The 230,686-nt window shown below is 69.4% G+C and carries 200 protein-coding genes and 4 tRNA genes (2 of these 204 cut by a window edge); 103 read left to right on the plus strand and 101 right to left on the minus strand.

All coding sequences use genetic code 11. The annotated features are described in order from the left end of the window. Nucleotides 1–856, plus strand: partial view of a glycosyltransferase gene (locus AC1DP3_RS09930; protein WP_477293004.1) — the 3' portion only. It extends 200 nt beyond the left edge of the window; only the last 856 of its 1,056 coding nucleotides appear in the window; the start codon falls outside the window, past its left edge; its stop codon occupies nt 854–856. Further along, nucleotides 853–1,983, plus strand: coding sequence for a glycosyltransferase (locus AC1DP3_RS09935; RefSeq protein WP_477293005.1), 1,131 nt, complete (start codon nt 853–855; stop codon nt 1,981–1,983). The genes AC1DP3_RS09930 and AC1DP3_RS09935 overlap by 4 nt, the downstream gene beginning before the upstream one ends. A gap of 24 nt (nt 1,984–2,007) precedes the next feature. Here the strand turns inward: AC1DP3_RS09935 and AC1DP3_RS09940 are convergent, their stop codons facing one another. The 3 genes from AC1DP3_RS09940 to AC1DP3_RS09950 form a co-directional block, all read right to left on the minus strand. Next, nucleotides 2,008–3,027, minus strand: a complete 1,020-nt coding sequence (locus AC1DP3_RS09940; protein WP_477293006.1) for a TlpA family protein disulfide reductase — start codon at nt 3,025–3,027, stop codon at nt 2,008–2,010. 125 nt (nt 3,028–3,152) lie between these two features. Further along, complete coding sequence (locus AC1DP3_RS09945) at nt 3,153–3,914, minus strand: hypothetical protein (protein ID WP_477293007.1); 762 nt, start codon at nt 3,912–3,914, stop codon at nt 3,153–3,155. Nucleotides 3,915–4,227: 313 nt separating this feature from the next. Continuing rightward, the gene (locus AC1DP3_RS09950) at nt 4,228–5,001 is read right to left on the minus strand and encodes a hypothetical protein (RefSeq protein WP_477293008.1); all 774 of its coding nucleotides are present in this window, start codon (nt 4,999–5,001) and stop codon (nt 4,228–4,230) included. A 281-nt stretch (nt 5,002–5,282) separates the two neighbouring features. Here AC1DP3_RS09950 and AC1DP3_RS09955 point away from each other — a divergent pair, with 281 nt between their 5' ends. Beyond that, nucleotides 5,283–7,094 carry an ABC transporter ATP-binding protein gene (locus AC1DP3_RS09955; protein WP_477293009.1) on the plus strand — a complete coding sequence of 604 codons (1,812 nt, stop codon included), beginning with the start codon at nt 5,283–5,285 and terminating at the stop codon, nt 7,092–7,094. A 59-nt stretch (nt 7,095–7,153) separates the two neighbouring features. On the opposite strand, the gene AC1DP3_RS09960 is transcribed toward AC1DP3_RS09955, so the two are convergent. After that, on the minus strand, nt 7,154–7,909 hold the full coding sequence (locus AC1DP3_RS09960; protein WP_477293010.1) for an alpha-1,2-fucosyltransferase: 756 nt from the start codon (nt 7,907–7,909) through the stop codon (nt 7,154–7,156). A 120-nt stretch (nt 7,910–8,029) separates the two neighbouring features. Then, complete coding sequence (locus AC1DP3_RS09965; protein ID WP_477293011.1) at nt 8,030–8,971, minus strand: glycosyltransferase family 2 protein; 942 nt, start codon at nt 8,969–8,971, stop codon at nt 8,030–8,032. Nucleotides 8,972–9,101: 130 nt separating this feature from the next. Between AC1DP3_RS09965 and AC1DP3_RS09970 the strand changes: the two genes are divergently transcribed. Further along, nucleotides 9,102–10,007, plus strand: a complete 906-nt coding sequence (locus AC1DP3_RS09970; RefSeq protein ID WP_477293012.1) for a glycosyltransferase family 2 protein — start codon at nt 9,102–9,104, stop codon at nt 10,005–10,007. Here the strand turns inward: AC1DP3_RS09970 and AC1DP3_RS09975 are convergent, their stop codons facing one another. The 4 genes from AC1DP3_RS09975 to AC1DP3_RS09990 all read right to left on the minus strand — a co-directional run bounded on the left by AC1DP3_RS09975 (nt 10,008) and on the right by AC1DP3_RS09990 (nt 13,796). Further along, nucleotides 10,008–10,862 (minus strand): hypothetical protein, encoded by an 855-nt coding sequence (locus AC1DP3_RS09975; RefSeq protein ID WP_477293013.1) that lies wholly within the window; start codon nt 10,860–10,862, stop codon nt 10,008–10,010. Nucleotides 10,863–10,866: 4 nt separating this feature from the next. Continuing rightward, the gene (locus AC1DP3_RS09980; protein ID WP_477293014.1) at nt 10,867–11,925 is read right to left on the minus strand and encodes a glycosyltransferase family 4 protein; all 1,059 of its coding nucleotides are present in this window, start codon (nt 11,923–11,925) and stop codon (nt 10,867–10,869) included. Further along, nucleotides 11,922–12,998 carry a glycosyltransferase WbsX family protein gene (locus tag AC1DP3_RS09985; RefSeq protein ID WP_477293015.1) on the minus strand — a complete coding sequence of 359 codons (1,077 nt, stop codon included), beginning with the start codon at nt 12,996–12,998 and terminating at the stop codon, nt 11,922–11,924. Before AC1DP3_RS09985 ends, AC1DP3_RS09980 begins: the two co-directional genes overlap by 4 nt. Before the next feature lie 81 nt (nt 12,999–13,079). Beyond that, a complete protein-coding gene (locus AC1DP3_RS09990; protein ID WP_477293016.1) occupies nt 13,080–13,796 on the minus strand; it encodes a hypothetical protein in 717 nt (238 codons plus the stop codon). Nucleotides 13,797–14,048: 252 nt separating this feature from the next. Between AC1DP3_RS09990 and AC1DP3_RS09995 the strand changes: the two genes are divergently transcribed. After that, nucleotides 14,049–15,020, plus strand: a complete 972-nt coding sequence (locus tag AC1DP3_RS09995) for a rhamnan synthesis F family protein (RefSeq protein WP_477293017.1) — start codon at nt 14,049–14,051, stop codon at nt 15,018–15,020. A gap of 107 nt (nt 15,021–15,127) precedes the next feature. Here the strand turns inward: AC1DP3_RS09995 and AC1DP3_RS10000 are convergent, their stop codons facing one another. From AC1DP3_RS10000 to AC1DP3_RS10030, 7 genes are all read right to left on the minus strand, one after another. After that, on the minus strand, nt 15,128–16,174 hold the full coding sequence (locus AC1DP3_RS10000) for a glycosyltransferase family A protein (RefSeq protein WP_477293018.1): 1,047 nt from the start codon (nt 16,172–16,174) through the stop codon (nt 15,128–15,130). A gap of 4 nt (nt 16,175–16,178) precedes the next feature. Continuing rightward, nucleotides 16,179–17,705 (minus strand): tyrosine-protein kinase domain-containing protein, encoded by a 1,527-nt coding sequence (locus tag AC1DP3_RS10005; protein ID WP_477293019.1) that lies wholly within the window; start codon nt 17,703–17,705, stop codon nt 16,179–16,181. Between the two features lie 88 nt (nt 17,706–17,793). Then, nucleotides 17,794–19,182 (minus strand): O-antigen ligase family protein, encoded by a 1,389-nt coding sequence (locus tag AC1DP3_RS10010; protein ID WP_477293020.1) that lies wholly within the window; start codon nt 19,180–19,182, stop codon nt 17,794–17,796. A 46-nt stretch (nt 19,183–19,228) separates the two neighbouring features. Next, nucleotides 19,229–19,492, minus strand: a complete 264-nt coding sequence (locus AC1DP3_RS10015; RefSeq protein WP_477293021.1) for a PqqD family protein — start codon at nt 19,490–19,492, stop codon at nt 19,229–19,231. Beyond that, on the minus strand, nt 19,489–20,346 hold the full coding sequence (locus AC1DP3_RS10020; RefSeq protein WP_477293022.1) for a nucleotidyltransferase family protein: 858 nt from the start codon (nt 20,344–20,346) through the stop codon (nt 19,489–19,491). The genes AC1DP3_RS10015 and AC1DP3_RS10020 overlap by 4 nt, the downstream gene beginning before the upstream one ends. Nucleotides 20,347–20,385: 39 nt before the next feature. Continuing rightward, nucleotides 20,386–21,852, minus strand: a complete 1,467-nt coding sequence (gene cls / locus AC1DP3_RS10025; protein ID WP_477293023.1) for a cardiolipin synthase — start codon at nt 21,850–21,852, stop codon at nt 20,386–20,388. A 67-nt stretch (nt 21,853–21,919) separates the two neighbouring features. Then, nucleotides 21,920–22,117 carry a hypothetical protein gene (locus AC1DP3_RS10030; protein WP_477293024.1) on the minus strand — a complete coding sequence of 66 codons (198 nt, stop codon included), beginning with the start codon at nt 22,115–22,117 and terminating at the stop codon, nt 21,920–21,922. Nucleotides 22,118–22,225: 108 nt separating this feature from the next. On the opposite strand from AC1DP3_RS10030, the gene AC1DP3_RS10035 reads away from it, so the two are divergent. Together AC1DP3_RS10035 and AC1DP3_RS10040 are read left to right on the plus strand one after the other, a co-directional pair. Beyond that, nucleotides 22,226–23,350, plus strand: coding sequence for a DUF4192 family protein (locus AC1DP3_RS10035; protein ID WP_477293025.1), 1,125 nt, complete (start codon nt 22,226–22,228; stop codon nt 23,348–23,350). A gap of 62 nt (nt 23,351–23,412) precedes the next feature. After that, nucleotides 23,413–24,441 (plus strand): acyltransferase family protein, encoded by a 1,029-nt coding sequence (locus AC1DP3_RS10040; RefSeq protein WP_477293026.1) that lies wholly within the window; start codon nt 23,413–23,415, stop codon nt 24,439–24,441. Here the strand turns inward: AC1DP3_RS10040 and lysS are convergent. Beyond that, complete coding sequence (lysS, locus tag AC1DP3_RS10045) at nt 24,434–25,951, minus strand: lysine--tRNA ligase (protein ID WP_477293027.1); 1,518 nt, start codon at nt 25,949–25,951, stop codon at nt 24,434–24,436. The genes AC1DP3_RS10040 and lysS overlap by 8 nt on opposite strands. 165 nt (nt 25,952–26,116) lie before the next feature. Between lysS and AC1DP3_RS10050 the strand changes: the two genes are divergently transcribed. Next, nucleotides 26,117–27,763, plus strand: coding sequence for a DUF2142 domain-containing protein (locus tag AC1DP3_RS10050; protein ID WP_477293267.1), 1,647 nt, complete (start codon nt 26,117–26,119; stop codon nt 27,761–27,763). A gap of 72 nt (nt 27,764–27,835) precedes the next feature. Here AC1DP3_RS10050 and AC1DP3_RS10055 read toward each other — a convergent pair whose 3' ends face one another. The 13 genes from AC1DP3_RS10055 to tilS all read right to left on the minus strand — a co-directional run bounded on the left by AC1DP3_RS10055 (nt 27,836) and on the right by tilS (nt 39,705). Further along, nucleotides 27,836–28,951, minus strand: a complete 1,116-nt coding sequence (locus tag AC1DP3_RS10055) for a DUF418 domain-containing protein (protein WP_477293028.1) — start codon at nt 28,949–28,951, stop codon at nt 27,836–27,838. A gap of 74 nt (nt 28,952–29,025) precedes the next feature. Next, a complete protein-coding gene (locus tag AC1DP3_RS10060) occupies nt 29,026–29,817 on the minus strand; it encodes an MBL fold metallo-hydrolase (protein WP_477293029.1) in 792 nt (263 codons plus the stop codon). A gap of 73 nt (nt 29,818–29,890) precedes the next feature. After that, nucleotides 29,891–30,634 (minus strand): DUF2520 domain-containing protein, encoded by a 744-nt coding sequence (locus AC1DP3_RS10065; RefSeq protein ID WP_477293030.1) that lies wholly within the window; start codon nt 30,632–30,634, stop codon nt 29,891–29,893. Continuing rightward, the gene (locus AC1DP3_RS10070) at nt 30,631–32,352 is read right to left on the minus strand and encodes a PH domain-containing protein (RefSeq protein ID WP_477293031.1); all 1,722 of its coding nucleotides are present in this window, start codon (nt 32,350–32,352) and stop codon (nt 30,631–30,633) included. The genes AC1DP3_RS10065 and AC1DP3_RS10070 overlap by 4 nt, the downstream gene beginning before the upstream one ends. After that, complete coding sequence (locus AC1DP3_RS10075) at nt 32,349–32,849, minus strand: PH domain-containing protein (protein WP_477293269.1); 501 nt, start codon at nt 32,847–32,849, stop codon at nt 32,349–32,351. Before AC1DP3_RS10075 ends, AC1DP3_RS10070 begins: the two co-directional genes overlap by 4 nt. 181 nt (nt 32,850–33,030) lie before the next feature. After that, on the minus strand, nt 33,031–33,525 hold the full coding sequence (locus AC1DP3_RS10080) for a DUF3180 domain-containing protein (RefSeq protein ID WP_477293032.1): 495 nt from the start codon (nt 33,523–33,525) through the stop codon (nt 33,031–33,033). Continuing rightward, nucleotides 33,522–34,055, minus strand: coding sequence for a 2-amino-4-hydroxy-6-hydroxymethyldihydropteridine diphosphokinase (gene folK / locus AC1DP3_RS10085; protein ID WP_477293033.1), 534 nt, complete (start codon nt 34,053–34,055; stop codon nt 33,522–33,524). The genes AC1DP3_RS10080 and folK overlap by 4 nt, the downstream gene beginning before the upstream one ends. Beyond that, complete coding sequence (gene folB / locus AC1DP3_RS10090) at nt 34,052–34,426, minus strand: dihydroneopterin aldolase (RefSeq protein WP_477293034.1); 375 nt, start codon at nt 34,424–34,426, stop codon at nt 34,052–34,054. Before folB ends, folK begins: the two co-directional genes overlap by 4 nt. Next, the gene (folP, locus tag AC1DP3_RS10095) at nt 34,414–35,235 is read right to left on the minus strand and encodes a dihydropteroate synthase (RefSeq protein WP_477293035.1); all 822 of its coding nucleotides are present in this window, start codon (nt 35,233–35,235) and stop codon (nt 34,414–34,416) included. The genes folB and folP overlap by 13 nt, the downstream gene beginning before the upstream one ends. Before the next feature lie 11 nt (nt 35,236–35,246). Next, nucleotides 35,247–35,837 carry a GTP cyclohydrolase I FolE gene (gene folE / locus AC1DP3_RS10100; protein WP_477293036.1) on the minus strand — a complete coding sequence of 197 codons (591 nt, stop codon included), beginning with the start codon at nt 35,835–35,837 and terminating at the stop codon, nt 35,247–35,249. Between the two features lie 9 nt (nt 35,838–35,846). Then, entirely contained in the window at nt 35,847–37,853 is a 2,007-nt protein-coding gene (ftsH, locus tag AC1DP3_RS10105; RefSeq protein WP_477293037.1) for an ATP-dependent zinc metalloprotease FtsH, read from the minus strand. Between the two features lie 271 nt (nt 37,854–38,124). Further along, on the minus strand, nt 38,125–38,676 hold the full coding sequence (gene hpt, locus AC1DP3_RS10110; RefSeq protein WP_477293038.1) for a hypoxanthine phosphoribosyltransferase: 552 nt from the start codon (nt 38,674–38,676) through the stop codon (nt 38,125–38,127). Between the two features lie 39 nt (nt 38,677–38,715). Beyond that, nucleotides 38,716–39,705, minus strand: coding sequence for a tRNA lysidine(34) synthetase TilS (tilS, locus tag AC1DP3_RS10115; protein WP_477293039.1), 990 nt, complete (start codon nt 39,703–39,705; stop codon nt 38,716–38,718). A 199-nt stretch (nt 39,706–39,904) separates the two neighbouring features. Between tilS and ppa the strand changes: the two genes are divergently transcribed. Further along, entirely contained in the window at nt 39,905–40,438 is a 534-nt protein-coding gene (ppa, locus tag AC1DP3_RS10120; protein WP_477293271.1) for an inorganic diphosphatase, read from the plus strand. Between the two features lie 94 nt (nt 40,439–40,532). On the opposite strand, the gene AC1DP3_RS10125 is transcribed toward ppa, so the two are convergent. Beyond that, nucleotides 40,533–41,981: a peptidoglycan DD-metalloendopeptidase family protein gene (locus tag AC1DP3_RS10125; protein ID WP_477293040.1), complete on the minus strand. Its 1,449-nt coding sequence runs from the start codon at nt 41,979–41,981 to the stop codon at nt 40,533–40,535. 199 nt (nt 41,982–42,180) lie between these two features. Between AC1DP3_RS10125 and AC1DP3_RS10130 the strand changes: the two genes are divergently transcribed. The 3 genes from AC1DP3_RS10130 to AC1DP3_RS10140 all read left to right on the plus strand — a co-directional run bounded on the left by AC1DP3_RS10130 (nt 42,181) and on the right by AC1DP3_RS10140 (nt 42,510). Beyond that, a tRNA-Glu gene (locus tag AC1DP3_RS10130) sits at nt 42,181–42,253 on the plus strand. Nucleotides 42,254–42,285: 32 nt separating this feature from the next. After that, nucleotides 42,286–42,359, plus strand: a tRNA-Asp gene (locus AC1DP3_RS10135). A 78-nt stretch (nt 42,360–42,437) separates the two neighbouring features. Beyond that, a tRNA-Phe gene (locus AC1DP3_RS10140) sits at nt 42,438–42,510 on the plus strand. 11 nt (nt 42,511–42,521) lie between these two features. Here AC1DP3_RS10140 and AC1DP3_RS10145 read toward each other — a convergent pair. Further along, nucleotides 42,522–43,808, minus strand: coding sequence for an FAD-dependent oxidoreductase (locus AC1DP3_RS10145; RefSeq protein ID WP_477293041.1), 1,287 nt, complete (start codon nt 43,806–43,808; stop codon nt 42,522–42,524). A gap of 114 nt (nt 43,809–43,922) precedes the next feature. Here AC1DP3_RS10145 and AC1DP3_RS10150 point away from each other — a divergent pair, with 114 nt between their 5' ends. Both AC1DP3_RS10150 and AC1DP3_RS10155 read left to right on the plus strand, forming a co-directional pair. Next, the gene (locus tag AC1DP3_RS10150) at nt 43,923–44,921 is read left to right on the plus strand and encodes an SDR family oxidoreductase (RefSeq protein WP_477293042.1); all 999 of its coding nucleotides are present in this window, start codon (nt 43,923–43,925) and stop codon (nt 44,919–44,921) included. Nucleotides 44,922–44,983: 62 nt separating this feature from the next. Further along, nucleotides 44,984–46,156 (plus strand): polysaccharide deacetylase family protein, encoded by a 1,173-nt coding sequence (locus tag AC1DP3_RS10155; protein WP_477293043.1) that lies wholly within the window; start codon nt 44,984–44,986, stop codon nt 46,154–46,156. A gap of 42 nt (nt 46,157–46,198) precedes the next feature. Here the strand turns inward: AC1DP3_RS10155 and AC1DP3_RS10160 are convergent, their stop codons facing one another. Further along, a complete protein-coding gene (locus AC1DP3_RS10160; protein ID WP_477293273.1) occupies nt 46,199–47,344 on the minus strand; it encodes a glycosyltransferase in 1,146 nt (381 codons plus the stop codon). A 132-nt stretch (nt 47,345–47,476) separates the two neighbouring features. Here AC1DP3_RS10160 and AC1DP3_RS10165 point away from each other — a divergent pair, with 132 nt between their 5' ends. The 7 genes from AC1DP3_RS10165 to AC1DP3_RS10195 all read left to right on the plus strand — a co-directional run bounded on the left by AC1DP3_RS10165 (nt 47,477) and on the right by AC1DP3_RS10195 (nt 55,894). After that, nucleotides 47,477–47,737: a glutaredoxin family protein gene (locus AC1DP3_RS10165; RefSeq protein ID WP_477293044.1), complete on the plus strand. Its 261-nt coding sequence runs from the start codon at nt 47,477–47,479 to the stop codon at nt 47,735–47,737. Between the two features lie 32 nt (nt 47,738–47,769). Beyond that, nucleotides 47,770–48,630, plus strand: coding sequence for a tryptophan 2,3-dioxygenase (gene kynA, locus AC1DP3_RS10170; RefSeq protein ID WP_477293045.1), 861 nt, complete (start codon nt 47,770–47,772; stop codon nt 48,628–48,630). A gap of 3 nt (nt 48,631–48,633) precedes the next feature. Beyond that, entirely contained in the window at nt 48,634–49,611 is a 978-nt protein-coding gene (locus AC1DP3_RS10175) for an amidohydrolase family protein (protein WP_477293046.1), read from the plus strand. Continuing rightward, nucleotides 49,601–50,878, plus strand: coding sequence for a kynureninase (locus AC1DP3_RS10180; protein ID WP_477293047.1), 1,278 nt, complete (start codon nt 49,601–49,603; stop codon nt 50,876–50,878). The genes AC1DP3_RS10175 and AC1DP3_RS10180 overlap by 11 nt, the downstream gene beginning before the upstream one ends. 84 nt (nt 50,879–50,962) lie before the next feature. Continuing rightward, entirely contained in the window at nt 50,963–52,402 is a 1,440-nt protein-coding gene (locus tag AC1DP3_RS10185; protein WP_477293048.1) for an MFS transporter, read from the plus strand. A gap of 79 nt (nt 52,403–52,481) precedes the next feature. Beyond that, complete coding sequence (locus AC1DP3_RS10190; protein WP_477293049.1) at nt 52,482–54,254, plus strand: aldehyde dehydrogenase family protein; 1,773 nt, start codon at nt 52,482–52,484, stop codon at nt 54,252–54,254. Continuing rightward, on the plus strand, nt 54,251–55,894 hold the full coding sequence (locus AC1DP3_RS10195; RefSeq protein ID WP_477293050.1) for a GMC family oxidoreductase: 1,644 nt from the start codon (nt 54,251–54,253) through the stop codon (nt 55,892–55,894). The genes AC1DP3_RS10190 and AC1DP3_RS10195 overlap by 4 nt, the downstream gene beginning before the upstream one ends. A gap of 11 nt (nt 55,895–55,905) precedes the next feature. Here the strand turns inward: AC1DP3_RS10195 and pip are convergent, their stop codons facing one another. After that, entirely contained in the window at nt 55,906–56,979 is a 1,074-nt protein-coding gene (gene pip / locus AC1DP3_RS10200) for a prolyl aminopeptidase (protein ID WP_477293051.1), read from the minus strand. After that, on the minus strand, nt 56,976–57,848 hold the full coding sequence (gene ypfJ / locus AC1DP3_RS10205; RefSeq protein ID WP_477293052.1) for a KPN_02809 family neutral zinc metallopeptidase: 873 nt from the start codon (nt 57,846–57,848) through the stop codon (nt 56,976–56,978). Before ypfJ ends, pip begins: the two co-directional genes overlap by 4 nt. Before the next feature lie 81 nt (nt 57,849–57,929). On the opposite strand from ypfJ, the gene AC1DP3_RS10210 reads away from it, so the two are divergent. Genes AC1DP3_RS10210 through AC1DP3_RS10220 form a run of 3 tightly spaced genes read left to right on the plus strand, consistent with a single transcriptional unit; the run spans nt 57,930 to nt 61,240 of the window. Beyond that, the gene (locus AC1DP3_RS10210; RefSeq protein ID WP_477293053.1) at nt 57,930–58,940 is read left to right on the plus strand and encodes a malate dehydrogenase; all 1,011 of its coding nucleotides are present in this window, start codon (nt 57,930–57,932) and stop codon (nt 58,938–58,940) included. Nucleotides 58,941–58,943: 3 nt separating this feature from the next. Continuing rightward, nucleotides 58,944–60,725 carry a cation:proton antiporter gene (locus AC1DP3_RS10215; protein ID WP_477293054.1) on the plus strand — a complete coding sequence of 594 codons (1,782 nt, stop codon included), beginning with the start codon at nt 58,944–58,946 and terminating at the stop codon, nt 60,723–60,725. A 53-nt stretch (nt 60,726–60,778) separates the two neighbouring features. After that, nucleotides 60,779–61,240 (plus strand): recombinase family protein, encoded by a 462-nt coding sequence (locus AC1DP3_RS10220; protein ID WP_477293055.1) that lies wholly within the window; start codon nt 60,779–60,781, stop codon nt 61,238–61,240. A 19-nt stretch (nt 61,241–61,259) separates the two neighbouring features. Here AC1DP3_RS10220 and AC1DP3_RS10225 read toward each other — a convergent pair whose 3' ends face one another. Continuing rightward, nucleotides 61,260–63,638 (minus strand): ATP-binding cassette domain-containing protein, encoded by a 2,379-nt coding sequence (locus tag AC1DP3_RS10225; protein ID WP_477293056.1) that lies wholly within the window; start codon nt 63,636–63,638, stop codon nt 61,260–61,262. A gap of 330 nt (nt 63,639–63,968) precedes the next feature. Here AC1DP3_RS10225 and AC1DP3_RS10230 point away from each other — a divergent pair, with 330 nt between their 5' ends. The 3 genes from AC1DP3_RS10230 to AC1DP3_RS10240 are packed head-to-tail and all read left to right on the plus strand — an operon-like array spanning nt 63,969 to nt 67,726. Continuing rightward, a complete protein-coding gene (locus tag AC1DP3_RS10230) occupies nt 63,969–64,970 on the plus strand; it encodes an ABC transporter permease (protein WP_477293057.1) in 1,002 nt (333 codons plus the stop codon). Between the two features lie 12 nt (nt 64,971–64,982). After that, a complete protein-coding gene (locus AC1DP3_RS10235) occupies nt 64,983–65,942 on the plus strand; it encodes a carbohydrate ABC transporter permease (protein WP_477293058.1) in 960 nt (319 codons plus the stop codon). A 32-nt stretch (nt 65,943–65,974) separates the two neighbouring features. Beyond that, entirely contained in the window at nt 65,975–67,726 is a 1,752-nt protein-coding gene (locus tag AC1DP3_RS10240; protein WP_477293059.1) for a type 2 periplasmic-binding domain-containing protein, read from the plus strand. Between the two features lie 70 nt (nt 67,727–67,796). On the opposite strand, the gene AC1DP3_RS10245 is transcribed toward AC1DP3_RS10240, so the two are convergent. Genes AC1DP3_RS10245 through AC1DP3_RS10255 form a run of 3 tightly spaced genes read right to left on the minus strand, consistent with a single transcriptional unit; the run spans nt 67,797 to nt 71,693 of the window. After that, nucleotides 67,797–68,279 carry a DUF624 domain-containing protein gene (locus AC1DP3_RS10245; RefSeq protein ID WP_477293060.1) on the minus strand — a complete coding sequence of 161 codons (483 nt, stop codon included), beginning with the start codon at nt 68,277–68,279 and terminating at the stop codon, nt 67,797–67,799. Between the two features lie 10 nt (nt 68,280–68,289). Continuing rightward, the gene (locus tag AC1DP3_RS10250; protein WP_477293061.1) at nt 68,290–69,285 is read right to left on the minus strand and encodes a LacI family DNA-binding transcriptional regulator; all 996 of its coding nucleotides are present in this window, start codon (nt 69,283–69,285) and stop codon (nt 68,290–68,292) included. After that, nucleotides 69,279–71,693: a glycosyl hydrolase family 95 catalytic domain-containing protein gene (locus tag AC1DP3_RS10255; protein WP_477293062.1), complete on the minus strand. Its 2,415-nt coding sequence runs from the start codon at nt 71,691–71,693 to the stop codon at nt 69,279–69,281. Before AC1DP3_RS10255 ends, AC1DP3_RS10250 begins: the two co-directional genes overlap by 7 nt. 59 nt (nt 71,694–71,752) lie before the next feature. Here AC1DP3_RS10255 and AC1DP3_RS10260 point away from each other — a divergent pair, with 59 nt between their 5' ends. Together AC1DP3_RS10260 and AC1DP3_RS10265 are read left to right on the plus strand one after the other, a co-directional pair. Next, the gene (locus tag AC1DP3_RS10260) at nt 71,753–73,819 is read left to right on the plus strand and encodes a beta-galactosidase (protein WP_477293063.1); all 2,067 of its coding nucleotides are present in this window, start codon (nt 71,753–71,755) and stop codon (nt 73,817–73,819) included. Next, on the plus strand, nt 73,816–76,326 hold the full coding sequence (locus tag AC1DP3_RS10265) for a glycoside hydrolase family 3 C-terminal domain-containing protein (RefSeq protein ID WP_477293064.1): 2,511 nt from the start codon (nt 73,816–73,818) through the stop codon (nt 76,324–76,326). Before AC1DP3_RS10260 ends, AC1DP3_RS10265 begins: the two co-directional genes overlap by 4 nt. Before the next feature lie 199 nt (nt 76,327–76,525). Here AC1DP3_RS10265 and AC1DP3_RS10270 read toward each other — a convergent pair whose 3' ends face one another. Beyond that, nucleotides 76,526–77,104 (minus strand): DNA-3-methyladenine glycosylase I, encoded by a 579-nt coding sequence (locus AC1DP3_RS10270; RefSeq protein WP_477293065.1) that lies wholly within the window; start codon nt 77,102–77,104, stop codon nt 76,526–76,528. Between the two features lie 211 nt (nt 77,105–77,315). Beyond that, nucleotides 77,316–79,421 carry an acyl-CoA dehydrogenase family protein gene (locus tag AC1DP3_RS10275; RefSeq protein ID WP_477293274.1) on the minus strand — a complete coding sequence of 702 codons (2,106 nt, stop codon included), beginning with the start codon at nt 79,419–79,421 and terminating at the stop codon, nt 77,316–77,318. Nucleotides 79,422–79,631: 210 nt separating this feature from the next. Here AC1DP3_RS10275 and AC1DP3_RS10280 point away from each other — a divergent pair, with 210 nt between their 5' ends. Beyond that, on the plus strand, nt 79,632–80,132 hold the full coding sequence (locus AC1DP3_RS10280) for a GNAT family N-acetyltransferase (protein ID WP_477293066.1): 501 nt from the start codon (nt 79,632–79,634) through the stop codon (nt 80,130–80,132). Beyond that, the gene (locus tag AC1DP3_RS10285) at nt 80,123–81,391 is read left to right on the plus strand and encodes a GNAT family N-acetyltransferase (RefSeq protein WP_477293067.1); all 1,269 of its coding nucleotides are present in this window, start codon (nt 80,123–80,125) and stop codon (nt 81,389–81,391) included. The genes AC1DP3_RS10280 and AC1DP3_RS10285 overlap by 10 nt, the downstream gene beginning before the upstream one ends. A gap of 79 nt (nt 81,392–81,470) precedes the next feature. On the opposite strand, the gene AC1DP3_RS10290 is transcribed toward AC1DP3_RS10285, so the two are convergent. From AC1DP3_RS10290 to AC1DP3_RS10300, 3 genes are all read right to left on the minus strand, one after another. Continuing rightward, nucleotides 81,471–81,953 (minus strand): glutathione peroxidase, encoded by a 483-nt coding sequence (locus tag AC1DP3_RS10290; RefSeq protein WP_477293068.1) that lies wholly within the window; start codon nt 81,951–81,953, stop codon nt 81,471–81,473. A gap of 36 nt (nt 81,954–81,989) precedes the next feature. After that, nucleotides 81,990–83,690: a formate--tetrahydrofolate ligase gene (locus AC1DP3_RS10295; RefSeq protein WP_477293069.1), complete on the minus strand. Its 1,701-nt coding sequence runs from the start codon at nt 83,688–83,690 to the stop codon at nt 81,990–81,992. A gap of 83 nt (nt 83,691–83,773) precedes the next feature. Further along, nucleotides 83,774–85,588, minus strand: coding sequence for a glycoside hydrolase family 3 protein (locus tag AC1DP3_RS10300; RefSeq protein ID WP_477293070.1), 1,815 nt, complete (start codon nt 85,586–85,588; stop codon nt 83,774–83,776). 150 nt (nt 85,589–85,738) lie between these two features. Here AC1DP3_RS10300 and AC1DP3_RS10305 point away from each other — a divergent pair, with 150 nt between their 5' ends. Continuing rightward, nucleotides 85,739–87,025 (plus strand): TetR/AcrR family transcriptional regulator, encoded by a 1,287-nt coding sequence (locus AC1DP3_RS10305; RefSeq protein ID WP_477293071.1) that lies wholly within the window; start codon nt 85,739–85,741, stop codon nt 87,023–87,025. Nucleotides 87,026–87,333: 308 nt separating this feature from the next. Here the strand turns inward: AC1DP3_RS10305 and recQ are convergent, their stop codons facing one another. From recQ to AC1DP3_RS10320, 3 genes are all read right to left on the minus strand, one after another. Then, entirely contained in the window at nt 87,334–89,244 is a 1,911-nt protein-coding gene (recQ, locus tag AC1DP3_RS10310; protein WP_477293275.1) for a DNA helicase RecQ, read from the minus strand. Nucleotides 89,245–89,521: 277 nt separating this feature from the next. After that, nucleotides 89,522–92,203: a DEAD/DEAH box helicase gene (locus AC1DP3_RS10315; protein WP_477293072.1), complete on the minus strand. Its 2,682-nt coding sequence runs from the start codon at nt 92,201–92,203 to the stop codon at nt 89,522–89,524. Between the two features lie 91 nt (nt 92,204–92,294). Further along, nucleotides 92,295–93,212: an SGNH/GDSL hydrolase family protein gene (locus tag AC1DP3_RS10320; protein WP_477293073.1), complete on the minus strand. Its 918-nt coding sequence runs from the start codon at nt 93,210–93,212 to the stop codon at nt 92,295–92,297. A 171-nt stretch (nt 93,213–93,383) separates the two neighbouring features. On the opposite strand from AC1DP3_RS10320, the gene AC1DP3_RS10325 reads away from it, so the two are divergent. From AC1DP3_RS10325 to AC1DP3_RS10350, 6 genes are all read left to right on the plus strand, one after another. Further along, the gene (locus AC1DP3_RS10325; protein WP_477293074.1) at nt 93,384–93,698 is read left to right on the plus strand and encodes a GNAT family N-acetyltransferase; all 315 of its coding nucleotides are present in this window, start codon (nt 93,384–93,386) and stop codon (nt 93,696–93,698) included. 10 nt (nt 93,699–93,708) lie between these two features. After that, nucleotides 93,709–94,758 carry a pirin family protein gene (locus AC1DP3_RS10330; protein WP_477293075.1) on the plus strand — a complete coding sequence of 350 codons (1,050 nt, stop codon included), beginning with the start codon at nt 93,709–93,711 and terminating at the stop codon, nt 94,756–94,758. Between the two features lie 23 nt (nt 94,759–94,781). Further along, nucleotides 94,782–95,339 carry an ECF transporter S component gene (locus AC1DP3_RS10335; protein ID WP_477293076.1) on the plus strand — a complete coding sequence of 186 codons (558 nt, stop codon included), beginning with the start codon at nt 94,782–94,784 and terminating at the stop codon, nt 95,337–95,339. A gap of 87 nt (nt 95,340–95,426) precedes the next feature. Beyond that, complete coding sequence (locus AC1DP3_RS10340) at nt 95,427–97,244, plus strand: ABC transporter ATP-binding protein (protein WP_477293077.1); 1,818 nt, start codon at nt 95,427–95,429, stop codon at nt 97,242–97,244. Between the two features lie 5 nt (nt 97,245–97,249). After that, nucleotides 97,250–98,077, plus strand: coding sequence for an energy-coupling factor transporter transmembrane component T (locus AC1DP3_RS10345; protein WP_477293078.1), 828 nt, complete (start codon nt 97,250–97,252; stop codon nt 98,075–98,077). A 92-nt stretch (nt 98,078–98,169) separates the two neighbouring features. After that, a complete protein-coding gene (locus AC1DP3_RS10350) occupies nt 98,170–99,426 on the plus strand; it encodes an LCP family protein (RefSeq protein WP_477293079.1) in 1,257 nt (418 codons plus the stop codon). 96 nt (nt 99,427–99,522) lie between these two features. On the opposite strand, the gene AC1DP3_RS10355 is transcribed toward AC1DP3_RS10350, so the two are convergent. Continuing rightward, the gene (locus tag AC1DP3_RS10355) at nt 99,523–100,686 is read right to left on the minus strand and encodes an acyl-CoA dehydrogenase family protein (RefSeq protein ID WP_477293080.1); all 1,164 of its coding nucleotides are present in this window, start codon (nt 100,684–100,686) and stop codon (nt 99,523–99,525) included. Between the two features lie 206 nt (nt 100,687–100,892). Further along, the gene (locus AC1DP3_RS10360) at nt 100,893–101,912 is read right to left on the minus strand and encodes a M15 family metallopeptidase (RefSeq protein WP_477293081.1); all 1,020 of its coding nucleotides are present in this window, start codon (nt 101,910–101,912) and stop codon (nt 100,893–100,895) included. 122 nt (nt 101,913–102,034) lie between these two features. Between AC1DP3_RS10360 and AC1DP3_RS10365 the strand changes: the two genes are divergently transcribed. Next, a complete protein-coding gene (locus AC1DP3_RS10365) occupies nt 102,035–103,096 on the plus strand; it encodes an Rv2578c family radical SAM protein (protein WP_477293082.1) in 1,062 nt (353 codons plus the stop codon). A 90-nt stretch (nt 103,097–103,186) separates the two neighbouring features. On the opposite strand, the gene AC1DP3_RS10370 is transcribed toward AC1DP3_RS10365, so the two are convergent. Then, on the minus strand, nt 103,187–105,388 hold the full coding sequence (locus AC1DP3_RS10370; protein ID WP_477293083.1) for a DEAD/DEAH box helicase: 2,202 nt from the start codon (nt 105,386–105,388) through the stop codon (nt 103,187–103,189). Between the two features lie 292 nt (nt 105,389–105,680). Here AC1DP3_RS10370 and AC1DP3_RS10375 point away from each other — a divergent pair, with 292 nt between their 5' ends. Together AC1DP3_RS10375 and AC1DP3_RS10380 are read left to right on the plus strand one after the other, a co-directional pair. Beyond that, a complete protein-coding gene (locus AC1DP3_RS10375) occupies nt 105,681–106,601 on the plus strand; it encodes an aldose 1-epimerase family protein (protein ID WP_477293084.1) in 921 nt (306 codons plus the stop codon). Between the two features lie 90 nt (nt 106,602–106,691). Then, nucleotides 106,692–107,789 (plus strand): DUF998 domain-containing protein, encoded by a 1,098-nt coding sequence (locus AC1DP3_RS10380; protein ID WP_477293085.1) that lies wholly within the window; start codon nt 106,692–106,694, stop codon nt 107,787–107,789. A gap of 973 nt (nt 107,790–108,762) precedes the next feature. On the opposite strand, the gene AC1DP3_RS10385 is transcribed toward AC1DP3_RS10380, so the two are convergent. The 5 genes from AC1DP3_RS10385 to AC1DP3_RS10405 form a co-directional block, all read right to left on the minus strand. After that, nucleotides 108,763–111,999 (minus strand): efflux RND transporter permease subunit, encoded by a 3,237-nt coding sequence (locus AC1DP3_RS10385; protein ID WP_477293086.1) that lies wholly within the window; start codon nt 111,997–111,999, stop codon nt 108,763–108,765. A gap of 144 nt (nt 112,000–112,143) precedes the next feature. After that, nucleotides 112,144–112,536, minus strand: coding sequence for a fluoride efflux transporter FluC (locus AC1DP3_RS10390; RefSeq protein ID WP_477293087.1), 393 nt, complete (start codon nt 112,534–112,536; stop codon nt 112,144–112,146). Next, nucleotides 112,533–112,967, minus strand: a complete 435-nt coding sequence (locus AC1DP3_RS10395; RefSeq protein WP_477293088.1) for a fluoride efflux transporter FluC — start codon at nt 112,965–112,967, stop codon at nt 112,533–112,535. Before AC1DP3_RS10395 ends, AC1DP3_RS10390 begins: the two co-directional genes overlap by 4 nt. A gap of 165 nt (nt 112,968–113,132) precedes the next feature. Further along, nucleotides 113,133–114,038, minus strand: coding sequence for a DNA topoisomerase IB (locus AC1DP3_RS10400; RefSeq protein WP_477293277.1), 906 nt, complete (start codon nt 114,036–114,038; stop codon nt 113,133–113,135). Between the two features lie 58 nt (nt 114,039–114,096). Further along, nucleotides 114,097–114,366 carry a DUF7218 family protein gene (locus AC1DP3_RS10405; protein WP_477293089.1) on the minus strand — a complete coding sequence of 90 codons (270 nt, stop codon included), beginning with the start codon at nt 114,364–114,366 and terminating at the stop codon, nt 114,097–114,099. Between the two features lie 246 nt (nt 114,367–114,612). Here AC1DP3_RS10405 and AC1DP3_RS10410 point away from each other — a divergent pair, with 246 nt between their 5' ends. After that, nucleotides 114,613–114,777, plus strand: a complete 165-nt coding sequence (locus AC1DP3_RS10410) for a hypothetical protein (RefSeq protein ID WP_477293090.1) — start codon at nt 114,613–114,615, stop codon at nt 114,775–114,777. Nucleotides 114,778–114,906: 129 nt separating this feature from the next. Here AC1DP3_RS10410 and AC1DP3_RS10415 read toward each other — a convergent pair whose 3' ends face one another. Further along, a complete protein-coding gene (locus tag AC1DP3_RS10415) occupies nt 114,907–115,665 on the minus strand; it encodes a MerR family transcriptional regulator (RefSeq protein WP_477293091.1) in 759 nt (252 codons plus the stop codon). Nucleotides 115,666–115,821: 156 nt separating this feature from the next. On the opposite strand from AC1DP3_RS10415, the gene AC1DP3_RS10420 reads away from it, so the two are divergent. Then, nucleotides 115,822–116,697, plus strand: coding sequence for a DUF4097 family beta strand repeat-containing protein (locus tag AC1DP3_RS10420; RefSeq protein WP_477293092.1), 876 nt, complete (start codon nt 115,822–115,824; stop codon nt 116,695–116,697). Continuing rightward, on the plus strand, nt 116,694–117,311 hold the full coding sequence (locus AC1DP3_RS10425) for a PadR family transcriptional regulator (RefSeq protein ID WP_477293093.1): 618 nt from the start codon (nt 116,694–116,696) through the stop codon (nt 117,309–117,311). Before AC1DP3_RS10420 ends, AC1DP3_RS10425 begins: the two co-directional genes overlap by 4 nt. Nucleotides 117,312–117,383: 72 nt before the next feature. Here the strand turns inward: AC1DP3_RS10425 and AC1DP3_RS10430 are convergent, their stop codons facing one another. Further along, the gene (locus AC1DP3_RS10430) at nt 117,384–117,923 is read right to left on the minus strand and encodes a universal stress protein (protein WP_477293094.1); all 540 of its coding nucleotides are present in this window, start codon (nt 117,921–117,923) and stop codon (nt 117,384–117,386) included. Between the two features lie 170 nt (nt 117,924–118,093). Here AC1DP3_RS10430 and AC1DP3_RS10435 point away from each other — a divergent pair, with 170 nt between their 5' ends. After that, the gene (locus AC1DP3_RS10435) at nt 118,094–118,270 is read left to right on the plus strand and encodes a DUF3073 domain-containing protein (protein WP_477293095.1); all 177 of its coding nucleotides are present in this window, start codon (nt 118,094–118,096) and stop codon (nt 118,268–118,270) included. 85 nt (nt 118,271–118,355) lie between these two features. On the opposite strand, the gene AC1DP3_RS10440 is transcribed toward AC1DP3_RS10435, so the two are convergent. From AC1DP3_RS10440 to purM, 3 genes are read right to left on the minus strand one after another with little or no spacing between them, the layout of a single operon-like run. Continuing rightward, nucleotides 118,356–119,582, minus strand: coding sequence for an MFS transporter (locus AC1DP3_RS10440; RefSeq protein ID WP_477293096.1), 1,227 nt, complete (start codon nt 119,580–119,582; stop codon nt 118,356–118,358). A 55-nt stretch (nt 119,583–119,637) separates the two neighbouring features. Continuing rightward, on the minus strand, nt 119,638–121,098 hold the full coding sequence (gene purF, locus AC1DP3_RS10445) for an amidophosphoribosyltransferase (RefSeq protein WP_477293097.1): 1,461 nt from the start codon (nt 121,096–121,098) through the stop codon (nt 119,638–119,640). A 6-nt stretch (nt 121,099–121,104) separates the two neighbouring features. Then, nucleotides 121,105–122,262: a phosphoribosylformylglycinamidine cyclo-ligase gene (gene purM, locus AC1DP3_RS10450; protein WP_477293098.1), complete on the minus strand. Its 1,158-nt coding sequence runs from the start codon at nt 122,260–122,262 to the stop codon at nt 121,105–121,107. Between the two features lie 107 nt (nt 122,263–122,369). Here purM and AC1DP3_RS10455 point away from each other — a divergent pair, with 107 nt between their 5' ends. Beyond that, complete coding sequence (locus tag AC1DP3_RS10455) at nt 122,370–122,981, plus strand: zinc-binding alcohol dehydrogenase (protein ID WP_477293099.1); 612 nt, start codon at nt 122,370–122,372, stop codon at nt 122,979–122,981. 40 nt (nt 122,982–123,021) lie between these two features. On the opposite strand, the gene AC1DP3_RS10460 is transcribed toward AC1DP3_RS10455, so the two are convergent. After that, nucleotides 123,022–123,402, minus strand: a complete 381-nt coding sequence (locus tag AC1DP3_RS10460) for a potassium transporter Trk (protein ID WP_477293100.1) — start codon at nt 123,400–123,402, stop codon at nt 123,022–123,024. Between the two features lie 39 nt (nt 123,403–123,441). Further along, a complete protein-coding gene (locus AC1DP3_RS10465) occupies nt 123,442–123,810 on the minus strand; it encodes a sterol carrier family protein (protein WP_477293101.1) in 369 nt (122 codons plus the stop codon). 198 nt (nt 123,811–124,008) lie between these two features. On the opposite strand from AC1DP3_RS10465, the gene purD reads away from it, so the two are divergent. Further along, nucleotides 124,009–125,307 carry a phosphoribosylamine--glycine ligase gene (purD, locus tag AC1DP3_RS10470; protein ID WP_477293102.1) on the plus strand — a complete coding sequence of 433 codons (1,299 nt, stop codon included), beginning with the start codon at nt 124,009–124,011 and terminating at the stop codon, nt 125,305–125,307. Between the two features lie 18 nt (nt 125,308–125,325). Here purD and AC1DP3_RS10475 read toward each other — a convergent pair whose 3' ends face one another. Then, nucleotides 125,326–126,228 carry a LysR family transcriptional regulator gene (locus AC1DP3_RS10475; RefSeq protein WP_477293103.1) on the minus strand — a complete coding sequence of 301 codons (903 nt, stop codon included), beginning with the start codon at nt 126,226–126,228 and terminating at the stop codon, nt 125,326–125,328. Nucleotides 126,229–126,343: 115 nt separating this feature from the next. Here AC1DP3_RS10475 and AC1DP3_RS10480 point away from each other — a divergent pair, with 115 nt between their 5' ends. From AC1DP3_RS10480 to AC1DP3_RS10495, 4 genes are all read left to right on the plus strand, one after another. Continuing rightward, nucleotides 126,344–129,832 (plus strand): proline dehydrogenase family protein, encoded by a 3,489-nt coding sequence (locus AC1DP3_RS10480; RefSeq protein ID WP_477293104.1) that lies wholly within the window; start codon nt 126,344–126,346, stop codon nt 129,830–129,832. Nucleotides 129,833–130,089: 257 nt separating this feature from the next. Further along, on the plus strand, nt 130,090–130,788 hold the full coding sequence (locus AC1DP3_RS10485) for a DUF2306 domain-containing protein (RefSeq protein ID WP_477293105.1): 699 nt from the start codon (nt 130,090–130,092) through the stop codon (nt 130,786–130,788). A 4-nt stretch (nt 130,789–130,792) separates the two neighbouring features. Beyond that, the gene (locus AC1DP3_RS10490; protein WP_477293106.1) at nt 130,793–131,923 is read left to right on the plus strand and encodes a sensor histidine kinase; all 1,131 of its coding nucleotides are present in this window, start codon (nt 130,793–130,795) and stop codon (nt 131,921–131,923) included. After that, entirely contained in the window at nt 131,920–132,579 is a 660-nt protein-coding gene (locus AC1DP3_RS10495; RefSeq protein ID WP_477293107.1) for a response regulator transcription factor, read from the plus strand. The genes AC1DP3_RS10490 and AC1DP3_RS10495 overlap by 4 nt, the downstream gene beginning before the upstream one ends. Nucleotides 132,580–132,764: 185 nt before the next feature. Here the strand turns inward: AC1DP3_RS10495 and AC1DP3_RS10500 are convergent, their stop codons facing one another. Both AC1DP3_RS10500 and AC1DP3_RS10505 read right to left on the minus strand, forming a co-directional pair. Continuing rightward, nucleotides 132,765–134,303, minus strand: a complete 1,539-nt coding sequence (locus tag AC1DP3_RS10500) for a DHA2 family efflux MFS transporter permease subunit (protein WP_477293108.1) — start codon at nt 134,301–134,303, stop codon at nt 132,765–132,767. Continuing rightward, on the minus strand, nt 134,300–134,920 hold the full coding sequence (locus AC1DP3_RS10505; protein WP_477293109.1) for a PadR family transcriptional regulator: 621 nt from the start codon (nt 134,918–134,920) through the stop codon (nt 134,300–134,302). Before AC1DP3_RS10505 ends, AC1DP3_RS10500 begins: the two co-directional genes overlap by 4 nt. A 91-nt stretch (nt 134,921–135,011) precedes the next feature. Between AC1DP3_RS10505 and AC1DP3_RS10510 the strand changes: the two genes are divergently transcribed. The 4 genes from AC1DP3_RS10510 (at nt 135,012) to AC1DP3_RS10525 (ending at nt 138,687) form a co-directional block, all read left to right on the plus strand. Then, nucleotides 135,012–135,350, plus strand: coding sequence for a TfoX/Sxy family protein (locus AC1DP3_RS10510; protein ID WP_477293110.1), 339 nt, complete (start codon nt 135,012–135,014; stop codon nt 135,348–135,350). 23 nt (nt 135,351–135,373) lie between these two features. Then, nucleotides 135,374–136,321: a phosphoribosylaminoimidazolesuccinocarboxamide synthase gene (locus AC1DP3_RS10515; protein WP_477293111.1), complete on the plus strand. Its 948-nt coding sequence runs from the start codon at nt 135,374–135,376 to the stop codon at nt 136,319–136,321. Nucleotides 136,322–136,415: 94 nt separating this feature from the next. Beyond that, nucleotides 136,416–137,750, plus strand: coding sequence for a uracil-xanthine permease family protein (locus AC1DP3_RS10520; RefSeq protein ID WP_477293112.1), 1,335 nt, complete (start codon nt 136,416–136,418; stop codon nt 137,748–137,750). 58 nt (nt 137,751–137,808) lie between these two features. Further along, entirely contained in the window at nt 137,809–138,687 is an 879-nt protein-coding gene (locus AC1DP3_RS10525; RefSeq protein ID WP_477293113.1) for a VOC family protein, read from the plus strand. 48 nt (nt 138,688–138,735) lie between these two features. Here AC1DP3_RS10525 and AC1DP3_RS10530 read toward each other — a convergent pair whose 3' ends face one another. After that, entirely contained in the window at nt 138,736–139,983 is a 1,248-nt protein-coding gene (locus AC1DP3_RS10530; protein WP_477293114.1) for an amidohydrolase family protein, read from the minus strand. 102 nt (nt 139,984–140,085) lie between these two features. Between AC1DP3_RS10530 and AC1DP3_RS10535 the strand changes: the two genes are divergently transcribed. After that, nucleotides 140,086–140,583: a MarR family winged helix-turn-helix transcriptional regulator gene (locus AC1DP3_RS10535; RefSeq protein ID WP_477293115.1), complete on the plus strand. Its 498-nt coding sequence runs from the start codon at nt 140,086–140,088 to the stop codon at nt 140,581–140,583. Between the two features lie 52 nt (nt 140,584–140,635). Here AC1DP3_RS10535 and AC1DP3_RS10540 read toward each other — a convergent pair whose 3' ends face one another. The 5 genes from AC1DP3_RS10540 to AC1DP3_RS10560 all read right to left on the minus strand — a co-directional run bounded on the left by AC1DP3_RS10540 (nt 140,636) and on the right by AC1DP3_RS10560 (nt 146,524). Then, nucleotides 140,636–141,655 (minus strand): LacI family DNA-binding transcriptional regulator, encoded by a 1,020-nt coding sequence (locus tag AC1DP3_RS10540; RefSeq protein ID WP_477293116.1) that lies wholly within the window; start codon nt 141,653–141,655, stop codon nt 140,636–140,638. Nucleotides 141,656–141,676: 21 nt separating this feature from the next. After that, nucleotides 141,677–143,146 (minus strand): glycoside hydrolase family 1 protein, encoded by a 1,470-nt coding sequence (locus AC1DP3_RS10545; protein ID WP_477293117.1) that lies wholly within the window; start codon nt 143,144–143,146, stop codon nt 141,677–141,679. Nucleotides 143,147–143,210: 64 nt separating this feature from the next. Then, on the minus strand, nt 143,211–144,125 hold the full coding sequence (locus tag AC1DP3_RS10550; protein ID WP_477293118.1) for a carbohydrate ABC transporter permease: 915 nt from the start codon (nt 144,123–144,125) through the stop codon (nt 143,211–143,213). Then, a complete protein-coding gene (locus AC1DP3_RS10555) occupies nt 144,122–145,171 on the minus strand; it encodes a carbohydrate ABC transporter permease (protein WP_477293119.1) in 1,050 nt (349 codons plus the stop codon). The genes AC1DP3_RS10550 and AC1DP3_RS10555 overlap by 4 nt, the downstream gene beginning before the upstream one ends. An 81-nt stretch (nt 145,172–145,252) precedes the next feature. Beyond that, nucleotides 145,253–146,524: an ABC transporter substrate-binding protein gene (locus AC1DP3_RS10560; RefSeq protein ID WP_477293120.1), complete on the minus strand. Its 1,272-nt coding sequence runs from the start codon at nt 146,522–146,524 to the stop codon at nt 145,253–145,255. 354 nt (nt 146,525–146,878) lie between these two features. On the opposite strand from AC1DP3_RS10560, the gene purS reads away from it, so the two are divergent. Both purS and purQ read left to right on the plus strand, forming a co-directional pair. Then, nucleotides 146,879–147,127 (plus strand): phosphoribosylformylglycinamidine synthase subunit PurS, encoded by a 249-nt coding sequence (gene purS / locus AC1DP3_RS10565; protein ID WP_477293121.1) that lies wholly within the window; start codon nt 146,879–146,881, stop codon nt 147,125–147,127. Continuing rightward, a complete protein-coding gene (purQ, locus tag AC1DP3_RS10570; RefSeq protein ID WP_477293122.1) occupies nt 147,124–147,831 on the plus strand; it encodes a phosphoribosylformylglycinamidine synthase subunit PurQ in 708 nt (235 codons plus the stop codon). The genes purS and purQ overlap by 4 nt, the downstream gene beginning before the upstream one ends. A 162-nt stretch (nt 147,832–147,993) precedes the next feature. Here purQ and AC1DP3_RS10575 read toward each other — a convergent pair whose 3' ends face one another. Next, nucleotides 147,994–148,425, minus strand: a complete 432-nt coding sequence (locus AC1DP3_RS10575; RefSeq protein ID WP_477293123.1) for a DUF1761 domain-containing protein — start codon at nt 148,423–148,425, stop codon at nt 147,994–147,996. 99 nt (nt 148,426–148,524) lie between these two features. Between AC1DP3_RS10575 and AC1DP3_RS10580 the strand changes: the two genes are divergently transcribed. After that, nucleotides 148,525–149,457 carry a 2-hydroxyacid dehydrogenase gene (locus tag AC1DP3_RS10580; RefSeq protein WP_477293124.1) on the plus strand — a complete coding sequence of 311 codons (933 nt, stop codon included), beginning with the start codon at nt 148,525–148,527 and terminating at the stop codon, nt 149,455–149,457. A gap of 11 nt (nt 149,458–149,468) precedes the next feature. Here AC1DP3_RS10580 and AC1DP3_RS10585 read toward each other — a convergent pair whose 3' ends face one another. After that, on the minus strand, nt 149,469–150,044 hold the full coding sequence (locus AC1DP3_RS10585) for a nucleotidyltransferase family protein (RefSeq protein WP_477293125.1): 576 nt from the start codon (nt 150,042–150,044) through the stop codon (nt 149,469–149,471). A 50-nt stretch (nt 150,045–150,094) separates the two neighbouring features. Here AC1DP3_RS10585 and AC1DP3_RS10590 point away from each other — a divergent pair, with 50 nt between their 5' ends. The 9 genes from AC1DP3_RS10590 (at nt 150,095) to AC1DP3_RS10630 (ending at nt 160,461) form a co-directional block, all read left to right on the plus strand. Continuing rightward, nucleotides 150,095–151,180 carry an XdhC family protein gene (locus AC1DP3_RS10590; protein ID WP_477293126.1) on the plus strand — a complete coding sequence of 362 codons (1,086 nt, stop codon included), beginning with the start codon at nt 150,095–150,097 and terminating at the stop codon, nt 151,178–151,180. Continuing rightward, nucleotides 151,177–151,656: a nucleoside deaminase gene (locus tag AC1DP3_RS10595; protein WP_477293127.1), complete on the plus strand. Its 480-nt coding sequence runs from the start codon at nt 151,177–151,179 to the stop codon at nt 151,654–151,656. Before AC1DP3_RS10590 ends, AC1DP3_RS10595 begins: the two co-directional genes overlap by 4 nt. Next, nucleotides 151,653–153,011 carry an 8-oxoguanine deaminase gene (locus AC1DP3_RS10600; RefSeq protein WP_477293128.1) on the plus strand — a complete coding sequence of 453 codons (1,359 nt, stop codon included), beginning with the start codon at nt 151,653–151,655 and terminating at the stop codon, nt 153,009–153,011. The genes AC1DP3_RS10595 and AC1DP3_RS10600 overlap by 4 nt, the downstream gene beginning before the upstream one ends. Nucleotides 153,012–153,020: 9 nt before the next feature. Continuing rightward, a complete protein-coding gene (locus tag AC1DP3_RS10605) occupies nt 153,021–153,845 on the plus strand; it encodes an FAD binding domain-containing protein (RefSeq protein WP_477293129.1) in 825 nt (274 codons plus the stop codon). After that, nucleotides 153,842–156,598 (plus strand): molybdopterin-dependent oxidoreductase, encoded by a 2,757-nt coding sequence (locus AC1DP3_RS10610; RefSeq protein ID WP_477293130.1) that lies wholly within the window; start codon nt 153,842–153,844, stop codon nt 156,596–156,598. The genes AC1DP3_RS10605 and AC1DP3_RS10610 overlap by 4 nt, the downstream gene beginning before the upstream one ends. A 112-nt stretch (nt 156,599–156,710) precedes the next feature. Beyond that, a complete protein-coding gene (locus AC1DP3_RS10615; RefSeq protein WP_477293131.1) occupies nt 156,711–157,820 on the plus strand; it encodes an ABC transporter substrate-binding protein in 1,110 nt (369 codons plus the stop codon). Nucleotides 157,821–157,916: 96 nt separating this feature from the next. Next, nucleotides 157,917–158,744 carry an ABC transporter ATP-binding protein gene (locus AC1DP3_RS10620; protein ID WP_477293132.1) on the plus strand — a complete coding sequence of 276 codons (828 nt, stop codon included), beginning with the start codon at nt 157,917–157,919 and terminating at the stop codon, nt 158,742–158,744. 2 nt (nt 158,745–158,746) lie between these two features. Further along, nucleotides 158,747–159,553 (plus strand): ABC transporter permease, encoded by an 807-nt coding sequence (locus tag AC1DP3_RS10625; protein WP_477293133.1) that lies wholly within the window; start codon nt 158,747–158,749, stop codon nt 159,551–159,553. Further along, nucleotides 159,550–160,461 carry an ABC transporter permease gene (locus AC1DP3_RS10630; protein ID WP_477293134.1) on the plus strand — a complete coding sequence of 304 codons (912 nt, stop codon included), beginning with the start codon at nt 159,550–159,552 and terminating at the stop codon, nt 160,459–160,461. The genes AC1DP3_RS10625 and AC1DP3_RS10630 overlap by 4 nt, the downstream gene beginning before the upstream one ends. Nucleotides 160,462–160,861: 400 nt before the next feature. Here the strand turns inward: AC1DP3_RS10630 and AC1DP3_RS10635 are convergent, their stop codons facing one another. The 5 genes from AC1DP3_RS10635 to allB are packed head-to-tail and all read right to left on the minus strand — an operon-like array spanning nt 160,862 to nt 167,559. After that, nucleotides 160,862–162,169 (minus strand): allantoate amidohydrolase, encoded by a 1,308-nt coding sequence (locus AC1DP3_RS10635; RefSeq protein ID WP_477293135.1) that lies wholly within the window; start codon nt 162,167–162,169, stop codon nt 160,862–160,864. After that, entirely contained in the window at nt 162,166–163,392 is a 1,227-nt protein-coding gene (locus tag AC1DP3_RS10640; protein WP_477293136.1) for a pyridoxal-phosphate-dependent aminotransferase family protein, read from the minus strand. The genes AC1DP3_RS10635 and AC1DP3_RS10640 overlap by 4 nt, the downstream gene beginning before the upstream one ends. Beyond that, nucleotides 163,389–164,996, minus strand: a complete 1,608-nt coding sequence (locus AC1DP3_RS10645) for an AtzH-like domain-containing protein (RefSeq protein ID WP_477293137.1) — start codon at nt 164,994–164,996, stop codon at nt 163,389–163,391. Before AC1DP3_RS10645 ends, AC1DP3_RS10640 begins: the two co-directional genes overlap by 4 nt. Continuing rightward, nucleotides 164,993–166,132 (minus strand): acetamidase/formamidase family protein, encoded by a 1,140-nt coding sequence (locus AC1DP3_RS10650; RefSeq protein WP_477293138.1) that lies wholly within the window; start codon nt 166,130–166,132, stop codon nt 164,993–164,995. Before AC1DP3_RS10650 ends, AC1DP3_RS10645 begins: the two co-directional genes overlap by 4 nt. 41 nt (nt 166,133–166,173) lie before the next feature. Further along, entirely contained in the window at nt 166,174–167,559 is a 1,386-nt protein-coding gene (gene allB, locus AC1DP3_RS10655) for an allantoinase AllB (RefSeq protein WP_477293139.1), read from the minus strand. A gap of 122 nt (nt 167,560–167,681) precedes the next feature. On the opposite strand from allB, the gene uraD reads away from it, so the two are divergent. Genes uraD through pucL form a run of 3 tightly spaced genes read left to right on the plus strand, consistent with a single transcriptional unit; the run spans nt 167,682 to nt 169,476 of the window. Continuing rightward, a complete protein-coding gene (gene uraD, locus AC1DP3_RS10660) occupies nt 167,682–168,203 on the plus strand; it encodes a 2-oxo-4-hydroxy-4-carboxy-5-ureidoimidazoline decarboxylase (RefSeq protein WP_477293140.1) in 522 nt (173 codons plus the stop codon). Beyond that, entirely contained in the window at nt 168,200–168,562 is a 363-nt protein-coding gene (gene uraH / locus AC1DP3_RS10665; RefSeq protein WP_477293141.1) for a hydroxyisourate hydrolase, read from the plus strand. Before uraD ends, uraH begins: the two co-directional genes overlap by 4 nt. Nucleotides 168,563–168,564: 2 nt before the next feature. Beyond that, nucleotides 168,565–169,476, plus strand: a complete 912-nt coding sequence (pucL, locus tag AC1DP3_RS10670) for a factor-independent urate hydroxylase (RefSeq protein ID WP_477293142.1) — start codon at nt 168,565–168,567, stop codon at nt 169,474–169,476. Nucleotides 169,477–169,687: 211 nt separating this feature from the next. Here pucL and AC1DP3_RS10675 read toward each other — a convergent pair whose 3' ends face one another. Together AC1DP3_RS10675 and AC1DP3_RS10680 are read right to left on the minus strand one after the other, a co-directional pair. Then, complete coding sequence (locus AC1DP3_RS10675; protein ID WP_477293143.1) at nt 169,688–171,235, minus strand: nucleobase:cation symporter-2 family protein; 1,548 nt, start codon at nt 171,233–171,235, stop codon at nt 169,688–169,690. Nucleotides 171,236–171,412: 177 nt separating this feature from the next. After that, nucleotides 171,413–171,934 carry an adenine phosphoribosyltransferase gene (locus AC1DP3_RS10680; RefSeq protein WP_477293144.1) on the minus strand — a complete coding sequence of 174 codons (522 nt, stop codon included), beginning with the start codon at nt 171,932–171,934 and terminating at the stop codon, nt 171,413–171,415. A gap of 79 nt (nt 171,935–172,013) precedes the next feature. Here AC1DP3_RS10680 and AC1DP3_RS10685 point away from each other — a divergent pair, with 79 nt between their 5' ends. The 12 genes from AC1DP3_RS10685 to AC1DP3_RS10740 all read left to right on the plus strand — a co-directional run bounded on the left by AC1DP3_RS10685 (nt 172,014) and on the right by AC1DP3_RS10740 (nt 188,249). Further along, entirely contained in the window at nt 172,014–173,693 is a 1,680-nt protein-coding gene (locus tag AC1DP3_RS10685) for a glycoside hydrolase family 13 protein (protein WP_477293145.1), read from the plus strand. 39 nt (nt 173,694–173,732) lie between these two features. Next, complete coding sequence (locus AC1DP3_RS10690; protein WP_477293146.1) at nt 173,733–174,782, plus strand: LacI family DNA-binding transcriptional regulator; 1,050 nt, start codon at nt 173,733–173,735, stop codon at nt 174,780–174,782. A 10-nt stretch (nt 174,783–174,792) separates the two neighbouring features. Continuing rightward, on the plus strand, nt 174,793–176,031 hold the full coding sequence (locus AC1DP3_RS10695) for an amidohydrolase (protein WP_477293147.1): 1,239 nt from the start codon (nt 174,793–174,795) through the stop codon (nt 176,029–176,031). Nucleotides 176,032–176,064: 33 nt separating this feature from the next. Next, entirely contained in the window at nt 176,065–178,179 is a 2,115-nt protein-coding gene (locus AC1DP3_RS10700; RefSeq protein WP_477293148.1) for an APC family permease, read from the plus strand. 77 nt (nt 178,180–178,256) lie between these two features. Further along, complete coding sequence (locus AC1DP3_RS10705; RefSeq protein ID WP_477293149.1) at nt 178,257–179,552, plus strand: aminotransferase class V-fold PLP-dependent enzyme; 1,296 nt, start codon at nt 178,257–178,259, stop codon at nt 179,550–179,552. Next, nucleotides 179,549–179,998: a Fe-S cluster assembly sulfur transfer protein SufU gene (gene sufU, locus AC1DP3_RS10710; RefSeq protein ID WP_477293150.1), complete on the plus strand. Its 450-nt coding sequence runs from the start codon at nt 179,549–179,551 to the stop codon at nt 179,996–179,998. Before AC1DP3_RS10705 ends, sufU begins: the two co-directional genes overlap by 4 nt. Before the next feature lie 406 nt (nt 179,999–180,404). Next, nucleotides 180,405–180,494 carry a potassium-transporting ATPase subunit F gene (locus AC1DP3_RS10715; protein WP_477293151.1) on the plus strand — a complete coding sequence of 30 codons (90 nt, stop codon included), beginning with the start codon at nt 180,405–180,407 and terminating at the stop codon, nt 180,492–180,494. Between the two features lies 1 nt (nt 180,495). Beyond that, entirely contained in the window at nt 180,496–182,178 is a 1,683-nt protein-coding gene (gene kdpA / locus AC1DP3_RS10720; RefSeq protein WP_477293152.1) for a potassium-transporting ATPase subunit KdpA, read from the plus strand. A gap of 1 nt (nt 182,179) precedes the next feature. Further along, the gene (gene kdpB, locus AC1DP3_RS10725) at nt 182,180–184,336 is read left to right on the plus strand and encodes a potassium-transporting ATPase subunit KdpB (RefSeq protein ID WP_477293153.1); all 2,157 of its coding nucleotides are present in this window, start codon (nt 182,180–182,182) and stop codon (nt 184,334–184,336) included. A gap of 28 nt (nt 184,337–184,364) precedes the next feature. Beyond that, nucleotides 184,365–184,976, plus strand: coding sequence for a K(+)-transporting ATPase subunit C (kdpC, locus tag AC1DP3_RS10730; RefSeq protein ID WP_477293154.1), 612 nt, complete (start codon nt 184,365–184,367; stop codon nt 184,974–184,976). Between the two features lie 31 nt (nt 184,977–185,007). Then, nucleotides 185,008–187,572: an ATP-binding protein gene (locus tag AC1DP3_RS10735; protein ID WP_477293155.1), complete on the plus strand. Its 2,565-nt coding sequence runs from the start codon at nt 185,008–185,010 to the stop codon at nt 187,570–187,572. Next, nucleotides 187,569–188,249, plus strand: a complete 681-nt coding sequence (locus tag AC1DP3_RS10740; protein WP_477293156.1) for a response regulator — start codon at nt 187,569–187,571, stop codon at nt 188,247–188,249. Before AC1DP3_RS10735 ends, AC1DP3_RS10740 begins: the two co-directional genes overlap by 4 nt. Nucleotides 188,250–188,267: 18 nt before the next feature. Here the strand turns inward: AC1DP3_RS10740 and AC1DP3_RS10745 are convergent, their stop codons facing one another. The 3 genes from AC1DP3_RS10745 to AC1DP3_RS10755 form a co-directional block, all read right to left on the minus strand. Continuing rightward, entirely contained in the window at nt 188,268–189,167 is a 900-nt protein-coding gene (locus AC1DP3_RS10745; RefSeq protein WP_477293157.1) for a TerC family protein, read from the minus strand. 94 nt (nt 189,168–189,261) lie between these two features. After that, on the minus strand, nt 189,262–190,245 hold the full coding sequence (locus AC1DP3_RS10750; RefSeq protein WP_477293158.1) for an SRPBCC family protein: 984 nt from the start codon (nt 190,243–190,245) through the stop codon (nt 189,262–189,264). A 1-nt stretch (nt 190,246) separates the two neighbouring features. Continuing rightward, a complete protein-coding gene (locus AC1DP3_RS10755; protein WP_477293159.1) occupies nt 190,247–190,627 on the minus strand; it encodes an ArsR/SmtB family transcription factor in 381 nt (126 codons plus the stop codon). Between the two features lie 187 nt (nt 190,628–190,814). On the opposite strand from AC1DP3_RS10755, the gene AC1DP3_RS10760 reads away from it, so the two are divergent. The 5 genes from AC1DP3_RS10760 (at nt 190,815) to AC1DP3_RS10780 (ending at nt 196,667) form a co-directional block, all read left to right on the plus strand. Then, nucleotides 190,815–191,921 carry a fatty acid desaturase family protein gene (locus AC1DP3_RS10760; protein ID WP_477293160.1) on the plus strand — a complete coding sequence of 369 codons (1,107 nt, stop codon included), beginning with the start codon at nt 190,815–190,817 and terminating at the stop codon, nt 191,919–191,921. A 158-nt stretch (nt 191,922–192,079) separates the two neighbouring features. Further along, nucleotides 192,080–194,455, plus strand: coding sequence for a phosphoribosylformylglycinamidine synthase subunit PurL (purL, locus tag AC1DP3_RS10765; RefSeq protein WP_477293161.1), 2,376 nt, complete (start codon nt 192,080–192,082; stop codon nt 194,453–194,455). Nucleotides 194,456–194,464: 9 nt separating this feature from the next. Next, on the plus strand, nt 194,465–194,596 hold the full coding sequence (locus tag AC1DP3_RS10770; protein ID WP_477293162.1) for a hypothetical protein: 132 nt from the start codon (nt 194,465–194,467) through the stop codon (nt 194,594–194,596). 103 nt (nt 194,597–194,699) lie between these two features. Further along, nucleotides 194,700–195,674: a hypothetical protein gene (locus AC1DP3_RS10775; RefSeq protein WP_477293163.1), complete on the plus strand. Its 975-nt coding sequence runs from the start codon at nt 194,700–194,702 to the stop codon at nt 195,672–195,674. Between the two features lie 54 nt (nt 195,675–195,728). Next, nucleotides 195,729–196,667, plus strand: a complete 939-nt coding sequence (locus tag AC1DP3_RS10780; RefSeq protein WP_477293164.1) for a hypothetical protein — start codon at nt 195,729–195,731, stop codon at nt 196,665–196,667. 478 nt (nt 196,668–197,145) lie between these two features. Here the strand turns inward: AC1DP3_RS10780 and AC1DP3_RS10785 are convergent, their stop codons facing one another. Genes AC1DP3_RS10785 through AC1DP3_RS10795 form a run of 3 tightly spaced genes read right to left on the minus strand, consistent with a single transcriptional unit; the run spans nt 197,146 to nt 199,434 of the window. Continuing rightward, nucleotides 197,146–198,228, minus strand: coding sequence for a 1-acyl-sn-glycerol-3-phosphate acyltransferase (locus AC1DP3_RS10785; protein ID WP_477293165.1), 1,083 nt, complete (start codon nt 198,226–198,228; stop codon nt 197,146–197,148). Next, a complete protein-coding gene (locus AC1DP3_RS10790) occupies nt 198,225–199,109 on the minus strand; it encodes a patatin-like phospholipase family protein (RefSeq protein ID WP_477293166.1) in 885 nt (294 codons plus the stop codon). Before AC1DP3_RS10790 ends, AC1DP3_RS10785 begins: the two co-directional genes overlap by 4 nt. A gap of 28 nt (nt 199,110–199,137) precedes the next feature. Next, nucleotides 199,138–199,434, minus strand: a complete 297-nt coding sequence (locus AC1DP3_RS10795) for a chorismate mutase (protein WP_477293167.1) — start codon at nt 199,432–199,434, stop codon at nt 199,138–199,140. A 55-nt stretch (nt 199,435–199,489) separates the two neighbouring features. Here AC1DP3_RS10795 and AC1DP3_RS10800 point away from each other — a divergent pair, with 55 nt between their 5' ends. Then, nucleotides 199,490–200,668: an AI-2E family transporter gene (locus AC1DP3_RS10800; protein WP_477293168.1), complete on the plus strand. Its 1,179-nt coding sequence runs from the start codon at nt 199,490–199,492 to the stop codon at nt 200,666–200,668. Between the two features lie 5 nt (nt 200,669–200,673). Here the strand turns inward: AC1DP3_RS10800 and AC1DP3_RS10805 are convergent, their stop codons facing one another. The 6 genes from AC1DP3_RS10805 to AC1DP3_RS10830 form a co-directional block, all read right to left on the minus strand. Beyond that, complete coding sequence (locus tag AC1DP3_RS10805; RefSeq protein WP_477293169.1) at nt 200,674–203,220, minus strand: helix-turn-helix transcriptional regulator; 2,547 nt, start codon at nt 203,218–203,220, stop codon at nt 200,674–200,676. 222 nt (nt 203,221–203,442) lie between these two features. After that, nucleotides 203,443–203,832: an SHOCT domain-containing protein gene (locus AC1DP3_RS10810; protein ID WP_477293170.1), complete on the minus strand. Its 390-nt coding sequence runs from the start codon at nt 203,830–203,832 to the stop codon at nt 203,443–203,445. Nucleotides 203,833–203,950: 118 nt separating this feature from the next. Then, a complete protein-coding gene (locus AC1DP3_RS10815; protein ID WP_477293171.1) occupies nt 203,951–204,322 on the minus strand; it encodes an SHOCT domain-containing protein in 372 nt (123 codons plus the stop codon). After that, nucleotides 204,319–204,756, minus strand: a complete 438-nt coding sequence (locus AC1DP3_RS10820) for a DUF6325 family protein (RefSeq protein ID WP_477293172.1) — start codon at nt 204,754–204,756, stop codon at nt 204,319–204,321. Before AC1DP3_RS10820 ends, AC1DP3_RS10815 begins: the two co-directional genes overlap by 4 nt. A 168-nt stretch (nt 204,757–204,924) precedes the next feature. After that, nucleotides 204,925–206,115 (minus strand): lactonase family protein, encoded by a 1,191-nt coding sequence (locus AC1DP3_RS10825; RefSeq protein ID WP_477293173.1) that lies wholly within the window; start codon nt 206,113–206,115, stop codon nt 204,925–204,927. A gap of 147 nt (nt 206,116–206,262) precedes the next feature. After that, nucleotides 206,263–207,549 carry an adenylosuccinate synthase gene (locus AC1DP3_RS10830; RefSeq protein WP_477293174.1) on the minus strand — a complete coding sequence of 429 codons (1,287 nt, stop codon included), beginning with the start codon at nt 207,547–207,549 and terminating at the stop codon, nt 206,263–206,265. A gap of 299 nt (nt 207,550–207,848) precedes the next feature. On the opposite strand from AC1DP3_RS10830, the gene AC1DP3_RS10835 reads away from it, so the two are divergent. The 7 genes from AC1DP3_RS10835 (at nt 207,849) to AC1DP3_RS10865 (ending at nt 216,812) form a co-directional block, all read left to right on the plus strand. Next, on the plus strand, nt 207,849–208,586 hold the full coding sequence (locus AC1DP3_RS10835; protein WP_477293175.1) for a Pr6Pr family membrane protein: 738 nt from the start codon (nt 207,849–207,851) through the stop codon (nt 208,584–208,586). 75 nt (nt 208,587–208,661) lie between these two features. Further along, a complete protein-coding gene (locus AC1DP3_RS10840) occupies nt 208,662–209,372 on the plus strand; it encodes a Pr6Pr family membrane protein (RefSeq protein ID WP_477293176.1) in 711 nt (236 codons plus the stop codon). A 67-nt stretch (nt 209,373–209,439) separates the two neighbouring features. Further along, nucleotides 209,440–210,882, plus strand: a complete 1,443-nt coding sequence (gene argG, locus AC1DP3_RS10845) for an argininosuccinate synthase (protein WP_477293177.1) — start codon at nt 209,440–209,442, stop codon at nt 210,880–210,882. 47 nt (nt 210,883–210,929) lie between these two features. Next, nucleotides 210,930–211,556 (plus strand): TetR/AcrR family transcriptional regulator, encoded by a 627-nt coding sequence (locus AC1DP3_RS10850; protein ID WP_477293178.1) that lies wholly within the window; start codon nt 210,930–210,932, stop codon nt 211,554–211,556. Next, nucleotides 211,556–212,239, plus strand: coding sequence for a hypothetical protein (locus tag AC1DP3_RS10855; RefSeq protein WP_477293179.1), 684 nt, complete (start codon nt 211,556–211,558; stop codon nt 212,237–212,239). Before AC1DP3_RS10850 ends, AC1DP3_RS10855 begins: the two co-directional genes overlap by 1 nt. After that, nucleotides 212,236–214,053: a YhgE/Pip family protein gene (locus AC1DP3_RS10860; RefSeq protein ID WP_477293180.1), complete on the plus strand. Its 1,818-nt coding sequence runs from the start codon at nt 212,236–212,238 to the stop codon at nt 214,051–214,053. Before AC1DP3_RS10855 ends, AC1DP3_RS10860 begins: the two co-directional genes overlap by 4 nt. A gap of 149 nt (nt 214,054–214,202) precedes the next feature. After that, nucleotides 214,203–216,812, plus strand: a complete 2,610-nt coding sequence (locus AC1DP3_RS10865) for a penicillin acylase family protein (protein WP_477293181.1) — start codon at nt 214,203–214,205, stop codon at nt 216,810–216,812. 28 nt (nt 216,813–216,840) lie between these two features. On the opposite strand, the gene mnhG is transcribed toward AC1DP3_RS10865, so the two are convergent. The 7 genes from mnhG to AC1DP3_RS10900 form a co-directional block, all read right to left on the minus strand. Next, nucleotides 216,841–217,197 carry a monovalent cation/H(+) antiporter subunit G gene (mnhG, locus tag AC1DP3_RS10870; RefSeq protein ID WP_477293182.1) on the minus strand — a complete coding sequence of 119 codons (357 nt, stop codon included), beginning with the start codon at nt 217,195–217,197 and terminating at the stop codon, nt 216,841–216,843. Further along, nucleotides 217,194–217,463, minus strand: a complete 270-nt coding sequence (locus AC1DP3_RS10875; RefSeq protein WP_477293183.1) for an MrpF/PhaF family protein — start codon at nt 217,461–217,463, stop codon at nt 217,194–217,196. The genes mnhG and AC1DP3_RS10875 overlap by 4 nt, the downstream gene beginning before the upstream one ends. Continuing rightward, nucleotides 217,460–218,038: a Na+/H+ antiporter subunit E gene (locus AC1DP3_RS10880; RefSeq protein WP_477293184.1), complete on the minus strand. Its 579-nt coding sequence runs from the start codon at nt 218,036–218,038 to the stop codon at nt 217,460–217,462. Before AC1DP3_RS10880 ends, AC1DP3_RS10875 begins: the two co-directional genes overlap by 4 nt. After that, a complete protein-coding gene (locus AC1DP3_RS10885) occupies nt 218,035–219,591 on the minus strand; it encodes a Na+/H+ antiporter subunit D (protein ID WP_477293185.1) in 1,557 nt (518 codons plus the stop codon). Before AC1DP3_RS10885 ends, AC1DP3_RS10880 begins: the two co-directional genes overlap by 4 nt. Beyond that, nucleotides 219,588–220,127: a Na(+)/H(+) antiporter subunit C gene (locus AC1DP3_RS10890; protein ID WP_477293186.1), complete on the minus strand. Its 540-nt coding sequence runs from the start codon at nt 220,125–220,127 to the stop codon at nt 219,588–219,590. Before AC1DP3_RS10890 ends, AC1DP3_RS10885 begins: the two co-directional genes overlap by 4 nt. Further along, a complete protein-coding gene (locus tag AC1DP3_RS10895) occupies nt 220,124–223,060 on the minus strand; it encodes a Na+/H+ antiporter subunit A (RefSeq protein WP_477293187.1) in 2,937 nt (978 codons plus the stop codon). Before AC1DP3_RS10895 ends, AC1DP3_RS10890 begins: the two co-directional genes overlap by 4 nt. Before the next feature lie 103 nt (nt 223,061–223,163). Further along, nucleotides 223,164–224,210, minus strand: coding sequence for a LacI family DNA-binding transcriptional regulator (locus AC1DP3_RS10900; RefSeq protein ID WP_477293188.1), 1,047 nt, complete (start codon nt 224,208–224,210; stop codon nt 223,164–223,166). A 60-nt stretch (nt 224,211–224,270) separates the two neighbouring features. Here AC1DP3_RS10900 and AC1DP3_RS10905 point away from each other — a divergent pair, with 60 nt between their 5' ends. From AC1DP3_RS10905 to AC1DP3_RS10920, 4 genes are all read left to right on the plus strand, one after another. Beyond that, complete coding sequence (locus AC1DP3_RS10905) at nt 224,271–225,503, plus strand: MFS transporter (protein WP_477293189.1); 1,233 nt, start codon at nt 224,271–224,273, stop codon at nt 225,501–225,503. A gap of 22 nt (nt 225,504–225,525) precedes the next feature. Then, nucleotides 225,526–226,260: an endonuclease NucS gene (nucS, locus tag AC1DP3_RS10910; RefSeq protein WP_477293190.1), complete on the plus strand. Its 735-nt coding sequence runs from the start codon at nt 225,526–225,528 to the stop codon at nt 226,258–226,260. 107 nt (nt 226,261–226,367) lie between these two features. After that, complete coding sequence (locus AC1DP3_RS10915; protein WP_477293191.1) at nt 226,368–227,051, plus strand: HAD hydrolase-like protein; 684 nt, start codon at nt 226,368–226,370, stop codon at nt 227,049–227,051. Beyond that, complete coding sequence (locus AC1DP3_RS10920; RefSeq protein WP_477293192.1) at nt 227,044–228,306, plus strand: hypothetical protein; 1,263 nt, start codon at nt 227,044–227,046, stop codon at nt 228,304–228,306. Before AC1DP3_RS10915 ends, AC1DP3_RS10920 begins: the two co-directional genes overlap by 8 nt. Before the next feature lie 134 nt (nt 228,307–228,440). Here AC1DP3_RS10920 and AC1DP3_RS10925 read toward each other — a convergent pair whose 3' ends face one another. Continuing rightward, nucleotides 228,441–228,650: a cold-shock protein gene (locus AC1DP3_RS10925; RefSeq protein WP_477293193.1), complete on the minus strand. Its 210-nt coding sequence runs from the start codon at nt 228,648–228,650 to the stop codon at nt 228,441–228,443. Nucleotides 228,651–228,950: 300 nt separating this feature from the next. Here AC1DP3_RS10925 and AC1DP3_RS10930 point away from each other — a divergent pair, with 300 nt between their 5' ends. After that, nucleotides 228,951–229,592 carry a GntR family transcriptional regulator gene (locus AC1DP3_RS10930; protein ID WP_477293194.1) on the plus strand — a complete coding sequence of 214 codons (642 nt, stop codon included), beginning with the start codon at nt 228,951–228,953 and terminating at the stop codon, nt 229,590–229,592. Between the two features lie 52 nt (nt 229,593–229,644). Then, nucleotides 229,645–230,136 carry a GNAT family N-acetyltransferase gene (locus AC1DP3_RS10935; RefSeq protein ID WP_477293195.1) on the plus strand — a complete coding sequence of 164 codons (492 nt, stop codon included), beginning with the start codon at nt 229,645–229,647 and terminating at the stop codon, nt 230,134–230,136. An 86-nt stretch (nt 230,137–230,222) separates the two neighbouring features. Here AC1DP3_RS10935 and AC1DP3_RS10940 read toward each other — a convergent pair. Beyond that, a tRNA-Leu gene (locus AC1DP3_RS10940) sits at nt 230,223–230,306 on the minus strand. Nucleotides 230,307–230,458: 152 nt separating this feature from the next. On the opposite strand from AC1DP3_RS10940, the gene AC1DP3_RS10945 reads away from it, so the two are divergent. Continuing rightward, nucleotides 230,459–230,686, plus strand: the start of a protein-coding gene (locus tag AC1DP3_RS10945; RefSeq protein ID WP_477293196.1) for an FhaA domain-containing protein. 519 nt of this gene lie beyond the right edge of the window; the window shows 228 of its 747 coding nt (coding positions 1–228); its start codon is at nt 230,459–230,461; the stop codon falls past the right edge of the window.

The following is a 230,686-nucleotide window of genomic DNA, read 5'->3' on the forward strand; positions in this document are numbered from 1 at the left end:
GCTGGGAGCCGTGCGAGCGCACCTTCCCACGACGGACGTCGTGAACAGTCACATGACCGATGCCGACGTCGCGTCAGTCGGCGCTCGCAAGACCTCCCGGCACAGCGTGCCTGTCGTGGCGACCAGGCACTTCGCCCAGCAACGTGGAACAAAGGGGCCGGGCATCCTGTATCGGACGCTCGAACGCCATATCGACGCGGAGATCTCGGTGAGCCGAACCGTCGCTGATCGCGCCGGTGTCGCCTCGACGGTCATTCATCCCGGCCTCGAGCCCCGCGCCCTTCCAGACCCGGACGCCCGCCGCCGCACGGTGCTCGTCGCGCAGCGACTGCAGGAGGAGAAGCGCACCGACATCGCTGTCCGCGCCTTCGCCGCCTCGCATATCTGGCGGTCGGGGTGGGAACTGGAAGTCGCGGGGAGCGGTCCGGAGCACGACCATCTGGTGTTGTTGGCGGCTGAACTCGGAGTCGCGGAGCACGTGCGATTCCTCGGGTTCCGCAGCGACGTCGAGTCTCTGATGGACCAGGCGGGGATGCTCTTCGCGAGCGCACCGTTCGAGCACTTCGGCCTGACGGTCCTCGAAGCGATGGCAGCTGGCCTCCCGGTTGTCGCCACGGCCGCGGCGGGTCACGTCGAGATGCTGGGCGAGTTCGACGACCGTGCCCTCTTCACTCCCGGCGATGTCGAAGGCGGTGCCGCTCGGCTGCGAGCGCTTGCTGGTGACCCACACGCGCGAGCCATGCTGGGGATCGCCGAGCACGAGCGACAGGTCGTCGCCTTCTCAGCGCGCAGGCAGGCCGACGCGACCGACGCGGTGTACCGTCGAGCGATCGACACAAGGGGACGGCGCCGATGACAGATCTCGTCGTCGCCTCGTTGGAGCGATGGGACTCGGTCTGGCGGCGCAATCAACACCTTCTCGACGGTCTGCTCCGAGCGGACCCGCGATTGCGCATCCTCTTCGTCGAACCGGCGGCGGACCCGCTGCACGATCTGAGCACCAGGCGACGACCGCAGGCCCCGAGGGGGGCGCGAAGGGTCGGAGACACGGGTCGCCTCTGGACGCTCCGCCCGGTCAAGCTTCTGCCCCGCCGCATCGACGCCCGTGCGGACAGCAGGATGGCGCGGGGAGTAGTCGCGGCAGCCCAGCGCCTCGGCTTCACGCACCCGGCGCTCTGGATCAACGACCCAGGGTCTGCCGAACTCGTCCAGATCACCGGCTGGCCGGCACTCTATGACATCACCGACGATTGGCTCGCCGCGGATCGCACCGCCTTCGAGTTGGAGAGACTCGCACGGAATGAGCGGCTGCTGCTGGAACGCGCAGCCGAGGTGGTCGTCTGCTCCCCCGAGTTGCTGAGGCGAAAGTCCCCGCTGCGACCGGTGGAGCGGCATCCGCTGGTCCTCATCCCCAACGCGGTCGACGTGTCGTCCTATCGTCACCCTCGCCCGCGTCCGGATGACCTGCCAGCGGGACGGACAGTCGTGTACGCCGGCACACTGCACGCGGATCGGTTCGATATCGGGCTCACCGCCCAAACCGCCCGAGAGCTGGCGGGTGTGGCGACGGTCGTGCTCCTCGGGCCCAACGCACTGACCCCGAGCGCGGTGGAGTCGCTCGTCAGTTCTGGTGTGGTCCTTCTCGGCTCGCGAGCGCCCGACGAGCTCATCGGATACCTGCAGCATGCTGACGCCCTCGTGGTCCCCCACATCGTGGATGCGTTCACCGACAGCCTCGACCCCATCAAGCTCTACGAGTATCAGGCCGTCGGCCGCCGAGTCGTCTCGACGCCGGTCGCAGGCTTCCGCGATGCCGACGATGACCGCATCGCCGTCGCGAACCGCGGGGAGTTTCCGGATGCAGTGAGGGCGGCGGTTTCGGCATCGACGCCATTTCCTGCGGGAGCGGACCGAGCAGTCCCCGACTGGATCACGCGCGTCATGGCGATGCGGGATGTGCTGAGCAGACTCGGGACGCCCTGACCCAGGGCTTCCATGTCTCGCAGGTCACGTCTCGGCGGCCAAGTTTTCGCGACGAGGACGTTCGCCGTGGAGACTTTCGTAGATGTCATCGACCAGGCGCATGACCCCCAGGTCTCCTGTTACCGGGCCGGCTGCCAGCATCCCGTCAGCGCCGAGCAGGACCGCAGTGGGTGTGCCCTCGTATCCGATCGATTGCCCGACGTAGTCCCCGACATCGTGAAGCGACTGGGGCTCGGCCCACTCCGTCCAGGCGCTCAGGTTGGCGACCTCCGCGAGGAGCAGCCGCACGTCGACCTCCGGCAGCAGTTCGCGCCACTCCTCCCGTTTCGCCACGACGCTTTCGCACGGGCCGCACATGGATGAGACGGCAAGGAGGAGGATCGGCTTGCGCGCTGCCAGGGCGCGCAGGTTGACGACGGCGCCGTCCGCCTGAGTGACCGGGACCGCGGGGGTGCGGGTACGGATGTAGTCCAGCTCGTCATCACCCGTAGAGGAGCTCGGTGCGGTCACGGGTGGGGAGTCGGCCGCGGGTGTTCCCTCGGGCCAGAGGACAAGAGCGGTCGTCACGGCGGCGATCGCGAGCGCGACCAGCCAGGCGAGGTGCGGGATGCCGGCAGCCAGCGCGCCGCCGAGGAGAGGCGTCGTCCAGATGACGGCGGCCGTCGCGATGGCGAGGAGGGTCAGCCATGCGTTGCGCACCACCGTCACACCGGTGACGCGCTTGCGCGCTCCGAAGCACGCGCATGACGAGCTTTCGCGCCTCGCGACGAGCCGAGCCACCACGATCGTGTAGCCCACCATGAGCGCCACCGCCGCGAGCGCGGCGAGGAGGCCGAGCCAACCGCCGAGCAGTGCGAGGGCAGCACCGAGAAGGAGCTCCGCCCAGGGGTGGATCCGTCTCAGCCACTCCTTGCGAAGCACCGCGGGCACGCCGAGCTCTTGCCAACCGACGAGGGTGTCGGGCGTGCGGAACTTGGCGACCCCGCTCGCGATGAGGACTGCCGCGAGCACGAGAGGTACCGCGATGGAGAGTGCAACGGGCATAGGCCGATGCTAGCGCCGCGGCAACGAGCAGGGCTGAGAGGCGCCCATCCGCTGTTGTCCGATTCGGATTCCGGGAACGAGGAAGGCCCCGGAAGCGAGGCCGTCTGATCGGCGGATGGTAGATATCAGCCGGGCCGCTGCCAGGTCACGTCGTTGTCGACCACGGTGCCGCCCGGTGCCGCCGGAAGTAGCGGCTCTGTATCACCTGAGAAGCCGCCATTGGCCGCCGAAACAAAACCTCCCGGGTCAGGCTGGTAAAGGAAGACGACGTCACCGAACTCGTACAGGGTCTCCGGCTCCCAGGGCGGTACCCCTGTGCCGATCGTTGCAGCCAGTATGAGCTTCTCACCGGCAGTGAACGAACGACACGATGAGCCGTTGATGGGGGGAGTCTCGGTAACGCTCTCAGTAGATCGAGTGATGACTGAACCGCCATTGACGGTGTATTGGATCGTCAGTGTGTTGTTCTGGCTATTTGGAGCGCCCGATGTTACCAATGCCCCCCGGAGAATGTTCTCATTGGGCTCGAGTTTGATCGGGTCTGGAAGGAGTTCGGCGTTGGCCAGATTGACTAGAGCCGTTGTGCCCAGCGAGACCTGGTTCGGCACGACTCCACGGGTAATGGAGATGATGTCAATCGTGATTGGAATCGATGAGCTGTTCAAAACTGTGATCAGGAATGCGTAGCCCTTATAGGTAGAACTCGAGTTCCCGGGCAACTTGCACCCGCCGCCAGCGAAGCTGATGTTCACCTGGGATGCTGCGTAGGCGGGCACTGCTGCAGAGACGCCGATGACGGGCACCGCCCAGGCCATTGCCTTGGTGACTGTGCGTCGGCTTACGCCATCCTGTATCTCCCTTTGTGGTGGCTCCAAACCATCATCCATTCCACTTCCTCCGTCCGATGCCTGACTTGTTCGCGACCCGGGGGGCGCCATGATCGGAGCATACTGGGGCCCTAGTAACAAAGGGAACCATTGTGTCACCTCAGTCGTGCGCGACAGGGGACGTAGGTAGTCGAGTTCGTCGTCACCGGTTGTGATCGGGCGGGGTGCTCCCGGGCGGGGTATCCGTTCCCGTCGGATAGAGCACGAGAGGGAGATCGGGATGGAGAGAGGCCGGTGCGAGCGGCAAGGAATCTCTGTGCTGACGCAACGGAAAAGGCCCCGCCGCGGCGGGGCCTTTTCCGTAGCGGGACGGTCAGGCGCCAGCGCGCTGCCAGGTCACCTCGTTGTCGACCACGGTCAAGCCCGGGTCTGGCAGCGTGGGGGCCGGGGCGGGACCCGAGTCGCCGGCAAGGGGTGCGTCGGGCCCTGTGAAGGAGACTGCCGTAACAAAACCACCGGCGAGGGCGACGGTGTCTCCCAGCTGGTAGCGGGTGTTCGGCGCCCACGCGGGGGGAGTGGTGCCGAGTGCGGAGGCGAGCACGAGTTTCTGCGCGGTGCTGAATGTATCGCACGATGCGCCGTTGATCGGCGGCGCGTCACCGACGGTCACAGTCCGGGTAATGGGCGCCTGGCCAGTCACCTGGTACGTGATGCTGAGAACACCGTTCTGGCTGTTCGGAGCATTAGAGGTGACCAGCGCCGCCGCCGGAACACTTGTGTTGGCGGGAAGGATGAATGGGTTGGACCTGACCAGGCCCGAGTTCMCACTCGGGGGAAGATTTACGAGTGCGGTCGTACCAAGCGAGTTGCTGTCAAGCGTGAAGTTCGTGATGGTGATCGTCACCGGGACACTGGAAGTGTTCTGCACAGAGACCAGGAATGCATAGCCCTTGTATGTCGGGTTCGAGTTTCCTGGGAGTTTGCAACCCCCGCCGAGGAAGGTCAGGTTCACCTGTGACGCCGCGTAGGCGGGCACTGCGGCGGAAACTGCGATGACCGGCACGGCCCAGGCCATGGCCTTCGTGACGGTGCGGCGGCTGATGCCGCTCGGCGCCTCGCCACCTGCTTGCTCATTGAGTTCAGACACGAGTTCCCCTTCGTGATAACCGTGATGCGAGGGAGGATTCAATCGATCGGCTGGGTCACCCCAGCCATGCCTCGCCCCAGCGGGACCCCCCAGACACGAGTGTCAGCATAGCGCGCCCGGTCACGCCATGAAACCCGTGTAACACGATTGACACAAGCCTCTTCAGAGTAGGGCAGCTCCCGAGGCGACACCGGGAAGCGGCACGCCGGTGATCTATGATCCCTAGACGACGTGTGCCCCGACCCTGACCTGTGGCGGCGCAGAATCCGAGGGTGAGAGAGATGTCGACCGCACCGCGCGAGCCGAGCACGATCGGACAGCTGCGACAGCTCTTGCGACTGGCCGGTGCTCACCCCACAGTATGGACGGTTGCCACCGTCGCGGCATCCATCGTCCTAGCCTTTCTGGACATGCTAGGCGTCGCCGCGATGATTCCGCTCACACAGCTGCTCGCGGGGATGAGCCCGGACAGCGGAGCACTCGGTGTGATCGCGGACGTCGTGGGCACGGAGAATCCCGCCATTCTGATTCCCGTGGTCGCAAGCGCCATTGCCGTTCTGTTCGTGGGTAAGAGCGCGCTCGCTCTCCTGTTCCGCTGGTGGCTCTTCGGGCAGACGTCGCGGGTCTCGGCGCTGGTGTCGACGGCGCTCATGAGCCGCTACGTGCTCGCACCCTACGCGCACCATCGCACACGCCGACTGAGCGAGGTGTATCGGAACATCACGGCGGGCGTATCGCAGGCGACGTCGGTACTGCTGGCGGTCATCGGCATGTGCACCGACGTGCTGATGCTCGTGGGGATCATCGCCGTGCTGGCGGTCACCGCTCCCCTCGTCACGCTTCTCACGGTGGCTCTGTTCGCGGCGTTCGTCTTCGGCCTGCAGCGGATGCTGCGGCGGCGGCAGTCCCACCTGGGGGAAGAGGTGGCGGAGGCGAGCCTCGAGGCTTGGCAGTTCCTGATGCCGGCGCTCGACGGCTTTCGCGAGGCACGGCTCACTTCGAGTGCATCGATGTTCATCAACGGCTTCCGGGCCTCACGCATGCGTGAGGCCCGTGCTACGCGCGAGATGGGAATCCTCTCGGAGATCCCCCGCTACTCGCTCGAGATCCTCTTCGTGATCGCCATCGTCGGAATTTCGCTCTACCTCTTCGCGAACTCGACACCTGGCACTGCCTTCACTGTGCTCGGAGTCTTCGCCGCCGCCGCACTGCGGGCGCTGCCGACGCTCACCCGCGTGTCGACGACGCTCGGGACGATCCGGATGGGGAGCGTCGGCCTCGGAATCGTCCTCGGCGTGGTGGAAGAACTGGACGCAGGCGGCACCCATGACGAGCAGCCGCAATCAGCGGCGAGATACGACGGGGACATCAGACTCGACCATGTCGCCTTCCGCTATCCCGATGCCGCCGAGCCCGTCTTCCACGACCTGACGCTCACCATCCCGCAGAATCGAACCACGGCTTTCGTGGGGTCGAGCGGAGCCGGCAAGAGCACGCTCCYGGATCTGATCCTCGGTCTGCAGGAGGCGACGTCCGGTGTGATCACGTGCGGCGGCCGCGCCGTCCAGGAGGACAAGGCCAGCTGGTACGCCTCTCTGGGCGTCGTCCCGCAGGACGTCTTCCTCACGAATGACACCGTGCTGGCCAACATCGCTTTCGGCGTGGAACCCGGCAAGGTGGACGAGACTCGGGTGCGCAAGGCTGTCGAACAGGCCCAGCTCTCCCATTTGGTCACCGAGCTGCCCGCTGGGCTGGACACCGTCGTAGGTGAGCGTGGCGTCCGCCTCTCGGGAGGTCAGCGTCAGCGTCTGGGTCTTGCGCGCGCGCTCTACCGCGAGCCTTCGGTGCTCATACTTGACGAAGCGACCTCGGCACTGGACAACGTGACGGAGCGCGACATCACCGAAACATTGAGGGGCCTCAGCGGCAGCTTGACGATCATCATCGTCGCTCATCGACTCTCGACCGTTCGTCACGCCGACAACCTCGTGTTCCTCCAAGACGGCCACATCGGGGCTCAGGGAACATTCTCCGAGCTCCGCGATCAAAACCTCGAGTTCGCGAGGCTCGTGGAGCTCGGCGACCTGCACTGAGACCGGAACGCAAGGATGGCGCCGACACGCGCCTCACTTGGCGAGGTGCTTTCTATCGCTCAGGAGTACCCGTCAATGGCGATCCATCGGGGGTCGAGCTGATACGCATCCGACCCCTGCGGCAACCGGCCATGGAATCGCGGCATGACGACGAGGGGCGACGTGTGCAGGACCCCTGACACGTAGGCACCCCAGTAGGAGAAGGTGGAGTTGGTGCCGATGATTCGGCTGGCGCCGGCAACGGCAGTGAAATTCGATACGGGCTCGCGCTCGGCGAAATCCACGGTGCGGGAGGCCGCTTCCACCATCTCGAGGAGGTTCGCTCGGCACCATTCAGGGTCATCCGACACGATCAGCGTGCGGTCGGCGAATCCCACCCTCATAAGGGCGTCCTGCAGGTAGCCGTGCTGGTCGAACCCATACCGCGAGCGGTGGTTCTGGTCGCTGTAGTAGTCCCCGCGTCGGATGTTGATCACGAGCATCCCGCTGTCATCGCGGGCGATGTACGGGGCGAGGCAGTCGGAGATGAAGGCGTCCAGGGACTCCCTCGTGAAGTCCAAGCCAAATCGCTGCTTCCACGACGTTTCGATGTCCCAGTCCCGGCGATCATGGAACCGAATGAATTCGCGAGAGACGGTCAAGCCTCGGAGGGCGGGGAAGGCATCGAGCCACACGTCCATTCCCGGTGCTTGCAGAATGACCGTGGGCTCCCCCGCGGCGGTGCGTTGATGGGCATCCAGCCATAGATAGAGCCAGTTGCCGAACCGGAGCCCGGCCTGCGGTGTCGTGATGAGCGTCCGGTCACCACGCCGCATAGCGTCGGCTGTGGTCGTTGTGATTCGTCCGACGCGCCAAGCGACATGCCGCGCAACGCGAGCGGGGAATCGTCGTGCATCCATCGGCTCACCCTAGTGCGGGCGGAAGCTCCTTCTCTGCTAGCGGGAGAGCAGAGCACGCAACTCGTTGCCGGCGTCGTCCTCTCGAACTGGCGGAGTGGGTCCCCACCGAGCGTGGCGGGCCATGGCAGCGGCGCCCCAGGCGACGCCGATCGAGGTGACGCCGAAGCGCTGCACTTTGCGCCGCAACCCCCTCACCTCCCCGACGGTACGAAACTCACGCCTGATCCAGCGGCGAAGGCCGGGGGAGCCGATGCCGCCGTCTCGGGCGAGGAGCACCATATGATTCCGCCGCGCGTAAAGCTTGTAGCGCGTGTCGAACCGCCGGCCCTTGATATGGGGTCCGGGAAGATGGTCCACGACGGCATCCGGTACGAAGATGGCCCTGCCCCCGGCGCGTTTGACACGCAGGAACATGTCGGTGTCTTCGCGCATGGCGGTGCCGGGGTAGTCGTCCCGGAAGCCTCCGAGCAGAGCCAACATGGACCGGCGGAACGACATGTTGGCGCCGATGCCGTGATCGACATCCGTGACCCCGCTCGGCAGCGAGGCGAAGCCCTCTGTGAGGGACCCGTCCGCAAGGAGGCGGCCGATGGGCTGATCGTACGAATCTTCACCGGGCTGCAGATTGCGGGTGCGGCCAGCGACAGCAGTCACCGTCGGATCTGCAAAGGCGCTGAGGAGCGCAGACTGCCAGGTGGTCGAGATCACGACGTCATCGTCGATGAAGCTGACGATGTCACCTCCGACGTGGCGAAGTCCTTCGTTGCGCGAGCGGGTCATCCAGCCGGCCAGCTGCGGCGCATGCACGTATGCTGCGGAGGGGAAATACGCCTCGACCATCGCGGGCGTACCGGCGGCCGAGGCATCTACGACGACGATCTCAGTATCGGGCGTGACGTTCTCCTTGAGCGACGTCAGGCACCGAAGCACGAAATCCGGGCGCTCGTACGTCACGATGCAGATGCTGTGGGTTGTCATGCGGTCCGTTCTGGGATCACTCGAATTCCCGCGGAGGGTCGGGTGACGGCACGAGATGCCCGATCCGCGCCAGTCTAAACTGATCGAGCCCGTCCTCCGGTGGACGATGCGGCAGCCTTGGGGAGAGCGTGTGGGACGGCCGACCATCAGCGTGATCATCCCGACGAACCGCGGCGGACCCTACCTGGCGGAGTCCGTCGCCTCTCTGCAGGCTCAGACTCTCGAGGCATCGGACGTCCTCCTCGTTGATGACGGCTCGCCGGCGCCGGGGCTGGAAGAGGTCGCGCGAGAACTCGGGCTGCGGTACTACCGGCAAGAGCCGTCCGGGATTGCCGCGGCACGCAACGCCGGCGTGCGCCAGGTCGATTCCGAGTGGATCGCATTCCTCGACGACGACGACCTCTGGCATCCAGACCGACTTCGCGCCCAGCTGGCTGCGCTGGCGAGCGCCCCGCGCGCGCTCGCGTGCTTCACCGGCGGCGAGTACATCGATGCGGACGGCCGGCCGATCGGCGAGCCGTGGGGAGCGCCGACTGCGTCGAACAACGAGATGCTCTGCGGCCGGGTCGCATCACCGAAGATCACCACGCTGCTCGTCCGCCGGGACGCGTACCTCGCCGTGGGGGGATGCCGGACATTGATGGAACCTTCGGAGGACAACGACCTCATCGCCCGTCTTCTGCTCGAGGGGGAATTCGTGCCCGTGGACCGGGCGCTCGTCTCTTATCGACGCCACGCCTCCAACGTCACCCGGCGAAGTTTGGCCGGCCGCCGGGCAGGGATGCGGTCGATTGGCGAGATGCTGCGAACCGCGAAGCGCGAGGGCGACACTGAGCGAATCGCATTGCTGCGCGCTCGACGACGGACAATCGTGTCGACCTCTGCCGACCAGAATCTCGGTGACCTGATCTCCGCCGTACGACGGCGGGAGGTGGGCTACGCAGCCCGGGTCGCCGCCTGGGGCGTCTTCACCCTGCCCATTGCGTCGCTTCATGCCGTCCGTCGACGCCGACAGGCGCGGCGCGAAGCGGCGTGATCAGCCTCGCGACACGGGAGCCGAATTGGACCACCGAGGGCCGGCGCCTTTCGGCAGGCGCTTGAGCAGGTAATACTCCAGGCGGTAGAGCGCTCGCATCCGCTCGTACTCGAACCTCGTTGACCCGACCCTCCCGAGGACACCACCGGGGACGTCGTGTGTCTTGTAATGGACGGTGGTCAGCGTCGCTCTGGGCCTGCGCGTCGCACGCTGATTGGCCTCCACCCGATATTCGAATGTGGTCGGGTGCGGGGCATGTCGAGCGGCCGCCATCGGTGCAAAACGACGGTAGATCCGGCCGATGAGATCGGCGCGACGCAGCAGGAAGAGCTGGTCGCTGAACCCCCAGTTGATGCTGTAGTCACCGATCCTTCCGACCTCTTCGCCCTCGAAGCCCCGCTCGTCGGCTCTCAAGCCTGGCCAGGCAAGGGACGTGTGAAAGAACTGGGGATGCTTCTCCAGGAGTTCGATCCCCGGGTCGACCCAGTTCGCCGGCATCGCGAGCTCGGTCTCCGCATCCCAGCCGAGAAGCCACTCGGAGGTGCAGACGTGCGGCATGACGAGGCCATAGTCCAGCAGATACGGATGCCGACGGAGCGACCGGCCGGTGAGCCCTGCCCGCTCCAGTGCAGCCTCGATGTGATCTGCCACGAATGCGTAGCTGGTGATCTCGCCCCTCGCGAGGAGAGTCTCGGCACGGGATCGCGCGTCTCGCTCGTCGTCTACGTTGTTCACGAGAGCGACGACCTCGTCGAACTGGCGCCGGTTGGCCTCGACCACCTTCGGGAAGAAGCCGGGCCCGAGGACGGACCGATACGTCCGTTCATAGGTGTTCACCACCAAGGCGACGCCCACGAGCTCAGCCCCGCCGCTCGCGGTAAACGCGCTCGTACTGGTCTGCCACTCGTTCGAGGTCGAAGAGCGCAGCGCGCTCCAGGGAACGGGAACGCCACTGCTCACGCTCGTCGCGGTCCTGCAGAAGCCGCACGATCGGCGTATCGATGTCATCCATGGCCGAGAGAATGCCGAATCTGCCGGCATGCGTCACGTATTGCGCGCCGTGGTTGGGGGTCGCCACCACCGGCAGCCCGGCAGTCATCGCCTCGGCATACGGGATGCCGAATCCCTCGTAGCTGGAGGGGAGGCAGAAGACCCACGCGCGGCGATACTCCTCCGCGAGTGCGTCGTCATCGAGGCGACCGAGTACGGCGACCCCGTCAGGGAGCGCAGCCGGGGCATCCTGTGTGACCATCCTGAGCCGAGCGCCAGGGACACGGGCCCTCACCCGCTCTGCGAAGATCGTCGCCAGCTCCGCGCCGCGCTTGCGGCCGCGCCACGTGCCCACAAACAGAACAGTGGGGTCAGGGCGCTCATCCTGCCGGGATCCGGGCGCGAATCGGTGCCTGTCGACACCGTTCGGGATCACGGTGCTGACCCAGGGCGTCCACCGCCGCGTCTGCRGTGAGATCAGGACCGTGCGGTCGGCGACGAGGCTCGCGAGAATCTCCGTGAAGCCGAGCAGGACCATGCGGGCCTTCTCCTTGACCCCGCGGATGTGGATGGCCTCCTCGAAGCACGACCCGTGCAGGGTGCGGACGTGCATGGGCACCCGGCGCCGCCACATCCAGTAGTCCTCACCATGGGCGTGCAGGACGTCGTACGATGACAGATCCCGGCGGCGCATCTCGAATGCGAAGCGAAAGGTGCGAAGCGACCCGGAGAGCGGAACGTGCACATGGTTGTACAGCGCGCCTGCGACGGGGGGACAGGGACTGAAGACGTCGACGTGATGCCCGCGACGCGATAGCTCGTCTGCCAGGGCGTCGACCTGGTACCCGACCCCGATCTTGCTCTCGCTGGGCAGGTAGTACGAGATCATCGCGATGCGCAGGGGTCCGGCCGCGCGCTCGTCAATCATGGCGCAAGCCCCGATCGAAGGGCATCTCCCCACCGATGCCCGTACCGAAGATCGGGTTCCAGATGGTTTCCCTCAGCCCACTCGTTCCACGACTTGACCCACAGGAGACGCTCCTCGTGCGGACGGTCCGCAAGCTGCGCCACAGCGGCCCGCACATTCCGCTCGAAACGATCGGGGGCGGCCCCCGTGACGGCGAGGCCCCGCCGGCCCGCCCGTGGCGTGTTGTCCCAGTTCGGATACACGCAGGGCTGGATGCTTGTCCCCCGAGGGTACGAATCGATCACCGCGTCCGAGTAGGGCCACACCTCGGGGCCACCGCGAAGTTTTCGCCGCGCCCGCATCCTGAGCGTCGTCGCACGATTGACTTCCACTGGGAGCCGCATGTACGCCGCCGCATCGAAGCCGTCGGCATCAGCGCTGGTGTAGCGCGGACCGCGGCCGAGCAGGTCGCTGACCTCCGCGACGAGGTACAGTCCGTCGAGTCCGGCGCGGCGCRCCATGGCCTGCCATCTGTCGACGAAAGCACGCGCATCGGGGAGTTCCTCTGGCCGGAACACGTAGAACAGGGGTTTTCCGTGGACCCGCACGTACCGTTCGTCCCGAAAGGCTGGGAGGACCGCCTGGAAATGGACCTCGTCGTCCTCGGGCCCCGGATATCGCTGTTCCTTCAGGACGCGGTCCGGCGCGCCATGCCAGGTGCCGGTCCATGTCTGATTCGCCCAAGCGAGGGCGAACCTGACGTCGGGCTCGCCGCTGGTGAGCACCTCGCGGAATGGGCGATCGAGGATACGGTCGCCCTCTCCGAACCAGTAGTGCCAGTAGACGAAGGCTTCGACGCCATAGCGACGCGCGAGCTCGGCCTGCGCGTGTCGCGTCTCGGGAACCCGCAGATCGTAGAAGCCGAGATCGGCGGGAAGCATCGGCTGCTCGTGGCCGCGGAAGAGGGACTTCGCCCTCGCCACGTTCGTCCACTCGGTGAAGCCGGGCCCCCACCACTCGTCGTTCTCGGGAATGGGGAAGTACTGCGGGAGGTAGAAGGCGAGTGCGCGGGCGGCGAGGGGCTCGGTGGTCATCTCCAGCTCGCAGTTCTCGTGGGCTCGGGACGGCGGAAGGTGAACCGGAAGGACGTCCGGTGCCTCGCCGGCCTCTTCATGCTAGTCGGCCGCGTCTGATCCCCTGCGGCCCGACCAAGCCCGCAATCGCGATCTCAGCCTGACGCGCGACTTCAGCCTTGCCAAGCGTTCGGACGGACGATTCCAGTTTCGCGCGTACGCATCCAGCGCGCGTCGGCAGTAGGCGAGAACGTCCGGCTCACGATCCGCGATCACATCAGCTGCGATTTCGTGAAGGAGGAACGAGTACTGGCTGTCTCGCGACTGGAACAGGTGGAACACGCCCCCGCGATAAAACGTGCCGAAGCCGAAGAGGCCCTCTGCGCCGAGGCGCCACTGCGGAAGTGCTGTGGCCCACGGCTCCAGGTATTCGATGTGGACGCCCTCGCGTACGGCCGCGTCATGAACGTCCTGCGCCGGATCGCTGGTTGGTGACGAGCCGAAGCTCGGCTGCCCGATCCTGTCCCAAGTGGAGCGAGCCACAGCTAGGAACATGGGGCCGGTGTAGATGCGGTCGGAGTCGACGTGTGCGCTTGCCTGGGCACAGCCAAGGATGCCGCCGGCTTCTGCCGCGGCGAATGCCCGATCGATGATCCCTGAGTTCAAGGGTATGCAGTCGATGTCGACGAAGAGCGCGCTGTCATCCGCTCCCAGACTGCTCATGCTTTGGTCGAGGAAGTCTCCGTGGTGGAGCCCCGTGGACTCGACCTGCTCGATCTCGTATCCGAGATGCCGGAATACCTCTGCCTGCTCGCGCACTATTGCAGGGTCGATGTTTTCCCAATGCAACGACATGATCCGGCGATGCCGCACGATTCCTMCAGGTTGAGAGCGACCGCAGCGCCGACCTTTCAATCGGCAGACTCCCACGTTCTGCAATCTCGCTGGTGCGCGCCCTGTCTGATGCTAGTTGGCTCCGTGGGTGGCAGTGGCGACGGCTCAAGCCGGTCCGAGCTTCCCCAGCTTGCATCTCGAGCGAACAGCGCGGAGCACGCGCGGTATTGTCAAGGCGTGACGGGTGCGGAGCGGATGTCCCGTGTTGCCGTTCTGGCTCACTTCGACCCGCACGGCGAGGTCGCCCCGCACGTGCGACGAACCATCCTCGCGATCGGCGCCGTCGTCGACCGCGTTCTCGTCGTCTCGACATCGGAACTCACAGAGGGCAGCCGCTCATGGCTTCGTGGGCACGCTGAACTCCTCGACCGCCGCAACGTCGGCCATGACTTCGCCAGCTACCGAGCTGGGCTGGAGCACATCGGTCTCGATGGGCTGACCACCCTGATCCTTTTGAATGACAGTGCGGTACTCCCGCTCGAGGATCTCCGGTACATGTTCGCGCGGATGGATCGCCGTAGAGCCGACGTGTGGGGGCTGACGCCCGGGTACGGGTTCTCGCCGCACCTTCAGTCGTACTTCCTGGTGTTCGGTCGAAAGGCCTGCGACTCCACAGCATTCCGCGCGTTCTGGGCTGCTCTTCGGACGCTGGACAGCCGTKATGAAGTGATCACGCGGTACGAGGTGGGGCTCTCGACCGACCTGCGCGCCGCCGGGCTTCGTCTGGAGTCCTACTTCCGCCCGTCGTACTACGACCGACTGATCGGTGCGGCGCGGGTCGACCATCGGGCGGGCGCGCTTTTCCTCTCCGAGCGACGCTGGAGGAAGCTCGCGGGGTGGACCAAACGCGTGTTCGCGCATGCTCGAGCACCGGAGTGGAATGCGGCCGCGGCACTCGCCGACCGCGCGTTGGGTTCGCCCCCGCGCCTGCCCTCGGTGAAGCTCTCCACATTGCGGGATGACCCTTATGAACTTGACACTCGGGCTCTGCTGTCGGCCTTCGAGGCGCGCTATCCTCTCGAGTTCGACGGGGTGCGCGATTACCTGCGGCGAGTGGATGTGTTCTACGGCGATCGCTGGGAGAGGGCGCAGCGCGTCGAGGCGGGTTGCGTGCGCTACCGACTCCCGCGCCCAGTAAGAGGGAAATAGGCGACCCTGTGACTCGAAGGCGGTCCGGCTGGCCGCGCTCAGTGCTGCGCCAGTGCGGATTGGACAGCGTCGAGGACCGGGTCGGGACTGCGAATGATGAGTGGGCCTCAGATGCGGGGGCGAAGCTTGCGGGCAACGTTTCGCAGGCCCGGGAACCGGGCGGCGACGTGGGCGCGAACGCGTTCGCGCCGCATCCCTGACGGCGGCCACAGCAACCGAGCGAGATCGTCCACTGCTCTGCGGAACGGACGGTCACGGTATTCCGGCGCTGCGAAAAGCTCGTAGAGCAAGTGCCGATGCAGGTCGCCGCCCAGATGTCCTCCTAACCCCTCTGCGATCGGGATCAAGCCTCCCCCGAGCCGCAGTGCGACTGCAGAGGAGAGGAAGGGCATTCCAAGTCGGGTGGTGCGCGATGTCGCCCGGGTGTGCACTCGATAGAAGACCGTGGACTGCGGCAGATGATGAATCGGCTCGAGACGCGCGACGTTGACCAGCAGCCAGTAGTCGTCCATTGCAGGAGCGTGAGGAGCAAAGCCACCCGCCAGGCGCAGCAGGGTGGGATCCGACAAGAAGCTGGTCGTCACCGAAACGGGCCCCCGGAGCATGGCCCGCACGTCGTGGACTTCGACGTCGCCTTTCCCCGCGGCATCCACGGCATCCACGGCATTCACGAGCGCGGATAACGCGTTCTCGCGTTCCACCCGGACGCTCGCCCACGCGCCGGCCAACTCGTCCATCTCGCGCAGGCGGTCGGCCTCCTCGATCGTGGAGAACGCCGTCTCATGCACGATCGCGATGCGGACGTCGGGATGCTGGCCGAGCCACGATACGACGCGCTGGAGGTGCTCGGGGTGCCACAGATCGTCCTGGTCGAGGAAGGCCACCCAGTCGCCAGTGACAAGGCTGAGGCCGTGATTGCGCGCGACTGCCACCCCGAGGTTGGTCTGCGAGACGACCGTCGGGCCGAGCGGATGTGCGCGCGCGATCTGGGCGCCGTTGTCGGTGGACCCGTCGTCGATCACGATCACCTGGGACGGCGCGAGCGTCTGTCGCTGGATGGATGTCAGCGTCTCGCTGATGTGGTCCGCACCGTTGAAGAGGGGGACGACGACGGAGACCCGTCGGGCGACCGCCGGGGTATCGACTTCCACCACGCGTTCAGCTCCGCCGGACGCGATGGCCGGGCACCTTCTCCTTCGACCGCGGGGGCTCCGGAGCACCTGGGTCCGCGAATACCCCTTCGAGTGTGGATGCCGGGTCCGCGAGGGGAGCGTCATCCACTGTGCCGCCGACCGGGCGGTACTCGCGCCGGTACTCGTAGGAGTAGGCGGACGAGTCGACACCCTTGATCGGGGCCTTGTTCAGCACCACGCCCAGCGCCCGACCCCCGGCCTTCGAGATCGTGTCGAGCGACTTCTCCAAAAGGTCGTAGGTGGTCCTGCCCAGGCTGACGACCACAAGCGCTCCGTCGGCCTGATGGGTCAGCACTGCGCCGTCGGTGACTGGCAGCAGCGGCGGGGCATCGATGATCACGGTCGCATGCTTGGCCAGGTCCTGTATGAGCTTATGCATGCGCTCGGACCCGAGCACCTCGCTGGGGTTCGGCGGAGTGCTTCCCGCCGTGAGCACGAAGAGGTTTTCGTATCGGGGGGTCCGCTGCAGCACATCGGCGATCTCCGCCCGGCCCGACAGGACATCACTCAGGCCGGCACCACCAGGCAGCCCCATGGTCTTGGCCACCGTCGACCGCCGCAGGTCGCCGTCGACGAGGACGACGGGCTTGCCGCTCGCTGACAGGGCAGCGGCGAGGTTGCAGGCGATGGTGGACTTTCCGTCGCTGGGGACGGGGCTCGTGACCACGATAGCGCGGGGCGGGTTGTCGACATCCATGAATTGGAGGTTGGTACGCAGCGATCGCAGCGCCTCCGATACCGCGAACCGGGTTCCCCCATCAGCCGGCGTCGACGAATCGAAGAGACGACTGTCGCCGGCATTCGTGAACGGGATGGTGCCGACGACCGGCAGGCCCGTGCGCGACTCCACTTCTTCCGCAGCACGGATGCGACGATCGGATGCCGTCCTCATGAGAGCGAACGCGATGCCCAGGCCAAGGCCGAGGACTCCTCCGACGATCAAGCTGGTGGTGAGATCAGGGAAGATCGGGGTTGTGGGCAGGATCGCCGACTGCGTCACGAAGATCGAGACGGGGGAAGAACCGGGGGTTCCGTCGCCCTCGGTGTCATCGATCGCGCTGGCCAGCGACTTCAGCCAGGTTTCGGCGAGCGCGACGGCTTCCGCGGGCGACTCGCCTGTGGCCGTGATGCGGATCAGGTTGGTGTCTGCGGGATTCTCGATGGTGATGCGTGAGACGGCTTCGCTCGGAGTTGCATCGAGCCCTAGCGTTTCAATGGCACCCTCGGCGACGATCCTCCAGGTCGCCATGTCGATGTAGGTGGGAAGCTTCGAGCGGGCGAAGCTGTCGAACTGCGGCCCCATGACGAGGTTCTGGTTCTGTTCCTGCTCCTGGGCGACCTCTCGAGTCTGGACCACGCCGATGGCCGTGGCCTGGTACACGGGAGTCTGAAGGAGGTACCAACCGTATGCCGCAGCGAGGCCGACGATGGTCATGAGAAGGACGGCGAACCAATGGCGGCGCAAGCCGCGAACGTACTCCCGCAGCTCCATGGGCCCTCCAGTGGTGTGAGTCTTCGGATTCGGGTGCCGCAACGTCGCCCGAGAAGTGGCTCCATCGTATGTCACGGCCGCCCTGGAGTCAGACGGCGTCCTTCGTTGTCACCGCGTCGACGTCGCCGATGCCTGATGTGACCCCGTCATGCACTGACGCGGCGTCGTGACTTCGCCTGCGATCGGCATCAAGTGCCTCCGCCCCCAGGCAGATGCCGGCGATCACGAACGGGATGGAGACCTGCGCCGCAACCCAGAACAGGTCGAACTGCGCCTGCACGATGCGACTGCCGATGACCGCGATCGCAAGGGTGCCGAACCGAGGATCGACGCGCCACAGCACCACGAAGAACCCGAGCCACATCGCCGCGAACCCGATGACTCCCAGTGCGCCAGCCGACGCCGCGACTTCGAGTTCGGCTTGCGGGGGCTGGAAGCTGACTGCGACGTCGGTGTACCAATACCGAAGCCCATGACCGAACACCGGCGATTGCTTCCAGAAGGCGTAGACCGCTCTGGCCCAGTCGACCCGTTGAAAGAACGAGTTGAACTTGTTCTGCGACTCCACCTGATCGATAACCGTCGTCGTGATCAGCCAGGCCGCTGGGATGAAGAGCAGCAGCGCAAGACGGGACGTTCCGTGGACTCCTCGTCGAAGGACGACGAAGATGATCGCCACCACGAGCCCAATGATCGCCTGACGCGATTGGGTCATGACGATCGCGCAGATGAGCACCCAGAACACTGGAGCGCGGAGAGATCTCGTCCAGCGGGCCCAATCGGGATTGACGAAGACGGTCAGCGCCATGAAGGCCATCAGGGTCCCAGCGAAGTTCTTGTGCATGGCGAATGGCCACGCCGGATAAACTTCGCCAAAATTGCCGTGGGTATACTGCAGCAATCCCGTCCCGAGAGTGCCGGCGGCGATGACCAGCGCGGCACCAACCATGAGGTTCAGAGCTAGGCGCGCGTACCCCCGGCGGGCGACTGACCAGCCCACGACGAGGGCGCCGGAGATCAGCAGCCACGCATGGAACCACTCGACAGTATTCGCGGTATAGGGATGGATGATGACGGTGAACACCGTAGCGAAMTGATAGACGAGATTCAGAACGAGCATCGTCCGTAGGGGGCGGCTATAGGGACGGTCTCCGAGGAGCAGGGCGGTGCCGAACGCCGCTGCCAGTGCCACGTCCGAAGCGGACAGGCCGCTCCCTCCAAGGCCGAGGCGGTCCGCGATGAAGAGCACGGGCATGGCCATCAGAGCGATCGCCATCGGCTCAGAGAAGGACAGCACCGCTCCGATTACCAGCACGCCGACCACGGCAGCCGTCAGTACGCCGTTCTGCACACCACGGTCGAGCAGGAAGAACGCGCCCAGGACCGTGCCCCCTGCTAGCAGGGTCCATCGCCACCCGTCTGCCCACAGATCCGCCAGACGGATGCGCATCATCTGCGCACGAACGCTCGTGCCCATGGCCAGCGCTCCTTTCGCACAGATCGGTCAAGTATCGCAGGTGTGCTCAGTGCGATCGTGAGAGCAGTCCCTGCGCGACGAGCCGGTCGATGAACTCTTCGACCGACGTCCGAATCTCATCCGCCGGCAGCCCCATCACCTTTGCAACTCGTTCAACGGCGCCCTCGAGCGGGCCCGTATCAACGGCGAGCCAGATGGTGGCGGCGGTGCCCCGCAGGACGGTGATCGGCCCACGAGGCAGCGACGCAACATAGACGGCATCGTCGCGCTGCCAGACGGCGACCCGATCGAAGCTTGTTAGGTCGCTCATGACCCCCGCCTTCGCGTCCACGCGCGCACCTCGACGGCAGCCTGACGCGGCCGGCGCAGGAACTCCCGGAACACCTCTCGTCGCGTCGGCTCTCGCCCGAGATCGATCCGAAGGTGCTCTACATTAACGCGAGGGGCACGCGCGACGAGGGTGAGAGCCTCCCCTACCGAGGATGCGGCGCGGATGCGCCCCCACCATTCCGCGCCTCGGGACCCTCCTTCCGAGACCGCCTTCCAGAGGCGATACTCCCGAGATCCGCGGAACTTCTCCAGATCGCCCGTGACYACGGCCAGGGCAACACGTGCGCGCARCTCATCAGCCAGCCGGACGAGCCGCTCTCGTTCGTCGGGCGACGCGCGATCCCAGATCCATTCGACATCGCGATTGGCCCTGCCGCTCCCGCGGGCGGCGTTCAGGAGAAGCAGGAGCGCCTGCGCATCGATGCCGGGGACTCGACACGCGACCCCCAGTTCATCGATGACGTTCCCATGACTGTCGAGCACGTCGAAGGCAGCTGCGGGGTTCAGGCGGATCCCGGGGAAGGCACGGTGGAGGTCGAGGTACCCCCACGTGTCGTGAAGGTAGGTCTGTGCGTGTCCGAACGGGGATCCGTAGGCGAAGGTGCTGTAGAGCTTCCAGCCTTCGAGCCGGATCGCGCGATCCAGACGCGACACGTCAGCAGGTCGAACCAGGACGTCGACATCGGTGCCCAGGTGCATCGGACGAAGCGAGGGATCGACGGCATCCCCTTTGATGTGGAGCAGGTCGGCGCCGATGCGGTCGGCGACCACCTGTACGGCGGCGCGACCGAAACGAAGCCGCACGTCGAGCGGGACCCCCACTTCCTCCAACACAGCGCCAGCCTACCCAGCCCGTGTCCCACGGTTACGCCTCTACTGCAGCGCGCTCGTAAGGCGCGCGAGGTTGTCGAGCACGGTGGACCGCAGCGGCTGCTTCTCCCACTCTTCGAGCGTCAGCTCGCGGCTGAGATCGCGATAGCGCTGCTCGACCGTCCGCATCTCACGGACGAACTCTCCGCCGCGCACCAGCATCGAGATCTCCATGTTGAGACCGAACGAGCGCATGTCCATGTTGCTCGACCCGATGATCGCCGTCTCGTCATCGACCGTCATCGACTTGGAGTGCAGGATGAACGGCCGCGGGTACATCCAGATCTTGACGCCGGCTTTCAGCAGCACCTCGTAGTAGCTGCGCTGGGCATGGTAGACGACCGCCTGGTCGCCCTCCTCGGAGACGAAGAGCTCGACCTCGAGCCCGCGGTGGCACGCCGTCGTGATCGCATTGAGCAGTGCCTCGTCGGGGACGAAGTAGGGGCTCACGATGATGATCTTCTTCTGCGCGTAGTACAAGAGCCCGAGGAAGAGCCGAAGGTTGTTCTCGAACTCGAACCCTGGCCCTGAGGGGATGATCTGGCAGTCGAGGTCGCCGGGACCTGTCTCCACGGCGAACAGATTGATGTCGTCGGTGAGGACCTCGTCTGTCTCGCTGTACCAGTCGGAGAGGAAGACGGCGTTGATGGATGCCACGACCGGACCCTGCATGCGGACCATGAGGTCGACCCAATGGAGGCCGCGCTTGATGTTCTTGCGGAGGTTGTACGTCGAGTCCGTGACGTTCTGCGACCCCATGAAGGCGATCGTGCCGTCCACGACGAGGAGCTTCCGGTGGTTGCGCAGATCGGGACGCTGGTATTTTCCCTTGAACGGCTGGACCGGCAGCATCAGCTGCCACTGCGCGCCCATGGCATCCAGTCGCTTCAGCGTCTTGCGGTAGAACGGCTTGCCGCGGTTGGCCCAGTGGTCAAGCAGCACGCGCACGGTGACGCCCTGGGCCGCGACCTCTTCGAGCGCCCGGAAGAAGTTGTCGGTCGAGGCATCCGTCTGCAGGATGTAGAACTCGACGTGCACGTAGCGCTCGGCACCGCGAATCGCGTCCGCCATGGCATCGAGGCTCTCCTGGTAGTCCGGGATGAGATGGGCCCCATTATCACCGGCGAGCGGCATGGCGCCGAGGTTGCGGTTCAGGGTCACAAGCGACGTGAACCACTCCGGCGCGTGGGGACGCAGGGTGCCGAAGTCCAGATGCGCACTGGTGTCGTGGATGTACTCGTTGATGCGCTCCTGCTTGCGGCGGCGCTTTCGCGGAAGGCGAGGATTGCCGATCAGCAAGAACAGGAGGACGCCGATGAGCGGGATGAAGTAGATGGCCAGGAGCCAAGCTGTCGCCGAAGTCGGGCGCCGGTTGCGCGGCACAACGATGATCGCGAGCACACGCACGACGAGGTCGAACACGAACACCAGAACGAGCCACCAGGACGCGTCGAACGTGAACGTGATCAAGCCCCGGTCACCCCCTCATCGCCGCCGGGCATGACGGTCTGCCCCAGCGTAGTGCCCGGGCCGGACGTCAGCGTGGAGCGTCGTTCGCAGCGGGGTTGGTCGCTGCGAGCCCACGCCTGGCCCGCTGCTCGGCCTCGATGCGGTCGTATGCGCGGCGTTCGGTGCGGTCAGCACGGATGATGCTGCGGAGGATGTAAAAGAACAGGATGCTCACGACGACGGTAGGCAGAAGCGCCCAGAACACCGCCACCCAATAGTTCTCCACAGGTCAAGGATACGCCGGGCGCTCCTGCACAATGGCCGCTGGTGGCGGGTTATCCAGGTCGGCGGAATCCGTCGGTTCGACGCCCCACCGGACGTCCAGCCTCGACGCATGACAACCATCGTGAAAGCCGCAAGCGCGGCGCAATTCCTCGCCCTCGTCCCCCGGATGCTCGGCTATCGCCCCACGCAGAGCCTGGTGCTGATCCCCTTCGCCGGGTCGCGAAGCCTCGGCGCCATGCGCATCGACCTTCCCGTCGACGCGGCATCGATCGACGCGGCCGCCGCAACGGTGCTCGGCATGGTGTGCCGGCTGCCCGACGCCGACGCCGTCGTCGCTGTCACCTACACCGATGCATCCTTCGCGGACGGGATGCCGCACACCGATCTCTCCGCCGCCCTCGCCAGTCGGGCTGAGGCCTGCGGCATCCATCTGAATGACTCCCTGTGCGTCGCCGCCGAGGCGTGGGGCTCGTATCTGGACCCAGAGCTCCCTCCCCCGGGCCGGCCGCTCGCCGACCTCGGCGACGAGCCCCACGGAGCAGCGCATCTAGCGATCGCTGAAGGCGATCAGGCGGTCGGCGTCGAACTGCCAACACTGACCGACCTCGAGTGCGAGGTGGTCGCCGACGCTCTCCGAAGTCTTGCCGACGCCGTCGGCGTGCTCTGCGGGCCCGATGCCGGCACCGCCAGTTCTGCGCCATCCCGGCGTGTGGACCCTCTGGCGCTGTCTGTGGTCTGCACGCTGGACGACCTCCCGGCGCTCTTCGAGGACGCCCTCCGGTGGGACCCGGACGACCTGGCGCCCTACGACGCTGCCGCCATCATCTGGTGCCTCTCCCGGCCGGCGCTTCGCGACATCGCTCTGGTCGGCTGGTGCGGCGGGCTCGCGGCCGGCGACGAGGCGTTCGACGCGCAGCTTCGGTGGGAGGCGGGCGAGGAGTACCCCGCACACCTGGCGATGCACATGTGGGGCGAGGGGGAGCGTCCGGACCCCGAGCGATTGGAGCGCGCCCTCGCCCTCGCGCGCCGCGCCGCCGCTCTCGCACCGCGCTTGTCGCAAGCCGGTCCGCTTGCGACGTGCGCGTGGCTCTCGTGGGCGCTGGGCCGCTCCACTCATGCCGAGCTCTATGCCCGGCACGCCTGTGAGATCGAACCCGAGCACGGGCTCGCCGAGATCGTGCAGTCCTTTGTGCACGCGGGTCATCTGCCGGACTGGGCGTTCCGCCGGCGCTGATGTGCCCGCCCTGTGCAGCTCGGTCCTGAATCGGCCGATCCTCCACATGCCACAATGACGGCGTGACCTCCCGCTGGAACGGCCTCGACGGACTGCGCGGTGTCGCGGTGGTTGCCGTCGTTCTGTTCCACGTCGGCATCGCGCCTGAGGGTTTCCTCGGGGTGGACGTCTTCTTTGTTCTGTCAGGGTTTCTCATTACGAAACTCCTCGTGAACGAGCACCGCAAGACCGGAAGGATCCGCCTCGCGCGCTTCACCGCCCGACGCCTGCTGCGCCTCTACCCCGCGTTGGCTGCGGTCTGCCTCTTTTGCGTGGGACTCGCGGTCCTCAGCGGTCGCGAGGTCGAGGCGATGGTTCACGACGCGGTGCTGTCACTGCTGTATGTCTCGAACCTCTTCCCCATGCAACTCGGGTTGCTCGGGCATACGTGGACGCTCAGTTTGGAAGAGCAGTTCTACCTGGTCTGGCCCGCACTCCTTCTCTTCAGGTTGCGAAGCGCGGGTCGACTGGCGTGGGCGCCGGCCTTCGCGGTGCTGGCGTCTGTGCTGGTCGTCGGCGCCATCTCGGACGACCCCGCTCTCCACACATACATCCGGGCGATGGGGCTGCCCCTGGGGTGCGCTCTCGCACTGGCGTCACCCCGCGTGACCGCGGCGCTCGCGCGAATAGGAAACGTGTCACTCGCCGTGTTCGTGCTGATCATCTTCGTCCCGCTCCCGGACTGGATGACGGTCGGATGGCCGGCCTCGATCGGTGCGATCCTCGCCGTGCCAATKGTGGCACGTGCAGTCAGCCGCCCCCTTCCTCCGCTGTCGACGCCGACGCTTCGGTGGCTCGGCCTCCGCTCGTACAGCCTGTACCTCTGGCATCTGCCGATCATCAGCCTGATGCTTTTCCAGTTCCCTGGCACCATGCCGATGTGGCTCCGCTCTAGCTTCGGAATTCTGCTCTCGCTGGGCGCGGCCGAACTGTCGTACCGATTCATCGAGCAGCCATTCCTGCGATTGCGGGATCGGCGTGCACCCGCCCCGACGGAGGATCCCGGGCCCGATGAAGTTGGCCAAGTGCCGGCGGACCACCGCCCTACTTGACTAGGGGGAAGAGGATCGTCTCTCGGATGCCGAGGCCGGTGATCGCCATGAGCAGACGGTCGATGCCCATACCCATGCCGCCCATTGGCGGCATCCCGTGCTCCATCGCGCGGAGGAACTCCTCGTCGATGCGCATGGCCTCGAGATCGCCGCGAGCGGCGAGTTTCGCCTGCTCTACGAAGCGCTCGCGCTGGATGACCGGGTCAATCAGTTCAGAGTAGCCCGTCGCGAGCTCGAACCCGCGGACGTAGAGGTCCCACTTCTCCACCACACCCGCGATCGAACGGTGCTCCCGCACCAGTGGGCTCGTGTCGAGAGGGAAGTCCATGACGAATGTGGGGCGCTCAAGGTCGCCCTTCACGTGGTGCTCCCAGAGCTCCTCGACGAGCTTGCCGTGGGTGGCGTGCTGCGGCACGTCCACACCGGCGACCGCCGCCATCGCGATCAGGTCGTCAAGCGATGTCTCCGGAGTTACCGCGCGCCCCGCCGCCTCCGAAAGCGAGTCGTACATCGACAACCGCTCCCAGTGGCCCCCCAGATCGTACTCGGCGCCGTCGGCCCAGGTGACCGTCGTCGAACCGGCGACGGCGACCGCCGCATTCTGCACGAGCTGCTGCGTGAGGTCGGCGATGCCGTTGTAATCGGTATAGGCCTGATACGCCTCGAGCATCGCGAACTCGGGGCTGTGCGTGGAGTCAGCGCCTTCGTTGCGGAAATTGCGGTTGATCTCGAACACCCGCTCCAAGCCCCCGACGACCGCTCGCTTGAGGAACAGCTCCGGTGCTATACGCAGGTAGAGGTCCGTGTCGAAGGCGTTCGACTTGGTGATGAATGGTCGGGCAGAGGCCCCGCCGTGCTGCACCTGCAGCATCGGCGTCTCTACCTCCACGAAGCCGTACGCCGTAAAGGTTTCCCGCAGGCTCGCATTCGTCTTAGCACGAGCGAGGACGGTCTCGCGCGCGCGGTCGCGCACGATGAGATCAAGAAACCGGCTGCGCACCCGGCTCTCCTCGCTGAGATCGGCGTACATGTTCGGAAGCGGCAAGATCGCCTTCGAGGCGATCATCCACTCGGCCACCATGACCGACAGCTCGCCGCGACGGCTGGAGATGACCTCGCCCTTCACGAAGACGTGGTCGCCGAGGTCTACGAGGTCCTTCCACCGCTGTAGCGACTCGTCGCCGATGACGGCGAGGGACACCATCGCCTGGATGCGGCTCCCGTCTCCCGCCTGCAAGGTCGCGAAGCACAGCTTGCCGGTGTTCCGGCTGAAGACGACCCGGCCGGCTATCGCCGCCGTGATGCCGGTCTCCGCGCCTGCCTCGAGGTCACTGAAGCGTTCACGGAGCGCGGGGATCGTCTCGGTGAGCGGAATGGACACGGGATAGGGGCCGCCCGCCGCGTCGGTGCGCTCCGCCATGAGACGGTTGCGCTTGGCGAGCCGCACGGCCTTCTGCTCAAAGACCTCCTCGTTCGACGGCTCGGGCGCGCTTTCGTTGGTTCTGGTCATGCAGTGGGCTCCTCGGGGCAGGCCTCCCAGCCTACTGCCCGTCCTTCCGGGGCCGTGGGCCGGCTTGGGCCGCACTCCTGCTCATCCCCTGCCGTTGCGCCCAAGCCGCTCTCACCGGGTTTCGCGCCGTGCGAGGGACTAGTCAGCCGATAGTGTTCTTCCGTGATGCCGGATGCGAGGCGAGCCGCGAACGAAACCCGCCGGCGCCGTTTTCGTGTCACGCTACTGGTCGCCATCCCCGTTCTGCTCTTCGCGACTCTCGCCTCTTGGGCGTTCGCATCGCCTGTGGGAGCGAGTCCTGACGATGACTTTCATCTACCTGCAATCTGGTGTGGTCTCGGTGAGAGGGATGGCCTGTGCGAGGCGACGGGCGAGGCCAACGCACTTCTAGTGCCCGCGCCCCTTCCTTCCGCGGCGTGCTTCGCGCTCCGATCGGAACTAAGCGCTGCGTGTCAGGACATGAGCGAAGCGGGACTAGCGGAGACCAAACTCACCAATGCCCAAGGCCTTTATCCACCGCTGTTCTATGCGGCGATGTCGGTCTTTGCGAGCGCGGACCTCGAAGTGTCGGTGATCACAATGAGGCTTGCCAATTCCGCGATCGCTGTCGGGATGCTGACCAGCGTTTTCTTCGCGCTGCCGCGAAACATCCGGCCGGCACTGGTCCTCAGCGCGTTGTGCACAACCGTCCCGCTTGGCGTCTTTCTCATCCCGTCGACGAACCCTTCCTCCTGGGCGATCACCTCGGCTCTCACAGTGTGGGTGAGCCTGTTCGGGGCGGCTCGCACGGCGTCGTCCTCGCGGCGCGCAGTCCTGTCAGCTCTCGCCGTCATCGGCGCGGTCTTGGGCGCTGGAGCCCGAGCGGACGCGGCGTTGTATGCCGTCGTTGCTGTTGTGCTCGTGGGAATAATGACTGCTCGGTCGAGGCGGACGCTCATCGTGCCCGCCGCCGCCGCCGTGATCATCGTAGTCATCGCGATCGTGTTCTACACTGGAGCTGGTCAGGCCGGAGCTATCGGCGGCCTCGGCGGCAAGGAGCAGGATCTCACTGCTGGAGACCACGTCGAGAACTTCTTAGGCGTTCCACTCCTATGGCTCGGCGTATTCGGATACACAGGACTGGGGTGGCTAGATACACCTATGCCGCCTGCGGTATGGGTGCTCGGATTCGGCGTGTTCGCCGCTGCTCTGGGTGTCGGTCTGCGACGAGTGTCGTTCAGGCGATCGCTGGCTTTGGGCCTCTCGTTCGCCGCTATCTGGTTGTTGCCGTTCGTGGTGATCGTGCGTTCACGGGTCATGGTCGAGGACTTTTGGATTCAGCCTCGTTACATCCTGCCGTTGATAATCATGCTCGCTGGAATCGCAACGGTCGGCGTTCCGCGGGGGCAATGGAGCGGGCCTCGATTCAACGTGTCGGCGGTGGCCCTCGCCGCCAGCATGGTCGTTTCGCTGAACCTCAACATTCGGCGGTACACGACCGGCTTCGGCGCCAGCACCGTTGACCCTGGTGCCGGGGCAGAATGGTGGTGGTGTGCCGGACCGGCACCCTTGACTGTCTGGCTTGCAGGCAGTGCGGCGTTTGCAGTCGCGCTCGTATTCATCGGCAGTCTCAATCGAGGCGGAGCGCTTCTAGACCCTCATCCTGCTTCGGAAGAGATCCCGCCATTTGCAGAAGAGCCGGCAAGAATGAAGAACGATGCCGTGGGTCCCACCTCGCTGACGCGCCGATCGTCCGGGGTTGATTTTGGGAGCGCTGACGAACTGCACCAAGCGGCATCAGACCCCCTTCCTGCTCCAGGCCCAACGCCGTGACAGCCCTCTTGCTGAGCTGTCGGAGCCTCCAGAGGAGCGCGGTCACGAGCCGCTTACAGCGAGCAACCGCGGTTAGCCCCGAAGCCGCTCGGAGCTGCGAGGTGAGAAGCGATACCGCCCGGAGACTACACCGAGTAGCCATTCGATCGGGCCCTTGCCAACGAACCGCCACCAGAGAATGCCGACGAGGCTGACGCCGACGACCAGGATCAGCCACGCACCCCAGCGGCCCTCCACGGCGATCGCGAACGCGACCATGGCGGCGACGACGGCGACCTGCAGCACGTAGACGGATAGAGAAACCRTCCCCAGGGCGCGGAACGGGGTGAAGAACGCGTCGATGACGCGCGCGGGGCCCGGTGCGCGCACCGTGGCAAGCGCCACGATGACGACATACGTCAAGAACACGAGCCCGACATCGTGCACCGTGTCGATGTACGTGCCCGATCCGATGATCGCGTACAGCGTCGCCTGGTCCGATCCCATCGCCGGTGCGACGAGGTTCTCGTACAGCGGACGCAGCGGATACGCCAGGAGGGCGATGACCAGCAGCGCCAGCAGCAAGCGGTCACGACGGAATCCATGGCGCAGAAGGGCGACGCCGACGAGGAAGAAAGGGAGGAGATTGAGCGCGCGGTACTCACCCCCGGTGAAGAGCCAGTCCATCGGGAACACCCACGGGGTGTAATACAACGACGGGAGCAGGCCCATCATGACCGCCTGCACAGGCTGGCTGATCACGACGATGCCCGCCGCGATTCCGAGCACCCACCGCGTCGAGAGCAGCACGATCGGCGTGCCGATGATGAGCGTGGCGCCGAGGGGCGCGAGGACGATCGCGATCCACGTCCACCACGAGGCCAGCCACAGGCCGAGCACGACGAGGAGGGCCCCGCGGATGAGGTTCTGAAGGACGAGCAGCCCGCGGTCACGCGCCTCGGCCCCTGTCTTCAGCACGACGATCGCGGTCGACATGCCCATGACCAGGGCGAAGAGCGGCGACGCCACATCGCTGATGTTGCCCTGCAGAAAATGCACCGGCCCGGGAAGCGGCTCCACGAGTCGTCCGGCATGGGCGATCAGCATCGCGAGGATCGCGACGCCCCGAAGCACGTCGGGTACGACAAGCCTGTCCTCTTGGAGCCGGGGTGCGACCGGGTCGACAATCGCACCGACCGCCGTGGTCACTGATGCTCCCTGCGTGGTGCGCGTGTGCATGTCCCTCCCGCGCCACATCCTAAGCGCGCGGACCCGAGACTGCCTCAGTCGGCGAGCGTGATCTCGATCGGCTCACCCAGCGGCGCCCACCGCACGCGATCCGAGACGTTCGCTGGCTCCGCCGCCAGGAGCCGGCGAGCCGACCCCTCCTGCTCGGTGAAGTGGCTCCACCCCTCGACGTGGATGGGCACGACCACCTCGGGTCGCGCCAGCGCGATGAGCTCGGCCCCTTCCTTCGCGTTCATCGTGTACCGGAGGGGCCCCGAGAGCCCGAACTTCACCGCACCCAGATGAAGAAGGGCCACCTCAGGGGCGAGGTCCGCGGCGTAACCACGGAGCGCGTCGTACAGCACGGTGTCGCCGGTCATCCACAGCCCCGGTCGGGCCGCTCCCGCGAGGGTCAGCGCGAACCCGATGACCGGCCCGACGAGCGGAAGAGTGAGCGGAGCACCGTGGCGGCCGGGCGTCGCCGTGATCGTGAGGTCGGGCCTGCCCGGCGCACTGAGGGTGACGGCGTCACCTGCCGCCAACCCTCGCAGATCGGAATGGGTCAGGGCCTTCGCGCCGGCGTTGGTCGTGAGCACCGTCGTCGCACTCGCGAGGCCGGCACGGCCGGCGCGGTCGAGATTGTCGGCGTGGCCGTGATGGCTGAGCAGCACCACGTCGATGGGCTCCAGCGCCTTGAGCGGCAGCGCCGGGCCCGTCACCTTGGTGGAGCGGGTGCCTGCAGCGAAGGAGTAGGTGCGGCCAGGCGGATCGAACGTGGGATCGGTGAGGATGCGCCATCCCGACCACTCGATGAACGCGGTCGGACCGCCGATGCGGGTGATGCGCATGTGCCCTCCCGGGACTCAGCCGAGGACGCTCTCGGCCTGCTGGATGAAGCGAGCCCGGCGAAGCTCGCCGCGATCATTCGTCGATGCTATCGGCGGGCGTCCCGTCGTCCGCGAGACCAGCGCCGAGCGGTCCTGCCCCGGCAGACCCCGCAGCGGCGAGCGCATGGTCGAGCGTCGAGTGGGCGAGCACTGAGAGGTATGACCCCGGATGCGGCACCCCGGCGGTACGCAGCAGCTCCGCGGCCTGCGCGACGATCGAGCGCGAGAACTCGGTGGCGATGGCGATCCCCTCCGCGTACGCCGCGCGGTCGGCCTCCGCGATGACCACCGGCTCGCACCCGAGTTCGACGGCGAGAGCCTGGGCGATCGGCAGCACCGGAGCCGGGGCGGTGACGGCGGCATATGCGGTGGCGAGCTGGCGGAGATCCATCGACGACCCGGTGAAGGCGATCGCGGGATGCACGGCGAGCGGGATCGCGCCCCGCGCGGCGGCCGGCGCGAGGACCGCCGTTCCGAAGGCAGGGTCGGTGTGCAGCACGAGCTGCCCCGGCTGCCAGGCGCCGAGGTCGGCGAGCCCCGACACGAGATCGGCGAGGTCGTCATGCGGGACGGCGATCAGGACCAGCTCGCTGCGGCGGACGACCTCGAGCGCGTCGAGCACGGGCACCCCGGGCAGGATCGCCTCCACCCGTTCCTCGTCCGAGCCGGGCGTGATGCCGGTGAGCGCGTGTCCGGCGCCGGCGAGTGCGGCGCCCAGCACGGGGCCGACCCGGCCGGCGCCGATGATGCCCACCCCGAGCCTGCTCGCGCGATTCATCCCTGCTCCTCCGCCCATCGATGCGATCGGTCGACCGCCGCCGCACGTACCGCGCCGGCCGCGGCATCCGCGAACAATCCGAGCGCAGCGTCCCGGTCGATCGCCCCCAGTGCGCTGTCGACCGGGCCCGCCACGGTGTGCACTCGGGCCGACGCCACCCGGAATGCCCGATCGATCGGCCCCTGATGGAGGGCGAGACTCTGCAGGCGCGCGAGCGGGAGGATCGCCAGCTTGCGCCAGATGACGCCCCGTCGGAAGAGCACGACATCGCGGGTCATCTGAAACCCATTGCGCTTCCACGACAGCGGCCGAAGGAGGCGCGCGCGCCGCGGAGTGTCGGTGAACGGGTCCTCCTGCTGGGGACCGAGGATGCCCTGCCGCACGATGATCGGCCAGTCGTCCTCATCGACGGCGGGCAGGATCAGCCGCAGCACGCGCTCGACGTCGAGCAGAGTGCCGACCGGCAGCACCGTCGTGAACTGGTCGTTGTTGGAATCGCTGAGGCTGCGCCCCGTCAGCCGGCTGATCCGCACCGTCCACCAGCCGAACCCGCGCCACAGCACCGACTGAGAGACCTCGACCGCGTGGACACGTCCGGGCGGCACGATCTCGGTGATCGTGGTGAGCAGGCCGAAAGTGATCCGCACGCCGTCGGGAGTGGGGGCGATCGAGTAGCGCAGGCTCCGCACGATCGAGCGGATCCAGTAGGCCACAAAGCCGATGACGGCGGGCACCATGCCGATGAGCAGCCAGGGCGTGCCGAGCGCCGATCCGATCGCGATCGCCGCGATCCCGAACACCAGCCCCACGGTGGCAGGGCTGATCACGTGCGACACGACGAGCCGGAGCACGGGGATGTGGACGACCGATTCCGGCTCTTCGATCGCGGCCTCGTCCCCTTCGATGAGGCCGGTGATGCCCCGCGAGACGGTGTCGGACAGCGCCCCCATGCGGGTGCGGCCGTTCCCGGCGGCGCCCGAATGGGCTTCTCCGAGCCGCCGCCCCGAGGCGAGGCGGAGGATGTCGGCGCGCACGGCCTCCGCGTTGACCGTGGAGAGGTATTCGAGCTTCACGTTCGAGTCCGTGCCGGCCCCGACCACTTCGAGCTTGGCCATGCCGGCGAGCCGGGCGAGCATCGGCCGCGTCAGATTGACACCCTGGACCCGGTCGAGCGGGGCGCGGCGCTGGGTGCGGAACAGGATGCCGCTGCGCACCTCCACGTCGTCGCCGGTGATCCGGAAGGTGTGGAAGCGCCACGAGAGATAGAAGATCGCGGTGAGCGCCAGGAGGACGACCACGACGGCGATGCCCGCCGCCAGGTAGAGGTTGTTGGCGACGATGAAGTCGATCGGATCGCCCGATCCCTCGAATTCCTCCAACTCCTCCGCGGGGAGGTCCGGGGCCAGTGCCGGGAGGAAGAGGAACACCAGGCGGTCGCGGAGATTGGCGACGATGATGCCGATCACGACGACGAGGAACAGGCCGCCCCGCAGCAGGGGGGTGAGCGGGTGCAGCCGGTGCCACTCCCCGTCGCTCATCGGCGAGCGCACGAGCGCCTGGGGCGGCGCGACGACCGAGGCCTCCCCGCTCAGTGGAGTCGGTGCCGGCAGCGACCCAGCCGGAGACGCACCGGCCGGCAGACCGGCGTCCTGTGTCGCGGACCTCGAACCTTCCGGCAGCACGCCGGACTCGCCGGATGGCGGGACGGGCTCGGTCACAGCCCGGTCCGGCGGCTCTCGGCGACGGTCACCAGATGATCGCGCAGGGTCTCGGCGGTCATCTGCTCGAGCCCGGGGATCGTCACACCTGTCGTGGCGGCCGCCGTGACGAACTTCAGCTGGGCGATGCCGAATCCTCGGTCGAGGGGACCGTGCGTGATGTCGACGAGCTGCATGCGGCCGTACGGCACGGCGACCATCCGCTGCCACAGGATGCCGCGGCGGAAGACGAGGTCATCCTTGCGCAGCTGATACCCGATGGCCCGCACCTGCCGCGGCAGGATCGCCATGGTCCAGATGAGGATCGCGCTGAGGATCCCACCCGGGATGAGCGCCCACCGCTGCTCGAGCCCGAGCGCGAGGACCAGCATCGCCACGACGACGAGCAGCAGCATCGTCCCCGACGAGATCAATTGCACCCAGACGTACCGGCGCGAGATCTGGTGCCATCTGCCCTCTTCCAGCGCCAGGCGGTGGGGCGAGCGCGGCTCGATCAGGCGCCGATACGTGCCGTGATCGAGGGATGCCGCTTGTTCGGCCTCGTCGAAGGATGCCGCCGCCTCGACCTCATCGACGGCGTCAGGCGCAGCCTTCGTCTGCCCGCCGTCACTCGGCTCGAGTGGCGCGGAGTGCGCATCGACGTCGCGCACTGGCGCCCACGCTTCCGCGGGACCGGCCTCAGTGCGAGTGGGCGTCGAATCCGGGACCGGGGTCGCCGGGTTGTTCGTCATCGTCGTCCTTCCGGATGGTGCACAGGTGCTCGGCGACGAGTCCGGCGACGACGAGCAGGGCGCCGCACACGATCGTCGCGATCACTGCGCCCCATGAGCCTACCGATGGGGTCACGGGCCTTGTCACGAGGAAGAGCGCGAGCCCCGCGCCGAACCCGGCGAACGCCGAGCCGACGATGCTCGAGGCTTTCGCGAGCATCGCGATCCGGAGGGCCCGGAACGGATCGACGGGACGAGCGCCCGTCGTTCCGCGCGTCGCTCTGCGTATCGGGAGGGCGAGGACGATCACGAAGCCGCCCAGCAGCGCGAGCAGGATAGGAAGCGTCACGCCCGGCACGAACGTGGGCCGCCCGGCCCCGGTCAGCACCTGGTCCAGGAAGAACCCCACGGCCACGCCGATGGCGCCGGCGGCGGCGAGAACGCCGGCTCCCGTCCTCTTCACGAAGCGTCTCTCAGCCGCCGCAGCAGCTCATCGACGCGCCCGACGCCGGGCAGCTCCGCTTCCGGATCGAGGATGAGCCAGGGCGCGAGGACGAAGTCGCGCTCGGCTGCGCGCGGGTGCGGGAGCTGCAGCGTGGGGGTGTCGCTGCGGGCGTCGCCGTAGGCGATGAGGTCGAGGTCGAGCGTCCGATCGCCCCAGCGCTCGGTCCGCTCGCGACCGTGGCGCACCTCGATCGCATGCAGGTACGCGAGCAGGACGGACGGCGCCAGCCTCGTCGTGACGAGGGCCACGGTGTTGAGATACGCCGGGGCATCGGCATCCGGTCCCTCTGGCCTCAGGGCGACGGATTCGATGACGTCAGCGACGCGCACGTCGTCCACGAGCGGCAGCCGCGCCAGGTCGACCACGGCCGACCGAATCGTCTCGGCCCGATCGCCGAGGTTGGAGCCGAGCGCCACGACCGCGGCGACGGGGCTGCGGGGGATCGACTCGGAGCTCCCCTTGAAACCCTCGGCGAGACGGCGGTTCATCGGCCGGCCTTCGTCCGGTTGACGGTCACCGCGACGTCCGCGAACGGGACGGCGATCGGCGCTGAGGGCTTGTGCACGGTGATGCGGGTCATCTGCACGAGCTCGTGGGCGAGCACCGCCTCGGCGATGCGGCTCGCGAGGGTCTCGATGAGGTCGACCGGATCACCCGAGACGATGCCGGCGATCGCCTCTGCGAGCTCGCCATAGTGGACGGTGTCGGCGACGTCATCGGTTTCGGCCGCCCGGGCGGTCGAGACGAAGAGCTGCGCGTCCACGATGAACTCCTGCCCATCCCGCTTCTCGTCGGGGTAGACACCGTGGAACCCGTAGGCGCGGATGCCCGTGATGGTGATCTCGTCTACGAAGTCCATGTCGATCCACTCTTCCACTGCGCCGCCACATCGAGCGCATCGACTGTCGCGGCGACCTCGTGCACCCGGACCGCCCATGCCCCCGCTTGGGCGGCCAGGACGCTCGTGACCGCGGTCGCGAGATCGAGACGGGTCCCGGATGCGTCTCCCCCGCGCGCTTCGAGGGTCTGGACCAGGAACCGCTTGCGGCTCGTTCCCACCAGCACCCGATGGCCGAGCGCCGCCAGGCGCGGCATCCCGTGCAGGACCGCCCAGTTCTGGGCGCCCTTCTTGCCGAATCCGATGCCCGGGTCGATGATCACCCGCTCGGGCGGGATGCCGGCGGTGACGGCCGCCTCGACGCGACTCTCCAGCTCGGCGACGACCTCCGCGACGATGTCGTCGTACGACGCCCCCGCGTACATGTCTGCGGAATGCCCGCGCCAGTGCTGCACGACGATCTCGGCATCCGTCCCCGCCACCGCGGCGAGCATGTCGGGGTCTGCGAGCCCTCCCGACACGTCGTTCACGATGCCCGCCCCCGCCTCGACCGCCGCGATCGCCGTTGAGGCGTTCATCGTGTCGATGCTGACCGTGGCGCCCGCCTCGGCGAGAGACCTGACGACGGGAAGCACGCGCTGCCGTTCGATCGAGGGGTCGACGCGCTGGGCGCCGGGGCGCGTCGACTCGCCTCCGACATCGAGCATCGCGGCGCCCGCTGTCAGAAGCGCCAGCCCGTGCTCGATCGCGGCATCGGCGGCGAGAAAGAGCCCGCCGTCACTGAAGGAGTCGGGCGTGACGTTGACGATCCCCATGACGAGGCACTGCATCGCACCCGCCGTCACCGTCTGCCGGCGCCGATGAGGGCGATCAGCTCGGCGCGCGCCGCCGGATCGGCGAGTTCGCCGCGCGCCGCGATCGTGACGGTCGAGGCATCAGGCTGGCGCTCGCCGCGCATCGTGACGCACTCGTGCGACGCGTCGAGCACGACCAGCACCCCCCGGGTGTCGAGGGCGTCCTGGATCGCGTCGGCGATCTGCTCGCCGAGGCGCTCCTGCACCTGCGGGCGCGACGCGAGCACCTCGACCACCTTCGGCAGGGCGCCGAGGCCCACCACGCGGTCGTCCGGGAAGTACGCGATGTGCGCCTTGCCCCGGAAGGGCAGCAGGTGGTGCTCGCACACCGAGCGGAACTGGATGTCGCGCAGCATCACCGCCCCCGACGGGGACGTCTCGGGGGCGGGACCGTGCGAGACCGAGATCGTGTGCGCGAGCGGCGCCATCGGGTCCTGCCCGACACCGGAGAAGAACTCGCCGTACGCATCGGCCACGCGGCCAGGCGTGGCCTTCAGTCCCGGACGGTCGGGATCCTCCCCGATCGCTTCGAGGAGCTCACGGACGAGCGACGCCACGCGGTCACGGTCGACGGCCACGGGCCGAGCCTACGCGGTCGCGGGTCGCGCCTGCCCGGTCGGGCGGCGACGGGTCGCCTTCTCGGCGACCGGCTCCTCCGCCTCGACGGATGCTGCCAGCCCGGCCTCGTCGCGCCGCTGGGGCACGTCGACCGGCGGCTGGGTCGAGACGGGACGGTCGTCGCTCGAGAGCCACTGCGGGCGCGGCGGGAGCCGCTTGACGTCGCGGAAGATCTCGGCGAGCTCGAGGTGATCGAGCGTCTCCTTCTCCAGGAGCGCAAGCGCGAGCCGGTCGAGAACCTCGCGGTTGTCGTTGATCACCTCGTAGGCCTCGTTGTGGGCCTGCTCAATGAGCGCACGCACCTCTGCATCGACCCGCTCAGCCACGCGCTCCGAGAAGTCGCGGCCATGGCCCATGTCGCGGCCCATGAAGACCTCGCCCGAGGATGATCCGAGCTTGATGGGTCCGACATCCGTCGTCATGCCGTACTCGGTGACCATCTTGCGGGCGATGCTCGTCGCCTTCTCGATGTCGTTCGACGCGCCCGTGGTGGGGTCGTGGAAGACGATCTCCTCCGCGACGCGGCCGCCCATCGCGTACGCGAGCTGGTCCTGCAGCTCGTTGCGGGTGATGGAGTACTTGTCATCGAGCGGCAGCACCATCGTGTAGCCGAGCGCCTTGCCGCGGGGCAGGATCGTGATCTTCGTCACCGGGTCGGTGTGGTTCATCGCCGCAGCCGCAAGGGCGTGCCCGCCCTCGTGGTAGGCGGTGATGAGCTTCTCCTTGTCCTTCATCACACGCGTGCGACGCTGGGGACCGCCGATGACGCGGTCGATGGCCTCGTCGAGCGCACGGTTGTCGATGAGCTGGGCGTTCGAGCGCGCCGTGAGCAGCGCGGCCTCGTTGAGGACGTTGGCAAGGTCGGCGCCGGTGAACCCGGGCGTCTTCCGCGCGACGACCTCGAGGTCGACTCCCGGAGCGAGGGGCTTGCCGCGGCCGTGCACCTCGAGGATCTGCTTGCGACCCTTGAGATCGGGGGCGTCGACGCCGATCTGACGGTCGAAGCGACCAGGACGCAGCAGCGCCGGGTCGAGGATGTCGGGACGGTTGGTGGCGGCGATGACGATGACGTTCGCCTTGGGGTCGAAGCCGTCCATCTCGACGAGCATCTGGTTGAGCGTCTGCTCGCGCTCGTCGTGACCGCCGCCCATGCCGGCGCCGCGGTGACGTCCGACCGCATCGATCTCATCGATGAAGATGATGGCCGGAGCGCTCTCCTTCGCCTGGTTGAACAGGTCGCGGACGCGCGAGGCGCCGACGCCGACGAACATCTCGACGAAGTCCGAGCCCGAGATCGAGTAGAAGGGAACGCCCGCCTCGCCGGCGACTGCCCGCGCGAGAAGCGTCTTGCCGGTTCCGGGAGGGCCGTACAGCAGCACGCCCTTCGGAATGCGGGCGCCGACGTTCTGGAACTTCGTCGGGTCCTTCAGGAAGTCCTTGATCTCCTGCATCTCTTCGATGGCCTCGTCGGATCCCGCGACGTCGCCGAACGTGACGGTCGGCGACTCCTTGGACACGAGCTTCGCGCGGGACTTGCCGAACTGCATGACCTTGCTGCCGCCGCCCTGGGCGCTGGAGAGCAGGAACCAGAAGAGCAGGCCGAGCAGCAGGATCGGGAGGAAGAGCGAGATGAAGCCGTCGAACCACGTCGAGCGAGGGACCGCGTCATTGAAGCCGTCGCTCGGCTGGGCCGCGTCGACTGCCTCGACCACTTCGTCGGCGCGCGCCTGCACGTAGTAGAACTGCACGTCGGTCGCACCCTCGTATTCCTCGGAGAGCTTCATGTCGACGCGCTGGTCGCCGTCCGTGTTCGTGACCTCGGTCACGGTGCCGCCGTCGAGCAGCTTCAGGCCCTCTTGCGTCGAGATCTGCTTGGCACCGCCAAGACTCGAGATGAGGGAGAAGCCCACCACGAGGAGGAACCCGATCATCAGCACGTAGAAGAGCGGGTTGCGAGTGATCTTCTTGATGTCCATGGTGCGGGCGGAGCCCGTTCCCTTCGTCAGCGAGCCGACGCACAGCCGACGGGGGCGGCGACGGTTGGATCAGGGTATCGCGCGGCACCTATGACGAATCTGTGCATTCGCCCACGGCGTAAGCCGTGGGCGAATCGGTTGTTGAGTAGCGAGCGCCAGCGAGCGTATCGAAACACGCCCACGGCGTAAGCCGCCTGCTTGTGCGACTCGACAACCGGCCCGTCACCGCGTCACCCGGGGTGGGCCCGGATCAGATGGCGGGCTGCCGAGGTCAGGCGTACACGTGCGGTGCGAGCACCGCGACGTCACGCAGATTGCGGTACTTCTCGGCGTAGTCCAGGCCGTAGCCGATCACGAACTCGTTGGGGATCTCGAAGCCGACATAGCGGCATTCGACATGCACCTTCGCCGCCTCCGGCTTGCGGAGTAGGGCGAAGACCTCGACGGATGCCGCTCCCCGCGACGCGAAGTTGTCGAGGAGCCAACTGAGCGTGAGGCCCGAGTCGATGATGTCCTCGACGATCAGGATGTGCTTGTCGTGGATGTCGGTGTCGAGGTCCTTGCGGATCTGCACCACCCCGCTGGACTTGGTGCCGGCGCCGTACGAGGAGACGGCCATCCAGTCGATCGGCACGGGGAAGGGGAGCGCCCGCGAGAAGTCGGCCATCACCATGACCGCGCCCTTGAGGACGCCCACGAGGATGAGGTCCTTGCCCGCGTAATCGGCGGCGACTCGATCGGCGACCTCCTGGAGCTTCTCCCGGATCTGCTCCTCCGTGAGGAGGATGTCGGTGATGTCGCTCTGGATGTCGGCCGCACGCATGCCCCGAGTCTATGGGCGTGCGGCTGGGAGCCCGCGGGGTCAGCCTCGCGCGGTGATCTCGAGCCGGATGCCGACCCGTCGGGCCGTGCAGCCGGGGAGGTCGATGGGGCCCTGGCCGGCCCAGTCGGTGACGAGTCGCGCGACCTCGAGCGTCTGGGCGCGCGTGAGGCTCTGTCCGAACTCGGCGGCGACGACATGCCGGATGATCCGGTGCCGGAGCGCCGCGGGGTTGGCCGCCAGGGCCGGCACCGACACCGAGATGCCCGCTTCGGCGTGCTCGACGATGTCCTCGATCGTCTCGGCGATCATGTCGTCGAACGCCGCCGCGTCCTCTCGCAGCTGCTCGGCCGTGCGGGCGAGCGCCTCGGCCACACCGGGCCCCAGTTCGGCCTCGAGGACGGGCAGCACCCGATGGCGGACGCGCACCCGGGCGTACGCGGGATCGGAGTTGTGGGGATCGGTCCATGGCCGCAGGCCGCCCGCGTCGGCCGCGGCGAGCGTCACAGCCCGCTTCACTCCGAGCAGCGGGCGCACCAACGCGACACCGTCGCCGAGGTCCGACACCGGCGCCATGCCCTGCATGCTCCCGGCGCCCGATCCGCGGGCGAGCCCCAGGAGCACCGTTTCCGCCTGATCGTCGAGGGTGTGGCCCGTCAGCACCGCCGAAGCGCCCTGCGCGAGGGCCTCGGCTCGCAGGGCGTCATAGCGCGCGGCCCGGGCGGCCGCCTCCGGGCCACCGGTGGCACCCACGTCGACCCTGACGACCCGGGCCTCGAGCCCGAGGCCCCAGGCCTGCGCCGCTCCGGCGGCCGCGACATCGGCGGATCCCGCCTGAAGCCCGTGATCGATCGTGACCGCCACCGCGGTGACCCCGGCCTTGGGCGCTTCGAAAGCGACCGCCGCTGCCAGCGCAAGCGAGTCGGCGCCGCCGGAGAGCGCGACGACCACGGTCGTGTCCCCGACGAGCGCGGCCCGCACGGCGCGGCGCACCTCGGCAACAGCGGGATCCAGCCCAGGACGATGCGTCACCCGTCCACGGTACCGATGCCGCCCTGCACAACTCCGTCGGATCGAGTGGGGCGCGGGTACTTCTCCGGCGTTTCTCCCGCTGGGGGCTCGATGTGAAGGAGTTGTGCCGACGGAGGGCTGGGATGAGGAGTTCTACCCGGCCTACAGCCCCCGGCTAGGCTGGGCGAGGCATCCCCACGTCTTCGAAGGAGTACCCACCATGGGCGCGTACGACGCTGTCATCGAGATCCCGCGCAACAGCAAGATCAAGTACGAGGTCGACCACGGCACCGGCCGCGTCTTCCTCGACCGGATCCTCTACACGCCGATGGGCTACCCCACCAACTACGGGTTCTTCGAGAACACGCTCGGTGAGGATGGCGACCCGCTCGACGTGCTGGTGCTGCTCGACCACGATCTGGCCCCCGGCATCCTCGCGAGCGTCCGCCCCGTCGGCGTCCTGAAGATGAGCGACGAGGCCGGAGGCGACGACAAGGTCGTCGCGGTGCTCGCCAAGGATCCGCGCTGGGCGCACATCCAGGACGTGGGCGACATCAACGAGTACACGCAGAAGGAGATCACCCACTTCTTCGAGCACTACAAGGACCTCGAGCCCGGCAAGTGGGTCAAGGTCGACGACTGGGCCGACGCCGCCGAGGCGGAGCGCCTCGTCAGCGAGGCCTTCGACCGCTTCAAGGAGCACGAGGGCCAGACCGCGACACAGGGCGAGGGCGTCGCTCCGTCGACTCTGTAGACAGCTTCACACCGGAGGGGCGGATGCTTCGCCGGCGCTCAGCGCGAGCGCCGCGGCATCCGTCCCTTCGTCTTTGCTGCCGACGGACCGGACGTCAGACCGAGATCCCCCGGTCAGCCATGAAGTAGATCGGATTCACGGGGTCGCCGCTCACGTACGTCTCGAAATGGACGTGGCAGCCGAAGGAGTTTCCCGTGTTGCCTTCGTAGGCGATCAGCTGCCCGGCATTCACGGACTGTCCGTTGCGGACGAGGATGCCGCCGTTCTGGATGTGGCCGTAGCCGGTTCCGATGCCGCCGCCATGATCGAGCTTGATGTAGTTGCCGTAACCGCCGTTGGGACCGGCGTACACGACCCGGCCGCTGTGCGCGGCGTAGATCGCCGAGCCGCACCCCGAGGCGAGGTCCACGCCGTAGTGGAAGCTTGTCGAGCAGTAGCCGTTGCCGCACTGCTGCGAGCGCGGGCCGTAGCCCGACGTGCGCACACCGGACGAAGGACGAGCCCAGCCGGACCCGACGACGGCACCGCCGTTGCCGCCACCGCCACCTCCGCCGCCGCCTCCACCGCCGCCGCCTCCGCCGCCTCCACGGCCGACTGCCGCCGCGGCTGCTGCCGCCGCCGCAGCCTCACGGGCAAGGCGCTCCGCCTCTGCGCGAGCTCGCCGATCCGCTTCTTCCTTGGCCTTGCGCGCCGCCTCGACACCGGCCTCGTAGCCGGCGATCGTCTTCGCGGTCTGGTCCTGGAGTGCGGCGAGCTGAGCCTCGAGCTCGACGCGGTGCCCCTGCTCCTCGACGAGCGCCGCCTGCGCGGCGTCGGCAGCCGCCTGGGCCTCGACCATCTTCTGCTCGGCGATCTGCTGGAGGCGATCGCGCTCATCGCGCGCGACGACAGCCTGGTCGCTGAGGCTCTGCGCCGAATCCCGTGCCGTGATCGCATCGGCGTAGACAGCCTGGTTGCGGTCGATGAGCTGGTCCATCGTCCCCAGCCGAGCGAGCAGATCGTCGGCGGATGCTGCCGACCCGGCGAAGAAGAGCTCGAGCGATGTGTCGTCACCGCCGTTGCGATAGAGCTGCGCGGCGACGCGGCCGGCCTTGTTGGCGGCATCCACTGCCTTCGTGCCCTGATCGTCGGCCTGCTGCTGAAGCTGATCGGCGCGCTGCGAGGCATCGAAGTACGCCTGCTGCGCGACGTAGAACTCACCGGCGAGGCGCTCGGCCTCGGCCTGGGTGCGATTCACCTCGGCCGTCAGGCCTGCGATGAGTCCCTGGATCCGCTGGACCTCCTGCGCCTTCGCCGCCTCGTTCGCGCGGGCGGCCTGGACGTCGTCCCACGAGGGGTAGTCCGCGGCGAACGCCGGTGAGAGAAGGGGCCCGGTGAGTGCCGCGATCCCGACGGCGCCGATGACGCCGAGGCCGAGCGCCGTGCGGCGGCTGACCGAGGGCCACAGGGCTCGACGCTCGCGGGGACTGGGCGCGCAGCCGCAATCCTCCAAGGCGTCTTCGGGCTCCACGGGGACCTCCCAGATGGGGACAACTCTGTTCACACTAGCAACGTCAGTCACAGGCACAAGGGCAAGCCTGTACCTCGCACTGCTGGTCGCTCGGGGGCTGGACTTCCATCGTGCGCCCTTCCGCGGCGGTTTTCCAGGGGGAAGCGCCCTCGATTGGCGGTTTCGGAAAGGATTGCGTATGCTCGAGTGTCGGTAAGCGTGAGCGCCGGGCGATGAGCCAGGGGTTCATTTCGGCCCCATCGTTTAGCGGCCTAGGACGCCGCCCTTTCACGGCGGTAGCACGGGTTCGAATCCCGTTGGGGTCACCCAGCCGAAAGAAATACAACTGAATATGCATGGCCCTGTAGCGCAGTTGGTTAGCGTGCCGCCCTGTCACGGCGGAGGTCGCGGGTTCAAGTCCCGTCAGGGTCGCTTCTAAGCGACGGGCCCTTTGATTTCAGAGGGCCTTTCGTCTAGGACGCGGGAGGATGCTCAGGCATCCCCCGCGTTGGCTCTGTAGCTCAGTTGGTAGAGCGCACGACTGAAAATCGTGAGGTCACGGGATCGACGCCCGTCGGAGCCACTGGCCCTTCTTCAGGCTTCTACTGGGGAGGGGCCTTTTTCGTTCCCCGCGAGCAGCACTCGGAGCCGGGCGGAATCAGGCGCGAGCCTGCGCGCGATCGTGACCGCTGAGCGGACGGCGCTCTCGTGCGAGTCCGCATCGTCCATGTAGAGCCCGGTGAGCCACACGCCCGCGAGGCCGAGCAGCTCCTTCAGACGAGCCTGCGCCGCGAAATGATCAACGGTCACCAGCAGGTGCTCGTATTCGGCGACCGCGTAGAGAGGCTCGGGAAGCCGCTGCTCGTAGGTGACCCAGCTGCGGAAGACCGGCAGCCGAGACTCCGGGTTCCAGATCGACAACTGGCTGTGCGTGCCGTCCCAGCGCACATTGACCACGGACCACGCCGACTCATCCGCCGGCATGAGGGCGCGGTCGCCGTGGATGGCGATCGTCGTATTGAACGTGCGGAAGCGGTCCAGCTGATCGCTCATCGGCTCCAGCCCTCGCAGCGGCCGAAGGAGCGCCGAGGCCCGGGTGGGGCCCGTGGCGACGACGATCTGGTCGAATTCGCAGCGCATCCCCTGCGAGTCCTGGATGACGAGCACGTCGCCCTCGCGGGCGATACTGTCCACGCGTGCGCCGCACCTCACCTCGCCTCGCCGCAGGTCGTGCGCGAGCGCCTCGACGTACGTCCGCATGCCGCCGGGGATCTCCAGCTGCTGGGGTGGATGCCAGCCATCCGGCAGAGCGGCCCCGAGATAGAAGAGCGCGTTGTAGGCGGCGAACTGCTTCAGCTGCGAGAGCTCGACGCACCACAGCGCCAGCAGCATCGGGTACAGGAATCGCTCGACGAACCGCGGGGGCAGCCTCTGCGAATCGATGTGGTCCTCGAGCGTCACTGTCGTGTCGTGCCGGGCGAGGAAGGAGGGGATGCCGCGCAGAAACCGGCGGAAGCGGAGCAGGTCCTGCAGGGCAGCCAGCCTGAGCGACGGCCATACCGGATGCCCGGCTCGCAGGGGCGGCATCGCGACATGCTGGTTCTCCCGCTCGCGAAAGAGCGTCATCGTCGCGGAGTACGAGCGCACGGGCACCTCGAGCGCCGCGAGCAGCCGGTTGAAGGTGGCGTAGCTCTGCCCAGGTCCGAAGAACTGGAAGCCCGCGTCCACCGGTACGCGGCGCCCGTCGACGTTGATGTCGATGGTGTGCGCGTGACCCCCCAGGCGCGCATCGGCCTCGAACAGCGTCACGTCGTGGTCCTGCTCCAGCAGCCAGGCTGAGGTGAGACCCGCGCCACCGGCCCCGATGATCCCGATCCTCACCTCGGCTCCTTCCCCCGCAGTCCACGACAGTCTTTCGGGGCGGATGCCGTGAGCGCTACGTTGTGAGCACCAGCGCAACCCGGTCCCTTCATCCCCCGCCGACAGGACCAGCCGATGGACGCGCCTCGAGAGCCGCGGTGGAGCATCCCGCTTCCCGATCTGACCGGGCGACGCGCCATCGTGACGGGCGCCAGCGACGGCGTCGGTGTCGAGATCGCCCGCGGGCTCTCCGCGGCCGGCGCCCAGGTCATCCTCCCCGTCCGCAACAGGGCGAAGGGCGAGCGCGCAGCGGCACGCATCCGCGAGACGGTTCCGGATGCTGACCTCACACTCGCCGACCTTGATCTGGCTGACCTCGCATCGGTCGCCGCATCCGCCCGTTCACTGGTGGAAGAGGGCGCTCCCATCCACCTGCTCGTCCTCAATGCCGGGATGATCGCGCTGGCCGATCCGGTGCGGCGCACGAGCGCCGACGGGTTCGAACTGCACCTCCAGACGAACCACCTCGGGCACTTCGCCTTCGTCGCGCGGATCCTGCCGCTGCTGACGGCCGGCCAGGCACGCGTCACCGTGCAGAGCAGCCTCGCCGCGAAGTCCATCGGCGTGCGGTTCGACGACCTGCAGCTCGAGCGCCGCTACTCGACCTTCCGCGCCTACGGCTCGTCCAAGGCCGCGCTGAGCCTCTTCGCCCTCGAGCTCGGACGGCGGAGCGCGGCGAGAGGATGGGGGATCTCGACGAACCTCTCCCATCCCGGCATCGCGATCACCAACATCGCGCCTGCGGAGCTGCTCGAGAGCCGGAGCGCCGGAGCAAGACTGGGCCGGAGGATCATGGACGCCGGTATCGGCGGGACGCCGCGCGAGGCATCCCTCCCCGCGCTGTTCGCCGTCGCCAGCCCGGATGCCGCACCCGGCGGCTTCTACGGACCCGGCGGCTTCCTCCACCTGCAGGGGCCGCCCCGAACTCAGCGGCTGTACCGGCGCCTCACCGATGCAGGCGCCGCCGCACGGGTGTGGGCTGTGTCGGAGGAGCTCACCGGCGCCACATGGGGCGCCGGGCACGCGCCACGCTCGGCCCACAGGGGCGAAGTCGGGAGCGACCCAGCCCAGTAGGATCACGACCAGGCGGGTCTCCTGGGGGCGACCCACCGGTCTCTGACGCAAGATAGGAAGCCATGTTCTCGTCGACTGGTTCCCCTCCGACGCGCCGGCCTTGGGGGCCGCGCGACCGCCGGCGCGCGCTCTTCGCGGTGCTCGGAGTCTTCGGTGTCCTGGCCGTCGCCGTGACTGCGAGCGCGGTGATCGCGCTGATCCGCGCACAGGACGCGCCGGCGGCAGCCGCTCCGACACCGACGATCTCGGCAACACCGACTTCCCCTGCCACCCCGACCCCGACACCGCTGACACCGAGCGATGCGCTGCTCGCGACGACGCAGGATCCCGCGGCGTGCGCCGTGACCTTCAGCGGTGAGGGTATCGCCGATCCGCCCATGCTCCAGACGCAGGGCGCCCTTTACACCGCGCTGCCGATTCCCGCGCGCGATGGTCTGGTGTTCGCCGGGTGGTACCTGACCGCTGCGGACGCGGCATCCTTCAGCGTTCCCGAGCGGATGAACGGCTCGCAGCGTGTCGTCTGCGCGGCCCACGAGCGGACGCTTTACGCGGCGTGGAAGACTCCTGCGGAGAATGCGGCCGAGGATGCCGGCATCCCGATCCTGATGTACCACCAGTTCACCGCGAATCCCGACGGTGAGAGTGGCTGGCTGCGCGGCAACTACGCCTACATCGGCGACTTCGATGCGCACCTCGGCCACATCGCGAGCACCGGCTTCTACCTGCCGACGTGGGACGAATTGAGTGCGTTCATCGACGGTCGGCTGTTCCTGCCGACCCACTCCGTCATCGTCACGGACGACGACGCCGACCAGAGCTGGTTCGACCTCGCGGCGCCCCTGGTGGCGAAGCACCGGGTGCTCACCACCTCATTCATGATCACCGCGTACCGGCAGGATCCCGCCCCCAACCAGTACGTGCTGCGCCGGTCCCACACGCACGACATGCACAAGGCCGGCGCCGACGGCAACGGGCTGATGGTCAATCTCAGCGCCGCCGAGATCGCCGCGGATATGGAGACCTCCGCGCAGGTGCTGGGCGTGAAGGAGGTCATGGCGTACCCGTTCGGGCACCACAATGAGACCTCGAAAGAGGGCCTGCGGATGGCGGGTTTCGAGATGGCCCGCACGATCGAGCCCGGCTACGTGCACATCGGCACCGACAAGCTGGCCCTGCCCACCGTGCGCATCAACTACGGCATGGGGCTCGACCAGCTCGTGCGCCTGATCGGCTGAGTCCCGTTTGCAGGTGTCCCCCTGCGTCGGGGATCCGTGGCGTCAGAGCTCGCCCGGCGCCGCCGCCTGCGCGTCCAGCTCCTCGACCAGCCGGCGCGCGCGACTCGGCTGAGCGCCGACCTTGCGCGGCGCGTAGACGACGAGCGAGTGGAAGACGAAGCGCAGCACGAACGCGACGACCAGCGTGAGGGCGGTCGCCACAACAGCCGTGATGTGACCCGAATTGACCATCAGCGCCACGATGGGGATGCGCACCAGCAGCTCGACGTTGTTGAAGCTCACAGACTTGGCGAAGCGCGACCACACGCCCGATGCCTCGCCCCTCATGTCCTGGAACACGAAGCGCTCGATGAGGAGGAAGTTCGCGATGATCGTCGTCTCGGCCGCGACGATCGCCGCCGGGATGTAGCCGACGCCCGCGCTGGTGAGCGCCCACACGATCGCCACGTTCGCGATCGCGCCGAGACCCCCGATGATCGCGAAGAGCGACATCTTGCCGAACCGCAGCGCCGCGAGCTGCGTGATGAAGTGGACACCCTGCCGCAAAGACGCCTTGGACTCGCCCGCGTGCCGTGTCGCGAAATCGAACGGCACCTCGGCGATCCGCAGGTTCTTGCGGGCGAGGATCTCAAGGAGGATCTTGAACCCGCGCGGCTGGAGTGTCTCGGGCTCGACCACACGGCGGTCGACCAGGAAGAATCCGGTCATCGGGTCGGAGACATCCTTGAGCCGAATGGGGAACATCGCCCGCGTGAGCCCGGTCGAGGCCTTCGAGACGAGCACGCGGGTGCGATCGGCGAGCCCGACCGAGGTGCCTCCGCCGGAATATCTCGAGGCGACGACGACGTCGACATCGCCGCGGCGGAATCTCTCCCACAGCGCGGGGATCTCCTCCGGCGGATGCTGGAGGTCGCCGTCCATGACCAGGCACGCGTCCGCCTCGGCAGCACCGATCCCCTCGATCACCGCGCCTCCGAGCCCGCCGGTGTGCTCGTCCCGGTGGATCAGACGCACGGGGAGCGCAGCGGATGCCGCCACTCGCCGCACCTCGTCCGGGGTGGCATCCGAGCTGTCGTCGACGAAGATGATCTCGGCATCGATGCCCTCCACCGCCCCGGTGACACGCCGCACCAGCTCCTCGACGTTGGGAGCCTCGTTGAACGTGGGGACGATGATCGAGAGTTGCACTGCGAACATCGTCGCACGCGCGGGGCGCGCGGCGAATCTTCCCCTCATCTGCTGGGGAATCACACAGCGGAAAGACAGGGCCGGAGCGTCGCATCCGGCGATCGTCCAGCATCTATGCGTCAGAATTGAACGATGACTTCCTCCTCTTCGACCCTCACGCTCTTCGGCGCCGACTGGTGCATGGACTGCCGTCGCACGAAGAAGCAGCTCGATCAGCTCGGTGTGTCGTACGAGTACATCGACCTTCTGGCCGACCCGAACGCCGCCGATGTCGCGCGCGAGATCTCAGGGCGCACGAGCATTCCGGTGGTCGTATACCCGGATGCCTCGCACCACGTCGAGCCGTCGAACGCAGACGTCGAGTCGAAGCTGCGCGAGCTCGCGCTCATCTGACCCGGGGCCGTGACGCTCACTAGGCTGAGGCCGTGAGCGAAGGCGTCGAGGCCAATACCCGGACGATCGAAGGGTCGGTCGTCACGGACTTCTCGGACCGCATGACCTATGGCGGCTACCTCGATCTCGAGACGCTCCTGTCGGCGCAGCGGCCGCTGAGCTCCCCGGAGCATCACGACGAGCTGCTGTTCATCATCCAGCACCAGACGACCGAGCTCTGGCTCAAGCTCGTGCTGCACGAGCTGTCGGCAGCATGCGGGCTGCTGCGCGACGATCAGCTCGCGCCCGCTCTCAAGTGCATCGCCCGCGTCAAGCACATCCAGCGCACCCTGACCGAGCAGTGGTCTGTGCTCGCAACCCTCACCCCCGCCGAGTACGGCCAGTTCCGCGGGGTGCTGGGCAATGCGAGCGGCTTCCAGTCGGCCCAATACCGTGCGGTCGAGTTCACCCTCGGCAACAAGAACGCCGGCATGCTGCGGATCTTCGAATCGGACCCCGCCGCGCATGCGATCGTGTCGGGGGCGTTCGAGGCTCCGAGCCTCTACGACGAGTTCCTGCGCCTGCTCGCACGCTCGGGCTACGGCATACCCGGCTCCGTCCTCGAACGCGACCTCACCAAGGCCTGGACCTTCACGCCCGAGCTCGTTCCCGTCTTCGCCGGCATCTACGCCGACCCGCAGGCGCACTGGGCCGCCTACGAGACCTGCGAAGAGCTCGTCGACCTCGAGGACAACTTCCAGCTGTGGCGCTTCCGCCATCTCAAGACGGTCGAGCGCATCATCGGCTTCAAGAAGGGCACCGGGGGTTCCAGCGGCGTCCCCTTCCTGCAGCGGGCCCTCGAGCTCACGTTCTTCCCCGAGCTTTTCGCTGTCAGGACCGAGATCGGGAGCTGACGGATGCTGCACATCGACCCCTTCGCGATCCGTGAGCTGCTCGGACCCGACGCCGCACCCGGCAGGCGTGCGATCACGGGCGAGCACGGGGTCGTGCTGCCCGCCCTGACCGACCACCACGTGCACCTGCACCTCATCGACGAGCATGAGCTCGCCCCGCACGGCATCGCCTCGGTGGTCGATCTCGGCGGCGACCCGCTGGCCCTTGCCCGCCGGCCGCGCGAGGGGTTCCCGCGCCTGGCCTATGCCGGGGCGTTCCTCACCGCACCCGGCGGCTACCCCGTGGGGCGGCCGTGGGCCACGTCGGCCATCACGCGTGAAGTGTCCGATCCGTCGCGGCACCCGGGCGTGGCCTGGAGTGCGGCGACGGTCGTCGATGAGCAGGCGTCGTGCGGAGCATCCGTCATCAAGGTGGCGTTGAACGCGGCCGCGGGACCGGTCCTCGACGCCGAGACACTCCGGTCGATCGTCGCGTGCGCGCGCGAGCGCGGACTTCCCGTCGTAGCGCATGTGGAGGGCGAGGGCACGATGCGCCTCGCGCTCGACGCCGGGGTGGATGCCCTCGCCCACGCGCCGTTCAGCGAATGGCTCGACGGCGCGTCGATCGCGCGCGCCATCGCGCTCAGGCAGCGGTGGATCTCGACCCTCTCGATCCACGACGGCGTCGACCGCGAACGCGCGGCGATCAATCTGGCGACGTTCGTCGCCGCAGGCGGGCGGGTGCTCTACGGCACCGACCTCGGCAACGGCGAGCGGCCCGCGGGGATCCAGCCGGACGAGCTGGCCGCGCTCGACGCCGCGGGCCTGCGAGGACCCCGGCTCATCGCCACGATGACCGGTCCGTGGCCGGGGGTCGACGGCCCGCACGGCGTCGCGACCTTCGTCCCGGGCGCTCCGCCGCGGACGCTCGACGACATCCCAGCCTGGCTCGGCGGGGCGACGGTCGTACCCGATGAAGAGGTCGTGCGGGATGAGCACTGACGCGGGCGCTCTCCGATCCGTCGAGGAGGCGCTGGCGGACGAGGCCTCCCGGCTCGACGCGGCCGACGCGCTGGCGGACCGGCGTGCGCTGTTCGTGGGAACCGAGACCCCGCTCGTCTACTTCGACGGCAACTCGCTCGGACGGCCGCCCCGCGCCACCGCCGAGCGGCTCGCCCGGTTCGTCACCGACCAGTGGGGCGGGCGCCTGATCCGCGCCTGGGATGAGACCTGGATGGAGCTGCCGTTCACGATCGGCGACACGATCGGGCGCGCGGTGATCGGCGCGGCACCCGGGCAGACCGTCGTCGGAGACTCCACGACGGTGCTGCTGTACAAGCTGGTGCGTGCGGCGTTCGACGCGCAGCGCGCCGCGGACCCGGGGCGGCGGGAGATCGTCGTGGACCGCGACAACTTCCCGACCGATCGCTACCTGGTCGAGGGCATCGCCGCCGAGCGCGGCGGTCACGTGCGCTGGGTCGATGTCGACACGGCGTCCGGCGTCGACGCCGACGCGCTGGCGGCCGCGGTCGGTCCGCAGACCGCGGTGGTGGTGCTCAGCCACGTCGCCTATCGCTCGGGATATCACACGGATGCCGAGGCGCTGACCCGCATCGCGCACGACGCCGGCGCGCTCATCCTGTGGGACCTCTGCCACTCGGCCGGTTCGGTGCCCGTCGAGGCAGACGCGTGGGGCTTCGACCTCGCGGTCGGCTGCACCTACAAATATCTCAACGGCGGTCCGGGTGCACCGGCATTCGCGTACGTGGCAGAGCGGCACCAGGCCGCTCTGGCACAGCCGATCCAGGGCTGGATGGGAGCCGCCGACGTCTTCGCCATGGGACCGGAATATCTCCCGGCGACCGGAATGCGACGGTTCCTGTCGGGGACTCCCCCGGTGCTCGGCATGCTCGCCATGCAGGACACCCTGGCGATGATCGAGGACGCCGGCATCGGCGCGATCCGCGAGAAGTCGATCGCGCTCACCGAGTTCACCCTGCGCATCGCCGACGAACTGCTCGCACCGCTCGGCGTGGAGGTCGCCTCCCCCCGGGCACCCGCACAGCGCGGCGGGCACGTGACCCTGTCGCATCCGACCATGCGCGAGGTGACCGCGCGGCTGTGGGCAGAGGACGTGATCCCCGACTACCGCGACCCCGGCGGGCTGCGGATCGGCCTCTCGCCGCTCTCGACGAGCTTCGCCGAAGTGCACACCGGGATGCTGGCCGTCCTCCACGCGGTCCGCGCGACGAGCGCCTCGGGTCGCTGAGCCCGTCGACCAGCCGGCCAGCCACCGAGACGTCCGGGTGCACAGTCGCACGGGCTCTCCCCGTGAGGCGCTTATGCTGTCGCGATGAGCATCGACGCTCCCGGCGCAGCGGAAGCGCCGGCACCCTCGCAGTCATCACCTCGACTCTCAGCCGGCACCATCGGGCGCTACGCCATCGGATCCCTCGGCACGGGCGGCTTCGCCACCCTTCCCGGGCTCGTGCTGACCTACTACCTCACCGACTCCCTCGGTGTCGCAGCGCTCGCTGCAGGCCTCGTGATCACGATCGCGAAGATCTGGGATGTCATCATCGACCCGGTCATCGGAGCCCTCACCGACCGGGATCTCGCCCGGCACGGCACCCGCCGGCGCCTGATGCTGCTCGGATCGCTGATGCTGCCGGTCTTCTTCGCGCTGACCTTCGCCGTCCCTCCCGTCCTCGGGCCTCTGGCGGGCGCCGTCTGGGTGCTCATCGCCTTCACGCTGACCGCGACGGCGTTCAGCCTCTTCCAGGTGCCGTACATCGCACTGCCGGCCGAGCTCACCACGAGCTATGACGAGCGCACGCGTCTCCTCACGTGGCGGGTGGTCGTGCTGACCTTCGCGATCCTGCTGTTCGGCGCGGGAGGACCCGCGCTGCGCGGCCTCACCGGCGATCCGGTCACCGGATACCTCGTGATGGGCGTCGTGGCGGGTGTCGTGATCGCCCTCGGGATGCTCACCGCGACGACGGTCGCGCGCAAGGCCGTGAGCCGCGCCGCAGCCGACTCCAGTGGCACGGGGCCCCAGTTCCGGGGCGCGGGTGACGCCGCCCAGGAGACCTCGAACATCCGCCAGCACTTCGCCGCCGGCATCCGGGCCCTGCAGCGAAGCGCGCCCTTCCGCGCCCTGCTGGGCACGTTCGTCCTGCAGGCGCTCGCGACAGGACTCATGCTCGCGGGCGCCCAGTACGTCGCGACGTGGGTGCTGAAATCCGAGGACGCCGTCACCCTGCTCTTCGTGGCGCTCATCGCCCCGGCGCTGTTCGCCGCGCCGGTATGGGGGCAGGTCGCGCGTCGGGTCGGCAAGGAGCGCACGTTCGCCGTCGCGAGCGCGATCTTCGCCGTCGCCGCACTGTCGATCGTGGCGGTCCTGTGGGCGCCCGGCGAGTGGATCTACGCCCCGGTGGCCGTCGCGGGCGTGGCGTATGCGGGCATGCAGTCCCTTCCGATGGCGATGCTCCCCGATGTGATCTCGCACGACGAGCGCACGAGCGGACCCGGTCAGGCCGGTTCGTTCAGCGGCGTGTGGACGGCCGGCGAGACGGTCGGCTTCGCGCTGGGCGCCACCACGCTCGCGCTCATCCTCGCGCTCACCGGCTACGTCTCGTCGACCGCCGACCAGCTGGTCACGCAGCCGGATGCCGCCATCGTCGGCATCGTCGTCAGCTTCAGTGTCGCCCCGGCCGTCCTCATCGTGCTCAGCATGCTGACGCTGGGCCGCTATCGCCTCCGAAGGATCGACATCGAGCCTGGCACTGCGTAGCGCCCGCTTCGGGACTGCGTCTCACCGATTCCCCAGGCCGCGCGCCTAAGCTGGGGCCACCCGCCCGAAGGAGAGCGCCTTGTCGCCCACCGCGAAGACTTCCGCCCCGCCCCGCCGGATCGAGGCGCCCGCATCGGCGCCTGCGATCGACGCGGCCATCGCCGAGCTGAAGACCGGCGTCGCCGCCTGGTCGCATCTGACACTGGGGCAGCGCGCGCGCCTGCTCGAGCGGGTCAGGGCGACCGTCGTCGCACAGGCCGAGGAGTGGGCCGATACCGCGGCCACCTCGAAGGACCTCGAGGCCGGGCACCCCCTCCGGGGCGAGGAATGGCTCGGCGGGCCCTACGCCGCGATCATCGCGCTGGACGCCTACCACCGCACGCTGACGAAGCTGTCGAAGGGCGGGAGCCCGCTCGACGGAGTGAAGACGGATGCCGGTCCCGACGGCCGAGTGCGTGTTCAGGCCTTCCCGCTCGACCCCATCGACGGCCTCCTGCTGTCGGGCTTCTCCGGCGAGGTGTGGCTGCAACCCGGCGTCTCGGAGGCGGACGCCACGCGCACCGCGGGCCTCGCCCAGCTCTCCCCGGCGAGCTCGGGCGGCATCGGCCTCGTGCTCGGTGCCGGCAACGTCACCTCCATCCCCGTGCTCGACGTCTTCTACGAGCTGCTCGCCCACAACCGTGTGGTGATCCTCAAGGTCAATCCGACCCAGGACGCCCTGGTGCCGGTGTTCACACGGGCGCTCGCGCCGCTCATCGAGCTCGGCCTCGTGCGCATCGTGACGGGCGGACCCGACGTCGGCGCCTACCTGACGCAGCACCCGGACATCGCGCACGTCCACATCACCGGAGCTGCGGCGACCTTCGACACCATCGTGTGGGGTTCTTCGCAGGGGCCCGGTGCCGCCGCGACCGCGCGCCGGCGCACCGAGGGGCGTCCGCTTCTCCACAAGCCCATCACCGCCGAGCTCGGCGGAGTCTCGCCGATCATCGTCGTGCCCGGCCAGTGGAGCGACGCCGACCTCGCCTTCCAGGCGGAGCATGTCGCGACGATGCGGCTGCAGAACAGCGGCCACAACTGCATCGCCGGACAGGTCGTGCTGCTGAGCTCGGACTGGCCGCAGCGCGAGGCCTTCCTCGCCGCGCTCGAAGCGGCCTTCACCGCGGCGCCCGAGCGCTCGGCGTGGTATCCCCGGAGCGCCGAGCGGCTCCAGGCCGCAGCATCCGCCTACCCGTCCGCGGTGTGGATGAACGACGGCACTCGTGCGCTGGTCGAGCTCGACGAGGCAGACGACTGCAGCGCGCTGGAGCAGACGGAGTACTTCGCCCCGGTGCTGGGCGTCGTCACGCTTCCCGGCCTGGGGCAGGAGTTCCTCGACCGCGCTGTCGGACATGCCAACGAGCGGCTCGTCGGCACTCTCGGCGCGAACGTGCTCATCGACCCCGCCACGCAGGACGCGCTCGGCGCGGGATTCGAACGGGCGATCGCCGACCTCCGCTATGGCTCCATTGCGATCAACGCGTGGACCGCGTTCGGCTACCTGCAGCCTGCGCTCACGTGGGGCGGCTTCCCCGGGTCGAGCATCGACGACGTCGGCAGCGGTCTCGGAGTGGTGCACAACGCCCTGCTGCTCGACGCCGTCGAGCGCTCGGTGGTGCGAGGACCCTTCCGCCCCTTCCCCCGCTCGAGCGGGGCTCTCGGCCGGCCGGGCACGTTCTCGGTGCTGCCGAAGCCCCCGTGGTTCGTCTCCTCCCGCACGGGCGCTGCGGTCTCCGAGGGCTTCACGCGGTTCCAGATGACCCACGACTGGGTCGGGCTCGGCAAGACCCTGCTGCAGGCGTTCCGCGCATGACCCGCGGCAGCGGCGATCTCGCGGCCGACTACATCATCGTCGGCGCAGGTTCCGCGGGCGCCGCTCTGGCGGCACGGTTGAGCGAGGACCCGGCCGTCTCCGTCCTCCTCCTCGAGGCGGGCGCCCCCGACAGGGCTCTCGAGCTGCATGTGCCGGCGGCCTTCTCGAAGCTCTTCCGCGGCCCGTACGACTGGTCGTACGACACCGTTCCGCAGCGCGAGCTCGACGACCGCACGATCTACTGGCCGCGCGGCAAGACGCTCGGCGGGTCATCGTCGCTGAACGCCATGATGTGGATCCGCGGCTTCGCCGCCGACTACGACGAGTGGGCGGATGCCGCGGGCCCCGCCTGGTCGTGGGACGCACTGGTGCCCTACTTCCGGCGCGCCGAGCGGACGAGCGACCCCGTCGACGACACCCAGGGAGCCGACGGCGCGCAGAGCATCGAGCATCAGCGCGACCCGCGGCCGCAGACGCGGGCCTTTCTCGAGGCGGCGCGGGAGCTCGGCCACGAGGTGACATCCCCCAATCTTCCGATGGGCCAGGGCTTCTCGCAGACGATGGTGACCCAGCGTCGTGGCGGACGGGCATCCACGGCGGACGCCTACCTTCGGCCCGCGAAGCGCCGCCGCAACCTGCGGGTCGTCACCGGCGCGCTCGTGCGGAAGGTGACGTTCGAGCGGTCAGAAGCTGCCGGCGCGCCGACGGCGCCGCGTGCGACGGGCGTGTACGTCGAGATCGACGGCATCCCGCGCCAGGCCATCGCGCGGCGCGAGGTCATCCTGAGCGGTGGGGCGATCAACACGCCGCAGCTCCTCATGCTCAGCGGCATCGGGCCTTCGGCGCACCTCGCGGAGCACGGCATCCCGACCCTGGTGGACAGTGCCGATGTCGGAGGGAACCTTCAGGACCACCTGGTTGCCGGGCTCGCCCCCGCCGGCACAGGCGGGACGCTGTACACGGCCGAGAGCATCGGCCAGCTGGCACGCTATCTCACGGGACGACGAGGGATGCTCACCTCCAACGTCGGAGAGGCGTACGGGTTCGTCCGCACGGCGGTGGCCGATCAGGAGGGCCTCCCCGAGGGCCTGCCCGACATCGAGATCATCTTCGCGCCGGCGCCGTACGTCGGCGAGGGACTCATCCCCCTCCCCGCTGAAGGCCTCACGGTCGGCGCGATCCTGCTGCGTCCGCGCAGCCGCGGGACGATCCGGCTGGCCTCGGCAGACCCGGCGGCGAAGGCCGTGATCGATCCGGGCTACCTGACCGACCCCGACGGGATCGACGCCGCCACCCTGCTCGCCGGCCTTGCGGAGTGCGAGCGCCTCATCGGCACGAAGGCTCTCGGCGCGCTGACCACCGGCGGCTGGGTGCAGCCGGAGGGCGGCGAGCGCATGAGCTCGGCGGAGCGCGCGGAGCTGTCGATGCGCCACTACTCGCACACGCTGTACCACCCGGTCGGAACGGCGAGGATGGGAACGGATGCCGCCTCCGTCGTCGACCCCGAGCTGCGCGTCCGCGGTGTGCGAGGTCTGCGAGTGGCGGACGCCTCGGTCATGCCCACGATCATCCGCGGACACACCAACGCGCCCGCGATCGTGATCGGCGAGCGGGCCGCCGACGTCATCGCCGCGCGCTGACCCGGATTCGGTCAGCCGCCGTAGACGTCGGCGTAGTCGCCGCCCTCGTTGTCGGAATGGTCGTCCGGGCCGTACTGGTCGGACGGGGGCTGGGCGACGCGAGTCGTTCCCTCGGCGAACCGGTCGGTGGCCGCGCGGAGCGCGCGGGCGATGCCCGGCTCGGAGGCGGAGTGCCCGGCATCCGGAACCATGACGAGCTCCGCCTCGGGCCATTCGCGGTGCAGGTCCCAGGCCGTCATCGGGGGCGTGCACACGTCGTAGCGACCCTGCACGATCACGGCCGGGATGTCGCGGATCGCGTCGACACCGGCGATCAGCTGACCCTCGTCGAAGAAGCCGCCGTGCATGAAGTAGTGGTTCTCGATACGGGCGAACGCGAGTGCCGCATCGGGGTCCGTCATCGTCGCGACGAGATCCCGATCCGGGAGGAGCGTGAGGGTCGAGGCCTCCCACCTGGTCCATGCGATGCCAGCCGGCAGGTGGACGGCGGGGTCGGGGTCGGCGAGGCGCCGCGCGTACGCCTCGATCATGCGCGAGCGCTCGAGCACCGGGATCGGCGCGATGAAGTCCTCCCACAGGTCGGGGAAGATCACCGAGGCGCCACCCTCGTAGAACCACTCGAGCTCGTGGCGGCGGAGCGTGAAGATGCCGCGCAGCACGATCTCGCTCACCGATTCGGGATGCGCCTGCGCGTAGGCGAGCGCGAGGGCGGAGCCCCACGATCCGCCGAACACCTGCCAGCGCTCGATGCCGAGATTTCGGCGGAGCAGCTCGATGTCAGCCACGAGATGCCACGTCGTGTTGTGGCGCAGCTCTGCGTCGGGGCTGCTGGCGTGCGGAGTGGACCGGCCGCACCCGCGCTGGTCGAGCAGGACGATCCGGTAGCGCTCGGGGTCGAAGAACCTCCGGTGCCAGCTCGACGTGCCCGCGCCGGGCCCGCCGTGGAGGAACACGACCGGCTTCCCCTCGGGGTTGCCGCTCTGCTCCCAGTAGACGCGGTTTCCGTCGCCGACGATGATGACGCCCTTCTCATAGGGCTCGATGGGTGGATAGAGGATGTCGTCGAGGTGGGCGGGGGTGCTCACAACTCGTCCCCTGGCACGCCGAAGGTGTCGCACGCCTGGTAGCCCCCCTGATATCCGACCTGGAACCATCGCTGGCGCTGCTCGCTCGATCCGTGCGTCCACGCCTCGGGGTTGACGGGCGCACCGGACTCGCGCTGGATGTGATCGTCGCCGACGCTGGCCGCGGCATCCAGTGCATCGCGGATCTGTGCCTCGGTGGGCGGCTGCAGGAACGGCACGCCGTTCTCGTCGACCTGCTCCCCCGCGTCGGCGACCCAGGCGCCGGCGAGGCAGTCGGCCTGAAGCTCGGTACGCACGCCGTTGCTGTCGGGCCCTGTGCCGTTGTCGGGATAGGCCTCCATGATGCCGCCGATGTTCTGCACGTGGTGGCCGTACTCGTGGGCGAGCACATAGAGCTGGGCGAGAGGTCCGGCTGTCGCATCGAACTGCTCGCGGAGGATCGCGAAGAACGTGGGATCGACGTACACCGTCTCTTCGGGCGGGCAGTAGAACGGGCCGGTCTGGTTCGAGGCGGTGCCGCACGCCGACGAGGTCGACTGGTCGACGATGATCAGGTCGGGCTGCCGATAGCCCTCGATGTTCTTCGCCCAGTACTGGTTGAGGTTCAGCGATGCCGCCGCCAGGCGGCAGGCGTCGTCCCTGTTCGCATCGGCCCCGGTCTCGCAGTTGGCGACCTCGGACTCCTGGCCACCGCCGCCCGCGCCCGCGAGCGGGCCGAGCAGGCTGGAGAAGTCTCCGCCCGTGAACAGACCGAGAAGGAGCACCGCGAGCGCTCCGATACCTGTGATGCCACCGCCGGCGAGAGCGATGCCGCCGCCACGACGCCTCGCCGTGTTCCCCCCGACGCTGGCGTTCTCATTGAACGTCATGGCATCACGGTACCCCGGAGGGCCCGGAACAGCCCCAATCTGAGACCCCCTTGATTTTCGGGGCAGGAATAGGCTCGGGTCATGGCCACGACTTCCACGACCGTCACGATCACCGGCGCCGGCGGTCAGATCGGCTACGCGCTCCTCTTCCGGATCGCGGCGGGCGGGATGCTCGGCCCCGACCGGCCGGTGCGGCTGAAGCTGCTCGAGATCCCCCAGGGGATGCGGGCTGCCGAGGGCGCCGCGCTCGAGCTGCAGGACTGTGCGTTTCCGCTGCTGGCCGGCGTCGACGTGTCGGACAGGCCGGAAACGGCGTTCGAGGGCTGCAGCATCGCGCTGCTCGTAGGATCCCGGCCGCGGGGCCCCGGGATGGAGCGCGGCGACCTGCTGGCCGCGAACGCCGGGATCTTCGGTCCCCAGGGCGCGGCGCTGAACGCCGTGGCCGCCGATGACGTGCAGGTCGTCGTGGTCGGCAACCCGGCCAACACGAACGCCCTCATCGCCGCCGCATCCGCCCCCGACATCCCCTCCGAGCGCTTCACCGCCCTGACGCGTCTCGATCACAACCGGGCCGTCGGACAGCTGACGGACGTGCTCGGCGCGCGCCCCGACGAGATCGACGGCGTGGCGATCTGGGGAAACCACTCGGCGACCCAGTTCCCTGATGTCTCGCATGCGACCGTGCGCGGAGTCCCCGTCATCGATGCTCTCGCCGAGCGACACGGCGGGCGCGAGCAGGCGATCGCGTGGCTCGACGACACTTTCATCCCGCGCGTCGCCAAGCGGGGAGCCGAGATCATCGAGGTGCGCGGATCCTCCTCGGTCGCCTCGGCCGCGAACGCCGCGATCGAGCATGTCCATGATGCGCAGCGCGGGACGGACGGAGCCTGGACCTCGGCCGCCGTGGTCTCGGCGGGCGAGTACGGCGTCGCCGAAGGGCTCGTGTGCTCCTTCCCCGTGACGAGCGACGGCTCGGGATATCGGGTGGTGGAGGGGCTGTCGCTGGACGACCGCAGCCGCGCTCGAATCGCGGCATCCGTCGCGGAACTGGAGGCGGAGCGCGCCGCGGTGCGCGATCTGGGTGTCATCTAGCCGATGGGCCCGCTCGTCCTCGCCATCATCGGGGTCCTCGTGGTCGCGGTGACCTCGGCCGTGGCCCCGCGCATCAAGATCGCCGGTCCGCTCCTCCTCGTCGCGATCGGGCTCGGTGTGAGCCTGCTCCCTTTCGTGCCGCCGGTGCAGGTGGAGCCCGACATCATCCTCATCGGCATCCTTCCGCCGCTGCTGTACTCGGCGGCGGTGCGGCTGCCGGCGATCGAGTTCCGCCGCGACTTCGGCCCGATCGCAGGGCTCTCGGTGCTGCTCGTGATCGTCAGTTCCGTCGCACTCGGCGCCTTCTTCAACCAGCTCGTCCCCGGCCTGGGCATATTCTTCGCACTCGCCCTCGGTGCGATTCTCAGTCCGACGGATGCCGTCGCCACGGCGATCGTCAAACGGCTCGGCATCTCGCGGCGGGTCGTCACCCTTCTCGAAGGCGAGAGCCTGCTCAATGACGCGACCGCTCTGGTGCTCCTTCGGGTGGCCATCGTGGTCGCGGTGACAGGCACCACCCCCGAGGGAGGCTTCGTCGGGGCGTTCGTCTGGGGAGTCTTCATCGCCGTCCTCATCGGGGGCGTGGTCGGGTGGCTCAACCTGCGCCTGCGGCACTTCATCCGCAACTCCGCGGCGAACACCGCGATCGGGATCGTGGTGCCGTTCGTGGCGTACCTGCCCGCCGAGCACCTCGACGGTTCGGGCCTCGTCGCCGCGGTGGTCGCCGGAATCGTCACCGGTCAGGGCGCCGCACGCTGGTTCACCCCCGAGCAGCGGATGTCCGACGAGCTGAACTGGCGGACGATCGAGCTCGTGCTCGAAGGCGGCGTCTTCCTCCTTATGGGGCTCGAGCTCAAGGAGCTGCTGCAGCAGAACCTCGCCGACGACCGTGGCATCGGGCATGCCGCGTGGCTCGCGCTCGGCGCCTTCGTGATCATCATGGCCGTGCGAACGGCGTACGTCTCGCTCCTGGTCTGGCTCCAGAGCGCCCGCGCGCGCCGCAAGCAGCGGTCGAGAGCCCGACTCGAGTCCTTCAGCGATCGCATAGACGAGATCGAGGCGCAGCCGCCCGCACCGGGTTCCGGGCCGGCGCTCACACGCGGCGCGCGGGATGACGAGAGGGGAGCGTCCCGGAGTGACCCCTCTCCGCAGCGCCGGAGCCGGCGGATCAGCGCCATGCGCGCGCGGATCGCGCGCGGGCTCGCCGACATCGACTACTACCAGGCGTCCCCTCTGGGATGGAAGCATGGCAGCGTCATCGTCTGGGCGGGCATGCGGGGCGTCGTGACCCTCGCCGCAGCTCAGACGCTTCCGCGCGAGATGGCGGAGCGGCCGCTCCTCGTGTTCGTCGCCTTCCTCGTCGCGGTCGGGAGCCTGATGGGTCAGGGCCTCACCCTCCCCTGGCTCGTGCGCGTGCTGCGCATCGACGACTCCACCGCCGACGAGGTGAGTCGGGTGGAGCAGCTGCGGCTCGATGACGAGCTGCGGCAGGCCGCGGCATCCGCTCTCGCGGATCCCGCACTCGAGCGACGGGACGGTTCCGCGTTCAGCGAGACCCTCCTGGGCGGCGTCGGTGCGCGCCTGACCGAGCCGCCCGACGAGGAGTCCGGCCTCGCGATGGGCGAGGCTCTCGAACTGCGTCTCGCGATGATCGAGGCGATGCGATCCCGTCTCGTCGAGCTGTCGTCCGGCGGCCTCTACAGCACCGCGGTCCTCCGGCATTCGCTCGCCGAGCTCGACGCCGACCAGCTGAGCCTCGAACTGCGACTGCAGGACGACGGGTGAGCGCCGGTTTCCGCGCGCCGCGCAGGGCACAATAGAGAGCGAGAGGGGGGCGCATGTCACAGGCAATGCAGGCACCGGATGCTGTCGAGCCGAACTCGGAGACAGGCCCGGTGACGCTCGCGCACGCCGCCGAGTGCCCCCAGTGCTTCACCGAGCTGCAGCGCGACCGCGACTGGTGGCAGGCCCGCCCTTCGAGCGCCCGGCTCGTGGGACTCGTCATCTCGCGTGACGACATGCCCTCCGTGGTCGAGCAGCGTGACGAGCTCACCCGCTTCGGCGTGCCGATCGACGGCTTTCGCCACCCCGCCCCGGAGACGCTCGAGTCGTGGGAAGAGCGACTCGTGCGTCTGTTCGGCCGTCTCGTGCGCGGAGACGTGCTCGTCGTGACCAACGTCCACGCCCTCGGGCGCGACACCGACGAGGAGACCCGCACACTGGCGGAGCTCGCACGTCGCGGCGTGGTGGTGAAGGTGCTGCGCCAGGGCGCGCCGCACCTCGACGACGCCCTGGGCTGACACCTCGGGTCGAGTGCCCTCAGCGGGGGGCCGCTCCGACATATGCGCGCAGGTGCTTGCCGGTGAGGGTGTCGGCGTGGGCGACGAGGTCGGCCGGAGTCCCCTCGAACACGATCGTCCCGCCGTCGTGGCCCGCGCCTGGTCCGATGTCGATGATCCAGTCGGCGTGTGCCATGACCGCCTGGTGGTGCTCGATGACGATGACGCTGTTGCCCGCATCGACGAGCCGGTCGAGCAGGGCGAGCATGTTCTCGACGTCGGCGAGGTGCAGTCCCGTCGTCGGCTCGTCGAGCACGTAGATCGCGCCCTTCTTCGCCATCGAGATCGCCAGCTTCAGCCGCTGCCGCTCGCCGCCTGACAGCGTGTTGAGCGCCTGGCCCAGCGTGATGTAGCCGAGTCCCACGTCGATCATGCGCACGAGCGTCGTATGGGCCGGCCCCTTCGCGAAGAAGTCGGCCGCCTCGAGCGCCGACATCGCGAGCACCTCGGCGATGTTCCGGCCCTCGAGGCGGTACTCGAGCACATCGTCGCTGAACCCCGAGCCGTCGCACAGCTCGCAGAGCGTCTCGACAGTCTGGGTGAAGCCGAGCGTCGTGATGATGACCCCCAGTCCTCGGCACGCGGGGCACGCACCCTCCGAATTCGCGCTGAAGAGGGCGGGCTTGACCCCGTTGGCTTTCGCGAAGGCGGTGCGGATGGTGTCGAGCATGCCCGTGTACGTGGCGGGACTGCTGCGCCGATTTCCCTTGATGGGGGCCTGATCGACCACGACGACGTCGTCGAACTTCGGGACGTTGCCGTGGATCAGCGAGGACTTGCCCGACCCGGCGACACCGGTGACGACCGTCAGGATGCCGAGGGGGATGTCGACATCCACGGCCTTCAGGTTGTGCTGGCTCGCGCCGCGGATCTCGAGTGCGCTCTTGACCGCACGGGTTTCGGGCTTGATGCGCGCCCGATCGCCGAGGTGCCGGCCCGTGATCGTGCCCGATGAGCGCAGGCCCGCGACGTCGCCCTCGTACTGAACCTCTCCGCCGGCCCGCCCGGCGCCCGGTCCGAGGTCCACAATGTGGTCGGCGGTCTCGATGACCTCCGGCTTGTGCTCGACGACGAGGACGGTGTTCCCCTTGTCTCGCAGAAGGCCGAGAAGCTCGTTCATGCGCTGGATGTCGTGCGGGTGCAGCCCGGCGGTCGGCTCGTCGAAGACGTAGGTGATATCGGTCAGCGCGGAGCCGAGGTGGCGGATCATCTTGGTGCGCTGGGCCTCACCGCCCGACAGGGTTCCCGACGCCCGGTCGAGCGAGAGGTAGCCGAGGCCGATGTCGACGAACGAGGAGATCGTCTGACGCAGCCCCACCATCAGTKGCGCGACCTCAKGGTCGTCGACGGTGCCGAGCCACTGTGCGAGATCGGTGATCTGCATCGCGGCTGCGTCGGCGATGCTGATGCCCCTRATCTTCGAGGACCGCGCGCCCTCATTGAGGCGCGTGCCGCCGCATCCCGGACACGGCATGAACTTCACCGCACGATCGACGAAAGCGCGCACGTGCGGCTGGAGCGCATCGCGGTCCTTCTGGAGCATCGACTTGGTGATCTTGGGCACCAGACCCTCATAGGTCATGTTGATCGCCTGGATCTTGACCTTCGTGGGCTCCTTGTACAAGAAGTCGTRCAGCTCCTGCTCGGTGTAGTCCTTGATCGCCTTGTCGGGGTCGACGAATCCCGACTCGCTGAACGCGCGCACGAGCCAGCCGTCCGGGCTGTAGCCCGGGATGGTGATGGCGCCGCCGGCCAGCGACTTCTCGCGATCGAAGAGCTCGTCGAGATCCACGTCGCTCGCCTCGCCCAGCCCCTCGCAGTCGGGGCACATGCCTCCGGTGATCTCGAAGGACCGACGCTCCTTGACCTTCTGACCGCCCTTCTCGAACGTGACCGCACCGGCGCCCTTGACGGAGGGGATGTTGAACGAGAACGCCTGCGGCGAGCCGACGTGGGGCTGGCCGATACGGCTGAACAGCATCCGCAGCATGGCATGGGCGTCGGTGGCCGTGCCGACGGTCGAGCGCGCATTGGAGCCCATCCGCTCCTGATCGACGATGATCGCGGGGCTCACGTTCTCGAGACTGTCGACCTCGGGGCGATTCAGCTGCCCCATGAACTGCTGGACGAAAGTCGGGTAGGTCTCATTGATCAGCCGCTKGGACTCGTTCGCGATCGTGCCGAAGACGAGCGACGACTTGCCCGATCCGCTCACGCCCGTGAAGACCGTGAGGCGTCGTTTGGGGATCTCGACGCTGACGTTTTTGAGATTGTTCTCACGCGCCCCGACCACCCGGATCACCTCGTGGGAATCGGCGATGTGACGCTCGCCCGACTGCGTGTGCTCCGTCGCTGCCATGTGTGCCCTCCTCGGCTGAACCGTCGCCAGTCTGCCGCACGGGGGCGACATGCGGTGCGCCCAGGCGGTCGGGTGCTGCCTCTACCGCGTGAGCCTTTCGAATCGATGCGATTCGGGAGCGCTCCCAATTTGTTACATCGCCGTTATTGACGTGGGAGGAGGTCCGACTTATTCTTCTCATCGAAGCGGTTCGAAATCGAAGCGCTTCGACGTTGGATGGGCCCCCGCCTGAGTTCTCTCCAACGGCCATCCACGAAGGAGTGACATGGAGCGACGCCAACCCCACCCGGCGGCATCCCGCATGGATGCCCGATTCCGAGTGGCGCGCTGATGACGACGCAGGCGCAGGGTCAGCTGGTCAACCAGGAAGCGGCGATGCGCAACCTGGAGAAGAACTCCAGCACGCGACGCCCTCGCAGGCTGCGTCCGGCGGGGAGTCGGACGTCGTTCCGGCTGTTCCTGTGCATCCTGCCGCTGCTGATCCTGGCGTTCCTGTTCTCCTACCTGCCGTTGTACGGGTGGGTGTACGCGCTGTACGACTACAAGCCGGCGCTGGGGATCGAGGGCAGCGAGTTCGTCGGGCTGCAGTGGTTCGAGATGCTGGTCTCGTCGCCGACGCAGATGGCGCAGATCGGGCAGGTGCTGCTGAACACCCTGGCGATCAGCTTCCTCGGGATCGCGACGTCGATCCTGCCGCTGTTCTTCGCGATCTTCCTGAACGAGGTCCGCGCGACGTGGTTCCGCTCGTCGGTGCAGACCCTGACCGCGCTGCCGAACTTCATCTCCTGGGTGCTGGTCTACATGATCGCGTTCTCGCTGTTCTCCAGCTCGGGCCTGGTGAACGACGTGCTCATGGATGCCGGGCTGATCACCGCGCCGCTGAAGTTCCTCGACACCGACGAGAACGTCTGGATCACGATGACGCTCTGGTCGATCTGGAAGGGTCTGGGCTGGGGCGCGATCATCTACCTCGCCTCCATCGCCGGGATCGACCAGTCGCTGTACGAGTCCGCACGCATCGACGGCGCCGGCCGGTTCCAGCTGATGCGCTACATCACCCTGCCGCAGCTGATGCCGACTTACCTCGTGCTGCTGCTGCTGTCGATCGCGAACATCCTCAACAACGGCATGGAGCAGTACTACGTGTTCCAGAACGCGTTCAACAAGCAGTACATCCAGGTCCTCGACCTGTACGTCTACAACATCGGCATGACCGGCAACAGCCTGTCGCTCGCCACCGCGATCGGGATGCTCAAGAGCATCATCTCGGTCGCGCTGCTGCTCACCGTGAACGCGGTCTCCAAGCGCGTCCGCGGCGAATCGATCGTCTAAGGGGATGCGCCGATGACCACCACGACACACACCCAGACGCTCCTGACCCCCGGGTCGGCGCCCACCCCGCCACGAACCACCGGGTCGGTCGGCGACATCCTGTTCCGGATCGCGAACTACATCCTGTTCTTCGCATTCGCGCTGATCTGCGCGTACCCGTTCTACTACCTGATCATCAACTCCGTCTCCTCCAACGACGTCTCCGCGCTCGGCGACGTGCGCCTCTTTCCGACCGGCTTCCACCTGTCCAACTACACCCAGGTGTTCCAGCTCCCCGGCCTGCCGATGGCCGCCGTCGTCAGCCTGGGCCGCACCGTCATCGGCACCGCGCTCACCGTCCTCGCCTCCGCGTTCCTGGGGTTCATGTTCACCCAGTCGCGCATGTGGGGACGCAAGTTCTGGTACCGCTTCCTGATCATCACGATGTACTTCAGCGCCGGCCTCATCCCGGTGTTCATCATCATGAAGACCCTGGGCCTGACCAACAACTTCTGGGTCTACGTGCTCCCGTTCGTGGTGCAGCCGTTCAACATCATCCTCGCCAAGACCTACGTCGAGTCGATGCCCCGCGAGCTGCAGGAAGCGGCCGAGATGGACGGCGCGAACATCTTCCAGATCTTCTTCCGCGTCTACCTGCCGAACATGACGCCGATCCTCGCGACCATCGCGATCTTCAGCGCCGTCACGCAGTGGAACAGCTTCCAGGACACCCTGATCTACATCACCGACCAGTCGCTGTACACGTTGCAGTACCTGCTCTACATGTTCATCAATCAGGCATCCAGCCTCGCCCAGGCAGCCCAGGACGCCGGCGGCAACCTCGGCCAGATCGCCGGCGCCGCCACCAGCCAGACCCCGACATCCATCCGGATGACCGTCTCGGTCCTCGTCGTACTGCCCATCATCTTCGTCTATCCCCTCTTCCAGCGCTTCTTCGTGAAGGGCATCATGCTGGGCGCCGTCAAGGGTTGACAGCGGCCAACACCACACCAGAAAGGAAAGCAATGAAGCTCAAGAAAAAAGCCTCACTGGCGCTCGTCGCGCTTCTGGCCGCGGGCTCACTCGTCTCGTGCTCCGCCGGCGGAAACGCAGACACCGCGGCGATCGAGGAGTTCCCCGCCTCATGGGACAACGAGATCACCATCGACGTCTTCGACGGCCTCGCCAACTACATGGGCATCCAGGAGGGCTGGTTCGCCAAGCTCGTCAAGGACAAGTTCAACATGAAGCTCAACATCATCGCCCCGAACGTCGCGGGCGGCGGTGACACGCTCTACAACACCCGAGTCGCCGCGGGCGACCTCGGTGACCTCATCATCACCGACAAGGGCGAGAAGCTCGACGAGCTGATCCAGGGCGGACTCGTCAAGGACGGAGCGCCGTATTATCCGGCGATGGAGAACCTCGCCGAATTCGACGCCGCCGTGGAGCACCTGAACGAAGGCAGCGACGGCACGTACGGGTTCCCCACCTCGGTCTCGTCCCTCCTTCCCACCGAGGCATCCGAGGGACTCAACCCCACGTTCGGACCGTACGTCCGATGGGACCTGTACAAGCAGCTCGGGTACCCGGAGATCAACACCCTCGAAGACCTCCTGCCTGTCCTCGCCGACATGCAGAAGCTCGCCCCGACCGGCGACAACGGCCAGCCGGCGTACGCCTTCTCGCTGTTCAAGGACTGGGACGGCAACATGATGGTCACGGCGAAGCAGCCCGCCTGCTTCTACGGGTACGACGAGATCGGCTTCGTGCTCGCCAAGGCTGACGGCTCGGACTATCAGAGCATCCTCGACCCCGACAGCGAGTACATCCGCAACCTGCGTCTCTACTACGACGCGAACCAGCTCGGCCTCGTCGACCCCGAATCGACCACGCAGAACTACGACACCCTCTTCTCGAAGTTCCAGAACGGCCAGGTGCTCTTCTCCTGGTGGCCCTGGCTCGGACAGTCGGCCTACAACACCGAAGAGAACATGGCCGCAGGCAAGGGCTTCGAGATGGCCCCGCTGAAGGACCAGTCGATCTTCTCGTACGGCGCCGAGGCCTACGGCGGCAAGCAGGTCTTCGCAATCGGCTCCAAGGCCGAGGATCCCGAACGCATCGCCGCGTTCATCGACTGGCTGTACTCGGCCGAAGGCGCCTACGCGAACAGCAGCCAGACCATGGGCTCGGCGGGTCCGCAGGGTCTCACGTGGGACGTCAACGACAAGGGCGAGCCCGAGCTCACCGAGTTCGGCAGCCAGGTCTTCCTCGAGGGCGGCGCGACCGTCCCCGAGGAATGGGGCGGCGGCGAGTACGCCGACGGCGTCTCGGCGCTCAACGTCGCATCGGTGCTGCCGATCGATGTCGACGCTGCGACGGGCTTCCCGTACAGCTACACCTTCTGGCCCTCGTACCAGGCCGCGACCGCGAACACGCTGACGGAGGACTGGTCGGCCAAGATGGGCGGCGAGACCACCACGATGGGCTACCTCGAGGCGAACGACCAGGTGCTGGTCGCACCCGGCGCGAGCTACGCGGCCCCGGCCGATGACTCGTCGACCGAGACGCTCCGCAACCAGGTCAAGGAGATCATCAAGCAGTACTCGTGGCAGATGGTCTTCGCCGAGAACGACGCGCAGTTCCAGTCGCTCCTCGACGAGCTCATCCAGACGGCCAACGGCCTCGGCTACGAGGACGTGCTCAAGGTCGACATGGACAACGCGAAGGCGCAGAACGATGCGCGCGTCGCGGTGACCGAGGAGTTCGCGGGCTGACCCGCGCCTGACCAGACGAAGAGGGGCTCGGGATGCTGCGGCATCCCGAGCCCCGCACATCTGCGCGCCTCTACACCGGGATCAGGACGATCCCGAGTGTCCGCACCGGCTCGACGACCGGAAGGAGCAGCGCGTTCTTGATCGTCTGACGGACGCTGTTGCGGAAGTACGCCACCTGAGCCATGCCGTAGAGGAAGGCGGCGAGCAGGTAGGCGGAGCCGAGGAAGGCCAGGAGCGAGGCGGCGCCGGCGAGAACGTGCGAGAGCGAGAGCCAGAAGAACCCGCTGAACGCGAGGACCAGGAACGGAACGAGCAGCGCGAGCGAGACGAGCGTCGCCCGGCCGAAGTTGGCCCGGAACGCGCCGAACCAGTCCCGCAGAGGCCGGCCGCTCTCCTCGTCCGAGAAGCGGATCATGACCTCGTAGAGTGCGGCCGTCGCAGCCCCGATCGTCACGATGGGGAGGCACGCCACGAGGTAGACGACGTTGAGCGCCACGAACGTGAGAAAGGTGCTGAGTCCGTTCAGGCCACGGCTCTCTGGGTCGATGCGCATCCCTGAGAGGCTATGCGCTCGGGGCCAGGACGCCGCCCGACAGCACAGGGGGCAGCAGGCGCACGCCGGGGCGGGCATCCGTGGTGAGGATCTCCCAGATCATGTCGGTCGCGGCAGCGCCGATCGCCTCGGCCGGGACGGCGATGCTGTCGACGAGCTCGGGAACCAGCCGGGCGACGTCCTCCGGGCAGAGCGCCACGATGGAGAGGTCGGCATCGCGGCGGCGGTCGATCTCGGCGAGCCGCGCGGCGACGTGCGGCAGCGCACCCTCGTTGTGGACGAAGAAGCCGGTGATGGAAGGGTCGTCCGCGACGACCCGGTCGACGATCGCGACGGCCTTGGTGCTGCTCGGGCACGGGTGCACCGTGCCCTCCAGTCCGCTGGCTTCGCAGGCTGCGAGGAACCCGCGTGCGAGTCTCTCCGCGTAGGACGTGTGACGCTTCATCACCTCGGGAGGCGAGCCGATGAGGGCGAGGCGGCGGTGGCCGAGGGACTTGAGCCGATCCACGGCGAGCCAGCCGGCCGCCTCGAAGTCGAAGTCGACGCAGGGGATCGTCTGGCGCCCCGCGGGCAGCCCGATCAGGACGCTCGGATGCTTGAGCGTGACGAGCGTGTCGATGCGAGGGTCGTCGGACTCGACGTCCATCACCACGAGCGCATCGACCATCGACGCTCGCGCCGCCCGCTCCAGCGCCTTGGAGTCGTCGCTCGTGAGCAGCAGGATGTCGTACCCGCGCTTGCGCGCCTGGGTCACGATCCCCGTCACGATCTGCATGATGACGTGGACGTCGACGCCGCTGCGCAGCGGCGCCTGCAGCCCGATGACGTTCGTCGAGCGCGAAGCGAGTGATCGGGCCCCCGCGTGGGGGCTGAAGCCGAGGCTCGTGATCGCCAGTTCGACGCGATCCCGCGTCTCCTGAGAGATCGAGCGCTTGCCGCTCATCACGTACGAGACGGTCGAGATCGACACGCCTGCCGCCTGAGCGACATCCGCGATCGTCACCATGAGGTTCCCCGCTCTCCTGCGTCCAGCACCGTCACGGCGCCGGGCACGATGTCGTACGTGCCGATCGGTCCGTTCGGGTCGGACACGTCCATTGTCGTCGCTTGCGCTCCCCCGTGGAGCCGCGCACGGACGAGGCGCCCGGCATCCCACTCGATATCCACGATGACTCCCCCGCGCGCGCGGAGGCCCTGCACTGCGCCGGCCGGCCACTGCGGCGGCAGCGCGGGCAGCAGCGAGATCCCGTCGCGGTGCGACTGGACGAGAGCCTCGGCGATCGCGGCAGTCAGCCCCAGGTTGCCGTCGATCTGAAACGGCGGGTGCGCGCTGAAGAGGTTCGGGTAGAGGCCGCCTCGATGTTCGGCGTGACCTTCGCCTGGTGTCAGGGGCTCGGCCGGCCGCAGCGCGCGGCGGACGAGCTCGTGCACGCGCCCGCCGTCGCGGAGGCGGGCCCAGAGCGCGGCGCGCCAGGCGAGCGCCCATCCGGTCGACTCCGGCCCTCGCAGCTCGAGCGACCGGGCGGCCGCCGTCGCCAGTGCGGGCGTCTCCTCCGGCGTGATCTGCGCGAGCGGGAAGAGGCCGATCAGGTGCGACACGTGCCGGTGCTCGGGCTCGGCATCCCGGCGCTCGCGGTCCCATTCGATGAGGTCTCCCCGCTCCGAGACCGCAGGCTCGGGCAGCGCATCGGTGCGGGCCGACAGCTCTTCGAGCCAGGAGGGACGGATGCCGAGCACCTCGGCCGCGCGACGGCACGCGTCTTCGAGCGCACGGAAGAGCGCGACGTCCATCGTCGTGGACGATGCGACGGACCGCGCTCGTCCCGCGTCGTCGAGATAGTGGTTCTCGGGCGAGGTCGCAGGACCGGTCGACGCGGTGCCGCCCTCGAGGGTGATCCACGACAGGGCGAACCGGGCGGTGGCCTCCAGCACGGGCCACGCGTCGTCGCGGAGGTATGCGGCGTCCAGCCCGAACGCGTAGTGATCCCACAGGTGCAGCGCCAGCCAGACGCCCGCCATCGGCCAGTTCGCCCACGCCGGATCGCCGCGGCCCGCCCCGACCGCCGCGGCGAAGCCCCAGGCATCCGAGTTGTGGTGCGCGACCCACCCGTCCGCGCCGTACAGCTGCCGGGCGACGACGGGACCCGTGGTCTGGGCGAGCCGCCGAGTGAAGTCGAGCAGCGGCTCGTGGCACTCGGCGAGGTTCGTCGTCTCGGCCGGCCAGTAGGCCATCTGGGTGTTGATGTTGATCGTGTAGGCGCTGGACCATGGGCCCGGAAGCTCGGCGTTCCACAGGCCCTGCAGCGTGATGGGCAGGCCTCCGGGCTGCGAGGACGCGATCAGCAGGTAGCGCCCGTAGTGGAATGCGAGCGCGGCGAGACCCTCGTCCGCGCGCGCCTGGGCGAGGCGCACCCGCTCCCCGCTGTCGAGTTCGAGCGCGTCGGGGGGTGAGGGCAGCTCCAGCGTGCTCCGGAGGTACTGGGCCCCGTGCGCCGCGGCGTGCGCCGCATGCAGGTCGGCAGCGGTCGCGGCCACGTCGGACGACTTCGGGATGCTGTCGAGCAGCGCAACCGCGCGGGCGAGGGCATCCGTCCCGGCGTCTTCGTCCCCATCGATCGAGGGTGCCGTGGCCGTCGCGATCGTGAAGAGATGCACCATGGCGGGGGCGGTCAGGAGACGGCCGTCCACGACCTCCGAATCGCCCGCGCTCCGGACGACCACGGCCCCGTGCCGACCCGACTCCTCGTCGTACCGGACGGGCTCGGGCGGATGCTCGTGCCCCGGCGCGACGTCGACCGGGAGCGACCACTCGGTGGCGAGTGCGCCCCGCTCGGAGCGCGGCGGGCCGCCGGAGCGGAGCAGCGATCCGACTGCGACCTCGATGCGGGTCGGCTGATCGGTGACGATCTCGTGCGTGACGGCACCGGTCACCAGATCCGCCCACGTGCGATGGCGGATGCGCCCGTCCATCGCGCGGTAGTCGTGGACGGCGGTTCCCGTCGTGAGGTCGAGCCGTCGGAGCAGCCGCGCCTCTCCATCCACCGCGACGGGAAGAGCATCGGGAGTGAGCACCGCGATGTCGACCCAGCCGAGCGGCAGGTACGCCTGAACCCAGGGTGCCTGCATCTGCATCAGCAGCTGCTCGACGGTGTCGAGGTCATCCACGGCGAGCGCCGCGCGCACCGCCGCGAGCGCCTCCCGGCCCTGCCGGGAGACGCCGGAAAGGGGATCGGCTCCGGCTGCGCCGGACCACGCGGTGATGTCGTTGAGCCACAGCTTCTCGGCGCCCGCGCGCCCCGCGCACATGGCTCCGCGCACGCCGTTTCCGACGGGGTAGGCGTCGAGCCACCGCCTCGAGGCGACGGACGACCGAAGCTCGTGGAGTGCCGCGCGACTGTGCGTGGACAGGGTCACACACGCAGTATATGGTATCCGTGTTGAAGCGCTTCGAAGATGTTGCGAAAGGTCCAGCGTTGCTCACTCCGGTTTCCCGAACCCCTTCCCGGGGTGCCTTCTCCGCGCTTGTCGACGACGTCGGAATCTGCTTCGGGGGCGACTACAACCCGGAGCAGTGGCCCCGCGAGACGTGGCTCGAGGATGCCGAGCTGATGGAGCGTGCGGGGGTGAACCTCGTCACTGTGGGCGTGTTCAGTTGGGCGCGCCTGGAGCCCTCACCGGGCGAATTCGACTTCGGGTGGCTGGACGACGTGCTCGGCATCCTGCACGAGCGCGGCATCGCCGTCGACCTCGCCACTCCCACCGCCTCTCCCCCGCCATGGCTCGGCGTGCTGCACCCGGAGACCCTGCCGGTCGACCGCGACGGCGTCCGCCTCATCGCAGGGGCGCGGAACCAGTTCACGCCGGCGTCGCAGGTGTATCGCCGGCATGCGCTCTCGATCACGACCGCACTGGCCGAGCGCTACGCCCGGCACCCGGCCGTCCGGATGTGGCACGTCGGCAACGAGTACGGTCAGGTCGACTTCGGCGACGAGTCGGCCCGCGAGTTCCGGGAGTGGCTCCGTGCCCGCTACGGCACGGTCGACACGCTGAACGAGGCGTGGGGCACGACGGTGTGGGCCCAGCGCTATCGCGCCTTCGACGAGGTGCTGCCGCCCCGACGCATGCCCTACCTGGTGAACCCGGCGCAGTCGCTCGACTTCCGGCGGTACAGCTCCGATCAGCTGCTGAAGGTCTACGCGGAGCAGCGGGACGCCATCCGCGCGACCGGCACGACGCAGCCGATCACGACCAACTTCATGGAGTTCTCGCACCTCGTGGACTACTGGTCCTGGGCGGACGAAGTCGATGTGATCGCCGACGACCACTACGTCGACCATTCGTCGCCCACTGCGGCCTCGGACGCGGCGCTGACCCACGACCTCATGCGGTCGCTCGGCGGCGGACGCCCGTGGGTGCTCATGGAGCACGCCGTCAGCGCAACCTCCTGGCGCCCACACAACCTGCCGAAGTCCCCCCGCCGGACCGTGCTCGATTCTCTGCAGGCGGTGGCGCGCGGAGCGGACGCCGTCTGCTTCTTCCAGTGGCGGCAGTCCCGCAGCGGCGCCGAGCGCTTCCACTCCGCGATGCTCCCGCACGCCGGCGCCGACACCGACGTCTTCCGGTCGATGTGCGACCTGGGCGAGAGCCTCCGCAATCTGCGGCCCGTCGCAGGCGGCCGGGTCGAGGCATCCGTCGTCCTCCTCTTCGACTGGCCGTCGTGGTGGGCCGGGGAAGAACCGGCTCGCCCGACCGAGCGCCTCGACACCCTCGAGCAGCTCGGGCGCTGGTACCGGGCGCTCTGGCAGCGCGGGATCGCCGCCGACATCGCGCGCCCGGGAGACGACCTGTCGGGCTACCGGGTCGTGCTCGTGCCGCACAGTTACATCATCGAACCGGATGCCGCCGCCGGACTCGGAGCAGCGGTCGAGGCCGGCGCGAGCCTCGTCGTGGGCCCGTTCTCCGGAGTCGCGGACGCGAATGCCGGCATCCTTCAGGGCCGTTCGCCGGTGCTGCTGCGCGACATCCTGGGCGTCAGCGGCGAGGAGTGGGTCGGCCTCCCCGACGAGCCGACGCTGCTCGACATCTCGCCCGAGTGGGCTTCGGCAGGCGGCGGTACGCACAGCGCGTCGATCCTCGGCGAGCGTCTTCGCACCGACGGCGCCGAGGTGCTCGCGCGCTTCGCGTCGGGCCATCTCTCCGGCGCCCCGGCGGTCACGCGCCACGGGACGGCCTGGTACATCGGCGGGGTCCTCTCAGATGACGCGCTCTCGGCCGTGATCGGCGATGCACTCGCCGGAAGCGGAGTCGAGGGCGAGGTGGCGGATCCCCCGGCCGACGTCGAGATCGTCCGCCGCGGGGACGCGCTGTTCCTGCTCAACCACGGTGCCGAGAAGCGCGAGGTCGACGTGCCTGGACTATGGCGGGATCTGCTTTCGAATGCTGCGATCGATGATCGCGTGTCGCTGGCTGCCGACACCGCGGCGGTTCTCGTCGCCCGCCACAACAACGCCGAAGGCGTCGACAAGGAGACCGTTCGATGACGACCCCTGTGTTCCGGCAGATCGATCAGCCGCTCGAGGTGCGCGCCCGGGATCTGCTCGACCAGCTGACGCCCGACGAACGTCTCGCGATGCTGCACCAGGCCGCCCCCGCGATCGAGCGGCTCGGCGTCGGCAGATTCCACACCGGGTGCGAGGCTCTCCATGGCGTCGCGTGGCTCGGCACCGCGACCGTCTTCCCTCAGCCGGTAGGCCTCGCGGCCACCTGGGACGTCGACCTCATCGAGAAGGTGGCCGAGGTGGCATCCGTCGAGGTGCGGGCGAAGCGGGCCGAGAACCCGGCCGTGAGCCTCAATACGTGGGCTCCGGTCGTCAACACGCTCCGGCATCCGTCCTGGGGCCGGAACGAAGAGGGCTACTCCGAGGACCCGCACCTCACCGCGCACTTCGGCACCGCGTACTCCCGGGGTCTTCGCGGGGACCACCCGCGAGTGTGGCGGACGGTGCCGACGCTCAAGCACTTCCTCGGCTACAGCAACGAGACCGACCGCTCGGCGACCGACTCCGAGCTCTCGCTGCGGACTCTCCACGAGGAGGAGCTGCCCGCCTTCCGTGGACCCATCGAAGCGCAGGCCGCGGGGGCCATGATGCTCTCGTACAACCAGGTCAACGGCACGCCCGCGCACACGCAGCCTGAGCTCGTGGCCGAGGCGCGGTCGTGGACGGACAGCTCGATCGCGATCGTGTCGGATGCCGGTGCCCCCACCTTCCTCGTGACGATCCAGCGTTCACAACCCGATCACGTGGCCGCCGCGGTCGCCCTCGTCCGGTCGGGCCTCGACTCGTTCACCGACAACGACGCGAACGCCGCATCCACCATCGACTACCTGCGCGAAGCGCTCGCCGACGGGCGGCTCACGACCGACGACATCGACGCGGCTGTGCTCCGGCTGCTCGAGCTGCGCCTGCGCACCGGCGAGTTCGACGGCGACGACGACCCGTACCTGTCGATCGGCGTGGACGCGATCGATCTGCCGGAGTCCCGCGCGCTGGCCCGCGAGGCCGTCGCCCGCTCGGTCGTCGTGCTGCGCAATGACGCCGGCGTGCTTCCGCTCGCCGATCCGGCACGTGTCGCCGTGGTCGGCCCCCTCGCCGATGCCGTGCTCACCGACTGGTACGCCGGCACGCCCCCGTATTCGGTGGGCATCGGACAGGCACTCGCCGAGCGGTATCCGGATGCCGTGGTCGAGGTGGTGACGGGCGCCGACACCGTGACCCTCCGCGCCCTGTCGAACGGACGCTATGTCGTCGCGGACGAGAACGGCTCGGTGGTCGAGGCCGCGTCGGCCGACGGGGGCGCGGCCGCCGCGTTCCACGTGACGGACTGGGGTGACGGCATCCTGAGCCTGCGTTCCCAGGCGAGCGGACTCCTGCTCACCGGCGGGCACTGGCCGATGCGCGCGGATGCGCCGCGCGTGGGAGGGTGGATCGCGCAGGAGAGCTTCCGCCGGCACGTGCATCCTGACGGCTCGTGGTCGCTGCTGCACCTCGGCTCGGGCCGGTGGGTCCGCGTCGTGAGGCACGCCGGGCTGCTCGTCGCCGAGGCGCCGACGCTCGAGACAGCCGAGCGCTTCGCGGTGCGGACCGTGCGCTCGGGCCAGCAGGCGATCGCCGAGGCCGCCGGGCGCGCCGACGCCGTCATCGTCGCGGTCGGCAACGACCCGCACCTGTCCGGCCGCGAGACGGAGGACCGGCCGCACCTCTATCTGCCCGAGGCCGCCGTGGAGGTCTGGCGCACCGCGCGCGAGGCCAACGCCCGCTCGGTACTGACGATCATGTCGAGCTATCCCTACATCCTGGGCGGAGCGGGGGATGCCGAGACCGTCGTGTGGTCGAGCCACGGCGGCCAGGAGCTCGGCCACGGTCTCGTCGATGTCATCTCAGGCGACACCGAACCCACCGGGCGCCTGGCGCAGGGGTGGCCGATGAGCCCCGAGCAGGCGGGAGACCTGTTCGACTACGACACGCTGCGGCAGGGAGCGACTTACCGGCATCAGGCCGACGAGCCGGCCTTCGCCTTCGGCCACGGCCTGACCTATTCGGCCGTCGCCTACGAGTCGCTGTCGCTCGTCGACGCGGCCGTGCCGGCACCCGCGCCGACGCACCGGCATCCCGGATTCGAGCCCCGTGATGCGGACTCGACGGTGCGGGCGGTCGTCCGCGTGCGAAATGCCGGTGAACGGGATGCCGAGGAGCTCGTGCAGCTCTACGCCTTCGCCGATGAGGGCCTGCCGATCGCGACTCCGCGCCGCGTGCTGGTCGCCTACCGCCGCGTGCGGCTCGCACCCAGCGAGTCGCGGGAGGTCGAGCTCGAATTCGCGCTCGACCGGCTGTCGGTGTGGGACGACGCGCTCCGCCTGGACGGCGCGCCAGAGGACTGGCTGCACGCCGGAGCGTTGCGGGTGCAGCCGGGGCGCTATGCCGTGGCGGCGGGTCCGTCCTCGTGGGAACTGCCGGTGCGCGCCGGACTGCAGGTCATCGCGGAGTGAAGCGCGGCGCGCTGCGGGTGCGGCCCGGGTGCCATGCGGTCGCGGCGGGTCGCTCGTCGTGGGATCTTCCGGTGCGCGGGAGTGAAGGTCGCCGCGAGGTGAACCGCCGGTGAGCCGGCCCGGGGGCGGCGCGAAGCGCGGCTGAGCCGGCCCGGGCTGGCGGGTGACGGACGCTGACGCTCGAGTTCGCGTGGGAGCCTCAGGCCATGGCGCGGTGGCAGCCCGCGATGTGATCGTCGACCATGCCCGCCGACTGCATGAGCGCGTACATGGTGGTCGGGCCCACGAAGCGGAACCCCCGCTTCAGCAGCGTCTTGGACGCGGCGATGGATTCCGCAGTCTTCGCCGGGATCTCGTGGAATCCCTGCGGGCGAGGCCTCTCCTCCTCGGGGGCGAACGACCACAGGAGAGCATCCAGCTCGCCGCCCTCGAGGTCGGCGACGAGTCGTGCATTCGAGATCGTCGCGCCGATCTTGGCGCGATTGCGCACGATGCCGGGATCACCCATAAGCCGCTCGATGTCCGCCTCGCCGAACGCGGCGACGGCCTCAGGCTCGAACCCCGCGAACACCTCGCGGAACCTCGGGCGCTTGCGCAGGATCGTGATCCACGACAGACCCGCCTGGAATCCTTCAAGACTGAGCTTCTCGAACAGGGCGCGATCGCCGTGGAGTGGCACGCCCCATTCCTCATCGTGGTACCGCCGGTACTCGTCGTCGTCGCCGACCCACGCGCAGCGCGCGAGCCCGTCGGGGCCGATGCGCAGCGCGGTGTTCACCGCCCCAGAATAGGTCCGGCGCCCGACATTTCCCCGCCGCGGGTCACGCGGCTGTTCGGGTCGGTCGCCGGCCTGGAGGGCCTCAGCCCGAGCACTCGTGCACCGATCGAGAACAGGTGTTCTGCCGAGAACAGGTCGATCCCGGGCAGAACTGGCCTGCCCTGGGCAGAAGGCCTGTCGTGGGGTGGCGCGCACGGGCGTGCGCGCGCGGTCAGGACTTCTTGAGCGACTTCTCCGAGACGGGCGCCTCGCCGGATTCCTTCAGGGCCGCGTAGTGCGCGGCGGCCTCGGCCTGACGCTCGAGCTCCGCGCCCGACGCGATCGGCGCGCGCACGTGCTCCGGCGCGAAGCCGAAAGCGTCGACGAGATCCTGAGCATGCGGGCGCAGCCGCGCGCACAGCCGGTCGATGTACCGGGCGACGGATGCCGCGCGCTGCGTCGAGAGCCGCCCATTGATGAGGTACCAGGCGAGGTGGTTCTCGATGAGCGTGAGCCCCAGAAGGTCCCGCAGCCACGTCAGCACCTGCTTCGTCTCGGGGGCCTCGACCGCATTGACGGCATCCGTGAAAGCCTCCCACTGCAGCAGCTCGGCGTGGGCGCGGGCGGCCTCGATGAGCTCGGACTGGTTGGCGTTGAAGAGGGCGGCCGCCTCGGCGGGCGAGAGCTTGGAGGCCGGGCGGAGGCGCCCGGCGATCGTGGCCACCATCTGCTGCACGCGACCCGAAAGCAGCTCGTGCTGGTGGTCTGCGCGAAGGCCCAGTTCGACCGACCGGGCTGTGGAGCCGAGGTCGGCGACGGTCTGTCCGAGCTGGCGCAGGCCCGCGCCGTGGAACACCTTCCCGGCTGTCTGCCCGACGACGATGCGCGCGAGGGCTGCGGCATCCTTCCCCTTGAACTGGGTGGCGTAGTCGGACAGGAGCCGCTTGCCCACGAGCTGCAGGAGGACGTTGTTGTCTCCCTCGAAGGTCACATAGACGTCGAGGTCGTGGTGGAGGCCGACGAGCCGGTTCTCGGCGAGGAAGCCCGCGCCGCCGCACGCCTCTCGGCACTCCTGGATCGTGTCGAGGGCGTTCCATGTCGACAGCGGCTTGAGCGCCGCGGCGAGCGTCTCGAGGTCTTCGCGCTCGGCGGGGGTGTCGGCGGTGCCGCCGAAGACGCCGTCGAACTTGCGCAGCAGCTCGTCGTGCGCGAAGAACTGGGCGTACGTCTGGGCGACGCGCGGCAGGAGCCGCCGCTGGTGCTTGCCGTAGTCGAGCAGCACGACCTCGGAGCTTCCGGCACCGGAATCGAACTGGCGGCGCTGGTTGCCGTAGGTGATCGCGATGTACTCCGCGAGCGCCGTACCGGTGGTGGCGGCGCCGTCGAGCGACACCCGACCCTGGACGAGGGCTCCCAGCATCGTGAAGAAGCGGCGTCCGGGAGTCGGGATGTCGGAGGTGTACGTGCCGTCCGCCGCGACGTCTCCGTACTTGTTGAGGAGGTTCTCGCGCGGCACGCGGACGTGATCGAAGTGCAGCCGGCCGTTGTCGATGCCGTTGAGGCCGCCCTTGACGCCGTCGTCCTCGCCGCCGATTCCCGGGAGGAAGTCGCCGTTCGCATCGCGGAGGGGCACGTAGAAGCAGTGCACCCCGTAGTTCACGCCGTCGGTGATCAGCTGCGCGAACACCGTGGCGGCGATCCCGTCGATGGCCGCGTTGCCGAGGTAGTCCTTCCAGGCGCCGCGGAACGGCGTGTGGATGACGAACTCCTCGGTGGCGGCGTCGTACGTCGCGGTCGTGCCGATGGCAGCGACATCCGATCCGTGTCCTGTCTCGGTCATCGCGAACGCGCCCGGGATCGACATATCGATGATGCCCGGGAGCCACTGGTCCCAGTGCTTCTTGGTGCCGAGCTGATAGACGGCCGAGCCGAAGAGGCCCCACTGGACGCCGGACTTGATCTGCAGGCTCGGATCTGCGAGGACGAGGTCGGCGAAACCTGCGATGTTGGCGCCGTTGTTGTTGAGGCCCCCGTACTCCTCGGGGAACGRACGGCGTGAGCCGCCGGCGTCGACGAGCGCGTGGAGCTGGGCGAGCACGCGTTCGCGGTGCTCGGGCATGGGCTGCCCCTCGACGCGCCAGAACGCGGGGTCCTTGATGACCTCGCGGACGTGGCGGCGGGTGTCGGCCCACGTGCCGAGGAGCATGTCGGTCACGTGCGCGACGTCGATGCGGGGGTCGGATGCCTCTTCCGGCGTGTGCGGAGCGGTGGGGGCCCCACCGGCGGGCGTGCGCTTGCTCGTGGCGGGCTTCTTGGTGCGGACTGCGGCGTCTGCCATGGCGTTGCCTCTCGGCATGAGGAACAGGGGAACGTCTCTCACGGTAGGTCTCCCACAACATGCGCCCAAATGGGTTGCCGAACTGTACAAACGTGTCGCGGCCATGCGCCGCGAGTGGTTGTGTCGTGTCCACACCCGGATCAACAGGGCACCGGATGTCGACGACCCCCGCCAGGATGGAGACGAAGGCGGCCGGGGAAGGAGACGCGGATGGAGCTGATGCTCATCCCGTGGTCGGAGGACGACCTGCGCGTGCTCGAGCGCGCCAACTCCACCGACATGACGAGGTTCCTCGGCGGCGTCGAGTCGGACGAAGACCTCGCCGCGCGGCACGCGCTCTACGTCGGCTTCGCCGAGGCGGGTGGCGGCAGGATGTTCCGCCTCGAGGTGGACGGCGAGCCGGCCGGGTACGCGGGCTGGTGGGACGAAGTGCATGAAGGGATGCCGGTCTTCGAGGTCGGCTGCGCCGTCGGCCCTGAGCATCAGGGGCGCGGGGTGGCCACCGAGGCGCTCACGCGCGTCATCGAGCTCGCGCAGGCGAGCGAGCCGAGGGCGATCGTCGGATACGCCGCCAGGGACAACGCCGCCTCGAACGCGCTGTGCCAGCGCCTGGGCTTCGCACTGCGCGGAACGGGGACCTTCCCCATGGACGACGGCGATTTCGATGTGAACATCTGGCTGATCGACGCGAGACCGACGCCGTGGACGTGACCCTTCACCGCTGGAGCTCCAGCGATCATTCCGTGCTCGAGCGCGCCAACACCCCCGAGATGACGCGCTTCCTCGGGGGCCCTGAGACTCCGGAGAAGCTCGTCGAGCGGCACGCGAACTACCTGAGGCACTGGGAGAGCGGCCACGCCCACATGTTCCGCATCGACGTCGACGGGGTCGCTGCCGGGTCGATCGGCTGGTGGCGCATGGAGCACAAGGGCACGCCCGCGTACGAGACGGGGTGGGGCGTCGAACCGGAATGGCAGGGCCGCGGTGTTGCACGCGTGGCGCTGCGGCGGCTCATCGCGGACGTGCGCGCCGACGGTGAACGCGGTCTGCTCGTCGCGTATCCGGGCGTCGACAATCCGGGATCGAACGCGCTGTGCCGGGGTGCCGGCTTCACGCACACCGGCTCCGAGACGGCACAGTGGCGAGGGGGCGAACTCACATTCAACGTCTGGGAGCTCGACATGTCACCGCTCGACCTCGCCGCCCGCGAGCCCGAGGTCGACGAGCGGTTCGACGGAGGGACGCTCGACCGTGATCGGTGGTGGCCGTTCTACACGCCGCACTGGTCGTCACGGGAGCTCGCGGCGGCGCGCTTCGACCTCGACCCTCCGGGGCTCACGCTGCGGATCGACGAGGACACGCTCCCCTGGGCGCCGGCACTCGACGGCGAGCTGCGGGTCTCGCATGTGCAGACCGGGCAGCACTCCGGACCCATCGGCAGTGGGATCGGACAGCATCGGTTCCGTCCGGGGCTCGTCGTGGTCCAGGACCAGCAGGAGCACCGGGGCTGGCTGGTCCATCACGGCGTGATCGAAGCGCGGATGGCGGCGATCCGGCATCCCGCCGCCATGGTGGCCCTCTGGCCCATCGGGTTCGAGGAGCGGCCCGACGACTGCGGCGAGATCTGCATCGCCGAGATCTTCGGATCCGAGATCGACGACACCGGAGGCTGGGTAGGGATGGGCGTCAAGCCGCAGAACGATCCGCGCCTGCGCGAGGACTTCGAGAAGATCCGGGTCGACGGCGACCTGACCGCGTTCCACGACTACGCGGTCGAGTGGACGCCCCAGCGCCTGCGCTTCTTCATCGACGGCAGATGGGTCAAGACCGTCGCGCAGCGCATCGACTACCCGGTGCAGCTCATGCTCGACGTGTACGAGTTCGCGCCGGAGTCGGGGAGCCGGGATGTCGCGGCGCTTCCGCACCGGTTCCGCGTCGCGCACGTCCGGACGTATCCGGCCCGGCCCTGATCCACCTGGCCGCGCCCGTTCGCACGCCCCTTCCGCGCCCGTTCCCCACCGGGCGGCCAGGAAGCGGCGGGGCGCGACCTCAGGCGGGGAGGTTGGCCTCGAGCGCTTCGATCACGCGCGGGTCGTCGGGCTCGGTCTGCGGGCGGAACCGCAGGACCTTGTGGTCGGGGGTGACCATGAACTTCTCGAAGTTCCAGGTGACCCGGCCGGCCTTGCCCTCGGCATCCGGAGCCTTCTTGAGCTCGGTGTAGAGCGGGTGCTCCTTGCGTCCGTTCACCCGGAGGCGGTCGAGCACGGGGAAGGTGATCCCGTACGTCAGCGAGCAGTACTCCTTGATGGCGTCGTTGCTCCCGAGCTCCTGCAGGAACTGGTTGCTCGGGAAGCCGAGCACCTGGAAGCCGCGCTCGCCGTAGGTGCGCTGCAGGCGCTCGAGCGTCTCGTACTGCGGTGCGAGGCCGCATCGCGAGGCCACGTTGACGATCATGAGCAGCTTGCCGTCGTAGTCGGCGAGCGTCTGCGTCTCGCCCTCCATCGTCTGGAACGGGATATCGGTGAGGGTCATACGATCATTCAACCGGAGGAAGCTGTCCGGTGTTCCTCAGAAGAGCCCGATGATCCGACCTTCGTCGTCGACGTCGATGGTGTTCGCGGCCGGCGAGGCGGGAAGACCGGGCATCGTCATGATGTCTCCGCAGATCATCACGACGAAGCGGGCGCCCGCCGCGAGCCGCACTTCGCGGATGTCGACCGAGTGCCCGGATGGCGCCCCGCGCAGCTTCGCGTCCGTCGAGAACGAGTACTGGGTCTTCGCGACGCACACCGGGTACTCGCCGTAGCCGTCGTCCTGCAGCCGGCGGATCTGGGCCCGCACCGCAGTCGAGGCGGTGATGTCCGATGCCCCGTACACGCGCTGCGCGATGCTGCGCATCTTCCCCCACAGCGTGGCCGTGTCGGGGTAGGTGAAGTGCAGCTCGGACGGCTCGGCGCTGAGCGCGACCACCGCCCGCGCAAGCTCTTCCGCCCCGGCTCCTCCCTCGGCGAAATGCCGGGCGACGATCGCCTGAGCCCCCGCGCGCTCGACGGCCGACACGAGGGCGGCGACCTCGGCATCCGTGTCTTCCTCCCGGTGGTTGATCGCGACGACGGCAGGGAGGTTCCAGGTCTCTCGGACGGTCGTGAGGTGACGGAGGAGATTCGGGATGCCGCGCTCCAGCGCCGCGACGTCCTCCAAGGCGAGATCGGCCACCTCCACCCCGCCGTGGTACTTCATGGCGCGCACCGTCGCCACGATGACAGCAGCGGCCGGACGCATGCCGGCCTGGCGGCAGAGGATGTCGACGAACTTCTCGGCACCGAGGTCGGCGCCGAATCCCGCCTCGGTCACCACGTAGTCGCCGAGGCGCAGCGCGGCCTGCGTCGCGATCGCCGAGTTGCAGCCGTGGGCGATGTTGGCGAAGGGGCCTCCGTGGACGAAGGCGGGGGTGTGCTCGAGGGTCTGGACGAGGTTCGGCGCGAGCGCATCGCGCAGGATCGCCGTCATCGCACCGTGGGCCTCGAGGTCGCGGGCGCGCACCGGCTGCCGATCGCGCGTGTGGCCGATCACGATGTCGCCGAGCCGCTCCCGCAGGTCGGCCAGCCCGGTGGCGAGGCAGAAGATCGCCATGACCTCGCTCGCGACCACGATGTCGAAGCCCGACTCGCGCGGATAGCCGTTCCCCGGACCGCCCAGTCCCACCACGACGTCCCGGAGCGCGCGGTCGTTGACGTCCAGCACACGCCGCCACGTGATGCGACGGACGTCGATGCCGAGCGCGTTGCCGTGCTGGATGTGGTTGTCGATGAGTGCCGCCAGCAGATTGGTGGCGACGCCAATGGCCGCGAAATCGCCGGTGAAGTGCAGGTTGATGTCTTCCATCGGCACGATCTGGGCGTACCCGCCGCCCGCCGCACCGCCCTTCATCCCGAAGACGGGCCCGAGCGCAGGCTCGCGGAGGCACACGATCGCGCGCTCGCCGATCCTCGAGAGCGCGTCGCCGAGGCCGACGGTCGTGGTCGTCTTTCCCTCACCGGCCGGCGTGGGCGAGACCGCAGTGACGAGCACGAGCCTCCCCGGCGGCCGGTCGGCGATCGAGTCGAGGAACCGGAGCGAGACCTTCGCCTTGTGGCGCCCGTACGGTTCGAGGCTCTCTTCGGGGATGCCGAGCCCCTCGGCGACCTCGGTGATGGGCAGCATCCGCGCCGCCTGGGCGATCTCGATGTTGCTGAGCCCCACTGGTCCTCCCCGCGTCGTCGTCGACAAGCGCCAGCCTACGGGCGGAGATGCCGAGCGCCCCGGGACACGACCGCGCACGGCGGTCGCAGCCCGGGGCGCGGGGACGGTGGCTAGAGGCTGAGGCCGTGTCCGAACCGGAAGAGCGGCTCTGCCGTGTCGAACGGCACGTCGGGACGGGATGCCTCGACGGCGGCCATCGAGCGCGGCAGGTCGAACGGAAGCCGGCCCTGGGGGTCGGCGATGCCCGTCAGCACATCGAGAAGAGCTGCGGCGCTCGCACCCCAGTTCACCGTGACGGCGGCGGCGGACTCGACGACCGAATCCAAGATGGCGGGCCGGTCGGCGAAGACGTCGACGATCGTCGGCACCGTGGCCGCGATGTCGTTCACGTGGGCGAGGACGTCCTCCGGGAAGGCGAGCGAACCGGCGTGGAAGAAGTTCTCGAACCTCGTCGCGCGCTCTTCGTAGGGCGCGTGCAGACGGAGGATGGCGGCATCCGCCTCTTCCGCAGTGGCGACCACCTCGCCGTACTGCGCGGCCAGTTCGGGATCGATGCCCTCGACATAGAGCTTGATGCCCCGCTCGAGGGGCAGCGCCGGGGTGCCCTCGTCCGCCCAGCTCGACCGCACGGGCCGGTTGGTGAGCACGGTGATGGCGGCGCGCTGAGCGGCCTCGCCGGCGGCGCGGAAGTCGGCACGGCCGACGATCGCGTCCGCGGCGTCCTCGTCGACGAACGGGTTCTCGAACAGGCCGAGCTCGAACTTCTCGCGCAGGATGCGGCGGGCGGAGGCGTCGAGGCGGTCCTCGGAGATCTCACCGTCGGCGACGAGCTCGACGAGCAGCTCGGGGCACGCCTCACCGCCGAACTGGTCGGCGCCGGCATCCAGGATCATCTTCATCCGCTCGCGGGGCGTGAGGTGCTCGACGCCCCATGCGCGTGCGGCCGACGGCTGTCCGAAGATCACGGCGTCGTTCACAAGACCCCAGTCGGTGCAGACGACTCCGTCGAAGCCGTAGCGCTCACGGAGCAGCCCGGTGATGACCGACTTGTTGAAGCCGAAGCCGACCTCGTCGTATTCGGTGCCGACGGGCATGCCGTAGTAGGGCATGACCTGGCGCGTGCCCGCCGCGAACGCAGCCTCGAAGGGCTTCAGGTGGTGCTCGAACTGCCCGCCGGGGTAGACCTGCTCACGGCCGTACGAGAAGTGCGGGTCCTCGCCGTCCTTCTGCGGGCCGCCGCCGGGGAAGTGCTTGGTCATCGTCGAGACGGAGCCGTCACCGAACTCCTGGCCCTGGAAGCCGCGGATGTAGGCGGCTCCGAGCCGGCCCGACAGGTCGGCGTCCTCGCCGAAGGTCGCGACCTGTCGGGCCCAGCGCGGCTCGGTCGCGAGGTCGACCTGCGGGTGCAGCGCAACGCGCAGGCCCACCGCGGTGTACTCCTGACGTGCGATGTCAGCGAACTGCTCGACGAGCTGCTCGTCGCCGACAGCGGCTAGTCCGAGCGTCTCGGGCCACTGCGAGAAGGGGCCCGCCATGATCGCCGCGCCCGGGTTGTCGCTGAACGAGTGGCGCGGGTCGGTCGAGAGCGTCACGGGAATGCCGAGACGAGTGGATGCCGCGAGCCGCTGCAACGCGTTGTGCCACGCCGCGATCTGGCGGCCGCTCGGAGCCGCGCCGAGCAGATTGAAGTGCGACATGAGCCTGCCGTCGACGACCTCGCGCGCGGATGGCGTGCCGAAGATGGGGTTCGCCTCATCGAGGTCGCCGATGGCGATCATCGTGTGGAAGAGGAGTCCGGCCTTCTCCTGGACGGTCATCTCGGCGAGGATCAGCTCGATGCGCTCTGAGACAGGCAGGCTCGAGTCGAGCCAGGGGCGGTCGGCGACGGGAGCCGCGGCATCCGTCACAGTCGTGATGTCGGTCATGTCACTCCTCGGCGTCGCGGTCGGCGCTCGTTCTCGGGGTCGCGCTCGGGTGCGCAGTCCGATCAGACACTACACGAAACCGACCGAGTGGTAACTGAATGTGGACCCGAGCGCTTGCGCGCGGCTAGAGTCGACGCCGAAGGGGGCACTGTGAGCGTCACAACGGCAGCGCGGCCGGGGACAGCCCGACGAGCACGCACGGAGCGCACGCGCGCGGCGATCGTCGAGGCGGCGCACAGCGCCTTCGTCGGTCGCGGATACCGGGCGACCTCGCTCCGTGACATCGCGTCAGCCGCCGGAATCAGCCACCCCGGGCTGCTCCGCCACTTCGCCACGAAGGACGAGCTGCTCGCCGAAGTGGTCGCCGGGCTGGAGCGCGAGAACACGGCGCACCTGCTCGAGCGGGTGGCAGCCGACGAGCCGGGCCCGCTGGCCTTCGGCGAGATGGCACGCCGGAACGCGAGCGTCCCCGGCTACCTCGAACTCTTCGCGGCGCTCACCGGCGAAGCATCCACGCCGCTCCACCCGGCTCATGCGCTCATGCGTCGCCGGTATGCGCAGCTCATCGGGCTCTCGGCCGACATCTTTCACGAGGCTATCCAGGACGGCCTTGTCGCCCCCGACCGCGATCCCCGCGCTGAGGCGATCCGGCTTGCGGCGGCGTGGGACGGGCTTCAGCTGCTGACCCAGTACCTGCCGGAGCGCGTCGACGTCGGGGGCGCACTGGACGCGCACGAGGAGCTGCTCGCACTGCCGGTGGGCTGGCGTGATCCCCTGGATCAGCGCCGGCCCGGCACGCCCTCAGCCTTCGTGCCCCTTCCGGATCTGGGTGCGTTCGAGGTGCGGGCGGAGGCCGGCTACCGCGTGGGTCGGGATCGGCGGGCGCGCATTCTGGCCGACGCGATGGCGCTGTTCGCGCAGGACGGGTACGGCGACACGAGCCTGCAGAGCATCGCGCAGGCGGTCGGCGTGTCGAAGTCGACCCTGCTGCACCACTACCCCTCGAAGGAGGCGCTGCTGAGCGCCGTGCTCGCCGAGCGGGACCGTGGGATCCGGGTGCTCGAAGCGGCGCCGCGCCCCGAACGAGCGGCCGAGGTGCTGCGGGGAATCCCCCGGGAAGCCGCACACAGTGCGGAACAGTCACCGGGACTCGTCGAGGTGTACGCCGTCCTGTCGTGCGAGGCCGTGCCTGCCGGACATCCGGCGCACGAGTATTTCCGCACCCGGTTCCGCACCGTGGTCGACCACGTCACGGCGCTGCTGCGCGTCGCTCAGGTCGACGGCGACCTGCCGGCGCACCGCGATCCGACCTTCGAGGCGCTGTGGCTCGTCGCCCTCTGGGATGGGCTGCAGTACCAGTGGCTCTATGACCCGCAGGGTGTCGACGTCGCCGCCCACCTCGAAGCCCATCTGAAGGACCTGCTGCCTGTCGAGTGATCCGCTGCCGGACGGCCGCGCCGAGCGCTGCAGTTTCCTGCGAGGGCGCCGCCACCCGACGCAGCGCTCGCACGAAAGTGCAGCGCTGGATGCCTCGAAGCCGACGGGCGCGCTCTGTGCGGCCGCTTCCGACGGGCGCGCTCTGTGCGGCCGCTTCCGGCGGGCGGGCTCTGTGCAGCCGGTGGTGTTCGGCGCTCCGTCGGACTGCGGCGGGATCAGCGACGCCGCCGAGCGCTGCAGTTTCCTGCGAGGGCGCCGCCACGCGACGCAGGGCTCGCAGGAAAGTGCAGCGCCGGAATGGATGCCGCTCAGTGGGCGGCGATCACGGCGATGACGGCGTCGCCGTAGGTCTCGCGCTTCTTCGCGCCGATTCCCGAGATGCCGTCGAGCTCAGCAAGGGAGCCCGGTCGGGCGGCGGCGAGCGCGCGCAGCGTGGCGTCGGTGAAGACGACGTACGCCGGCACGCCCTGCTCGCGCGCCGCCTCGGAACGCCAGGCTCGCAGGGCCTCGAAGAGGCCGCGGTCGGCCGGTTCGATCGTCTCCGAAACCGTCGCGCGTCGCACGGATGTCGAGCCGCGCCGACCCATCACATCGCGTCGGAGCAGCACCGTGCGCTCCCCGCGCAGCACCTCGCCCGCGCTGTCGCCCAGCGCAAGGGTGCCGTACTCCCCCCGCGCGACGAGCAGCTTCGCGGCGAGGAGCTGGCGGATCACCCCGCGCCAGTCCTGCTCGGTGAGGTCGGCGCCGATCCCGAACGTCGACAGGTCGTCGTGGCGCTGCTGACGGACGCGGTCGGTCGCGTTGCCGCGGAGGATGTCGATGAGCTGTCCGGCGCCGAAGGCCTGGTTGCGCTCCCGCTGCAGGCGCACGATCGTCGACATCAGCTTCTGAGACGCCACCGTCCCGTCGAACGTCTCCGGCGGCTGCAGGCACGTGTCGCAGTTGCCACAGGGGGTGGATTGCTGCCCGAAGTAGCCGAGCAGGTTCTGGCGGCGGCATCCGACCGTCTCGCACAGCGCGAGCATCGCGTCGAGGTGCTGTCCCAACCGGGTCTTGAACGCGCGGTCGCCCGGGCTCTGGTCGATGAGCCGCCGCTGCTGCACGACATCGCCGAGGCCGTACGCCATCCACGCCAGCGCAGGCTCGCCGTCGCGGCCCGCGCGGCCCGTCTCCTGGTAGTACCCCTCGACCGATTTCGGCAGATCGATGTGCGCGACGAACCGGACATCGGGCTTGTCGATGCCCATGCCGAAGGCGATCGTCGCGACCATCACCACGCCGTCGTCGCGCAGGAACCGGGATTGATTGGCCGCGCGCACCGAGGAATCGAGCCCTGCGTGGTACGGCAGGGCGTCGATGCCCTGCTGGCGCAGATACTCCGCCGTCTGCTCGACGGACTTGCGGCTGAGGGCATAGACGATGCCGGCGCCCTCGGGCTGCGCCTCGCGCACGCTCCGGATGAAGGAGGCGAGCTGCTTGCGCGGCTCGTTCTTGGGCTCGATGCGGTACTGGATGTTGGGCCGGTCGAAGCTTGCGACGAAGTGCTTGGCGTTCGGGAGACCGAGACGCTGGGTGAGTTCCCGATGCGTTTCACGGGTGGCCGTCGCGGTGAGCGCCATGCGCGGCACACCGGGGAAGCGTTCGGCGAGGTCGCCGAGCGCGAGGTAATCGGGCCGGAAGTCGTGGCCCCACTGCGAGACGCAGTGCGCCTCGTCGATGGCGATGACGCTGAGGCGCCCGCGCTGGAGCAGTGCCGTGGTCGACGCGGCAGACAGGCGCTCCGGCGCGACGTAGAGCAGATCGAGCTCACCGGCGAGGAACGCCTGCTCGACCGCCTGCCGCTCGGGCGGCGCCTGCGTCGAGTTGAGATAGGCGGCGCGGACGCCGTTGCCCACGAGCGCGTCGACCTGATCGTGCATGAGCGCGATGAGCGGGCTGATGACGAGACCGGTCCCGGGACGCGCCAGGGCGGGCACCTGGTACGTGATGCTCTTGCCGGCGCCGGTCGGCATCAGGACGACCGCATCGCCTCCGCCGACGACCTGATCGACGATCGCGGCCTGGTCGCCCCGGAAGTCGTCGTAGCCGAAGACCTCATGCAGGATCGCGCGGGGAGGCCGGCCGCTGAAGTCGCGCGTGCGCGCAGGCAGGCTCACCGTCGGGGGCGCGGTACCCCACGGATCGTCCGGCGGCGCCTCGAAGTCTTCGGGCGGGACCATATCGTCAGGACTCCACGCGAGATCCGCGTACGGGTCAGCGCCCCACGACGAGACGGAGCCGGGTTCGGGAGTCACCTGTTCACGATAGTCGCGCGGTCCGACAGCGGCCTCCCCAGCGGGGTCACGGGCGGCTCCCGCAGTTGCCGATCGAGTGTGGAGGAGCGGACGCGGGCGAGGCGGTCGGCATCCGATCGTCCACTGCTGCAGTTTCCTGCGAGCGCTGCGTCGCGCGATGGCGCGGTTGCAGGAGAGTGCCGCGCTCGGTGATCCCGCACGCTCAGAGCCGCACGACCTCGGTGACCCGCAGGATCGCGGTCCCCTCCTCCTCCGAAGCGGCCAGGTCGACCTCGCCTCGGATCCGCCAGTCGTGGTCGCCGGCAGGGTCGTCGATGATCTGCTCGACCCTCCAGATTCCGGATGCGGCAGCATCCGCCTCATCGATCTCCACGAGTCGCGGCGAGCGGGCCGCACCGCCCGTGAGCATCTGGTCGTGATCGTCGAAGTACGCGTCGAGCGCCGCGGGCCAGTCGACATCCGGGTCGAGGGCCACCAGTTCGTCGTCCTTCTGCAGCGCGGCGAGCTGGACGCGACGGAAGAGCTCGTTGCGCACGAGCACGAGGAAGGCGCGGCGGTTCGTGAGGACCGACGGCGGGGCGGGCGGGACGACCGGTGCGTCAGGATCGGCCGCGGGAGAGACGAGCGCTTCCCACTCGTCGACGAGGCTCGAATCGACCTGCCGGACGAGCTCGCCGAGCCACGCGATGAGGTCGAGGAGGTCTGAGGTCTGCGCCTCGGCGGGCACCGTCTGGCGGATCGCCCGGTAGGCGTCGCTCAGGTAGCGCAGCACGAGGCCCTCGCTCCGGGCGAGCTGGTAGACCGAGATGAGCTCGGCGAACGACAGTGCGCGCTCGAACATGTCACGCACCACCGACTTCGGGCGCAGCTCGAAGTCGCGGATCCAGGGCTGGCTCGAGGCGAACACCTCGTACGACTGCATGAGCAGCTCCTCGAGCGGCTTGGGATAGGTCACCGCTTCGAGCGCCTCCATGCGCTCCTCGTACTCGATGCCGTCCCGCTTCATCGCCGCGACCGCCTCTCCGCGCGCGAGGAACTGCTGCTGCGACAGCACCGGCCGCGGGTCGTCGAGAGTCGACTCGATGATGCTCACGACGTCCAGTGCGTAGTGCCCGGTGCCGACGAAGGACGGCCGGGAAGCGGCATCCGTCCCCCGCACCGTGGAGTCCTCGGCATCCGTCCCCGCCGATGCGGTGTCATCCGTCGCTCGGAGCTTCGCGGCGAATTCGGACGGATCAGACTCGATCATCCGAGTTTCGTGCGCTGGTCCGGAATTCGCAGGGGCGCGGGATGCTGTGGCCGACGCCTCGGGATCCAGCAGGCCGATCGCCGCGAGCGCGAACGGCGACAGGGGCTGGTTGAGCGCGAAGTTGGGCTGCAGCTCGACCGTGAGGCGGATCTCGCCGGTCGACGGGTCCACGGTGACCACCTCGGCGGCGCGCAGCGTGCGGAAGATGGCGAGCGCGCGCCGGGCGAGCTCGTACTGCCTGGCGCGGGGCTCGTGGTTGTCGAGGACGAGCGCGCGGACGTTCCGGAAGACGTCGCCCCCGCGTGCGATGACGTTGATCAGCATCGCCGCGGTCAGCTGCAGCTGCGGCACGAGGGGCTCGGGCTCGGCATCGACGAGCCGCTCGAACGACGCCTTGCCCCAGTTCACGAAGCCCTGCGGCGCCTTCTTGCGCACGATCTTCTTGATCTTCTTGGGGTCGGTCCCGGCCTTGGCGACCGCCTCGGCGTTCTCGATGTCGTGTTCGGGTGCCATCACGACGACGGTTCCGGCCGTGTCGTACCCGGCGCGCCCGGCCCGCCCCGAGATCTGGTGGAACTCACGGGCGCTGAGCTGCCGCATCCGCTGTCCGTCGTATTTGGCGAGCGCCGTCACGAGCACCGTGCGGATCGGCACGTTGATGCCCACGCCGAGGGTGTCGGTGCCGCAGATGACCCGCAGCAGTCCGCGCTGGGCGAGCGTCTCGACCAGGCGCCGGTAGCGCGGGAGCATGCCGGCGTGATGCACGCCGATGCCGGCGCGCACGTAGCGCGACAGGGTGCGGCCGAACGCCGTGGTGAACCGGAAGCCGCCGATCGCCTCGGCGATGGCGTCGCGCTGCTCGCGGCTCACGATCCGGATGCTCGAGAGCGCCTGCGCCCGCTCCATCGCCGCAGCCTGCGAGAAGTGCACGATGTAGACCGGAGCCTGGCCCGTCTGCAGCAGCTCTTCGACCGTCTCGTGGACCGGCGTCACCGCATAGGAGAAGTGCAGCGGCACGGGCCGCTCGACGCCGGTGATGCGCGCGACCGGCCGCCCGGTCCGGCGCTCGAGGTCTTCCGCGATGGCCGTGACGTCCCCGAGGGTCGCCGACATCAGGATGAACTGGGCTCGGGGCAGCAGGAGCAGCGGCACCTGCCATGCCCATCCGCGGTCGGGGTCGCCGTAGTAGTGGAACTCGTCCATCACGACCTGGTCGACCGCGGCATCCGCTCCCTGACGAAGCGCGAGGTTCGCGAGGATCTCCGCCGTGCAGCAGACGATCGGCGCGCCGGAGTTGACCGACGAGTCGCCCGTCACCATGCCGACGTTCTCGGCGCCGAAGATCTCGACGAGAGCGAAGAACTTCTCGCTGACGAGTGCCTTGATCGGGGCCGTGTAATAGGTGCGACCCCCATGCGCCAGCGCGAAGGCGTGGGCCGCGACCGCGACGAGCGACTTTCCTGTGCCCGTCGGGGTGGACAGGATGACGTTCGCCCCCGAGACGATCTCGATGACGGCTTCGTCCTGGGCGGGGTACAGCGTGAGCCCTCGATCAGCAGCCCAGTCGACGAAACCCGCGTACGCGGAGTCAGCGTCGACGCCGACGGGCACGCGCTCGCGCAGGGTGGATGGCATCACATGAGTCTGCCAGGCCGGGTCGTGAGACCCGGCCTGGCGGAGAAGGTGTGGGCGAGCGAATGCCGGCCCTACCGGGATGGAACGCCGGCTAAGGCGCGACGAGCGTCCCCGCGATGGTTTGCGCGTAGGCCACGTGACCGGCGGCATTCGGGTGGAATCCGCGATCGGCCGGCTTGCCGGAGATGAGCCCGCTGATCCAGCGCTCGCCGCTGTCGCACAGGCCGTGGCCCGCGAAGGCGTCGACCACGTCGACGTACTCGACGCTGTCCTCCCAGCCGTACATCGCCAGGAAGCCTGCCTTGTAGGCCGCCACTCCACCTTCGACTGCGTCGTTGAGACCGGCGACCTCCTCCAGGCCGGGAACATGAACGCCATCGACAGCGACATTCAGCATTCCGCCCTGGGGCTGGCTGAACTTCATCGGAGTACCGGCTGCAACGGCACCGACGCTGCACGTTCCACTGAAGTTTCCGAACAGCTTCGGGTACCCGGTCACCCTGATCGTCGCCGTTGGCGCATAGGTCCTGACGGCCATGATCGCGCTGACGATGCCCTGGCCGACACCAACACCCGCCGGGCCGACGTTGCTGAGCACGAACGAGCACGCCGGAAGCGAACCCAGGTTGCTGCAGGCTCCGACCGCGTCGAGCCAGGGGAGATCGTTCACTCCCGCCGAGATCGTGACGAGCTGAGTGTCTTCTCCCAGAATCCCGTGTTCTCCGAGATTCATGGCCTGGGCTGCGACGGCTCCGGTGTTGGCACCCGAACACGCGGCCGACTCGACGCTCCCACCGAGCATCTGCGCGAGCAGCGTCGGATACGCCTTCTTCGACCGGAGGCAGGTCGAGTCGTAATACGGCATGAGGCCATTGCCGGCGGCCACCGAGTCCCCGATGGCCACATAAGCTGCGCCATCCATCTCGTCGGCAGCAGCGGGCGAGACGCCCGCCCCGACCGTGCAAGCGAGCGCCGCGGCAGCAAGCGCGGCGATGATGCGTCGTTTCATGATTCCCCTTTGAATCGCGCGAACGGTCGTTCGCTCCCCAAGAGCGGATCGGCGACGGCGAAGACGGGGCCGATCAAGGCTGACGATAGACCTGTTGCAAGGCGGCCACCAGGGCACGGCCCGCACCGGAATGACGCGCGGTACCTTGTGAGTGACGACGAAAGGACACCCGTGAGCGACCTCGAGACCACCGTTGCCCGTGACGACGTGAAGCATCGCTATGAGGTCCGCGTGGGTGACGTGCTGGCGGGCTTCACGATGTTCCGCATCGACGCCCAGGGGCGCCTCAACTTCCCGCACACCGAGATCGACCCGGCCTACCGCGGACGCGGGCTGGCGCAGGCGGTCGTCGCCGAGGCGATGACGGATGCCGCACGCCGAGGCGAGACGGTCGTTCCCCACTGCCCGGTGGTGACGGCCTACCTCCAGAAGCACGAGGTGCCGGGCCTCACGGTCGACTGGCCCGACCACGCCGTTCCCGAGTGAGGGCGCGAGCATGACCAGGCTGGACGCCGAGGCCGGCGTCACCATAGAGGCCGCGACCGAATGCGACGGTCCGCGCGCGCTGCTGCTCGAGTCGCGGGAAGTGCCGCTGGGCGGTGTGCGGGCGATGGAGGTGCACCGCACCCTTCCGCAGCGCGACCTGCCGCTCGTGGGCGCCTGGTGCTTCCTCGACCGCTTCGGCCCTCAGGTGACGACCATGCGTGTGGAGCCGCATCCGCACATCGGACTGCAGACGGTCACGTGGCCCTTTCACGGAGAGGTCCGCCATCGCGACTCGGTCGGAAGCGATGTGGTCCTCACACGAGGTGCCCTCAACCTCATGACGAGCGGCGCCGGCATCTCCCACTCCGAGTACTCGGTGGGCGAGGAACCCAAGCCCCTCGATGCGCTGCAGCTCTGGATCGCGCTCCCCGAATCGCGACGACACGGTGCGCCCGCGTTCGAGCGCCACGAGTCCCTCCCCCGGCTTTCGCTCCCCGCGGCAGAGGGTGCTCCCGGTGAGGCGATCGTCGTCATGGGGTCGCTCGGGGGCGTGCAATCGCCCGCCACCGCCTACACCCCCATCGTCGGAGCCGAGCTGAGCATCCCTGCCGGCTCGCGCGTGCGCATCCCGCTCGATCCGACGTGGGAGCACGCGCTCGTCGGAGTCGAGGGCGTCGCGGTGGTGCTCACCGACGCCGAAGGCCCGGCGGAAGACACCGGCGCCGGCGACCCCGCGGCCGCTGAAGCCCGGTCCGGCGCCGACAGCGCGATCGAGCTGGACCAGCGGCACCTGCTGTATCTCGGCACGCACCGCGAGAGCATCGAGGTCGCAGCGCCCGAAGGCGCCACCCTCTTCCTGCTCGGTGGCGAGCCCTTCGAGGACGACATCGTGATGTGGTGGAACTTCGTGGGGCGCTCCCACGAGGAGATCGTCGAGGCGCGCGAGCAGTGGGAGGCGCGCTCCGACCGCTTCGGTCGGGTGGTCGACCACGGCGACGAGTGGATCCCCGCCCCGCCGCTGCCGGCCGTGCGGCTGACCCGGCGCCGACGCCGGGTGTGAGGCCCGCGAAGTACGCTGGTGCGGTGCCCACTGCCCAAACGCGCCTGACCACCAGCGTTCTGCTGACGTGCGCGGCGATCGGCGTGGCGACGGGCGTGCTCGGCGGTGTCGCGGGGTGGCTCACTCCGGTGGTGCTGGCCACGGTGCCGATCCTCTACGGCATCATCCTGGGCGCGCACGTCCTGCCCGGCATCATCGCGCAGGAGCTCATCCGCCTTCCGTGGGTCGCACTGATCTCGCACGTCGTGGCCGCCCTCGTCGCGAGCGCGATGGCCCCGCAGTGGGCGCCACGGTTCATCGGCACCGCCATCCTCTTCGGCGGCATCCAGGAGCTCGTCGCCGCACTGACCCGCTATCGCATCTGGAGCGCCTGGCGCTTCTTCATCTCGGCGATCGTCATCGGCGGCGTGGTCGCGGTGGCGGTCGCGTTCGCCGCTCACCTGTCGACACTGGCGCCGTGGGCCCAGGTCGTGTACCTCGTCGTGGCCGTGCTCGGACCGGTGGTGTGGACGGCGGTGGGTCTCGGTGTCGGGTCGGGGCTGCGCCGGGCAGGGGTCGCGCGCAGCGCAGCCGCGCGGTGATCAGGACGGCGCCGAGGGCGGTCACGAGAACTCCTCATCGAAGCTAGGTTGAGGGGGTTCCCCGCCCCTCCCAGCACTGGAAGATCCGTGAGCCCACCGCGACGCGAGAAGTCCGCCGCACCCGCGGCGGCGACGGCGCAGCCCCTTCTCGCAGTGCAGGGCCTGTCGATCACTCATGCCGGGGCGGATGCCGCGACCCCCGCCGCCGTCACGTTCGCCGTGCGCCCGGGCGAAGTGGTCCTCATCCTCGGGCCGAGCGGTTCGGGCAAGTCCACACTCGCCCTGGCGCTCAATGGACTCATCCCCCAGGCGGTTCCCGCCACGGTGGACGGTCGCATCGTGGTCGCCGGGCTCGATACCGCCGCCGAGACCGTCGCGACACTCAGCACGCGCGTCGGCATGGTGTTCCAGGACCCTGACGCCCAGCTCGTGACCGGGACCGTTCTCGACGAGGTCGCCTTCGGACCCGAGAATCTCCGGATGCCGGTCGCCGACGTCCTCAGCCGTGCCGAGGCCGCGCTGCGTCGGGTCGGCCTCTGGGACCGCCGAAGGGACAACCCCGACCGCTTGTCCGGGGGCGGACGACAGCGGCTGGCGATCGCCTGTGCGCTCGCCATGGGCTCGCCGCTCCTGGTACTGGACGAGCCGACGGCGAATCTGGACCCTCAGGGAATCGACGAGGTGTACTCGGCCCTCGCCGAGGTCGTGTCGGCGGGTGATCGGGCGATCGTGCTCGTCGAGCACAATCTCGACGCCGCCGTCGGGCTGGTCGACCGGGTGGTGGTGCTCGACCATGACGGCCGGCTTGTCGCCGACGGTCCGACCGACATCGTGCTGCGCCATCGCGCCGGCGAGCTGCACGCGCTGGGAGTGTGGCTTCCGACATCCACCCTGGCCGCGCTTCGCCTGCGGCGAGCCGGCTTCAGACTCGAGCCGCTCCCGCTGACACCGGAGGAGCTGCGGGCCGCGCTCCAGGCGGAGGATCAGCCGGCGGGCGGCGGCCTCTCGACGAGCCCGGGTGCCGTTGCGGGGTCGGAGCGTGACGAGCCGACCCCTCCCGGCCGGCCGGAGCCGCTGATCGCGGTGCGGGGGCTCACGCTCGATCGAGGTCGCACGCGCGTGCTGCACGGCATCGACCTCGATGTCGGCACGGGTGACTTCGTCGCGATCGTCGGCGCGAACGGCGCCGGCAAGACGACGCTCATCCAGGCGATCGCCGGGGTCGTGCGACCGCCGCGCGGCAGCGTGCGGATCGCCGACCCTTCGGAAGGGTCACGACACGGTCTGGATGTCGGCCGCGCCGACGCACGCACGCTCACTTCACGCATCGGCTTCGTCTTCCAGAACCCCGAGCACCAGTTCATTGCGCACACCGTGTACGACGAACTGGCGCACGGCCTGCGTCTGCGCCACCTGCCCGACTCCGAGGTCCGCGAGCGCACCGAGCAGATGCTCGAGCGCTTCGGACTCTCCGCCAAGGCGCAGACCCATCCGTTCCTCCTGTCCGGCGGGCAGAAGCGACGACTCTCGGTCGGCACCGCCCTCATCGCGGGGGCACCCGTGCTCGCCCTCGATGAGCCGACCTTCGGCCAGGACCGCGCCCGGGCCGACGAGCTCCTCCGACTGCTGAGGGAGCTGAACAGCGAAGGCACGACCATCCTCGTGGTGACGCACGACATGCAGCTCGTCACCGAGCATGCGGACCGCACGGTCGTGCTCGCCGGGGGCACCGTCCTCGCCCAGGGCGCGACGGCCGACGTGTTCGCGGACCCTGCGCTCATCGCAGCAGCAGGGCTCCGGCTTCCGCCGCTTCGGCGCGCGCTCGAGGGGCTGTCGCAGCATCCGGCCCTTTCGGGGGTCGTCCGGCTGGCAGACCTGCCCGGTTCCCCGGTGGTCCGATCGTGACCGGCGTGGCGGAGCGCCCGGCCGCGCCGGGCGACCCGTACGCCGACGCCCCGGCCGCCTCGGCCGGGCGGTTCCTCTACCAGCTCAATCCACTCGCCAAGCTCGCCGGCCCCGCCCCCGCGATGCTGCTGCTCGTGTTCGTCCGGGATGCCGCCACCCCGCTCGCCTTCCTCGCGCTCGCCTACGCGATCCTCCTCGTCGGCGTGCGGTTCACACGGCGGCTCGCGCTCATGCTGTTCGCGGCGATGCCACTCGGCGTCGCCGCGCTCGGGCTGGGGTTCTCGGTGTGGACCGACCCGGCGGGTGTCGATCAGAGCGTGGTCGTCCTCCAGCTCGGATCCTGGACCCTGTACGGCGGCATGCTGCAGATCGGCTTCGCCACCGCCCTGCGGCTTGCCGCCATCGTCAGCCTGTCGCTGATCTCGGGACTCAGCACGACGGGCCCCGACTTCGCACGATCCATGGTGCAGCAGCTTCGCGTGCCGTATCGCATCGGCTATACGGCGCTGGCGGCATTCCGCTTCGTCCCGCGCTTCGGTCACGAGCTCGAGGTCATCCGCCAGGCCCATCGCGTGCGCGGCGCCCACGGTGGCCGGGGGCCGTTCGCCGCGCTCGCGAGGTGGGCCGGCTACGCGGTGCCCCTCCTCGCCGGCGCCATCCGACACGCCGAGCGGGTCGCGCTCGCGATGGACGCCCGCGCCTTCGGCGCCCATCCCGACCGCACCGAGCGGCATCTCGTGCCCTGGCGGGTCCGTGACACGGCATTCGTCACACTGTTCTGCGCGCTCTCGGCCGCCTTGTTCTGGATCCTGTTCCCTTGGGGACTCACCTGAATCGATCAGTCCGGGATGCCGTGCGCAAGGCCCGCGGCGACATCGGGCCTCCCCGATAGAATCGCGGCACTCCGAGGCAGCGAGGCAGTGCGATGGCGAGACGACGGCGTACCGTGGCGCAGCACGCGCGCCTGCGATCGCCCCACCCGCTCGCGCAGCTCGGGAAGGTCGTCGCCGTCGCCCTCGCCGTCGTCCTAGCCAGCTCGGGTGCAGTCGTCGCCTACGCCACCTACGACCTCGCCGCGAGCTTCACCGACGAAGTGGTCGATGTCGAAGGCCAGGCGGCCGTGCCACCCGACATCGGCGCGATCGAGGGCGGCGTGAACCTGCTCGTCACGGGGATCGACCAGTGCGAGCCCGAGTACGCCTACCTGTTCGGTCAGCGCTGCACGGGGCCCGACAGCATGAACAAGCTCAACGACGTGAACCTGCTCGTCCACATCTCGTCCGAGCCGCGCCGCGTCACGGTCGTGTCGTTTCCGCGCGACCTCATCGTGCCGATCCCGCCCTGCACGAACGCCGACGGGAGCAGCTTCGACGGCGGGCCGGACCAGATCAACACGGCATACAAATACGGGGGCCTGGGCTGCGTCGTGAACACCGTCTCGGCGCTCACCGGCCTCAGCATCCCCTTCGGTGCCGTGGTGACCTTCGGCGGCGTGATCGAGGTCACCGACGCGATCGGCGGTGTCGAGGTGTGCCTGGCGCGCGGCATCCGGGACAGTAACACCGGTCTCGATCTCGGGCCGGGCAGCCATACGGTCGCCGGTGTCACGGCGCTGCAGTTCCTGCGGACCCGCTACGGGGTCGGAGATGGCAGCGACCTCGGCCGCATCTCCAACCAGCAACAGTACATGTCGCGCCTGGCCCGGAAGCTCGTCAGCGAGGAGGTGCTGTCCGACCCCGCGCGCCTCTACAAGCTCGCCACGGTCGCGCTCGACAACGTGACTCCCACGCGTCCGCTCGCGAATCCGTTCACGCTGGTTCAGATCGCGCTCGCCGTGAAGGACGTGCCCTTCGACGAGATCGTCTTCGTGCAGTACCCGACCTTCGAGGCGCCCTTCGACTCGGACCGGCTCGTGCCCGACGCCGCATCGGCCCAGGTGCTGTGGGACGCCCTCGAGAGCAACCGTCCGCTCGTGCTGACGGGCGATGTCGGGGCCAATGGCGGCGTGGTCGAAGTCACCGAGCCTGGTCCAGGCGAGGCCTCACCCGCCGAGACGCCTGGCGCGACTCCGGATGCAAGCCCCGATGCGACCGTCGCTCCGGAGGACCCTGTGGAGCTGCCCGAGAGCATCACCGGATCCACCGCGGCGCAGCAGACCTGCAGCGGCGGCAACGTCCGCTGACTCCCCGGCTGGGGTGCCAGGATCGGTCACCGCAGCCGGAATGACGGATGCCGCGACCCTCCGACCAGGAGGATCGCGGCATCCGATCGCCTGTCGTCAGCGCTTGCCGGCGAGCTGGCGTCCGACGATCTCGCGCATGATCTCGTTCGTCCCGCCGTAGATCCGGTGCACACGGGCATCGAGGAACGCGCGGGCGATCGGGTACTCCATGATGTAGCCGTACCCGCCGTGCAGCTGCACGCAGATGTCGAGCACCTCCCACTCGCGCTCGGTCGCCCAGAACTTGACCTTCGCGGCTTCTTCGGCCGTCAGCTTTCCGTCCTTGTAGGCGAGAAGCGCCCGGTCGATGTAGGCCCAGAGCGCGTCGACCGTGGTGGCGACATCCGCCAGCTTGAAGCGGGTGTTCTGGAAGTCGATGATCCGCTCCCCGAACGCCTCACGACTCTTGGTGTAGTCGAGCGTCCAGGTGAGACCCGCGGCTGCGGCCGCCGCACCCGCGACGCCGATCGAGAGGCGCTCCAGCGGCAGGTTCATCATGAGCTGCACGAAGCCCATGCCCTCTTTGCCGCTGATGAGGTTGGCCTCGGGCACGAAGACATCGCTGAACGACAGCTCGGCCGTGTCGTGACCGTGGAAGCCCATCTTGTTGAGCTTCTTGCCGTGATCGAAGCCCTCCATGCCGTTCTCGATGAGCAGCAGGCTGAACGCGTCGGGCCGGTTGCCTTCGCCGGTCTTGACGAAGGTGACGATGACGTCGGCGGTCTTGCCGCTGGAGATGAACGTCTTCGCGCCGTTGACCAGGTAGCCGCCGTCGACCTTCTTGGCGGTCGTCTTGATCCCGCGGAGGTCGCTGCCCGCACCCGGCTCCGTCATCGCGAGCGCTCCGATGATCTCTCCCGTCGCCATGCCGGGGAGCCACTTCTCCTTCTGCTCCTGCGTCCCCATGTGCACGATGTACGGCACGGCGAGGTCGTCCTGGATTCCGAACGCACCGGCGAGAGAGCCCGCGCCGGCGGCGATGATCTCCTCGTTGACGACCGCGCGGAACCGGAAGTCCTGCAGCATGCCGGCACCGCCGAACTCCTCCGGGACCGAGAGCCCGATGATGCCCGAGTCGCCCGCCGCTCGCAGCGTGGCGCGGTCGACCTCGCCCTCGGCATCCCACCGCTCGATCGCCTCGTTCGTGACGTAGCGCTTGATGAACTCCTTGACGACGTCGCGGAACGCCTCGTGGTCCTCGTCGTAGATGTCGCGGTCCATGGGGGCCGTCCTCCTCGTTCGCACACCGTGAGCGGTGGCCGGAGCCCGTCTTCGGGCGTGCGCACGGCCGCATCGCCAGGCCCGATTCTATGCCACCGAGCGGGCGACAGCGAGGGTCGGATGAGATTGCATCTCACGATCCGCGGTACTCAGTACCGCGCGGATCAGATGGGCACCGAGGGTGTCGACACGCGGCTCCGCACCGCTCAGCCGGGGTAATCGGGGGCGGGCGGCAGCCCGAAGAACTCCTCGAGGGACTGCCAGCCCCCCGCGTGATAGGCGGCAGCGAGCTCGCGCCCGACGTAGCGCAGATGCCACGGCTCGGGCGAGTACCCGGTGACGGGCGTGCGGCCGTCGGCATAGCGGACGATCCAGCCGTACTCCCACGAGTGCTCAGCCACCCACTGCTGCTGGGCGGTGCCGCCGAAAGCGCCCATGTCGGCGCAGCTGCCGGCGCACGCCGTGACATCCGCGGCGAGCCCCGACTGATGCTCGCTGTAGCCCGGACGGGCGCTCACCTTGTCGGCATCGGCACGGCCCACCGATGAGACCTGGCGCTGGTAGGTCGAACGCTGTGTGCCGTACGAGCGGAACCCACTGGCAAGTGCCACCTCGCCCGCGCCTCCTGCCGCGGCACCGGCGGCCAGCTCGGCGAGCGCGGCCGCCGCCTCCGTCCGCAGCGTTCCTCCAGAGATGTTGCGCATCGCAGGCGCGACCAGGTCGCCCGGGCGGAAGTCGACGGGCTCCGAAGGGCGGGTCTTGTTCACGACGGCCCAGACCCGGCCGAGATCGGTCATCGGAACGCACGGCGCATGTCCGGTCGTCACCGCGACACGGAACGCCTCTCCGCCGCCCGCTGCCGCGATCGCGGCGCCGTCGTCGCCCGCGTCCATCGCCGCCACGAAGGCCGGGTCGGCGCACACGTCGACCAGTTGAGCCGCTGCCTCGACCGTGGGGGCGGGCAGCGCCGAGACCGACTGCGGCGCCGGCGGCAGAGTGCTCGCCGTCGCTTCGGTCGCGGATTCAGCGGATGCCGAGAAGTCGGGGGCGATGACGGCCGACGTGATCGCGGCGGCTCCCCCGACGCCGAGCACGATGCCCGCCGCCCACGCGAACGCGAAGCGGATCCGGTTCGCGCGGCGCGCGCGGGCGTGCCTCACGGGAGCTTCAGCACTCGTGAGGAGGTGGGCCGCGCGGGCTTCGCGGCGCGTCACCGGAGAGGTCACCCCGCTATTCTCCCGCGACTCCCTCGTGCTCACCGCATGGCCATCGGTGTGCACTCCTCTAAGATCGCTTTTTTGTTCGACACGGGTTGACGTTCATTCGTCATTCTGTTCGAATAGAGCTCATGCGGTGGCAAGGACAAGAACTCGGGGTCCCGGATGCCGGTGCTCTTCCGGGGCTCGAGCATCTCAACGGTCTCGTCCGCTCGGTCACCACCCCCGAGTTCGCGGGTGTGACATTCCACGAGGTGATGGCCAAGACGGCGCTGAACCACGTACCCGGCGCGTCCGCCATGCCGTTCGACTGGACGGTGAACCCCTACCGGGGATGCTCGCATGCGTGCGTCTACTGCTTCGCGCGCGGGACGCACGAGTATCTCGAGTTCGATGCGGGCCGCGATTTCGACTCGCAGATCGTCGTGAAGATCAACGTCGCAGACATCCTCCGGCGAGAACTGGCACGCGGCACGTGGGAGCGACAGCCCGTCGCGCTGGGGACCAACACCGATCCCTACCAGCGAGCCGAAGGCCGTTACCGGCTCATGCCGGGGATCGTGTCGGCCCTCGCCGACTCCGGTACGCCGCTGTCGATCCTCACAAAGGGATCTCTTCTGCGCCGCGACCTTCCGCTGCTGCGGGAGGCAGCGGCATCCGTCCCCGTCACGATCGCGATGTCGATCGCCGTCTTCGACGAGGCGCTGCAGAAGGTGATCGAGCCGGGGACGCCGACGACCGCGGCGCGGCTCGACACCGTGCGCGCGGCCACCGAGGCGGGGTTCTCCGTCACGGTGTTCCTCATGCCGATCCTCCCCCACCTGACCGACTCCATCGCGGCGATCGACGATGCGCTGCGACGCATCAGGGAGGCGGGCGCGGCGCGGGTCGTCTACGGCGCGCTGCACCTGAGGCCGGGTGTCAAGCCGTGGTTCATGCAGTGGCTCGAGCGCGAGCATCCTGAACTCGTGTCTTCGTATCTGGGGCTGTACCCGGGTGTCTCCAGCTACGCGCCCAAGGGGTATCGGGCGTGGCTGGCCAAGCGAGTCCGCCCGCTCATGCGCGTCCACGGCCTCGACGGGCAGGCCGAAGACGACTCGCCCCCGCGGGGCGCGGTGCCGGGACTCGCGTCCCGCAGCCAGGTGGTCACGACCAGCAGGGGACGGGCCGCCGCGCAGGCGATGCTCTTCTAGCCCGGCGCGAAACAGGTCAACCACGCGATCACAGGACGACTCCGGAGAATCGGCCCTGCACACGCGTGGTTGACCTGTGTATGCCGGGGGTCAGGCGACGGGGTCGACCTGACGGCCCGCGAGCTCCTCGATGAGGTCATCGCCGATGCGGACCTCGTCGAACGGCGCCTCGATCTCGGCGCGATCGAGCAGCTCGTTCATGCGACGGCGACGCTGGCGCGTCACGATCGTCACGACGCGGCCGCTCGCGCCCGCACGACCCGTACGACCCGAGCGGTGGAGGTAGGTCTTGTACTCATCCGGCGGGTCGGCCTGGACGACGAGCGAGATGTCGTCGACGTGGATGCCGCGCGCGGCGACGTCGGTCGCGACGAGCACGCGCACCCGGCCGGAGGTCAGACGCTCGAGGTTGCGCGTGCGCTTGGCCTGGTTGAGGTCACCGTGCAGCGCGAGTGCCGGGATGCCGGCATCGTCGAACTGCTCGGCGAGCATCTCGGCGAAGGCGCGCGTGCGGGCGAAGACCAGGGTCTTGCCGTCACGGTCGACGAGCGAAGTGAGGATCTCAGCCTTGTCGCGCTGATCGATCACGAGCACGCGGTGCTCGATGGTGCCAGAGTCCTGGTCTTCGCCGGCCACTTCGTAGACGGCCGGGTTGACGAGGAACTCGTCGACGAGGGCGGCGACCTCGCGGTCGAGCGTGGCCGAGAACAGCAGCTTCTGACTGCCGTTCGCGGTCAGCCGGAGGATCCGCTGCACGGGCTCGAGGAAGCCGAGCTCGCACATGTGGTCGCCTTCGTCGAGCACGGTGATCCGCACTTCGGACAGGTCGAGCCTGCCCTGCTTGACGAGGTCCTCGATGCGACCGGGGGTGCCGATGATGATGTCGACGCCCTTGTGGAGCGCACCGACCTGGCGAGCCTGCGGCACGCCGCCGTAGATCTGGGTGGTGAAGAGGCCCACGCTGCGTGCGATCGGCTGGATGGTGCGGTCGATCTGCAGCGCGAGCTCGCGGGTGGGGGCGAGGATGAGCGCCTTCGGCTTGCGTCCGAACTCACGACGCTGTCCGGCCTGTGAGCGAAGGATCGACTCGACGAGCGGAGCACCGAAGGCGATCGTCTTGCCCGAGCCGGTGCGGCCACGAGCGAGCACATCCCTGCCCTCGAGGATCGGGGCGACGGTCGCGGCCTGGATCGGGAACGGCGTCGCTGCGCCGAGGTCCGCGAGGACCCGGACGATGTTCTCGCCGAGTCCCAGGCTGCCGAACGTCACGTCGGAGACGGCTTCGGCCTGCACGGCGTCCGCCTGGAGGCGCTCGTGAACGACGTCGACGTGTGCCTCGTGCGCCTTGTCGCGCGTGGGGGCTGCGTTCCAGTCGGAGCGGGCCGGACGGTCGTTGTGGTCGCGACGCGGGCGGTCATCGTACGAACGGGCCGGACGGTCGCTGTACGAGCGAGCCGGACGGTCGTCGTTCGAACGTGGGGGGCGGCTGTCGTACGAGCGCGGGGGGCGGCTGTCGTACGAGCGAGCCGGACGGTCATCGTTCGAACGCGGCGGCCGGTTGTCGTACGTCCGCGCGGGGCGGTCATCGTTCGAACGCGGGGGGCGGTTGTCATACGAGCGAGCCGGACGGTCATCGTTCGAACGCGGCGGCCGGCTGTCGTACGAACGCGGCGGGCGGCTGTCGTACGAGCGAGCCGGACGGTCATCGTTCGAACGCGGCGGCCGGTTGTCGTACGAGCGAGCCGGACGGTCGTCGTTCGAACGCGGCGGGCGGCTGTCGTACGAGCGCACGGGGCGGTCATCGTAGGAACGGGCCGGACGATCGGCGCGATACGACGGGCGGCCGTCTCCGAAGGAGCGGCGGTCGTCGCGATCGACGCGGTCGAGGTTCGAGGGGCGGCGCACGGCGCCGTTGCGGTCGGCGTAGGAACGCGCGGGGCGGTCATCCTGGGAACGCGGGGGGCGGCTGTCGTACGAGCGGGCCGGACGGTCGTCATACGAACGCGCGGGGCGATCGCCACGATCGCCGCGGGCGCGGTCGGCACCCGCGTTGGTGCGGATGCCGTGCGCGGCCTCGCGGCCGGCCTTCTCCTGCGCCGTCCAACGGCGCTTGGGAGCGGTGTCCGTCTCCTCGGCGCGGTACCCGCGGTGGCTGGGGCTCTTGCTGCCGGTCTGGCCGGCCGACGACTCACCGGGACGGCGCTTGCGGTCCTGGAAGCTCGTCTTGGCGCCGTAGCGCGGCTCGAAGTTCTTGGCGGGTCGTCCGCCGGCGGGCTTCTTGCTCTTGGGCATGGGTGTAGTCCTTCTGGGTTCTCTCGCACGAGAACAGCGCTCGCACGGCGAGCAACCCGGACATCCGTCGGCCGGGGCCATTCATGTGATGGTGATGCACGCCGCGATTCGGCGTCACCATCGGCCCCTTGAACTCACAAACCCATCCGCGCGCAACGTCGCGGTGTCCAGAGCCGACCTTTCGACCCTAGCCGACGCGCCTGAGAGATCGCCCGATCCGCAACACGCCCGTCATACCGCGCGGCCAGAATGGGAGCGTGAGAGGCAGCGTCAGCGCCTCGAGAGGACCGACATGACCGCTGCGAGCTTCCCCACCGGCACCCAGTACGAGCTCCGCTCCCCGGATGGGCGCGCAACCGCCGAGATCACGCAGGTCGGCGCCGCACTCCGAGCTTTCGCGGTGGACGGCGTCGACCTCGTCCCGCGCTATCCGCTCGACGCGGCAACCCCTGCCGGCTCGGGGATCGTGCTGGTGCCGTGGCCCAACCGGGTGCGCGACGGTCGCTGGACCCAGCGCGGCGAGACGCGCCAGCTCGCCCTCACCGAGCCTGTGACCGGAAACGCGTCGCACGGCCTGCTGCGGTTCGCGTCCTACGCGGTGGCGGCCCGGAGCGCAGCATCCATCACCCTGTCGGCACCCGTCGTCCCGCAGACCGGCTATCCCTTCCACCTCGAGACCACGGTCGCATATGCCATCACCGGCATGAGCCTGCAGGTCATCCACACCGTGACCAACGTGGGCGCAGAGGATGCGCCGGTGGCGGTGGGCACGCACCCCTACCTGTGCATCGGCGATGTGGACACGTCCGAGCTCGTGCTCACGTCACCCGGGGCCACGCGGTTCACGCTGGACGAGCGCAAGCTGCCGGTCTCTGAAGAACCGGTGGATGCCGCCTCCGACCTCCGCGGAGGACGCCTGATCGCCGACCTCGACCTCGACACCGCGTACGGGCAGCTGGCGCGCGACCCGGACGGGCGCGTGCGCACCACTCTTGCGGCCCGCGACGGGCGCGCGCTCACCCTCTGGCAGGGCGAGGGCTTCGACTACGTGCAGGTCTTCACGACCGACCGCTACCCCGGCCAGCCGGTCGCTGTCGCCGTCGAGCCCATGACGGCTCCCGCCGACGCGCTCAATTCCGGCCAGAGCCTGCGCTGGCTCACCCCCGGTGAGTCCTGGGAGCTGCACTGGGGAATCACCTTCGAGACCTCCTGAGGCGCGAGCAGCACGCGACACGGGATCGTGCCGGGCATCCCACCCGCGGCGAACGAGCCGCGCGATTCCACGCGTGCTTACACTGATCGCATGACCCCTTCGCCCGCTCCCGGCGGCCCCGCCGTCCTCGCCCCCGTGGACTCCACGGCACCCAGCCTGAGGGTGGTCAACGAGGGCCTCGGGGCCGCGGCGACGGCCGGCGTCCTCGGGGCGGTCCTGGGCCTGCTGTTCACCTGGCTGTGGCCTGACATGCCCCTCTCGGGCACCGGCTCATTCGGCGAGGTGTCGGCGATCGCGGCCGGTGCGGTCACCGCCATCTCGACCAGCTTGGGGTACTGGCGGTCGCGCCATTCCGCCGGCCAGGAGTGGCGCCTGACGCTCGCGCCGTGGAAATTCGCGGTGAACGCGGTCTCGGTCGTGCTCGTCCACATCATCCTCGCGATCCTCGCGACGATCGCCGGCTACTTCGTGCTCGGCCAGGGGTTCATCGGGCTGACGATGGTCCCGTTCTGGGCTGCCGTCCTCCTCGCCATCAACCTCGGTCTGTCCGCGCACATCTCGTACCTGTCGGCATCGCGGATGACGACGCAGCGGATGTCGTCGCTGCTGATGGCCTTCATGCTCATCGGCGCCCTCACCGCGACGGTCACCACCCCGGATCCCGATTGGTGGAAGCTGCACTTCAGCCACCTGGGCTCGTTCGAGGACTCGATCTCGAGCTGGATCTTCAACGGAACCCTCATCGCGGGCGGTCTGCTCGTGACGACCTTCGGCGTCTACGTCGCCCACGACATGCATCAGCTCGTGGACCGGGGCATTCTCAAGCGGGCCAACGCCCCGCGCATCGTGTCGGTGGTCTTCGTCATCATGGGCATCATGCTGGCCTGTGTGGGTCTCGTACCGGTCGATGTGAACCTGCTCATCCACAATCTGTCCGCGACCGGCATGGCGATCGTCTTCATCGGGCTGCTCCTCTCGGCTCCCCGGGTGCTCAGAGGGATGCCGCGGACGTTCTTCGTCGTCACCTGGAGCTTCTTCACCGCCCTGATCCTCTCGATCGCGTTCTTCGTGTCGGGGTTCTTCGGACTGACCGCATTCGAGATCATCGTGTTCGCGCTCGTCTTCGCCTGGATCGCCGTCTTCATCCGGTTCCTGGGTCTGGCTGCGCAGCAGCCCGCCACCGCCTGAGCCTGCCCGGGGCTCCTCGGCGGCGACCTGCCCCGCCGTCCGATCTGTGACGTTCCGAGGCGGCGCCCGCCTTTTCGGTTGTTACGGTAGTCCGACGGCGTGCCGCCCCCTGCCGGGGAGCGGCATCGGAGTCCTCCGGCATCGACGTCGGGCGGGAGTGATCACCGTCATCGGAGCACCTGACACATTGGGGGGCCAATGTCTTCCTCGGCGATCCTCTTCGCTCCACGACGGGTGGGCCCGCTGCTGTCGGCTTCCGCTGTCCGCAGGGCGTTCCATCGCGCAGAGGCGCACCATGTCGTGATGACCTCCGTCGGTCTGCTCTTGGCCGCCACCGCCGTGGCTGCGGCGACGACGAGCGATCGCACCTGGTGGCAGCTGCACTTCAGCGAGCTGGGCACTCACCGCGACTTCTCGGGCACGGTCTTCAACCTCGGCTCGATGTCGGCCGGCGCGATGTTCGTCCTGTTCGCGACCCGGGTGCGCCGGGCCTTCGCGGACATCCGCGCCCGCCTCGACACCGTCGTCCATGGCCGCCGTCACGCATGCCGGCTGCTGGTCGTGCTCATCGCCTCGTTCGGCGCGCACCTCGCGATCGTCGGACTCGTGCCGCTGGACGTCAACACCGCCGTGCACGAGCGGGCGGCATCCGGGATGATGCTGTCGTTCCTGGGCATCCTCACGCTGGTGCTCGCGACTCCCTGGACGGTCAGGCGCCTGCGCGTGACATCGGCGGTCGTCGCGGCCCTGCTGCTGCCCGCGATCGTCGTCTTCGCCGCAGGGCGAATGACTCTCGCGGCCCTGGAGGTCGTCGGCTTCGCACTCATCTTCACGTGGCTCGCGATCTTCGGCGCCACGCTCCGTCGTGCCGTCGCAGCCCCGGGTGAGCACGACCTGGTCGCGCGCAGGCCCCGCGCGGCCCGGGCCGCGCGGGCGACGACGGGAGGCGCCGGTCGCTCCCGGCGCCTCGCCCTCAGCGTGCGTCGCGTCGGGTGCGCAGCGTCTGCTTCACCGGTGCGGCCGCGGTCAGTCCTGACCCGGCGAGCGCAGGCTGCTCTGCGGCGGCGGCACTCGGGGCCGCAGGTCCCTGGTCGTCGCCCACCGTCGGGTCTGCGGCATCCGCATCTCCGGACTTGCGTGCCGCGCGGCGCTCGCGTGCGCCCTCGACCAGGTTGTAGAGGGTCGGCAGCACGAGCAGGGTCAGCACGGTCGAGGAGATGAGCCCGCCGATCACGACGATCGCGAGCGGCTGCGAGATGAACCCGCCGTGGCCCGTGATGCCGAGTGCCATCGGCGTGAGGGCGAAGATCGTGGCCAGGGCTGTCATCAGGATGGGGCGAAGACGGCGCGAACCGCCGGTGACCGTCGCCTCATAGGCGGAGAGGCCCTTCGTGCGGTACTGGTTCACCAGGTCGACCAGCACGATCGCGTTCGTCACGACGATGCCGATCAGCATCAGCACGCCGATGAGCGACGCGACCCCCAGAGGCACGCCCGTGATGATCTGCAGCAGGATCGCGCCGGTCGCCGCGAAGGGCACGGAGACGAGCAGGAGCAGCGGCTGACGCAGCGACTTGAAGGTCGCCACCATCACGATGTACACGATGAGGATCGCGGCGAGCAGTGCGAGCCCCAGCTGCGAGAAGGCGTCCTGCTGCTGAGTGACGACGCCGCCCAGGGTCGCGTCTGCGCCCGTCGGAAGGTCTGCGTCGGCGAGGGCCGCCGTCACCGCCGACGAGGCGGTGGCCAGGTCGTCAGTCGAGGGCGTCACGGTGACCGTGGAGGTGCGCTGTCCGCCCTCGGAGGTGATCGAGGTGGGACCCTCGGTCTGCTCGACGGTCGCGATCTGCTCGAGCGGGATCAGACCGGCGGCGCTCGGGATCTTGAGCTGCCGCAGCTCGTCGATCGTTGCCGGCGGATCGGAGACCGCGAGGTACACCGTCACGGAGGTCTCGTCGATCTCGACCGAGCCGATGGAGCGGGGCTGCATGGTGCCCGACACCAGCGCGCCGACAGCGACCTCCGAGAGCCCGAGGTCGGCAGCGGCATCCCGGTCCACCGTCACCGCGACGTACGGAAGGGATGCCGAGAGGTTGCTGGAGACCTGTCCCACGCCTTCGACATCGTCGAGCGACGCCACGACCTCATCGGTCGCGGCCTCGAGCGTCGCCTGATCGGGCGCGGTGACGTCGATCTCGATGTCGCTCGAGCCGAAGCCGCCGCCGCCGGAGGCGACCGTCACGGTGCCCACGTCGTCGAGGTCGGCGACGGCCTGCTGCACATCCTCGCGGATCTGCACCTGGTCGGCATCGGGGTCGGTGGTCACCGAGTAGGTCACTCCCCCGCCGCCGCCCCGGAAGGCGTCGCGCAGGGCCGAGCCGCTCGAGCCGATCGAGGTCTGCACGGTGTCGACTCCGTCGACGGAGAGCAGTGCGTCCTCGACCTTCTGCGCGGCCTCGTCCTCAGCCTCGAGGCTCGCCGCCGGCGCCACCTCCTGGGTGACGGTGAAGGTGTTCTGCCCGGAGTCGCCCAGGAAGTTCGTCTTCATGAGCGGTGCCAGGGCGATCGTGCCCACGAGCACGAGAACGGCGAGCCCGAGCGTGATCCACGAGTGGCGTAGCGTCCAGCGCAGGATCGGCAGGTAGGACTTCTGCAGCCGTGTGGGCGGCGCGTCGGGCGCTTCGGGGTCGACCTCACGCCCCGCCTCGTCGAGCATCGGCTTGCCGGGGCGGAGGAACCAGTACGCCAGCACGGGCACGATCGTGAGGGCGACCAGCAGCGACGACAGCATCGCGATCGTGATGGTGAGCGCGAACGGGCGGAAGAGCTCGCCCGTGACATCCCCGACGAACGCGATCGGCAGGAAGACGGCGACGGTGGTGATGGTGGACGCCGTGATCGCCGAGGCGACCTCGCGCACGGCCCGCAGGATCGACGGGAGCTTCTCTGCATCGCCGACATAGTGGCGCTTGATGTTCTCGATGACGACGATGGCGTCGTCGACGACGCGGCCGATGGCGATCGTGAGGGCGCCGAGCGTCAGGATGTTGAGCGAGTAGCCGAACGTCTGGATGCCGATGAAGGTCAGCAGCACGCTCGTGGGGATCGAGATCGCCGTCACGAGGGTGGCCCGCACCGAGAGCAGGAAGACGAGGATCACCAGCACCGCGAAGAACAGGCCGAGCAGGCCCTCCTGGGCGAGCGAGTCGATCGACTGCTGGATGTACGGCGCCTGGTCGAAGACGACCGTGAACTCGGCGTTCTCACCGATCGAGTCCTGCAGCGCGGGAAGCGCGGCTGTCACGGCCTTCGACACGTCGACGGTGTTCGCGGCGGGCAGCTTGGTGACGGCGATCGTCAGCGCCGGCTCGCCGTTGACCCGCGAGATCGAGGTGACCGGATCCTGCTCCTGCGACACCGTCGAGACGTCGCCGACCGTCACCAGGCCGGCCTGGGCCTGCTCGGGTGTGGAGGGCACGAGCGGCAGCGCAGCGATCTCGTCCGCCGAGGAGATCTTCGCGCCGGTCTGAACGGTCAGGGACTGGTCGCCCTCGGTCACCGAGCCGCCGGGGAAGAGCACGCCGTTCTGCTCGAGAGCGTCGCTGATCGCCTGCTGGGTATAGCCGTCGGCGGCGAGTGCCGCGGCATCCGGGGTGATCGTCACGCGCTCGCCGCGACCGCCCACGATTCCCGCGGTGCTCACTCCGTCGATCTGCTCCAGATCCGGGATGACGGATGCTTCGAGCTGCGCCTGGATCGTCGCCTCGTCGTCGTAGCCGGTGACCGCCAGCTGGATGACGGGCAGATCGTCGAACGAGAACGACACGACGTTGGGCTCGACGTTCTCGGGGAGGTCGCTCTTGATCCGGTTGATCGCCTGGGTGATCTTCTGCTCGGCGGTGGCGAGATCCGTGCCGTAGGTGAACGCCGCCTGGATGATCGACGCGTTGGTCGTGCTGGTGGCCGTCGTCGACTCGAGCCCGGGAATGCCCTGGAGTGCCGACTCGATCGGAGCCGAGACATCGTTGCTCACGACTTCGGGCGATGCGCCCGGATAGGTCGTGACGATCGACAGCTGCGGGAACTCGATCGAGGGGATGAGCTCCTGCTCGAGGTTCACCAGCGCAAGGCCGCCGAAGATCGCCGCGACGATCGTGACGAGCGCGATGAGCGCGCGGTTCTTGAGGCTCAGGACGGCGAGGTTCGACACAGGTGCCTTCGCAGGGTGGAGGGACGATGCCGGATGCTTCGGCTCCGCGCGTCCGAAGCCGGGCGACGCGAACGATACGCGGATGTATCGAACTTCAGTATCGCATGGGGCCGACAGGACCCGGTCGGCTCGGACACCCGCGGATCAGCCGGTGACCCACCCCGAGATCACGCGTCCGAGACCGACCCCGAGAGCCGCAGCGAGGCCCGAGATCAGAAGGGTCCCGATGAGGTTGGTCCACGCCCAGTCCCGGCGTCCGCCCCTCCCGAGCAGCACCGTCTCGACCGAGACCGTGCTGAAGGTGGTGTAGCCGCCGAGGAGCCCCATGCCGATCGCGGTGGCCCAGTCCCCGTCGATCGCCGACCCGAGGCCCGCGACCACACCCAGTGCGAACGATCCGGTGACGTTGACGATCAGGATGCCGAGGGGGAAGACGCCTCGCCGCCCTCGCATCACGATCGCGTCCACCGTGTAGCGCAGGCCCGCACCCACGCCGCCCGCGCCGGCGACGAAGAGGAACAGCATCCATCCCGTCATTCCGCCGCCTCCGGGATCTCGACGCGATCCGCAGCGGCGCCGGCCATCAGGTGCCCCAGCCGCAGGCCGAGGGCCGCGGCGATCACGCCGCCGAACACCGAGACGCCGGCGAGCGCGAGGCTCACGACGGGTGCCGTGCCGCCGAGTTCGACCAGCTGCACCGCGAAGGCGCTGTAGGTCGTGAAGCCGCCGAGGATGCCGGTGCCGACGAAGGCGCGGAGCAGGGTGTGCCGCTCGCCCGCCCACCCGACGAGGACGCCGAGCAGGAAGGAGCCGGTGACGTTGATGGCGAGAGTGGCGGCCGGCAGGGCCAGGTCGCTGTCAGCCGCCTGGAGGGGGAGCTGGAGCGACGCTCGGAGTGCGACGCCGATGGCACCGCCCAGCACGACCGCGACGAGAGCGGCCGGCGTGAACGCACGGCGGCGGACCATACGCACACTGTAGGAGCGCCCGGGCTGTCCGGGCCGGTGCGCGCGCCGGGTTCGCCGACGCGGTTCGGTGCGCGCCGCGGCAGGCGGTGCGGCGACGCCGGGCCGGATCAGCGGCCGGACACGCCCTCACCGGTCCGGGCCGCAGGGACGGTCCCGTGGTGCGCGCTATCCGAGGAGGAGGGTGCGGATCGCCGACTCGGGCGACTTGCCGAGGTCCAGCAGCTGCCCGCGGGCGTATCGCGCGAAGACCCTCGGGTCGATGTAGCTCGACCGCGCCACGGCGGGGGTGTTGCCGAGCGCTCGTGCGGTCGCCCGGACTGCGAGTGCCTCGGCGTTCTTCCGCTGCCGCTCCGTCTCGACGGTGCCCATGTTCGCCAGCGCCTCTGCCGCGAGGATGGTGCCCCGCAGGGTCCGGAAGTCCTTGGCAGTGAAGCGGCCGCCGGCGATCTCGCGGATGTAGGCGTTGACCTCCTCCGGCGTGAGCCCCACCCGCTGCCGGCCCTTGCGGTAGGCGAGCAGGGGCGCGCGCGGCCGACCGACCACGAGCTCCGAGACGACGGTCGCGAGGTCGGCGTCGTCGACCTCGATGTAGGCGCGCTGGCCGCTCTTGGCGGGAAACGAGAGGGTCACGACCGACGCCTCGACGGTGGCATCCCTTCGGTGGAGCGTCGTGAGCCCGCGGCTGCCGTGCCGTTCGAGATAGCGTGCCGATCCGATCCGCGGTGCCCCCTGGTCGAGCAGCCGGAAGGAGGCGGCGAGGACCCGCTCACGAGTGAGACCCTCGGTGCGGAGGGATGTGGTCACGCGGCGCCGCGCACCCGGCAGCGCCTCGGCCAGCCTGAGGGCGCGTGCGAACTTGCCCTTGTCGCGGCGCTCGCGCCAGCGGGGGTGATAGAGGTACTGCCGTCGGCCGGCATCGTCCGTGCCGACCGCCTGGATGTGCCCGAAAGGCTCGGCCGAGATCCACACGTCGGTCCATGCCGGCGGGATGACGAGCCGGTGGATGCGCTCGCGGTCCTCGTCGGAGGCAGAAGACCCGTCGGCGGTCAGATAGCGGAAGCCCGAGCCCATCCGGACGCGCCGGATGCCGGCATCCTCCCCGGGTCGCACGCGGACGAGTCTGGCCACCTCAGTGCCCGCGCAGCATCGCGATGAGCTCCGACTTGCGCTTGCGCGAATAGCCGGTGAGGCCCAGCTCCTTGGCTCGGCCGCGCAGACGCTCGACGGTCCAGTCGTCGTAGTCCCCCGCAGCGCCTCCGCGATGGCCGACGGCGGAGCGCCCGTCGCGCGCGGCCGCATTCGAGATGCGCGCGGCCTTCTCCTTCGAGGCGCCGTCCTTGCGGAGCTCCTCGTACAGCTCAGGGTCCCTCAAGCTGCTCGATCCTCGTCGTGCAGGCATGATGTCCTCCCTAGAGATGTCTCGTGACGGACGCTATGCCTCGAACTCCGCTCGACCGGGGGGATTGACAGTCGCGCCCTGGCGCGCTCGGGCCACGCGCCCGCGGCCAGTCCCCCTCGCGGTTAGCACCGCTGATCGCGAGCGTCAATGGCCTCCCCGGCGCACACGTGCAGTGAAACGCTTCTCATATGCCCCACCGGGCATTCCGCTCACCGGCGGCCCGACACCAGGGAGAAGGAGCGAATCATGAACCTCGCACTCATCATCATCATCGTCATCGCAGTGATCCTTGCGATCGTCGGAGGGCTCAACTCCGCACTGCAATGGCTGCTCTGGGTGGCGATCATCATCGGCGTCATCGCGCTGATCGTCTTCCTGTTCCGACTCATCAGCGGACGCAATCGCGTGTAGCGACAGGCGAGGCCCCCGCTCCGCGTGAGGGTCCCGTGACTGCCGACGGCGCCCGGGGGGGACCGCCGCGCAGACAGGAGAGCGGATGCCCCGTTTCGGGCATCCGCTCTCCGTCTTCCCGTCATGCGATCAGAGACGGGCCTCCGCGTACGTCCGCAGCGCATCGCGCACGAACTCCGCGCCCTCCTGACCGCCGTAGTTCGCGCCGAAGCGCGGATCTGCCGCGTACATCTCGCCGAGGCCGACCACGTACGCCTTCACGTCGCCGCCGGGAGCGGATGCCGGCGTACCGGGGATTGCGGTCAGCCACTCGACGTGCCGTCGAGCGAGATCCTGCGCCGCATCGCTGTCGGGCGCGGTGCCCGATTCGGCGGCCGCGATCCAGTCCTGGGCGAGCGCTTCCTGCCGCGCCTTCCACGCGGCCTTCTCTGCGGCGTCCATTCCGCGCCACCAGGCGGCGGAGCGCGCGTACGACTCCTTGCCCCAGCGCTGCTCGACCTCATCCTTGTACTGCGTGTGGTCGAAGCCATCGAACATGTCTTCTGCCATGAGTCCTTCACCTCCTCTCAGGGCTCTGATGGTGGATTCGACCGAAGCGACCTGACGGCCGAGCCGGTCCTGCTCTTGACGCAGCCAGGCCAGATGGCTCTCGAGGGCGCTCTCCTCGGAGGTCTCCCGCGCCAGCACGTCCTCGATCTGCGGCAGTCCGAGTCCCAGTTCGCGCAGCATCAGGATGCGCTGAAGTCGCACGAGCGAGGCCTGGTCGTAGTACCGGTAGCCGTTCCCCCCGATGCTGGACGGGGTGAGCAGCCCGATGTCGTCGTAGTGCCGCAGTGTGCGGCTCGTCGTTCCGGCGACCTTCGCGATCTGCTGGATGGACCATTCCATTGCTTCCTCCCCCTCCATCGCTGTCCACGCTAGAGGTTGACGTTGCGTCAAGGTCAACACGGATCTCCAGAACGGGAGCGGAAACTCGCGATATATCGTGTTATTCTTCGATCTCACGCGATATATCGCGTTACGACCAACCGTCAGGAGACAACCATGACTCTCGAGAAGTGGATCATCCACCCCGGAGAGACCCGCGTCATCGATATCGAGGACGTGCGCAAACTGAAGATCGGCCTCGTCGGGGGCCAGATCGACGTCATCGCCCACGACGAGCCCGGTGTCCGCATCGAAGTGCACGCCGTCACGATCAAGGACCTCCGCATCGAGGCGTCCGGTGATCTCGTCGAGATCGACCACCCGCAGCTGCGATGGGACAACTTCCTCGAGGTGTTCCGCAACTTCGGCGTGAGCGGGCCGAAGGCCGAGATCAGCGTGGCGGTCCCGCGTGACATCGCACTGACGCTGGGCGTGGTCTCGGCGAGCGCCCTCGTCTCGGGCCTCCGCAGCGACGCGAAGCTGAACACCGTCTCGGGCGACATCATCGCCGACGGCATCACCGGAGACGTGTCGGTCAACGCCGTCTCGGGCGACGTCAACATCCGCGGGCTCGACGGCACCCTGAACGCCAACAGCGTCTCGGGCGACGTGGCGGCGACGGGATCGCTCCGGAAAGCCACCATCGACACGGTGTCGGGCGCTGTGCTCGTCGACACGACCGGCGATGCCCAGGGCGTCTCGCTCAACAGCGTGAGCGCCAACGCCACGATCCGCCTGGACGAAGGTCTGCCGGCGAACTACGCCATCCGCACCGTCGGAGGACGCGTCCAGGTCGACGGCATCGTGCGCTCCGGGCAAGGCAGCATCACCACCAACTATGTCGGATCGATCGGCGAGCTCAGCGGGAGCTTCGTCGACGTCCGCGCGAACACCGTCTCGGGCGACGTCACCGTCCTCCGCCGCGCGGCGATCGCGGCATCCGACGTCAAGGACATCGAAGAAGCCCAGAAGACGGAAGAGGAATGGTCATGACCCCCGTCTTCTCCCACGGCGACCTGCGCCTCTACCTGCTCAACCTGCTCGATGAGGGCCCTCGCCACGGCTACGACATCATGCAGGCGCTCTCGGATCGCACCGGCGGCACGTACACGCCCAGTGCCGGCACGATCTACCCCCGGCTCGCGAAGCTCGAAGAAGAGGGCCTCGTCACCAAGACCGTCGACGGCCGGAAGACCGTCTACCAGATCACCGACGCCGGCCATGCCGAGGTGCAGTCCCGCGCGGGAGACCTCGAGGGCATCGAGGCGGGTCTCGCCGACTCGGTGCGGCTCATCGCGGACGAAGTGCGTGGCAGCGTGCGGGAGGCCATGAAGAGCCTGAGAGCCGACCTGGCCGCGGCCACGCAGGACGAGCGCGCGGGCCGGACCAAGACGGATGCCTCGTCCCCCGGTGACGACGCGCGCACCCAGAGCCGCGAGCAGCTGCACCGGGCCGAAGCGCTGGTCGCGGAGTTCCGCGCGCGCGTGCGCGGCGATCTGCGCACGCACCTCGCGCGCGGCGGATCGCTCGGCTCGAGCGTCGTGGACGACCTCGAGTCGGCGCTCGATTCGGCGTCGCGCTCGATCACGAGGGCGCTGCACGGCTGACCGACCGTATCAGGGGGTCATCGGGGAGCGCTCGCACGTGCCCCGGTGGCCCCTTCTTCGGTCGTTTCGCGATTACGCGGGCCAGATGTCCTCGTGGTCTGGCACCGGCTCGCCGAGCGGGACCACGAGGATCGGACGGTGCTGCCGGTGCGCGAGGCGAGCAGCGACCGAACCGGTGAAGAACTCGCGGATGGATTCGCCGATGCCGCGCTTGCGGGTGCCCACCACGATGAGCCGCGCATCCAGGTCATCAGCCAGGTGCTTGATCGCGATCGCAGGGTCCCCTACGAGCTGACGCGCCGACCACGACAGGTCGATCCCCTGGAGTGCGGCCGCCGTCTCGGTCTTCACGACCTGGAGGTCGGCTTCACCGCCGCCGATGTTGATGTCGATCGGCGACGAGTGGACGTAGCCGTCCGGATCCTCGTACGTGACGAACCGCGTGACGTCCACGTGCACCACGACCAGCGGCGCGCCGAGCACCTTCGCGTACCGCGCGGCCTCCTTCACGACGCGCGCCGGCTCACCCGGAACGGTCCCGACGATGACGGCTCCGCGCAGTGCTGCGTCGGCCGCCTCGCCCCTCGCAACCTCGGATGCCTGATCCGCCATTGGTTCCTCGCCCTTCCGCGTGGGTGCGGGAGCCGCCGGTGGCCCGGCGCTCCGTGTTATTCTGAATGCTACTCTTACCGGCCGCAGCAGCCGGATGTGATTGCCCGGGCTACAGAACTGCGGGACGCCCGCACTGGAAGTCCGCGACTCGGAAATGAGGGGTCTCGCATATGGGGCGTGGCCGTCAGAAGGCGAAGAACACGAAAATCGCCCGTGAACTGAAGTCCTTCAGTCCGAGCGTCAACTACGCCGCGCTCGAGCGGGAGTTGGGTCATCCCTCCGATGACCAGTACGTCGACAAATGGGCCGACCAGTACGCCGACGAACTCGAGGACGAGCGCGCCTGACGCGACCCGCTCGAATCGATCCGCTGTGCGCTCGCGCCCCGGCGCGGGCTTCGCACCGCGACGCCCTGCGCGGCGACCCGCAATCTCACGACCATGAGCCGTGCCGGCGCTCCCATTCGTCTTCGATGGTGTGCGGCCGCGCCACCACCACGCCTGCCGGGATCGCGGCGGCGACGACTCCCCCGATGACGCACAGCGGCACGATCCATGCGCCGGTCGCATCGTGGAGCAGCCCGATTCCGAGCGGGAACATCGCCGCGATCGCGTAGCCGATGCTCTGGACGAACCCGCTCAGGGCGACGGAGGACTCGGGGCTGCGGGTCCGGAGGCCCAGCAGCACGAGCACGAGCGGGAACAGCAGCGGGGGCACCCCCAGCAGCGCGACCCAGAGCCACGGCACGGCCCCGGGCGCGAACAGCAGTCCCGCCACGGCGGCGAACCCGGCGATGATCGCGACGACGTAGAGCGAGCGCACGATGCGGAAGCGCGCCACGAGCAGGGGCACGAGCAGCGACACCGGAAGCCCCATCGCGGCGAACAGCGAGAGCAGCGCGCCGGCGGTCGCGGGCGTGACCCCGGCGGTGTCGACGAGGAGCGTTGGAAGCCAGGCGAACGATGTGTAGGCGATGATCGACGACACCGCGAACGTCACGGCGAGCGCCCACGCGAGCGGCAGCCGCCACATCCGCCGGAACACCGCAGGGGCGGCGGCCTCGATGTCGTCCTCCTCGCCGCGACGCGCGTGCACGGTCAGCGCGATCCACGGCACGAGCGCGCCGGCGGCGAAGACCGCCCACATGCCGAGCGACAGGCGCCAGCCCGCGGCATCCGCTGTGGGCACGGCGACGAGCGGCGGCACGAAGGTCGCCACCGACATCGTCGTGGTGAACAGGGCTGTGAGCAGCCCGATCCGATCGGGGAAGTACTTCTTCACGAGCGGCGGCAGGAGGACGTTGCCGACGGCGACGGCGGCGAAGAGCAGCGCGGTGCCGAGCAGGAGCGTCAGCGAGTCGAAGGCGAAAGCCCGCAGCACCATGGCGAGCGCCGCGACGGTGAGCGCCACCACCACGAGACGCTCCAGGCCCACCCGGCGCTCGAACTGAGGGGTCAGGATGCCGAACACGGCGAAGCAGACGGGCGGCACGGTGCCGATCAGCCCGATGACCCACGCGGGCACGGCGAAGTCGTCCGCGACGTGGTCGAGGATGGGCGAGAGCGACGCCACGCCCGAACGCAGCGAGAAGGCGAGCAGGACGATGCCGACGAGGGCGAGAGTCCTCCCACGCCAGAGCGGGCGGGAGGAGGGACTCACTCGTACGAGCCTAGGCCGCGACGAGGGGGTGCGGGCCCGGACGGCCGATCGCCGCTCAGGACTCCTGCGAGCCCTCGACCCAGGCCAGGTACTCCTCCGACACGGTGCCGGTGATGTAGCGCCCGTCGAAGCAGCTCATATCGAGGTCGTCGAGGTCGGACCCCTCGAGGATCGCCGCCTTCAGGTCTTCGACCTCCTGGTACACGATGTAGTCCGCGCCCAGCTCTTGCGCGATCTCGGGGATCGTGCGGCCGTGCGCGACGAGCTCGTGGCGCGAGGGCATGTTGATGCCGTAGACGTGCGGGTAGCGCACGGGCGGGGCGGCCGAGGCGAACGTGACGCTCTTGGCACCGGCATCCCGAGCCATCTGGATGATCTCCTTCGACGTCGTCCCTCGCACGATCGAGTCGTCGATGAGGAGCACGTTCTTGCCCTTGAACTCGCTCGACATGGCGTTGAGCTTCTGGCGCACGCTCTTCTTGCGGACGGCCTGGCCGGGCATGATGAACGTCCGGCCGACATAGCGGTTCTTGTAGAAGCCCTCGCGGTATTCGATCCCGAGCTTGCGCGCCACCTGCATCGCGGCGGGGCGCGACGAGTCGGGGATCGGCATGACGACGTCGATCGTGCCCATCGGGGTGTACTTCGCGATGGTCTCGGCGAGGCGCTCGCCCATGCGCAGCCGCGCCTCGTACACCGAGATGCCGTTCATGACCGAGTCGGGGCGCGCGAGATAGACGTACTCGAACGAGCACGGCGCGAGCTTCGGGTCGTCGGCACACTGCTTCGTGTGGAGGTTGCCCTCGAGGTCGACGAAGATCGCCTCGCCCGGGAGCACGTCGCGGACGACCTCGAACTCGCCGTTCTCGAGGACCAGCGACTCGCTCGTGACGATCCACTCGTAGTGCCCGTCGGCGTGCTTGCGCGTGCCGAGGATCAGGGGACGGATGCCGAACGGGTCGCGGAACGCGAGCAGACCGTAGCCGGCGATCAGGGCGATGGTCGCGTACGAGCCCTCGACCCGCTCGTGGACGCGGCTGACCGCCTGGAAGACCTGCTCGGGGTCGAGCTCGAGGCCCGAGATCGAGGCCTGCAGCTCGTTGGCCAGCACGTTGACGAGGAGTTCGGTGTCACTGGAGGTGTTCAGGTGACGACGGTCCTTGTGGAACAGCTCGTCGGTCAGCTCGCGGGTGTTGGTGAGGTTGCCGTTGTGCACCAGCACGATGCCGTAAGGGGCGTTGACGTAGAAGGGCTGCGCCTCTTCTTCGCTGGATGCCGTCCCCTTCGTCGCGTAGCGCACGTGGCCGAGGCCGATGCTTCCGAGGAGGGACCGCATGTCGCGCGTGCGGAAGCCCTCGCGCACCTGGCCGCGGGCCTTGACCATGTGGATGACGCCGTTGCGCTCGGCCGTCGAGATGCCGGTGGAATCCTGGCCGCGATGCTGCAGCAGGAGCAGCGAGTCGTAGATCTCCTGGTTGACGGACTCACGGCCGACCATCCCGACGATTCCGCACATATGGTGTTACTTCGCTCCGTGCTCGCTGTAGCTTCCGACGAGGCGCACTGCCCCGCCGTCGACGCCCTTGGCGCCCTGCTCGAATTCGCCCTCGGGCAGCCGGCCCGACTGGACGATGCCCACCTGCCACGCGGCGACGCCGTCGCGTGCGAGCGCGGCTGCCGCGGCATCCGCCGTCTCGGGCGAGACGACGGCGAGGAACCCGATGCCCAGGTTCCAGGTGCCCTCGGTCTGCTCGAGCGAGAGGTCGCCGAGGTCGGTCAGGACGCGGAACACGGGGGGCGGCGACCAGGTCGAGCGGTCGAGCTCGACCCACGTTCCCTGCGGTAGGACGCGCGCGAGGTTGGCGGCGATGCCGCCGCCGGTCACGTGGCTGAGGGCGTGGACGCCGTCGCCGGTCTCGGCGATGAGGGCCAGGAGCGGCGAGGCGTACAGGCGGGTCGGCTCGAGGAGGGCCTCGCCCCACGTCATGCCGAAGTCCGCGGCATTCGCGCCGTACTGGATGCCGTTGCCGGCGACGATGTGTCGAACGAGCGAGTAGCCGTTGGAGTGCAGGCCGCTCGAGGCCAGCGCGAGGACGACGTCTCCGTCGCGGACGCGGTCGGCCCCGAGGATGCCGTCGGCCTCGACAACGCCGGTTGCCGCACCGGCGACGTCGTAGTCGTTGACGCCGAGGAGCCCGGGGTGCTCGGCCGTCTCGCCGCCGACGAGTGCCGTGCCGGTCGCCGAGCAGCCGGCCGCGATCCCGCGGACGATGTCGGCGATGCGCTCGGGGAACACCTTGCCGCACGCGATGTAGTCGGTCATGAAGAGCGGCTTCGCCCCCACCACGACGATGTCGTCGACGACCATGCCCACCAGGTCGAGCCCGATCGTGTCGTGCTTGTCGATCGCCTGGGCGATCGCGACCTTCGTGCCGACGCCATCCGTGCTGGTCGCGAGGAGCGGCTTGCGGTAGCTGTGCAGGAAGGACGCGTCGTAGAGCCCTGCGAAGCCGCCGACGCCGCCGAGGACCTCGGGGCCGTGCGTCTTGCGCACGGCGGATTTCATGAGCTCGACCGCCAGGTCGCCCGCAGCAGTGTCGACGCCGGCAGCGGCGTACGGGTTTGCGGAGGAGTCGGCGGGGGCGCCCGTCAGGGGCGCGTCGTCGGTGGGAGAGGCCACCCGACAAGCCTACCGGCGGGTTCCCTGAGCGGATGCCGATGCCCGACGCGGCCTCCGGTCTCGACCCGAAGGCCCCGATGTGGGTGCGCGGGTTTTACAATTGCGGCATGAGCAGCGGCTCCGCTCCTGAATGGGTGATTCGCGAGGACGCGGGTCAGCCGGTGCTCCTTGCCCTCTATCTGCGCCAGGTGCTCGGCATCCGCTCCCCCGATGAGCTGCCGCACCTGCGCGGCATCCCGCCCCGCGAGAACAGTCGCAGCGATGATGCGCAGGCCCGGCTCGAGCGGCAATGGCGCGAGTACTGGGCGATGACCGTGGAGCCGCAGGCGCATCCGTCGCCCGTTCCCCTCGACCTCGTGGACGGGTTCGACACCCTCGTCGCACTGCCCCTGGAAGGCTGCGACGATCTGCGGGCCGCGATCGAGCCCTGGGCGTCCGAGGCGCTCGCCTACTCCCAGTCGGCGAAGGAGCGCTACCGCAAGGATGCCGCCGCCAAGCCGGGGGTCTCCTACCGCGCGTACGCGAGCGCGATCGCCGTGCACGAGCGCCAGGTCGGTCGGCGTGCGCACTCGTTCGAGCTCAACGTGCAGGTGCTGCCGCTCACGCAGCGAGGCGTGTGGTGGATCGGATCGCTCACCATCGCCGTCACGGACGGACTTCGAGGGGATGTCGCGGCCTTCGATTCCGCCATCCACCCGATCATCGCCGAGCTGGCCTGAAGCGCGATCCGCTCTCGGCAACAGGAAGACGTACCGGCGGTCAGGCCTCGGGAAGGCGGTGCACCGTCTCGCGATCCACGATGACCTCGCGCGCGTGACGGCTGCTGCGGCGATCCAGGATGATCGCGATCGTGGCGAAGATCGCGATGCCGACCGCGGCGCAGATGAGCGCAAGGAAGCCGAACACCTGGCCGGAGGAGTAGACCATCCCCGTGTTCGGGCTCTGGTTGACAGTGCCGTCGTACGAGAAGGTGAGGATCAGCGCCGTGAGCAGGCCCAGGGCCGCGCCCACGATGACGAACACCGAGAACTTCGGGGCTCGCCGCACCCGGACGCGCTGCATGTGGTCTTCCACGACGGTCTCGGACGGATCGGATGCGTCGGCATCCGGAAGAGGGGGGTTCAGCGGCTTGTCGGCCATGCCTCCATTGTCTCACCGCCCCGGCTCGGGGGACTCCGCTCAGGGGCGCAGCGGGAGGAGCGCCGAGATGTCGGAGCGGGTGCCTGACGCGCGGATGCGGCCGGAGGCGGCGGCATCCCTCCAGTGCTCGGCACCGGTGGCGAGCGCGATCCACGTGTCGGGGTCGGTCTCGACGACATTCGGCGGCGTGCCGCGGGTGTGGCGCGGACCCTCGACCACCTGCACGGCGCCGAACGGCGGGACCCGCATCTCGACGGAGTTGCCCGGCGCCTTCTCGGCGAGCAGCTGCAGCAGATAGCGGACGGCCGTCGCGTGGTCGGTGCGCGCCGGACGAGCGGATGCCGCAGCAGCCGTGCGCACCGCCTCCAGCGCCGCCCGGCCCTCGTCGACGCCGATCCTCTTCACCATCTCTCCACGGTAGCCCCGGCGCAACTCCGTCGGATTGGGCGGGGCGGCGGACCCGAGCCCCGGAAACCGGGGGCGCTCGCGCGCCCCGTCGTCGATTCCGACGGAGTTCTGCAGACGAGATCAGGGCGAACGCCGTGCGCCTCCGCCACGGTTCCGCACGCCGAATGGGCTCCACCCGGCCCTCGGTAGGCTGGCGGGGTGAAGATTCTGGTCCTCGGCTCCGGTGCGCGCGAGCACGCCATCATCCTCGCCCTCCGCTCGGAGGAGGCTCCGCACGAGATCTTCGCGGCGCCCGGCAACGCCGGCATCGCCCAGGACGCCACCATCGTCGCCCTCGATGCGAACGACCCGGCCGAGGTCACGCAGTATGCGAAATCGGCGGCGATCGATCTCGTCGTCATCGGACCCGAGGCTCCGCTCGTCGCCGGGGTCGCCGACCTGCTCCGCGAGCATGGCATCCCGGTCTTCGGTCCGGGCAAGGCGGCCGCTCAGCTCGAGGGATCGAAGGCGTTCGCGAAGCGGATCATGGAGGCCGCCGGGGTTCCGACCGGACGCGCGCTGCGCGCCCGCACCCGCGCCCAGGTCGAGGCGGCGCTCGACGAACTGGGTGCTCCGCACGTCGTGAAGGCCGACGGTCTTGCCGCCGGCAAGGGCGTCATCGTCACGGACGACCGCGAGGCCGCGCTCGCCCACGCCGAGGTGTACCTGCCGAGCGGACCGATCCTCGTCGAGGAGTTCCTCTCGGGTCCCGAAGTGTCGCTCTTCTTCCTGAGCGACGGCGATCACGTGCTGCCACTCAGCCCCGCGCAGGACTTCAAGCGCCTGCGCGACGGCGACGCCGGGCCCAACACCGGGGGCATGGGCGCCTACTCCCCCCTCCCCTGGCTCGGCGACCACGTGCCGGCGCAGTCGGTCGAGGGCGAATCGGCCGATCCCGAAGAGGCATTCGTCGACCTCGTGACGCGCGAGGTGGCCGAGCCCGTCATCCGTCGCCTCGACGCCGAAGGCACGCCCTTCATCGGGCTGCTCTACGCGGGACTCATCCTCACGCCGCAGGGCATCAAGGTGATCGAGTTCAACGCGCGCTTCGGCGACCCCGAGACCCAGGTGGTGCTGCCTCGGCTCATCGACCCGCTGTCCGCACTGCTGCTCGCGGCCGCATCCGGCAATCTCGAGGACTTCCCGCGACCGGCGTTCGCGGACACGGCAGCGGTGACCGTGGTGCTCGCCAGCGAGGGCTACCCCGAGGCTCCGATCACCGGGCGCCCACTTTCCGGACTGGATGCCGCCTCCGGCGTCGAGGGCGTGCACGTCGCTCACGCCGCGACGGCCGAGGGCGACGCCGGGCTCGTGGCCACAGGCGGCAGGGTGCTCAACGTCGTCGCCGTGGGCTCGACCTTCGCCGAAGCGCGAGACCGGGCGTACAGAGCACTCGGCGAGATCGCCCTCGAGGGCGGGCAGTTCCGCTCCGACATCGCCGCGCGCGTCGCGCAGTAGCGGTTCCCGCGGCGGCGGTCAGTCCACCGCGAGCTCGGACGCGACCCGGGCGAGCACCCGGCGGAACACGGCGACCGCCGGAGAGTCGCTGCCCGACTGGCGCGCTGAGGTGAACACGGTGCGCCGCGGGCTTCCGGGAAGACCGAGGAGCCGGCATCCCGTCGGCTCCGCGCCCCACCAGATCAGGTCGGGCAGGAACGCCACGGCGTTGCCCGTCTCGACGAGCCGCACGTGGGCCTGCAGGTCGGCGGTCTCGAACCGCACGTCGGGCTCGAAGCCCGCGAGGCGGCACAGCTGCTCCGCGTAGTGGCGCGAGGCCGCGCCGCGCGGCTCCATCACCCACGCGAGGTCGCGCGCGTCCGCGACACTGGTGATGTCGCTCCGCTCCCCTTTCGAGACGGCGAGGCGGATGGCGTCCGTCGTGAGCGCCTGCCGGTCGAGCCCGGGCGGGTGAGGCGCCGCGTGGGAGGGGTACTGCTCGGCGACCACGAGGTCGAAGTCCCGCAGCCAGGTCTCGCGCAGGGCGGTCTCGGGCTCCCGCTGGACGAGTTCGACCCGCACATCGGGAGCGACGGTGCGCATCGCCTGGAGCGCGGCCGGCATGAGGGCGAGCATCGCCGACTGGAACACGGCGGTCCGCACCGTGCCCACCACGTCCTCGCCCGAGGTGCGCAGCTCGGATTCGGCGAGCTCCATGACGTCGAGCAGATCGCCGGTGCGTTCCACGAGGCGCTCGGCCGCCGGGGTCAGCCTCAGGCCGCGGCCCGACTTGCGCAGCAGCTCGACGCCCGCCTCGCGCTCCAGCTGGGCAAGGTGCTGCGAGACCGCGGACGGACTGTAGGAGGCGGCCTCGGCGACCGCGGCGATCGTTCCGCGCAGGTGCAGCTCGCGCAGCAGGCGCAGCTTCTTGAGGTCCAGCATCCCGGATCCGATCGTTAAGCGATTGTGTAGAGAATACGGAAGAAAGCGTTGCTTTTCATTCATGGATGCCGCGCGGACACTGGAATGAGACCCCTCTGTCTTCAAGGAGCTTCCTGTGACAACGCCTGTCCTGCCCGACATCTCCTCCGACTCCGCCCCGCATCTCGCCGACGACACGATCGCGCTGGTGAATCGGTGGCTTGCCGAGGCCGCGAGCATCCCGGCGAGTGTCGCCGCGCAGCGCCTCGCCGGCGTCCTCAGCGACCCGAAGGGCCTGGAGTTCACGACCGGCTTCGTCGACGGCGTGGTGCGGCCCGAGGACACCCGAGTCGCCGCACGCGCGCTGTCGAGAGTCGCGCCTCTGGTTCCCGGGTTCCTGCCCGCGCCCCTGCGTGGCGCCGTGCGACTCGGCGGGGTCGCCGGCCCCCTCGCGCCCGGCGTCGTGGTGCCGATCGCGCGGACCGTCCTCCGAAGGATGGTCGGGCACCTCATCGTGGACGCGCGCGACGACAAGCTCGGCAGGGCCATCCGCGCGCTCAAGCGCGACGGCGTCCGGCTCAACGTCAACCTGCTCGGCGAGGCCGTCCTCGGCAAGACCGAGGCGCAGCGCCGCCTCGAGGGCACCATGCGGCTCCTCCGCCGCGACGACGTCGACTACGTGTCGGTCAAGGTCTCGGCCATGGTCGGGCCGCACTCGGCGTGGGGCTTCGACCAGGCGGTCGAGACGATCGTCGAGCGGCTCACGCCCCTGTTCCGGCTCGCGGCGTCGTCGCCGACGCCGAAGTTCATCAACCTCGACATGGAGGAGTATCGCGATCTCGACCTCACCATGGCGGTCTTCATGCGCCTGCTGGACGAGCCGGAGTTCGAGAAGCTCGAGGCGGGCATCGTGCTGCAGGCGTATCTCCCCGACTCCTTCGCGGCGATGATCCGGCTGCAGGACTGGGCGGCCGCCCGCCGCGCACGCGGAGGCGCCGGCATCAAGGTGCGCCTCGTGAAGGGTGCGAACCTCTCGATGGAGCGGGTCGACGCCGAGATCCACGGCTGGCCGCTGGCGACCTGGAGCACCAAGCAGGACAGCGACACGCACTACAAGCGCATCCTCGACTGGGCGCTGGAGCCCGAGCGGATCGCCAACGTGCGGCTCGGCATCGCGGGCCACAACCTCTTCGACATCGCACACTCCTGGCTGCTCGCGGGTGAGCGAGGTGTCACCGCCGGCGTCGAGTACGAGATGCTCCTCGGCATGGCCGAGTCGATCGCCGAGGTCGTGCGGCGCGAGGTCGGCAGCCTCCTGCTCTACACGCCGGTCGTGCACCCGCGCGAGTTCGACGTGGCGATCGCGTACCTGATCCGACGCCTGGAAGAGGGCGCCTCCAGCGACAACTTCATGTCGGCGCTGTTCGAGCTCGACTCCGACCCGGCGCTGCTGCGACGCGAGACCGACCGCTTCCTCGCCTCCCTGCGCGCGGTGGACGCCGTCGTGCCGGGGCCCAATCGCGTGCAGGATCGGACGCTCCCGCCCGCGCCGCACCCCGGCACGGGCTTCGGCAACACCCCCGACACCGACCCCGCCGTCACCCTGAACCGGGCGTGGGGGCTCGGCATCCTGTCCCGCGTCGCCGACTCGACGCTCGGCGTCACGACTGCGAACGCATCCGTGCTGCCCGATGCCGCGGCCGTCGACGCCGCTCTCGACCGCGCCCGCGCCGCCGCAGCAGGATGGCGGGCGCTGGGCGCCGACGGGCGCGCGGCGATCCTGCACCGCGCCGGCGACATCCTCGAGTCGCGACGGGCCGACCTGCTCGAGGTCATGGCATCCGAGGCGGGCAAAACGCTCGACCAGGCCGACCCCGAGGCATCCGAGGCCATCGACTTCGCCCACTACTACGCCGAGCGCGGGCGCGACCTCGATCACGTCGACGGGGCCGTGTTCACCCCGGCCGCCGTGACGCTGGTGACCCCGCCCTGGAACTTCCCGGTCGCCATCCCCGCCGGCTCGACCCTCGCCGCTCTGGCGTCGGGGTCGACCGTCGTGATCAAGCCGGCGCGCCAGGCCCGCCGCTGTGGCGCCGTCATGGTCGAGGCACTGTGGGAGGCAGGTGTGCCGAAGGACGTGCTCCAGCTCGTCCAGCTGGCCGACTCCTCCCTCGGCGAGCGCCTCGTCGCCTCCCCCGCCGTCGATCAGGTGATCCTCACCGGTGGCTACGAGACGGCCCAGCTGTTCCGCGGCTTCCGTCAGGACCTTCGCCTCCTCGGCGAGACGAGCGGCAAGAACGCGATCATCGTGACCCCGAGCGCCGACCTCGATCTGGCCGTCAAGGATGTGGTCAGCTCCGCCTTCGGCCACGCCGGACAGAAGTGCTCGGCGGCATCCCTCGTCATCCTGGTCGGATCCGTCGCCACCTCCCGCCGCTTCCGCACCCAGCTGGTCGACGCCGTGCGGTCACTGCATGTCTCCCTGCCGACCGACCCGACCGCGCAGGTCGGACCCGTCATCGCGCCGCCGAGCGGCAAGCTGCTCGAGGGTCTCACGACGCTCGGCGACGGCGAGTCGTGGCTCATCGAGCCCCGCCCGCTGCCGTCGGCCGATGAGCCTGCCGAAGCGTCACGGCTGTGGACGCCCGGGATCCGCGACGGCGTGCGCAGGGGTTCGGAGTACCACCTGACCGAGTACTTCGGCCCGATCCTGGGCATCATGACGGCCGAGACTCTGGATGAGGCCATCGCCATCCAGAACGACATCGACTACGGCCTGACATCGGGCATCCACTCCCTCGACGCAGAAGAGGTGCGCGCCTGGCTCGCCTCGGTGCAGGCCGGCAACCTCTACGTCAACCGCGGCATCACGGGCGCGATCGTGCAGCGCCAGCCCTTCGGCGGCTGGAAGAAGTCCGTCGTCGGTGCCGGTTTCAAGGCCGGCGGACCGAACTACCTCGCCGGCCTCGGCCACTGGACCGATGCAGAGACGGTTCGGGATGCCGGCGGCTCGGCCTCACCGTCGCGACCGTCGTCTACGGGCTCGACCGCGGTCGATGCGCTGGTCGCCGCGGTCGCACCGACGCTCGCCTCGCCGGCGCACGCGTGGCTGACCGATGCCGTTGCGTCGGATGCCTCCGCGTGGAGCGAGGAGTTCGGCGCCCTGCGCGACCGGTCGGGCCTGGACTGCGAGCGGAACGTGTTCCGGTACCTGCCCGCCGAGGCCCACATCCGGGCCGAGGCAGGAGTTCCGATCGTCGAGATCGTGCGCGTCACGGCCGCCGCGCTTCGCGCCGGCGCGTCCGTGCGCCTTTCGGCAGCCGACGCACTTCCCGTCGAGGTGGCCGCGGCCATCCGCAAGAGCGGGGTCGCCGTCGCCCACGAGGATGCTGCGACTGCTCACCCCCGCCTTGCGGCGCTCCCCCGGCCGCGGGTGCGCCTGCTCGGCGCCCCGGCCGCCGTCCTCGACCGCGCCGCGGACGGCCGGCCGGATATCGCCGTGTTCGACGGCCCGGTGACTCGCGCCGGTCGCATCGAGCTGCTCCCGTTCCTGCACGAGCAGTCCGTCAGCATCACCGCGCACCGCTTCGGCAATCCCGACGGCTTGGCTGCCGCCGTGCTCTGACCTGATCGGGCCCCGCGAGAGCGGGGCGGGGGGTGTGGCGCGCCTCGCCTCCCCGATCTCCCTCTGGTGCTCGAAAGCCCGTGCGCTCACCGAGAGCCCACGTCCACACGGCGAATATCACGGGCTCTCGGTGAAAGCCCGGGCTCCCGACCAGGGGGGCGCGGCGCGGAGCGGCGCCGGGGATCGGCCGAACGGACGAGACGACTCGGGCCGGGCGGCCGATGCGCCACGGCATCCGGGATCGCCAGCATGGCGGTATGACAACCGCAGCCATCACCCAAACCCGAGCGACGCCCGGCCGTGGCTGGCTCGCACCGGCGGGCCTGATCGTCCTGAGCCTGGTGCCGATCGTCGCGGGAGCCTCCCGGATCACACAGCTCGCGGGCGGCGCCACCGTGAGCGAGGCGAACGCCCGGTTCTTCGACTCGCCGGTGCCGGTCATCGTGCACATCGTCGGCTCGAGCACCTTTCTGCTGCTCGGCGCGCTGCAGTTCGCCCCGTCGCTGCGACGACACTCCTGGCACCGCCGAGCAGGTCGGATCGTCGCGCCCGCCGGTGTCCTCTCGGCGCTGTCCGCGATCTGGATGACGCTGTTCTATGAACTGCCTTCATCCGTCACGGGCCCGGGCCTCTCGGCGATCCGGCTCGTGCTCGCGACCGGCATGATCGCGGCGATCGTGGTCGCGTTCCTCGCGATCCGGCGTGGCGACGTCGCCACCCACAGCGCCTGGATGACGCGCGCCTATGCCATCGGGCTGGGCGCGGGAACCCAGGTGCTGACGTTCCTGCCGTTCACACTGCTGATCGGCACTCCGAGCCGCCCCATGCACACCGTGCTCATGGCCGCCGGGTGGGCGATCAACCTCGCCGTCGCCGAGGTCGTGATCCGCCGGCGGGCTCGCTCTGCCGGCCGCCCGATGGCGCCGCGGGCCGCCGCGAGTGCCCGCCTATCATGAGGGCATGACGACCCCGGTCCGCGCGCACGGGGAGGAGCCGGGAGTAACACCGGCACCCCCGAGGCGCGTCTGGCGAGACTGGGTGCTGGTCGGCGTGATTCCTCCCTTGGCGGTGGTCGAGGCATCCCTCCGGCCCGAGGTGCCCTACCGCTGGCTCTGGGCGGTCGTCCTCTCGGCCCTGGCAGTGACCCTCCTGTGGCGGCGGACGCACCCTCTGGCGATGTTCGCGACGGCCTTCGCGGTCGGCACGACCGTGGGTCTCGTCACAGGCGGCGACCCCCAGCTCTACACGACCGCCTTCCTTCTGATCCTTCTCTACGCGGTCTTCCGTTGGGGCTCCGCTCGGTCGATGATCGTCGCCGGCGCGCTCGTTGCGGGGGGGATGCTGCTCACCTTCGTCTCCTCGTCGCCCACTGCCGCCGATGTCATCGGCGGAGCCGCCGTCGCGGTCGCCACGGGTGCACTCGGCGTCGCTCTGCGGTGGCGCAGCGGGGCGCGTGCCCGCGAGCTCGACCGCGCGCGGCTCGTCGAGCGCGAGCAGCTGGCGCGCGACCTGCACGACACGGTGGCCCACCACGTGTCGGCCATCGCGATCCAGGCGCAGGCGGGTACGGCGGTCGCCGGGACCGATCCCGATGCCACCGCCCGAGTCCTGCGCACGATCGAGGACGAGGCCTCGCGCACACTGCGCGAGATGCGGGCCATGGTCGGCGTGCTGCGGACGGGCGAGGCTGCCGAGCTCGCTCCCACCCCGGGTGTCGCAGCGCTCAACGCTCTCGCCGACGCGGATGCCGCAGGCCCGGCCGTCTCGGTTCTGCTCGAGGGATATCTCGACTCGGTGCCGGGTCCCGTCGCGGCCACCGTGTTCCGCATCGCTCAGGAGGCGGTCACCAACGCCCGACGTCACGGCCAGGAGGCGACGCGCATCGACGTGCGCGTCAGCGTGGACGAGGGCGGAGTGCGGCTGGAGGTGCGCGATGACGGCCGGGGCACGGCATCCGGAACTCCCGGCTACGGGATCACGGGAATGCGCGAACGGACGGCCCTCCTGGGCGGAACCTGCGCCGCCGGCCCGTCGGAGAGCGGCGGATGGGCCGTCACGGCGTCACTTCCCCGGAAGGGATGGGGAGCATGAGCGTCCGGGTGCTCATCGCCGATGACCAGGCTCTCGTGCGCACGGGACTGCGCATGATCCTCGATGCCCAGGCAGACATCGAGGTGGTGGCCGAGGCGGCGGACGGTGCGGAGGCGGTCACGCTCGCGCGCAGCATCCGTCCGGATGTGTGCCTGATGGACATCCGGATGCCGGTCATGGATGGTCTCGAGGCCACGCGGCTGCTGGCCGGGCCCGAGGTCGCCGATCCGATTCCCGTCGTCGTCATCACGACGTTCGACCTCGACGAGTACGTGTACTCCGCGCTGCGCGCCGGCGCCCGCGGGTTCCTGCTGAAGGACGCCGGGGCCGCGATGCTGGGCGAAGCGGTGCGTGCGGCGGCTCGGGGCGATGCGCTGATCGACCCCGGCGTCACCGTGCGGCTCATCGAGGCCTTCGCGGGTTCGGATGCCGCGCCTCCGACACCGCCCACGAGCCCGCTGACCGAGCAGGAGGAGGCGGTGCTCGCGGCCGCTGCAAGAGGCCTCGGGAACACCGAGATCGGGTCGGAGCTGCACATCTCGCTCAGCACGGTCAAGACGCACCTGGCCAGCATCATGGCCAAGCTCGGCGCCCGAAACCGCGTCGAGCTCGCGATCTGGGCATACGAGCGCGACCGCGCACCGCGGCGTCGCTGACCCGGCCGCCCAGCATCCGTTCGCCCGGCCCGTCCGCCTCCCCCCCCCAGGTCGATAGCCCGTGCGCTCGCCGAAAGCCCCCGCGAAACCTGCACCTGCCAGGGGCGCTCGGTGAAAGCCCGGGCTCGCGACGGAACAACTGGGCCGGGGCGGGGTGGACAGGGGCGGCCCGGCCTGCCCGATGCTCAGCGCGCCGTGAGCCCCTCCGGCCGGCGCAGGAAGCACACGGCCACCAGCGCGATGATCATGACGGCGGCCGGCAGCAGGATCGCCTGCGACATGGCGGTCGAGAAGCCGTCGACGACGAAGTCCGGCAGCGTTCCCCCGCCGAAGCCGCCCTGCGCATCGCCGGCACCGGGAAGGTTCGCCTCGAGGCGCGCCTGCATGAACGCCGCGATGGAGGCCGAGCCGATGACAGAGCCGACGGTGCGCGTCGTGTTGTAGATGCCCGCGCCGGCGCCCGCTTGTCGCGGCGAGAGGTTGCGCGTGGCGGTCGTGGCGAGCGGACCCCACATGCCCGCGTTGCCGATGCCCATGAGCGCGGACGGAAGCAGGAACATCCAGATCGGCGTGTCGACGTTCATGAGGCTCGAGTACCAGAGCAGCGAGAGCGCCACGCACGCGAGTCCGGGCACCAGCAGGAAGCGCGGGTCGGTGCGGTCGAGCAGCTTGCCGGCGAACGGGGCGAGCACTCCCGAGAGCAGCGCCATCGGGATGAGCAGCAGCGCCGACTGGGTCGGCGTGAGCCCGAGTGCGAGCTGGATGAAGAACATGAGAGGCAGGCCCATGCTCGTCACCGCGAATCCGACCGTCGAGATCGAGATGTTCGCGATCGAGAAGTTCCGCTCCTTGAACAGCTCGAGAGGCACGAGGGGCTCGCTCTTGGTCCGCGCCTGCGTCCACACGAACAGGGCGAGCACCAGCACGCCCGCGATGATGAGCGACCAGACCGTGATCGGGCCCCAGATGACGCCCCAGTCGTACTTCTGGCCCTCCTGCAGGCCGAACACGATCAGGAAGAGGCCGAGGGCGCTGAGGAAGACGCCCACCATGTCGAACTTATGCGGGTGCGTCTCGAGCTTGGGCACGAGGATCCACGCCAGGACGAAGCCGATGATCCCGACCGGGATGTTGATGAAGAAGATCCACTCCCACCCGAAGCCGTCCACCAGCAGCCCGCCGAGCAGGGGCCCGACGAGCGTCGCCACACCGGCGGTGGCGCCCCAGAGGCCCATGGCGGCACCGCGGCGGCTCGCCGGGAACGTCCGTGTGATGACAGCCATGGTCTGCGGCGTCATGAGCGCCGCGCCGAGGCCCTGCACGGCGCGAGCGACGATCAGCAGCTCGAGCGTCGACGACAGGCCGCAGCCGAGCGAGGCGAGCGTGAAGACCGCGAGCCCGATGAGGTAGATCACCCGGGGGCCGAAGCGGTCGCCGAGTCGCCCGGTGATGAGCAGCGGCACCGCATAGGCGAGCAGGTAGGCCGAGGTCACCCACACGACGTTGTCGACGTTGGCCGTGTCGGGGTCGAGCGCCGCCTTGATCGCCGGGTTCGCGACCGAGACGATCGTGGTGTCGACCAGGATCATGAAGAACCCGATGACGAGCGCCCAGAGCGCGGGCCACGGGTTCTGCGGCCCCTTCGTCTTCAGGACGTCGGTCGATGGTCCCCGATCGGGATTGCGGGGGGCGGATGCCGCGGCATCCGTGGTGGGCTCAGTCATTGCCGTGCGGCCTTTCGGTCTTGCAGATAGCGTTCGGAGGGGAGCTCGGGCGCCCCCCAGGAGAAGTCGTGGCGCTCGAGGCGCGCGATCAGGGTGTCGAGCCAGGTGAGGTCTGCGCCGAGCATGACGAGCTCGCGATCGACCTCGAGCAGGTACTGCTCGGGCACCTCGCGCGCGCCGGCCGCCTCGCGGCCGGCGGTGAGCTCGATCCGGGCGGCGGCGAGCGCCGCCCGACGGGTGCGCAGCAGGCCGACCACCTGCTCGCGCTCGAGGTTGTGGGCCTCGGCGAGCGCGATGCGGAATTCGCTCGGACGATCCATCCGCGACAGCTCGCGCCGCACCCACTCGCCGACCGCTTCACGCCCGGACGCGGTGAGCGCGTACGTCGTGCGCTCGGGACGGTTGCCGTGGCGGTCGATGCCCACCTCGGCGAGCAGGCCCGCCCGCTCGAGGCGGCCGACCGTGTGGTACAGCGTGCCGTTGGTGATCGTCACCAGGCGGTCGTCGCGCCTCTGGCGCATGAGCCGGATCATCTCGTACGGGTGCATGTCGCCCTCGCCGAGCAGCGCGAGGATCATCACGCCCAGGGGCGTGAGCCGGTCGACAACGTCTTTCATGGGTGTTCCGTGGGTGCTGGTCGAGTGGTCGGGATAAAATAGTCCAGATGGACTATACCGGATGTCGCCACCGGCGACTACGGTGACCTGCATGAAGGACGAGGCCGAGCGAGAGCGTGCGCACGGGATCTTCGATCCGATCGCGCAGGGGTACCTCGAGCGAGAGGGCGTCGACATCGGCGCGATGTTCGGGAGCGAAGGACTGCGCATCCGGGGAAAGGTCTTCGCGTTCGTCGGCTTCGCGGGCGGACTGGTGGTGAAGGTCCCGCAGGCGCGCGCCGACGAGATCGAAGCCTCCGGCGTTGCGGCGCGCATGGAGATGCGCGGACGCCCCGCTCGCGAGTGGGTGGTGGTGCCCACCTCCGGCGCGGAGCACTGGGCACCTCTCATCGCCGAGGCCTTCGCGTACGTCGACGAACTCACCCCCTGAGCCGCCTCCGGGATAATGGGCGGGTGGCAACCCCCCTCGAACTCTCCGGCTGGCGGCACGTCTACTCGGGCAAGGTCCGCGACCTGTACGTCCCCGCCGACGGCCCGATCGAGGGCGCGGCGCGCATGCTCGTGGTCGCGAGCGACCGCGTCAGCGCCTTCGACCACGTGCTCGAGCCGGGCATCCCCGACAAGGGCGTGCTGCTGACGACTCTGAGCCTGTGGTGGTTCGACCGGCTCGCAGGAGGCGACGGAGGGCGCAGCATCCCGAATCATCTCGCGGCGAGCGCGGTGCTGACCGATGGTCCCGATGGCGAGCCCGGCACCGCCGACGACCTCACGCGGCTGATCCCCGCCGAGGTGCACGGGCGGGCGATGGTCGTGCGGAGTCTCGAGATGCTGCCCGTCGAGTGCGTGGTCCGCGGCTACCTGACCGGGTCAGGCTGGGCGGAGTACCGCGAGCGGGGCACGGTCTGCGACATTCCGCTTCCGGACGGCCTGAATGACGGCGACCGCCTTCCCGAGCCGCTCTTCACCCCTGCCTACAAGGCGCCGATGGGCGAGCACGACGAGAACATCTCGTTCGAGCAGACCGTCGAGCTCGTGGGAGCCGAGCGCGCAACCGAGCTTCGCGACCTTTCGCTCGAGCTCTACGGGCGCGCGGCCGCGACCGCCGAGCGGCACGGCCTGATCCTCGCCGACACGAAGTTCGAATTCGGCCTGGATCAGGCGGGCGTGCTGACACTCGCCGACGAGGTGCTCACGAGCGATTCGTCGCGGTACTGGGATGCCGCGTCCTGGCGCACCGGTACGACTCCCGCCGAGCGGATGGCGAGCTTCGACAAGCAGATCGTCCGGGACTGGCTCGCCGCCCACTGGGACAAGACGGGCACGCCTCCCGAGCTGCCCGCCGAGATCGTGGCACGGACGGCCGATCGCTACCGCGAACTGCTCGAACTCCTCACCTCGTAGGCACGACAGGCGCGGCATCCCGTCGCTCCCAGCGAACTCCCAGGTATCGTGGCGAAGGCACCCGTTCGGTGCCCGTCATCCCGAGGAGTGAGCTATGCCCGCCTGGTCTCTGCACGGCAACGGCCGCAACGTCGAACCCGGAAAGGTCGTGCGGCCGGACGAGCGCCTCAACTGGGGTGCGACGGTCGCCATCGGCGTGCAGCACGTCATCGCCATGTTCGGCGCCACCTTCCTGGTGCCCGTGCTCACGGGCTTTCCGGTGTCGACGACCCTGCTCTTCTCGGGCATCGGGACGATCCTGTTCCTCCTCATCACGCGCAACAAGCTGCCCAGCTACCTGGGCTCGTCGTTCGCCTTCATCGCCCCGGTCACCGCAGCCACCGCGACCGCGGGGACGGGGTCGGCACTCGCCGGCATCGTGGCGGTCGGCATCCTGCTCGCCGCGATCGGCTTCGTCGTGCAGTTCGCCGGCATCGGCTGGATCGACCGGCTCATGCCCCCCGTCGTCGCCGGTGCCATCGTCGCGCTCATCGGGTTCAACCTCGCCCCCGTCGCCTGGTCGAACTTCCAGCAGCAGCCGCTCACCGGCACGATCACACTGGCGGCCGTCATCCTGTTCAGCGTGTTCTTCCGCGGATTCCTCGGACGCATCTCGATCGTGCTCGGCGTCGTCGTGGGATACGTCGTGGCCGCGCTCGCGAACGAGATCGACTACACCGCGTTCACCGAGGCCGCGTGGATCGGGCTCCCCCAGTTCCAGTTCCCCGACTTCGTCTCGCCGGGCACCTGGAGCGTCATCGCCATGTTCCTCCCCGTCGTCCTCGTGCTCATCGCCGAGAACGTCGGCCACGTGCGCGGCGTCGCGACGATGACGGACGCCTCGGTCAACCAGCACACCGGGCGCGCGCTGATCGCGGACGGCGTGGCGACGACGGTCGCCGGCATGTTCGGCGGGTCGGGCACCACGACCTATGGCGAGAACATCGGCGTCATGGCCGCCACCCGGGTGTACTCCACCGCGGCGTACTGGGTGGCCGGCGCGACGGCGATCCTGCTCAGCATGTCGCCGAAGATCGGCGCGCTCTTCAACTCCGTGCCTCCGGGCGTGCTCGGCGGGGTCACCACGGCTCTGTACGGACTCATCGGCATCATCGGCATCAAGATCTGGGTCGACAACCGCGTCGACTTCTCACGCCCCGTGAACCAGTACACCGCCGCCGTCGCGCTGGTCATGGCGATCGCGGGCTTCTCGATCCAGTGGGGCGACTTCCAGCTCGGCGCCATCGTCATCGCCGCGGCGACCGCGCTCATCATCTACCACCTGGGCAACGCCATCGCCCGCTGGCGCAAGACCGGCGCCGATGATGGCGGACCCATCCCCGCAGTCGGTCCGATCGGCGGAGACCCGCTCGACGCTCCCGTCCGGTGACGGAGGTCGCGGCATCCGTTCGGGAAGAAGAACGGATGCCGCGGCGTTATCTATTCATATGCATGAAGCAGCCGCGCCAGCCGACCGGATCGCCGCCGACACCTCGATGGGTGCGGTGACCCTTCTCGTGGGCGACCTCGACGCCATGACCCGGTACTACCGCGACGTCGTGACCCTCGAGGTCCTGACCGCCGAGGGCGATGCCGTGACGCTCGGAAGAGCGGGCCGGCCGATCGTCGTGCTGCGCCACGAGCCCACGCTGCGGCATGCCCTTCCGGGGTCGGCGGGGCTGTTCCACACGGCGATCGTCTTCGAGACGCAGGCAGCGCTGGCCGCGGCCCTCTACTCGGTCGCGACTCACGCTCCGACGACGTTCAGCGGCAGCGCCGACCACCTCGTGAGCCAGGCGTTCTACTTCACGGATCCCGAGGGCAACGGGATCGAGCTCTACTGGGACCGCGCGCGCACCGACTGGTCGTGGACGCACGGGCACGTGGAGATGGCGACGCTCTTCCTCGATCCGAACCGGTTTCTGCAGGAGCACCTCACCGAGCAGACCCTCGAGGGGTCGACGGCGCGGGATACGGCATCCGTCGGCCATGTCCATCTGTCGGTCGGGGATGTCGCGACCGCACGCGCCTTCTACGTCGACGCCCTCGGCTTCGACGAGACAGCGGCGCTCGGCAATCAGGCGGTGTTCGTGAGCGCCGGCGGCTACCACCATCACATGGCCATGAACGTCTGGAACTCCCGCGGTGCAGGACCCCGGATGCCGGCGCTCGGGCTGGGCCGCGTCGACCTCGCCCTGCCCGGGCACGATGCCCTCGGCGCGCTCGAGGAGCGGCTCCGGCACCACGGCTTCGCGGTCCGGGACGACGGGCGCACCCTCGCCTTCGAGGATCCCTGGAACAACGCCATTCTCGCCACCGCGAGCTGACCCATCCCGGGCAGCCTCAGGCCGCCCGGGGATCGGTCAGCGGCCTGCTCAGGATGCCCGCAGCCGCGTGCCTCGACGCCACACGTCGCGCACGTTGAGGGTGTCGCCGATCTCCGTGGTGGGGTCGCCGTCGACGAGCAGCAGATCGGCGCGCTGGCCGACCGCGATGGTCCCTCGGTCGGTGAGGCCGAAGCGGCGGGCTGTCACCGAGGTCGCTGCGCTGAGGGCCCGGGTGGGAGCGAGGCCCGCCTTGACGAACTGCTGCAGCTCGTGGTGCACGCTCGCGCCGTGCGCGAGGCCGCCGAGGAACGGGAGCGGCTGCGAGACGTCCGTGCCGACGAGGAGGTCGACGCCCGCCTCGTCGAGTGCGCGCACTGTGGCGAGCACATCCTCGAGGCGTCCCTGCGGGTAGTGGTTGAAGCTGCTGCGCAGCGTGGCGTCCCACTCCGGAGTCAGCTTGGCCGCCACGCGAGGATCATCCGCCAGCTCGGCACCGGTGATGCCCATCATCGATGCATCGAGCACGACGCATGCCACCACGAAGGCGCCTGACCGTGCGATCGCCTCCACGATCTCGTCGGTGTGCGGTCGGTCCATGAACAGGTGCGCCAGCCCGTCGATCCCGGCGTCGATGCTCATCTGCGTCGCCTCGATCGTCAACGCGTGGGCGATGGTCAGCATGCCGAGCCGGTGCGCCTCGGCGACGCCGGCGTCGAGCGTCGCCTGATCGAGCATCGGGAGGCCCGGGTGCCCCTCGACGGAGCCGTCGTCGACCATGAACTTGATGTAGTCCGAACCCGCCCGCGAGAGCTGGCCGACGACGTCCACCGCCTCTTCGGGCGATGTGACCTTCGCTCGCACGATGGGGTCGACACGGGGGCGCCCTCCCGGGCCGCCGGGTCCACGACCGCCCCCGCGCTGCGGGTTGAAGTCCTTCGGGAACAGCTCCTCGGGGTGACCGCCGGGAGGGGTGAGACCGAAGCCGGCAGACCGCACGTCGGCGAGGCTGTCATCAAGCGCGATGTGGTCACGATCGTGGGCGGTGTTCGCGCCCTGCATCTCGAGCTCGGTCGTCACGCCGAATTCCAGCGCCATCCGCAGCCCCGAAGGATCGGTGTGCACGTGGGCGTCGATGAGACCCGGCAGGAGAGTCGCCCCTGGTGCACGCACGATCTCCGCATCGGCGGGAACCCCAACGCCGATGGATTCGATGCGACCATCGGAGATGACCACGGTCTGCGGGCCGAGATCAGCTGTGCCATCGAATACCCTGCCGGCGACGATTGCGGTGCGCATGCGAACTCCCATTCGATCTTCCGAGTCACACCATGTGGTGGAACTCACATATGTGTAAAATAGCACCTAATTGCTGGACGCACGTACGAGTCAGGAGCATTGATGGCTGATCACGAGGAAACCGGAGCCATCTCGGCCTCCGATGAGGAGCTGCTGGAGACCATCGGGACCGCCTTCACAAGACTGCGGCGCCGCACGGGGAGCGTCCCGCTCGATCCACCGGTCGCCCCCACCGATGTCCGTCGCGACCTGCTGCTCGCCGTCGTCGAGGAGTCCGACGGTCTCCTGAGCGTCAACGCGGTCTCCGCCGCACTGTCCATGGACCGGACCGTCGTGAGCCGGCTCGCCGCCGCATGCGTCGCGCAGGGTCTCGTGAAGCGCGTGGCCTCCCAGACCGACGGACGCAGCATCACCCTGCGCCTCACCGCCCGAGGTCGCGAGGCGCTGCGGCAGTCTCGACAGGCCCAGCGCCGCGCCTTCGACTACATCACCAGGGACTGGTCTGCCGACGAGCGGGTGCAGTTCGCGCGGCTTCTCCACAAATACGTGTCAGCTGCGGCGGCGCTTCCGACGCCGCCCGCGGATGACAGCGAAGACTGACCCTGCGAGCACCTCCCTGCCGGCGCAGCAGGTTCAGTCCCGAGTACGGACCCTACACGGAGTCGCGGACGACGAGCTCCGTCTCGAGGATCGTGACGTGGCGGGGACTGCCGCCGGCGAGGATGTCGAGCAGCACACCCGCCATGTCCTCGCCCTGCTGGAATGAGGGCTGCCGCATGGTCGTCAGCTGCGGCGTGACGGATGTCGCGACCGGCGAGTCGTCGAACCCCATGATGGCGACATCCTCGGGCACGCGGAGTCCGGCACGACCGAGCGCCGCAAGGGCGCCGCGCGCCATGAGGTCGCTCGCGATGAAGAAGGCGTCGGGTGGGTTCCCGGCGTCGAGGATGCGCTGCATCGCCGCTGCGCCACCGTCCGCCGTGAACCCGCCGTCCTCGACCGGGCCCTCCTCGAGCCCCGCCTCGGCCATCGCCTGGCGGTAGCCCTCGAGGCGGTCGACGCCTGCGGGCATCGACAGCGGCCCGGTGACCGTGCCGATGCGACGGTGGTTCCGCGCGATCAGGTAGGCGGTGGCATCCCGCCCCCCGCGCACGTTGTCGACGTCGACGTAGTAGTCGCGCTCGCGCTCACGGACGGGCCGGCCGCCGTAGACGACGGGGACGGATGCCGCGATCCGGTCGATGAACGTGTCGCTCGTGTGGTGCGAGACGATGATCGCCCCGTCGACGGCCCCGCTGCGCAGATAGCTCGTCGTCTTGTCGCCGGGGTCGTCGCTGGCGATGAAGAGGTTGAGGACATAGTCCGACCTCGTCAGGCGCGAGTTGATTCCCGAGACGATCGCCGCGAAGAAGGGGTCGCCGAAGAACCTGGTGGTGTCTTCTGGCACGACCAGCGCGATCGCCTGGGTCTGACGGCTCGCAAGCGATCGCGCCGCCCGGTTGGGCACGTAGTTGAGCTCGGCGATCGCCCGCTGCACCGATTCCAGGGCGCTGGGACTGACCGATGTCGAGCCGTTCACCACGCGCGACACCGTCGATCGTGAGACACCGGCCGCGGCGGCGACCTCTTCGATCGTGGCGGGCGCATGGAGTGCGTCTGTATCTGTGCTCATGGGACCAGCCTCCCCAGGCGGCTAGACGCGGGCTGCGGAGAGTTCCGCGTCTATTGCCCGCGCGGCGATGATCCGAGCGTATTCCCGCCCGCTGTCCTTGAGAACGCGTTCCTGCGTCTCGTAGTCGACCCGCACGATGCCGAATCGCTTCTCATAGCCCCATGCCCACTCGAAGTTGTCGAGCATCGACCAGTAGAAGTAGCCGCGCACATCGACACCCTCTTCGATGGCATCGAGGATCGCCGCGACATGGCCGCGCAGGAACTCCGTGCGCTCGGCGTCGTGGACGCGAGTCTCGCCGTCCTCGAACACGGGCTCGTCATCGTAGGCCGCACCGTTCTCGGTGACGTACAGCACAGTGCCGGCAGGCGCGGCGTACTCGTCCGAGACGCGCTTGAGGAGCGTCGTCAGTCCCTCCGGCTGCACCTCCCAGTGCATCGAGGTGCGCGGCAGGCCCCGCTCGTACGCGTGGATGCCATCCGACACCGGGTAGGGCGAGCGACCCGGCCGGTCGGTGGGGGCGTCGCCGCCCATGGGCGGGTTGGCCGAGGGCGTGCCACCCACGAGCTCGCCGTGGTAGTAGTTGACGCCGAGTGCATCGATGTGGGTGGAGATCGTCTCGAGGTCGCCGGGATGGATCGCGCTCTCGAGCGCCGCGACAGCCTGCGGGTCGACCGCGCGGATGTCGTCGACGATATCGGCGGGGTATGCGCCGAGGAACACCGGGTCCAGGAACCAGCGATTGAACTGCCCGTCGATCAGGCGCGCGGCCTCCCGGTCTTCGTGCTTCGACGGGTCGGCGGGCTCGGCGACCGTGAGGTTGAGCGTGATCCCGAGGTCGAGCGAGGCATCCCGCTCCCGAAGAGCGGTGATCGCCTGCCCGTGACCCAGCAGCAGGTGATGCGAGGCGAGCAGGCCTTCTTCGATGCTGTAGTGGCCCGGGGCGTGCAGACCGGCCGTATAGCTGAGGAAGGACGAGCACCAGGGCTCATTGAGGGTCGTCCACACCTTGACCCGGTCACCGAGCGCGGAGTGCATGTCCAGCGCGTACTCGGCGAAGAGATCGGCGGTGTCCCTGTTGGTCCACCCGCCCTTCTCCTGGAGAGCCTGCGGAAGGTCCCAGTGGTAGAGCGTCAGCCACGGCAGGATGTCGGCATCCAGCAGCTCGTCGACCAGGCGCTTGTAGAAGTCGACGCCCTTCTCGTTGACGGCGCCCCCGTCGGGGCGCACCCGCGACCACGACGTCGAGAACCGGTAGGTCTGCAGGCCCATGCTCTTCATGAGTGCCACGTCGCCCTGGTACCGGTGGTAGTGGTCGCATGCGACGTCGCCGTTGTGGGCGTTGATCACCGCGCCCGGCACCCGGGAGAACTCGTCCCAGATGGATGCCTTGCGGCCGTCTTCGAAGGCGGCGCCCTCGATCTGGTAGGCCGCAGTGGCCGTGCCGAAGAGGAAGCCGGGCGGGAATGCGCGATCGGGAGGCGTGGTCATGGAAGATCCTTCCGGACGGAGGAGGCAGGGACTCTGAGAGAGGGAACGCGGGATGACGCCGAGGTCATCCCTTGACGGCGCCCGCCATGATTCCGCTCACGAGCTGCTTGCCGGCGAAGATGAACAGGAGGAGCAGCGGGATCGTTGCGAGCACGACGCCGGCGAGCACGACCGAGTAGTCGACGAAGTAGTTCGACTGCAGCAGCGACAGCGCCACGGGAAGCGTCGGGTTCTGCCGGTCGAGCACGATGAACGGCCAGAAGAAGTTGTTCCAGGCGCCTACGAACGTGAAGAGGAACAGCATGGCCGCGGCCGGGCGGGCGGCGGTGACGCCGACGGTCCAGAACGTGCGGATCATGGATGCGCCGTCCATGCGCGCCGCTTCGATGAGCTCATCGGGAACGGCCTGACGCAGGTACTGCGTCATCCAGAACACTCCGAAGGCGCTGGTGATGGCCGGGACGATGATCGCGCCGATCTGTCCGGTCCAGCCGAGCTCGGCGAACAGGATATACAGCGGCACGACGCCGAGCTGCGCGGGCACCGCCAGCGTCGCCACGACGAAGACGAGCAGCGCCGGCCCGCCGTGGAAGCGGAGCTTCGCGAACGCCCAGCCGGCGAGCGTCGAGGTGACGACGACCGCCAGGGCGATCAAGGTGGAGCTGTAGATGCTGTTCCACAGGGCGGGCCAGAAGTTCACGGCCTCGTTGCCCGCGACCGCACTGACGTTCGCGATGAAGTTCGCACCGGGAACCCACCCGAACGGGCGGCGCAGGCTCGAGGCATCCCCCGATCCGATGATGAACGACCAGTACAGGGGGAAGACGCCGATGAGGAAGACGGCGGTCAGGATCGCGTACGACCAGAAGCCGGGCCGTGCACCGCGGATCTTGACGGTCCGCCGCCCATTGCGGCGGCGCTTCGGCTCATCTGGGATGGCCTCGACCATCGCGATGGCGGGGGGCATGCTCAGGCTCATGCCGACACCTCCTTCTTCGCCTTCGCGGCGAGCTCCTTCTGCTGACGCTTGGACAGCTCCGAGCGCAGCCCTTCGTCACGGACGAAGGTTCGGGTGATGAGCAGGTTGACCACGCCGACCAGCACGATGATGAGGAAGAGGATCCACGCCATCGCCGCTGCGCGGCCGAAGTTCCACTGGCCCCAGCCGATGTCGTACAGGTAGAGGGTGATCGTGAGCCACTGCTGACCAGCTCCGCCGCGGCCGAACTGGTCGAACACGCGCGGCTCGTCGAAGATCTGCAGACCGCCGATGGTGGCGGTGATGATGACGAAGATCAGCGTCGGCTTGAGCGAGGGCAGCGTGATGGAGAAGAACTGGCGGACCGGGCCCGCGCCGTCGACGGTGGCGGCCTCGTAGTAGTCCCGGTTCACGGCCTGCATCGCTGCGAGGAGGATCAGGGTGTTGTAGCCCGTCCACCGGTAGTTGACCATCGTCGCGATGGCGATGTGGCTCCAGAACGGATCCTTGTGCCACGGGATGGCCGGAAGGCCGATGTTGCCGAGCCAGGTGTTCACGAGGCCGAAGTTGTCGGCGAAGATCGCCGTGAAGATGAGGCCCACCGCGACGGGTGCGACAACGAAGGGAAGCAGCACGCCCATGCGCCAGAAGGTCTTGGCGCGGAGCTCGCGGTCCAGGACCGCAGCGATGAAGAGGGCGAAGACCAGCTGGGGGATGGTCGACAGCAGGAAGATGCTGAACGTGTTGCGCACAGCCGTCCAGAAGTGGGGCTGCGTCAGGATCCAGATGTACTGGTCGAATCCGACCCAGGTGCCGGTGTTGCGCACGAGATCCCAGTCCTGGAACGAGATCACGGCGGTGTAGACGATCGGGAACAGACCCACGATCGCGAAGAGGATGAAGAACGGCGAGATGTAGAGGTAGGGCGAGATCTTCAGATCCCACTTGCTCAATCGCTGCGAGAACGAGAGCACGCGGGTCTCGCGCGGGGGCAGATCGTCGGATGCTGCTGCCCGCGTCGTCGGGCGTGAATCAGTGGCGGTCACGGCGCGTCCTTCGGGAGAGGAGGGATGTGGCAGGGGTGCGGAGCCCGCGTCGCGCGCGCTCCGCACCCCGGTCTGTGCTGCTTAGAAGGCCGAAACCTCGGTGACCCAGGTGTTCCAGCTGGTCTTCTGGTCTTCAAGACCGTCGAAGACGCGGGTCACGGCGTTCTGGAGAGCGTCGTGGTACTGGAAGTACTTCGGTCCCTTGTACGGAGCGACCTCGATCGCGGCCGCGCGGTCGGTCAGGATCTGACCGGACGGGGCGTTGTTGAAGTACTCGTTGGTCGCGCCGAGCAGGTCGTCGCTCGTCAGGGCGTCGTTCTGGCTGGGGAACGTGCCCGCGTTGGCGAAGGACTTCAGCTGCGTCTCGGGCGAGGTCAGCCAGTCGGCGAGCTTCTGCGCCGCCTCGACGTTCTTGCCGTTGGCCGGCACGACGAGGTACGAACCACCCCAGTTGCCGCCGCCGCCCGGGAAGGCGTTGGCCAGATCCCAGCCGGTCGTGTCAGGCGCGTTGCCCGAGATGACGCCGAGCATCCAGCCCGGGCACAGCATGGTGGCGAACTCGCCGCTCGCGAGCGAGGCGAACCAGTCGTCGCTCCACTGACCTGCGTAGGCCGCGATCGGGATGGCCTTCTCGACGACGGTGTTGTACGCCTCCTCGACCGCGGGGTTCTCGGTGGCGACGATCGTGCCGTCGGGGTCCTCGTACGTGATCTCCTCCTGGTTCACCAGGCCCTGGAGAACGGCGTTGGCCGAGTCGATGAAGGGCTTGCCGGTCGCCGCGGTGTACTGCGCGCCGACCTCGAAGAAGGCGTCCCAGGTCGGGAACAGCTCGGCGACGGCCTCGCGGTCCGTGGGGAGCCCTGCGGCCTCGAACAGGTCGGCACGGAAGCAGATGCCCTGCGGGCCGATGTCGGTGCCGTAGGCGACGAGGTTGCCGTCGGCGTCGGTGGCCGACGCTTCCTTCCAGTCGAGCCAGCGACCCTTGAGGTCGTCGGAGACCGGCGCGAGCAGGTCGGAGTACTGCATCATTTCGGCGAACCAGTCGATCTCGACGGCCTCGACGTCGGCGAGGCCTTCCTTGCCGAGCTTCTGGAAGAAGTTGGCGCGGGCGTCGTTCGAGGTCGCCGCCTTGTTGTGAACGATCTTGATGCCGGTCTCGTCGGTGAACTCCGCGAGGAGTTCATCGGTGTAACCGAAGTCGTTGAAGGTCGCCAGGGTGAGCTCGGTGGTGTCGCTGCCACCGTCGCTCTCCTCGGTGGAGCCACCGCCGCCGGCGCAGCCGGCGAGGATGATGGCGGCGGATGTAGCGGCGACCGTTGCAACGGAAATGCGCCGCAGTGCGCGTGAATTCACGTGTCACTCCTTTGTGCTGGGCAAGTTGGAGGAACGCTTCCTCTGGCCGGGTGACCAGGTGGTGGGAGCGCTCTCACCGGACGAGAAGTGACGCTATGAGATCGCTCCCACGATGTCAAGGGAGCGCTCCCAATTCTTTGTCACGGTTCGATCACGCGGCGTTCCGGCGCCATGGCCGCGCCGCCCGAGCAGGGTCAGTCGCGCCGTGATCCGGCCGCCCGAGCAGGGTCGGGCCGAGCCGTAGACTGGGAGTGCACACCTGCCCGCGACATCCGGCGTTTCGACTCCTCGCTGCGCTCTCGTCGCTCACTGACCGGTCGGTGCGGCCGCACGCGGCCGCCAGGAGGATTCCCGATGCCCACCATCGTCGTAGACGTCATGCCCAAGGCCGAGCTTCTGGACCCGCAGGGGAAGGCCGTCGCCGGCGCCTTCACCCGCCTCGGGATCGAAGGCTTCGACAGTGTCCGGATCGGAAAGCGCTTCGAGCTGGCCGTCGACGGAGACGTCGACGAGGCCCTGCTCGAGTCTGTCCGGAAGATCGCGGACGAGGTGCTCTCGAACTCCGTGATCGAGGACGTCGTCGGCATCGAGGTTGTGGAATGACCGCACGGGTCGGAGTCATCACCTTCCCGGGATCGCTCGATGACCGCGACGCGCAGCGCGCGATCCGCCTCGCCGGGGCGCAACCCGTCGCGATCTGGCACGGCGACCACGACCTCCAGGGCGTCGACGCACTCGTCCTGCCCGGCGGCTTCAGCTACGGCGACTATCTCCGGGCGGGTGCCATCGCGGCGCTCGCCCCGATCATGTCCGAGGTGAAGGACGCCGCGGCCAAGGGCATGCCCATCCTCGGCATCTGCAACGGGTTCCAGGTTCTCGTCGAGGCGCACCTGCTGCCCGGCGGTCTGATCCGCAACGCCCACCAGCAGTTCATCTGCCGCGACCAGCGTCTTCGGGTCGAGAACGCGTCCACGGCGTGGACGAGCGACTTCTCCGAGGGCCAGGAGATCGTCATTCCGCTCAAGAACGGCGACGGCGGGTATATCGCCGATGCCGAGACGGTGGCGCGGGTCGAGGGTGAGGGCCTCGTGGCCTTCCGCTACGTCGGTGTCAACCCGAACGGCTCGGTGGACGACATCGCCGGGCTCACCAACCCGCGCGGCAACGTCGTCGGCCTGATGCCGCACCCCGAGCACGCGGTCGAGCCGGGCTTCGGTCCCGACACCAGCGAGGCTATGCGATCAGGCGTGGACGGCCTGTCGTTCTTCACGTCGGCCATCGCGGCCGTGGTGGGCGCCGCGGCCTGAGGCCCGGCGTCCCACCGACATCCGCAATTTCGGATCATCGCGCCGAATTCGGACCCGTCGGTCGGTTCGCTCCGAATTCCGTGCAATCGTCCGAAGTTCGGTGACCCTGGAGCATCCGCGTTCCGGACCCTCGAGCGACGTCCAGGCTGGGAAGGATGACGGCTAGACGGTTCCGGCCGGGGGCCAGGCGCCGATGATCAGGGCCATGACGAGCACGGTGACGAGCTCGTGCGCGATGTTGAGGGTCGTGAGCGCCGCCGGTCGCCCCTCGAACGCGTCGTGCGTGATGAAGCGCGCCGCGGTGAAGCCGGCCCACAGCGTCGCGCCCGTGACGACGGCTCCCCACAGCCAGCTGCCGCCGTAGAAGTGCCACGCGATCGCGACGGCGCCGGCGAGGACCCAGGCCGTCACGAAGCTGACGAGCACCGTGACGATGATGGCGACCGTCGCACTCGCGCCGGGGCGGCCGATGTCGACCTTGGCGAGCGCGGCCCATCTCGTGCCGAACACCTTCGGTGTGTACCAGATCGTGCCGACGATCATGGTGGAGAGGGTCGCGATGAGCACTGCCCAGTAGTTGATCTCGGGAACCATGGTCGCCTCCTGCGCGGCACTCGACGGGGGCGTGCCACTGGGGCGAGCGTAGCGCCGGGGCCCCGCACCGCACCCACAGCACGCCGGTAGCGTGGTGGGGTGAGCACCAGCATCCGTCCCCTTGTCGTCTCGGTCCCGACCGAAGAGCTCGCGCACGATATCCAGCCGGTGGCCGAAGGCGTCGAGGTCGTCGTGTGGGGCATGGACGATCCCGCCCCCCGCGAGGCGTTCGACCTGGTCGTACCGCCGTACATGAAGATGTCGGCCCTGCTGGGGCGACTGCAGGGCGTTCAGGTGGGGCTCGTGCAGAGCCAGTCGATCGGCTACGAGGGGGTCGCCGACGTGCTGCCGGCGGGGATGCGGTTCGCCAACGCGACATCGGTGCACGAGACATCGACCGCCGAGCTCGCCGTCGCCCTCGCGCTTGCGGCGCAGCGCCGGCTCGACACGTTCGCCGTCGACACCTCACGCGGAGTCTGGGCACCGGTCTTCGCCGAGAGCCTGGCCGACCGGCGCGTGATGCTGCTCGGCTACGGCGGGGTCGGCAAGGCGATCGCGGCGCGGCTCGCGGGCTTCGAGGTCGAGCTGACAGCAGTCGCCAGCCGCGCGCGCGATGAGGACGGGATGCCGGTGCACGCCGTCGACGAGCTGCCCGCGCTGCTTCCGACCACTGAGATCGTCATCGTGTCTCTTCCGGGCGGTGCGGCGACGCGACACATCATCGACGAGTCGTTCCTCGCCGCGCTTCCGGACGGCGCGCTGATCGTGAACGTCGGACGCGGGCCCCTGATCGACACCGAGGCACTCGTCGAGCATGTGCGGCGCGGCCGGATCCGCGCGGCCCTCGATGTGACCGACCCCGAGCCGCTGCCCGAAGCGCATCCGCTGTGGGCGCTGCCCGGGGTCCTCGTCTCGCCGCACGTCGGCGGCGCGTCGAGCGCGATGCGGCCTCGCGTCGCCCGGCTCATCCGCCGTCAGATCGAGCACCTCGTCCGGGGGGAAGAACCCGAGAACGTCGTCATCGGCGGCTGAACCGGCCGAGGTCAGCGGCAGTCGACGTCGGCGCCTGACCAGAGATCGCCGCACTCGACCTCTCGCGCGCCGTGGGCTGCGAGGTACCCGCGAGCACCCTGGTCGCCCGAGAGCGACGCCGCGAGCAGCTCGACATGGCCCACGCCGATCAGCACCGGATGCCCCGGCTCGCCGCCGTAGACGGCCTGCACGAGGGCATCCGACCATGGCACGCCGGCGGCTCCGATCACTCGGCGGACCGCCGCCACGGGCAGCTCAGGCGTGTCGACCGGGACGATGAGGACGGCATCCGTCCCCTCCCCTGCCGCTGCGCGCAGTCCGCGGCGCAAGGTCGCCGACAGGCCATCGGCCCAATCGGCGACGAAAACCTCGTCCGCCTCCGACCCCAGGAGGGCCCGCGCCTCGGCGGCGCCCGCGCCGAGGGCAGCCACCACGCGACGGCAGCCGGCGTCCCTGAGCACCTGAACAGAGCGAGTGAGCCAGGGCGTTCCGTCGCCCGAGACCGCAAGCGCCTTCGGGCCGCCGAAGCGGGTTCCGGCCCCCGCAGCGAGCACCAGCCCGCAGACGACGGGCCCGGAATCGCTCATGGTCACGACAGCGTAGCGCGGAGGAAACACGCCGGGACTAGCGTGATTGCATGCTCGAGTTGGCACGCGATCTGCTTCCGATCCTGGAGGCGGGTGAGTCGGTCGCCGTCGTCACGGTCGTCCGGGTGGCGCGCAGCGCTCCTCGCGGCATCGGCGCCTCGATGGCGGTGACGCGCGACGCGCAGGTCATCGGCTCGATCTCGGGCGGATGCGTCGAGTCCGAGGCGGTGACGCTCGCGCTGACAGTCCTCGCCACCGGCCAGACGGGCTCGGGGAGCTTCGGCTTCAGCGACGAGGCCGCACACGCCGCCGGGCTCGCCTGCGGCGGCTCGGTCGAGGTGCTCGCCTATCGCATCGGACCGACGGATGCCGAGGCCCGCGCCTCTCTCGAAGCCGCGGCGGACGATCGCGGCGTGACGATCGCACTCCAGGGCTCCGGCGATGCGCGGGTGCGCCGGGTGGAATCGGACACGAACCCCGCCACTCCGCTCGGCCGCGCCGTCGCGCAGCGGGAGTGCATGCTGCTCGGCGACACGCTCGTGCTGTCGCACGCACCGCGCCCGCGCCTCATCATCCTCGGCGCCGGTGAGCATGCCGCGGCGCTCAGCCGGGTCGGGTCCGCGGCGGGATTCGCCGTCTCGGTCTGCGATGTGTGGGGTGTCATGGCGACACCGGAGCGTTTCCCCGAGGCACGCGAAGTCGTCGTGGCCCTGCCGCACGAATACCTCGAGTCCCTCGACGCGGAGACTCTCGACGCGAGGACGGCGGTCTGCGTCCTCACCCACGACGAACGGCTCGATGTGCCGGCGATCGCGTTGGCGCTGCGCCTGCCGGTGGGCTTCGTCGGAGCGATGGGGGCGAGATCCACGGTGGCGCATCGCGAGAGGCTGCTGCGCGAGGCGGGTGTCGACGACGTGACGCTCGCCCGCCTTCACTCCCCGCTCGGGCTCGATCTCGGAGGCGCCTCGCCCGACGAGACGGCAGTCTCGGTCATGGGCGAGATCATCGCCTCGCGCCACGGCGGCAGCGCGCTGCCCCTCCGCGAGCGAACCGGCCCTCTGCACACCCGAGACCACCCCGATGAGAGCGAGGATGCGCCTGCGGCATCCTGCATCCCGACCCGAACGGCACCATGACCACCGCGTCCCCGCAAGACATCACCCACCTCGAGTACGCCATCGGGCTCGCCGGCACCGCCCGCGAGCGGGGCGACCACCCCTTCGGATCGGTCGTCGTGGCCCCGGACGGCACGCTCGTCGACGGTCTGAACTCCGTGGTGACGCAGAACGATCCGACCGGCCACGCCGAGACGAATGTCGTGCGCGCCGCGGCGTCAGCCCTCGAGGCGGCCACGCTGGCGGCATCGGTGCTCTACACGAGCACCGAGCCGTGCGCGATGTGCGCGGGTGCGATCCACTGGTCGGGCATCAGCCGGGTCGTGTACGCGTTCGGCGAGGACGAGCTTCGTGAACTTGTGCATGCCCAGGAAGGCATACCGACTCTGTCGCTGCCCTGCCGCGAGGTCTTCGCACGAGCGAACCGGCCCATCGAGGTCACGGGGCCGGTTCCGCTCCCGTCGGCGCGCGCCGTCCACGAAAGGTTCTGGGCATGACCCGCATCATCATCGAGGGGGGCTACGTCGCCACCGTCGATGCGGCCGGCAGCGAGCACGCGACCGGATACGTCGTCGTCGAGGACGGAGTGATCAACGAGGTCGGCGCAGGCAAGGCCGGGGAAGACCTGCGGGCGGGCACCGAGATCGTGGATGCCACGGGATGCCTCGTCACGCCGGGCCTGGTCAACACGCACCACCACCTCTACCAATGGCTGACGCGGGGATATGCCCAGGACTCGATCCTCTTCGACTGGCTGACCGCGCTCTACCCGCTCTGGTCCCGGATCGACGCAGACCTGACCCGGGCCGGGGCGACGGGTGCGATGGCGGTGCTCGCGCGCTCGGGCTGCACGACGGTCGGCGACCACCACTACATCTTCCCGAAGGGCTCGGGCGACATCGTCGGCTCGATCGTCGAGTCGGCGCAGCGCGTGGGTGTGCGGCTGCACGCGACTCGGGGCTCGATGGATCTCGGCGCCTCGCAGGGCGGCCTGCCGCCGGACTTCGCGGTCGAGACGACGGATGCCGCGCTGTCGGCGTCGCAGCAGTCCGTCGAGCGATGGCACGACCCGTCGTTCGGGTCGCTCGTCCACGTCGCGATCGCGCCGTGCTCCCCGTTCTCGGTGACGGCGGACCTGCTGCGCGAAGCCGCGGTGCTCGCGCGGTCGCTCGGCGTGCGGCTGCACACGCATGCCTCAGAGACCATAGAGGAGGACGCGTACTGCGCCGAGCACTTCGGCAAGACGCCGACGCAGTACCTCGAAGACCTGGGGTGGCTCGGCGACGACGTGTGGATGGCGCATTGCGTGCACCTCGACGACACCGCGATCGCAAGATATGCCGCGACGGGCACAGGCGTGGCGCACTGCCCCTCGTCCAACGGGCGTCTCGCCGCAGGCATCGCCCCGGTGCGCGACCTGCTCCGCGCCGGGGTGCCGGTCGGACTCGGCGTGGATGGAGCGGCATCCAACGAATCAGGGCAGCTCGGCGTCGAGATCCGGGAAGCGGTCCTCATGAACCGCCTGCGCACGGGCGCCGACTCGTTCAGCGTCCGCGACGGCCTGCGCATCGCCACCCTCGGGGGGGCCAGGGTGCTCGGACGCGACGCTGAGATCGGGTCGCTCGAGGCCGGCAAGATCGCCGACATCGCCGTGTGGCGGGTCGACGGCGTGGAGCATGCCGGCATCCTCGATCCGGTCGCGGCCCTGGGACTCGGCGCCATGCCGCCCCTGCACCGTCTGTTCGTCGGCGGCCGGGCGATCGTCGCCGAGGGCGAGCTCGTGACCGCCGAGGAGCCGATCATCGCCGAAGAGGTCGCCCGCGCCTCCCGTGATCTCGCGGCGCGGCTCTGAAGGCATCCCGTGGACATCGACACGATCACGAGCCACCGGCTGGCGCGCACGCGCGACGACCTCGCGCTGGCGCCGGGTGAGGACTTCATCGCGGGCGGCACCTGGCTCATGAGCGAGCCGCAGCCCGAGACGACCGGCTTCGTCGACCTGACGACGCTCGGCTGGCCCGACCTCGAAGTGACCGCCGAGGGCTTGCGCATCGGCGCCACCTGCACGATCGCGCGCTTCGTCGCCTGGGCTCAGGGCGGGTCGAAAGGCGGTCCGCCTGCGGACTGGACCGCCCTGTCGATGGTTCCGGATGCCGCGAACGCGCTGCTCGCATCGTTCAAGGTGTGGAACACTGCCACCGTCGGCGGCAACGTCTGCCGGTCCTTCGCCGCCGGCGCCATGGTCTCGCTCGCGGCCGGCCTGGACGGTGTCGCGATCATCTGGACTCCGGAGGGGGGCGAGCGCCGGCATCCCGTCGCCGATCTTGTGACGGGAAACGGCACGAACAGTCTGGAGCGAGGCGAAGTGCTGAGGGCGGTCGAGCTGCCGCACCATGCCCTGCACTCGCGGGCGATCCTCCGCAAGATCGCTCTCGCCGAGCTCGGGCGCTCGGGCGCCGTCGTGACGGGCCGGCTCGATGAGGACGGCAGCGCCGTCTTCGGGATCACCGCCGCCACCTGGCGACCGACCGTCCTGCGCTACTCGCAGCTCCCCGACCCCGCGACGCTTGCGAACGACATCCAGGCGCTGCCGGGCTACTACACCGACCCCCTCGGCTCGGCCGACTGGCGGCGGGGCGTCTCTGGGGTGCTCGCCGAGCGGATTCGCATGGATCTGGCGCGATGAGGCTCGAGGTCAACGGGGAGCCGATCGAGGCCGAGCCTCGCCCCGGCCAATGCCTGCGCACGCTCCTGCGAGAGCACGGGCACCACGAGGTCAAGAAGGGATGCGACGCGGGAGACTGCGGGGCGTGCGCCATCATCCTCGACGGCCAGCCGGTGCACTCGTGCATCATCCCCGCCGTCCGCGCGGAGGGCTCTTCCGTCACCACCGCAGCCGGGCTCGCCCCGGGCGATGGACTGCATCCCGTGCAGGAGGCGCTCGTCGATCACTTCGGGTTCCAGTGCGGCTTCTGCACACCGGGCATGAGCGTCACCGCCTCCACGCTGACCGCCGAGGATCTTCCCGACCTGGACCGCCGGATGAAGGGAAGCCTCTGCCGCTGCACCGGCTACCGCCCCATCCGCGAAGCGATCACCGAGGCCGTGCTCGGGCCGGTGCGCGAGACCCGGAGAGCCGAACGCCCCGACCAGCGGGTCGGTCGCTCAGTGACCCCCGAGGCGGCGACCAGGATCGTGCAGGGACTCGAGCCCTTCACGTTCGACACCGTCGTGCCGGGAACCCTCGTGCTGCGCGTCCTGGGCTCGCCGCACGCCCACGCCCGCATCACGGCGATCGACACGACGGCTGCGCGTGCCGTCGCCGGCGTCGTTGCGGTGTTCACGCACGAGGACGCACCGCCGCACCGGTACTCGAGTGCCCGCCACGAGAAGCGCGAGGACGACCCCGACGACCTGCGGCTGCTCGACGACGTGGTCCGCCACATCGGCCAGCGGGTCGTCGCGGTCGTCGCCGAGACGAGCGCAGCGGCGGAGGAGGCGCTGCGCCTCGTCCGCATCGACTACGACCTCCTTCCTGCCGTGTTCGACCCCGAGCAGGCGCGGCGCCGAGGCGCACCGCTCGTGCATCCCGACCTGACCGCGCTCGATCGGGTGGCCGAGGCATCCCGCAATGTCGTCGCGGGGCTGCACGACGGCTTCGGCGGAGACATCGACGCGGCCCTGGCCGAATCGGGGGCCACGGTGTCGGGCACCTGGCAGACCCAGCGCGTGAGCCATGCCCAGCTCGAGACGCACGGGTCGATCGGCTGGCTCGACGATGACGGGCGGCTCGTCATCCGCTCGAGCACCCAGGTGCCGTTCCTCACGCGCGACGAGCTCGCCCGGCTGTTCGATCTTCCTCAGGACCGCGTCCGCGTCTTCGCTGCGCGCGTCGGGGGAGGCTTCGGAGGCAAGCAGGAGATCTTCACCGAAGACCTGGTGGCCTTCGCGGTGCTGCGCACCGGCCGGCCCGTCGCCTACGAGTTCTCGCGCACCGACGAGTTCCGGCGGGCGACGGTGCGGCATCCCATGCGCGTCTCCGTCTCGCTCGGCGCCACCCCCGAGGGCACGCTGACGGCGATGAAGGTGGACGTCCTGAGCGACACCGGCGCCTACGGCAACCACGCGATCGGCGTGCTCTTCCACGCGTGCGCCGAGTCCATCGCCGTCTACAAGGCGCCCGTGAAGCGGGTCGACGCGGAGGTCGTGTACACGAACAACATCCCGTCCGGCGCCTTCCGGGGCTACGGCCTCGGGCAGGTGATCCTCGGGATCGAGTCGGCGATGGACATGCTCGCGGAGCGACTCGGGATCGATCCGTTCGAGCTGCGACGGCTCAACGTCGTGCAGGAGGGCGATCCGCTCCACGAGACCGAGGACGAGTACGAAGAGGACCTCGTCTGGGGCAGCTACGGGCTCGACCAGTGCCTCGATCTTGCCGAGGCGGCGCTGCGCCGCGGCAATGGGGTTTCGGCGCCCCCGGGCTGGCTCGTCGGTGAGGGAATGGCGCTCGGGATGCTGTCGACCATGGCGCCCGGAGGCCACATCTCGCACACCACTGCCACCCTCCGGCCCGACGGCACGTATCGCCTCGCGGCCGGCACGGCGGAGTTCGGCAACGGCACCACGACCGTGCACCGTCAGATCGCCGCGACGGTGCTCGCGGCATCCTTCGACCGCCTGCACCTGCAGCACGCCGACACGGATGTCGTCCGCCACGACACGGGCGCCTTCGCCTCGGCGGGGATCACGGTCGCCGGGAAGGCCCTGCACGCAGCATGCGTCGCGCTGCGGTCGAGGATGGTTGCCATCGCCGCCGGCATCACAGGAGCCCCGCTCGACGAGTGCGGGCTCGCGGAGGACGGCGTGCGGACGCCGGCGGGCCTCGTGACCTTCGCGGCCATCGTCGAGGCCGCCCCCGCATCGGAGCGGAGCGCGGACGGGCTCGTGGCGGACGGGCGCGAGTTCGGCGATCTGCGGTCGCTCGTCTTCAACGTGCACGCCGCCCGCGTCGCCGTCGAGCCCGAAACCGGCACTGTCCGGATCCTGCAGTCCGTGCAGGCAGCGGATGCCGGATTCGTGATGAACCCGGCGCAGTGTCGCGGCCAGGTCGAGGGAGGTGCGGCACAGGGCATCGGCAGTGCGCTGTACGAAGAGGTCCTGGTGGAGGAGGGCCAGGTGCTCAACCCGGTGTTCCGGCTCTACCGGGTGCCGCAGATGGCCGACATTCCGGTGACCGAGGTGTACTTCGCCGAGACCTCGGACGACCTCGGCCCGTTCGGGGCGAAGTCGATGAGCGAATCGCCGTACAACCCCGTGGCCCCGGCGATCGGCAACGCGATCTCGCGCGCACTCGGCAGCCGCCTCTTCGAGCAGCCGTTCTCGCGCGACCGGGTGTGGCGAGCGGCGCAGGAGAGTGTCCGGATGCCGCGGGCCTGAGTCCGATTCCCCCGCGGTCTGAGTGTCACACGGCCGAAACACGGCGACGTGCGAGTGGAAACGTGCGGGGAATAGCGTCGGGCGCACAGCATCAACCCCGGAAGGTTCTTCGATGGCATCACACAGCCCCGCGCGTCGCGTCCGCGTGCGCATCCTCGCCCTCGCCGTAGGCCTCGCCGCCTCGAGCCTCGTGCTCGGCGCGTGCGCCTCGAGCGGTTCCGCTGACGAGGGAGCGGGCGGCGACGGCGACGCCGCCTCGTACGGCGACATCAGCGTCCAGTACTCGTGGATCAAGAACGAGGAGTTCGCCGGCGAGTTCTACGCGTACGACAACGGCTACTACGACGAGGCGGGCTTCTCGGAGGTGACCGGCGTCGCCGGTCCCGACACCGGTGTGGCCAAGCTGCTGTCYGGATCGGTGCAGTTCGCCCTGAGCGACGCCGCCTCGGTCGGTGCGGCCGTCGCCGAGCAGGACGCCCCGCTGAAGATCGTCGGCACGACCTTCCAGAAGAACCCCTTCACGATCCTCTCGCTCAAGGACGGCGGGAACATCGCGACCCCCGAAGACCTCAAGGGCAAGAAGATCGGCGTCCAGGACTCCAACGCCTCGGTCTTCAAGGCGCTGCTCGCCGCGAACGACATCGACGAGAGCGAGCTCGAGATCGTGCCGGTCGACTTCGACCCGACACCGCTCATCAACGGCGAGGTCGACGGCTTCATGGCCTACCTCACCAACGAGGCCATCACGGTCGAGCTCTCGGGCTACCCGGTCACCAACCTCGCCTATGCCGAGAACGGGCTCCCCTACGTCGCCGAGACCGTGACGGTGACAGACCAGTACCTCGCCGAGAACCCCGACCTGATCAAGGCGTTCCTCATCGCCGAGATCAAGGGCTGGACCGACGTCTTCAAGGCGGACACCGCAGACACCGTGGACGTGGTCGTGAAGCACTACAACGACTCGGCGGCGGCCGGCGACCTGACCTTCGGCGACCTCGATCCCGAGAAGACCGCCGCAGCCATCGACGCCGAGAAGCTCCTGATCTCGACTGACGAGACCGAGGAGAACGGCCTGTTCACGATCTCGGACTCGCTCAAGAAGCAGACGCTGGCCTCGCTCGCGACGTCGGGCTGGGACCTCAAGGCGGACGACCTGTTCGACACGTCGATCATCGACGAGATCTACAGCGAGAACCCGGAGCTCAAGAACTACCTCCCGTAACGGGACTCCGCCCCGCACCCCCGTCTCGCTGGCGCGCTCCCCTAACGGGGCTCCGCCCCGCAGTACCCACTCGCTGACAAAGGCTCCATACCAACCATGACGATCTCAGAAAACCTGGATGCCGGTGCCGGTGCTCTCACGGGCACCGGCATCCAGATCACTGGCGTCTCCAAGTCGTTCTCCCTGCGGGGCGGCAACTCGCTGCTCGCCCTGCAGGGGACCGACCTCCACACCGACAAGGGGTCGTTCCTCGCGCTGCTCGGCCCCTCCGGCTGCGGCAAGTCCACGATCCTGCGGATCCTCGCCGCGCTCGACCATCCGACCACGGGCACGGTCCTCGTCGACGGGGAAACCCCCGACCAGATGCGCGCGGGAAGCGAGCTCGGGATCGCCTTCCAGGATCATGCGCTGCTGCCGTGGCGCAGCATCCGGAAGAACATCGAGCTTCCGTTCGAGGTCGCCGGTCGCCCCGTCGACAAGGACTACGTGCAGGAGCTCATCGAGCTCGTCGGACTCAAGGACTTCGCCACGGCCAAGCCCGCTCAGCTCTCGGGCGGGATGCGCCAGCGCGCATCCATCGCCCGCGCGCTGGTGCTGAAGCCGTCGGTGCTGCTGCTCGATGAGCCGTTCGGCGCGCTCGACGACATGACGCGCCAGAACCTGAACCTCGAGCTCCTGCGCATCTGGACCGAGAAGCCGGCGACCACGCTGCTCGTGACGCACGGCATCAGCGAGGCCATCTTCCTCGCCGACCGAGTGGCTGTCATGTCGCCGCGGCCGGGCCGGATCAAGGAGATCATCGAAGTCGACCTCCCCCGGCCCCGCACGCCCGAGATGATGCGCACCCCCGAGTTCCACGCGCTCGTCGATCGGGCGTCCGAGCTGCTGTTCGGCCTCGACGGGCGCGCCGAGGCCGAGGCCTGACGGTGCGTGCGACGCGCGTGCCCGGCTGGGCCTCGGCGCTGATCGGCGGAATCGCCCTCCTCCTCCTCTGGTGGCTCTTCTCCGTGATCGCCTTCCGGCAGCAGGAGGGGACGTCGTTCACACCCGTGCCCTCGCCGCTGGCCGTGTTCGACTGGCTGTTCGTGCAGGGCAACATCCTCGGCGCGTGGAACGTCTTCCGTCCGACGATCATCGCGGCCGGGATCGGCTATGTGTGGGGCAATGGAATCGCCCTGATCCTCGCCACCTTCGTCCTGCTGCTCCCCCGGCTCGAGACGGTGATCACGCAGATCGCGGTCGTGACCTACTGCCTTCCGATCGTCGCGATCGGCGGCATCTCGATCGTCGTCGTCGGCGGGGCGAAGAACCCCGGCGACCCCTCGACGACCGCGATCTTCCTCGCCGCGATCGTGTGCGTGTTCACCACCGTCGTGAGCTCGATCCTCGGCTTCAAGTCCGCCGACAAGGCCTCGCTCGACGTCGTGCGGGTCTTCGGCGGAAGCGCCTGGACGCAGCTCGTCAAGGTCCGCCTGATCGCCGCGCTCCCCTCGATCCTCAACGCCCTGCAGATCGCCGTGCCGACGGCCTTCCTCGGCGCCGTGCTCGGCGAGTACCTCGGCTCGATCACCGCCGGCGTGGGTCCGACACTCATCCGCCTGCAAGGTCAGCTCGACTCGGCGGGCGTGTGGTCGGTGTTCCTGCTCTGCGGCGTGTTCGCCCTCGCGGCGTACGGTCTCGTCGGCCTGCTCGTGCGCGTCGTCACCCCCTGGGTCGCCGGGAGGTCGTCATGACACCCAAGACCGGTCCGGTCGACACCGCACATCCCCCGGCCGCACAGACCGGCCAGCTGGTGCTGGCTGCGGATGCCGCCGCCCAGGGTCGGCTGCGCGCGGATCGCCGTCGCTCCGTCCGGAAGGCGGTACTGCGCGCACTGGGGAACGCCGCCATCACGATCGTCGTCCTCCTCGTGCTGTGGCAGGGCATCGTCAGCCTCACGGGCATCTCGCCCTACGTCGCCAAGGGCCCGCTCGACGTATGGAACTACCTTTTCGTCGACGAGGACGCCGCCGAGCACCGCGCAGTGCTCTTCCCGCTCGTCTGGCAGACCCTCGCCGACTCGGCCATCGGCTTCGTGGTCGGTATGACCGTGGCGATCGTCCTGGCGATCGTGTTCAGCCTGTCGAAGTCGGTCGAGGCGGGCGTCATGCCGCTCGTGCTGCTCCTGCGCACGATTCCGCTCGTGTCGATCGCCCCCGTCATCATCCTCATCACCGGCCGCGGGACGACCGCTTCAGTCGCGGTCATCGGCACCATCGTGGTGCTCTTCCCCGCCCTCGCGAACGTGCTGTTCGGGCTGAGCCGCGCGAGCCCGCAGAGCCTCGACGTGGTGCACGTGTTCGGCGGCAACCGGCCCACGGCCATGCGCAAGGTCAACCTCCCCGGCGCCCTGCCCTCGGTCTTCGCCGCGGCTCGGGTCTCCGTGCCGGGCGCGGTGACCGGAGCCCTGCTCGCCGAGTGGCTGTCGACCGGGCTCGGCATCGGCGGGGCCATCCTGAAGTTCAACGCGCAGGCGCAGTTCGCCCAGCTGTGGGGGGCCATCGCGATCATCACGCTCATCACCCTCGTGCTCTACAACGTCGTGCAGATCGCCGAGAGCATCGTCCTGACGCGGATGGGGATGACCGGCGCCACCCGCTGATCCCCTCCCCCCGGGCTCCGGACCCCGCGCGCCCTGCGTGGTCCAGACCGGTGAGCCTCCATCTGACCGACGAGCACGCGGGTGGCACCCACGGTCTCGTCGGTCCGGTGCAGGCTCACGGACCCAACGCGGCGCGGCGGGCGCGAGGGGGGCGGGGAGGGCGGGCGCGCGGCGCCGGGGGCGGGGAGGGGCGGCACTTCCGGCCGGTCCGCGGTTCGATCGGGATCCGGACCGGGGCTGTGAGTCGTCCAGACCGGTGAGCCTCCATCTGACCGACGAGCACGCGGGTGGCACCCACGGTCTCGTCGGTCCAGTGGAGGCTCACGGACCCAACGCACGGGGGCGGGAAGGCAGGAGGGGGGCGGGTAGGGGCGGGCCGGGCGTGGCGCGCCGGGGCGGGTCAGACCGGCTCGGCGGCCAGGTGCAGGACCGCTTCGGACAGGGCCCGGATGCCGAGCTCCACGTCGCCGGCGGCCACCGACTCGTCGGGGTGGTGGCTGATGCCGTCCGGGTTGCGGAGGAACAGCATCCCGACATCCGTGATCCCGCCGATGGCCATGCCGTCGTGACCGGCGGGACTGAACAGCGTGACGGGGGCGTCGGCTCCTGATGCGCCATGATCGAGACTCGCCACGATCCCCTCGCGGATCACGTCCTGCAGCAGCGGGGCGCAGAACACCGCCGGGGCGCTGTGGATCTCGCGAGCGCTCCAGCGCAGCCCGCGCCGGCCCATGATGGCGTCGAGGTCGTGCGAGATCGCATCCCACACCCGGTCGCGCTCGCCGTCGAACTCGCCTCGCAGGTCGAGGCTGAACCGGGACTCGCCTGGGACGATGTTGACGGCTCCGGGGAAGGCCTCGAGCTGGCCCACCGTCCCGATGATGTGATGCTCAGACCGGCAGATGCGCTCCACGGCGAGCGCGGCCTCGGAGGCGCCCAGCAGCGCATCGCGTCGCATGTCATAGGGCGTCCCGCCCGCGTGGCGGGCCTCGCCCTCGACGAGCAGCTGGAACCGGCGAGCGCTCGCGATGGAGGAGACGACGGCGAGCGCTTCACCCCGGCGGTCGAGCTCGGGGCCTTGCTCGATGTGCGCTTCGAGGTACCCCACGAGGTCGGACGGCCGGCGCGCGGCCTCGCCGATGCGACCCGGGTCGAGTCCGAAATCCAGGAAGGCCTCTCGGACCGTGGTGCCCTCGGCATCCGTCAGCGTCCACCAGTCGTCGTGCCAGGTGCCCGCGACCGCGGAGGATCCGAGCAGCGCCTTGCCGAACCGTGTGCCCTCTTCGTCCGAGAAGGCGATGACCTCGAGCGCGAAGGGGAACGGCGAGCACCAGCCCCCGTCGTCCGCCGGCGCCCGCAGCAGACGTACGACCTCGAGCCCGATCAGCACCCCGGCGATCCCGTCGTAGCGGCCTGCGTCGGGCACGGTGTCGAGATGGGAGCCGATGAGCAGCGCCGGCGCATCCGGCGCGCCCGGCACCTCCAGCCGCCCCAGCTGGTTGCCGGCGGCATCCTGCCTCGTCGCCATGCCGATCTCGCGCATCCACTCCGCAGCGAGGCGGTTGACCCGCGCGTGCTCCGGAGAGAGGTAGACGCGCTCGATCCGCCCGCGGTGCGCCGATACCCGGGCGAGCTCGTCGCAGCGCGTCATCACCCGCCTGGTCGCCGCGGCGACCTGGTCGGGCGTGACGTCGAGGCGCGGGCTCACGCCGCGAACACCTCGCTCGCCGACTCGACGCCCGCTCCCGCAGCCAGCGGGACCCTGTAGCGCCCGAGGACCTCCTCGAGGGCCGCGAGCGTCGTGACGACGGCGTCCTCGCGCGCGTTGTAGCCCATCGTCCCGATCCGCCACACCCGCCCGTGCAGAGGTCCGAACGAGGTGCCGATCTCGATCCCGAAATCGGTCAGCAGCGCAGCGCGGGCGGCGTCTCCCGGCACGCCCTCGGGGATCTCGACCGCGACGACGTTGTTCATCTTGTGCGCCACGTCGCCGAACACCTGGAACCCCATCGCCTGCACGCCGGCGAGCATCGCGGCACCCGCCACCCGGTGGCGCGCGATCACGGCATCCCGTCCCTCGGCCAGGATCAGCCGGGCGCACTCGCGCGCCGCGTACAGCATCGAAGTCGCCTCGGTGTGGTGGTTGAGCCGGCGAGGACCCCAGTAGTCAAGGATCATGCCGAGGTCGAAGTAGTTGGAGCGCACGAAGTCGGGTGCCGACGGGTCGCCAGGTTCGCGGATGCCCGCCTCGATGCGGGCACGCGAGCGCACGACCTCGACGGCTCGATCCGACAGCGTGAGCGGGGCCGAGCCCGACGGGCCACCGAGGCACTTCTGCAGCCCGGCGGTCGCGGCATCCAGTCCCCATGCGTCGGCTTCGAAGGCGTTGCCGCCGAGGGATGCCGTCGCATCGGTGTAGAACAGCACGCCGTGCCGGGCGCAGATGGCGCCGATCTCGTCGAGGGGCTGGTTCATCGTCGTCGAGGTGTCGCCCTGCACCAGGGCGAGGAGGGTCGGGCGCACGCGCACGATCGCCTCTTCGAGGACCGACGGCGGGAAGACCTGCCCCCACTCGGTCTCGATGGTGTGCACCTCGGCCATCGCGCGCTCGGCGATCTCGGCGAGCAGGTGACCGAAGCGCCCGAACACCGGGACGAGCACGCGCTCGCCCGGCCGGACGAGCGACACGAGCGCCGCCTCGATACCTGCGCGCGAGGTGCCGTCCACGAGCAGCGTGGCCTCATTGCGGGTCGCCCACACGCCGCGGTAGAGCTCCTGCGTCTCGGCCATCGTCGCGGTCATGAACGGGTCGTACTGGCCGACGAGCGGCGCCGACATCGCCTGCAGCACGCTCGGGTACGCGGAGATCGGCCCCGGTCCCATGAGCAGGCGGGCGGGCGGATCGATCGGACCAGGGATGCTGTCGGTCATTGCTGCTCCGGATGGGTCGGGTCCGCGACGAGCCTGGAGAGCCGGCGGGCCAGGCGGACGAGGGCGATGTCGGTGCCCGCGCGCGACACCAGGCACACCCCGACAGGGGCCGGTCCGAGGCGCGACGGCACGGTCAGCAGCGGCACCGTGACGGCCGGGAGGCCCCCGACGGCCGCGGGCGTGGTCATCCGCAGGGTCGCCTGGCGCACGGCGTCGACGCGGTCTCCGTCGTGCGTGCGCAGCGGCGCGGGACCCGGCACGGTCGGCATGATCAGCACGCCGTTCCCTACGAGGGCCTGGACGTGCTCACGCAGGGGCTCGAGTGCGCGGCGAGCGGAGGCCTCGGCCTCGGGGGTCACCTGGGCGGCGACGCGGAAGCGCTCGGCGACGGCCGGGCCGACAGCATCCGGGTGCTCGCGCACCCATTCGCCGTTGCTGCGCCACGCCTCGGCGCCCTGCACGATGCGGAACGGCTCGAAGTAGTCGTCGAGATCGCCGAGCGGCACCCGCGCGAAGGTGGGGGGATCGTCGGATGCGGCCACCCGGGCGATCAGCGCGTCGAAGGCGGCCCGCGTCTCGGGCTCGACCGCTGCGAGCACCTCTTCCGGGACGAAGAGACGCCACGGCAGGTCGGCGCCGGACGCGCCCAAGGCACTCTCGGTGGACTCGGAGCCGTCATAGCTCAGGCACCAGTCGACGACGCGCTGGAGCGTCGCCCCGTCGCGCGTCAGCCACCCCACGGTGTCGAAGGATTGCGCGAGCGGGAGGAGCCCCTGCCGGGGGACGAGGCCATGGGTCGTCCGAAGGCCCCAGAGCCCCTGGTACGAGGCGGGCACGCGGATCGAGCCGGCGGTGTCGGTCGCGAGGCCGATCTCGGCCTGACCGGTCGCGACGGCTGAGGCCGGACCACTCGATGAGCCGCCGGGCAGAGCACCCGGCACGGCACCGTTCGGCGGCGTCCCGTAGTGGGCGTTGTCTCCGGCGATGCTGTAGGCGAACTCGTCGGTTCGGGCGATGCCCCGCAGTGACGCTCCGCCGCGGAGCAGATCGGCGACGGCCGGAGCCGTCGTCGTCTCGGCGCGCGACTCCGCGAGGAACGTCGGGTTGCCCGCCCCGATGCGATACCCCTTGATCGCGAAGAGGTCTTTGACGGCAACGGTGAGCCGTGCAAGCGGCCCCTCCCATGCCCCCTGATAGAGCGGGTCGCCGACGGTGCGCCAGACTGAGCGGTCGAGCGCCTGCGCGCGAGGGGTGACGTGGGCCGCGGTGATGAGCCAGCGTCCGCCGATGCGCTCCCAGAGCTGGGTCTGCAGCCCCGTGCCTCCGCCGAGGTAGCGCGAGACCGAGACGATGAGCGCGGCATCCTCACTCAGCGGGCGATACTCGACCCGCTCGATCGACCTCGCCGGCACACCGCCGCGGACGCTCCGGAAGGCGCTGATCGCATCGTGGCCCACGAGGAGGCCCGAGCTGTCACCGCGGATCGTGTCGGGTCCAGGAGCGAAGGCGGCATCCAGCGCGTCGAGGTCGTTCGAGAGGATCGCGACCTCGTAGTCCTCGAACGCCGAGAACAGGTCGGGTGGCAGGTTGCTCGCGCCGCTCACACCGCACCTCCGGCGGTCTGACGCCGCAGGCCGGCGCCCTCGAAGTCCGCCTCCCGGATGCGGGCGTGGACGCCGCAGACGATGTCGACCACCTGCGAGATGTCGAAGTCCGTCGCGGCACTCAGGTACGCGTAGGCGAGGTGCTCCTGCATGCCCCACCTCGCCTCGATGAGGTTCAGCGCGGAGCGCACGCACTTGCGCATCGCCTCGTTCAGGTCGGGGTCGAGCCCGGTCGGCACCAGGTACTCCGCGGTGCGGACGAGCGGGCCGGTGACCTCGCCGAACTCGGCGAGCGCCTCCGCGCGCGGGATGACGTCGAACCGCAGGGTGGCGCGAAGGGACGCCTCGAGCGCTGTCAGCGCGACCTCGCCGTCGCCCTGTGCGAAGTGCGGATCACCCACGTAGGCGAGCGCTCCTGCCACCTGGACCGGAAGGAACAGCGCCGTGCCCTCGACGAGGAGGTTGATGTCGATGTTGCCGCCGTGAGAGCCGGGTGGCACCGAGTGGGGGCGCTCGCCGCCGGCCACCGCGACGCCCATCGTGCCGAGGAAGGGGGCGAGCGGGAAGGAGACCACCCGCTCGCCGTCATCGACCACGGGAAGGAGCCCGACCAGCCTGCCGTCGCGCTCCCCAACCGGCGTGAAGACGCTCACGGTGTAGTCGCCCCTCGGCAGCTGGCCGACGAGCGCGCCCTTGCCGTGACGGTTGGAGATCACGCCGTAGGGCACACGGGGGACGAGCTTCACGACCGTGATGCGCAGCAGATCGCCGGGCTGGGCGCCCTCGACGAAGATCGGTCCGGTCACGACGTGCGGACCGTCCGCGGCAGGATCGCGCGACAGCGTGGCGGCGATCGCGATCGCGTCCTCGAGCACCGCCGACGGATCAACCCCCTGACCGGTGAAGTAGGCGAGCGGGTCCTTGCCGTGGTCTTCGAGGATGCCTTCGTGGCTCACCGTGTCGATCGTGACCGAGTCACCGGGCGAGATGCGCAGGACCGCGGCATCCGCTTCGCACGGAAGCCGTCCCCAGAGCACCGTGCCGGGCGTCGAGCGCAGGTAGTGGTCGCCGGGGATCTCGCCGACGCCCGGCTGCAGGATCTCCGTCACGGTGTGCATGCCCTCATCCAACTGCATCCGGGTTTCCTCCGCGTTTCCCGCGCGTGCGCGGTCGGCGATCAATCTCCGGCAGCCGACAGGAGGCGCCCGCGAGGCGACCCGCGGAATTCGGGGGCCTCGCCCGCGCCGCCCTCGGTCACGTCGTAGACGGATGCGCCGTGCAGCCAGGTGCGGCGGACTCTCCCTGCCAGCAGGCGGTGGTCGTAGGCGGTGATCGGGTTCTTGTGCAGCAGCCGCGCGGCGTCGATCGGGAACGGGTCGTCGACGCCGAACACGGTGAGGTGCGCGGGTGCGCCCGGCGCAATCACGCCGGCCTCCGCGAGACCGGCGACCGCGGCCGGCCCTGTGGTGAAGAGCGGCAGGATCGTCTCGAGCGGGATGCCGCGCCCCCGCGCTTCGGTCCAGACCGCCGAGAGGCCGACCTGCAGCCCCGCGATGCCGCCCCATGCCAGGCCGAAATCCCCGCCACCGGAGCGCTTGAGGTCGACGGTGCTCGGGGAGTGGTCGCTCACGATCGCATCGATCGTGCCGTCGACCACTCCTGCCCACAGGAGGTCCTGGTTGCCCGCCTCCCGGATCGGCGGGCAGCACTTGAACTCGCTCGCGCCGTCGGGGATGTCTTCCGCAACGATCGTCAGGTAGTGCGGGCAGGTCTCGACGGTGAGCGCGATGCCCTCCGCCTTGGCCGCGCGGATGGCGGGCAGCGAGTGCGCGTCGCTCAGGTGCAGGATGTGGGCACGCGCGCCGGCGCGCCGGGCGGCATCGATCACCGCCTCGATCGCCGAGGCCTCGCTCGCCGGCGGACGTGACGCGAGGAAGGCCTCGTATCCCCGCCCGAGGGCTCCCTCCCGGCCGAGCAGAGCCGGGTCCTCGGCATGCACGATGAGGCGCGAGCCGAGGGCCGCGACCTCCTCCATGGCGGCGAGCAGCTGGGCGCGATCGAGATGCGGGAACTCGTCGACGCCCGATGGCGAGAGGAAGCACTTGAAGCCGTAGACCCCCGCCGTGTGCAGCGGCGCGAGCGATCCGAGGTTGCCGGGCACCGCTCCACCCCAGAACCCGACATCGATGTACGCGGAGGCCGCCGCCGCCGCCCGCTTGATCGTGAGCGCCTCGGCGGTCGTCGTCGGCGGCAGCGAGTTGAGAGGCATGTCGACGATCGTCGTGACACCCCCCGCCGCCGCCGCGAGGGTCGCCGAGCGGAACCCTTCCCATTCGGTGCGGCCGGGCTCGTTGACGTGCACGTGGGAGTCCACGAGCCCCGGGAGGAGCACCGCGTCGTCGGGGACCAGCGCTTCCCGCGCACCGGCGACCCGGTCACGCACTCCCACGACATCCGCGATGCGACCACCGTCGATCACCACGGCCGCGGGCTGGAACGATCCCCCGAGATAGGTCCTGGCGGCGCGCACCACGTGGCGGGTGAGATCCGGGTCCGATGTCATGGGCATCCCTTCCGACGACGATGGATTCAGCATCCCGTATCCGCGCGGCCCCCGCCGCGCCGGACCACCAGAGCACGCGGAACCGTAACGGCGGCGAAATGCGCGGGCGTTACCGTAAGGCGATGGAGCTCTCCGAGTTCAACCGCCTCGATCCGGCCTCGGCCGCGGACATCGTCGGCGTGTGGGCTGCGATCCCCGCATGGAGGGATGCCGTCATCGCCGCCCGTCCGTACGGCTCGGTCGACGAGCTCACCCAGGCCGCTCGCGCCGGAGCCGAGCGCTGGACCCGCGACGACCTCGACGCCGCGCTCGCCCACCACCCCCGCATCGGCGCACGAGTGGCCGGCGCAGGCGCCGAGGCGGCAGCATCCCGTCGCGAGCAGTCCTCGATGGCGGATGCCGATGCCGACGTGGCCGACGCCATCGCTGCCGCCAATGCCGCGTACGAGGAGCGGTTCGGGCGGGTCTTCCTGATCCGGGCCGCCGGCCGCTCCCCCGCCGAGATGCTCGCCGAGCTCCGGCGGCGGCTGGAGAACGACGACGAGGCCGAGACCTCCGAAGCGCTCGGCCAGCTTGCCCAGATCGCCCTGCTGCGGCTCGAAGCGACAGTCACCGATCCCTCGCCCGAGAGGAACCCCGCATGACGCACGTCACGACGCACATCCTGGATGCCGCCACCGGGCTGCCTGCGGCCGGTGTGGGGGTCGCGCTGGCCGCTGCATCCGGTGACTCCGTGGTGGCCGAAGTGCCCGGCGCGATCATCGCCCACGGCGTGACCGATGCCGACGGCCGGCTCTCCATCGGACCCGACGCGCTGCCGCCCGGCGACTACACGCTGACGTTCCTCACCGGCGAGTACTTCGCCGCGCAGGGGACCGCGACCTTCTACCCGTTCGTCACCGTGACCTTCACCGTCGATGTCGCGGACGACGGCTCGAGCAGGCATCTCCACGTGCCGCTGCTGCTCAGCCCGTTCGCCTACTCGACCTACAGAGGGAGCTAGTCATGGTGTCAGTCAGCCTCGGTGCCAACAAGTACGGCAAGGCCGAGAACCGCGTGGTGCGGATCGTCCGCGACACTCCGCGCCACGAGATCATCGATCTCAGCGTCACGTCGCAGCTGCGCGGCGCGGCCCTCGTCGACTCGTACCTGCAGGGCGACAACTCCCTCGTCGTCGCGACCGACACGCAGAAGAACACGGTGTTCGCGTTCGCGAAGGAGCACGGCATCCCCTCTCCGGAGGAGTTCCTGCTGACCCTGTCGCGGCATTTCACGGGCGAGTTCGACTGGATCGAGGGCGGCCTCTGGCAGGCCGAGCAGTACGAGTGGGATCGCATCCTCGTGGACGGGAGGCCGCACGACCACTCGTTCGTGCGGAAGGGCCAGGGCACACGGCTCGCCGCCGTCCAGGTGGTCGACGGCGAGACGCACCTGACCGGAGGCATCAAAGATCTCACCGTGCTCAAGTCCACCGGCAGCGAGTTCGCGGGCTTCCCGCGCGACCGGTACACCACGCTCGTCGAGACGGACGACCGGATCATGGCGACGGCGGTGACGGGACGGTGGCGCTACCTCCCTGAGGCGGTCGACGCGGGGATCGACTACAACGCGCTCTATGCCGAAGTGTCGGCCGTCCTGCTGTCGACCTTCGCGACGGTCCACTCCCTCGCCCTGCAGCAGACTCTCTTCGCGATGGGCAAGGCCGCGATCGAGGCCCGCCCCGAGATCGCCGAGGTGCGCTTCGCGATGCCCAACAAGCACCACTTCACCTACGATCTCTCGCCGTTCGGCCTCGAGAACCCGGGCGAGGTCTTCTACGCCGCCGACCGCCCCTACGGGCTCATCGAGGGCACGGTCGCCCGCGACGGCGCTCCCGCCGCACCCGGCGCCTGGCTCGACCTGCCGACGTTCGTCTGAGGTCGCCGGCGCCCGCTGCACGCTTCGACGGCGGCGGAGCTCCGGATCCCCAGATCCCCGAGCCTCCGCCGCCGTCCGTGCGGGGGGCGCCTCGTGCGCTGCCCCCGCTTCTCCTCCCGGTTCGTGCAGTTCTGCGGATGCACGCCTCCCGCTCACTCGGGGGCGTCTCGTCCGCTCGCTTTGCGGGCCCGGGACTCGATCCTCTGCGGGTTCAGGCGCGAGGCGCCGTGCCCGATCCTTCCTCGGGGATGCCGTCCCCGGCGATCGCCGCATCCGCCTCCGCCGCTTCGCGCTGCTCGTCCAGCACCTGCGTCGCGATGAGCCCGGTGCCCTGGGCTTCGGGATGCACGAGCGCCGCGGCCGCGGGACCGCGCACACCGTCGTACGCCCCGATCTGGGCATCCCCCGCCCGCGCCGCGCGCATCTCGTCGCTGTTGAGCAGCAGGTTCAAGAGGATCGCCGTGATCGCGCCGGCACTGATCCCCGAGTCGAAGATCAGCGTGAACCACTGGGGGAACTGGTCGTAGATCGTCGGCGCGACGGTGGGCAGCAGCGCGATGCCGACCGAGACGGCGACGATCAGGACGTTCCGGTTGTTGAACCTGACCTTCGAGAGGGTGCGGATGCCGGATGCCGCGACCATGCCGAACAGCGCGATGCCCGCGCCGCCGAGCACGGCGCTCGGCACGCCCTCGACGACCGCGGACACCTTGGGGATGAGACCGAGCACGACCAGGACCGCTCCGGCGAGCGTGGCGACGTACCGCGAGCGCACGCCGGTCAGCGACACAAGACCGACGTTCTGGGCGAACGCCGTGTAGGGGAAGGTGTTGAAGACACCCCCGATGACGGTGCCGAGGCCGTCGGCGCGCAGGCCGTCGGCGAGCTGGCGCCGGGTGACGGGCTTCTCGACAATCTCGCCGACCGCGATCATGTCGCCGGTGGTCTCGGTCATGATGACGATCGCCACGATGATCATCGAGACCACCGAGGCGATCTGGAAGGTCGGCAGCCCGAAGTGGAACGGGGTCACGAGCGCGAACCAGCCGGCGTCCTCAACGCCCGACCAGTCGACCATCCCGGGCACGAAGAGGGCCGCGGTCGTTCCGAGCACGAGCCCGAGGAGCACGGAGACCCGCTGCAGGGCGGGCGGCGCGAATCGTTCGATGAGCACGATGAGCAGCAGCGTCCCCATGGCGAAGGCGACGTTGATCGGCGGGGCGCCGTCCTCGGAGCCGTCGATGATCCAGCCGGCAGCGACGCGCATGAGCGACAGGCCGATGATGAGGATCACGGTCCCGGTCACGATCGGCGGGAAGAAGCGGAGGAGCTGCGAGAAGAACGGCGCCGCGAGGATCATGAACAGCCCGCACGCGATCGTCGCGCCGAAGACGGCCTGGATGCCCTCGCTCTGGCCGATCGCGATCATCGGGCCCACGGCGGCGAACGTCACACCCTGCATGAGCGGCAGCCGCACGCCGAAGCGCCAGAAACCGACGGACTGGATGATCGTCGCGATGCCGGCGACGAAGAGGTCGGCGCTGATGAGGAACGCGAGATCGCCGGCCGAGTAGCCGAGCGCTCCTCCGACGATGAGCGGGACGGCGACCGCGCCCGCGTACATCGCGAGGACGTGCTGCAGCCCGAGCGGGAAGAGCCTGGCGAGCGGCGGGATGCTGTCGACCGTGTTCTCGGATCGGCGCGCGGCTCTGCGCGCCGCCTTCGTCTCGTCGAGGTTGGTCTTCTCGGTGGTCGCCATGTCGTGCTCCTGCCTGCCCGGCGCGCCGAGGGGTGCGCGCCTCGTTGCCGTCCGGAGACCGTAAGTCGATCGACATGCACGCAGGAACCCCTGCGAGCGGACTGTCTCGGAGGTTTTACACGCCGACATGAACCCGCAATGCGCCCGGTCGCCCGTTCAGCGACTCCGGACGAGGGTTCAGGCGTGGAAGAGCGTGTGCACGTCCCCCGCGACCGCCCGGCCGCCGAGGGCGTCGAGCTCCATCAACACGGCCGTTCCGGCGACGATCCCGCCGAGCGTCTCGATGAGCTCGTGGGCCGCCCGCAGCGTGCCGCCCGTGGCCAGCACGTCGTCCACGAGCAGCACGCGCGCGCCGTCCCGGATGTCGTCGTGGGCCTCGATGGTCGCACTTCCGTATTCGAGCGAGTACGAGACGGATGCCGCAGGCCGGGGCAGCTTCCCCGCCTTCCGGATCGGCACGAGCCCCACGCCGGCGGCGATCGCGATCGCGCCGGCGAGCAGGAATCCGCGCGCCTCGACCCCCGCGACGACATCGAACCCGCCCGCGAAGGGCGCGGCGATCTCGTCGATGCAGGAGCGCAGCGCGGCGGCGTCCGCGAGCAGCGGCGTGATGTCGCGGAAGAGCACACCGGGCTCTGGGTAGTCGGCGATCGTCCGGATCAGCGATTCGGCATGAGCCAGGTCTTCTGCGGTTGCCACGGCGCCACCCTACAAGGCTCTCTCCACCCCTGATCGCCCTCGGGTCCGGAAATGTAAGCGCTTGCATTACCCTGGACGGATGACTTTGACCGACATCGAACCCCTCGACACGCGCAACGCTGCGCCAGGCACGGAGTGGTGGCGCACCGCCGTCATCTACCAGATCTATCCCCGCTCGTTCTCCGACAGCTCCGGCGACGGCATCGGCGACCTGCCCGGGATCACCGCGCGGCTCGACGACCTCGCCGCGCTCGGGGTCGACGCGCTGTGGCTCAGCCCCTTCCAGCGCTCCCCCCAGAAGGATGCCGGCTACGACGTCTCGGACTACTGCGACGTCGACCCGCTCTTCGGCACGCTGGCGGACTTCGACGAGATGCTGGCGCAGGCGCACGAGCGCAGCATCCGGCTCATCGTGGATCTCGTGCCGAACCACTCGTCCGACCAGCACGCGTGGTTCCAGGAGGCGCTCGCCGCCGCGCCGGGCAGCCCCGAGCGCGCCCGCTACCTCTTCCGCGACGGCCGGGGACTCGACGGCGACGTGCCGCCGAACAACTGGGAGTCCGTCTTCGGCGGACCCGCCTGGACGCGCGTCATCGAGGCGGACGGCACGCTCGGCCAGTGGTACCTGCACCTCTTCGACTCGTCGCAGCCCGACTTCGACTGGTCGAACGAGGAGGTGCGGGCCGAGTTCCGCCGGGTGCTGCGCTTCTGGCTCGATCGCGGTGTCGACGGCTTCCGCGTCGATGTGGCTCACGGGCTCATCAAGGCAGACGGCCTGCCGGACCACACCCCGGATCCGGATGCCGGATCCATGGGCGGCGATGCGGACGACGTGCCCTATTGGGGCCAGGACGGCGTCCACGAGATCTACCGCGACTGGCACGAGCTCGTCGCCGAGTACCCGGGCGACCGCGCCCTGTGCGCGGAGGCCTGGCTTCCGTCCGCCGAGAAGACCGCGAAGTGGGTGCGTCCCGATGAGATGCACCAGGCATTCAACTTCGCCTACCTCGAGACGCCGTGGGATGCCGCGCCCCTCCGCGCCGTGATCGCCGAGTCGCTGCGCATCTACGGCGGGGTCGGCGCTCCGAGCACGTGGGTCCTGTCGAACCACGACGTCGTGCGCCACGCGTCTCGTCTCGCCCTGACCGCCGAGAATCCCCAGGGCCACGGCATCGGACCGGACTCCCCCGGCAAGCCGATCGCCGAGCTGGGCCTGCAGCGCGCCCGCGCGGCGACCACCGTGATGCTGTCGCTCCCGGGGTCGGCCTACCTCTACCAGGGTGAGGAGCTCGGGCTCCCCGAGGTCATCGAGCTGGATGACGAGGCCCGCCAGGACCCGACGTGGTTCCGCACCGGCGGCGAGCGCTACGGCCGCGACGGCTGCCGGGTGCCCATCCCGTGGACCTCCGAGGGTCCGGCGTACGGCTTCAGCCCGACCGGCGCGTCGTGGCTGCCCCAGCCGGCCGAGTGGGCGGCGCTGGCGCGCGACGCGCAGCTCGGCGACGAGGCATCCACCCTGTCGCTCTACCGGACCCTGCTCGAGGTCCGCCGCGCCCGCGGCCTCGGTGCCGGTGCCGTGGAGTGGCTCGAGGGCTTCGATGAGCATGTCGTCGCGTTCCGCAACGGCACGATCACGGTGGTCGCGAACGTGGGCGACACCGCCATCGCGCTGCCGGACGGTATCGTGATCGCGTCGAGCGGCCCGATCACGGGCTCCGCGCTGCCGGCCGACACGGCCGTCTGGCTCGCCGACGACTGATCGAGTTCGCCGCACGACGGCGAAGGGTGGGATGGCGACGTGGTCAGCATCGACGAGGTCGCCCGCGAGGCGGGCGTGTCGACGGCGACGGTCTCGCGCGCGCTGAGCGGACGCGGCAATGTGTCGGGCCCCACCCGCGCCCGCGTCGAGGCGGCGGCCAAGCGCCTCGGCTACGTCGTCTCGGCGGCGGCGTCGAGCCTCGCCTCCGGCCGCACGCGCAACATCGGCGTCCTCGTGCCGTTCCTCGACCGCTGGTTCTTCTCCACGGTGCTGAGCGGCACCGCCACGGCGCTCCAGCGCCTGGGCTACGACATCACGCTCTACAACGTCACGGCCGACCAGACCCAGCGCCGCGAGATCTTCGACACGTTCCTGCGTCGGCAGCGCGTCGACGGCGTCATCGCCATCTCCATCGAACTCGGCGAGGAGGAGACCGGGCGTCTTCTCGAGGTCGGTCTTCCGGTCATCGCGATCGGGGGGCCGAACCCGCGTCTCACGACCCTCACCGTCGATGACGTCGCGGTGGCGCGACTCGCGACCGACCACCTGATCGCCCTCGGCCACCGCGCGATCGCGCACATCGGCGCGAGTCCCGAGTTCGAGCTCGACTTCCACATCCCCACGCAGCGGCGCCAGGGATTCCAGCTCGCCTTGGAGGATGCCGGCATCCCGGCGCGCCCCGAGCTCTACGAGCCGGCGGACTTCACGATCGAGGGGGGGTTCCGCGCGGCAAAACAGCTGCTCGGACGTCCAGGCGCGAATCCCTCGGCGATCTTCGCCGCCTCCGACGAGATGGCCATCGGCGCCCTGCTGGCGGCCCGCGAGCTCGGGTATCGAGTGCCCGACGACCTCTCCGTCGTGGGGATCGACGGACACGAGCTGGGCTCGTTCTTCCGCCTGACGACGGTCGACCAGTTTCCGCTCCGGCAGGGCGAGCGTGCAGCCCAGGCGATCCTGGCCGAGCTCGACCAGCCGAGCGACGGCGTCCGGCAGGTGCGCGCCGACCTGCCGTTCGAGCTGATCGTCCGAGGCTCGACGGCGCGGCACACTCCTGACCCTCCCCCACGGGCGGTTTCCGCGCGTCGGTAGGCTCAACCGCATGACGATCGACCTCGAGGCGCTCTACACCGACCTGCACCGGCATCCGGAGCTCTCGTTCCAGGAGACCCGCACCGCGGGGATCGTCACGCAGAAGCTGACCGAGCTGGGCCTGGAGTTCGTCGAGGGTATCGGCAAGACGGGCGTCGCCACCTCGATCGTCAACGGCGAAGGCCCGGTGATCTGGCTGCGCGCCGACATGGACGGCCTTCCGGTCGAGGAGCGCACGGGCCTGGCGTACGCCTCGACCGCACGGGGCGTCGACCCTTCGGGACAGGACGTGCCGGTCATGCACGCCTGCGGGCACGACATGCACATCACGGCGCTCCTCGGCGCGCTGGAGCGGCTCGTGGCGGCCGCCGACGAGTGGGCGGGGACGGTCGTCGCCGTCTTCCAGCCGGCCGAGGAGTACGGCGCCGGAGCCCAGGCGATGATCGCGGACGGCGTGTTCGACCGCTTCCCGCGTCCCGACATCGTGCTCGGCCAGCACCTGACCCCGCTTCCCGCCGGCACGATCGGGGTCCGGCCCGGCACGCAGATGGCGGCCTCCGACGGGCTGACGGTCACGCTTCTCGGGCGCGGAGGCCACGGCTCGCGTCCGCACTCGACCATCGACCCGGTTGTCATGGCGGCGGCCACCGTCATGCGGCTGCAGACCATCGTCTCGCGCGAGGTCGACCCGCGGGATGTCGCGGTGGTCACCGTGGGGTCGATCCACGCGGGCCTCAAGAACAACATCATCCCGGCCGAGGCGAAGCTCGAGCTGAGCCTCCGCTACCCCGACGACGCGGCCCGGGCACGGATCCTCGAGAAGGTCGAGCGGGTCGTCCGGGCCGAGGCCGCGGCATCCGGTGCCGAACAGGAGCCCCTCATCGCCGTCGACCACTCCCTCCCTCCGACGATCAACGATCCGGATGCGACGGCGCGGCTCACGCGGGCGTTCGACGCCGCGTTCGGCGACGGGACGGTCGTCGATCCCGGCATGTTCACCGGCAGCGAGGACGTCTCGTGGTTCGCGCGCGAGGCGGGCGTGCCGCTCGTCTACTGGTTCTGGGGCGGTGTCGACCCCCGCGCCTTCGCCGAGGCGGCCGCCGCCGGAACCCTCGAGAGGGACGTTCCGACGAACCATTCGCCGTTCTTCGCACCGGTCCTGCATCCGACGATCGAGCGCGGCGTCGACGCCCTCGTCGTGGCGGCGAGGGAGTTCCTGAGCGACTCCCGAGCCGTAAGGAAAGCGTAAGGACGGGCATCCGGATGCCGCTCCCCACCGTGCATGCGAGTAACATCGCCCGCCGTGACTGCTGAAGGACGCGAACCGGGCGCCGCTGACTCGCCCATCGCCAAACGCATCCTGATCGGCGACCCGCTGTCGTCCGAGAACATGGACGACCACCTCCTGCCGAAGAAGATGGCGCTGCCGATCTTCGCGTCCGACGCACTGTCGTCGGTGGCCTACGCGCCGCAGGAGCTGCTCATGATCCTGCTGACGGGCGGCCTCGCCTTCCTCGCGTTCGCCCCCTGGGTGGCGGCGGCCGTGGTCGTGCTCCTCGTCGTGGTCGTCGTGAGCTATCGGCAGCTCATCAAGGCCTATCCGTCGGGCGGCGGAGACTACGAGGTGGCCCGCACGAACCTCGGCGAGGTGCCGGGCGTCATCGTGGCGGCCGCACTCCTGGTCGACTACGTCTTGACGGTCGCGGTGTCGGTCTCGTCCGGCGTCGACAACATCATCTCGGCGCTGCCCTCGCTCGACCCGGCGCGCGTCGAGCTCGCGGTCGGCTTCGTCATCCTGATCGTCGTCGTGAACCTCCGCGGGGTGCGCGAGGCGTCGCTCCTGTTCGCCGTTCCGACCTACGTCTTCATCGGCTCGGTCGGCGTCATGATCGTGACGGGCCTGGTCCGCACGGCGCTCGGCGACCCGCCCGTCGCCTCGAGCGCGGACTACGCGGTGCAGGCCGAGAGCCTCGCCCAGGCCGCGGTCCTCCTGCTCGTCCTGCGGGCCTTCTCGAGCGGCTGCTCGGCCCTCACCGGTGTCGAGGCGGTCGCCAACGGCGTCCCCGCGTTCCGCAAGCCCAAGGTCCGCAACGCCCAGACCACGCTCGCCCTCATGGGGACCATCGCCATCCTGCTGTTCGCCGGGCTCACGGCCCTCGCGCTGATCTCGGGCGTCCACTACGCCGAAGACCCCTGCAACCTCGTCGGGTTCGACTGCGAGACCGCGCCGCAGCCGAGCCTCATGGCTCAGGTCGCGGCCGCCACCTTCGGCATGGGGTCGATCCCGTTCTACGTGATCCAGGCCGCCACGGCGGTCGTCCTCCTCCTCGCGGCGAACACGGCGTTCAACGGCTTCCCCCTGCTCGGCTCGGTGCTGGCCCGCGACGGCTACGCGCCGAAGGCGCTCAACACCCGCGGCGACCGCCTCGTGTACTCGAACGGCATGATCATCCTCGGCGTCGTCGCGATGGGCGTCATCGTGATCTACCAGGCCAACCTGACGACGCTGATCCAGCTGTACATCATCGGCGTCTTCGTGTCGTTCTCGCTCGGGCAGATCGGCATGGTGCGGCACTGGCGACGGATGCTGCGCGAGACGACCCGCGCCGAGGCGAAGCGGGATCCACGCGGGGCGGCCGAGCGCCGGACGGCCCTCAAAGGCCTCGTCATCAACTCGCTGGGCGCGAGCCTCACGGTGCTGGTGCTCATCATCGTGACCATCACCAAGTTCACGCACGGCGCATACCTGGTGTTCATCGCGATCCCGGTCCTCGCGGTCCTCATGATCGGCGTCAACCGGTACTACCGCGACGTCGAGCACGAGATCGAGATGGACGACCGCGCCCACTTCGGCGCCTCGGGCGACGTCGCGCTCATCCTGGTCAACCGGCTCCAGAAGCCCGTGGCCAAGGCCATCGACTACGCCCTCGCCGCCAAGCACGACAAGACCCTCGCCATCCATGTCGCCGTCACGAAGGAGGAGGCGGATGCCCTGCAGGCGGAGTGGGAGCATCACCGGATGCCGATCCCACTCCTGGTCATCCGGTCGCCGTATCGCACGTACGCGGGGCCCGTCGCGGAGTTCATCAAGCAGTACCGCGAGAAGCACGGGTCGACCGTCGTGACGGTGTACCTGCCGCAGTACATCGTCGGCCACTGGTGGGAGAGCCTGCTGCACAACCGCCGCGCGAGCCGCATCGGACAGCAGCTCATGCTCATCCACGGCGTGACGATCGCCCTCGTCCCGTGGCTCCTCGATTCGAGCGAGCTCATCTACGGCCGCCGCTCGCGGCCGCTGCCCGGTCAGGAGCGGGCGGGGCGCCCGTTCGAGCCCGGCGCCGCCGAGGTCGCCCCCATCGTCGAGAAGTCGAGCCTGGAGCGTCCGGACTACGAATGACGGATGCCGGAGCACCCGGCATCCGTCTTTCCCGGCATCCCGTGCCCAGCCCTCCACCGCCCGCGTAGCCTGGAAGGGTGACCTCCGCTTCACCTCGCACCACCGCGCTCGACCCTGACACGCTCCGCCGCGACTTCCCGATCCTCGGGGCGTACATCGGCGATGCGCCGCTCGTGTACCTCGACTCCGCGGCCACCAGCCAGAAGCCCCAGGCCGTGATCGACGCGGAGGTGTCGTTCCTCACGAGCGCGAACGCGGCAGTGCACCGCGGCGCGCACACCCTCGCCGCCGAGGCGACGGAGCTGTTCGAGGACGCACGCGCCACGGTCGCAGCCTTCGTCGGGGCACAGCCCGAGCAGCTGGTCTGGACGAGCGGGGCGACCGCCGGCATCAACCTCGTGGCGTACTCGATCGGCAATGCCTCCTCCGGCCGCGGCGGCGAGGCCGCCCGGCAGTACGCGCTTCGTCCGGGTGACGAGATCGTCGTGACGGAGTCCGAGCACCATGCCAACCTCATCCCCTGGCAGGAGCTCGCCGCGCGCACGGGCGCGGTCCTCCGGCACATCCCGGTGCACGAGGACGGCACGCTCGACCTCGAGGCCGCGGCATCCCTCGTCGGCGACCGCACGCGCATCCTCGCCTTCCCCCACGTCTCGAACGTGCTCGGCATCATGAACCCGGTGGACGACCTCGTCGCGCTCGCGCGCTCAGCCGGAGCCCTCACCGTGCTCGACGCGTGCCAGTCGGCGCCTCACCTCCCGCTCGACCTGCCCGCCCTCGGCGTCGACCTCGCCGTCTTCTCGGGGCACAAGATGCTGGGCCCCTACGCCGTGGGCGGCCTCTACGGCCGCGCCGAGGTGCTCGCGGCCCTGCCTCCGTTCCTCACGGGCGGCTCGATGATCACGACGGTCACGCTGGACGAGGCCGACTACCTGCGGCCGCCGCAGCGCTTCGAGGCGGGCACGCAGCCCGTGTCCCAGGCGATCGGACTCGCCGCCGCCGTGCGCTACCTCGAGGGTGTGGGGATGGACGCCGTGCACGCCCACGAGCAGCGGCTCGAGCGGCGGCTGCGGGACGGACTGCGCGACGTGCCCGGGCTCCGACTGCTGGGCGACGCGGCGCCGGGGGTGGAGCGCGTCGCGCTGAGCGCCTTCGACCTCGACGGCGTCCACGCCCATGACGTCGGACAGTTCCTCGACGCGCGCGGCATCGCGGTGCGCGTCGGCCATCACTGCGCCCAGCCGCTCCACCGCCGGTTCGGGCTGACAGCATCCGTCCGCGCAAGCGCGGCTCTCTACACGACCGATGCCGAGATCGACGAGTTCCTCGACGCGGTCTCCGGCGTGCGCGCGTACTTCGGAGCGGGCCGATGAGCGGGCTGGATGCGCTCTACCAGGAGCTCATCCTCGACCACTCGAAGCGTCGAGCCGGATTCGGCCTGGCCGCTGAGGGCGCCGGCGGCAGCGCCACGTCGTACCAGCGCAATCCCGTGTGCGGCGACGAGATCACCCTGCGCGTTCGGGTCCAGGACGACCTCGTGCTCGACGTGACATGGGAGGGCGCCGGCTGCGCCATCTCGCAGGCCTCCGCCTCGATGCTCGCCGCGCTCGTGGAGGAGGACGAGGGGATGCCGCGGGCCCAGGCGACCGCCCTCATCGACGGCTTCCGCAGCGCGATGCGCTCGCGGGGGACGATTCCCCTGGATGAGGAGACGTTCTCAGACGCCTCGGCGCTGAGCGGCGTCTCGCGCTACACCGCGCGGGTGAAGTGCGCGATGCTCGCCTGGGTGGCGTTCGAGGACGCCCTCAGCCGCGCCTGACGCTCTGGTCCCTCGCAGCCCCCGCCCCCGCCCGCCCCATCCCTCGCATCCCCGCCCCCGCCCGCCCGGCCTCCCGAGGGCGGCAGTTTCCTGCGAGCGCCGCGTCAAGATACGGCGCGCTCGCCGGAATGTGCCGCGGTCGCACTGAGTTGCGAGGCCCACCCGCGCAGAAAGCGTGAGGGAGCGGCCGAGGGCCGTATGGGATCCGTCAGGACGGCGGACGCGGCGCCCCCGCGGGTGTTGCATCGAGACGTGCCCCCGCCGGCACCCGCACCCCCGGTGCGGCCGGACAGCTGGCTCCGTCAGGGAGCCCCTCGGGAGTTCCCGTGCTCGATGTCATCTACCTCGTCGCCACGCTCGCGCTCTTCGCGCTCTTCGCACTCATCGCCAAGGGGGTCGAACGGCTGTGATCGTCTTCTCGCTCCTGGCGGCCGCACTCGGCCTCGCCGCCGTCGTCTACCTCTTCTTCGCGCTCGTGAAGCCGGAGGACTTCTGACATGGATGCCTGGACCGTCTGGGCCGGCATCCTGCAGATCGCGACCGTCCTCCTGATCCTCGGCCTGCTCTATCGTCCGCTCGGCGACTGGATCGCCCGGACCTACACCTCCACCAAGGACTGGCGGGTCGAGCGCGGCGTGTACCGGCTCGTCGGCGTGGACCCGACATCCGAGCAGACCTGGCAGGCGTATCTGCGCGGCGTCCTGATCTTCTCGGCGACCGGAGTCATCTTCGTGTATGCCCTCCAGCGCCTGCAGGCCGTCCTCCCGTACTCGCTCGGCCTGCCGCCGGTGCCCGAGGGGCTCGCGTTCAACACCGCGGCGTCCTTCGTCACGAACACCAACTGGCAGTCCTACTCCCCCGAGCTGACCATGGGCTACACCGTGCAGCTGGCGGGGCTCGCGGTGCAGAACTTCGTCTCATCGGCCGTCGGCATCGCCGTCGCGATCGCGCTCGTCCGCGGGTTCGCCCGACGCGGATCCTCCACGATCGGCAACTTCTGGGTCGATCTCGTCCGGGGGCTCACCCGCATCCTGCTCCCGCTCTCGATCATCGCCGCGATCGCGCTCCTCACCGCCGGCGTCATCCAGAACTTCAACGGCTTCTCCGAGATCACCACGCTCACGGGGGGCACCCAGGTGCTCCCCGGCGGACCGGTCGCGAGCCAGGAGGCGATCAAGGAACTCGGCACGAACGGCGGCGGCTTCTTCAACGCGAACTCTGCGCACCCGTTCGAGAACCCTGCGCCGTGGACCAGCGTGCTGGAGATCCTCCTGCTCCTGGCGATCCCGTTCGCGCTGCCGCGCGCGTTCGGGAAGATGGTCGGGGACGATCGCCAGGGCTACGCGATCCTCGCCGTGATGGCCACGCTCGCGGTGGTCTCGATCACGCTCGTCAGCTCGCTCGAGTCGCTCGGCCTCGGCACCGCTCCGCAGCTTGCAGGCTCCGCCATGGAGGGCAAGGAGCAGCGGTTCGGCATCCTGGGCTCCGCATTCTTCGCGGGCGCGACGACCCTCACCTCGACGGGTGCGGTCAACTCGATGCACGACTCCTACACGGCACTCGGCGGCATGATCCCGATGATCAACATGATGCTCGGCGAGGTCGCCCCCGGCGGGGTCGGATCGGGCCTGTACGGCATGCTCGTGCTCGCCGTCATCGCCGTGTTCGTCGGCGGTCTGCTCGTCGGACGCACCCCCGAGTACCTCGGCAAGAAGATCGGCCCGACGCAGATCAAGCTCGCGAGCCTTTACATCCTGGTGACGCCGATCCTCGTTCTCGCGGGGGTCGCCGTGAGCTTCGCGGTTCCGGTGATCCGGTCCGGGGTCGAGGACGTCTCGATCTCGAACCCCGGCGTCCACGGCATGAGCGAAGTTCTCTACGCGTTCACGTCGGCCGCGAACAACAACGGCTCCGCCTTCGCCGGGCTCACCGCCGACACACCGTGGCTGAACGCCGCGCTCGGCGTGGCGATGCTCCTCGGTCGGTTCATCCCGATCGTGCTGGTGCTCGCCCTGGCGGGCTCGCTCGCCGCGCAGGAGCGCGTCCCGTCGACGACCGGGACCCTGCCCACGCATCGCCCGCAGTTCGTCGGGCTCCTGGCGGTCGTCGCGGTCGTCATCACGGCGCTGACCTACTTCCCCGTTCTCACGCTGGGTCCCCTGGCGGAAGGGCTCCTCTGACATGTCCAGCACCGTTTCGACGACGTCGCCCACGGGCCCGATCGCGGGCTCCATCGCCCCGAAGCCGCCGCGGTCCGCTCGAGCGTTCGGCTGGTCGCAGCTCGTGCAGGCCCTTCCGGGCGCGGTTCGCAAGCTCAGCCCCGGCGCGCTGTGGCGCAACCCCGTCATGTTCCTCGTGTGGGTCGGCGCTGCACTGACGACCGTCATCGCCATCGCCGAGCCCTTCCTGGGCAGCGAGAAATCCGGCGGGGCCGAGGTGCCTTTCGGCTTCACGGCCGGCATCGCGATCTGGCTGTGGCTCACCGTCCTGTTCGCGAATCTCGCCGAGTCGGTGGCCGAAGGCCGCGGCAAGGCGCAGGCCGCCACGCTGCGCAGGACCCGCACGTCGACGATGGCCCACGTCGTCACCTCGTACGACGAGCAGGCCGACGCCGGGGCCGAGCGTGCGGGCGTCGCCGAGGTCGCCTCTGCGGAGCTGACCCTCGGCGACGTCGTCGTCGTGTCGGCCGGAGAGCTCATCCCGGGCGACGGCGACATCGTCTGGGGCATCGCGACCGTCGACGAATCGGCCATCACCGGCGAGTCGGCGCCCGTCATCCGCGAGTCCGGCGGGGACCGCAGCGCCGTGACCGGCGGCACCCGCGTCCTGTCCGACCGCATCGTGGTGCGCATCACCTCGAAGCCGGGCGAGACCTTCGTCGACCGAATGATCGCGCTCGTGGAAGGGGCGAGCCGCCAGAAGACGCCCAACGAGATCGCCCTCGGGATCCTGCTGGCGAGCCTGTCGATCGTCTTCGTGGTGGTCGTGCTGACACTCAACCCGATCGCCTCGTACGCGGCGAGCGCGGTGAGCATCCCCGTCCTCGTCGCGCTCCTGGTCTGCCTCATCCCCACGACGATCGGGGCGCTCCTGTCGGCCATCGGCATCGCCGGAATGGACCGGCTCGTCCAGCGCAACGTGCTCGCGATGTCCGGCCGCGCCGTGGAGGCCGCCGGCGACGTCACGACGCTGCTGCTCGACAAGACGGGCACGATCACGTACGGCAATCGGCGAGCGTCCGACTTCGTCGTCATGCAGGGCGTGGACCCCGACGAGCTCGCCAGGGCGGCGGCGCTCTCGTCGCTCGGCGATCCCACGCCCGAGGGGACCTCGGTCGTCGAGCTGGCGGCGATCCGCGGCATCCACGTGGAGTCTCCGCCCGACGCGGTCCTGGTGCCGTTCACCGCGCAGACCCGGATGAGCGGGCTCGACCTGGCCGACGGCAGCGAAGTGCGCAAGGGGGCGGGATCGGCCGTGCTGTCCTGGCTCGGCGACGGCGTCACCGCCGAGGTGCGCGCCGAGGTCAGCGGCAGCGCGGACGCCATCGCGCAGAGCGGCGGCACGCCTCTGGTCGTGGCCCTGAAGGATGCCGCGGGTGAGCGCGTGCTGGGGGTCATCCACCTCAAGGACATCGTCAAGGACGGTCTGAAGGCGCGCTTCGCCGAGCTTCGCGCGATGGGCATCCGCACCGTCATGATCACGGGCGACAATCCCCTCACCGCCCGGGCGATCGCCAAGGAGGCCGGCGTCGACGACTATCTGGCGGAGGCGACGCCCGAGGACAAGCTCGCGCTCATCCGACGCGAGCAGGAGGGCGGCAGCCTCGTCGCGATGACCGGCGACGGCACGAACGACGCTCCCGCGCTCGCGCAGGCCGACGTGGGCGTCGCGATGAACACGGGCACGTCGGCCGCGAAGGAGGCCGGCAACATGGTCGACCTCGACAGCGACCCGACGAAGCTCATCGACATCGTGAGCATCGGCAAGCAGCTGCTGATCACGCGGGGCGCACTCACCACCTTCTCCCTGGCGAACGACATCGCGAAGTACTTCGCGATCATCCCCGCGATGTTCATGGGCGTCTTCCCGAGCCTGGAGGCGCTCAACGTCATGCACCTGAGCTCCCCGGCATCCGCGGTGATGAGCGCGATCATCTTCAACGCGATCGTCATCGTCGCGCTGATCCCGCTCGCGCTGCGCGGCGTGCGCTACCGTCCCGGCAGCGCCTCGTCGATCCTCAGCCGCAACCTCACGGTCTACGGTCTCGGCGGCATCCTCGTGCCGTTCATCGGCATCAAGCTCATCGACCTCGTCGTGAGCCTCATCCCCGGCTTCTGACCGCCGGCTGATTCCACAGGAGCCCTCCATGTCCACGGTCCGCACCTCCATGCGAACGACCGGCGTCGCCCTCCGCGCGATGCTGGTGTTCACCGTCGTGCTGGGGATCGGCTACACCGTGCTGATCACCGGCATCGGCCAGCTCGCTCTCCCCTGGCAGGCGAACGGCTCACCGGTCCGCAACAGCGCGGGCGTGACGGTCGGAAGCGCCCTCATCGGGCAGGCCTGGACGGATGCCGAGGGCAGGCCGATTCCCGAGTACTTCCAGTCCCGCCCGTCGGTCGCGGGCGCGGGCTACGACGGCGGTGCCTCCAGCGGCTCGAACCTGGGCCCGGAGAACCAGGACCTCGTCGCCGTGATCGAGGAGCGCCAAGCGGCCATCGCCGCCGACGAGGGCGTCGACGCCTCTCAGATCCCGGCCGACGCGGTGACGGCCTCGGGTTCGGGGCTCGACCCGCACATCAGCCCGGAGTACGCGCTCCTCCAGGTCGCCCGCGTCGCCGAGGCGCGCGGGCTCACGGGGGTCCAGGTCCGCACCCTCGTCGAGCAGCACATCCAGCAGCGCGACCTCGGGTACCTGGGCGAACCGCGGGTGAACGTGCTCGAACTCAACCTCGCCCTTGACGCGCTGCCGCGCTGACAATCGTCCCCCGGCGCGCGAGACTTCACAGATGAGCGGCGAACCCCCTGCAACCGCTACGGCGACGTCGCGTCCCCGGCGCGGGCGGATGCGGGTGCTCCTCGGCGCCGCGCCCGGTGTCGGCAAGACCTACGAGATGCTGGAGGAGGGCCGGCGCCTCCGCGCGGATGGTCGCGACGTCGTCATCGGCATCCTCGAGACCCATGGCCGCGCCGCCACAGCGGCCCAGGCGGTGGGTCTGCCCGCCATCGCTCTTCGCACCGTGCATCACCGCGATGTCGCACTGAGCGAGCTCCATGTCGAGGCGGTCATCGCGCGGCATCCCGACATCGCCCTCATCGACGAACTCGCCCACACGAATGTCCCGGGCTCTCGCAACGCCAAGCGCTGGCAGGATGTCGAAGAGCTCCTCGCCGTCGGCATCGACGTCATCACCACGCTCAACGTCCAGCACATCGAGTCGCTCAATCAGGTCGTCGAGCAGATCACCGGCATCGTGCAGCGCGAGACGATTCCGGATGCTGTCGTCCGCGCGGCGGATCAGATCGAGGTCGTCGATCTCGCACCGCAGTCACTGCGCGACCGTCTTGCGGCGGGCCTGGTCTACCCTGCGGAGCGCATCGACGCGGCGATGTCGAACTACTTCCGGCTCGGCAATCTCACGGCGCTGCGCGAGCTCGCCCTCCTGTGGCTCGCCGACGAGGTCGACAGCGCGCTCAAGCTGTACCGGGCCGAACACGGCATCGAGGGCGCCTGGCAGGCGCGCGAACGCGTCGTCGTGGCGCTCACCGGCGGTCCCGAGGGCGAGACCCTCATCCGACGGGGCGCGCGCATCGCGGCCCGATCGGCGGGCGGCGAAGTCCTCGCCGTGCACGTCTCCACCCAGGACGGCCTCCGGTCTGCGACGCCCGGAGCCCTGGCGGCGCAGCGCGCGCTCATCGAGTCGCTCGGGGGCACCTACCACCAGGTGGTCGCAGACGATGTGCCGCGTGCGCTCGTCGAGTTCGCCCGATCGGTCGACGCGACGCAGCTCGTCATCGGCGCCAGCCGTCGGGGTCGCCTCGCAGCGCTCCTCACCGGCGTGGGCATCGGATCGACCGTCGTCCGCGAATCGGGCGACATCGACGTCCACATCGTGACGCACGCCGCCGCGAGCGCCGGGGTGCATCTCCCTCGGCTGACCGGCGGCGCGCTGAGCGTTAAGCGGCGCATCCTCGGGTTCGCGGTCGCCCTCATCGGGGGACCGCTCCTGTCGTGGCTGCTCGTGGCCACGTCGAGCCCGGACTCGATCACAGGCGATGTGCTCGCCTACCAGCTGCTGGTCGTGATCGTCGCGCTGGTGGGCGGGATCTGGCCCGCGCTCTTCGCCGCCGTCCTGTCGGGCCTGACCCTGGATTTCCTCTTCATCGCACCGCTGTTCACCGTGACGATCGCCGACCCCGAGCACGCCCTGTCCCTGGCCCTCTACGTGGTCATCGCGATCCTGGTCAGCTGGATCGTCGATCAGGCCGCTCGCCGCACCCGCGCTGCCCAGCGTGCGGCCGCCGAGTCCGAACTCCTGGCAACGGTCGCCGGGAGCGTCCTGCGGGGCCAGAGCGCGGTGCCCGCGCTCGTGAGCCGCGCGCGCGAAGCATTCGGGATGACCGGAGTCCGGCTCGAAGCCTCGGACGGGACGGTCCTCGCCACCGATGGCGAGCCGGTCCCCGACGATCGCATGGTGCGCCTGCCGGTGGGTGACCCTGCCGCGCCCCGCGCCTTCCTCGAGCTGCACGGAGGAGACCTGGATGCCGCGGGCCGGCGCCTGCTCGACGTCATGATCGTCCAGCTCGGGGCCGCGCTCGAGCACACGGACCTCACCGAGGCGGCGCGCGAGGTCGGACTCCTCGCGGAGACGGACCAGGTGCGCAGCGCGCTCCTGTCTGCCGTGAGCCACGACGTGAGGCGTCCCCTCGCCGCCGCGGTCGCGGCCGTGGGGGGACTCCGTGCGGCCGGACCTCATTTGAGTGCCGAGGATCGAGAGGACCTCGTCGCGACGGCCGACGAGAGCCTGGCGGCGCTGTCGGCGCTCGTGACCGACCTGCTCGACGTCAGCCGGGTGCAGGCGGGAGTGCTCGCCGTCTCGCTCGCCCCCGTCGACGCGGCCGGTGCGATCCTGGCGGCCGTCGACGAACTGGCTCTCGGTCCGGACACGATCGAACTCGCGGCAGACCCCGATCTGCCGCCGCTGCTCGCCGATCCGGTGCTCGTGCAGCGGGTCCTCGTCAATCTCCTCGCGAACGCGGTGCGCCATGCGCCGGCGGGCACCCGCGTGCGCATCTCCACGAGCCGCCTGGGTGCCCGCGCGCAGGTCCGTGTCGTCGACCACGGGCCCGGCATCCCACCCGAGCGCCTGAGCGATGTCTTCGCACCCTTCCAGCGGCTCGGCGACACCGACAACGCCACCGGCCTGGGGCTCGGGCTCGCCCTCTCGCGCGGATTCGTCGAGGGCATGGGCGGTACGCTCACGCCCGAGGACACCCCCGGCGGGGGCCTCACCATGGTGGTCGAGCTGCCCGTCGCCTCCGCTTCCGCCCTGCACAAGGAGACTGCACCGTGAAGATCCTCATCGCCGACGACGACCCGCAGCTGGTGCGCGCGCTGCGCATCACGCTCGGCGCCCACGGATACGAGGTCGTCGCCGCGTCCGACGGCGCAGCGGCCATCGCGCTCGCCGCGCAGACGCATCCGGATCTCGTCCTCCTGGATCTCGGGATGCCGCGGCTCGACGGCGTCGCGGTCATCGAGGCGATCCGTGGCTGGACGAGCGTGCCGATCCTCGTCGTCTCGGGGCGCACCGGGTCCGCCGACAAGGTGGAGGCCCTGGATGCCGGAGCCGACGACTTCGTCACCAAGCCGTTCCAGATCGACGAGCTCCTGGCCCGGCTCCGCGCCCTCTCGCGACGCGCCGGATCCATCGGCGGAGAGCCCGTCGTGTCGTTCGGCGATGTGACCGTCGACCTTGCGGCGAAGTCCGTGAGCCGCGACGGAGCCCGCGTGCACCTGACCCCTACGGAGTGGCGGATGCTGGAGTTCCTCGCCCGCAACCCGGGCTCGCTCGTCACTCGCCAGACCCTCCTCAAAGAGATCTGGGGGACGGAGCAGGTGGCCGACACCGGCTACCTCCGGCTCTACATGTCCCAGCTCCGCAAGAAGCTCGAGCCGGATCCGGCAAGCCCCGCCCACCTCCTCACGGAGTCCGGCATGGGCTACCGGCTGGTCCTCGAGACCGCCTGAATCGCCGTCGCCCCGGGGTCAGCCGAGGCCGGCGCGGCCCTCGGCGTCCGGGTCGATCTCACCCTCGACGGGCTTGGCCGAGAGTCCGACCGAACCGGCGCCGGGGGACTTCGACAGCGCCGCGCCCACGGCGACCGACTCATCGACGTCGGGGTAGCTCGACAGGAGCTTCACCGTGGTCCGCTTCTTCGCGTCGCGCTTCGCCTTCCGCGAGGCGTACGTCAGGTTGAGCACCTCGACCAGCACCGCGAAGGCCATCGCTCCGTAGATGATCGCCTTGTCGACGTGGATGCCGAAGCCCTCGGCGACGAGGAAGGCGCCGATCAGCATGAGGAACGACAGCGCGAGCATCTTCACGGTGGGGTGCTTGTTCACGAAGGTGAAGATGAAGCGCGACGCGAAGAGCATGATGCCGAACGACAGCACGACCACCGACACGATGATCGCCATGTTCGAGGTCATGCCGACCGCCGTGATGACGGAGTCGAGCGAGAAGACGATGTCGAGCAGCAGGATCTGCACGATCACCGAGGCGAAGGTGATCGTCTTGGGCGCGTGCGCGTCGTCGTCCTCCTCGACGCCCTCGAGCTTGTGGTGGATCTCGGTGACGGCCTTGTAGATGAGGAAGAGGCCACCCGCGATGAGGATCAGGTCCTTCCATGAGAAGGGGATCCCGAACAGGGTGAAGACCGGCTCGGTCAGCGTGATGATCCACCCCGCGAAGAACACCAGGATCACGCGGATGATCATGGCGAGCGTCAGGCCCAGGTTGCGGGCCCTCGCCTGCTGCTCCTTGGGGAGCTTCGATGCGAGCACCGAGATGAAGATGACGTTGTCGACCCCGAGCACGATCTCCAGGACGAAGAGCGTCAGGAAGATGGCGATGTTCTCTGGGGTGAAGGCGATGCTGAAGTCCACAACGCCATGCTAGGGGCGACGGGATGCTGCGACCTCGGCTGTGGGAGAAGACGGCGGCCGCGGACTCGTCGAGCCGCGGCCGCCGTCCACCGTTTCAGCTGACGCGCTCGAGCACTCCCTCGAGCCGCGCGTAGCTCGTCTCCATACCGTCGGTCATGCCGGTCGCGAGCACCATGTCGCGCGTCGCCTTGTCGGGATACTCGATGAGCAGCGTGATCAGGGTCGCCCCGTCCTCCTCTTCGAGGCTCAGGTCGTTGAGCGTCGAGGGGTAGTCGGTGCCTGTCATGTGCTCGGTGGTGACGGCCCGCCGGGGCGCCTCTGAGAGCAGCGTCTCGCCGTCGAATCCGAAGGCCGTTCCCTCGCCGCCCTCGATCTGCTCCCAGCCGTAGCGGTACTTCCCGCCCACCGAAGGGTCGACCTCGCAGACGCTCATGCGCCAGCCGTCCGGGCCCAGCAGCCACTGCTTCATCAGCTCCGGCTCCTGATGCGCGCGCCACACCAGGTCGCGCGGCCCCTCGACCAGGCGGGTGATCCGCACGTGGGTGTCGTCGAGGATCTCGGTGCGCGTGCCCTTGCCCTCGGAGTACTCCCGCAGGCTCTGCAGCACCCGGTCGAGCTGGTTGATGGCCATCGTCGATCCTTCGACCCCGCCCATCGCGACGACCTGCTCCAGGCCCTCGAGCGAGGTGAAGTACGTCGTGTTGACGAATCTCGAACCGGATGCTGTCGCCTCGAACGAGAACACCGTGCGCATCGTGGGCATCCCCTYGGCCGGTCGGCCCTCGGCGTCCACGAAGGAATCCAGCACCGAGAAGCCCTTCGGCTCGTCGATCTCGAGGAACTCCCACGAGCCGCCCGCCGTCTCTCCGCGTGGGCTGGTCATGTGGTAATCGGCCCGGCCGCCGACGGTCAGGTCGAATGCCGTGAAGGTCGCCGGCCACCCGGGAGGACCCCAGAAGCGCTCGAGCTGGCGCGGGTCGGTGAACGCGGTCCACAGGCGCTCGACCGGCGCCGCGAACTCGGCGGTGAGGGTCATCGTGAGTGCGTCTGCGTCAGTGGTGACATCGGTGACGGGCATTTCAGTCTCCTTCGGTGGGTGGTGTCGCTGGGGATGGCGGGGTGGCCGGATCCTCGGCCAGCAGAGCGTCGAGCCGGTCGACGCGCGAGCGCCACATCGACTCGAAGCGGTCGAGCAGTGCGCGCGCCCGCGCGATCATGCGCGGATCCGCCCGCACGAGCCGCTCGCGGCCCTCTGCGCGCTTGACGACGAGGCCCGCTGCTTCGAGCACCGCCACGTGCTTCTGCACGGCCGCGAACGACATGTCGTAGTCCCGCGCGAGCATCGATACCGACTGCTCGCGCTCGATGGTGCGCCGCAGGATGTCGCGGCGCGTCGCCGCGGCGAGCGCGTGGAAGATCCGGTCGATCGCATCGTCTGCCAGTTCCGTTTGTACAACCATTTGGTTGTAGATTAGGCACGTCGACGATGCGCTGTCAAGCCCTTCGCGAATCGACCCGTGAGGGCCCTTCAAACGGCTGTTTATAACGATTGAGACATATGCACGACGTAGGCTCGCAGTCAGTGACCGGCATCCGCCTGTGGCTTCGCGTCGACCCGATGGCCGACAACCAACAGGAGGTGCGCTCTTGGCCACCATTGCTCCTGAGTCCCAGCTGGGGCCTGTTCGACAGACCTATGCGGGCAACGAGACCTTCCCCCCCATGGCCCGCGCTTACACCGAGGTAGCGCAGATCGTCCGTGAGACCGGCCTGCTTCAGCGGACGAGGGGTTTCTACGCCGCTGTCGGCGGCGCCATCCTCTTGGCTTTCGGCGGCTGCGTGGCGGGATTCATCCTCCTCGGCGACAGCTGGTTCCAGCTGCTCATCGCTGCCGCCCTCGGCATCGTGCTGACCCAGGTCGCCTTCCTCTCGCACGAGGCGACGCACCGCCAGATCCTCGAGTCGGGGCCGGCGAACGACCGCCTCGGCCGGATCCTTGCCAGCGGCATCGCAGGCATGAGCTACCACTGGTGGAACGCGAAGCACACGCGCCACCACGCGAACCCCAATCGTGTCGGTCGCGACCCCGACATCGAGCTCGACACCATCTCGTTCCTCGAGACGGATGCCGCGAGCGCCGGCCGCCTGCGAGCGCTGATCACCCGCAAGCAGGGGTGGCTGTTCTTCCCCCTCCTGACGCTCGAGGGCCTGAACCTGCACTACCTCGGCATCAAGCACTTGACCTCGCGGGGCGAGGTCAAGGGCCGCTGGATCGAGCTGGGCCTCATCGCGCTGCGCTTCGCGGTCTACCTGACCCCGCTCTTCGTGTTCCTGCCGGTGGGCATGGCGTTCGCCTTCCTCGGCGTGCAGCTCGCGGTCTTCGGCGTCTACATGGGCGCGTCGTTCGCACCGAACCACAAGGGGATGCCGATCATCGCGCCCAACGCGAAGCTCGACTTCTTCTCCAAGCAGGTGCGCACGTCCCGCAACATCCGCGGCGGCTGGTGGGCGACTTCGCTCATGGGCGGCCTCAACTACCAGGTCGAGCACCACCTCTTCCCGAGCATGCCGCGCCCGCACCTGGTGAAGGCCCGCGCCATCGTCATGGACCAGTGCGAGGCGCTCGGCGTCCCATACACCGAGACCAGCCTGGTCGAGTCCTACGCGATCGTCATCGCGTACCTGAACCGCGTGGGCCTCGCCGCGCGCGACCCGTTCGACTGCCACCTGGTGAGCCGGTTCCGTCCCTCCTGAGCGACTGATCCCCCGCTCGTTCCATCGAGCAGCCAAGACACGCCGATCCCGGTCCTCGGGGTCGGCGTGTTCTGACTGCGGAGCGCAGGGTCGGGGCCCCCAGGCCGCCCAACTAGAATGATCCGGTCCGGCATCCCCGATTTCAGGAGCTCAGCCGCGTGACCACCCCCGCTTCCTCGGCTACGGCCGGGGCATCCACCCGCCCCGCCGCCGATACCGTCGAGAACGCCGTCGGGACTCCTGAGAAAGAGCAGCCGTACGCGGCGCTCGGCCTGAAGCCCGACGAGTACGCGCAGATCCGCGAGATCCTCGGACGTCGGCCGACGTCGGGCGAGCTCGCCATGTACTCGGTCATGTGGAGCGAGCACTGCTCCTACAAGTCGAGCAAGATCTACCTCCGCCAGTTCGGCGAGAAGGTCTCGGACGAGATGAAGACCCGGCTCATGGTCGGCATGGGCCAGAACGCCGGCGTCGTCGACATCGGCGAGGGCTGGGCGGTCACCTTCAAGGTCGAGTCGCACAACCACCCGAGCTACATCGAGCCCTTCCAGGGCGCGGCGACGGGTGTCGGCGGAATCGTCCGCGACATCATCTCGATGGGCGCCCGCCCGGTCGCGGTCATGGACCAGCTGCGCTTCGGCGCGATCGACGAGCCCGACACGGCGCGCGTCGTCCACGGCGTCGTCTCGGGCATCTCGTTCTACGGCAACTGCCTCGGCCTGCCGAACATCGGCGGTGAGACGGTGTTCGATGCCGTCTACCAGGGCAACCCGCTCGTCAACGCCCTCGCCGTGGGAGTGCTGCGCCACGAGGACCTGAAGCTCGCCAACGCGTCGGGTGCCGGCAACCAGGTCGTCCTCTTCGGCGCCCGCACCGGCGGCGACGGCATCGGCGGGGCATCCATCCTCGCCTCCGACACGTTCTCGGAGGGCGGCCCCACCAAACGTCCCGCCGTGCAGGTCGGCGACCCGTTCGCCGAGAAGGTGCTCATCGAGTGCTGTCTCGAGCTGTACCGGGGCGAGCTCGTCGAGGCGATTCAGGACCTGGGCGCCGCCGGAATCTCCTGTGCGACCAGCGAGCTCGCCGCGAACGGCGGCAGCGGCATGCGCGTCGACCTCGAGAAGGTGCTGCTGCGCGACCCGTCGCTCACCCCCGAAGAGATCCTCATGAGCGAGAGCCAGGAGCGCATGATGGCGATCGTGACTCCGGAGAAGCTCGACGCCTTCCTCGCGGTCACGACCAAGTGGGATGTCGAGACCAGCGTGCTGGGCGAGGTCACCGGCGACGGACGCCTCGAGATCTTCTGGCACGGCGAGCAGATCGTCGACGTCGACCCCTCGACCGTCGCGGTCGACGGTCCCGTCTACGAGCGCCCCGTCGCCTACCCCACCTGGATCGACGCGCTCCGCGAAGACTCCGCGTCGTCGCTCCCCCGCGCGACCGACGCCGAGACGCTCCGCACCCAGTTCCTCCAGCTGGTCGCGAGCCCCAACCTGGCCGACGCCGACTGGGTCACCAACCAGTACGACCGCTACGTCATGGGCAACACCGCCCTGTCGTTCCCGGACGACTCGGGCATGGTGCGCGTCGACGAGGAGTCCGGCCTCGGCTTCGCGATCGCGACCGACTGCAACGGCCGCTTCTGCCAGCTCGATCCCTACGAGGGCGCCAAGCTCGCCCTCGCCGAGGCGTACCGCAACGTGGCCGTGTCGGGCGCTGTGCCCACGGCGGTCACCGACTGCCTCAACTTCGGCAGCCCCGAGAACCCCGAGGTCATGTGGCAGTTCTCACAGGCGGTCGCGGGTCTCGCCGACGGATGCCTCGAGCTCGGCATCCCGGTGACCGGCGGCAACGTGAGCTTCTACAACCAGACCGGTGACGTCCCGATCTTCCCGACCCCGGTCGTCGGCGTGCTCGGCATCATCGACGACGTTGCCCGGCGCATCCCCTCAGGCTGGCAGGACGAGGGCGAGAACATCTACCTCCTCGGCGTCACCGCGCCTGAGCTGAGCGGCTCGGCGTGGGCAGGCACAGTGCACGACCACCTGGGCGGTCGTCCTCCCGCGGTCGACCTCGGCGCGGAGAAGCGCCTCGCCGAACTCCTCCACGCCGCGTCGCTGCAGAGCCTCGTCTCGAGCGCCCACGACCTCTCGTCGGGCGGGCTCGCACAGGCCCTCGCCGAGGGCGTCATGCGCTTCGGTGTCGGCGCACGGGTCTGGCTCACCGAACTCATGGAGCGGGACGGAGTGGATGCCGCCACCGCCCTCTTCTCCGAGTCGACGGCCCGCGTCATCGTGAGCGTGCCCCGCGAGGACGACGTCAAGTTCCGCGGACTCTGCGACGGACGGGGCTACCCCGTGCTGCGCATCGGGGTGACCGACGCGCCGGCTGGGGAGGACGGCCCCGCACTCGAGGTGCAGGGCCTGTTCACGGTGCCGCTCAGCGAGCTGCGCGAGCGTTCGAGCGCGACGCTGCCCGCGGCATTCGGCCCGATCGTCGCCGAGCCCACGGGCACGGCACGCCGTTCCGCCTAGACTGATCGCATGTCGGACGACGAAGAGTACGCAGGCCTTCAAGAGACGCGCGAGAAGCGCACGAAGGTGATCGCCTGGGTCGTCATCGTGACTCTGATCCTCGTCGGCGGTGGCGCCACGGTGCTCGCGCTCATCTTCTGAGCGGCGAACTGAGCTCCCTCCACAAGCGCTCAGCGCCGTCGCAGCGCCAGAGATACGGCGGATGCCCAGCCACTGCCGGCCCCAGCAGTAATAGCATGACGACGTGGATCCGCTGTTGGCGACGATCGCCGTGTATGGCTGGGTCGCGCCGGTCGCGGCCGGGGCGGGGGTGTTCGCGATGCTCGGAATGAGACATCAGAGGGCGGTCGACGCGCGCCGACTGGAATACGACGCGGCGCGGCTCGAACTCGCCGATGCGCGCACACGCGACTGGTCGGCACGGAGCGCCCTGAAGCTCGCGAGAGCAGAGCTGGCGCGGGTTCAGGCGGCCCGGGCAACATCCCAGGCCGCGCCGGCCGAGGTGAGCGCCGCCCGCAAGGCGCTGCAGACGGCCCAGCGCCACGCGCAGGCGACCTCCACCGAGCTCCGTGTCCGGCGGATGCGGGTGAGCGCTGCTCGCGCAGGTCTGCCCGCGACGTCCGACCCGACCCAACGGCCCCTCGCCAAGACCCTGGCGGCCCACGATGCCATCACCGCCCGGTGGCTGGCGTACGAGACCGATCCCGCGCGGCTCATCGCCTTCCCGCTGATGAGCGACGGACGCGTGCCGACCACGGGTGCCTATCTCGTCGCCCGCGCCGAGGCGCAGCGCCTGCGTCCGCCGTCGGATCGCGCACGGATCACGCCGGTGCAGTTCGCCGCCTATCGCAACGCGGTCGAGAATGCCGCTCGCGCGTTCGAGGCAGCCGAGGACGCCGCGTGGAAGGACGCCAGGGCGAACGGCATGGTGCCACCCGAGCCGGCGCCCGAACCGGTCTGGGTTGCGACCGCGCAGCAGTTCCTCACGCGGTCCACACAGGCCCTCACCTGGGCGAGCGAGAATGCGTCGACGGTCGCCGGCCTGATCGCGGATGCCGCAGCTGCTCGGGCGGCGAAGAACCCCGCCCCCGCGGGCACGACGAACGCATCTCCGCGGACCGCGAAGGCAGAATCCACGGCTGCGCCTTCCCCGGCTGCACCTCACCCCGAGCCGGTGTGGCCCGTGCCCTCCCGCACGCCCAACCGCTCGGCATCCTGATCGACGATCACAGGGGCAGGCCCATGCTGCCCATGACCTGGATACGATGACCTAGTGCCCATCTTCGAGTTCATCGGGGGCTATTGGTGGCTGGTCTTCCCCCTCTTCGGCGTCCTGGCCTCGGTCGGCGGCGCCTGGGAGCGCGGCGCCCGGCGGCGGCACCGCCGCCGGCTCGAGGTGCTGCACGCCAAGGCTGAGCTGAAGGCCGCCCAGGCGGCCGCCCGTGGGCGAGTGGAGTACCCCGCGACAGGGCCGGTGTCGCACGCCGGTGCGGCGGGGTTCGCGGCGCCGGTGTACCGCGACACGGCCGCACCCGCGCCGAGCCAGCTCGAGCGGCTCTTCGCCGAACACGACGCGGTGACCTCCCGATGGCTGGAGTACGAGCTCGATGTGGCCAAGCTCATCGCCTACCCGGCCATGAGCGACGGCCGTCAGCCGCTCACGGCAGCGTTCCTGCGGGCGAAGAAGGTCGCGGACGGGCTGCGTCCGCCGACCACGAAGGTGAAGCTCACGAAGGCCCAGATCGCCGAGTACCGCAATGCCGTCACCGACTACGAAGTCGCGTTCGACGTCGCCGAGCGGGATGCCCGCCGCATCAAGACCTCGGCGTTCACGGATGTCGAGCGCAAGCGTCTCGACACCGCCAAGCAGCTGCTCACCGTCGCGGTCGACCAGGCCGCGACTCCCGCCGAGCGCCAGCTCGCCTACAAGCGGGTGCGCGAGGAGCTGGACGGCCTGATCTCGCTCTCGGACGAGGCCATCGTCGTGCTCGAGAAGCAGGTGGGGCACGAGCTCACCGTGGGTCCCTCGAGTACGGGGTCGACCGAGACTCCGGCGGTGGGGGATCGCGCTCCCGCCCACACAAGCGGCTCGCCGGCAGCGACTCCGGCATCCGGTCCTGTCCCACAGCCGCTGCCCGCACCGTGGCCGGTCCCATCGCGCATCGCCGAGACAGCGCCTGGGCGGATCGTGCGTCCCAAGCCGCACCCCTGAACGGAGCCCGCCCGCGCCGGCGTGCACAGCCGCGGGGAATGTGCACGACACGCCGACGTCCACGCGGCGCGTGACGCACAATCCCCGCCGCTCGGCACCAGGCTGCCGTGGGCACCAGGCTGCCGTGGGCACCAGGCTGCCGTGGGCCGCGCGTCACCCGGCGAGCCGACGCCGAGGGTGTGCACAACCGCGGAGAATGTGCACGACACGCCGACGTCCACGCGGCGCGTCACCCACAATCCCCGCCGCTCGGCACCGCGCGCTGCCTTGGCGCCGAGGCCGCCGTGGGCGCGAGGCTGCCCTGGGCACCAGGCTGTCGTGGGAGGCGCGTCACCTCGCGAGCCGCGCCGCCGGTGTGCACGACCGCGGAGAATGTGCCCGACACGCCGACGCCGGCCCGGCGCGTCACCCACAATCCCCGCCGTTGCACACCGCTGCTCGGTGATCGGAAGGCAGTGCGTCGCCGGCAGGCGCCGGGTCAGCCGGCGGGTGGCGCGGCTTCGGCCGCAGTGCGCTCGGCGATCCAGCCGTCGATGCGCTCGAACCACCCGAAGAGCCATTCCGCCTGCTCGTCCCGCCCCTCGGGGATGTCCGACCGCGGCACGCGCCAGCCTCGCATGAGGATGCCCTTGTCCATCGGCAGCTCCCGCCAGATGTCCGACATCGTGATGAGCCGGTCGAGTCCGGTGTGGCCGATGAAGACGACGTCGGCATCGGGGGATGCCTCGAGCGCGGCGTGCATCCCGCCCGGCTGAGGCGGCATGACGTGCAGCATCGACTCGGCGCGGTCGGCGAGGGCGACGCGGCCGGTCGAGCGCAGCCGATCGATGCGGGTGCGGCGCCGCGTGGAGGTCACGTTGCCGCCCTCGGGGAAGATGACGAAGGCGTCCTCGGGGCCGAGACCCGTCGCGAGATCGCGGAGGCTCTCCTCGACGCTGTGACCGCCGCCCTTCTTCTTTCCGCCGAAGCTCGTGGGCACGATGAACCGCGTCGGGATCCGGTTCAGCAGCACATCCACTGCGGGATCCCACTGCATCGTGTACTTCAAGACGATGCGCGGCATCCGCGCCACCTCGTTGAGGAGCGTGTGGACGATGATGAACGAGTCCCCCGGCCCCGCGTGACGGCTTGCCACGATCAGGGGCTTGCCGGGTGTGAAAAGCGCATCGAAGGCGGCGGTCGCGGCATCCGGGTCGGGATCGTCGCTGCCGGTCGTGGCGATCGTGAGCCGGAGCACCGAGCCGAAGATCTGGAAGAGGATCTCGAGGCCCCGGGCGCCGAGGCGGTAGTGCGCGCGCCGGAACGCCGGCGAATTGATGCGCCAGCCGAAGCCCGAGGCGACCCACAGTCCGAACATGAAGACGAGCAGGGCGGAGTCCCACAGCAAGTACACCGTGATGAGCCACAGCACGCGGGGCAGGCGGAAGCGCCCCGGCACGAGCGCGGTGAGGCCGATGGCACCGAGGAGCCAGAGCGGGATCGTCACGACCATGAGCAGCGAGATGACGATGATGAGCGGTGCGAGGATGACGCGTCGCACCCAGATCGGAGGAAGCCTCATGATGCCGCTCCCATCACGGTCAGCGGCGGCATCCCGCGCTCGTAGAGGAAATCGCGACTGGCCTCGTGGGCCTGCTCGATGCGGAGCGTCACGGTGCCGAGCTTGCGATAGGCGCGGATGGAGTCGTCGCCGTCCAGGGGACCGCCGGTCGGCAGGACGTAGAGATCGACGCCTTCGGGCAGCGTCGCGAGGTCGCGTGCGAAGCGATGACGCCGGGCGATCTCGAAGGCGACGCGGGCCGTGTCGACCGCCGTCGAGGGGGCGACGAGCGGCGTCTCGACGCGGCCGACCTGCAGCACGAAGATCCGCGTGGCTCCCGAGGCGACGGCCTGCTCGATGGGGATGGAGTTGACGATCCCCCCGTCGATGAAGTGCTCGCCGTCGATCTCCGTCGGGGGGAAGAGTCCCGGCACCGATGCCGACGCGAGGATCGCGGGGATCAGCGGGCCCGAGTCGAACACGTGCTCGGCGGCCCGCTCGATGCTCGCCGCGACCACCTGCAGGGGCACCTCGAGATCCTCGAACCGGGATGCCGGGTGAAGACTCCCCTCGAGCAGCCGGCGGAGCGGGTCGTGCGAATTCAGGTGCGTCTTCGTCTTCACCAGGCGACTCATCTGGGTGAGGAGCGAGCTGCCGTATACCGCGTTCGCCTCGGGAGAGGTCCACGCGTGCAGCAGCGTGTCGATCACGCCGAGAGTGGGGTCCTTCGCGATCATCGCCCCGTTGATCGCGCCGATCGAGGTGCCCACGACGATATCGGGACGGATGCCGGCCTCGAGGATCGCGCGGATCATGCCGATCTCGACCGCCCCGCGGACTCCTCCGCCGCCGAGCACGATGGCCGTGCGCTCGGGCTTCGAAACCCTTCGGCTCCAGGCCATGGCCGTGTCCCTCCGTCGGTGGCGACGCTCAGCGGCTGTCTGCGGCCGCGGTGTGGTGCCTGATGACCTCGGCCACGACGAAGTTGAACCACTTCTCCGCGAACTCGGGGTCGAGCTCGGCGTCCAGCGCGAGCGTGCGCAGCCGCGCGAGCTGCTGCTCTTCACGGGCGGGGTCCGAGGGGGGCATGCCGTGCTCGGCTTTGAGCTGCCCGACCTGCTTGGTGCAGCGGAAGCGCTCAGCCAGGAGGAAGACGAGGGCGGCATCGATGTTGTCGATGCTGCCGCGAAGGCGTTTCAGCGCCTGCGCCGGGTCTTCTTCGGTCATGGGTCCTCCTCGTTGATCGACCCTATCGCGGGGTGAGTCCCCATAGAGTGTGGCCATGAGTGACGACCTCGCCCCGGCACCCTCCGCGACGTCTCCCGTGCTTTCCACATCATCCGTCTCGGCCGATGTCGCCCTTCCGGAGATCATCGTCGACCCGCCTCGACGCGAGTCGTGGACGAATCTGGGGCACCCGTTCGCGACCGGCATCCTGCTCACCATCGGAGCGCTCGCGGCGCTCGCGCTGGGGGTCGCCTTCATCAACCTCTCGACGATCGTCATGTACGTCTTCATGGCGCTCTTCGTGGCGCTGGCGCTCAACCCCGTGGTCGAGAGGCTTTCTCGCGGGCACCTCTCGCGGACCGCGTCGATCGCCGTCGTCTATGTCGTCTTCGCCATTCTGCTCATCGCCTTCCTCTGGCTCGTCCTTCCGGGACTGTTCACGCAGATCGGGCTGTTCGTGCAGAACATCCCCCAGCTCATCAGCTCGTTCCAGGCATCCGACACCTATGCCTGGATGGAGTCCACCTTCGGCACTCAGGTCGGCACGATGCTCGACCAGGTCGAGACATTCCTGACGAACCCCGCCAATCTCGCCGCCATCGGCAGTGGGGTGCTGAAGGTGGGTGTGGGGATCGCCACGGCCATCTCCGGCGGGCTCATCATCATCGTGCTGAGCCTCTACTTCCTCGCCGGCCTGCCGGCCATCAAGGACACCATCGCCCAGCTGAGCCCGGCGCACAGCCGGCCGACCGTGCGCTCCATGACCGAGCAGATCACCGGCTCGATCGGCGGCTATCTCACCGGCATGGTGGTGCTCGCCTTCTGCAACTCGATCGTCGCGTTCGTCCTTCACTTCTTCMTGGGTCTGCCCTATCCCGGCCTCATGGCCCTGGCCGCCTTCTGCATCACGCTGATCCCGCTCATCGGCTCGGTCTGCTACTGGATCTTCGCCACCGTTGTCGCGCTGTTCACCGACCCCGTTGCTGCGCTCATCTTCTGTGTGGTCTACCTGATCTACATTCAGTTCGAGGCATATTTCCTCACGCCGCGCGTCATGAACAAGACGGTCTCGGTGCCGGGGGCGCTCGTCGTGATCGGGGCGATGGTCGGCGGCACCCTCATGGGACTTCTCGGCGCGCTCGTGGCCATACCCGTGACGGCATCGATCCTGCTGATCATCAAGCGGGTCTTCATCCCGCGTCAGGACGCCAAGCTCCTGGTTCCTCCGCGGTAGCGGGCTCAGGTGTACTGGCGCAGCGCCTCGCGACGGGACGTGACACCGAGCTTGCGATAGATCGAGCGCTGATGGGTCTTGATCGTGTTGACGGAGACCCCCAGCCGCTCTGCGATCTCGATCGTGGTCAGAGTGGTCCGCAGCTGTTCGAACACATCGCGCTCGCGCTCGGACAGCGCGCCGATGCCCGCATCGGCCGCTCCCGGCCGGAGGCATGCGAGCACGAAGTCCTCGTGACGGGTGCCCCACGCGACGTGCGCGCTCAGCAGCTCGCGCAGGTCGGGGTCGTTCTCGGAGAAGAGCAGCCGGATGCCCTCGGGCTCGGCCAGCGCCAGGGCCTCTTCGCACAGTTCATGAGCAGCCTCGGTGCGCCCCGACGACCACTGCGACAGGGCGTTCGTCACGAGCGTCGCGACCCGGATGTATGAGATCGCAGCGTAAGGCGTCAGGCGGCGAAGGAACTGCAGCGCCTCGGCATGCGCTCCGGACCGGCGCAGGACTCCTGCCACGAGGACGGCGAGCAGAGGCATCGTGGTCTCGTCCGTGAGGCCGCGGGCCAGTTGCACCGCGCGTTCGCGGTGGCCCACGCCTTCCTCGAGGAGGGCGATCGCGAGCTGGCGATACCGCGGCCAGGCGATGCCCTGGGTCTCGACCCGCGGGAGGAACTGAAGCTCGAGGGCGGCGCGGCGGCAGAGCCGTGGGTCGCCCGATGCGGCAGCGGCGGCAGCGAGCAGGATGCGCGCGAGATCGGCGAAGGTCCGGCGGCCGCCTCCGAAGGCGATCACACGCCGGAACTCCTGCTCGGCACGGGGAAGGTCGTACGCCCAGAGCGCAGCGACCCCCGCCGCCACTCCCCCGCTGCCGCCGATGTAGGCGATCCACGTCGACTCCTCGGGATCCTCGTCTGCGAGCTCGTCGAGGAGGGGACGCACGGTGCTGAACTCCCCCGCCCAGGCGAGGGCGTATGCGAGACACTCGCGGGCTCGCCGGGCCAGTGAGCGGTCGCCGACGGCCTCAGCCTTGCGGACGGCGCCTTCGAGAGTCTCGACGATCTGATCGGGGTGCGCCCGCTGGATGAGCTCGGTCCATCCGAGAAGGAAGGTGATCGCCGCCCGCTCGCTCGCAGAGGTGTCGCCCTCGAGCAGCTGCATCCGGACCGCCGAGACGGTCGAGGCCAGCAGCGCGCGGTCATCGAGGAAGAACAGACGGGCGATGTCGAGCGTGCGCTGCGCATTCGCATCGTCGGATGCCGCGGCTTCCGCCCGCTCGAAGAGCTCTCGAGCCGATGTGTGCTCGCCGAGCACGTCCCGGGCGCAGGCCCGGATGAGCTGGATCGCGGGGCTGTCCGTGAGGGCAGAAGGCAGTGAGAGGCACGCGCGATCCACCGCTCCGGCGGCGCTGCCCATCACGAGTCGCACCCACTCGCTGCGGAGGACGCCCGCTGCCGCCTCGCCGTCGCCGACCTCGAGGTACTGCGCGACCGCGTCGAGCGGCCGCACCTCGGCCAGCAGCAGGGCGGCGCGACGCTGCAGCTGTTCCAGTCGCTGCGGGTCCTCCTCGGCGAGGAGCTCCCGGCAGTGGCGTGCGAACAGGGCGTGCCAGCGATACTCCACTCCGGAGGGGCCGTCGTGCCGATCAAGGAACAGCCCCAGCCGACGGCACTGCTCGAGTAGGCGAGAGGCATCCGGTCGCCCGGTGAGCTCGGCCGCCAGGCGAGGCGAGAGCTCGCTGCAGACGGTGGCGTCGACGACGAAGCGCGCGAGTTCGGGATCGAGGGCAGACAGGATGACGTCGCGCACGTAGTCGCGCATGAGCCCGCCCGTGCGCACGGCGCCGGGCGTCCGCGCCGATCCGCTGAGCAGAGCAAGACGAACGGCGATCGGCCATCCCGCCGTCTCTGCGTGAACCGCCGCGGCGTCCGCCACACTCGTCATCTCGACCGCGAGTTCTGCCACCTCGCGCGCGTCGAAGGCGAGCACTTCAGCGCCGACCACGGCATCGGGGTGACTCAGGACGAACCGCGGGATCCGCGTCTCGAGGGCCGTCGTCCCCACGAGCACCAGCCTGAGCGCCGGGGGCGTCTGCGCGATCAGTGCGGCCAGAAGGCCGGATTCGAGGCTCAGCTCCGCGCGCTGAGCGTCATCGATCACCAGTACGAACGGCTCGAGCACGCCCGACAGCACGGCCTCGAGGCGAGCGCGCACCTCGGGGGGCTGACGGGGCGTGGCGACGCCGAACGAGTCGACATTCCGCACGCGATCGGGCGGAAGCACCGACTCCAGCGCGGCGACGATGCCTTCATCGACCTCGGCCGCTTCGAGCGGGCCGATCGAGAGCCACGCGACGAGACGGGGGGAGCTCTCGGCCCAGGCGCTCACGGTCGTGGTCTTGCCGAACCCGCTCGGCGCCGTCACGACAGTGACGGGATGCTGGTCCACGACGTCGTCCAGGATGCGCACGAGTGCAGGACGCTCAAGGGTCGCCGGCTGCCGGACAGGAGGCTGATGCCGGCTCCACACGACGGGTGAAAGTGCTGACAAGGGCAACGTCATGCGCCCTCCTCCTGCTGAGCGGGCGGCTCCAAGGCGGCGGGATCCCGGAACCGGCGCCCGCGCAAGGTCTGTCACCCGCGCGGGGTGACCTTCGCAGGTCGCTCACGGATTCTACAACGCCTGTGTTACCGGTCAGGTCATCCGGCGGCTCGGCCCGGATCCCGCCGCAAACGCCGAACGGCACCTCGCGCCGGGCGCGGGGTGCCGTTCGGGTGATGTCGATCAGGCGAGGGCGCGCGCCTTCAGGGCGTCGTACTCGGCCTGCGTGATGGTGCCGGCCTTGAAGAGCTCAGAGGCCTTCGCGATCTCATCCGTGGCGCTCGTCGGCTTGGCCACCGACTGGATGTACGCGTTGGTCGCCTCCTGCTGACGCTTGGCCTCGGCCAGGCCGCGCTCCTGCATGCCGGCTCCGCGCGCGATCAGGTAGACCAGCGCCGTGAGGAACGGCACGAAGATGAGGAACAGCACCCAGACGGCCTTCAGCCAGCCGCTCAGCTTGTGGTCGCGGAACAGGTCGCTGAAGATCGTGAGCAGCACGAACAGGTACGCGACGAACGCGAAGACCCAGAAGAACCACAGAACGACGTTCCAGAAGTTGTCAAAAATATCCATGAAAAGTATCTCCGATGAAAGACGAGCTCGGGATCGAGGCTTTCAGTCTCCCCTGTTGCGGACACAAGGCACCGCCCGGATCACCCCTTTCGAATGATCGGGCGGTGCCTCGCTGCCTTTAGGCGAGCAGTCGCGCCTTCGCGGCTTCGAACTCTGCGTCGCTCAATGCGCCCGCATCCCGGAGCGCGGCCAGCTTCGTCAGCGATGCCACGATGTCGACCTCGGCGGCCGGTGCCGCGGCGGGAGCCGCCGGCGCGGCAGGAGCGGGGGCGGGTGCAGCGGCCATCTGCTGCGCGACGGCCTGCTGGGCTGCGGCGTTCATCGCGGCCTGCTGCTGAGCGGCCTGGTACTGCTCCTGCTCCCACTGGCCCTGCGCCTTGGCCTGCTGGCGGTTGTTCATGCCGTTGTTGACGGCTGTCGCGGTGCCCGCGACGACGGCGGTACGGGCGGCGAGGCCCACGAGGCCGGGACGGCCCATTCTGCGCATCATGACTGTTCTCCTTCGCTTTCTTCGATCGCGTCCACGAGTGCGTTGACGATAGGTGCGGGAATGCGCTCGGCGGACAGCACCACGCCACCGGTGGAGGCGAGGCTGTCCGCGAGCTTGCGCGCGTAGAGCAGTTCGATCGCGACGACCGCGGCCGATCCGCCGGCCGGAACCAGCTCGCCGAGCGCCTCGATGTCCTCGTCGCCGGTGATGCCGCTCAGCACCAGATCGAGCGCGCCGAAGTCTTCGGAGTCCTCTTCGATCTCGACGATCGAGACCTCACCGGACTCGGACTTCGACACGAGGACGAAGTCGAGGATGCGGACGATGCCGCTCTCGACCAGTTCCACGAGCGATGCGATGAACCTCGGATCCGGCCGCTCGCCCTCGAGGCCGAGCAAGAACAGCTCGACCGGTCCGTAACGGAATTCAGCCATTGTCTTCCCTTCTGAAGTCACGTGTCGTTGCTGGGGGCTTCGCGCCGTTCTCGGCGGGATGTGCCCTCAGCATCGACTTCACGCTAACCCCGCGCCGCCGTGGCTGGTAGGGGAGGGGTGGGCACCCGATGCTCCTCTCACCCCTGGTGGGGGAGGAGCGCGGAGGGGTCAGCGGGCCGGCAGCAGGCAGGTCGGAGCCGGGGCGGCGGAACGGTGACGCACGCGGCCCGGAACGCCGGTGCGCAGGTCGATGCCGAGCGAGACGACCTCGTCGGCGAGCTGCCCGGCCACAAGCAGGGTGTCGCGGGCGACGACGTGATGGCGCGGCCAATGCACGCCCGCCTCGACGAGCGCGAGCGGCTCGACCGTCTCGCCCGTTCCGCGCACGCGAAGGACGGCGATGGTGTCGCTTCCGCGTACGCCGGCGTAGAGGAAGTGCTTGTCCCGCGACGGCGCCAGCTCGGCTGCTGTGTCGGTGGGCAGGATGCCGGCCCCCAGGTGCGTGCCCCCGATGAGGCGCCACGCACCGGACGCGTCGGGCGTCAGGACGAAGACCTCGTGCGAGAGCTCCGTCACGACATAGAGGTGGCCGCTCGGATGCCACACGGTATGACGCGGACCCGATCCTCTCGGCAGCACGACCTCTTGAGTCGGTGTCAGACCGCCGGCTCCGATGCGCCAGAACCGGACGAGGTCGAGCCCCATGTCGGTCGTCGCGACCGTTCCGCCTGGCAGGAACACCGCCTGGTGCGCGTGCGAGGGCCGGGATTCGTCCCCCTGCGCATTCGTCGGCACCAGCGGTGGCTGGGGCTCGTGATCGGGGACCAGGTGGGCGTACTCCTCACCGGCCGCGGCTCGGAGGGCGCGGGCCGCAGCCGCCAGGTCGATGTCGAACCCGATGGCACGTGCGGGTGCGGCATCCGGGCCGGGTGCTGCATGCGGATCGACCGCGGCGGGGGCGATGACCGGCGCAGAGGGGCGCCCTGCGGCATCCAGGTCCATGCGCACCACGCGGCCGTCGCTCCAGCAGCTGGCGACCAGCGAGCTGCCGTCCGGCGCGACGGCGACGTGGCAGACGGACTCGCCGGCCTCGACCGGGGGCCCGAGGCGGACGAAGGATGCCTCGCCGGTCCGGCGGAACGCCTGAACCGTGCCGGCGCCCTCCAGCGCCGCGTAGACGACCTCGAGCGTCGGGTGGTTGGTCAGCCAGGACGGCGACCCCGCAGTGATCGCGGCGTCGCCCGCGAAGCCGAGCGAGCCCCCCGCGAGCGGGTCGTCAGCGGCACCCGCGTCGAGCACGCCGATGCCGGTCGCCGCTCCGCCCCTGTCTGCGGAGTAGCCGCCGAGCCAGAACCTCATCGGTCGGTTCCGTCCGACCGATGAGGTTCGCGGTTCCTGAGCCCTTCGATACGTGCGCTGCGCGGCCTACTCAGGAACCGCTTGTCGAAGGGCCTCATCGGTCGGTGGGAGGCAGGCGACGCGCGGAGCCCCCGCCGGGAAGAGCCATCAGTCGACGAGGCCGTGGCGGACGATGACCGCGTCCCGCGCAGGTCCGACGCCGATGACCGAGATGCGCGTGCCGCTCATCTTCTCGAGGGCGAGGACGTAGTCCTGCGCCTGGAGGGGAAGGTCCTCGAAGGTGCGCGCCCCCGAGATGTCGTCCTTCCAGCCCGCGAAGTGCTCGAGGATCGGCTTGGCGTGGTGGAAGTCCGTCTGGCTGACGGGCAGTTCGTCGAATCGCTCGCCGTCGACGTCGTAAGCGACGCACACGGGGATCTCGTCGAGCCCGGAGAGGATGTCGAGCTTGGTGAGCACCAGATCGGTGATGCCGTTGATGCGCGTCGCGTACCGCGTGATGGGGGCGTCGTACCAGCCGACCCGGCGGGGCCGCCCGGTGGTGGTGCCGAACTCGAAGCCGCGTGATCGGAGCCAGTCCCCCTGCTCATCGAACAGCTCCGTCGGGAAGGGGCCCGAGCCCACGCGAGTCGTATACGCCTTCACGATGCCGACGATCCGGTCGAGGCGATTCGGACCCACGCCCGATCCTGTGGCCGCTCCCCCCGACGTCGCGGACGACGAAGTGACGAACGGATAGGTGCCGTGATCGACGTCGAGCATCGTCGCCTGGCCGCCCTCGAAGACGACGACATCGCCTGCGTCGAGCGCCTCATTGAGCAGGAGGCCGGTGTCGGCCACCATGGGCCGGAGCCGGTCGACGTACGAGAGCAGGTCCTCGACGACGGCGTCCACCGCGATCGCGCGGCGGTTGTAGACCTTCAGGAGCAGGTGGTTCTTCTGGTCGAGGGCGCCCTCGACCTTCTGCCGCAGGATGTTCTCGTCGAAGAGGTCCTGCACCCGGATGCCGACGCGGTTGATCTTGTCGGCGTAGGCGGGCCCGATGCCGCGGCCGGTCGTGCCGATCTGGCGCTTGCCCAGGAAGCGCTCTGTCACACGGTCGAGCACGCGGTGGTACTGCGTGATGATGTGCGCGTTCGCGCTGATGCGCAGGCGCGAGGTGTCGAGGCCGCGCGCGTGCAGCGCCTCGAGCTCATAGAAGAGCACCTCGAGGTCGATGACGACGCCGTTCCCGATGACCGGATTGACGCCGGGGGAGAGGATGCCCGACGGAAGAAGGTGGAGGGCGTACTTCTCGTCGCCGATGACGACGGTGTGGCCGGCGTTGTTGCCGCCGTTGAACTTGACGACCCAATCGGTCCGCTCACCGAGCAGATCCGTGGCCTTCCCCTTGCCTTCGTCGCCCCACTGGACGCCGACGATCACGATTCCTGGCATGGGTCACTCCCCGGGTGGTGGCCGACGGTACACCCCATCCTATCGAGCGGGCCATCCAGCACCTCTTCGGCAAGGGCGGGGAGGCGGGCAGGCTCGGAGTACTTGCTTCTCACCGGGGGAAAACCGCATCCGACAATGCGTGTCCGCTTTTCGGGGGACACGTTGTGCACTGAGTACAAAAAGGATGTCAGCCAGTCGGTTTCCGTATAACAGGGCTCACCTACTTTCGGGACCTGCGGGACCGCACCCACTACACCTGATGGCGGGGGAGACGACACATCATCACGAAAGGTCGTCTCATGTATTGGGTATGGATCAGGATCGCGGCGGCGGTCACAGCCCTCTCGGGGGTCGTCGCCGGATTCATCGTCAATGTGGATCGCGCGGCACGCCTCGGGCAGGATCTGGGGGCCGTGCTCGCGAACTACTTCAGTCTCTTCACGATCATCTCGTCGCTCTTGAGCGTCGTGGTCCTCGTGGCAGCGGCTACCTGGTGGCAGCGGCATCCGGGAACATCTCCCGAACCGCTCAGCATCGCTCTCGGGATGGCGGCCGTGGCAGGACCGCTCATCCTGCTCGGCCTGGTATTCAATGCTCTTCTCAGGGGAGCTCCCAGTGAAGTCGCGCTGGGCGACTCCGCCGGGATCGCCTTGCTCGACTCCTACGCGACGGATGTCCTCCACGTGGTCATGCCGATCTACTTCGTGCTCGACCTGCTGCTGGCGCCACGCCGGCGCGGGCTGCCCTGGTGGTCACTGGGGGTGATCGTCGGCTACCCGCTGGCGTGGACCGCCTACACGATGATCCGCGGCGAACTGGTCGCGAACCCGGACGGCAGCACCGCGTGGTGGTACCCGTATTTCTTCCTCGACCCGCATCGTGCCGGCGGCTACCCGTCGGCTCTGATGTACATCGGGGTGATTCTCGCGGGTTTCATCGTGCTCGGCATCGGGATCATCATGATCGGGCACTTCCGCGAGAAGCGGGCAGCGACTCGCGCAGGCGCGGCACCGACGGCGGGGCGGCTCGCGCACTGAGCCAGGCGACAGCGGGGGCGGGATGACGCAGGATGCGGCATCCCGCCCTCTGGCGTCTCTCGCTAGGGTGAGCCCATGACGCGGACCCCTGCCTGGGCACAGTTCTGGACGGTGGTCAGGGCCGCGGTGGCGCTCCTGATCGGAGCCGCCATCCTCGCGCAGGCCTCGCGTACGATCGGCGGCGCGATCGAGGCCGGACGCGACGTCGCCACGACGACCGCCAACTTCTTCAGCTTCTTCACCGTCCTCTCGAACGTCATCGCGGTGACCGCGCTCGCGTGGGCCGCCGTCTGGTTCTGGACGAGAGGGCGACGGGATGCCGCTGCCCGGGAGCCGCGCTCGCTCGCGGTCGTGCTCGCCTGCGCGACCACCTACATGCTCGTGACGGGAGTGGTGTACAACACTCTGCTGCGCGGCATCCCGCTCCCGCAGGGGACGACCGTGCCGTGGTCGAACGAGGTGCTGCACGTGGTCGGGCCGCTGGCACTGGCGGCCGACCTCCTGCTCGGACCGCGGCGGCGCGCGCTGCCATGGAGCTCGATTCTCGCAGTGCTCGTCTTCCCCATCGTGTGGGTGATCTACACGCTCCTGCGCGGACCACTCACGACGAGCCCCAGCACAGGCGAGCCGTTCTGGTATCCGTATCCGTTCCTGAATCCGAACGGCTTCGACAACGGCTATGCGGGCGTGGCCGTCTACGTCGTGGGAATCGCCGTCGCGATCTCGCTTGCCGCGACCCTCGTGGTCTGGGTGGGCAGACGTCGAGGCGCAGCCGGCGCCATCTGACGGGTGCTCCTGCTCCGGGCAACGGGCGCGAAATGGGCGCGGGATGCCGCTCAGTAGACTTGAGGGCATGTCGAAGGTCCTTCAGTCCCTGCCCGTCGGCGAGCGCGTCGGCATCGCCTTCTCAGGGGGACTCGACACTTCCGTCGCCGTCGCCTGGATGCGAGACAAGGGCGCCGTTCCCTGCACCTACACGGGCGACCTCGGTCAGCCCGACGAAGACGACATCGATGCGATCCCCGGCCGCGCGCTCGAATACGGCGCCGAGGTGGCCCGCATCGTCGACTGCAAGACCGCCCTCGTCGAGGAGGGTTTCGTGGCCCTCGCATGCGGCGCCTTCCACATCCGCTCGGGCGGCCGCACCTACTTCAACACGACGCCGCTCGGCCGGGCTGTGACGGGCACGCTGCTCGTGCGGGCGATGAAGGAGGACGGCGTCGACATCTGGGGTGACGGCTCGACCTACAAGGGCAACGACATCGAGCGGTTCTACCGCTACGGCCTGCTCGCCAACCCCGCCCTGCGCATCTACAAGCCGTGGCTCGATGCGGACTTCGTCACCGAGCTCGGCGGTCGCAAAGAGATGAGCGAGTGGCTCGTCGAGCACGGCTTCCCCTACCGCGACAGCGCCGAGAAGGCGTACTCCACGGACGCCAACATCTGGGGTGCGACGCACGAGGCCAAGACGCTGGAGCACCTGGACGTGTCACTCGAGACGGTCGAGCCGATCATGGGGGTCCGCTTCTGGGACCCCGCGGTCGAGATCGAGACCGAAGACATCACCGTCTCCTTCGAGGGCGGGCGGCCGGTGGCCATCAACGGCCAGGACTTCACCGACCCGGTCGAGCTGGTGCTCGAGGCGAACCGCATCGGCGGCCGCCACGGCCTCGGCATGAGCGACCAGATCGAGAACCGCATCATCGAGGCGAAGTCGCGCGGGATCTACGAGGCTCCGGGGATGGCACTCCTCTTCATCGCGTACGAGCGCCTGGTGAACAGCATCCTGAATGAAGACACCCTCGCGACCTACCACGAGCAGGGTCGCCGCCTCGGCCGCCTGATGTACGAAGGGCGCTGGCTCGAGCCGCAGTCGCTGATGCTGCGCGAGTCGATCCAGAAGTGGGTCGGGTCGACCATCACGGGAAGCGTGACGGTGCGCCTGCGCCGGGGCGACGACTACACGATCCTCAACACGGTGGCCGCCGGCATGTCGTATTCACCCGACAAGCTCTCGATGGAGCGCGTCGGCGACGCCGCGTTCGGACCGACCGACCGCATCGGGCAGCTCACGATGCGCAACCTCGACATCGCCGACTCGCGCGCGCGGCTCGAGCAGTACGCGGGACTCGGGCTCATCGGCGGCGCGACGGGTGCCCTCGTCGGCCGCGTCACCGCGGGCGAGAGCGGCGACATCACCGAGGCCGCTCTCCCGCTCAATGCCGCGGAAGAGGCCCTGGCGGATGCGACGGATGCCGTCACCGAGGGTGCCGCCTTCGACTTCGGCACCGACTGACTGAGTCTAAGTTGCACATGAGTGTGCAACTTAGCTAGCATGAGGTGGTGAGCACATCCACCTCCGCCCAGCGACGCCCGCGACGCGACGCGATCGAGAACCGCGCCGACATCCTCGGCGCGGCCACCGACCTCATCGCGCGGGACCCGCACGCCTCGATCGACGCGATCGCCCGCGCGGCCGGCCTTTCCCGGCGAGCGCTGTACGGGCACTTCGACGACCGCGACGCGCTCGTGCGCGCGGTCATCGCGAACGGGGCCCAGCGCTTCAACGGCATCGCACTCGGCATCGAGGACGCGGATGCGCGTGTCGCGCTCGCCCGTCTTGCCTCCCTGCTGTTCCGTGAAGCCGCGCACGTGCAGGCGGTGGCATCCATCGCACTCGACGAGGCGCACGTGCACGAGACGGCCGAGGCGCTCGCCCCGCTGCGCATGCGGGTCGCCGACATCGTTCGCGCGGGCCAGGAGCGCGGCACGCTGCGCACCGATGTCGCAGCGCCCACGCTCGCACGGCTGGTCGAAGAGGCCGCACGCGCTGTGATCACCCGCATGGACGCGTCGACCGCGGACGCGCGTTCGCTCGCCGTCCGCGCGGTGCTCAGCATCGCGGGACTGTCGTGGACCGAATCCGTGGCGCTGCTCGCCGAGCACCCGATTCTGCTCGAGGACGCCTGATGCTCGTCGCGCTCACCGGGGTCTCCAAAGGTCGCGATGGCCTGGCCCTGCCCGAGACGACCGTCGAGTTCGCCTCCGGTCGCGCACGTCTCGCCATCTCCGAGACCGAGCAGCGGCCGACGATCCTCGGGCTCATCGCGGCCGGTCGCATGCGTCCCGACACCGGGAACGTGACGATCGACGGCGCGAAGGATGCCTCCGCCCTCCGCCGCCGCGTGGCACTGGTGGATGCTCCCGACGTCTCCGAACCCGCCTCCAACGTCACCGTGGCCGGCATCGTCGCCGAAGAGCTCATGTTCGCGGGACGCGCCTCCCACCCGGTCGCCGCCCTGCGCTGGCTCGACGAGGCCGGCGCGCGCGACCTCGCTCGCGTGCCCATCGCCGACGTCGCCCCCACCCAGCGCCTGCGGCTGCTCCTCGAGCTGGCGATCCTCCGCGAGGGAGTGGAAGGCGTGGTGCTCGTCTCTCCCGACCGCCACGGCGGCGACCCCCGGGAGTGGTGGGCGCTCGCTGAGCAGCTCGCCGCGCGCGGCTGCGCCGTGCTGGTCATCGCGGGGGAGGCATCCGTCACGGTGCTCCGCTCACCCGCGCGACACACCGGTGCCCGCCTGCGCTCGAGCCGCGTCCGCCCGCGGCCCACCCGGGCACTCAGCGCGCACGGCACACCGGGCGGACGCTCATGAAGATCCCGGCCATGATCTCGGCCGAGCTGAGACGGCTCACGGCCACCCGCATGTCGGTCATCGCCCTGGTCGCGCTCCTCCTCGTCCCCGTGCTCTACGGCGGTCTCTACCTGTGGGCGAATCAGGACCCGTACGGCAGGTTCGGCGAGATCCCCGTCGCGCTGGTGAACGCCGACACCGGGGTGGCGGCATCCGGTGACGAACCCGCGTCGAACTACGGCGAGCGCATCGCCGACGAGCTGCTCGAGGGAGCGGCGTTCGACTGGCGTGCCATGTCGGCGTCTGACGCCGAGCACGCCCTCGAGGGCGGGACCGTGGATTTCACCGTGGTGATCCCGTCGGACTTCTCGGCGGCCCTCGCCTCGGCATCCGGGGATCAGCCGATCCAGGCGACGATCCAGCTCGAGACGAACGACGCGAACAACTACCTCGCCTCGACGATCGGCACCCAGGCGGTCGAGAAGATCCGCGCCTCGGTCGCGCAGCTCGTCGCCAAGGAGGCCGCAGGTCAGCTGCTCACCGGCATCGCCGACATCCGGGTGCAGCTTTCGGACGCGGTCGACGGTGCCGTCCAGCTGGCCGACGGCGCAGCCGGGGCCGCAGTCGGCGCCCAGCAGGTCGACGAAGGAGCGGCCCAGCTCGCGGCAGGGACCAGGACGCTCGCCTCGGGTGCACACGAGGTCGCGGACGGCGCCCGGCAGGTCGCCGCAGGCACCCAGACGATCGCCGACTACGCCGACCGGGCCGGCACCGCCGTGCAGGCGGCCGCCGAGGCTCTCCCCGAGGTCCGCACCGGGATCGCGCAGTCCCTGGCCGAGCAGGGACTCGATGCGTCGCAGATCGACGCGGTCCTGGCGAAGCTGGATCCCGTGGCAGACGAGCTCCGCCGCGGGGACGACACCGTGCAGGCGGCCGTGAACAAGGTGGACGCACTCGCCGCCGGCGCGTCGCAGGTCGCCACCGGGGCTGCGCAGGTCGCCACGGGCGCCGACTCCGCCGCCGACGGCAGCGGCCGGCTGAGCACCGGGGCCACCGCTCTCGCGGATGGTCTCGTGACGCTTTCGGACGGTGCGGGACAGCTGCGCGACGGGCTTGCGGCCGGAGTCGACTCGATCCCCGACTCCTCCGCGGACCTCCGCGACCGTCAGGCGCAGACGATCTCCGACCCCGTGTCGGTCGAGTCCGGCAAGGTCGCCTCGGCCGCCGACTACGGTGCGGGCCTGGCACCGTTCTTCGCCGCCCTCGCCGGCTGGATCGGCATCTACGCCCTGTTCCTCATCGTCAAGCCGATCTCGCGGCGCGCCGTCACGGCCCTCCATTCACCGATCCGCGTGACGGCGGCAGGCTGGCTCACCCCGGCGATCCTGGGCGGTCTCCAGATGGCGGGGCTGTTCGCGGTGCTCGCGTTCGCCCTGGGCTTCGGGTTCGCCAACCCGCTGGGAACCCTCGGCGTCATGGTGCTCGCGTCGTTCACCTACGCGGCGGTCATCCTCGCGCTCAACGTGTGGCTCGGGTCGGTGGGGCAGTTCCTCGGGCTCGTCCTCATGGTGGTGCAGCTCGTGACGGCGGGCGGCACCTTCCCGTGGCAGACCCTTCCTGACCCGCTCGGGACGGTCCACCAGGTGCTGCCGATGGGCTTCGTCGTCGATGCGATGCGCCAGCTCATGTACGGCGGCGACCTCGCGCGCGTGAGCACGGACGCGCTCTCGCTCGTCGGCTGGATGCTCGGAGGACTCGTCCTCGCCGCGATCGGGGTGACGAGGATGACGCATTTCCGGACGCTCCGGGATCTGCAGCCCAGCCTGATCGGCTGAGCCGGCACCGGCGGAAAACGCCGGTCGCGGCATCCCGTGGCATCCCGGGATACGATGCCAGACGGTGCCCTCGCGACCCGAACGCGTGGCACTCGGGTCCGTCTCGCGTGAAACGCGGTCCCGGCACGCCACACGCAAAGGAAGCTTCAATGCCGAAGACCGCCACAGGCCCCGTCCCGACCCCGCGGGAGCGATCCCTGGGGCGGAGGATCGGAGCCATAGCCTTCGGAATCGTGGCGGGGCTCATCATTCTCGCCCTCGTCGGAGTCGGGCTCGTCGCCTTCACCGTGCAGCGTTCGTTCCCGCAGGTGTCGGGCGAGGTGGCCGTGCCGGGTCTCGACGCCGAAGTCTCGGTGCAGCGCGATGGCCTCGGCATCCCCGTCATCACCGCGGGAAGCTCGCATGACCTCTTCTACGCGCAGGGGTACGTGCACGCGCAGGACCGGTTCTGGGAGATGGACTTCCGCCGGCACGTCACGGCGGGGCGGGTGGCCGAGCTGTTCGGCGAATCGCAGGTCGCGACCGATACCTTCCTCCGCACACTCGGCTGGCGAGAAGTCGCCGAGCAGGAGGTCGAGGCGCTCGACGAGTCGGTGCGTGGCTACTACGACGCCTACGCCGAGGGCGTCAACGCCTACCTCGCCGATCACCAGGGATCCGCAGCCTCGCTCGAGTACGCCGTCCTCGGGCTGCAGAACCCCGGCTACGAGATCGAGCCGTGGACACCCGCCGATTCCGTCGCGTGGCTCAAGGCCATGGCCTGGGACCTCCGCGGCAACATCGAGACCGAGACCGAGCGCGCTCTCATGGCGCCTGACTTCACGCCCGAGCAGATCTCGGAGCTGTACCCGGCCTATCCCTTCGACCGGAACCCGGTGATCGTCCCGAAGATCACCGCGATCGAGGGCGCAATTCAGCCCGTCGGGTCCGCGCTCGGGACGGATGCCGCTCCCACCGCTGTGACCGCCTCCGTGAACTGGCAGGAGGTCGGGAGCGTGGTCGAGGCGGTGTCGGCCCTCGTCGGCGACACCGGCGAGGGCATCGGATCCAACTCGTGGGTGATCTCCGGCGAGCTGACCGAGTCCGGGATGCCGCTCCTCGCGAACGATCCGCACCTCGGAGCGGATCTGCCGAGCGTCTGGCACCAGATCGGGCTGCGCTGCGCCCCGGTGAGCGACACATGCCCGTTCGACGTCGCCGGCTTCGGCTTCTCAGGCGTACCCGGGGTGGTCATCGGGCACAACAGCCAGATCGCGTGGGGGTTCACCAACCTCACGACAGACGTCACCGATCTGTACCTCGAGAAGGTCGAGGGCGACCAGTACTGGCGCGACGGCGCCCAGGTCCCGCTGGACGAGCGCACCGAGACCATCAAGGTCGCGGGCGGCGATCCGGTCGAGCTGACGATCCGCTCGACCGTGCACGGCCCCATCATCTCCGGCCTCACCCCGGACTTCACCGCGATCGCCGACGACCCGTACACGGGCACGGGCGGGGTCGCCGCGTCCCCCGCCGACCCGCCCGCGGGCGACTATGCGGTGAGCCTGCAGTGGACCGCCCTGCAGCCCGGGACCACGGCATCCGCTCTCTTCGCGATGAACGCCGCGCAGGACTTCACGGCCTTCCGCGCGGCCGCGGCGCTCTTCGACGTCCCCGCCCAGAACCTCGTGTACGCCGACGTGACCGGCAACATCGGCTACCAGACGCCGGGACGGCTTCCGATCCGCGGGGCAGGCGACGGCTCGCTGCCCCAGCCCGGCTGGGACTCCGCCTACGACTGGACGGGGTACATCCCCTTCGAGGAGCTGCCCGTCTCGTTCAATCCGGACGAGGGATACATCGTGACGGCGAACAATGCCATCGTCAGCGCCGCGTACCCGTACTTCCTCACCAATGACTGGGATTACGGCTGGCGGGCGGCGCGCATCACAGAGCTCATCGAGCGCACGGCCGCCAACGGCAGGCTGACGGCTGAAGACGTCCGTGACATCCAGGCGGACGATCAGTTCTGGATGGGCATGCGGCTCGCCGCAGTCTATGACGGCCGCAGCACCGGTGACGACGAGGCGGATGCCGCCATCGAGCTGCTCGGCACCTGGGACGCGCAGAGCACGGCTGATTCCGCTGCCGCGGCCTACGCCAATGTCCTCTGGGACGAGCTCGTGCAGAATCTCTTCGTCCGCGGGCGCGAGACACCGGCCCCGCTCTCAGGCCAGGGGAGGCTCTTCCTGGTGGTCGACCGACTGCTCGACGACCCCTCGTCGCCATGGTGGACCAACCCCGAACTCGGCGTCTCGAGCCAGGACGAGATGCTGGAGCGCACGGCCGAAGACGCCTACAAGCGACTCGCGGCGCTCCAGGGCGACCGTCCCGAGCGCTGGAACTGGGGACAGCTGCACGCGCTCACCCTCACCAGCGGCACCTTCGGGTCATCGGGCATCGCGCCCATCGAGTGGCTCTTCAACCGGGGCCCCTACCCGGTGGGCGGCGGCAGCTCGGTGGTGAACGCGACCGGCTGGACTCTCGGCGAGGGATTCGAGACGGTGACGGTGCCGTCGATGCGCATGATCGTCGACCTGTCCGACCTCGATGCATCAGGCTGGAACCACCTCACCGGAGCAAGCGGTCACGCCTTCCACAAGAACTACGTCGATCAGGTGGAAACCTGGCGCAGCATGCAGACCACGCCCTGGGCCTTCAGTCAGGAGGCGGTCGATGCGGCCACCACCGACACGCTGACGCTCGTCCCGGCATCCTGAGCCTTCAAGAGTCCTGTCGCGGGAGTCGTCAGCCGCCCGCGGCAGGGGGGGTCTCGCGTGACTCGGCCAGCTCGTCGACGCGCAGGGAGTGCCGATCGATCGTCCCGTTGCGATAGGCCTGCCGCCCCACCATGTGCGCCGAAAGAGGCGCGGTGGCGAACTGGACGAGCACCACAGGCACGAGGAAGGCGACGACCGGCCAGGATCGCAGCGACAGTGCGATCGCCAGGGAGATGAGCACCATTCCCAGCACCTGGGGCTTCGTCGCGGCGTGCAGCCGCGTGGGCACATCCCGGAAGCGCACCAGCCCGATGGCCGCGCTGAGACACAGCAGCGCCCCCAGCGCGATGAGCACGAGCGCGATCACATCCAGTACGGCGGTCATGAGGTGTCACCATCCCTTCGGGCGACCCAGCGGGCGATCGACACCGAGCCGAAGACGCCCAGTGCGGCGATGACGAGCAGCACGGGGAGCGTGCGGGTGTGGTGGTTGATCGCCATCTCTGCCCCGAGCGCGCACATCACCAGCGTCAGCAGCACATCGGCGGCGACGGCACGGTCGAGGATCGAAGGACCTACGACGATCCGCCAGAGGGTCACGAGCGCCGCGGCGGCGAAGACGGCCGCGATGACGAAGATGAACAGGCTCACGAGGCGGCTCCGGCCTTGGCCGCGGCGACGCGGTCGATCTGGGCGTGCGAGCCGACGGCGCGCACGATGCGCTCCTCCCACAGCAGGATGCTCTCGCGCTGGTGCTCGACATCCTGATCCGAGCGGACGCCGATGATGTGCAGGTACAGGATCCGCCGGTCGCGGTCGGCGTCGATGATGAGGGATCCGGGAATAAGGGATGCCGTCACCGCCGTGTGCGTCATGATCAGGTCGTCGTCGATCCGCAGCGGCACCGCGATCACGGCGGCGCCCGGCTGCCGCCGGAAGTCGAACACCTGCCAGGCGACGGTGAGGGAGCCTCGCACGAGCGCCACGAGGAACTCGAGCACGAAGACAAGGCCCCACCAGAGGTTCACCCGGCCCGACAGCTCCACCGGCGGAAGGCGGAAGACGCGAGTCACGACGACCGCCGCCGCCACGCCGGTGAGGAACGCCACCACGGTGAACTGGCCCCAGAGCAGCATCCACAGCGCGACGAGCCACACGAAGAAGGGGAGCTGCCGCCACGCCTGGGCTGCGATCCGGCGCGGGCTCTGCCGTGAATCGGGGCTCACTGTCCCACCTCCTCCTGCAGCTGCGTCAGGCTGACGGGCTCGAGCAGCGAGTCCCCGATGCGGGAGCAGACCTCGTACAGGGGGCCCGCGAAGACCGTGAGCGCGATCGTCACTCCCACCATGCCGGCCGTCGTCATCGTCATGATGCTCGGGATGACGCGGCGCTCGGTCTCGATGCCGGCTGCGGGGGCCGAGCCGAGGTACGAGATGCGGGATTCCGTCTCGGCCGAGTCCTCCTCCTCGCGCCAGAACGAGAGGTTCCACGCACGCATCAGGGCGTAGAGCGTCAGCAGGCTGGTGACGATGCCTCCGACGATCAGCACCATCATGATCGGCGTGCCCACCTCCGCTGCGGCGTCGAACAGCGCGTACTTGCCGATGAAGCCCGAGAAGGGCGGGAGGCCGCCCAGGTTGATGGCCGGGATGAAGTACAGCACGGCGATCACCGGGGCCGCCCGCATGAGCCCCTTGACCCGCAGGATCGACGTGCTCCCTGCTCGGCGCTCGATCAGGCCGATGGCGAGGAACAGCGTCGTCTGCACCACGATGTGGTGGACCATGTAGTAGATCGTGGCCCCGATCGCGGCGGGGGTGGCGATTGCGAGGCCGAACACCATGTACCCGACGTGGCTCACGAGCGTGAACGACAGGATGCGCTTGAGCTCGGCCTGGGCGACGGCGCCGAGCACGCCGACGATCATCGTCGCCAGCGCCACGATCATCAGCAGCAGATTGACGTCGCTGTCGGCGAAGAGCTGCGTTTCGGTGCGGATGAGGGCGTAGACCCCGACCTTCGTCAGGAGGCCGGCGAACACCGCCGTGACGGGCGCCGGAGCGGTCGGATACGAGTCGGGCAGCCAGAACGACAGCGGGAACACGGCCGCCTTGATGCTGAAGGCGAGCAGCAGCATGAGGTGCAGCAGCAGCTGCGTGTCGGGCGGCAGCTGTGTCATCCGCTCCGAGATCTGCATCATGTTGACCGTTCCCAGCGCCCCGTAGATCATCGCGATCGCGGCGAGGAAGAGGATGGACGAGACCAGCGACACGACGATGTAGACCACGCCGGTGCGGATCCGGGACTCGGTGGAGCCGAGGGTGATGAGCACGTAGGACGCGACCAGCAGGATCTCGAACCCGACGTACAGATTGAAGAGATCGCCCGCGATGAAGGCGGTGAAGATGCCCGCCGACAGGATGAGGTACGACGGGTGGAAGATCGAGACCGGAGTCTCGTCGTCMCCGTCTGCGGCGCCCTGTCCGACCGAGAAGAGCAGCACCGCCAGCAGCACGATGCTCGACACGACGACGAGCAGCGCCGAAAGCCGGTCGACGTACAGGACGATCCCGAACGGAACCGGCCACCCTCCCACTGAGACGGCGAGCGCCTGCCCTCCACTGTCGACGACGTACAGGAGCACCGCGGCGATGATCAGCACGAGGCTCAGCGTCACGATCGACACAGCCACCTGCACCCGCCGATGGCGGCCGGCGATGAGGGCGATGGCCGCCCCGAGGAGGGGCAGCGTCGCCAGGAGCGGAACGAGGGCGTTCACGGCGCATCGCCCCCATCCTCCGGCGAGGACCGGCGCCGGGGCTCATCGGACGGAGCGTCATCGACGATTCCGGGGAAGTCACGGCTGCCGAGCACGGTGATCGGCGCCGTGTCGACGCCGACGAAGTCGGTCACCGCGTCGTCGCGCTGGAACTCGGCCTCGCCGTCGATCGCCGCTTCGGCCGCGATCGCGCGCCCGCGGACCGCGAGGTCTGCTTCGTCGTCGGTGAACGTGTCGGCCTGCCCGAGCTGCCACGAGCGGTAGATGAGCGCGAGGAGGAACGCCGACACCGCGAAGGTGATGACGATGGCGGTCAGCGTGAGTGCTTGGGGGAGCGGATCGGATGTCGCACCCTCGGTGCCGTAGAACGGCGCGGCACCCGGATCGCCCATGACGACGAGCAGGAGGAGGTTCGCGGCGTTGCCGAGCAGGAGGAACCCGATCAGCACGCGCGTCAGACTGCGTTCGAGCATCGCGTAGACGCCGCAGGCGAAGAGCACCGCCATGATGACGATCAGGACGAGGGAGACGGTCACGAGATCTCCGCCCCGGCGCGCGCCGACCGCAGCTCCTGGGTCTGCCGGTCGACCTCTGCGCCGAGACTGCGGAGCACATCGAGGACGAGTCCGATGACGACGAGGTACACCCCGACGTCGAACAGCGTCGACGTGACGAATTCGACGGTGCCCAGCCCCGCGACATCGAGTTCGAGGAATGCGCTCTTCAACGGCGGGAGCCCGAGCAGGAGAGGCGCCGTCGCACAGGCGACGGCGATGGTCATACCGACGCCCAGGAGGCGTCCGGCATCGGTGGGCGCTGCGGCCCCGAGCTCGTGGCGGCCGCCCGCCACGTACCGCATGACGAGGGCCATGCCGGCGATGAGCCCTCCGGCGAATCCGCCGCCGGGGAGGTTGTGCCCCGCGAAGAGCACGTAGAGCGACACGATGATGATCGTGTGGAACAGGATCCGCACGATCACCTCGAGGATGATCGAGCGGTTCTCCGGGTCGACCCGCTGTCCACCGACGAGCCAGGCCTGCGGGCGGTGACGGAGGTCGGCCGTCTGCGGGCGCGGGCCGTCCTCGGTCTCGACCAGCAGGCGGCGCGACCGCGACGCGACGCGCGGAAGCGGAGCGGTCATCACCGAGAGCGTGTCCGCCCGATGGGTGACGAAGACGAGCGAAGCCACGCCCGTCGCCGCCACGATCAGGACGGAGAGCTCGCCCATGGTGTCCCAGCCGCGGATGTCGACCAGGGCCACGTTCACGGTGTTCTTCCCATGGCCGAGCTCGTACGCGAGCCGCGTCCACTCCGACGAGACGGAGGTCGCGGTGCGCGCCCCCGTCGCAACGAGGGCGACGAGCGCCATCGTGAGGCCGACGGCCACGCCCAGGAATGCGCGCGCGAACGGCGCGACCGAGGCATTGTGCTCGCCGAGACGGGACGGGATGCGGCGGAGGACCAGCGCGAACGCGACGAGTGTGACCGTCTCGACGAGGATCTGCGTCAGCGCGAGGTCAGGTGCGCCGCTGGTCGCGAAGAGCACGACCATGCCGAGGCCCGTGACCGACACGAGCACGACGCCGGTGTAACGCTTGCGTGCCCGGGTGGCGATGATGCCGGCGACGATCATGAGCGGCGCCACCAGCAGCTGGGCCGGTGTCTGATACGCCTCGAAATCCGCGCGCCACTCGCCTCCGGAAAGGAGCACGGTGCCTTCGGCGGCGACGAAGACGATGAAGATGGTGCCGACATACACGGGAAGCGACCCCGTCTGCGTGAAGCTCGTCGTGATCACCGAGAGCCGGGCGATGCCTCGGAGGGCTGCGTTGTAGGCATYCGCGGCGCTGAAGGGCAGGATGCGGGCGATCGTCACGCGACGCGTGAGCGCGAAGACCAGGATGCCGACCGCGATCGTCGCCAGTGAGATCCAGAGCGCGGGCTCCAGCCCGTGCCACAGCGCGAGATGCGCGCTGTGCTCGGGTGCGGGGATGCCGGGTGTGGAGGGGGGAGCCGTGTCTGCATAGGGGGCGAGCGCCCGGTCGAGGAGCGGAGCCGCGAGGCCTCCGACGAGGGTCAGCCCGGAGAGGATGACGGGGGCGCCCAGGAAGCCGATCGGCGGGTCGGGCCACGGGGTGTCGGGCAGGCGCGCGCCCTCGGCATCCCTCTTGATCCCGTAGGCGCCCCAGAGGAAGCGGGCGCCGTAGGCGGCGGTCAGAACGGAGCCCAGCACGACCCCCGCGAAAGCGACGATGCCCCACGCCGAGCCGTGCGCGGCCTCGTAGAGCAGAGCGGTCAGCGCGGTCTCTTTGGCGACGAACCCGATCGTGGGGATGATCCCCACCATCGAAGCCACCGCGAGCACGGAGAACGTGGCCATCACGGGTGCCTGCCGGGCCAGGCCGCTGAGCTCGCGGATGTCTCGCGTCGAGAGCTGGCGGTCGATCACCCCGACGACGAGGAAGAGGCTCGACTTGAAGAGCGCGTGGCCGATGAGCAGCGCAAGACCCGCGAGTGCGGCATCCCTCGTTCCGAACCCGAGCATGACCGTGAGGAAGCCGAGCTGACTCACCGTCCCGAACGCGAGGATGCGCTTGAGGTCGGTCTCTCGCAGAGCCTGCCACCCACCGAGGAGCATCGTGAAGACGCCCAGCGACACCACGATGGGGCGCCACGGCGGAGCGATCGCGAAGACGGGCGCGAGGCGCGCGATGAGGTAGATGCCCGCCTTCACCATGGCGGCGGCGTGCAGGTAGGCGCTGACGGGAGTCGGAGCGGCCATCGCTCCCGGCAGCCAGAAGTGGAAGGGGAAGATCGCCGACTTGCTGAGCGCGCCGACGAGGATGAGCACCAGGGCGGCGTCGACGACCGGTCCGGCCGGCACCTCCGCGAGGATCGTCGACAGGCTGGAGGTGCCGGCTTCGACCACGATCAGCACGACGCCGATCAGCATCACGAGTCCGCCCAGCGTCGTGACGAGGAGCGCCTGCAGCGCGGCCCGGCGGCTGGCCCCACGGCGGTGGTAGTAGCCGATGAGGAGATAGGACAGGACGCTCGTCGCCTCCCAGAACATGACGAGCACGACGATGTCGTCGGTCAGGACGAGCCCGTACATCGCTCCGGCGAAGGCCAGCAGCACGGCCGCGAACTGCCCGACGCCTTCGGTCTTGCCGCGGAAGTACCAGCGGCAGTAGAGCATGACGAGGGCGCCGACGCCCGTCACGATGAGGGCCATCACCCATCCGAGGGTGTCCATGCGCATCGAGAGGTCGATGCCGAGGGCGGGAATCCACGCGTAGGTCTCGAACCTCACGCCACCGCCCACGATGAACGGGGTCTGGATCGCAGCCTGGATGAAGGCCGCGAGCGGCAGAAGCGCGGAGAGATAGAACGCCCGCGCGCCCACCCGGCCGACGAGCCACGGGACCAGAAGAGGCAGCACCGCGAACGCGCCGAGGAGGATGAGCATGCGCGGCCTCCTCGGGGGTCGCAGCCTAAGCCAGTGCGTTCGGGGTCACGTTCAGTCTATGCGCGGGGACCGCGGTGGCCGCCGGTGCCCGGGAACCGAGCGCTCAGGCGGAGGGCGGGGCCGTTGTATTCCCCGCTCGGAATTCACACGTGAAATCGATGGATGCCGCGGCCTCGCCCTGGAGCATGGCCACGACCGCCTGTCCCGCGGCACGCCCCTTCTCCACGGTGGGCTGGACGATCGTCGTCAGCACGTACGGCGCGAGCCCATCGACGACGATGCCGTCGAACCCCGTCACGCTCACATCCGCCGGCACGTGAAGTCCCGCCTCCTCGGCAGCGCGGATCACCCCGGCCGCGAGCAGATCGCTCTGCGCGATGACGGCGGTCGGGCGCTCCAGGGGATCGGCGAAGATCGCGCGGCCGGCGGCGAGTCCTTCGTCGATGAAGCTTCCGGAGACCGCGTAGGCGGGAGCATCCGGGAAGATGTCCCGCGCCCCGCTCAGCCGGTCTCGGGTCACATCCACGGTGATGTCCTCCTCCGGCTCGAGCCAGCCACCGGGCCACCCCGTACGAACGGGGAGCGTGACGAGCGCGACGCGGGTGTGGCCGAGCCCTCGCACATGGCTTGCCGCCTGCCGCTGCGCCTCGCGATTGTCGAGGCCCACCCGCGGGACCCCCTCGCCGGCATCGCCTTCGATGACCACGACCGGGATGCCTCGCGCCCGCACCGCGTCCAGCGATTGGCGCAGCATCCCACTGCACCCCACGAGCACGGCGGCGTCGATCGGAGCTGTCGTGAGCGAAGGACCGCCCGCATCATCGATGCGATCACGGAGCAGCAGGAGCCCGGCTCCCATGCCGGCGACGCTCTCGGTCAGGCCGTCCATCATCAGGATCTTCACGGGGTCCTGGAAGGCCCGGCCGAGGTGCTCCTCGAAGACGACCCCGACGATGCCCGACCTCCCGCGGCGCAGCGAGGCGGCTCGAGGATCCGGACCGGTGTAGCCGAGCTCCTTCGCGGCATCCAGCACACGCTGCCGAGTCGTCTCCGAGACCGGGGTCTTGCCGCTGAACACGACGGACGCCGTGGAGGGGGAGACGCCCGCCTCGCGGGCGACGTCTGCGATGGTGGCGCGTCGGGTGCTCATCACGCCCGATCGTACCTGTTGGGATTGGCCAGGCTCGAATCGATTCGATACCCTGTTCCGATGGACACCGCGCTTTCCCGCCGCCAGCTCTCGCACTGGCGTCTCGCGATCTTCGCGATCTTCTTCGCGACGGGGCTCGGTTTCGCGACCTGGGCGTCGCGTGTTCCCTCGGTCAAGGCCGGGCTCGGGATCAACGACTTCGAGGTCGGCATCCTGCTCTTCGCCTCGGGCGCGGCCTCGATCATCGGCCTGTCCCTCGCCAACGTGGCCCTCGCCCGCTGGGGCGCACGCCGGGGCCTCTTCGCCGGCCTCCTCACCTTCGCGCTCGGGATCCTCATCGTCGGACTGGGCGTGCAGACCCTCTCGTCGTTCGCGGTCACCGCAGCCGGTCTGGCCCTCATGGGCATGGGGATGGGCTCCACCGACGTGATGATGAACGTCGAGGGGGCGGCCATCGAGCAGGCCACCAACCGCACGATCATGCCCCTCTTCCACGCGCTGTTCAGCCTCGGCACCGTTGCCGGCGCGAGTGTCGGCGTCGCCATGACGGCGTGGGGCGTCGGAGTGGCGCCGCACCTGTGGACCGTGGGCGCCATCATCGTGATCGGCGGCGCCTTCGCCGTCGCCTTCGTGCCTCCGCGCGAGGCGAATGACGACACCGCCGCAGACACCCCCACTCGCCGTGAGCGCTTCGCCGCCGTGGCCGCCGTATGGAGAGACCCGCGCACCTACGCGATCGGGGTCATCATGCTCGGAATGGCGTTCGCGGAGGGCGGTGCGAACGACTGGCTGCCGCTCGCGGTCGTCGACGGCCACAGCGGCACCGAGGCCCAGGGCGCGATCGCACTCACCGTGTTCTCGGTCGCCATGACGGCCGGGCGAGCGCTCGGGGGACCGGTCGTCGACCGCTTCGGCCGCGTCTGGACGCTGCGCATCCTCGCGATCACGGCTGTCACGGGCCTGATCACGTTCATCCTCGCCACCTCGATGCCGATCGCCCTCGTGGGTGTCGCGCTGTGGGGCCTGGGGGCGTCGCTGGGCTTCCCCCTGGGCATGTCGGCCGCCGCCGACGATCCGGCCAAGGCTGCGGCATCCGTCAGCGCGGCCGCGACCATCGGGTACGTCGCGTTCCTGTGCGGTCCCCCGATCCTCGGGTGGATCAGCCACGAGATCGGACTGCTGCCCACCCTGTGGATCCTCGTCGTGCTCATCGCGCTCTCGGGCTTCGCCTCGGGCGCCGCCAAGCCGATCGCGGGCTCGAAGGTCGGCGCCGGGCACGCGTCGTCCCGCTGATCGTCGCGAGTAGGCTCGTCGAGTGCGTCTTGTCATCGCCCGCTGCTCCGTGGATTACACCGGACGTCTCACCGCGCATCTGCCGCTCGCGACCCGCCTCCTCGTCCACAAGGGCGACGGAAGCCTGCTCGTCCACTCGGACGGCGGTTCGTACAAGCCCCTGAACTGGATGAGCCCGCCCTGCACTCTCACCGTGCACGAACCGGATGCCGAGACCGCCGCCGCGGGAGTCATCGAGCTGTGGCGGGTGACGCACGCCAAGACGGGCGATGCCCTGCTCGTGCGCATCTACGAGGTGCTGCACGACTCGGCGCACGAGCTCGGCATCGATCCGGGGCTCGTCAAGGACGGCGTCGAGGCCGACCTGCAGCGGCTGATCGCCGAGCAGGTGGACGTCATCGGCACTGACCTCTCGCTCGTCCGGCGCGAGTTCCCGACCGCCATCGGGCCCGTCGACCTCCTGCTGCGGACGAGCGTCTCGGGCATGACGATCGAGATCGACACGGCGGTGCCGGCGGTCAGGCATGTCGCGGTGGAGGTCAAGCGTCGAGCCGGCATCGATGCGGTCGAGCAGCTCACGCGCTACCTCGAACTGCTCAACCGCGATCCGCACCTCGCTCCCGTGCGCGGTGTCCTCGCCGCCCAGAGCATCGCCCCGCAGGCGAAGACGCTCGCCGGCGACCGGGGGATCGACACCGTCGTGCTCGACTACGACGCGATGAAGGGCGTCGAGAGCGGCATCCCGACCCTGTTCTGAGTGCCCTCCTGCGAGCGTCGCCCCTGCCTCCCGACGCTGCACGGGTGCTCGAAGGCGCCACCCGTCTGCGAAGAAGTGCATGATCCCCGGCCGTCTAGGCTGAGCGCATGCCGATGCGATCGCCGTGGACCTGCGTCCTGTGGGATGTCGACGGAACCGTCGTGGATGCCTCGGACGGCATATTGCGCCGGCTCACCATCGCCCACGAGCACTTCGGCAGGAAGGCGCCCACGCGATCCGAACTGGTGCACTGGATCGGACCGCCGATGTACGAGACCTTCCAGGAGCACCTCGGCATGTCGCCCGCCGAGGCCACCGAGGCCGTCGCGTTCTACCGCACCCTCGGCAAGGCGGACGGCTACACGACCGGCGCCAAGCTCTTCCCGGGCATCGTCGAGCTGATCGCCGACGTGGCGGCGGCCGGCATCCCTCAGGCGACCGCCAGTTCCAAGCCCGAGATCCAGGTCGACGCGCTCATGGACCACTTCGGCCTCGCGCAGCACCTCACCGCGATCGTCGGAGCGACGCTGGACGAGCGGACACTCAGCGCCAAGTCCGACATCGTCGCCGAGGCGCTGCGGCGGCTGGACGCTGCCGGAGCCGATGTCAGCCGGCCCGTCCTCGTGGGTGACCGGCATCACGATGTCGAAGGCGGCGCCGTCCACGGCGTTCCGGTGATCTTCGTGCGCTGGGGCTTCAGCTGGCCGCATGAGGCGGACGGAGCCCAGGCGGCCGTGGACGACGTCGATCAGCTGCGGAGCCTCCTCCTCGTCGACGGCGCCGATGCCTGAGACCATCGCGAGCGTCCTGGGGTGGATCATCCCGGCGCTCGTGGTGTTCGGCGTGGCAGCCCTCGTCGTCGTCGTGACCGTGTGGCTCGTGCGGCGAGCCCGGCGCTCTCCGAGGGCTCGCAGCGCCGCCCTTGCTGAGCGCGAGGCGGCAGGCGCGGCGCTGGTGCGCCTCGATGACGCGGTCACCCAGCTCGAGCTCGAGGCCGGCCTCTCCGGCGCCCTCTACGGAGGCGATGCGCCGGCATCCCTTCGGCGCGCCCGGCTGACGGCCCAGCACATCCGCGACGCGGCGTTCGAGGACTACCGCGCGACCGGCGACCCCGCGATGCTGCCCGACGCCATACGGAGATCGTCCGCCCGCATCCAGCGCAAGACCGCAGAGGCCATCACGACGATCCAGCGCGCCCACGCCGAGCATTCCGCCTGGGTGCAGCAGAACGTCAGCGCCGCACAGCAGGTCGAGGCCGAGCGCCGGAGGCTGGCCTCCCTGCGCGCCGCGATGGGCGATCCTCGTCGCCTCGTCGCGGACCTCGAGTCTCGCTACGACGAGGAGGAGTGGACGGATGCCGCCCGCGCGGCCGAATCCGCGCTGTCCGAGGCCGATGAGGCTGAGCGCCTTCTCGACCGCGCCGCGGCCGAGGCCGCTGATCCGACGCGCACCGCACTGGCCGACCTGGCGATGGCGGAGCGCAGGCTGCGCCTCGCCGAAGCGGACGCGCGCACCCTCGAAGAGACGCATCGGCTGCTCACCCAGGCCGGCCAGGCTCTCGCCGAGGAGTTCGAGGCGGCGCGCACCGCCCTGCGGCAGGCCGTCACGACGTGCGAGCATCTTCCCCCGGCCGAGGCGACCCGTCTCGCGAGCGAAGTCCGCGACATCTCCGCCCAGCTCGATGCCCTTCATCCGTCGGCGGCACGACGTCCGACGCACGCCGTGGACCGCATCGCCCGCCTTCGGGACCGCCTGGATCTCGCGCTGGGTGATGCGCGGACGGCGCAGCAGCGCCTGCGGGGGGCGCGCACCGCCCTTCCCGGAACCCTCGCCGCCGCGCGCGGGGTCGTCGCTCAGGCCGAGGCGGCCGTCGCCCATTCGCGTTCGGCATCAGCACGGCTGCGGCTGCTCACGGCGCAGCGTGAGCTCGCCGAGGCGCGTCAGGCGCCAGACCCCGTCTCGGCTCTGGACGCTGCCCGACGCGCGATGCGCGAGGCGGAAGACGCCAAGGCACTCGCCGACTACGACCGGACCCAGGTCTCATGACGCGGATCCTCCCGCGCACCTGAGCCGCCCATCGCCCGACCGGGTTGTCATCTTCCCGAGCCCTGCGGAACTCCCAAAAACGCGGAAACACCGCCTGCACCCGAAGGCGGGTGAGGCGGTGTGGTTCGCTGGGGTTACGCGAGGGGGCGGATGTTCTCCGCCTGCAGGCCCTTGGGGCCCTGCGCGACCTCGAACTCCACGCGCTGGTTCTCCTCGAGCGAGCGGTAGCCGCCGGCCTGGATCGCGGTGAAGTGCGCGAAGACGTCTGCGCCACCGTCATCCGGCGCGATGAAGCCGAAGCCCTTCTCGGAGTTGAACCATTTGACGGTGCCCTGGGTGCTCATGAAATGCCGTTCTTCGCTCGTATTCGACACGGATGGATGCCGACGAATCCCACGCTATCGGAGGCGCGCGGCAGTCTTCAGCTTCGTTTCGGAAGGTGACATAACCGTTGCGCGACGTCTTGCCGACCCGCGCTCAAGGGCATCCGCCCATCGAACGCCCGGGCCGAGCAGAGCTCAACAGGCCCGGGCGCCGACGGATCCCCCCGGATAGGCCACGCCGAAGCGCGACACCCGACACTCTACCGATATATCGGTCCGGCACGAGGCTTCGTCGCCCTCGGCGTAAACTTGTCGGCGCCCATGACCAGTGTTCCGCTCATGCCCGTCGACCCGCACGGCACCGTACTCGGCGACGAGGTCTACGGAGCCATCGGTGAGGCGATCCTCGATGGCCGCCTGGCCCCGGGGCAGCACCTCCGCGACCAAGAGATCGCCGGGTGGCTCGGAGTATCCCGCACGCCGGTGCGCGAGGCGCTCCAGCGGCTGGAGCGCACCGGCCTCGTCGAGGTGGCACCCAACCGGTACACGCGCGTGTCGATCCCCGATGAGAAGCTCATCGACGACACGCACGAGTTCGCCGTCCTGTTCATGGGGAACATCGTGCGAGTCGCCGTCGCGCGCTGCACCGACGTCGTGCTGACCCAGGCGCTCGCCCAGATCGACGCGATCATCGCGGCGTCTCTCGCCGACGATCACCCCGGCGTCGTGGACGCCAGCGCGGACCTCTTCGAGACGATGACCTACGCGACGCGGAACCGCGCCTTCATCACGCTCATGAACGAGGCCGAGATCGCGATCCGTCGCAACCTGCTGGGGTGGCACCCGCTCATCGAATGCCCGGTCGCTCGCACCGAAGCGTACGTGCGATTCCGCGAGGCTGTGGCGGCCCGCGACGGCGACGCCGCCGAGCAGGCACTCCGCGCCGTCCACGCCGTCCTCTGACTCGACTGCCGAAAGGCTCCCGCAGGGCCGTGCCGCTCGATACGGTGAGCCCGTGGGAAACATCGAGCTTCGAGACCTGCGCGACGACGATCTCGACGCGATCTTCGAGATGATGCGCGACCGGGACGCGGTCAGGATGGCCGGGTTCACGGCATCCGATCCCGATGATCGAGCGGCATTCGACCAGTGGATCTCACGTGAGAGATCGTCGACGGATGTCGACCTCTTCGTCGTCACCGAGCGCGGGGGCTTCGCCGGAATGGCGGCTCTGTTCACCGTCGACGGCGAGCGGGAGGCGACCTGCTGGATCGCGCACCACGCGTGGGGACGCGGCGTCGCCACGGACACTCTGCGCCTCCTCACCTCCCGGGAGCCGATCCGGCCCCTTTTCGCTCGAGCAGCCCCCGATGACCTCGCGTGGATCGCCGTCCTCGAGCGGGGCGGGTTCACCGAGGTGTCGCGCACCGTGGCCTTCGCCCCGGGCGTCGGGCATGAGGTGGAGGAGATCCTCTTCACCCTGCTGCCGGTGCTCGACGGCGCCTGACCCGGCTGCAGTCGAGTTCGCAGCAGCACCTCCGGACGAAACGAAGAATGGCCCCCAAAAAAGATTGGGGGCCATTCTTCGTTTCGTGCGCGAGGGGGGAGTTGAACCCCCACGCCCTTTCGGGCACTGGCACCTGAAGCCAGCGCGTCTGCCTATTCCGCCACTCGCGCGAACCGGGGTGGTAGCCCCGAATCAACTTCCCGAGGATATCATGCTCCTTCGGGCCACCCGAATCCTCGGGCCCCCACGGCAGCGCGGTTCGGCGATGTCGCAGGGTCGATGACTAGCATGTAGGCACCGGTCCGCCTGCCTGAGGAGTCTTGTGGGACTACTTGACAGCTTCGAGAAGGGGCTTGAGCGCGCCGTCAACAGCGCGTTCGCAAAGACCTTCCGCAGCGGCATCCAGCCTGTCGAGATCGCATCCGCCCTGCGGAGCGAGCTCGACAAGAAGGCTGCGATCGTCAGCCGCGATCGGATTCTGGCGCCCAACACGTTCACCGTGCGGCTGGCCCCGTCCGACGACGAGAAGATGAAGGCGCTGGGCGGCGCG

The organism is Microbacterium sp. P5_B6 (assembly GCF_056400345.1).

Bases quoted from the DNA above. Each gene is read 5' to 3' on its own strand.
- AC1DP3_RS09935 (WP_477293005.1), top strand. From the start codon at position 853: ATGACAGATCTCGTCGTCGCCTCGTTGGAGCGATGGGACTCGGTCTGG.
- AC1DP3_RS09940 (WP_477293006.1), bottom strand. From the start codon at position 3,027: ATGCCCGTTGCACTCTCCATCGCGGTACCTCTCGTGCTCGCGGCAGTC.
- AC1DP3_RS09945 (WP_477293007.1), bottom strand. From the start codon at position 3,914: ATGGATGATGGTTTGGAGCCACCACAAAGGGAGATACAGGATGGCGTA.
- AC1DP3_RS09960 (WP_477293010.1), bottom strand. From the start codon at position 7,909: ATGCGGCGTGGTGACCGGACGCTCATCACGACACCGCAGGCCGGGCTC.
- AC1DP3_RS09965 (WP_477293011.1), bottom strand. From the start codon at position 8,971: ATGACAACCCACAGCATCTGCATCGTGACGTACGAGCGCCCGGATTTC.
- AC1DP3_RS10005 (WP_477293019.1), bottom strand. From the start codon at position 17,705: ATGGAGCTGCGGGAGTACGTTCGCGGCTTGCGCCGCCATTGGTTCGCC.
- AC1DP3_RS10015 (WP_477293021.1), bottom strand. From the start codon at position 19,492: ATGAGCGACCTAACAAGCTTCGATCGGGTCGCCGTCTGGCAGCGCGAC.
- AC1DP3_RS10035 (WP_477293025.1), top strand. From the start codon at position 22,226: ATGACAACCATCGTGAAAGCCGCAAGCGCGGCGCAATTCCTCGCCCTC.
- lysS (WP_477293027.1), bottom strand. From the start codon at position 25,951: ATGACCAGAACCAACGAAAGCGCGCCCGAGCCGTCGAACGAGGAGGTC.
- AC1DP3_RS10050 (WP_477293267.1), top strand. From the start codon at position 26,117: ATGCCGGATGCGAGGCGAGCCGCGAACGAAACCCGCCGGCGCCGTTTT.
- AC1DP3_RS10060 (WP_477293029.1), bottom strand. From the start codon at position 29,817: ATGCGCATCACCCGCATCGGCGGTCCGACCGCGTTCATCGAGTGGTCG.
- AC1DP3_RS10065 (WP_477293030.1), bottom strand. From the start codon at position 30,634: ATGAATCGCGCGAGCAGGCTCGGGGTGGGCATCATCGGCGCCGGCCGG.
- folK (WP_477293033.1), bottom strand. From the start codon at position 34,055: ATGAACCGCCGTCTCGCCGAGGGTTTCAAGGGGAGCTCCGAGTCGATC.
- folB (WP_477293034.1), bottom strand. From the start codon at position 34,426: ATGGACTTCGTAGACGAGATCACCATCACGGGCATCCGCGCCTACGGG.
- folP (WP_477293035.1), bottom strand. From the start codon at position 35,235: ATGCAGTGCCTCGTCATGGGGATCGTCAACGTCACGCCCGACTCCTTC.
- ftsH (WP_477293037.1), bottom strand. From the start codon at position 37,853: ATGGACATCAAGAAGATCACTCGCAACCCGCTCTTCTACGTGCTGATG.
- hpt (WP_477293038.1), bottom strand. From the start codon at position 38,676: ATGCGTGCGGCCGACATCCAGAGCGACATCACCGACATCCTCCTCACG.
- ppa (WP_477293271.1), top strand. From the start codon at position 39,905: ATGGGCGCGTACGACGCTGTCATCGAGATCCCGCGCAACAGCAAGATC.
- AC1DP3_RS10150 (WP_477293042.1), top strand. From the start codon at position 43,923: ATGGACGCGCCTCGAGAGCCGCGGTGGAGCATCCCGCTTCCCGATCTG.
- AC1DP3_RS10155 (WP_477293043.1), top strand. From the start codon at position 44,984: ATGTTCTCGTCGACTGGTTCCCCTCCGACGCGCCGGCCTTGGGGGCCG.
- AC1DP3_RS10165 (WP_477293044.1), top strand. From the start codon at position 47,477: ATGACTTCCTCCTCTTCGACCCTCACGCTCTTCGGCGCCGACTGGTGC.
- AC1DP3_RS10175 (WP_477293046.1), top strand. From the start codon at position 48,634: ATGCTGCACATCGACCCCTTCGCGATCCGTGAGCTGCTCGGACCCGAC.
- AC1DP3_RS10180 (WP_477293047.1), top strand. From the start codon at position 49,601: ATGAGCACTGACGCGGGCGCTCTCCGATCCGTCGAGGAGGCGCTGGCG.
- AC1DP3_RS10185 (WP_477293048.1), top strand. From the start codon at position 50,963: ATGAGCATCGACGCTCCCGGCGCAGCGGAAGCGCCGGCACCCTCGCAG.
- AC1DP3_RS10195 (WP_477293050.1), top strand. From the start codon at position 54,251: ATGACCCGCGGCAGCGGCGATCTCGCGGCCGACTACATCATCGTCGGC.
- ypfJ (WP_477293052.1), bottom strand. From the start codon at position 57,848: ATGACGTTCAATGAGAACGCCAGCGTCGGGGGGAACACGGCGAGGCGT.
- AC1DP3_RS10210 (WP_477293053.1), top strand. From the start codon at position 57,930: ATGGCCACGACTTCCACGACCGTCACGATCACCGGCGCCGGCGGTCAG.
- AC1DP3_RS10215 (WP_477293054.1), top strand. From the start codon at position 58,944: ATGGGCCCGCTCGTCCTCGCCATCATCGGGGTCCTCGTGGTCGCGGTG.
- AC1DP3_RS10220 (WP_477293055.1), top strand. From the start codon at position 60,779: ATGTCACAGGCAATGCAGGCACCGGATGCTGTCGAGCCGAACTCGGAG.
- AC1DP3_RS10230 (WP_477293057.1), top strand. From the start codon at position 63,969: ATGACGACGCAGGCGCAGGGTCAGCTGGTCAACCAGGAAGCGGCGATG.
- AC1DP3_RS10235 (WP_477293058.1), top strand. From the start codon at position 64,983: ATGACCACCACGACACACACCCAGACGCTCCTGACCCCCGGGTCGGCG.
- AC1DP3_RS10240 (WP_477293059.1), top strand. From the start codon at position 65,975: ATGAAGCTCAAGAAAAAAGCCTCACTGGCGCTCGTCGCGCTTCTGGCC.
- AC1DP3_RS10245 (WP_477293060.1), bottom strand. From the start codon at position 68,279: ATGCGCATCGACCCAGAGAGCCGTGGCCTGAACGGACTCAGCACCTTT.
- AC1DP3_RS10250 (WP_477293061.1), bottom strand. From the start codon at position 69,285: ATGGTGACGATCGCGGATGTCGCTCAGGCGGCAGGCGTGTCGATCTCG.
- AC1DP3_RS10265 (WP_477293064.1), top strand. From the start codon at position 73,816: ATGACGACCCCTGTGTTCCGGCAGATCGATCAGCCGCTCGAGGTGCGC.
- AC1DP3_RS10280 (WP_477293066.1), top strand. From the start codon at position 79,632: ATGGAGCTGATGCTCATCCCGTGGTCGGAGGACGACCTGCGCGTGCTC.
- AC1DP3_RS10290 (WP_477293068.1), bottom strand. From the start codon at position 81,953: ATGACCCTCACCGATATCCCGTTCCAGACGATGGAGGGCGAGACGCAG.
- AC1DP3_RS10300 (WP_477293070.1), bottom strand. From the start codon at position 85,588: ATGACCGACATCACGACTGTGACGGATGCCGCGGCTCCCGTCGCCGAC.
- recQ (WP_477293275.1), bottom strand. From the start codon at position 89,244: ATGGTCCCGCCCGAAGACTTCGAGGCGCCGCCGGACGATCCGTGGGGT.
- AC1DP3_RS10315 (WP_477293072.1), bottom strand. From the start codon at position 92,203: ATGCCATCCACCCTGCGCGAGCGCGTGCCCGTCGGCGTCGACGCTGAC.
- AC1DP3_RS10320 (WP_477293073.1), bottom strand. From the start codon at position 93,212: ATGAAACGACGCATCATCGCCGCGCTTGCTGCCGCGGCGCTCGCTTGC.
- AC1DP3_RS10330 (WP_477293075.1), top strand. From the start codon at position 93,709: ATGACCAGGCTGGACGCCGAGGCCGGCGTCACCATAGAGGCCGCGACC.
- AC1DP3_RS10350 (WP_477293079.1), top strand. From the start codon at position 98,170: ATGGCGAGACGACGGCGTACCGTGGCGCAGCACGCGCGCCTGCGATCG.
- AC1DP3_RS10355 (WP_477293080.1), bottom strand. From the start codon at position 100,686: ATGGACCGCGACATCTACGACGAGGACCACGAGGCGTTCCGCGACGTC.
- AC1DP3_RS10365 (WP_477293082.1), top strand. From the start codon at position 102,035: ATGCGGTGGCAAGGACAAGAACTCGGGGTCCCGGATGCCGGTGCTCTT.
- AC1DP3_RS10370 (WP_477293083.1), bottom strand. From the start codon at position 105,388: ATGCCCAAGAGCAAGAAGCCCGCCGGCGGACGACCCGCCAAGAACTTC.
- AC1DP3_RS10375 (WP_477293084.1), top strand. From the start codon at position 105,681: ATGACCGCTGCGAGCTTCCCCACCGGCACCCAGTACGAGCTCCGCTCC.
- AC1DP3_RS10380 (WP_477293085.1), top strand. From the start codon at position 106,692: ATGACCCCTTCGCCCGCTCCCGGCGGCCCCGCCGTCCTCGCCCCCGTG.
- AC1DP3_RS10390 (WP_477293087.1), bottom strand. From the start codon at position 112,536: ATGACGGGATGGATGCTGTTCCTCTTCGTCGCCGGCGCGGGCGGCGTG.
- AC1DP3_RS10395 (WP_477293088.1), bottom strand. From the start codon at position 112,967: ATGGTCCGCCGCCGTGCGTTCACGCCGGCCGCTCTCGTCGCGGTCGTG.
- AC1DP3_RS10400 (WP_477293277.1), bottom strand. From the start codon at position 114,038: ATGGGCTCGGGCTTCCGCTATCTGACCGCCGACGGGTCTTCTGCCTCC.
- AC1DP3_RS10405 (WP_477293089.1), bottom strand. From the start codon at position 114,366: ATGCCTGCACGACGAGGATCGAGCAGCTTGAGGGACCCTGAGCTGTAC.
- AC1DP3_RS10410 (WP_477293090.1), top strand. From the start codon at position 114,613: ATGAACCTCGCACTCATCATCATCATCGTCATCGCAGTGATCCTTGCG.
- AC1DP3_RS10415 (WP_477293091.1), bottom strand. From the start codon at position 115,665: ATGGAATGGTCCATCCAGCAGATCGCGAAGGTCGCCGGAACGACGAGC.
- AC1DP3_RS10420 (WP_477293092.1), top strand. From the start codon at position 115,822: ATGACTCTCGAGAAGTGGATCATCCACCCCGGAGAGACCCGCGTCATC.
- AC1DP3_RS10425 (WP_477293093.1), top strand. From the start codon at position 116,694: ATGACCCCCGTCTTCTCCCACGGCGACCTGCGCCTCTACCTGCTCAAC.
- AC1DP3_RS10430 (WP_477293094.1), bottom strand. From the start codon at position 117,923: ATGGCGGATCAGGCATCCGAGGTTGCGAGGGGCGAGGCGGCCGACGCA.
- AC1DP3_RS10435 (WP_477293095.1), top strand. From the start codon at position 118,094: ATGGGGCGTGGCCGTCAGAAGGCGAAGAACACGAAAATCGCCCGTGAA.
- purF (WP_477293097.1), bottom strand. From the start codon at position 121,098: ATGTGCGGAATCGTCGGGATGGTCGGCCGTGAGTCCGTCAACCAGGAG.
- AC1DP3_RS10455 (WP_477293099.1), top strand. From the start codon at position 122,370: ATGAGCAGCGGCTCCGCTCCTGAATGGGTGATTCGCGAGGACGCGGGT.
- AC1DP3_RS10460 (WP_477293100.1), bottom strand. From the start codon at position 123,402: ATGGCCGACAAGCCGCTGAACCCCCCTCTTCCGGATGCCGACGCATCC.
- AC1DP3_RS10465 (WP_477293101.1), bottom strand. From the start codon at position 123,810: ATGGTGAAGAGGATCGGCGTCGACGAGGGCCGGGCGGCGCTGGAGGCG.
- AC1DP3_RS10475 (WP_477293103.1), bottom strand. From the start codon at position 126,228: ATGCTGGACCTCAAGAAGCTGCGCCTGCTGCGCGAGCTGCACCTGCGC.
- AC1DP3_RS10485 (WP_477293105.1), top strand. From the start codon at position 130,090: ATGACAACCGCAGCCATCACCCAAACCCGAGCGACGCCCGGCCGTGGC.
- AC1DP3_RS10490 (WP_477293106.1), top strand. From the start codon at position 130,793: ATGACGACCCCGGTCCGCGCGCACGGGGAGGAGCCGGGAGTAACACCG.
- AC1DP3_RS10495 (WP_477293107.1), top strand. From the start codon at position 131,920: ATGAGCGTCCGGGTGCTCATCGCCGATGACCAGGCTCTCGTGCGCACG.
- AC1DP3_RS10500 (WP_477293108.1), bottom strand. From the start codon at position 134,303: ATGACTGAGCCCACCACGGATGCCGCGGCATCCGCCCCCCGCAATCCC.
- AC1DP3_RS10505 (WP_477293109.1), bottom strand. From the start codon at position 134,920: ATGAAAGACGTTGTCGACCGGCTCACGCCCCTGGGCGTGATGATCCTC.
- AC1DP3_RS10510 (WP_477293110.1), top strand. From the start codon at position 135,012: ATGAAGGACGAGGCCGAGCGAGAGCGTGCGCACGGGATCTTCGATCCG.
- AC1DP3_RS10520 (WP_477293112.1), top strand. From the start codon at position 136,416: ATGCCCGCCTGGTCTCTGCACGGCAACGGCCGCAACGTCGAACCCGGA.
- AC1DP3_RS10525 (WP_477293113.1), top strand. From the start codon at position 137,809: ATGCATGAAGCAGCCGCGCCAGCCGACCGGATCGCCGCCGACACCTCG.
- AC1DP3_RS10530 (WP_477293114.1), bottom strand. From the start codon at position 139,983: ATGCGCACCGCAATCGTCGCCGGCAGGGTATTCGATGGCACAGCTGAT.
- AC1DP3_RS10535 (WP_477293115.1), top strand. From the start codon at position 140,086: ATGGCTGATCACGAGGAAACCGGAGCCATCTCGGCCTCCGATGAGGAG.
- AC1DP3_RS10540 (WP_477293116.1), bottom strand. From the start codon at position 141,655: ATGAGCACAGATACAGACGCACTCCATGCGCCCGCCACGATCGAAGAG.
- AC1DP3_RS10545 (WP_477293117.1), bottom strand. From the start codon at position 143,146: ATGACCACGCCTCCCGATCGCGCATTCCCGCCCGGCTTCCTCTTCGGC.
- AC1DP3_RS10550 (WP_477293118.1), bottom strand. From the start codon at position 144,125: ATGAGCCTGAGCATGCCCCCCGCCATCGCGATGGTCGAGGCCATCCCA.
- purS (WP_477293121.1), top strand. From the start codon at position 146,879: ATGCCCACCATCGTCGTAGACGTCATGCCCAAGGCCGAGCTTCTGGAC.
- purQ (WP_477293122.1), top strand. From the start codon at position 147,124: ATGACCGCACGGGTCGGAGTCATCACCTTCCCGGGATCGCTCGATGAC.
- AC1DP3_RS10575 (WP_477293123.1), bottom strand. From the start codon at position 148,425: ATGGTTCCCGAGATCAACTACTGGGCAGTGCTCATCGCGACCCTCTCC.
- AC1DP3_RS10585 (WP_477293125.1), bottom strand. From the start codon at position 150,044: ATGAGCGATTCCGGGCCCGTCGTCTGCGGGCTGGTGCTCGCTGCGGGG.
- AC1DP3_RS10590 (WP_477293126.1), top strand. From the start codon at position 150,095: ATGCTCGAGTTGGCACGCGATCTGCTTCCGATCCTGGAGGCGGGTGAG.
- AC1DP3_RS10595 (WP_477293127.1), top strand. From the start codon at position 151,177: ATGACCACCGCGTCCCCGCAAGACATCACCCACCTCGAGTACGCCATC.
- AC1DP3_RS10600 (WP_477293128.1), top strand. From the start codon at position 151,653: ATGACCCGCATCATCATCGAGGGGGGCTACGTCGCCACCGTCGATGCG.
- AC1DP3_RS10610 (WP_477293130.1), top strand. From the start codon at position 153,842: ATGAGGCTCGAGGTCAACGGGGAGCCGATCGAGGCCGAGCCTCGCCCC.
- AC1DP3_RS10620 (WP_477293132.1), top strand. From the start codon at position 157,917: ATGACGATCTCAGAAAACCTGGATGCCGGTGCCGGTGCTCTCACGGGC.
- AC1DP3_RS10630 (WP_477293134.1), top strand. From the start codon at position 159,550: ATGACACCCAAGACCGGTCCGGTCGACACCGCACATCCCCCGGCCGCA.
- AC1DP3_RS10640 (WP_477293136.1), bottom strand. From the start codon at position 163,392: ATGACCGACAGCATCCCTGGTCCGATCGATCCGCCCGCCCGCCTGCTC.
- AC1DP3_RS10650 (WP_477293138.1), bottom strand. From the start codon at position 166,132: ATGCAGTTGGATGAGGGCATGCACACCGTGACGGAGATCCTGCAGCCG.
- allB (WP_477293139.1), bottom strand. From the start codon at position 167,559: ATGACATCGGACCCGGATCTCACCCGCCACGTGGTGCGCGCCGCCAGG.
- uraD (WP_477293140.1), top strand. From the start codon at position 167,682: ATGGAGCTCTCCGAGTTCAACCGCCTCGATCCGGCCTCGGCCGCGGAC.
- uraH (WP_477293141.1), top strand. From the start codon at position 168,200: ATGACGCACGTCACGACGCACATCCTGGATGCCGCCACCGGGCTGCCT.
- pucL (WP_477293142.1), top strand. From the start codon at position 168,565: ATGGTGTCAGTCAGCCTCGGTGCCAACAAGTACGGCAAGGCCGAGAAC.
- AC1DP3_RS10675 (WP_477293143.1), bottom strand. From the start codon at position 171,235: ATGGCGACCACCGAGAAGACCAACCTCGACGAGACGAAGGCGGCGCGC.
- AC1DP3_RS10685 (WP_477293145.1), top strand. From the start codon at position 172,014: ATGACTTTGACCGACATCGAACCCCTCGACACGCGCAACGCTGCGCCA.
- AC1DP3_RS10695 (WP_477293147.1), top strand. From the start codon at position 174,793: ATGACGATCGACCTCGAGGCGCTCTACACCGACCTGCACCGGCATCCG.
- AC1DP3_RS10700 (WP_477293148.1), top strand. From the start codon at position 176,065: ATGCGAGTAACATCGCCCGCCGTGACTGCTGAAGGACGCGAACCGGGC.
- sufU (WP_477293150.1), top strand. From the start codon at position 179,549: ATGAGCGGGCTGGATGCGCTCTACCAGGAGCTCATCCTCGACCACTCG.
- kdpA (WP_477293152.1), top strand. From the start codon at position 180,496: ATGGATGCCTGGACCGTCTGGGCCGGCATCCTGCAGATCGCGACCGTC.
- kdpB (WP_477293153.1), top strand. From the start codon at position 182,180: ATGTCCAGCACCGTTTCGACGACGTCGCCCACGGGCCCGATCGCGGGC.
- kdpC (WP_477293154.1), top strand. From the start codon at position 184,365: ATGTCCACGGTCCGCACCTCCATGCGAACGACCGGCGTCGCCCTCCGC.
- AC1DP3_RS10735 (WP_477293155.1), top strand. From the start codon at position 185,008: ATGAGCGGCGAACCCCCTGCAACCGCTACGGCGACGTCGCGTCCCCGG.
- AC1DP3_RS10755 (WP_477293159.1), bottom strand. From the start codon at position 190,627: ATGGTTGTACAAACGGAACTGGCAGACGATGCGATCGACCGGATCTTC.
- AC1DP3_RS10770 (WP_477293162.1), top strand. From the start codon at position 194,465: ATGTCGGACGACGAAGAGTACGCAGGCCTTCAAGAGACGCGCGAGAAG.
- AC1DP3_RS10785 (WP_477293165.1), bottom strand. From the start codon at position 198,228: ATGAGGCTTCCTCCGATCTGGGTGCGACGCGTCATCCTCGCACCGCTC.
- AC1DP3_RS10790 (WP_477293166.1), bottom strand. From the start codon at position 199,109: ATGGCCTGGAGCCGAAGGGTTTCGAAGCCCGAGCGCACGGCCATCGTG.
- AC1DP3_RS10795 (WP_477293167.1), bottom strand. From the start codon at position 199,434: ATGACCGAAGAAGACCCGGCGCAGGCGCTGAAACGCCTTCGCGGCAGC.
- AC1DP3_RS10805 (WP_477293169.1), bottom strand. From the start codon at position 203,220: ATGACGTTGCCCTTGTCAGCACTTTCACCCGTCGTGTGGAGCCGGCAT.
- AC1DP3_RS10810 (WP_477293170.1), bottom strand. From the start codon at position 203,832: ATGGATATTTTTGACAACTTCTGGAACGTCGTTCTGTGGTTCTTCTGG.
- AC1DP3_RS10815 (WP_477293171.1), bottom strand. From the start codon at position 204,322: ATGATGCGCAGAATGGGCCGTCCCGGCCTCGTGGGCCTCGCCGCCCGT.
- AC1DP3_RS10820 (WP_477293172.1), bottom strand. From the start codon at position 204,756: ATGGCTGAATTCCGTTACGGACCGGTCGAGCTGTTCTTGCTCGGCCTC.
- AC1DP3_RS10825 (WP_477293173.1), bottom strand. From the start codon at position 206,115: ATGAGGTTCTGGCTCGGCGGCTACTCCGCAGACAGGGGCGGAGCGGCG.
- AC1DP3_RS10830 (WP_477293174.1), bottom strand. From the start codon at position 207,549: ATGCCAGGAATCGTGATCGTCGGCGTCCAGTGGGGCGACGAAGGCAAG.
- AC1DP3_RS10835 (WP_477293175.1), top strand. From the start codon at position 207,849: ATGTATTGGGTATGGATCAGGATCGCGGCGGCGGTCACAGCCCTCTCG.
- AC1DP3_RS10840 (WP_477293176.1), top strand. From the start codon at position 208,662: ATGACGCGGACCCCTGCCTGGGCACAGTTCTGGACGGTGGTCAGGGCC.
- argG (WP_477293177.1), top strand. From the start codon at position 209,440: ATGTCGAAGGTCCTTCAGTCCCTGCCCGTCGGCGAGCGCGTCGGCATC.
- AC1DP3_RS10855 (WP_477293179.1), top strand. From the start codon at position 211,556: ATGCTCGTCGCGCTCACCGGGGTCTCCAAAGGTCGCGATGGCCTGGCC.
- AC1DP3_RS10860 (WP_477293180.1), top strand. From the start codon at position 212,236: ATGAAGATCCCGGCCATGATCTCGGCCGAGCTGAGACGGCTCACGGCC.
- AC1DP3_RS10865 (WP_477293181.1), top strand. From the start codon at position 214,203: ATGCCGAAGACCGCCACAGGCCCCGTCCCGACCCCGCGGGAGCGATCC.
- mnhG (WP_477293182.1), bottom strand. From the start codon at position 217,197: ATGACCGCCGTACTGGATGTGATCGCGCTCGTGCTCATCGCGCTGGGG.
- AC1DP3_RS10900 (WP_477293188.1), bottom strand. From the start codon at position 224,210: ATGAGCACCCGACGCGCCACCATCGCAGACGTCGCCCGCGAGGCGGGC.
- AC1DP3_RS10905 (WP_477293189.1), top strand. From the start codon at position 224,271: ATGGACACCGCGCTTTCCCGCCGCCAGCTCTCGCACTGGCGTCTCGCG.
- AC1DP3_RS10915 (WP_477293191.1), top strand. From the start codon at position 226,368: ATGCCGATGCGATCGCCGTGGACCTGCGTCCTGTGGGATGTCGACGGA.
- AC1DP3_RS10920 (WP_477293192.1), top strand. From the start codon at position 227,044: ATGCCTGAGACCATCGCGAGCGTCCTGGGGTGGATCATCCCGGCGCTC.
- AC1DP3_RS10925 (WP_477293193.1), bottom strand. From the start codon at position 228,650: ATGAGCACCCAGGGCACCGTCAAATGGTTCAACTCCGAGAAGGGCTTC.
- AC1DP3_RS10930 (WP_477293194.1), top strand. From the start codon at position 228,951: ATGACCAGTGTTCCGCTCATGCCCGTCGACCCGCACGGCACCGTACTC.